This is a genomic window from Pseudomonas sp. Pse35 (genome assembly GCF_024519715.1).
Classification (GTDB): Bacteria; Pseudomonadota; Gammaproteobacteria; order Pseudomonadales; family Pseudomonadaceae; genus Aquipseudomonas; species Aquipseudomonas paracarnis.
Genome location: NZ_JALJRP010000002.1, coordinates 100,431 through 274,378 on the forward strand (window position 1 = coordinate 100,431; position 173,948 = coordinate 274,378).

General features: G+C 59.8%; 151 protein-coding genes and 3 pseudogenes. 74 read left to right on the top strand and 80 right to left on the bottom strand.

Going from position 1 to position 173,948, the window contains the following annotated elements:
- From OC445_RS01165 to OC445_RS01195, 7 genes and pseudogenes are all read left to right on the top strand, one after another.
- Window positions 1-1,503, top strand: a pseudogene (locus tag OC445_RS01165) (RHS repeat domain-containing protein); the annotation flags it as partial.
- Window positions 1,497-2,048, top strand: a complete 552-nt coding sequence (locus tag OC445_RS01170; RefSeq protein WP_034129263.1) for a hypothetical protein — start codon at window positions 1,497-1,499, stop codon at window positions 2,046-2,048. The pseudogene OC445_RS01165 and the gene OC445_RS01170, both read left to right, overlap by 7 nt.
- Entirely contained in the window at window positions 2,045-2,353 is a 309-nt protein-coding gene (locus OC445_RS01175; protein ID WP_034129264.1) for a hypothetical protein, read from the top strand. The genes OC445_RS01170 and OC445_RS01175 overlap by 4 nt, the downstream gene beginning before the upstream one ends.
- Before the next feature lie 84 nt (window positions 2,354-2,437).
- Window positions 2,438-2,869: a hypothetical protein gene (locus OC445_RS01180; RefSeq protein ID WP_034129265.1), complete on the top strand. Its 432-nt coding sequence runs from the start codon at window positions 2,438-2,440 to the stop codon at window positions 2,867-2,869.
- A gap of 21 nt (window positions 2,870-2,890) precedes the next feature.
- Window positions 2,891-4,372 (top strand): annotated as a pseudogene (locus OC445_RS01185) (RHS repeat-associated core domain-containing protein); the annotation flags it as partial.
- A complete protein-coding gene (locus OC445_RS01190) occupies window positions 4,372-5,031 on the top strand; it encodes a hypothetical protein (protein WP_262019913.1) in 660 nt (219 codons plus the stop codon). The pseudogene OC445_RS01185 and the gene OC445_RS01190, both read left to right, overlap by 1 nt.
- A 136-nt stretch (window positions 5,032-5,167) precedes the next feature.
- Window positions 5,168-5,830, top strand: coding sequence for a hypothetical protein (locus OC445_RS01195; RefSeq protein ID WP_082631491.1), 663 nt, complete (start codon window positions 5,168-5,170; stop codon window positions 5,828-5,830).
- 129 nt (window positions 5,831-5,959) lie between these two features.
- On the opposite strand, the gene OC445_RS01200 is transcribed toward OC445_RS01195, so the two are convergent.
- The 3 genes from OC445_RS01200 to OC445_RS01210 all read right to left on the bottom strand — a co-directional run bounded on the left by OC445_RS01200 (window position 5,960) and on the right by OC445_RS01210 (window position 7,778).
- Window positions 5,960-6,235: an HU family DNA-binding protein gene (locus OC445_RS01200; protein WP_003195589.1), complete on the bottom strand. Its 276-nt coding sequence runs from the start codon at window positions 6,233-6,235 to the stop codon at window positions 5,960-5,962.
- A 190-nt stretch (window positions 6,236-6,425) separates the two neighbouring features.
- A complete protein-coding gene (locus OC445_RS01205) occupies window positions 6,426-7,574 on the bottom strand; it encodes an NAD(P)/FAD-dependent oxidoreductase (RefSeq protein WP_054896057.1) in 1,149 nt (382 codons plus the stop codon).
- Window positions 7,575-7,610: 36 nt separating this feature from the next.
- Entirely contained in the window at window positions 7,611-7,778 is a 168-nt protein-coding gene (locus tag OC445_RS01210; RefSeq protein WP_014720509.1) for a rubredoxin, read from the bottom strand.
- A gap of 195 nt (window positions 7,779-7,973) precedes the next feature.
- On the opposite strand from OC445_RS01210, the gene OC445_RS01215 reads away from it, so the two are divergent.
- Together OC445_RS01215 and ubiA are read left to right on the top strand one after the other, a co-directional pair.
- Window positions 7,974-8,537 (top strand): chorismate--pyruvate lyase family protein, encoded by a 564-nt coding sequence (locus OC445_RS01215; RefSeq protein WP_034129121.1) that lies wholly within the window; start codon window positions 7,974-7,976, stop codon window positions 8,535-8,537.
- Complete coding sequence (gene ubiA / locus OC445_RS01220; RefSeq protein ID WP_014720511.1) at window positions 8,537-9,427, top strand: 4-hydroxybenzoate octaprenyltransferase; 891 nt, start codon at window positions 8,537-8,539, stop codon at window positions 9,425-9,427. Before OC445_RS01215 ends, ubiA begins: the two co-directional genes overlap by 1 nt.
- Window positions 9,428-9,550: 123 nt before the next feature.
- Here the strand turns inward: ubiA and OC445_RS01225 are convergent, their stop codons facing one another.
- The gene (locus tag OC445_RS01225) at window positions 9,551-9,928 is read right to left on the bottom strand and encodes a hypothetical protein (protein WP_054896059.1); all 378 of its coding nucleotides are present in this window, start codon (window positions 9,926-9,928) and stop codon (window positions 9,551-9,553) included.
- Between the two features lie 152 nt (window positions 9,929-10,080).
- On the opposite strand from OC445_RS01225, the gene phoB reads away from it, so the two are divergent.
- From phoB to OC445_RS01240, 3 genes are all read left to right on the top strand, one after another.
- Window positions 10,081-10,770, top strand: coding sequence for a phosphate regulon transcriptional regulator PhoB (gene phoB, locus OC445_RS01230; protein ID WP_003195617.1), 690 nt, complete (start codon window positions 10,081-10,083; stop codon window positions 10,768-10,770).
- Window positions 10,771-10,896: 126 nt separating this feature from the next.
- A complete protein-coding gene (gene phoR, locus OC445_RS01235; protein ID WP_233097291.1) occupies window positions 10,897-12,183 on the top strand; it encodes a phosphate regulon sensor histidine kinase PhoR in 1,287 nt (428 codons plus the stop codon).
- Window positions 12,184-12,440: 257 nt separating this feature from the next.
- Complete coding sequence (locus tag OC445_RS01240) at window positions 12,441-13,781, top strand: hemolysin family protein (protein WP_003195620.1); 1,341 nt, start codon at window positions 12,441-12,443, stop codon at window positions 13,779-13,781.
- Between the two features lie 140 nt (window positions 13,782-13,921).
- Here OC445_RS01240 and OC445_RS01245 read toward each other — a convergent pair whose 3' ends face one another.
- The 7 genes from OC445_RS01245 to OC445_RS01275 all read right to left on the bottom strand — a co-directional run bounded on the left by OC445_RS01245 (window position 13,922) and on the right by OC445_RS01275 (window position 23,473).
- Window positions 13,922-14,821, bottom strand: coding sequence for a response regulator (locus tag OC445_RS01245; RefSeq protein ID WP_105228985.1), 900 nt, complete (start codon window positions 14,819-14,821; stop codon window positions 13,922-13,924).
- Window positions 14,822-14,985: 164 nt separating this feature from the next.
- The gene (phoU, locus tag OC445_RS01250; protein ID WP_034129125.1) at window positions 14,986-15,747 is read right to left on the bottom strand and encodes a phosphate signaling complex protein PhoU; all 762 of its coding nucleotides are present in this window, start codon (window positions 15,745-15,747) and stop codon (window positions 14,986-14,988) included.
- Between the two features lie 115 nt (window positions 15,748-15,862).
- On the bottom strand, window positions 15,863-16,696 hold the full coding sequence (gene pstB, locus OC445_RS01255; protein ID WP_003195626.1) for a phosphate ABC transporter ATP-binding protein PstB: 834 nt from the start codon (window positions 16,694-16,696) through the stop codon (window positions 15,863-15,865).
- A gap of 177 nt (window positions 16,697-16,873) precedes the next feature.
- Window positions 16,874-18,544, bottom strand: coding sequence for a phosphate ABC transporter permease PstA (gene pstA / locus OC445_RS01260; RefSeq protein ID WP_034129126.1), 1,671 nt, complete (start codon window positions 18,542-18,544; stop codon window positions 16,874-16,876).
- A gap of 15 nt (window positions 18,545-18,559) precedes the next feature.
- Window positions 18,560-20,593 carry an ABC transporter permease subunit gene (locus OC445_RS01265; RefSeq protein ID WP_181004880.1) on the bottom strand — a complete coding sequence of 678 codons (2,034 nt, stop codon included), beginning with the start codon at window positions 20,591-20,593 and terminating at the stop codon, window positions 18,560-18,562.
- A 484-nt stretch (window positions 20,594-21,077) separates the two neighbouring features.
- Window positions 21,078-22,064, bottom strand: a complete 987-nt coding sequence (locus OC445_RS01270) for a phosphate ABC transporter substrate-binding protein PstS (protein WP_003195633.1) — start codon at window positions 22,062-22,064, stop codon at window positions 21,078-21,080.
- A 119-nt stretch (window positions 22,065-22,183) separates the two neighbouring features.
- Window positions 22,184-23,473: an MFS transporter gene (locus OC445_RS01275; RefSeq protein WP_034129128.1), complete on the bottom strand. Its 1,290-nt coding sequence runs from the start codon at window positions 23,471-23,473 to the stop codon at window positions 22,184-22,186.
- A 406-nt stretch (window positions 23,474-23,879) separates the two neighbouring features.
- On the opposite strand from OC445_RS01275, the gene OC445_RS01280 reads away from it, so the two are divergent.
- Entirely contained in the window at window positions 23,880-24,284 is a 405-nt protein-coding gene (locus tag OC445_RS01280; protein ID WP_003176975.1) for an acyl-CoA thioesterase, read from the top strand.
- Window positions 24,285-24,342: 58 nt separating this feature from the next.
- Entirely contained in the window at window positions 24,343-25,242 is a 900-nt protein-coding gene (locus OC445_RS01285) for a D-hexose-6-phosphate mutarotase (RefSeq protein ID WP_072445655.1), read from the top strand.
- A 114-nt stretch (window positions 25,243-25,356) separates the two neighbouring features.
- Here the strand turns inward: OC445_RS01285 and OC445_RS01290 are convergent, their stop codons facing one another.
- The 5 genes from OC445_RS01290 to OC445_RS01310 form a co-directional block, all read right to left on the bottom strand.
- A complete protein-coding gene (locus OC445_RS01290; RefSeq protein WP_034129130.1) occupies window positions 25,357-25,893 on the bottom strand; it encodes a DUF3299 domain-containing protein in 537 nt (178 codons plus the stop codon).
- Window positions 25,894-25,970: 77 nt separating this feature from the next.
- Entirely contained in the window at window positions 25,971-26,216 is a 246-nt protein-coding gene (locus tag OC445_RS01295) for a GlsB/YeaQ/YmgE family stress response membrane protein (RefSeq protein WP_005792540.1), read from the bottom strand.
- A gap of 105 nt (window positions 26,217-26,321) precedes the next feature.
- A complete protein-coding gene (locus OC445_RS01300; protein WP_054896064.1) occupies window positions 26,322-27,407 on the bottom strand; it encodes a 5-(carboxyamino)imidazole ribonucleotide synthase in 1,086 nt (361 codons plus the stop codon).
- An 11-nt stretch (window positions 27,408-27,418) separates the two neighbouring features.
- Window positions 27,419-27,910: a 5-(carboxyamino)imidazole ribonucleotide mutase gene (purE, locus tag OC445_RS01305; protein ID WP_003195648.1), complete on the bottom strand. Its 492-nt coding sequence runs from the start codon at window positions 27,908-27,910 to the stop codon at window positions 27,419-27,421.
- 333 nt (window positions 27,911-28,243) lie between these two features.
- The gene (locus OC445_RS01310; protein ID WP_019818139.1) at window positions 28,244-29,152 is read right to left on the bottom strand and encodes a LysR substrate-binding domain-containing protein; all 909 of its coding nucleotides are present in this window, start codon (window positions 29,150-29,152) and stop codon (window positions 28,244-28,246) included.
- 181 nt (window positions 29,153-29,333) lie between these two features.
- Between OC445_RS01310 and aspA the strand changes: the two genes are divergently transcribed.
- From aspA to OC445_RS01350, 8 genes are all read left to right on the top strand, one after another.
- Window positions 29,334-30,758, top strand: coding sequence for an aspartate ammonia-lyase (gene aspA, locus OC445_RS01315; protein WP_003195657.1), 1,425 nt, complete (start codon window positions 29,334-29,336; stop codon window positions 30,756-30,758).
- Window positions 30,759-31,150: 392 nt separating this feature from the next.
- The gene (locus OC445_RS01320) at window positions 31,151-32,596 is read left to right on the top strand and encodes an alanine/glycine:cation symporter family protein (protein ID WP_054916993.1); all 1,446 of its coding nucleotides are present in this window, start codon (window positions 31,151-31,153) and stop codon (window positions 32,594-32,596) included.
- Window positions 32,597-32,672: 76 nt separating this feature from the next.
- The gene (locus OC445_RS01325; protein WP_054896065.1) at window positions 32,673-33,650 is read left to right on the top strand and encodes an asparaginase; all 978 of its coding nucleotides are present in this window, start codon (window positions 32,673-32,675) and stop codon (window positions 33,648-33,650) included.
- A 115-nt stretch (window positions 33,651-33,765) separates the two neighbouring features.
- Window positions 33,766-38,403, top strand: a complete 4,638-nt coding sequence (locus OC445_RS01330; protein ID WP_198790704.1) for a hypothetical protein — start codon at window positions 33,766-33,768, stop codon at window positions 38,401-38,403.
- 63 nt (window positions 38,404-38,466) lie between these two features.
- On the top strand, window positions 38,467-39,459 hold the full coding sequence (locus tag OC445_RS01335) for an AraC family transcriptional regulator (RefSeq protein ID WP_197900109.1): 993 nt from the start codon (window positions 38,467-38,469) through the stop codon (window positions 39,457-39,459).
- A 127-nt stretch (window positions 39,460-39,586) separates the two neighbouring features.
- Window positions 39,587-40,621, top strand: a complete 1,035-nt coding sequence (locus OC445_RS01340; RefSeq protein WP_057975234.1) for a histone deacetylase family protein — start codon at window positions 39,587-39,589, stop codon at window positions 40,619-40,621.
- The gene (locus tag OC445_RS01345; RefSeq protein WP_054896069.1) at window positions 40,618-41,709 is read left to right on the top strand and encodes a polyamine ABC transporter substrate-binding protein; all 1,092 of its coding nucleotides are present in this window, start codon (window positions 40,618-40,620) and stop codon (window positions 41,707-41,709) included. The genes OC445_RS01340 and OC445_RS01345 overlap by 4 nt, the downstream gene beginning before the upstream one ends.
- A gap of 115 nt (window positions 41,710-41,824) precedes the next feature.
- A complete protein-coding gene (locus OC445_RS01350; protein WP_262019914.1) occupies window positions 41,825-46,435 on the top strand; it encodes a dermonecrotic toxin domain-containing protein in 4,611 nt (1,536 codons plus the stop codon).
- Window positions 46,436-46,440: 5 nt separating this feature from the next.
- On the opposite strand, the gene OC445_RS01355 is transcribed toward OC445_RS01350, so the two are convergent.
- Window positions 46,441-47,979 carry a PLP-dependent aminotransferase family protein gene (locus OC445_RS01355; protein WP_262019915.1) on the bottom strand — a complete coding sequence of 513 codons (1,539 nt, stop codon included), beginning with the start codon at window positions 47,977-47,979 and terminating at the stop codon, window positions 46,441-46,443.
- Between the two features lie 87 nt (window positions 47,980-48,066).
- Between OC445_RS01355 and OC445_RS01360 the strand changes: the two genes are divergently transcribed.
- The 3 genes from OC445_RS01360 to OC445_RS01370 are packed head-to-tail and all read left to right on the top strand — an operon-like array spanning window position 48,067 to window position 49,830.
- Complete coding sequence (locus tag OC445_RS01360) at window positions 48,067-48,705, top strand: FMN-binding negative transcriptional regulator (RefSeq protein ID WP_197880287.1); 639 nt, start codon at window positions 48,067-48,069, stop codon at window positions 48,703-48,705.
- On the top strand, window positions 48,702-49,148 hold the full coding sequence (locus OC445_RS01365; RefSeq protein ID WP_252949190.1) for a GNAT family N-acetyltransferase: 447 nt from the start codon (window positions 48,702-48,704) through the stop codon (window positions 49,146-49,148). The genes OC445_RS01360 and OC445_RS01365 overlap by 4 nt, the downstream gene beginning before the upstream one ends.
- Window positions 49,149-49,158: 10 nt before the next feature.
- Complete coding sequence (locus tag OC445_RS01370; protein ID WP_034129143.1) at window positions 49,159-49,830, top strand: GNAT family N-acetyltransferase; 672 nt, start codon at window positions 49,159-49,161, stop codon at window positions 49,828-49,830.
- Window positions 49,831-49,956: 126 nt separating this feature from the next.
- Here the strand turns inward: OC445_RS01370 and OC445_RS01375 are convergent, their stop codons facing one another.
- Window positions 49,957-50,859 (bottom strand): homocysteine S-methyltransferase family protein, encoded by a 903-nt coding sequence (locus tag OC445_RS01375; protein WP_054896074.1) that lies wholly within the window; start codon window positions 50,857-50,859, stop codon window positions 49,957-49,959.
- Window positions 50,860-50,973: 114 nt separating this feature from the next.
- Here OC445_RS01375 and OC445_RS01380 point away from each other — a divergent pair, with 114 nt between their 5' ends.
- From OC445_RS01380 to OC445_RS01400, 5 genes are all read left to right on the top strand, one after another.
- Window positions 50,974-51,795, top strand: coding sequence for an ABC transporter substrate-binding protein (locus OC445_RS01380; protein WP_054896075.1), 822 nt, complete (start codon window positions 50,974-50,976; stop codon window positions 51,793-51,795).
- Entirely contained in the window at window positions 51,792-52,562 is a 771-nt protein-coding gene (locus OC445_RS01385; protein ID WP_014720547.1) for an amino acid ABC transporter permease, read from the top strand. The genes OC445_RS01380 and OC445_RS01385 overlap by 4 nt, the downstream gene beginning before the upstream one ends.
- A 155-nt stretch (window positions 52,563-52,717) precedes the next feature.
- The gene (locus tag OC445_RS01390) at window positions 52,718-55,684 is read left to right on the top strand and encodes an autotransporter domain-containing protein (protein WP_262019916.1); all 2,967 of its coding nucleotides are present in this window, start codon (window positions 52,718-52,720) and stop codon (window positions 55,682-55,684) included.
- A gap of 144 nt (window positions 55,685-55,828) precedes the next feature.
- The gene (locus OC445_RS01395) at window positions 55,829-57,124 is read left to right on the top strand and encodes an autotransporter domain-containing protein (protein ID WP_262019917.1); all 1,296 of its coding nucleotides are present in this window, start codon (window positions 55,829-55,831) and stop codon (window positions 57,122-57,124) included.
- Window positions 57,125-57,457: 333 nt separating this feature from the next.
- On the top strand, window positions 57,458-58,393 hold the full coding sequence (locus tag OC445_RS01400) for a hypothetical protein (protein ID WP_127880328.1): 936 nt from the start codon (window positions 57,458-57,460) through the stop codon (window positions 58,391-58,393).
- Between the two features lie 74 nt (window positions 58,394-58,467).
- Here the strand turns inward: OC445_RS01400 and oadA are convergent, their stop codons facing one another.
- Both oadA and OC445_RS01410 read right to left on the bottom strand, forming a co-directional pair.
- A complete protein-coding gene (gene oadA / locus OC445_RS01405; RefSeq protein ID WP_198790701.1) occupies window positions 58,468-60,276 on the bottom strand; it encodes a sodium-extruding oxaloacetate decarboxylase subunit alpha in 1,809 nt (602 codons plus the stop codon).
- 11 nt (window positions 60,277-60,287) lie between these two features.
- Window positions 60,288-61,703, bottom strand: a complete 1,416-nt coding sequence (locus OC445_RS01410) for an acetyl-CoA carboxylase biotin carboxylase subunit (RefSeq protein WP_003195732.1) — start codon at window positions 61,701-61,703, stop codon at window positions 60,288-60,290.
- A gap of 194 nt (window positions 61,704-61,897) precedes the next feature.
- On the opposite strand from OC445_RS01410, the gene OC445_RS01415 reads away from it, so the two are divergent.
- Window positions 61,898-62,872 carry a LysR family transcriptional regulator gene (locus OC445_RS01415; protein WP_057975225.1) on the top strand — a complete coding sequence of 325 codons (975 nt, stop codon included), beginning with the start codon at window positions 61,898-61,900 and terminating at the stop codon, window positions 62,870-62,872.
- On the opposite strand, the gene OC445_RS01420 is transcribed toward OC445_RS01415, so the two are convergent.
- The 3 genes from OC445_RS01420 to OC445_RS01430 all read right to left on the bottom strand — a co-directional run bounded on the left by OC445_RS01420 (window position 62,802) and on the right by OC445_RS01430 (window position 67,164).
- Window positions 62,802-62,999 carry a PA3496 family putative envelope integrity protein gene (locus tag OC445_RS01420; RefSeq protein WP_072445664.1) on the bottom strand — a complete coding sequence of 66 codons (198 nt, stop codon included), beginning with the start codon at window positions 62,997-62,999 and terminating at the stop codon, window positions 62,802-62,804. The two genes, OC445_RS01415 and OC445_RS01420, sit on opposite strands and share 71 nt — an antisense overlap.
- A 262-nt stretch (window positions 63,000-63,261) precedes the next feature.
- Window positions 63,262-64,128, bottom strand: a complete 867-nt coding sequence (gene hexR, locus OC445_RS01425) for a transcriptional regulator HexR (RefSeq protein ID WP_003177007.1) — start codon at window positions 64,126-64,128, stop codon at window positions 63,262-63,264.
- Between the two features lie 162 nt (window positions 64,129-64,290).
- A complete protein-coding gene (locus OC445_RS01430; protein WP_198790700.1) occupies window positions 64,291-67,164 on the bottom strand; it encodes a putative bifunctional diguanylate cyclase/phosphodiesterase in 2,874 nt (957 codons plus the stop codon).
- Window positions 67,165-67,441: 277 nt separating this feature from the next.
- Here OC445_RS01430 and uvrD point away from each other — a divergent pair, with 277 nt between their 5' ends.
- From uvrD to OC445_RS01445, 3 genes are all read left to right on the top strand, one after another.
- Window positions 67,442-69,625 (top strand): DNA helicase II, encoded by a 2,184-nt coding sequence (gene uvrD / locus OC445_RS01435; RefSeq protein ID WP_014720554.1) that lies wholly within the window; start codon window positions 67,442-67,444, stop codon window positions 69,623-69,625.
- A 306-nt stretch (window positions 69,626-69,931) separates the two neighbouring features.
- Window positions 69,932-70,798: a Tim44 domain-containing protein gene (locus OC445_RS01440; protein ID WP_003195740.1), complete on the top strand. Its 867-nt coding sequence runs from the start codon at window positions 69,932-69,934 to the stop codon at window positions 70,796-70,798.
- Window positions 70,799-70,933: 135 nt separating this feature from the next.
- Window positions 70,934-71,341, top strand: a complete 408-nt coding sequence (locus OC445_RS01445; RefSeq protein ID WP_034129154.1) for an SMI1/KNR4 family protein — start codon at window positions 70,934-70,936, stop codon at window positions 71,339-71,341.
- Window positions 71,342-71,423: 82 nt separating this feature from the next.
- Here OC445_RS01445 and OC445_RS01450 read toward each other — a convergent pair whose 3' ends face one another.
- Window positions 71,424-73,184: a cation:proton antiporter gene (locus OC445_RS01450; RefSeq protein ID WP_057975224.1), complete on the bottom strand. Its 1,761-nt coding sequence runs from the start codon at window positions 73,182-73,184 to the stop codon at window positions 71,424-71,426.
- Between the two features lie 281 nt (window positions 73,185-73,465).
- Here OC445_RS01450 and OC445_RS01455 point away from each other — a divergent pair, with 281 nt between their 5' ends.
- The gene (locus tag OC445_RS01455) at window positions 73,466-73,951 is read left to right on the top strand and encodes an acyl-CoA thioesterase (RefSeq protein WP_003195747.1); all 486 of its coding nucleotides are present in this window, start codon (window positions 73,466-73,468) and stop codon (window positions 73,949-73,951) included.
- Between the two features lie 133 nt (window positions 73,952-74,084).
- Here OC445_RS01455 and pdxY read toward each other — a convergent pair whose 3' ends face one another.
- Window positions 74,085-74,957, bottom strand: a complete 873-nt coding sequence (gene pdxY, locus OC445_RS01460; protein WP_003195749.1) for a pyridoxal kinase PdxY — start codon at window positions 74,955-74,957, stop codon at window positions 74,085-74,087.
- A gap of 117 nt (window positions 74,958-75,074) precedes the next feature.
- On the opposite strand from pdxY, the gene OC445_RS01465 reads away from it, so the two are divergent.
- Complete coding sequence (locus OC445_RS01465; protein WP_003195752.1) at window positions 75,075-75,470, top strand: DUF3301 domain-containing protein; 396 nt, start codon at window positions 75,075-75,077, stop codon at window positions 75,468-75,470.
- On the opposite strand, the gene OC445_RS01470 is transcribed toward OC445_RS01465, so the two are convergent.
- The 4 genes from OC445_RS01470 to dksA are packed head-to-tail and all read right to left on the bottom strand — an operon-like array spanning window position 75,464 to window position 78,752.
- Window positions 75,464-76,426, bottom strand: coding sequence for a CobW family GTP-binding protein (locus OC445_RS01470; RefSeq protein WP_181124441.1), 963 nt, complete (start codon window positions 76,424-76,426; stop codon window positions 75,464-75,466). The two genes, OC445_RS01465 and OC445_RS01470, sit on opposite strands and share 7 nt — an antisense overlap.
- A 44-nt stretch (window positions 76,427-76,470) precedes the next feature.
- Entirely contained in the window at window positions 76,471-77,115 is a 645-nt protein-coding gene (locus OC445_RS01475) for a DUF1826 domain-containing protein (protein ID WP_181124439.1), read from the bottom strand.
- Complete coding sequence (gene zigA, locus OC445_RS01480; protein ID WP_054916960.1) at window positions 77,115-78,320, bottom strand: zinc metallochaperone GTPase ZigA; 1,206 nt, start codon at window positions 78,318-78,320, stop codon at window positions 77,115-77,117. The genes OC445_RS01475 and zigA overlap by 1 nt, the downstream gene beginning before the upstream one ends.
- Window positions 78,321-78,347: 27 nt before the next feature.
- Window positions 78,348-78,752: an RNA polymerase-binding protein DksA gene (dksA, locus tag OC445_RS01485; protein ID WP_198790699.1), complete on the bottom strand. Its 405-nt coding sequence runs from the start codon at window positions 78,750-78,752 to the stop codon at window positions 78,348-78,350.
- Window positions 78,753-78,877: 125 nt separating this feature from the next.
- On the opposite strand from dksA, the gene OC445_RS01490 reads away from it, so the two are divergent.
- On the top strand, window positions 78,878-79,246 hold the full coding sequence (locus tag OC445_RS01490) for a glutamine synthetase (protein ID WP_198790698.1): 369 nt from the start codon (window positions 78,878-78,880) through the stop codon (window positions 79,244-79,246).
- Here OC445_RS01490 and OC445_RS01495 read toward each other — a convergent pair.
- Complete coding sequence (locus OC445_RS01495; protein WP_054896085.1) at window positions 79,243-80,454, bottom strand: N-acetylmuramoyl-L-alanine amidase; 1,212 nt, start codon at window positions 80,452-80,454, stop codon at window positions 79,243-79,245. The genes OC445_RS01490 and OC445_RS01495 overlap by 4 nt on opposite strands.
- A gap of 128 nt (window positions 80,455-80,582) precedes the next feature.
- On the opposite strand from OC445_RS01495, the gene folE2 reads away from it, so the two are divergent.
- From folE2 to OC445_RS01525, 6 genes are read left to right on the top strand one after another with little or no spacing between them, the layout of a single operon-like run.
- Window positions 80,583-81,473: a GTP cyclohydrolase FolE2 gene (gene folE2, locus OC445_RS01500; RefSeq protein WP_054896086.1), complete on the top strand. Its 891-nt coding sequence runs from the start codon at window positions 80,583-80,585 to the stop codon at window positions 81,471-81,473.
- The gene (locus OC445_RS01505) at window positions 81,470-82,138 is read left to right on the top strand and encodes a metal ABC transporter ATP-binding protein (protein WP_054896087.1); all 669 of its coding nucleotides are present in this window, start codon (window positions 81,470-81,472) and stop codon (window positions 82,136-82,138) included. The genes folE2 and OC445_RS01505 overlap by 4 nt, the downstream gene beginning before the upstream one ends.
- Window positions 82,139-83,005 carry a metal ABC transporter permease gene (locus tag OC445_RS01510; RefSeq protein WP_054916968.1) on the top strand — a complete coding sequence of 289 codons (867 nt, stop codon included), beginning with the start codon at window positions 82,139-82,141 and terminating at the stop codon, window positions 83,003-83,005.
- A 9-nt stretch (window positions 83,006-83,014) separates the two neighbouring features.
- Entirely contained in the window at window positions 83,015-83,893 is an 879-nt protein-coding gene (locus OC445_RS01515) for a metal ABC transporter substrate-binding protein (protein ID WP_198790697.1), read from the top strand.
- Window positions 83,890-84,450 carry a DapH/DapD/GlmU-related protein gene (locus OC445_RS01520; protein ID WP_054896090.1) on the top strand — a complete coding sequence of 187 codons (561 nt, stop codon included), beginning with the start codon at window positions 83,890-83,892 and terminating at the stop codon, window positions 84,448-84,450. The genes OC445_RS01515 and OC445_RS01520 overlap by 4 nt, the downstream gene beginning before the upstream one ends.
- Before the next feature lie 3 nt (window positions 84,451-84,453).
- Window positions 84,454-85,791, top strand: coding sequence for a dihydroorotase (locus OC445_RS01525; protein ID WP_198790696.1), 1,338 nt, complete (start codon window positions 84,454-84,456; stop codon window positions 85,789-85,791).
- Here OC445_RS01525 and OC445_RS01530 read toward each other — a convergent pair.
- Window positions 85,788-86,309, bottom strand: coding sequence for a DUF3617 domain-containing protein (locus OC445_RS01530; protein ID WP_014720569.1), 522 nt, complete (start codon window positions 86,307-86,309; stop codon window positions 85,788-85,790). The two genes, OC445_RS01525 and OC445_RS01530, sit on opposite strands and share 4 nt — an antisense overlap.
- A gap of 130 nt (window positions 86,310-86,439) precedes the next feature.
- Between OC445_RS01530 and cls the strand changes: the two genes are divergently transcribed.
- A complete protein-coding gene (gene cls / locus OC445_RS01535; protein WP_034129166.1) occupies window positions 86,440-87,879 on the top strand; it encodes a cardiolipin synthase in 1,440 nt (479 codons plus the stop codon).
- Window positions 87,880-88,013: 134 nt separating this feature from the next.
- On the opposite strand, the gene cfaB is transcribed toward cls, so the two are convergent.
- The 9 genes from cfaB to OC445_RS01580 form a co-directional block, all read right to left on the bottom strand.
- Window positions 88,014-89,198, bottom strand: a complete 1,185-nt coding sequence (gene cfaB / locus OC445_RS01540) for a C17 cyclopropane fatty acid synthase CfaB (RefSeq protein ID WP_014720571.1) — start codon at window positions 89,196-89,198, stop codon at window positions 88,014-88,016.
- Between the two features lie 87 nt (window positions 89,199-89,285).
- On the bottom strand, window positions 89,286-90,074 hold the full coding sequence (locus OC445_RS01545; protein WP_198790695.1) for a DNA-binding domain-containing protein: 789 nt from the start codon (window positions 90,072-90,074) through the stop codon (window positions 89,286-89,288).
- Complete coding sequence (locus tag OC445_RS01550; RefSeq protein ID WP_054896094.1) at window positions 90,065-90,910, bottom strand: DUF692 domain-containing protein; 846 nt, start codon at window positions 90,908-90,910, stop codon at window positions 90,065-90,067. Before OC445_RS01550 ends, OC445_RS01545 begins: the two co-directional genes overlap by 10 nt.
- A 67-nt stretch (window positions 90,911-90,977) precedes the next feature.
- Window positions 90,978-91,229 carry a membrane protein gene (locus OC445_RS01555; protein ID WP_003195792.1) on the bottom strand — a complete coding sequence of 84 codons (252 nt, stop codon included), beginning with the start codon at window positions 91,227-91,229 and terminating at the stop codon, window positions 90,978-90,980.
- A 116-nt stretch (window positions 91,230-91,345) separates the two neighbouring features.
- Window positions 91,346-93,232 (bottom strand): cation-translocating P-type ATPase, encoded by a 1,887-nt coding sequence (locus OC445_RS01560; RefSeq protein WP_054896095.1) that lies wholly within the window; start codon window positions 93,230-93,232, stop codon window positions 91,346-91,348.
- Window positions 93,229-94,263 carry a protease modulator HflK gene (gene hflK, locus OC445_RS01565; RefSeq protein ID WP_003195796.1) on the bottom strand — a complete coding sequence of 345 codons (1,035 nt, stop codon included), beginning with the start codon at window positions 94,261-94,263 and terminating at the stop codon, window positions 93,229-93,231. The genes OC445_RS01560 and hflK (OC445_RS01565) overlap by 4 nt, the downstream gene beginning before the upstream one ends.
- Window positions 94,260-95,261, bottom strand: a complete 1,002-nt coding sequence (hflC, locus tag OC445_RS01570; protein WP_161903768.1) for a protease modulator HflC — start codon at window positions 95,259-95,261, stop codon at window positions 94,260-94,262. The genes hflK (OC445_RS01565) and hflC overlap by 4 nt, the downstream gene beginning before the upstream one ends.
- A 9-nt stretch (window positions 95,262-95,270) precedes the next feature.
- Complete coding sequence (hflK, locus tag OC445_RS01575; protein WP_198790718.1) at window positions 95,271-97,196, bottom strand: protease modulator HflK; 1,926 nt, start codon at window positions 97,194-97,196, stop codon at window positions 95,271-95,273.
- A gap of 134 nt (window positions 97,197-97,330) precedes the next feature.
- The gene (locus OC445_RS01580) at window positions 97,331-99,853 is read right to left on the bottom strand and encodes an RHS repeat-associated core domain-containing protein (RefSeq protein ID WP_198790694.1); all 2,523 of its coding nucleotides are present in this window, start codon (window positions 99,851-99,853) and stop codon (window positions 97,331-97,333) included.
- A 433-nt stretch (window positions 99,854-100,286) separates the two neighbouring features.
- Between OC445_RS01580 and OC445_RS01585 the strand changes: the two genes are divergently transcribed.
- The 6 genes from OC445_RS01585 to OC445_RS01610 are packed head-to-tail and all read left to right on the top strand — an operon-like array spanning window position 100,287 to window position 105,963.
- Window positions 100,287-100,907, top strand: coding sequence for a CDP-alcohol phosphatidyltransferase family protein (locus OC445_RS01585; protein ID WP_198790693.1), 621 nt, complete (start codon window positions 100,287-100,289; stop codon window positions 100,905-100,907).
- A 9-nt stretch (window positions 100,908-100,916) separates the two neighbouring features.
- Window positions 100,917-102,665 carry a bifunctional alpha/beta hydrolase/class I SAM-dependent methyltransferase gene (locus OC445_RS01590; protein WP_198790692.1) on the top strand — a complete coding sequence of 583 codons (1,749 nt, stop codon included), beginning with the start codon at window positions 100,917-100,919 and terminating at the stop codon, window positions 102,663-102,665.
- A gap of 2 nt (window positions 102,666-102,667) precedes the next feature.
- Window positions 102,668-103,966 carry a phosphatase PAP2/dual specificity phosphatase family protein gene (locus OC445_RS01595; protein ID WP_089041557.1) on the top strand — a complete coding sequence of 433 codons (1,299 nt, stop codon included), beginning with the start codon at window positions 102,668-102,670 and terminating at the stop codon, window positions 103,964-103,966.
- Entirely contained in the window at window positions 103,956-104,399 is a 444-nt protein-coding gene (locus tag OC445_RS01600) for a hypothetical protein (protein ID WP_054896098.1), read from the top strand. The genes OC445_RS01595 and OC445_RS01600 overlap by 11 nt, the downstream gene beginning before the upstream one ends.
- Window positions 104,400-104,408: 9 nt before the next feature.
- Window positions 104,409-105,029: a lysophospholipid acyltransferase family protein gene (locus OC445_RS01605; RefSeq protein WP_034129175.1), complete on the top strand. Its 621-nt coding sequence runs from the start codon at window positions 104,409-104,411 to the stop codon at window positions 105,027-105,029.
- A 1-nt stretch (window position 105,030) separates the two neighbouring features.
- Complete coding sequence (locus OC445_RS01610) at window positions 105,031-105,963, top strand: phosphatidate cytidylyltransferase (protein ID WP_034129176.1); 933 nt, start codon at window positions 105,031-105,033, stop codon at window positions 105,961-105,963.
- Window positions 105,964-106,131: 168 nt separating this feature from the next.
- Here OC445_RS01610 and OC445_RS01615 read toward each other — a convergent pair whose 3' ends face one another.
- The 17 genes from OC445_RS01615 to mnmG form a co-directional block, all read right to left on the bottom strand.
- Window positions 106,132-106,497: a hypothetical protein gene (locus OC445_RS01615; RefSeq protein WP_054896099.1), complete on the bottom strand. Its 366-nt coding sequence runs from the start codon at window positions 106,495-106,497 to the stop codon at window positions 106,132-106,134.
- Window positions 106,498-106,581: 84 nt separating this feature from the next.
- Window positions 106,582-108,414, bottom strand: a complete 1,833-nt coding sequence (gene glmS, locus OC445_RS01620; protein WP_054898302.1) for a glutamine--fructose-6-phosphate transaminase (isomerizing) — start codon at window positions 108,412-108,414, stop codon at window positions 106,582-106,584.
- 10 nt (window positions 108,415-108,424) lie between these two features.
- Window positions 108,425-109,192: a DeoR/GlpR family DNA-binding transcription regulator gene (locus OC445_RS01625; RefSeq protein WP_003195822.1), complete on the bottom strand. Its 768-nt coding sequence runs from the start codon at window positions 109,190-109,192 to the stop codon at window positions 108,425-108,427.
- A 238-nt stretch (window positions 109,193-109,430) separates the two neighbouring features.
- Window positions 109,431-110,798, bottom strand: coding sequence for a bifunctional UDP-N-acetylglucosamine diphosphorylase/glucosamine-1-phosphate N-acetyltransferase GlmU (gene glmU, locus OC445_RS01630; protein WP_054898304.1), 1,368 nt, complete (start codon window positions 110,796-110,798; stop codon window positions 109,431-109,433).
- A gap of 123 nt (window positions 110,799-110,921) precedes the next feature.
- Window positions 110,922-111,338 carry a F0F1 ATP synthase subunit epsilon gene (locus OC445_RS01635; RefSeq protein WP_003195825.1) on the bottom strand — a complete coding sequence of 139 codons (417 nt, stop codon included), beginning with the start codon at window positions 111,336-111,338 and terminating at the stop codon, window positions 110,922-110,924.
- A 44-nt stretch (window positions 111,339-111,382) separates the two neighbouring features.
- A complete protein-coding gene (gene atpD, locus OC445_RS01640) occupies window positions 111,383-112,759 on the bottom strand; it encodes a F0F1 ATP synthase subunit beta (protein WP_003195827.1) in 1,377 nt (458 codons plus the stop codon).
- Window positions 112,760-112,786: 27 nt separating this feature from the next.
- Window positions 112,787-113,647, bottom strand: a complete 861-nt coding sequence (atpG, locus tag OC445_RS01645) for a F0F1 ATP synthase subunit gamma (protein ID WP_003233565.1) — start codon at window positions 113,645-113,647, stop codon at window positions 112,787-112,789.
- A gap of 50 nt (window positions 113,648-113,697) precedes the next feature.
- Window positions 113,698-115,242 carry a F0F1 ATP synthase subunit alpha gene (gene atpA, locus OC445_RS01650; protein WP_003195831.1) on the bottom strand — a complete coding sequence of 515 codons (1,545 nt, stop codon included), beginning with the start codon at window positions 115,240-115,242 and terminating at the stop codon, window positions 113,698-113,700.
- A gap of 21 nt (window positions 115,243-115,263) precedes the next feature.
- Complete coding sequence (locus OC445_RS01655; protein WP_003195833.1) at window positions 115,264-115,800, bottom strand: F0F1 ATP synthase subunit delta; 537 nt, start codon at window positions 115,798-115,800, stop codon at window positions 115,264-115,266.
- 12 nt (window positions 115,801-115,812) lie between these two features.
- Window positions 115,813-116,283 (bottom strand): F0F1 ATP synthase subunit B, encoded by a 471-nt coding sequence (locus tag OC445_RS01660; protein WP_003195835.1) that lies wholly within the window; start codon window positions 116,281-116,283, stop codon window positions 115,813-115,815.
- A gap of 56 nt (window positions 116,284-116,339) precedes the next feature.
- On the bottom strand, window positions 116,340-116,597 hold the full coding sequence (gene atpE, locus OC445_RS01665; RefSeq protein ID WP_002555987.1) for a F0F1 ATP synthase subunit C: 258 nt from the start codon (window positions 116,595-116,597) through the stop codon (window positions 116,340-116,342).
- Window positions 116,598-116,730: 133 nt separating this feature from the next.
- On the bottom strand, window positions 116,731-117,600 hold the full coding sequence (atpB, locus tag OC445_RS01670) for a F0F1 ATP synthase subunit A (RefSeq protein ID WP_003195886.1): 870 nt from the start codon (window positions 117,598-117,600) through the stop codon (window positions 116,731-116,733).
- Window positions 117,601-117,616: 16 nt separating this feature from the next.
- Entirely contained in the window at window positions 117,617-118,024 is a 408-nt protein-coding gene (locus OC445_RS01675; RefSeq protein ID WP_010565865.1) for a F0F1 ATP synthase subunit I, read from the bottom strand.
- Window positions 118,025-118,172: 148 nt separating this feature from the next.
- The gene (locus OC445_RS01680; protein ID WP_003195890.1) at window positions 118,173-119,045 is read right to left on the bottom strand and encodes a ParB/RepB/Spo0J family partition protein; all 873 of its coding nucleotides are present in this window, start codon (window positions 119,043-119,045) and stop codon (window positions 118,173-118,175) included.
- Window positions 119,046-119,054: 9 nt separating this feature from the next.
- Window positions 119,055-119,852 carry a ParA family protein gene (locus tag OC445_RS01685; RefSeq protein WP_005792605.1) on the bottom strand — a complete coding sequence of 266 codons (798 nt, stop codon included), beginning with the start codon at window positions 119,850-119,852 and terminating at the stop codon, window positions 119,055-119,057.
- 18 nt (window positions 119,853-119,870) lie between these two features.
- Complete coding sequence (gene rsmG / locus OC445_RS01690) at window positions 119,871-120,515, bottom strand: 16S rRNA (guanine(527)-N(7))-methyltransferase RsmG (RefSeq protein ID WP_197900095.1); 645 nt, start codon at window positions 120,513-120,515, stop codon at window positions 119,871-119,873.
- Entirely contained in the window at window positions 120,512-122,404 is a 1,893-nt protein-coding gene (mnmG, locus tag OC445_RS01695) for a tRNA uridine-5-carboxymethylaminomethyl(34) synthesis enzyme MnmG (RefSeq protein ID WP_014720591.1), read from the bottom strand. The genes rsmG and mnmG overlap by 4 nt, the downstream gene beginning before the upstream one ends.
- Before the next feature lie 541 nt (window positions 122,405-122,945).
- Between mnmG and OC445_RS01700 the strand changes: the two genes are divergently transcribed.
- From OC445_RS01700 to OC445_RS01710, 3 genes are all read left to right on the top strand, one after another.
- Window positions 122,946-123,452, top strand: a complete 507-nt coding sequence (locus OC445_RS01700; protein WP_057975203.1) for a sigma-70 family RNA polymerase sigma factor — start codon at window positions 122,946-122,948, stop codon at window positions 123,450-123,452.
- Window positions 123,452-124,396 carry a FecR domain-containing protein gene (locus tag OC445_RS01705; protein WP_057975202.1) on the top strand — a complete coding sequence of 315 codons (945 nt, stop codon included), beginning with the start codon at window positions 123,452-123,454 and terminating at the stop codon, window positions 124,394-124,396. Before OC445_RS01700 ends, OC445_RS01705 begins: the two co-directional genes overlap by 1 nt.
- Window positions 124,397-124,531: 135 nt before the next feature.
- Window positions 124,532-126,922, top strand: coding sequence for a TonB-dependent siderophore receptor (locus OC445_RS01710; protein WP_410055950.1), 2,391 nt, complete (start codon window positions 124,532-124,534; stop codon window positions 126,920-126,922).
- Window positions 126,923-126,940: 18 nt separating this feature from the next.
- Here OC445_RS01710 and mnmE read toward each other — a convergent pair whose 3' ends face one another.
- The 5 genes from mnmE to rpmH form a co-directional block, all read right to left on the bottom strand.
- A complete protein-coding gene (gene mnmE / locus OC445_RS01715) occupies window positions 126,941-128,311 on the bottom strand; it encodes a tRNA uridine-5-carboxymethylaminomethyl(34) synthesis GTPase MnmE (protein ID WP_014720595.1) in 1,371 nt (456 codons plus the stop codon).
- A 79-nt stretch (window positions 128,312-128,390) separates the two neighbouring features.
- The gene (gene yidC, locus OC445_RS01720; RefSeq protein ID WP_054898311.1) at window positions 128,391-130,073 is read right to left on the bottom strand and encodes a membrane protein insertase YidC; all 1,683 of its coding nucleotides are present in this window, start codon (window positions 130,071-130,073) and stop codon (window positions 128,391-128,393) included.
- A gap of 2 nt (window positions 130,074-130,075) precedes the next feature.
- Window positions 130,076-130,321 (bottom strand): membrane protein insertion efficiency factor YidD, encoded by a 246-nt coding sequence (gene yidD / locus OC445_RS01725; RefSeq protein ID WP_019816912.1) that lies wholly within the window; start codon window positions 130,319-130,321, stop codon window positions 130,076-130,078.
- Window positions 130,314-130,721 (bottom strand): ribonuclease P protein component, encoded by a 408-nt coding sequence (gene rnpA, locus OC445_RS01730; RefSeq protein WP_020302575.1) that lies wholly within the window; start codon window positions 130,719-130,721, stop codon window positions 130,314-130,316. The genes yidD and rnpA overlap by 8 nt, the downstream gene beginning before the upstream one ends.
- 13 nt (window positions 130,722-130,734) lie before the next feature.
- Complete coding sequence (rpmH, locus tag OC445_RS01735) at window positions 130,735-130,869, bottom strand: 50S ribosomal protein L34 (protein WP_003213577.1); 135 nt, start codon at window positions 130,867-130,869, stop codon at window positions 130,735-130,737.
- Window positions 130,870-131,454: 585 nt separating this feature from the next.
- Between rpmH and dnaA the strand changes: the two genes are divergently transcribed.
- Genes dnaA through gyrB form a run of 4 tightly spaced genes read left to right on the top strand, consistent with a single transcriptional unit; the run spans window position 131,455 to window position 137,660 of the window.
- Entirely contained in the window at window positions 131,455-132,972 is a 1,518-nt protein-coding gene (dnaA, locus tag OC445_RS01740) for a chromosomal replication initiator protein DnaA (RefSeq protein ID WP_003187249.1), read from the top strand.
- Window positions 132,973-133,010: 38 nt separating this feature from the next.
- A complete protein-coding gene (gene dnaN, locus OC445_RS01745; RefSeq protein ID WP_003187250.1) occupies window positions 133,011-134,114 on the top strand; it encodes a DNA polymerase III subunit beta in 1,104 nt (367 codons plus the stop codon).
- A 20-nt stretch (window positions 134,115-134,134) separates the two neighbouring features.
- Window positions 134,135-135,238: a DNA replication/repair protein RecF gene (recF, locus tag OC445_RS01750; protein ID WP_003187251.1), complete on the top strand. Its 1,104-nt coding sequence runs from the start codon at window positions 134,135-134,137 to the stop codon at window positions 135,236-135,238.
- Between the two features lie 4 nt (window positions 135,239-135,242).
- Complete coding sequence (gene gyrB, locus OC445_RS01755) at window positions 135,243-137,660, top strand: DNA topoisomerase (ATP-hydrolyzing) subunit B (protein ID WP_003187253.1); 2,418 nt, start codon at window positions 135,243-135,245, stop codon at window positions 137,658-137,660.
- Between the two features lie 104 nt (window positions 137,661-137,764).
- Here the strand turns inward: gyrB and OC445_RS01760 are convergent, their stop codons facing one another.
- Window positions 137,765-138,487: a response regulator transcription factor gene (locus OC445_RS01760; RefSeq protein WP_054917009.1), complete on the bottom strand. Its 723-nt coding sequence runs from the start codon at window positions 138,485-138,487 to the stop codon at window positions 137,765-137,767.
- A 409-nt stretch (window positions 138,488-138,896) separates the two neighbouring features.
- Here OC445_RS01760 and OC445_RS01765 point away from each other — a divergent pair, with 409 nt between their 5' ends.
- Window positions 138,897-141,176 carry a CHASE2 domain-containing protein gene (locus OC445_RS01765; RefSeq protein ID WP_198790689.1) on the top strand — a complete coding sequence of 760 codons (2,280 nt, stop codon included), beginning with the start codon at window positions 138,897-138,899 and terminating at the stop codon, window positions 141,174-141,176.
- A 181-nt stretch (window positions 141,177-141,357) separates the two neighbouring features.
- On the opposite strand, the gene OC445_RS01770 is transcribed toward OC445_RS01765, so the two are convergent.
- From OC445_RS01770 to glyQ, 4 genes and pseudogenes are all read right to left on the bottom strand, one after another.
- Window positions 141,358-142,128 carry a lysophospholipid acyltransferase family protein gene (locus OC445_RS01770; RefSeq protein ID WP_003187258.1) on the bottom strand — a complete coding sequence of 257 codons (771 nt, stop codon included), beginning with the start codon at window positions 142,126-142,128 and terminating at the stop codon, window positions 141,358-141,360.
- An 82-nt stretch (window positions 142,129-142,210) separates the two neighbouring features.
- Window positions 142,211-142,765, bottom strand: a pseudogene (gmhB, locus tag OC445_RS01775) (D-glycero-beta-D-manno-heptose 1,7-bisphosphate 7-phosphatase); the annotation flags it as partial.
- A complete protein-coding gene (gene glyS, locus OC445_RS01780) occupies window positions 142,750-144,804 on the bottom strand; it encodes a glycine--tRNA ligase subunit beta (RefSeq protein ID WP_198790688.1) in 2,055 nt (684 codons plus the stop codon). The gene glyS and the pseudogene gmhB, both read right to left, overlap by 16 nt.
- Window positions 144,801-145,754 (bottom strand): glycine--tRNA ligase subunit alpha, encoded by a 954-nt coding sequence (gene glyQ / locus OC445_RS01785; RefSeq protein ID WP_003187265.1) that lies wholly within the window; start codon window positions 145,752-145,754, stop codon window positions 144,801-144,803. Before glyQ ends, glyS begins: the two co-directional genes overlap by 4 nt.
- A gap of 81 nt (window positions 145,755-145,835) precedes the next feature.
- On the opposite strand from glyQ, the gene OC445_RS01790 reads away from it, so the two are divergent.
- Both OC445_RS01790 and OC445_RS01795 read left to right on the top strand, forming a co-directional pair.
- Complete coding sequence (locus OC445_RS01790) at window positions 145,836-146,393, top strand: DNA-3-methyladenine glycosylase I (protein WP_003187266.1); 558 nt, start codon at window positions 145,836-145,838, stop codon at window positions 146,391-146,393.
- A 40-nt stretch (window positions 146,394-146,433) separates the two neighbouring features.
- Window positions 146,434-147,321, top strand: a complete 888-nt coding sequence (locus tag OC445_RS01795; RefSeq protein WP_014716285.1) for a lysophospholipid acyltransferase — start codon at window positions 146,434-146,436, stop codon at window positions 147,319-147,321.
- 131 nt (window positions 147,322-147,452) lie between these two features.
- Here the strand turns inward: OC445_RS01795 and OC445_RS01800 are convergent, their stop codons facing one another.
- The 5 genes from OC445_RS01800 to def form a co-directional block, all read right to left on the bottom strand.
- Window positions 147,453-147,764: a tetratricopeptide repeat protein gene (locus tag OC445_RS01800; RefSeq protein WP_044270209.1), complete on the bottom strand. Its 312-nt coding sequence runs from the start codon at window positions 147,762-147,764 to the stop codon at window positions 147,453-147,455.
- A 135-nt stretch (window positions 147,765-147,899) separates the two neighbouring features.
- On the bottom strand, window positions 147,900-149,273 hold the full coding sequence (trkA, locus tag OC445_RS01805) for a Trk system potassium transporter TrkA (RefSeq protein WP_054898867.1): 1,374 nt from the start codon (window positions 149,271-149,273) through the stop codon (window positions 147,900-147,902).
- 22 nt (window positions 149,274-149,295) lie between these two features.
- Window positions 149,296-150,606 (bottom strand): 16S rRNA (cytosine(967)-C(5))-methyltransferase RsmB, encoded by a 1,311-nt coding sequence (rsmB, locus tag OC445_RS01810; protein WP_198790687.1) that lies wholly within the window; start codon window positions 150,604-150,606, stop codon window positions 149,296-149,298.
- Window positions 150,603-151,556, bottom strand: coding sequence for a methionyl-tRNA formyltransferase (fmt, locus tag OC445_RS01815; protein ID WP_072445688.1), 954 nt, complete (start codon window positions 151,554-151,556; stop codon window positions 150,603-150,605). The genes rsmB and fmt overlap by 4 nt, the downstream gene beginning before the upstream one ends.
- Before the next feature lie 69 nt (window positions 151,557-151,625).
- On the bottom strand, window positions 151,626-152,132 hold the full coding sequence (gene def / locus OC445_RS01820; protein WP_262019919.1) for a peptide deformylase: 507 nt from the start codon (window positions 152,130-152,132) through the stop codon (window positions 151,626-151,628).
- A 135-nt stretch (window positions 152,133-152,267) separates the two neighbouring features.
- Here def and OC445_RS01825 point away from each other — a divergent pair, with 135 nt between their 5' ends.
- From OC445_RS01825 to OC445_RS01835, 3 genes are all read left to right on the top strand, one after another.
- Complete coding sequence (locus OC445_RS01825) at window positions 152,268-153,044, top strand: hypothetical protein (RefSeq protein ID WP_034129195.1); 777 nt, start codon at window positions 152,268-152,270, stop codon at window positions 153,042-153,044.
- Window positions 153,045-153,107: 63 nt separating this feature from the next.
- Window positions 153,108-154,211 carry a DNA-processing protein DprA gene (dprA, locus tag OC445_RS01830; RefSeq protein WP_054898864.1) on the top strand — a complete coding sequence of 368 codons (1,104 nt, stop codon included), beginning with the start codon at window positions 153,108-153,110 and terminating at the stop codon, window positions 154,209-154,211.
- Between the two features lie 74 nt (window positions 154,212-154,285).
- Window positions 154,286-154,843 carry an L-threonylcarbamoyladenylate synthase gene (locus OC445_RS01835; RefSeq protein WP_034129197.1) on the top strand — a complete coding sequence of 186 codons (558 nt, stop codon included), beginning with the start codon at window positions 154,286-154,288 and terminating at the stop codon, window positions 154,841-154,843.
- A 37-nt stretch (window positions 154,844-154,880) separates the two neighbouring features.
- On the opposite strand, the gene OC445_RS01840 is transcribed toward OC445_RS01835, so the two are convergent.
- Window positions 154,881-155,858, bottom strand: coding sequence for a quinone oxidoreductase family protein (locus tag OC445_RS01840; RefSeq protein WP_198790686.1), 978 nt, complete (start codon window positions 155,856-155,858; stop codon window positions 154,881-154,883).
- 178 nt (window positions 155,859-156,036) lie between these two features.
- Here OC445_RS01840 and hemF point away from each other — a divergent pair, with 178 nt between their 5' ends.
- Both hemF and aroE read left to right on the top strand, forming a co-directional pair.
- On the top strand, window positions 156,037-156,969 hold the full coding sequence (hemF, locus tag OC445_RS01845; RefSeq protein ID WP_054898863.1) for an oxygen-dependent coproporphyrinogen oxidase: 933 nt from the start codon (window positions 156,037-156,039) through the stop codon (window positions 156,967-156,969).
- Window positions 156,969-157,787, top strand: coding sequence for a shikimate dehydrogenase (aroE, locus tag OC445_RS01850; RefSeq protein WP_057975195.1), 819 nt, complete (start codon window positions 156,969-156,971; stop codon window positions 157,785-157,787). The genes hemF and aroE overlap by 1 nt, the downstream gene beginning before the upstream one ends.
- A 128-nt stretch (window positions 157,788-157,915) precedes the next feature.
- Here aroE and OC445_RS01855 read toward each other — a convergent pair whose 3' ends face one another.
- The 3 genes from OC445_RS01855 to betC all read right to left on the bottom strand — a co-directional run bounded on the left by OC445_RS01855 (window position 157,916) and on the right by betC (window position 162,151).
- On the bottom strand, window positions 157,916-159,484 hold the full coding sequence (locus OC445_RS01855) for a SulP family inorganic anion transporter (protein WP_105225270.1): 1,569 nt from the start codon (window positions 159,482-159,484) through the stop codon (window positions 157,916-157,918).
- Window positions 159,485-159,703: 219 nt separating this feature from the next.
- Window positions 159,704-160,618 (bottom strand): choline ABC transporter substrate-binding protein, encoded by a 915-nt coding sequence (gene choX, locus OC445_RS01860; protein ID WP_181125170.1) that lies wholly within the window; start codon window positions 160,616-160,618, stop codon window positions 159,704-159,706.
- Window positions 160,619-160,636: 18 nt separating this feature from the next.
- Entirely contained in the window at window positions 160,637-162,151 is a 1,515-nt protein-coding gene (gene betC, locus OC445_RS01865; RefSeq protein WP_198790685.1) for a choline-sulfatase, read from the bottom strand.
- A 103-nt stretch (window positions 162,152-162,254) separates the two neighbouring features.
- On the opposite strand from betC, the gene OC445_RS01870 reads away from it, so the two are divergent.
- From OC445_RS01870 to OC445_RS01895, 6 genes are all read left to right on the top strand, one after another.
- Complete coding sequence (locus OC445_RS01870) at window positions 162,255-163,205, top strand: choline sulfate utilization transcriptional regulator (RefSeq protein ID WP_181125168.1); 951 nt, start codon at window positions 162,255-162,257, stop codon at window positions 163,203-163,205.
- A 30-nt stretch (window positions 163,206-163,235) separates the two neighbouring features.
- A complete protein-coding gene (locus OC445_RS01875; RefSeq protein ID WP_198790684.1) occupies window positions 163,236-163,562 on the top strand; it encodes a DOPA 4,5-dioxygenase family protein in 327 nt (108 codons plus the stop codon).
- Between the two features lie 176 nt (window positions 163,563-163,738).
- Complete coding sequence (locus tag OC445_RS01880) at window positions 163,739-164,698, top strand: 2-dehydro-3-deoxygalactonokinase (RefSeq protein WP_057975192.1); 960 nt, start codon at window positions 163,739-163,741, stop codon at window positions 164,696-164,698.
- Window position 164,699: 1 nt separating this feature from the next.
- Window positions 164,700-165,320, top strand: a complete 621-nt coding sequence (locus tag OC445_RS01885; protein WP_057975191.1) for a 2-dehydro-3-deoxy-6-phosphogalactonate aldolase — start codon at window positions 164,700-164,702, stop codon at window positions 165,318-165,320.
- A gap of 48 nt (window positions 165,321-165,368) precedes the next feature.
- Window positions 165,369-166,517: a galactonate dehydratase gene (dgoD, locus tag OC445_RS01890; protein ID WP_003187297.1), complete on the top strand. Its 1,149-nt coding sequence runs from the start codon at window positions 165,369-165,371 to the stop codon at window positions 166,515-166,517.
- Window positions 166,518-166,618: 101 nt separating this feature from the next.
- Window positions 166,619-167,923 carry an MFS transporter gene (locus tag OC445_RS01895; protein WP_032894350.1) on the top strand — a complete coding sequence of 435 codons (1,305 nt, stop codon included), beginning with the start codon at window positions 166,619-166,621 and terminating at the stop codon, window positions 167,921-167,923.
- A 33-nt stretch (window positions 167,924-167,956) separates the two neighbouring features.
- On the opposite strand, the gene OC445_RS01900 is transcribed toward OC445_RS01895, so the two are convergent.
- The 3 genes from OC445_RS01900 to trpB all read right to left on the bottom strand — a co-directional run bounded on the left by OC445_RS01900 (window position 167,957) and on the right by trpB (window position 171,838).
- The gene (locus tag OC445_RS01900) at window positions 167,957-169,615 is read right to left on the bottom strand and encodes an FAD-dependent oxidoreductase (RefSeq protein ID WP_262019920.1); all 1,659 of its coding nucleotides are present in this window, start codon (window positions 169,613-169,615) and stop codon (window positions 167,957-167,959) included.
- Window positions 169,616-169,802: 187 nt separating this feature from the next.
- Window positions 169,803-170,612, bottom strand: coding sequence for a tryptophan synthase subunit alpha (gene trpA, locus OC445_RS01905; RefSeq protein ID WP_072445694.1), 810 nt, complete (start codon window positions 170,610-170,612; stop codon window positions 169,803-169,805).
- Entirely contained in the window at window positions 170,612-171,838 is a 1,227-nt protein-coding gene (trpB, locus tag OC445_RS01910) for a tryptophan synthase subunit beta (RefSeq protein ID WP_072445695.1), read from the bottom strand. Before trpB ends, trpA begins: the two co-directional genes overlap by 1 nt.
- 108 nt (window positions 171,839-171,946) lie before the next feature.
- Between trpB and OC445_RS01915 the strand changes: the two genes are divergently transcribed.
- The gene (locus OC445_RS01915; protein WP_054897253.1) at window positions 171,947-172,843 is read left to right on the top strand and encodes a LysR family transcriptional regulator; all 897 of its coding nucleotides are present in this window, start codon (window positions 171,947-171,949) and stop codon (window positions 172,841-172,843) included.
- 8 nt (window positions 172,844-172,851) lie between these two features.
- Here the strand turns inward: OC445_RS01915 and OC445_RS01920 are convergent, their stop codons facing one another.
- Window positions 172,852-173,178 carry a YqjD family protein gene (locus OC445_RS01920; RefSeq protein ID WP_003187304.1) on the bottom strand — a complete coding sequence of 109 codons (327 nt, stop codon included), beginning with the start codon at window positions 173,176-173,178 and terminating at the stop codon, window positions 172,852-172,854.
- Between the two features lie 157 nt (window positions 173,179-173,335).
- Here OC445_RS01920 and OC445_RS01925 point away from each other — a divergent pair, with 157 nt between their 5' ends.
- Together OC445_RS01925 and OC445_RS01930 are read left to right on the top strand one after the other, a co-directional pair.
- Window positions 173,336-173,551: a dodecin gene (locus tag OC445_RS01925; protein WP_005783406.1), complete on the top strand. Its 216-nt coding sequence runs from the start codon at window positions 173,336-173,338 to the stop codon at window positions 173,549-173,551.
- Between the two features lie 116 nt (window positions 173,552-173,667).
- Window positions 173,668-173,895: a DUF1161 domain-containing protein gene (locus OC445_RS01930; protein ID WP_034129210.1), complete on the top strand. Its 228-nt coding sequence runs from the start codon at window positions 173,668-173,670 to the stop codon at window positions 173,893-173,895.
- Window positions 173,896-173,948: the final 53 nt, after the last annotated feature.

Sequence of the window (173,948 nt, forward strand, 5' to 3'; positions counted from 1 at the left end):
CCGTTGGCTCAACCGCCTGTACTACGGCAGCGGCCACCTGCACCAGATCAACCTCGACGGGCGCGTCATCTGCGACTTCGAACGCGACCGCCTGCACCGTGAAGTCCTGCGTACCCAAGGCCAGATCACCACGCGCAGCGAATATGACCGCAGCGGCCGCGTGCGCTCACGGATACGCCGTTCCAACGGCCAGCCCACGCAACTGCCGGCCGCCCAGCAAAAACACTTTGACTATGACCCGGCCGATAACCTGATCGGCCGCCTGGAGCGTGACCGCGATAACCGTCGGGACCAGCGCCAACTGCTCCACTACGACGCCACCGGGCGCATTATCGCCAGCCAGGACAACGCTCAGGGCCAGCGAGAAACGTTTGCCTACGATGCCGCAGCAAACCTGCTGGACGGTCCGTCAGCCAGTGGGGGCTGGTGGTGAATAACAAGCTGTTGACCTATCAGGACAAACGCTATCGTTACGACGGCTTTGGCCGAATGATCGAAAAGCGCAGTGCCCTACGCGGCGTACAGCTCTTTGCCTACGACGCAGAGCATCGCCTGATCGAAGTCCGTAGCCAGAAGGATGGACGCGAAACGGTCGTAAAAATGACCTATGACCCCCTCGGCCGGCGCATCGCTAAAACCGAACATGACAGCAACGGTTATCCGTTGGGTGAAACCCGCTTTGATTGGGAGGGGTTGCGCCTGCTGCAGGAGCATCGGCATAGCCAGACCAGCCTCTATCTCTATGAAGAAGACGGCTATGTACCGCTGGCTCGAGTGGACGGCACGGGTGAGCATCAAAGCGTGCGCTACTACCACAACGACCTGAATGGATTGCCTGAGCAACTGACCGAAGCTGATGGGAAAACGGTGTGGCAGGCGCGCTATCAGGTGTGGGGGAATGCGGACGAAGAAGTGCGTGAAGCGTACTTTATCGAAGAGCAGAATTTGCGGTTCCAGGGGCAGTATCTGGATCGGGAGATTGGGCTGCACTACAACACGTTTCGGTTTTATGATCCGGATGTGGGGCGGTTTACGACGCCGGATCCGATTGGGTTGATGGGTGGATTCAATCTTTACCAGTACGCGCCGAATCCCATTGGTTGGATTGACCCGTGGGGATGGGCAGGTGACCCTGCGAAAGCGACACACATCACTTACGTCGGCGTGAAAGACGGTAAACCTTATGTGGGTTACGCCAGCAAGCCTGGGTTGGGGCATTCCGCGCAAGCTGTGTTGGACTACCGCTATCCTAATAAGCAAATTTTTGACGTTGCACCAGAGGCAGTATTCAAAGGAGATGGGCAAAAAGGAAAAGACATTGCAAGGGGCCTGGAACAAAGAATATATGAAGACAAATTGAAAGAAGGCCCTGTCGCGAACAAACAAAGACCTGTCGGCCCGAATAACAAAAGACGGGATATTTATCTCGCGGCCGCAGATAAACATAGAGGCGTCAAACCTCAAAAATCAACTAAGAAATTCAAAGGTCCCGGAAGATGCTGAAGAAGATCACATGGCAAGAAGGCAAGATTCTAAGTTTAAAACTAAAAGATGACCTCTACACGCTTGTCCAGATGCGTGAAAACTACTACCTGCAGTTTTTCGACTTGACAAATACTCAGGATACCTGGACAGGTGTAAACCTCCAAAAAGTCGACCCGCTATTTTTTATCTTCGCGTCCACGAAGGCTTTGAAGGGCCTCGCCATAAGTGAGCCGTCATCGGATAAAGTCCGCATAGACATGCGCCCTCCCGAAAAAAAAATGCTGAGAGCTATTATTGGCGGCAATTACGGCGCGGATCTTATAGAACTGACTGATTCTTTTGAAACTCTTGATGCAATTACATTGAAAAGCAACTTAACATTAACCGACGACCTCGACACCATTTATAAATATGAATTATCAGGCATGATCGGCGATCCAGAAAAGCTACAAAATCGTTTAATAAACTATTTTGAAAACGGAGTGAATTGGGACAAATCCAAAGAATTCTTATTCAAAGGCATCTCAGCGCCACACGCCAAAAAATTGAGTACAACCAAATGAAAAACAAAGAGTTACAGGACTTTCAAAAGCATCACCTTAATCTAGAGGGTGAAAAAAAACTTATCGCCAAGATAACGAGGCTGCTCGAAGCACTTATCAGTGAATTGCAACAACTTCCTGAAAAAACAAATCAATCAACCATCTTGGAACACTTCAAAAAGTGCATACTTAACATTAATTATTTCGAGAATGAAATAGAAACTATCGAACGCGAATCTATATTTGAACACATTTATACCTTAGGAAAAATTGTCGGCCTTGACCCAACATCAGAGTATGCTGATGAGTGGCGAGGCGATTGGTAACGGATCAAATGGCTGAGGCAAAAAGGGATGGATGCATTTCGTTTTAATTAAAGTTATTCTCTTTATCTACAATGGATGCGGAAGATGAACATTCTTAATCTAATAGAAAACGCTGACTGCACGACAGCACCTTCTACTGGGTTGCCGAGTAATCCCGTCCCCGATGACTTGACCGATTTTTATAACCATTACAGCAGCGCTGTTTTCTATCCAAAGGCACAGTACAGCTTCATGATTCAGGCGCCAGAACTTGAACGCTCCGACTTTGTCGTTATGGACGAAGACTTGGAGGACCCAGACTCAGCTAACTGGTACGCGCTCGTTAAATGTGCGGATCAAATAATTTCAATTAACCTGAAACCTGGCCCGCAATTTGGCTACTGCTACGACTCGTTCTGGGACAGTTACCCGACCGCCGATGAGAGCACACTGATCGCAAAATCATTTACTGAGCTGATTGAGAAGATCATTAAATCCGGAGGTAAAAATTTATTCTGGATACCGGGCCACACTTGATAGTGAGACCAGACTATATGACCCGACGACCGTTGGCTCAACCGCCTGTACTACGGCAGCGGCCACCTGCACCAGATCAACCTCGACGGGCGCGTCATCTGCGACTTCGAACGCGACCGCCTGCACCGTGAAGTCCTGCGTACCCAAGGCCAGATCACTACGCGCAGCGAATACGACCGCAGCGGCCGCCTGCGCTCACGGATACGCCGTCCCAACGGCCAGCCCACGCAACTGCCGGCCGCCCAGCAAAAACACTTTGACTATGACCCGGCCGATAACCTGATCGGCCGCCTGGAGCGTGACCGCGATAACCGTCGGGACCAGCGCCAACTGCTCCACTACGACGCCACCGGGCGCATTATCGCCAGCCAGGACAACGCTCAGGGCCAGCGAGAAACGTTTGCCTACGATGCCGCAGCAAACCTGCTGGACGGTCCGTCAGCCAGTGCGGGGCTGGTGGTGAATAACAAGCTGTTGACCTATCAGGACAAACGCTATCGTTATGACGGCTTTGGCCGAATGATCGAAAAGCGCAGTGCCCTACGCGGCGTACAGCTTTTTGCCTACGACGCAGAGCATCGCCTGATCGAAATCCGTAGCCAGAAGGATGGACGCGAAACGGTCGTGAAAATGACCTACGACCCCCTCGGCCGGCGCATCGCTAAAACCGAACATGACAGCAACGGCTATCCGTTGGGTGAAAGCCGCTTTGATTGGGAGGGGTTGCGCCTGCTGCAGGAGCATCGGCATAGCCAGACCAGCCTCTATCTCTATGAAGAAGACGGCTATATACCGCTGGCTCGCGTGGACGGCACGGGCGAGCATCAAAGCGTGCGCTACTACCACAACGACCTGAATGGATTGCCTGAGCAACTGACCGAAGCTGATGGGAAAACGGTGTGGCAGGCGCGCTATCAGGTGTGGGGGAATGCAGACGAAGAAGTGCGTGAAGCGTACTTTATCGAAGAGCAGAATTTGCGGTTCCAGGGGCAGTATCTGGATCGGGAGATTGGGCTGCACTACAACACGTTTCGGTTTTATGATCCGGATGTGGGGAGGTTTACGACGCCGGATCCGATTGGGTTGGCGGGAGGCGGCAATCTTTACCAATACGCTCCTAACCCGACGGGTTGGATAGACCCCTGGGGCTGGGCCTGTTCCTCAGCACAAAGGAGGCAGAATAAAGTCAACGGTAAAGCCGCTGAAAACCTGGTGCATCAGAAGCTATTAAATAATCCCAAAGTGACCGTGCTCGGTACACAGGTTTATGTCAAAACTCCAGGTGCAGGGAGAGGCCGCTACGTAGACATTTTGATAAAAAATAACAAAACCGGGAAAGTCGTCGCAATTGAGGTCAAGTCAGGTGGTGCTGTACGGTCTAAAGCCCAGCTTGCAAAAGACAAAATCATCGCCGATGGGAAAGGCATATTTGGTAATTCTGGAAAGAGCACAAAAGGCGTAACCGTTAGCGAAGCCAGGGTCCCACTATGGAGGTTGCCGTAATGACTGAAACTGTAAAAGATATATTGAAGTTACTGACCTCATTCTTAGCAGAACCCTTTGCGAAACATGGGTACGCGCTAAAAAAAGGCAGAAATTTTGAAACGAATGGCGAGCGTGGTCGAGTTCGTCGCTACACGATAAATCTATCCAAGAGCAAGGGATGGTTTTCTCTCCACTTGACGCTTCAGATAGTGGACCCAGCGCTGATGACGTGCGTGAACAACGTCCTTAATAAAGCACTCCGAGACGAACGGTTTGAATATCCGGAAAACTGGTCCCAGTCTATTATCGAGAAGACTATTAAAACCCGGACTTCCAACCATGTTGTCGCCGAACTGACGGACTGGCGGCCACTAAAAAATCCCGGCGAAACGCTTGAGAACTTCAATGAGCGTTTTTCAATATGGTTGTATTCATTTGACAGCCCGGATGAAAAACCTGACTGGAAAGAGCAGTTGCTGACCAGTATTGGATTAGCCCAATGTTGGTTTGACGAAGCAGATTCGGAAGACTGGATTCGCACCAACACTGATTATCCTGCTCTTTATTTGCTATATAACGAAGGTCTAAATCAGAAACTTGAAGACAAATACAAAGCTGTGCTGAGGTCCTCTGAAGATCCAAATGAAGTGGAACTGTTTTACCTGCATCTGTCTTGATAGCCAGAACAACACCCAAGGTCAACGGGAACATTCATCTACGATGCCGAGCATCGCTTGATCGAAATCCATAGCGAGAGGCGCTCTGCCACGTCATTCGCCAAACGAAAAGGTTGTTTCTAAAGGATCACCGGCTATGGGTATCAATCAAATTATCCTCTCAGAGCAAGACCATAACCTTGGACAAATAGGCGGAGGTGCGTGGCTTACAGACCTTGCACTGTGGCCTAAAGATCCGCAAACCGGTCAGCTTATGCTGCCGGTGATTACGATGACCTCAACGTTCTTGGACGTCCCATTCATACCCTCCGGGATGGCGCTTACGGTGTTCGTCTCCGTTGAGCGAACTGACGAAACGTACACACGATCGTCTGTACGAAAGTTGACTGTCCATCAACAAAGCGAGATGGAAAAACTTCAACTTGGCCATAGCCAGGTTCTGCTTCACGCGCTGGCGACTTCCGAACTCACACCCGCTGCGTTGGTTGATCCAATTCCGCGAACGTACATTGCCCAGCAACCGTTCACTCCCGAACAAATGGAGGAGGAATTGGAAGACGTGGACAGTGGCGCGGGTATCAGCAAGGCCCTTGGGCGCCCTGCTTGGTTGCAAGACCCTTTGTATGAAAGCCCTCGCTACTATTTCTTGGCTCAACTCACCGACGCCGATATTGCAAAAATCAGCCCTAGTCACGAAGGAATATTCGGTGGAGGTATCGGCTATGTGTTCGCCGATAATCGAGCGAAAAAGCTGAAGGAAGGGGATGTGGGCGGCTATTTCCTAGTTCAATTCACCTGAAAATGCGATTAGGCGAGCTGGCTTAATCTGGCATACGCATCAGCACCCAACAAAAAATGGGCACCCGACCCAGTCGGCGTGCCCATCTTCTTTACCGCCCCGCCTCCCTTCGAGACGGTACCGCTTAACTTACGGGTTGACGCTGTCTTTGAGCGACTTGCCCGGCTTGAACGCTACGGTGTTGCTCGCCTTGATTTTCACTGGCTCACCGGTTTGCGGGTTTTTGCCGGTGCGGGCGCCGCGGTGGCGTTGCAGGAAAGTGCCGAAGCCGACCAGGGTGACGCTGTCCTTGCGGTGCAGGGCGCCGGTGATTTCTTCGAGGACGGCATTGAGGACGCGGTTGGCCTGTTCTTTGGTGAGATCGGCTTTTTCAGCGATGGCGGCTGCGAGATCTGGTTTACGCATATGTGAAGCCTCTTTGACGGTTTTTTGTTGTTATGTCCGTGCTGCTCTCTGGTGGAGCAGCGCCAAGGCGCCGCAGGCTCTACTCTGCGGCAGACGGGAGTGAGGATGGCATGCCCTCGGGCGCCGCGCCAGTCTCGCGGCGGCCTTTCTCGGGGTATGAACGTGATGTTTGCGACAGAGCGGGTGGTATTTACGCCAGTAACGGCGGAAGTTCTTTGTTCAGCGCCAGTTTTTCCATGACAGCGCTGCCGGTCAGTGCGTAACCCAGCAGGCGGCCGCTGGCATCGCGGCACAGGGCCTTTATGTCGGCACCCTGCCCTTCGACACTCCAGACGCCTTCAGTGCCTCGTGGCGCAGGTGATACCACCAGCGGGCACACCGGGGTTTTCACGGTGATGGGCATCGGTCCATAGCTCACCGCCGTGGCATTGCCGGCCAGGGTTTGCGCCAGGGCACGGGCGCAGCTCATCAGCGGCATCACGTACAACAGGTTCAGGCCATCGACCTCGGCGCAGTCGCCCAGGGCATAGATATTGGCGTGGGAGGTCTTGAGGTGGCGGTCCACCATGATCCCGCGGTTGATTTGCAGGCCGGCCGCTGCGGCCAGGTCTACACGCGGGCGCAGGCCAATGGCAGACACCACCAGGTCACAGTGGATCACTTCACCGTCCGACAGGTGCGCTTCAAGGCCATCAGCCGTGCGTTGCAGGCGATTGAGCACCGGGCCCAGGTGGAAACGCGCGCCGATGCCTTCCAGCCCGGCTTGCACCGCTGCGGCTGCCGCCGGGTGCAGCAGGGTCGGCATGACTTGCTCACACGGCGCGACCAGGTCGATTTCATAGCCGCCCAGGATCAGATCATTGGCAAACTCACAGCCGATCAGGCCAGCGCCAAGCAGCAGCACGCGCCGTTTGCCGGCAGCAGCGGCACGAAAGCGCGCGTAGTCTTCCAAGTCGTTGATCGGGAAAATCAGCTCAGCTGCATCGCCTTCGACCGGTACGCGCACGGTTTCTGCGCCCCAGGCCAGGACCAGGTCGCGGTAGCTCACCGCTTCCTCGCCGATCCACAGGCGCTTGTGGCCTGGATCGATGCCGCTGATGCGCGTATGGGTGCGCACCTGGGCCTTGAGTTGCTCGGCCATGGCGCCAGGTTCGGCCATGCTCAGGCCATCGGCTTCCTTGTTCTTGCCAAAGCCGGTGGAGAGCATGGGCTTGGAGTAGGAGCGTCCGTCATCGGCAGTGATCAGCAGCAACGGGGTCTCGCTGTCGAGCTTGCGAAACTCCCGGGCGACGTTGTAACCGGCCAATCCTGTGCCGATGATCACGACAGGTGCGTTCATTCCTTTCTCCTTGTAGTACGTTTCTTAAATTCGGGATTACGCGATTTCGATCATTTCGAAGTCCGACTTACCCACGCCGCAGTCCGGGCACAGCCAGTCTTCCGGGACGTCCTGCCACAGAGTGCCTGGTGCAATACCGTCATCCGGCCAGCCGTCCGCTTCGTTATAGATAAGGCCACAGACGATACATTGCCACTTCTTCATTACATGCTTCCTCAGGTTCAGGCGTGTTGGCCGGCGGTCGATGGATCCAGCGTTGCCGCGCGGCTCAGGGCGTTTTGTACTGATCAGGGCCGGCAGATGCAAGCACGTTCGACGCAAACGACGGGTTTGGCACGGCAAAAGCCCAGGGTGCCATGGTAAGCTCGCCGCCTCTTTTGCTGCCAATACTGACTCACCGTGCCGCACTCAATCGCCCTTCCCGATGCTTGCCAATGGCTGACCCAGAGCCTTCTGAGCCCCTTGCCCACGCCCTTGACCCTCAACTGGCTGTTTGACGAAGGCTCGCTGACGCGACGGCTGACGTGGCTGTCCAACGAGGGTTTCAGCGTGACGCCGCTGTTCGAAGGCTGGCAACCGTTGCGCGACGACGAATGCGCCGCCCTGGACCTGCCGCCGGCCAGTATCGGTTGGGTACGCGAGGTGTATTTGCGCGGGCACGGCCAGCCTTGGGTGTTCGCCCGCAGCGTGGCGGCCCGCAGTGCCTTGCAGGGCGACGGGCTGCACATGGACGAACTGGGCAGCCGCTCGCTGGGCGAGTTGCTGTTCTGCGACCGCGCCTTTACCCGCCAGGCCATCGAAGTGTGTCACTACCCTCGTGCCTGGCTGCCGACAGCGGACCAGGCCGATAATCTGTGGGCGCGCCGCTCGCGCTTCGACCGCGGGGCGCTGAGCGTGCTGGTGGCGGAAGTCTTCCTGCCGAGTTTCTGGCACGCGCTGCAAGATCATCCGGAGAACTGCTGATGTACCAACGTCTGCTCAAGTCCTTGAACCGCCTGAACCCCAGGGCCTGGGATTTCATTCAGTTGACGCGCATGGACAAGCCCATCGGCATCTACCTGCTGCTGTGGCCGACGCTGTGGGCCCTGTGGATCGCCGGCAAGGGTTCGCCGTCACTGATCAATATCGTGATTTTCGTGCTGGGCGTGGTACTCACCCGGGCCGGCGGCTGCGTGATCAATGACTGGGCCGACCGCAAGGTCGATGGCCATGTGAAACGCACCGAGCAACGTCCGCTGGTGAGCGGCAAGATCAGTTCGAAGGAAGCGCTGGTGTTTTTTGCCGTGCTGATGGGCATCAGTTTCCTGCTGGTGCTGCTGACCAATGCCAGCACCATCCTGCTGTCCCTGGGCGGCCTCGCACTGGCGGCAAGCTACCCGTTCATGAAGCGCTACACCTATTACCCCCAAGTGGTGCTGGGCGCAGCGTTTTCCTGGGGCATGCCGATGGCGTTTACCGCCGAGACCGGCCATTTGCCTGCCACCGCGTGGCTGCTGTACATCGCCAACCTGTTGTGGACGGTGGGCTACGACACCTATTACGCCATGACCGACCGCGATGACGATTTGAAGATCGGGGTGAAATCCACCGCCATTCTGTTCGGTGACGCTGACCGCGTGATCATCCTCACCCTGCAAGGCCTGGCGCTGGCGTGCCTGTTGCTGGCCGGCGCACGGTTCGAGCTGGGCGGGTGGTTCCACCTCGGGTTGCTGGCGGCAGCGGGCTGTTTTGTCTGGGAGTTCTGGTACACACGGGACAGGGACCGCATGAAGTGCTTCAAGGCGTTCTTGCATAATCACTGGGCGGGGTTGGCGATTTTTGTCGGGATCGTGGTGGATTACGCGGTTCGCTGAGGATTCTGTGGTGATTGTTGGGGCGCCATCGCAGGCAAGCCAGCTCCCACATTTTGATTGTATTCGCACATCAAAAAAATGTGGGAGGGGCTTGCCCTCGATGGACTCAGCAGCGCCGCAGACTTAAGGCTTGATGATGTGCCAGACGCTACCTTTGCCATCACCGGTCTTGTCACCGGCTTTCTTGTCGTCCTTGTAGGTGTAGACAGGCTTGCCTTTGTAGGCCCACTGGCTGGTCTGGTCGTCGCGGGTGATCACCGTCCAATCGCCGGTCTTGGTGTCGGTGGACTCTGCCTTCAGCGGTGGCCAGTTGGTCGCGCACTGGTCCTTGCACACTGATTTGCCATCAGCGTCCTTGTCGAAGGTGTAGAGCGTCATGCCCTTGTGGTCCACCAACATCCCATCTTTAGTCATCGCCGGCTCTGCCGCAAACGCCAACCCTGGCAGCGTCAACACCGCAGATACCAGCAGGGTTTTCCAGGAAACAGTGCTGTAAGTCATCGGAACCTTCCTTTTGTGGTTGTCAGGATTCGGACCCAAAGGGTAGTTCAGAGTGCCGTTAATTGCCCAAGCGACTAAATTACTGTCACACGACTGCAATAATTCCGTTATCTAATGCGGCGCAAGACAGTTAAATGACAAGAGGATTGAGCATGGTTGGCAGGAGCATTCTGATCGTTGACGACGAAGCGCCCATTCGCGAAATGATCGCCGTCGCGTTGGAAATGGCCGGCTATGACTGCCTGGAGGCGGAGAACTCCCAGCAGGCCCACGCCATTATCGTCGACCGCAAGCCGGACCTGATCCTGCTCGACTGGATGCTGCCCGGCACCTCGGGCATCGAATTGGCCCGCCGTCTCAAGCGTGACGAGCTGACCGGGGATATCCCGATCATCATGCTCACCGCCAAGGGCGAAGAGGACAACAAGATCCAGGGCCTGGAAGTGGGCGCCGATGACTACATCACCAAGCCGTTTTCCCCACGGGAACTGGTGGCGCGCCTCAAAGCCGTGCTGCGCCGCGCCGGCCCGACCGATGGCGAAGCGCCTATCGAAGTCGACGGCTTGATCCTGGACCCGATCAGCCACCGCGTGACCATCGACGGCAAGCCTGCGGAGATGGGGCCGACCGAATACCGCTTGCTGCAATTCTTCATGACTCACCAGGAGCGCGCCTACACCCGCGGCCAACTGCTCGACCAGGTATGGGGCGGCAACGTCTATGTGGAAGAGCGCACTGTGGACGTGCATATCCGCCGCCTGCGCAAAGCCTTGGGCGATGCGTACGAGAATCTGGTACAAACCGTGCGCGGTACCGGCTATCGGTTTTCAACCAAAGGTTGAGCAATCAGCCACAAGCCGCAAGTTAAAAGCGGGACTGCTTAAGCTTGGAGCTTGCAGCTTGAAACTTGAAACTGCTCCGAAGGACGCACCTTGAACCAAAACTGGCATGGCACCCTGATCCGCCACATGCTCTTGCTGGTCACCGGCTGCCTGTTGGTGGGGCTGGTCAGCGGCTACTACGGCTGGAGCCTGGCTGCGGGCATCGCGTTGTACCTGGGCTGGACCCTCAAACAATTGCTGCGCCTGCATGAATGGCTGCGCCAGCACAAACCCGATGAGGCCCCCCCCGATGGCTATGGCCTGTGGGGCGAGGTGTTCGACAGCATCTACCACCTGCAGCGCCGCGACCAACGGGTACGCGGGCGCCTGCAAGCGGTGATCGACCGGGTGCAGGAGTCCACTGCCGCGCTCAAGGACGCGGTGATCATGCTCGACAGCGACGGCAACCTGGAATGGTGGAACCGTGCCGCCGAGACTCTGCTGGGCCTCAAGACGCCCCAGGACAGCGGCCAGCCGGTGACCAACCTGGTGCGTCACCCGCGCTTCAAGGAATACTTCGAACAGGACAACTACGAAGAAGCCCTGGAAATCCCCTCGCCCACCAACGACCGCGTGCGCATCCAGCTGTACCTGACTCGCTACGGCAACAACGAGCACTTGATGCTGGTACGTGATGTGACCCGTATTCACCAGCTGGAACAGATGCGCAAAGACTTCGTCGCCAACGTTTCCCATGAGCTGCGCACGCCCTTGACGGTGATTTGCGGCTACCTGGAGACGTTGCTGGACAATGTCGATGAGATCAACCCGCGCTGGAGCCGCGCCCTGCAGCAGATGCAAGTGCAAGGCTCGCGCATGCAAACCCTGCTTAACGACCTGCTGTTGCTGGCCAAGCTTGAAGCCACGGACTACCCCTCGGACAACCACCCCGTGGCGGTGCAGAGCCTGTTGCAGACGATCAAGAACGATGCCCAGGCCCTCTCGGGCGAACGCGGGCAGCAAATTACGCTGGAGGCCGACCCAACTGTATTGCTCAAGGGCAGTGAAGGCGAATTGCGCAGTGCATTCTCCAACCTGGTGTTCAACGCGGTGAAGTACACCCAGGACAAGGGCAATATCCGCATTCGCTGGTGGGCCGACGAGCACGGCGCGCACCTGAGTGTGCAGGACTCGGGTATCGGTATCGACGCCAAGCACCTGCCGCGCCTGACCGAGCGCTTCTACCGTGTCGACTCCAGCCGCAACTCCAACACCGGCGGCACCGGGCTGGGCCTGGCCATCGTCAAGCATGTGCTGCTGCGCCATCGGGCCCGCCTGGAAATCAGCAGCGTGCTGGGGCATGGCAGTACCTTTACCTGTCATTTTGCGCCGGCGCAGGTAAACCGTTCGCGAGCGGTCGAGGCCGATGATTAAGCGGAAGTGAGCACGGCCCACTGTGGGAGCTGGCTTGCCTGCGATGACGGCGGGTCAGCCAAATTATCGGTAGCAGGCAGACCGCCATCGCAGGCAAGCCAGCTCCCACACGGGTTCTGCGACACGACTTTGCAGCCCCGCCCGGCAGCGGGCACTAGGCAAGCGCCCCGTCAGCCGCTACATTGGCCGACTTGCGCCTGCCTTTCAGGCCTACCTGTCACCCCTTATTGAACACACGGAACCTGCAAAACCCCATCATGGACCCTTCCCCTGGCATTACCCTCGCTACACTCTTCGCCGATTTCGGCATGATTCTTTTTGCACTGATCTTGGTACTGCTCAACGGTTTCTTCGTTGCGGCGGAATTTGCCATGGTCAAACTGCGCGCCACCCGCGTCGAGGCCATCGCCCATAAGAACGGCTGGCGCGGGCAGATCCTGCGTACCGTGCACAGCCAGCTCGACGCCTACCTGTCGGCTTGCCAGCTGGGTATCACCCTGGCGTCCCTGGGCCTGGGCTGGGTCGGTGAGCCGGCCTTTGCGCACATCCTCGAGCCGATGCTGGGCGCGGTCGGCGTGCAGTCGCCGGAAGTGATCAAGGGCGTGTCGTTCTTTGCCGCCTTCTTCGTGATTTCCTACCTGCACATCGTGGTCGGCGAACTGGCCCCCAAATCCTGGGCGATTCGCAAACCCGAGTTGCTGTCGCTGTGGACGGCCGTGCCGCTGTACCTGTTCTACTGGGCGATGTACCCGGCCATCTACCTGCTCAACGCCAGTGCCAACGCCATCCTGCGTATCGCGGGCCAAGGCGAGCCTGGCCCCCACCATGAGCACCATTACAGCCGCGAAGAACTCAAGCTGATCCTGCACTCCAGCCGTGGCCAGGACCCCAGCGACCAAGGCATGCGCGTACTGGCCTCCGCCGTGGAAATGGGCGAGCTGGAAGTAGTGGACTGGGCCAACTCCCGGGAAGACCTGGTGACCCTGGACTTCAACGCCCCGCTCAAGGAAATTCTCGCGCTGTTCCGCCGCCATAAATTCAGCCGCTACCCAGTGTATGACGCGGTGCGCAACGAGTTTGTCGGCTTGCTGCACATCAAGGATTTGCTCCTGGAACTGGCTGCCCTGGACCATATCCCCGAATCGTTCAACCTGGCCGAATTGACCCGCCCGCTGGAACGCGTATCGCGGCATATGCCGTTGTCGCAACTGCTGGAGCAGTTCCGCAAAGGCGGCGCGCACTTCGCCCTGGTAGAGGAAGCTGACGGCAAGATCATCGGCTACTTGACCATGGAAGACGTGCTGGAAGTGTTGGTGGGCGATATCCAGGACGAACATCGCAAGGCCGAGCGCGGCATCCTCGCCTACCAGCCCGGCAAACTGCTGGTGCGTGGCGACACGCCGTTGTTCAAGGTGGAACGCCTGTTGGGCGTCGACCTGGACCACATCGAAGCCGAAACCCTGGCCGGCCTGATCTACGACACGCTCAAGCGCGTGCCGGAAGAAGAAGAAGTGCTGGAAGTTGAAGGCTTGCGGATCATCATCAAGAAGATGAAAGGGCCGAAGATCGTGTTGGCCAAGGTGCTGTTGCTGGACTGACTGTAGACCAGTCGCCCTCTGTAGGAGCGAGCTTGCTCGCGAAAAACTCACAGGCGCCGCGTTTATTCAGGAAGCACGCGTTATCGTTGGCGTTTTTCGCGAGCAAGCTCGCTCCTACAGGGGATAGGCGTCGCGGTGCTTCACGCACCCGGCACGAAATGCTTCTGCGCCGTGCCACGGGCGATCAGGCGGGATATGTAGTCCAGCTTCTGCGCATCCTGGTCGATAAAGCGGAAAGTCAGTTGCAACCAGTCGCTGTCGGGCTTGGGCTCGTAGGCGACGATGGCGTGCAGGTAGCCGTTGAGCCGTGCGACTTCGGCGTTGTCGCCCTGTTCAAGGTCGAGCACGGCGCTTTCCAGTACTTGTGGCAGGACCTCGCCACGCTTTACCACCAGCAACGCTTCCTTGATGCTCAGGGCCTTGATCACGCATTGCTGGGTGCCGCTTGCGAGGCGCAACTGGCCCTGACCGCGACTGCCAGCCGGCGCCGCAGCTGCGGGGGCCTTGGCTGGCGGTGTATTGAGCAGACCTTTGCTGGGCGCCGCCACCGGGGCCGGCTTGACCGCTTCGGGTTTGCCGCCGGTCAGGGCGCTCAGGGAGTCGTTGCCGAAGGCTGAGTTCATCTTGGTCGGCGCGCTGGCAATCAGCGCATCGAGGCGACCGATCTTGTGCAGGGCCTGCTTGACCTTGTTGAGCAACTGCTCGTTGGTGAACGGCTTGCTGACGTAGCCGGAAACCCCCGCCTGAATCGCCTGCACCACGTTTTCCTTGTCGCCACGGCTGGTCACCATCACGAACGGCATGGCCTTCAGGTGCGCTTGCTCGCGGCACCAGGTCAACAGCTCAATGCCGGACATTTCCGGCATTTCCCAGTCACACAGCACCAGGTCGAAGGTTTCGCGCATGAGGATGGATTGCGCCTTTTTGCCGTTCACCGCATCTTCGATCTTGATCCCGGGGAAGTAATTACGCAGGCACTTCTTCACCAGGTCGCGAATAAACGAGGCGTCATCCACCACCAACACACTGACTTTACTCATCGACCCTTCATCCTATTAAAACGTCTGCAAAACGCCTGACTGATGGCATTTTGCCAAAACTCGCGGGTCACAGAAGGACTTTATGGCGCCTGCTGTGCAAAAAATTCAGATGCCGCAAACGAAAACGCCCGGCCAGAGGCCGGGCGTTAATTTCTCGGGCAACCTTACTTATCGTCCGATTCGCCCGGAACATTAGGGATTAGATCAGCAGTGCCTTCAACTTCGGCCTTCATGCGCTTGAGGCCCATGTGCCGCACGTCGGTGCCGCGCACCAGATAAATCACCAATTCCGAAATATTGCGCGCGTGGTCGCCGATACGCTCCAGGGAGCGCAGCACCCAGATAATGTTCAAGACCCGCGAGATCGAACGCGGGTCTTCCATCATGTAAGTGGCCAACTCGCGCAGCGCAGTCTTGTATTCGCGGTCGATGATCTTGTCGTACTGTGCCACCGACAACGCCAGTTCGGCGTCAAAGCGGGCGAAGGCGTCGAGGGCATCGCGCACCATGTTGCGCACCTGATCGCCGATATGGCGCACCTCCACGTAGCCACGGGGGGCTTCACCCTCTTCGCACAGCTGGATGGCGCGGCGGGCAATCTTGGTGGCTTCATCGCCAATGCGCTCCAGGTCGATCACCGACTTGGAAATGCTGATGATCAAACGCAGGTCCGAGGCCGCTGGCTGGCGGCGGGCAAGAATGCGCAGGCACTCTTCGTCGATATTGCGTTCCATCTGGTTGATCTGCTCGTCAATCTCACGCACCTGCTGAGCCAGGCCCGAGTCGGCCTCGATCAGCGCGGTGACCGCATCATTGACTTGCTTCTCCACCAGCCCGCCCATCGCCAGGAGGTGGCTGCGCACTTCCTCAAGCTCGGCATTGAACTGCGCGGAGATGTGGTGGGTAAGGCCTTCTTTGCTAATCATGGGGTTGCTCCGCAAAAGCTGTAAGCCGCAAGCTACAAGCTGCAAGCTGATGTGTGTCGTTCCGTTGAACTGCTCTTACTTGCCGCTTGAAACTTGCGGCTTGCAGCTGCTCCAACTAGCCGTAGCGACCGGTGATGTAGTCTTCGGTCTGCTTCTTCGCCGGATTGGTGAACAGGGTGTCGGTATCGCCGAACTCCACCAGCTTGCCCATGTACATGAACGCGGTGTAGTCGGAAACCCGCGCCGCCTGTTGCATGTTGTGGGTCACGATGACGATGGTGAACTTGGACTTGAGCTCGTAGATCAGCTCTTCGACTTTCAAGGTGGAGATCGGGTCGAGCGCCGAGCACGGTTCGTCGAGCAGCAACACTTCCGGCTCTACGGCGATGGTACGGGCGATCACCAGGCGCTGCTGCTGGCCGCCGGACAAGCCGAGTGCCGATTCGTGCAGGCGGTCCTTGACCTCGTCCCACAATGCCGCGCCCTTGAGCGCCCACTCAACCGCTTCGTCGAGGATGCGTTTCTTGTTGATGCCCTGGATACGCAGGCCGTAGACCACGTTTTCGTAGATGGTCTTGGGAAACGGGTTAGGCTTCTGGAACACCATGCCCACGCGGCGACGCAGTTCGGCCACGTCTTCGCCCTTGCGGTAGATATTGGTGCCGTAGAGGTTGATTGCACCTTCTACACGGCAACCGTCCACCAGGTCATTCATGCGGTTGAAGGTACGCAACAACGTGGACTTGCCGCAGCCCGACGGGCCGATGAAGGCGGTCACGCGTTGCTTGGGGATGTTCATGCTGACATCGAACAGCGCCTGCTTGTCGCCGTAGTACAGGCTCAGGCCGGGGACTTCGATGGCCACGGTTTCCTGGGCCAGGCTCAGGCTCTGCTTGTCGCGACCCAGGGCAGACATGTTGATGCCGTGGGATTGGGTTTCGTGTTGCATGGGATGCTCCCTGTGCTACCAATTCATTTCGTTGAACCGCCGGGGCGGCTTACTCAAATTCTGTGCCTGACACCGAGCCCTGTGGGAGCTGGCTTGCCTGCGATACGGGCGGCGCGGTATTGCAGTAAAACCGCGGTGATGCTATCGCAGGCAAGCCAGCTCCCACATTGGATCGCATTAGCTGTCCAGCGCTTTGTATTTTTCGCGCAGGTGGTTACGAATCCACACTGCCGACAGGTTGAGCGTGGCGATCACCAGTACCAGCAGCAAGGCGGTGGCGTACACCAACGGCCGTGCGGCTTCGACGTTGGGGCTCTGGAAGCCGACGTCATAAATATGGAAGCCCAGGTGCATGATCTTCTGGTCCAGGTGCAGGTACGGGTAGTTGCCATCCAGCGGCAGCGACGGCGCCAGCTTCACTACACCCACCAGCATCAGCGGTGCCACCTCACCCGCGGCACGGGCCACGGCGAGGATCATGCCGGTCATCATCGCCGGGCTGGCCATTGGCAGCACGATCTTCCACAACGTTTCCGCCTTGGTCGCGCCGAGCGCCAGGGAGCCTTCACGCACGGTGCGAGGAATCCGCGCCAGGCCTTCTTCGGTGGCCACGATCACCACAGGCACCGCCAGCAGCGCCAGGGTCAGCGAAGCCCAGAGCAACCCCGGCGTACCGAAGGTCGGCGCAGGCAGCGCTTCAGCGAAGAACAAACGGTCTACCGAGCCCCCCAGTACATACACGAAGAAGCCCAGGCCGAACACGCCGTAGACGATGGCCGGTACGCCGGCCAGGTTGTTCACGGCGATGCGGATGATGCGCGTCAAGGTGTTCTGCTTGGCGTATTCACGCAGGTACACCGCGGCCAGTACGCCAAACGGGGTCACGATCATTGCCATGATCAGGGTCATCATCACGGTGCCGAAGATGGCCGGGAAGATCCCGCCTTCGGTGTTGGCTTCCCGTGGGTCATCGCTGAGGAATTCCCAGACCTTGCTGAAGTAGAAGCCGATTTTGGTCATCGTGCCCATGGCGTTCGGCTGGTAGGCGTGCACCACTTTGCCGATGCCGATTTCCACTTCCTTGCCGTTGCCGTCACGCGCCGTCAGGGCGTCGCGGTTGAACTGGGCATGCAGGTCGGCCAGGCGCGCTTCGATGTCCTGGTAGCGGGCGTTCAGCTCGGCGCGGTCGGCGTCCATGTCGGCCTGGGCGGCAGCGTCGAGCTTGCCTTCCAGTTCCAGTTTGCGACCGTGCAGGCGGATGCGCTCCAGCCCGGCGTTGATCGCGCCAATGTCGGTTTTTTCCAGGCTCTTGAGCTGAGCGGCCAGCTTGTTCACGCGGTCCACGCGGGCTTGCAGCTCCGGCCACGCGGCCTCGCCTTCGGCAATCACCTTGCCGTCCTGCTTGACGTTGACCAGGGTGCCGTAGAAGTTGCCCCACTCACGACGCTCGATGGCCATCAGGTTCGCAGGCTTGGTCTGGTCCTTCAGCCACTCACCGACAATCCAGGTGAAGTCGTTACCGTTCAGGTCGCGGTTGCCGACCTTGATCAGCTCACGGGTCATGAATTCCGGGCCTTGGTCCGGCACCGGCAGGCCCGCGCTTTTCAGGCGCTCGCGCGGCACTTCTTCTTTCTGGACCACTTCGCCGATGACGATGTGGTTGGCCTGGCCTGGCACGTTGTAGTTCGCCTGGATCAGGTCGGCCGGCCAGAAATGGCCCAGGCCCCGCACCGCAATCACAGCCAGCAAACCAATGGTCATGATGACCGCGATGGACACCGCGCCACCGCTGATCCAGACGCCGGGGGCGCCGCTCTTGAACCATCCATTCAGGGAGTTCTGTTTCACAGACTTCTACCTTTCTTAAAGCGACGAGTATTTCTTGCGCAGACGCTGACGAATCAGCTCGGCGAGGGTGTTCATGATGAAGGTGAACAACAGCAGCACCAGCGCCGAGAGGAACAGCACGCGGTAATGACTGCCGCCCACTTCCGACTCGGGCATCTCCACCGCAACGTTGGCCGCCAGGGTGCGCAGGCCCTCGAACAGGTTCATCTCCATCACCGGGGTGTTACCGGTGGCCATCAGTACGATCATGGTCTCGCCCACGGCGCGGCCCATGCCGATCATCAGCGCCGAGAAGATGCCCGGGCTGGCGGTGAGGATGACCACGCGGGTCATGGTCTGCCACGGCGTGGCGCCCAGTGCCAGGGACCCCAGGGTCAGGCCGCGTGGCACGCTGAACACGGCGTCTTCGGCGATGGAGTAGATGTTCGGGATCACGGCAAAACCCATGGCCAGGCCGACCACCAACGCGTTGCGCTGGTCGTAGGTAATGCCCAGATCGTGGGAGATCCACATGCGCATGTCACCGCCGAAAAACCAGGTTTCCAGGTACGGGCTCATGTACAGCGAGAGCCAACCCACGAACAGGATCACCGGAATCAGGATCGCGCTTTCCCAGCCATCGGGAACGCGCAGGCGGATCGACTCAGGCAAGCGGCTGAAGACAAAGCCGGCGACCAGGATGCCAATCGGCAACAGCATCAACAGGCTGAAAATGCCCGGCAGGTGCCCTTCCACATACGGCGCCAGGAACAGGCCGGCGAAGAATCCGAGGATCACCGTCGGCATGGCTTCCATCAGTTCGATCACCGGCTTGACCTTGCGGCGCAGGCTCGGCGCCATGAAGTAAGCGGTGTAGATCGCTGCAGCAACCGCCAGTGGCGCCGCCAGCAACATGGCGTAGAACGCGGCCTTCAAGGTACCGAAGGTCAGCGGGGCCAGGCTCATCTTGGGTTCGAAGTCAGTGTTGGCGGCTGTGGATTGCCAGACGTATTTAGGCTCGTCGTAGTTCTCGTACCAGACCTTGCTCCACAACGCGCTCCACGACACTTCCGGGTGCGGGTTGTCGAGCAACAACGGTTGCAGCTTGCCACCCGCCTCGACGATCACACGGTTGGCCCGTGGCGACATGCCGAACAGGCCCTGGCCATCGACCACCGGGTCCACCAGCAAGGTGCGGTGGGCAGTGCTGTGGAACACGCCGAACTGGCCAGCAGCATCCAGGGCGGTGAAGCCTTTGCGGCGCTCTTCAGCGCTGATTTCGACGATGGGCGCGGTGCCCATCTGGAAGGTGCGGATCTGCTTCAGGCGCTGTTCGCCATCGGGGTCGCGGGCCATGAACCACTGGGCCAGGCCGCCTTTGGAGTTACCCAGGATCAGCGAGATGCCGCCGACCAACTGGGTGCTGGCGGTGATTTCCGTGTCGGCGTCTTCCAGCAGCTTGTAGCGCCCGTTGAGGCTCTTGTCGCGCAGGCTGAACACGTCGGCCAGGGCACGGCCGTTGATCACATACAACCACTGCTGGCGTGGGTCGATGAAGATCGCCTTCACCGGCTCGGTCATCTGCGGCAGCTCGACGCGCTTCTGCTCGCTGGTGACTTCACCGGTCATCATGTTTTCTTCACGGCTCAGGGTCAGCACGTTCAAGTGCGAACCGGCGGAACCTGCCACCACCAGGGAGGTATCGGTGGCGTTGAGCGCAACGTGTTCCAGGGGACGACCGGTGTCATCCAGCACGATCGGCGTTTCGCCGTAGGGGTACTCGATCGCTGGGGTGATGGTTTTCTTGCCGTCCGGGTACGACACCTTATAGGTGTGGCGAAACACCAAAGACTGGCCATTGGACAAACCGAGAATCACCAGCGGGCTGCCCGGCTGATCTTCACCAATGGAAGCAACACTGGTACCGGCCGGAATCGGCAGATCGACACGCTTGAGCTCAGCACCGGTGTCCACGGCAAAGAACAGCGCCTGGCCCTTGTCGGAAACCCGCATGGCGACCTGATTCTGTTCTTCGAGGGAGATCATCAACGGCTTGCCGGCGTCCTGCATCCAAGCGGGCGTCAACGCGTCTTCCTTGGTCAACGAGGCGCCCTGGAACAATGGCGCAACCACATAGGCGAGGAAGAAGAAGATCAGGGTAATGGCGGCCAGCACGGCGAGGCCGCCGACCAGCACATACCAACGGGTGAAGCGATCCTTGAGCGCGCGGATGCGGCGCTTGCGTTGCAGCTCAGGCGTATTGAAATCAATGCGCTTGGGAGGGGAAGTCGTCGTCATGGTGGAATTGGCCAGATCATTCATGCGCACACCCTAGCGATCCTGTATGACAGAAAGATGACAGTGCAGTGACGCAACAAATCCGCCGCGAAGCAGGGCTGGCAGCGGATAAAAAATTAGGGATGCAGACTGCTTATGTGGGAGCGGGCTTGCCCGCGATGGCATCAACACGATTTCAACGCTAAACCGCGTCGCCAGCATCGCGGGCAAGCCCGCTCCCACAGAAAAGCATGCGTCTACATCAGGTATCGCAGGCTTAGTTGCCTTCTTTCAGACCCAGGTCAGCCAGGGCCTTGGCGGCGACTTTGGCTGGCAGTGGGATGTAGCCGTCTTTGACCACTACCTCCTGGCCCTGCTTGGACAGCACCAGTTTCACGAACTCAGCTTCCAGCGGCGCCAGTGGCTTGTTCGGGGCTTTGTTGACATACACGTAGAGGAAACGCGACAGCGGATACTTGCCGTTCAGGGCGTTTTCTTCGGAGTCTTCGATGTAGTCAGTGCTGCCTTTCTTGGCCAATGGCACGGTCTTCACGCTGGCGGTCTTGTAGCCGATGCCCGAGTAACCGATGCCGTTCAGCGAGGAGCTGATCGACTGCACGACCGAAGCCGAGCCCGGTTGTTCGTTCACGTTTGGCTTGTAGTCGCCTTTGCACAGGGCTTCTTCCTTGAAGTAGCCGTAGGTGCCGGATACCGAGTTACGCCCGAACAGTTGCACTGGCTTGTTGGCCAGGTCGCCGGTCACGCCCAGGTCACCCCAGGTTTTCACATCGGCTTTGGCGCCGCACAGACGCGTCGAGGAGAAGATCGCATCGACCTGTTCCATGGTCAGGTGCTGGATCGGGTTGTCCTTGTGCACAAATACCGCCAGGGCATCCACGGCAACCGGGATTGCCGTTGGCTTGTAGCCGTACTTCTGCTCGAAGGCCGCCAGTTCGGTGTCCTTCATCTTGCGGCTCATCGGGCCCAGGTTGGAGGTGCCTTCAGTCAACGCAGGTGGCGCAGTGGCAGAGCCGGCAGCTTGAATCTGGATGTTGACGTTCGGGTATTCCTTTTTGTAACCCTCGGCCCACAGGGTCATCAGGTTAGCCAGGGTATCGGAACCGACGCTGGACAGGTTGCCCGACACACCAGTGGTCTTGACGTAAGCCGGGATTGCCGGATCAACACCAGCGGCCACCGCGTTGGCGGTCGCAACGCCAGCAGCGACAAAAGTCATTGCCGCCATCAAACGTTTCAGTTTCATGCCTTGCTCCTAGCAGATAGGGATAATTGGATCGGGGCCAAGTATCGGCAGGCCGTGTGAACACTCTATGTCTGAAATATGACAATTAGATGAAAGGCCACTATCTGAATGTGCAGGCTTCAGCGGCCGCGTTTCCACAGATACCCGCCCACCAGCATCCCCATCACACACAGGACGGCCACATAGTAAGCCGGGCCCATCGGGCTCTCCTTCATCAGCAGCGACACCGCCAATGGCGTCAGCCCGCCGAACACGGCATAAGCAACGTTGTAGGAAAACGACAGACCGCTGAAGCGCACCACCGGCGGGAAGGCTTTGACCATCACGTAGGGCACCACGCCGATGGTGCCGACAAACAGACCCGTCAAGGCATACAACGGGAACAGCCAGTCGGGGTGTGCCATCAGGCTGTGATACAGCGTCCAGGAAGTCGCCAGCAGCAGTGCGCAACCTGTGACCAGCACGCGACCGGCGCCAAAACGGTCGGCCAGCGCACCCGAGGCGATGCAACCCAGGCTCAGGGTCACGATGGCCAGACTATTGGCTTGCAGCGCAACCGTAGGGCTGAAGTGGTAGATGGTTTGCAGCACGGTCGGGGTCATCAGGATGACTACCACCACGCCGGCCGACAATAGCCAGGTCAGCAGCATCGACAGCACAATGGCGCCACGGTGATCGCGCAACACGGCGCGCAACGGCAGTTCAGCGGCCAGGCTCTTGCGTTGCTGCATCTCGGCGAAGATCGGGGTTTCATGCAGCCAACGACGCAGGTACACCGACAGCAGGCCGAATACGCCGCCGAGCAGGAAAGGAATCCGCCAGGCGTAATCAGAGACCTGTTCCGGTGTATAGGCGCTATTGATGGCGGTAGCCACCAACGAGCCCAGCAGAATACCGGCGGTGAGGCCGCTGGTCAGGGTGCCGCAGGCGTAGCCGATGTGGCGCGGCGGGACGTGTTCGGAGACGAACACCCAGGCGCCCGGTACTTCGCCGCCGATCGCCGCGCCCTGGATGATGCGCATCAGCAGCAACAGGACCGGCGCCCACAGGCCGATCTGCGCGTAGGTGGGCAGCAGACCCATGATCAGGGTGGGTACGGCCATCATGAAGATGCTCAGGGTGAACATCTTCTTGCGCCCCAGCAGGTCACCGAAGTGCGCCATGATGATGCCGCCCAAGGGGCGCGCCAGGTAGCCGGCGGCGAAGATGCCGAAGGTCTGCATCATGCGCAGCCATTCGGGCATGTCGACAGGGAAGAACAGTTTCCCGACCACGGTGGCGAAAAACACAAAGATGATGAAGTCGTAGAACTCCAGCGCTCCACCCAGGGCAGACAGCGACAGGGTTTTGTAGTCGTTGCGGGTCAGCGGGCGCGAGGGTTGCGCACTGCTTGCGGGCACGGAGGACATGGCAAGGCTTCTCTTATAGTAATCATCGTAAAGGACTGCACGCCCGTGACTTGCGGCGGGTTTGGCAAGATAGCAAATCGCTCGAAAAAGCACAGCGCCAGGAGCACAGTTGCGCGCAAAAGCCCCGATACAGCGTCTATTTACCGACCAAATGAGCGTCGGGAGGTCGTCGTGGCGCCAGGGTCTCGATATACTCGCCGGTGCAAGCGCCAGACCCGCTGTCTTGAGGGGCTGCTGTGCCAAAACGTTGTTGGGTGCCATCCAGCCGATTTGGCAGAGTTTCCCTTTAGTTCGCCTTACGAGAAACGCATCGAGCGGTGTATGTTGGTGCTGAAACGTTTTTCTAAGAAGACGGCTATCCACTTGAAATACCCATGAAGCGTCACGGGTCAGAGGCACCCTCGGCATGATCGAACTCGAACAAGAAGATCCTATCCCGCAAGGCGATCTCGCCCTGCAAATCACCGCGCTCCCGCGTGAAACCAACGGTTTTGGCGATATCTTCGGCGGCTGGCTGGTCGCGCAGATGGACCTCGCCGGCACGGCAATGGCCAGCAAGGTCGCCGGTGGGCGCGTGGCCACCGTGGCCATTGATCGCATGGCGTTTCTGGTGCCGGTGGCCGTGGGTGCGCAGCTTTCCTTCTATACCCAGGCCCTGGAAATCGGCCGCAGCTCGATCCAGATGATGGTCGAAGTGTGGAGCGACGATCCGTTGTCCAGCGAATGGCGCAAGGTGACCGAAGCCGTATTCGTGTTCGTCGCCATCGATGGCAGCGGCCGCACGCGCTCGGTACCGTCACGGGCGCGTTAAACCTCGCCGGGTTTTAACGGTCAATTGCCCCATTGCCTGCCACTAAGAGAGCTTTGTCATGCCTACGCCCCACGTTGAGACGGTAAAAATCGACGAGCTGGACTGCTGGCGCATCCGCCACAACGGCGCCGAGCTGATGGTGGCCCAACAGGGTGCGCATATCTTCAGTTACCAGCGCGAGGGCGAACAGCCGCTGATCTGGCCGAACCCTGAGGCAGTGTTCAAGCAGGGCAAAGGCATTCGTACTGGCGTACCGGTGTGCTGGCCGTGGTTCGGGGTGTTCGACCGCAACCCGCAAAGCGTCAAAGCCATGCGCCAGAGTGATCAGCCTGCCGGCGCCCACGGTTTTGTGCGCACCGCCCGCTGGGAACTGGCCACCACCGAACTCGACGGCCAGACGCTGCGAGTGGACTTGGTATTGCCGGTGCCGGCTGGCGGCTTTCCAGGCTGGCCCCATCAGGTAGACCTGACGCTGAGCCTGCTGTTGGATGACCAACTGCACATCCGCCTGACCAGCCACAACCGCGGCGCCGACACCGTGACCCTCAGCCAGGCATTGCACACCTACTTCGCCGTGAGCGATGTGCGCAAAGTGCAGGTCAAGGGGCTGGATGGCGTGGCCTACATCGATACCGCCGACGGGTGGACCGAGAAACAGCAAGCCGGGCTGCTGCACTTCAGCGCCGAAACAGACCGCATTTACCTGAATACGCCGGCCCAGTTGAACATCGTCGATAGCGATTGGCAGCGCCGTATCCAGCTCACCAGCGAAGGCTCGAAATCCACCGTGGTCTGGAACCCCTGGACCGAACGCGCCAAGGCTTTCGACGATATGGCCGATGACGGCTGGCAGAGTATGTTGTGCATCGAGACGGCCAACGTGCTGGACGATGTTGTGAACCTGGCGCCCGGCGAAAGCCACACTCTAGGCGTGAGCATCACGGCACTGGCCTTGTAAACCCAATCAAATGTGGGAGCTGGCTTGCCTGCGATGCAGGCAACTGGGTGTATCAGGAACACCGAGGCGTTGCTATCGCAGGCAAGCCAGCTCCCACAGATTATGCTCTGAGCTTTAGAGATCAGACTCCTTCACCACCCGCACCTTCCCCGCCTCCAGCGCATACGCGGCATCTGCCAAGTCGTTATTGACCGTCTCCACCTTCAGCGTGCCCGTGACCCACAGCGGCGTGTAGATATCATCCAGCTTCAACCCCTTGGGATAGCGCACCAGCACCAGTTGATTAGGCGGCGGTGGCGGCACGTGTATGCAGGCGCCCGGGTAAGGCACCAGGAAGAACAACGTACTACGGCCCTTGGCGTCCGTTTCAAGCGGCACCGGATAGCCGCCAATGCGGATATTCTTGCCGTTCATGGCCGCTACGGTCTTGGTGGAATACATCACCGCAGGCAGGCCCTTGCTCTGCTTCAAGCCACCCTTTTCGGTGAACGTGCCTTGAGCTTCGGGGGAGTTGTGGTCGATCTCGGGCATGGCTTCGAGAGCTTTCTGATCCGACAGCGGCATCAGGTCGAGCCAGTCGGTTTCCGGCAGTTCGCCAGCGTGCGCCAGGCCAGAGCCCAGCAGAAGAAGCGTTAACAGAAGACGGCGCATGGAGAGGCTCGGCAAATACAAGTGCCGAGCATTCTAGCCCTCTGCGCCTGCGCAGCGCAGAGGACTTTGTCGGCTGATTACTTCTTTTTGATCAGGCCGTAGATCACCAGCAACACGATGGCACCCACCAGCGCGCCGATGAAACCTGCGCCCTGGCCTGCCTGGTAGATCCCCAAGGCCTGACCGCCGTAGGTCGCGGCCAGGGAACCGGCGATACCCAGCAGGATGGTCATGATCCAGCCCATGCTGTCGTCGCCAGGCTTGAGGAAGCGCGCCAGCAGGCCGACGATCAAGCCGATAAAGATGGTTCCGATGATACCCATGGCATTTCCCTCTGATTGGTATGAGTCATGCCAAAGCCTAGTCAGCCTTTGGCATCCTGCAATCAGAGAGACGCAGAACCCCAATGGTTCCCGCCGTGGTCAGGCTTATTGTTCGGCGATCAGCGCTTCAACCTTGAGGATCTGCGCCTGCAGCGTCGCACGGTCCTTGCAACGCAGGTTGGCGTGGCCGACCTTGCGCCCGGCCTTGAAGGCCTTGCCGTAGTGATGCACGTGACAATCGTCGATCGCCATCACACGCTCCACCGGCGGTACAGAGCCGATGAAGTTGAGCATGGCGCTCTCGCCGACCTTGGCCGTGGAGCCCAACGGCAAGCCCGCCACCGCCCGCAGGTGGTTTTCGAACTGGCTGCACTCGGCGCCTTCGGTGGTCCAGTGCCCGGAGTTGTGCACGCGCGGGGCAATTTCATTGGCCTTGAGGCCACCGTCGACTTCAAAGAACTCGAACGCCATCACGCCTACATAATCCAGTTGCTTGAGGACGCGGCTGGAATAATCTTCGGCCAGGGCCTGCAACGGGTGGTCGGTGCTGGCCACGGAGAGCTTGAGAATGCCGCTGTCGTGGGTGTTGTGCACCAACGGGTAAAAGCGGGTTTCGCCATCACGGGCGCGTACGGCAATCAGCGAGACTTCGCCAGTGAACGGCACGAAGCCTTCCAGCAGGCAGGCAACGCTGCCCAGCTCGGCAAAAGTGCCGACCACATCGGCCGCGGTGCGCAGGACTTTCTGGCCCTTGCCGTCGTAGCCCAGGGTGCGGGTTTTCAACACCGCCGGCAGGCCGATGCTGGCGACCGCCGCGTCCAGGTCGGCCTGGGACTGGATGTCGGCGAAGGCCGGCGTCGGAATGCCCAGGTCCTTGAACATGCTCTTTTCGAACCAGCGATCGCGAGCGATGCGCAAGGCTTCGGCGCTCGGGTACACCGGCACGAACTGCGACAGGAAGGCCACGGTTTCGGCCGGGACGCTTTCGAATTCGAAGGTCACAAGGTCAACTTCATCGGCCAGTTGGCGCAGGTGGTCCGGGTCGCTGTAGTCAGCGCGCAGGTGTTCACCCAGGGCCGCAGCGCAGGCGTCCGGCGCCGGGTCCAGGAAAGCGAAGTTCATCCCCAGCGGCGTACCCGCCAAAGCCAGCATGCGGCCCAGTTGGCCGCCACCGATTACACCGATTTTCATCGTCAACAACCTCAGGCGATGCGTGGGTCTGGATTGTCCAGCACGCTGTCTGTCTGCTCAGCACGGAATTTTTTCAGCACCGCATGAAACTGCGGGTGCTTGGCGCCCAGGATGCTGGCGGACAGCAAGGCTGCGTTGATCGCACCGGCCTTGCCGATCGCCAGGGTTGCCACCGGAATGCCAGCCGGCATCTGCACAATGGACAACAGCGAATCCACGCCCGAGAGCATCGACGACTGCACCGGCACGCCAAGCACGGGCAGGTGAGTCTTGGCCGCACACATGCCAGGCAAGTGCGCCGCGCCGCCGGCACCGGCGATGATCACCTCGATGCCACGGGATTCTGCTTCATCGGCATACTGGAACAGCAAATCCGGGGTGCGGTGGGCGGAGACCACCTTCACTTCGTACGGAATGCCGAGTTTTTCCAGCATATCGGCGGTGTGGCTAAGGGTGGACCAATCGGACTTGGAGCCCATGATCACGCCAACCAATGCACTCATCGTCGTGCCTCTTCTCTCTGGGCGCCCGCAGGCGCGTCAAAAAACAACAAGCCACGCGGGAAATCCAGCGTGGCTTGGTGTACGAATTAAGGCCGGTTTGGACCGGCCGAAGGCCGCGCAGTATACCGTAATAATCCAGATAAACAGCCCCTGGGATGACCATCTGTCTAGCGGCGCAAAGTGGCGGTTTTATTGACTTAAGAGTCAGCGAATACACCACGAAATCCTGTGGGAGCTGGCTTGCCTGCGATAGCAGTGGATCAGAGCCAAATAGGTTGGCTGACACACCGCTATCGCAGGCAAGCCAGCTCCCACATGTGTTCTGCGCTGGGCTCAAGCGCTTTGCGCTGCCCCACCTTCCAGCTTCCTCCACAACAACCGCACATTCGCCTTGCGCACCAACGCGCAGCGATACAAGCGAATCTCCAGCGGCACATGCCATTGGGGCCCGCCGCACACCACCAGTTCGCCACGTGCCAACTCTGCACGTACGCTCAACTGCGGCACCCAGGCGATCCCCAAGCCTTCGAGGGCCATGCTCTTGAGGCTGTCGGCCATGGCGGTTTCATAGATGGTGGTAAAGCGCAGAGCCCTCTGGCGCAGCAGCAAATTCACCGAGCGGCCCAGGAACGCGCCGGCGCTGTAGGCCAGCAGCGGCACGCTGCCCTCGCCCTCCAGGTCGAACAGCGGCTTGCCCTCGGCATCGGCGGCGCACACCGGGAGCATTTCGGTGTTGCCCAGATGCAGCGACGGGAAAATCTCGGCGTCCATTTGCATAGCCGCGTCGGGGTCGTAGAACGCCAGCATCAGGTCGCAACCGCCTTCGCGCAGGGCGTGCACGGCGTCGCCGACGTTGGTGGCGACCAGCCGCGTGGCGATATTCAAGCCCTCGTTGCGCAACTGCGCGATCCACCGCGGGAAGAACCCCAAGGCCAGGGAGTGGGCGGCCGCCACTTGCATGACTTCGCCCTGCCCGCCTTCCAGGTGATGCAAATGGCGCAGTACTTCACCGAGCTGTTCGACCACGGTGCGCGCCGTCACCAGAAACAACTGCCCGGCCGCCGTCAGCTCCACCGGCGTACGTGAACGGTTGACCAGCGTCAGCCCCAGCGCGGCTTCCAGGCTGCGGATACGCCGACTGAACGCCGGCTGGGTGACAAAGCGCCGCTCAGCCGCCTGGGAAAAACTACGCGTCGCCGCCAGGGCGCTGAAGTCTTCCAACCACTTGCTCTCAAGGTTCATCACTGCCTCCCACGGAATGCACCATTTTGGCACACACGCCCGCCAAGATAACCGGGTCACATCCACATTATGCCGTTTGTGCATAGGCCAGTGTTTAACAGCATTGGCCCAAAAAGTTCTACAAGCCTAGCATTCGCAGCGTTCCGGCCAGTTCCGGGTCCATATTGAGATGATTTCCGTCATGTCCTCTGCTGCATCATTCCGTACCGAAAAAGACCTGCTTGGCGTACTCGAAGTACCGGCTCAAGCGTATTACGGCATCCAGACCCTGCGAGCGGTGAATAACTTCCGCCTCTCGGGCGTTCCGATTTCGCATTACCCGAAATTGGTGGTCGGTCTGGCAATGGTCAAGCAAGCGGCCGCTGACGCCAACCGCGAGTTGGGCCAGCTCAGCGAAGCCAAGCACGCTGCCATCAGCGAAGCCTGTGCTCGTCTGATCCGCGGCGATTTCCACGAAGAGTTCGTGGTGGACATGATTCAAGGCGGCGCCGGCACTTCAACCAACATGAATGCCAACGAAGTCATCGCCAACATCGCGCTGGAGGCCATGGGTCACCAGAAGGGCGAATACCAGTACCTGCACCCCAACAACGACGTGAACATGGCGCAGTCGACCAACGACGCCTACCCGACCGCGATCCGCCTGGGTCTGCTGTTGGGCCATGACGCGCTGCTGGCCAGCCTCGACAGCCTGATCCAGGCGTTCGCCGCCAAAGGCGCCGAGTTCAGCCATGTGCTGAAAATGGGCCGCACCCAGTTACAAGACGCCGTGCCGATGACCCTCGGCCAGGAATTCCGCGCCTTCGCCACCACCCTGGGTGAAGACCTGGCCCGCCTGAAAACCCTGGCGCCAGAGCTGCTGACCGAAGTGAACCTGGGCGGCACCGCGATCGGTACCGGCATCAACGCCGACCCGCGCTACCAGGCCCTGGCCGTACAACGCCTGGCCACCATCAGCGGCCAGCCGCTGGTACCGGCAGCCGACCTGATCGAAGCCACCTCCGACATGGGCGCCTTCGTACTGTTCTCCGGCATGCTCAAGCGTACCGCCGTGAAGCTGTCGAAGATCTGCAACGACCTGCGCCTGCTGTCTAGCGGCCCACGCACCGGCATCAACGAGATCAACCTGCCGGCTCGCCAGCCTGGCAGCTCGATCATGCCCGGCAAGGTCAACCCGGTGATCCCGGAAGCGGTCAACCAGGTAGCGTTCCAGGTCATCGGTAACGACCTGGCCCTGACCATGGCAGCCGAAGGCGGCCAACTGCAGTTGAACGTGATGGAGCCGCTGATCGCCTTCAAGATCTTCGACTCGATCCGCCTGTTGCAACGCGCCATGGACATGCTGCGCGAGCACTGCATCGTCGGCATCACCGCCAACGAAGCACGCTGCCGCGAACTGGTGGAGCATTCCATCGGCCTGGTCACCGCGCTGAACCCGTACATCGGCTATGAAAACGCCACCCGCATTGCGCGTATCGCTCTTGAAAGCGGGCGCGGCGTGCTGGAACTGGTGCGTGAAGAAGGCTTGCTCGACGACGCAATGCTCGACGACATCCTGCGCCCGGAAAACATGATCGCTCCACGCTTGGTCCCGCTGAAGGCCTAAGCGTTTGTTGCACCGCTCACCAGGTTGAGGGACTAGACACCTCTCACCTTTTGAGGGCCTGAAGGCTCGTTCTTCAGGCCCTTTTTTTTGCCTTGAGGTTGCTCCATGACGCCCATAAAAAATCTAATATCGCACCGCAAACCTTCCTCCCCTTCCGCGACCGCGCTGAAACCTTTAATCGCCCCGTGCAGACGGATCACGCTCGCCTAGGTATAGTGCCGCCCCTCTTCGCGTCTGCGGCTGTCGGTAACGAGGCCCGGGAACCACGCGAAAGCGCATGAATAACAACACCCGCAAAAGGATGGGGATCGAGCGTCGTGCACTGCCTGGTGCCGAGCGATGCGTCGGACCGTCCTGCGTTTGCCATTAGAAAAATCAGCGAGGAACACTCCATGCTCGAAGTCATCAACGACTTCCTCTCAGGGAAAGTACTGATCGTGCTCATAGTCGGGCTCGGCGGTTATTTCACGATCCGCTCGCGTTTCGTGCAGTTGCGTCACTTTTTCCACATGTTCTCGGTGTTTAAAGACAGCCTCAAGAGCAGCGCCGGCCAACTCAGCTCGTTCCAGGCGCTGATGCTCAGCCTGGCCGGCCGCGTGGGTGCCGGTAACATCGCCGGTGTCGGCATTGCCGTGACGTTGGGTGGCCCGGGTGCCGTGTTCTGGATGTGGGTCACCGCGCTGGTGGGCATGTCTTCGAGCTTTATCGAGTGCTCCCTCGGCCAGTTGTACAAGCGCACCGACGCTGAAGGCACCTACCGTGGCGGCCCGGCGTATTACATCCAGCACGGCCTGCACAAGCGCTGGCTGGGGATGGTCATGGCGTTCCTGCTGCTGGTGACCTTCGGCTTTGCCTTCAACGGCCTGCAAGCACACGCTGTCACCCACTCGCTGAACAACGCCTTCGGCCTCGACACCACCTACACCGGCCTCGCGCTGGCGGTGTTGCTGGGCCTGGTTTTCATCGGCGGGATCAAGCGTATCGCCTCGATCGCCGACCTGCTGGTGCCGGTCAAGACCCTGGTCTACATCGCCGTGACCCTGTACGTGATCGTGCTGCAATTCGACCACGTACCGGCCATGCTCGCGACCATCGTCAAGAGCGCGTTCGGCCTCGACCAAGCCTTCGGTGGCCTGGTGGGCAGCGCGATCATCATGGGTGTAAAGCGCGGCGTGTTCGCCAACGAAGCAGGCTTGGGCAGTGCGCCTAACGTGGCGGCAGTGGCGTCGGTAGAACACCCTATCGCCCAAGGCGTGGTGCAAGCGTTCAGCGTGTTCCTCGACACCTTCGTGATCTGCACCTGTACTGCGTTGCTGATCCTGCTGTCGGGTTTCTACACCCCAGGCTTTGAAGGCGACGGCATTGCCCTGACCCAGAACTCCCTGGCGGCAGTAGTGGGTGACTGGGGCCGCATGTTCATCTCGGTGGCCCTGGCGTTGTTCGTGTTCACGTCGATCATGTACAACTACTACTTGGGCGAGAGCAACCTGCGCTTCCTGGTCGGCAACAACCGCAAGGTGCTGATGGGTTATCGCGCTTTGGTGCTGGTGCTGATTTTCTGGGGCTCCATCGAGAACTTGAGCACGGTGTTTGCCTTCGCCGACATCACCATGACCATGCTCGCGTTCGTCAACCTGTTCGCCCTGGCGTTCCTGTTCAAGATTGCCATGCGCATCCTCAACGACTACGACAACCAGCGCGCGGCGGGTATCAAGACCCCGGTGTTCGATTCCAGCCAGTTCCCCGACCTGGACCTGGACCGCAAGGCCTGGCCGGCCAACCCGGTGAAAACCGAAGCGGCCCCGGCAGTTGAACTGAGCGCTCAAGCGCAACGTTAATCACGGCTAGATGACACGCCGCCCGGCCTTGGGCATGCTCTGGGCCCGGCGGCGTTTTTCGTTCAGGAGATTTTCGATGCAATCAGCTAATAACGTGATGGTGCTCTATACCGGCGGCACCATTGGCATGCAGGCCAGCGCCAATGGCCTGGCACCCGCGTCTGGTTTTGAAGTACGCATGCGTGAACAGTTCGCCGACGCAGACCTGCCCGCGTGGCGCTTCCGGGAAATGTCACCACTGATCGACAGCGCCAACATGAACCCCGCTTACTGGCAGCGCCTGCGCAGCGCCGTGGTCGAGGCGGTAGACGCCGGCTGCGATGCCGTGCTGATCCTGCACGGCACCGACACCCTGGCCTACAGCGCGGCGGCCATGAGCTTCCAACTGCTGGGCCTGCCGGCACCGGTGGTGTTCACCGGTTCGATGCTGCCCGCCGGTGTGCCCGACAGCGATGCCTGGGAAAACGTCAGCGGTGCGTTGACAGCCTTGGCCGAAGGGTTGGAGCCGGGTGTGCACCTGTACTTCCACGGCGCGCTGATGGCACCGACCCGCTGCGCGAAGATTCGCAGTTTTGGGCGCAATCCGTTTGCGGCCTTGCAACGCAAGGATGACTTCGCCCGTGCCGAAACCCTGCCGGCAGCGCTGGATTACCGTCAGCCCAAAGCCTTGGCGAACGTCGGCGTACTGCCGCTGATACCCGGTTTCGACGCTGCACAGCTAGACGCAATCATCAGCAGCGGCATTCAGGGCTTGGTGCTGGAGTGCTTCGGCAGCGGCACCGGGCCGAGCGATAACCCGCAGTTCCTCGCCAGCTTGCAGCGTGCGCAGGATCAAGGTGTGGTGGTGGTCGCCATCACTCAATGCCATGAAGGCGGTGTAGAGCTGGATGTCTACGAAGCCGGCAGCCGCTTGCGAGGCGCCGGCGTGTTGTCCGGCGCAGGCATGACCCGCGAAGCCGCGTTCGGCAAGTTGCACGCCCTGCTCGGTGCCGGCCTTGCCGTCGAGGAAGTGCGGCGCCTGGTAGAGTTGGACCTGCATACCAACCCAACTTGAACGCCCAAGACAGCCCTACATAAGCACTGCTATTCCCTGCTTGCTGATACCTAACATGGAAAACCCGAGCCTGCTCTCGGCTTTTTCCATTGATCGGCAAGACAGGGATGCCCGCATGACAACCTCCAGCTCCACACCCTCGCAGCAAACGCCTCCAGACACTGAAACACACAAACTGGCCACTCAACTGTCCGTCGGACCTTCGTTTCGTGAAGCAGCTCGCGAACTGCTGCGCCAGTCTTTACTGGAGAAATACCCAGACCTGGACATCGACCCGGCCATGACACTGATGGGCACTCCCACCTGGGAGCTCATCGATGACCAGATCGTGCCAGGGCCAACACGCTATGAAACCTTGAGCAGCATCCTGGCCCGGCAGGCCATCCTCAAGGTGCCGACGCTGTGCGTCGAGGGCAATCACTTCCTGACCCTGAAGCCGTTGACCACCTCCCCGCTTCATTTGCCCGTGCGTATTGTCGAAATCGCCAATCTGATCAATACCCTGGCGCCGGTGGTCTACCGGGCCTTTCAGGAACAGTTGGTAACGTTCTGGAACCAGAGCAACGGCAACGGTCCTCGCTGGCAAACACTCACCCAGAGCCTGCGCGGGGCCTGGAATGTGCAACACGTCGATGCCTGGACCGACGAAGACTGCACGATGGCCCGAACGCTGTTTCATGCACCCACCCGCTCCGCTCGCCAAGACAATAACCCTTACGGCAGCCGCGCTTATCTGATTGATGCCGACCTGGTAAAAGGTACCAAGACGCAGCACACCGACCAAGTATTCATGACCGTGCTCGAGGGCAAATCCGAAGACAAAACCCTGATCCTCTGTTACTCACCCTTCAAGGGATACGAGAAATACGACACCTACCAACAGCTAGGCGATTCGTTGAAGGATCACCTGGAGCAACCGGAGGCTTTTGATCGCCTGGAGTGGCGCCTTTATGAACCTGACGGCGATTTTTTCGAGCACGCTGCCTGCAAGCTGATCGCCCTGCAACTTGAGACTGTGGAAAACCTCAAAACCGGGGATTACAAACAGCCCAGCGCGAAACACCCGCCCCTGCAAACACTCCCGATGCCTGCCGAAAAAGCCATCGCCAAAGGGCCGGGCCCAGGCTGGTATCAAACCCAACTGCCGGACTGGCTGACCGATGCCTCTGCCAGCGATCAGTCGCTTTATTCACGCCACCTCAAGGACTTGGCCTCGCTCAATAGCCTGAATGCCGGCAAGACCTACGATGACGGTATTCCCAGCATTCATCAGTTCGCCTTGGACCAGTTGAAAATCGAGCTGCTCAAGGACCACCCGACGCTGCATTACCTGAAGCTCGACAAGCTGAAAATCCAGGTCAAGAGCCTGGTGGTATGGGGCCTTTTCACCGTGCCCGGGCAGTTCGAAACCACCACGTTCAGCCTTGCCGAACTGGCCCTGCAAAACCTGATTGCACTGCCCACCGGTAATAAAACGTTGCTGAGCGACATCCGCCAATCCATACCGGATCGGATAACCGTGGCTTACCTCGAAACACTGATCAGCCGCTGTAATATCGGTGTCACGTACCCTGCATTGATCCGCAGCAAACTGCTGGATGACCCGGCCGAGGCGTCACGTCGCAAAAAACTGTACCGCGATCACCTGCGAGTCCAATTGCCGATGCTGGCCTTACAGCACAAGATTCGCCGCATGGGCGGGATTGACGAGCGCGGCTACCGCTACGTTGTGGCTGTGATGCAGCCTGAAAGCGGCGACCATTACGTCGACGGCAAAGCCATCATGGTGCGACGCCTGAGCTTCAACCCCAAGCGCCGGCTCATCAACGGCAACGATGACGTCACCAATATGTACATCATCGGCCCAGAAAATGCTCAAGACGGCCCTTGCCTGCTATACCGCCCGTTGTTTGAACCCGCGTTGCTGCAATACCCATCACCGGCAAACTTGCTGTATGCCATCAGCCAGTCGCGCACGTTGCGCGATTCGGTGATTAGCTGGCTACCGGACGCGGTGCGTAACCACTACGCCAATTATGTCTTTACCAGTCATTGGCCGTCGCCGTGGGTCATCGCCGACTTTCTGGTAAACCCCATCGAGCTATGGACCTATAGCGGTCCCGTGAGTCTTGGTGAGGAGAGCCTCAACGGGGATATGTTCAAGACGCTGTTCGAGAGCAACGCCAAAGCGCTGATTGAACTGGCGGACCGCCAATCGGTATCGAATGCCGAAAGCCGCTGGGACACGCTGAAGCAGGCCGGTTGGGTGCTCTTCAATGCCGCACTGCCCTTTATGGGGCGCGTCGCAAGCACTAGCGCGTGGATCTGGCAAATCGTCGAACAGCTGGAAACTTTTGCCCAGGCCCATGAGGAGGGCGACAAGCCTGCACAATGGTCTGCGCTGACCGATGTGCTGCTTAACCTGGGTATGGCGATCACCTTACACAGCGCACAGCGCAGCAGACCTAAGTTCGAGCCGGCCAGGATCGAGCCCACCAAAGTCAAGACGACCGAGCTTGCGCCTGAAACGCCGGGCCCCTCCAGCACGATAAGCTTCACCGTCGAGCAACTGCCTGAGCGAACCTCGCTGGCCCCGCCTCCCGATCACGAGATCGCACTGAACACGAGCGGCGCAATCAACCGCACGCCAGCGCTGGAAACCTCGATGCTTGAAAGCTTTAAAACAGAAAAGCCCGCTGACCTCGGCGCCGTCATAGACCAGCCGGCTGCTGACCGCTACCTGTATCAGTCAGGAGAGCAGCACTACGCTCCCGTCGGCGAAAACTGGTTCATGGTGAAAGTGGACGACGATAAAAACATTGTTGTCATTGACCCCAACCAGGCCAACCGCATCGGCCCCATACTGATTCACAACGCTCAGGGCGAATGGTCCGTCGACCACCGGGTGCGCCTGCGCAAACCCAGTACCGATCGGTTGAAAAATACCGCCAAGGACCTTGCGATCACCGAAGCCGACGCATCGCGCAGTAAATTGAAAGCGTTTGAAAGCGCGAAGAAAACCCAGCAGCGCCTACTGCAAGAAACCCGCAAAGCAATGGACGAGGCCCCCAGTACCAGTGCCCAAGCCAAACGCCAGGCCTACCTGGACACGCTCGATGGCCAATCGGAAGACTACGAACAAGCACGGCAACACCTGATGACCATCGCCGTCTTCACCTCGGAGCCTGAATTCCAAGTAAAAGCCATTGGCTATCTACAGGCCCAACTGGCGCTCAATGAAGCAGGGGTAAACGAAGAACTCGTCCCCTTTACTTCAAAACTTTCGCCCGTTCTGGAACAGCTCCCAATCCATGCACCGCCACCTCATACCAGCGATATCGCGGACTACCAACAGATCGTCGAGATGAGCGACAGCATGATCAAGCGCCTGGATTACGCTCAGTCACGCTTCACCGAACTACGCAAATTCGGCCCGGCCGGATTCGACGTGATCAGGGAGAGCAAACGCAAACTGCCCCGCTATATGAGCGACGATCTCAGGGCCCTGCAGGTGACGTTGGCGCGTCACTTGTGCCTGGCCCCTGAATCCCTCGCAACCGAACCCCATGCCTGGGAGATGCTCAACGACACGCTCGACAGTGCCGACGTCGCGGTACAGACCCTGCGTGACACCCTGGATGAGCGAAGCGAATATCGCCTGGACGAGCGCATTGATGCCTTGAGCAATCTAGTGGAGCAGTTCAAGTTCATCGATGAGCGCTTGAAGGACTTTTCTCAAGAGTTCTCCGAACAGATCCAGGCCCAACCCCTGGAACGCCTGAGTCGATCGCTGCAAGGGTTCGCCAACCGCGCCAAGGCGGCACTTGTCCCTCTGCACGAAGAACAGAAACTGACGCGAATCAGGCCCACCCCTCCCCCTGCGCTACCCAGGCCGCTGAAAAAATTTATCCAGACACGCTACAACGGCGTGTTGATTGGCGAACCCCGCTTGGACCCCATAGGGACCGTATCAAGGTTCGTTGATATCAAGACCCCGATAACCGGCCAGGTCCTGGCCACCTTTCATGAGAAGACTCCGGGTATGTGGGTCGAACACATCGAAACGCCCCCGGCACAGGCCACATCCGCAACGCTCACGCTCCACGACGCCACCACCGCGGGCGAGAAACTACTTGCCCAATTGCCGAAGTTTCAAGAACGCGCCAGCCAACAAGCCAACGATACCTCGCGCACGGCCATCGGCATCGAGTACATGTTTCACCAGCACGCCTGGTTGCTCGAGCGCAGCGAGCAAGATATTGACGAGGCATTGATCAAAGCCAAAGTCACGGCACAAACCAAGCAATCCAGCGCAGACCTGCGCAAACGACTCAAGGCTGCCACAAAAGCACTTTACGCACGAGCCACTGAAACCGTGGCAAAGCTGATCAAGCAACAGCCACCCACCATTGCCCATGTCGACTGGCTCATTAACCACCGCGAAATTGCGATCAAAAAGGTCACGACCCGGCAGCCTCTCAAGGGCGCCACTTGGAGCTATCAAGATGAGTATGCCGTCATTGATCTGTCTACCAGCAAACCCCTCTGGTATGCACATTTCCAATACTCGAGCGCCCACGCTTCACTTAACAGATTTCTCCATGCACGGTTGAAAACACCAGCAGAACAACAGCTCAAAGAGGTGGCTGACACGATCACCGACTTAAACGCAGAGGAACAACTCAACTACTACCGCAGCTCCATCAACCTGACGCAAGCCCAGCGCTTGTTTTTCCCGCCAGAGGTCTATTGACCTCCCCCTCGCGCAACGGCACATAACTTGCTCCAGCCTGGCAAACCCAGGCTGGAATCGATCATGCTGCATTCACACCTGACCACCCTCAATGCGGTCTCGCTGATACTGGAGACGTTCAAGCCTGACGGCATACCCAGCCAAACCCTGCTGGCCGGCAGTGGCATCAGCAGCGCCGACCTGGGCCGCGCCGATACGCGTATTACCACTCATCAGGAAATGCGCGTATGCGCCAACGCCGTGGCGTTGCGCCGGGGTATCGGCTTGGAACTGGGCCGGCGCATGCATGTGTCATCCTACGGCATGCTCGGTTATGCACTGCTCACCAGTGCCACCTTCGGTGACGCTTTGCGCCTGGCCCTGCGCTACCCGGCGCTGTTGGGAACACTTTTTGAACTGAGCCTGGAGGAGGACGGCGAGCGTGTTTGGTTCAGCGCCAGTGACTATCGCGAAGATCAAGCCCTGCACGCCTTCAATGTCGAGTTCTGCCTGCTCTCGCTGAAAGTCATCGGCGACGATCTGCTCGGCCAACCACTGCCATTACTCGGCGCGCGCTTTGAATACCCAGCGCCCGACTATCGAGCACGCTACGCCGAACGCTTCGACTGCCCGCTGCAATTTGGCGCCGCCAGCAATGCCTTTGCGTTCGACCGTGACTGGCTCGATCAACCCCTGCCGCTGGCCGACGCCGTCACCCACTGCGCCATGGTGGAACGCTGCCGGCGGCAGAATGCCGAGTTCACCGGTCGCCAGGCCTGGCTGGGGCGTGTGCGCCTGTTACTGGCCGCGCAACTGAATGCCGCTCCGGGCCTGGAGGGACTGGCAGGGCAGATGAACTGTTCAGCACGTACCCTGCGCCGGCATTTGCATGATTTGGGCTGCAGCTATCAGGAGTTGCTCGACGAACTACGCTTCGAACGCGCCAAACATTTGCTGGGGGAGGATGAACTGCCGATCTACCGGATCGCCGAGCAACTGGGCTTCAGCGAGACCGCGAGCTTCAGGCATGCGTTCGTGCGCTGGAGTGGTGTGGCGCCGAGTCAGTTCAGGCCTTAGCAAGGGGCGAATAGCGGACAGACACATTGGCCATATCGATCCCCTTTTGGCCGCTCCTGCCGTTCTCCAAAACCCGGCGTCTGGCAACACTGCAAGGCATACCCCAAAGCCTTCGGAGAACAACAACATGCTGACGATCTACTCGGACGATCATCATTTGCACCATGGCCGCTGTGAACTGATGGACGGGCAACTGATGCCCTGCTTCGAAATGCCCTCGCGCGCCGACCATGTGCTGCAACGGGTCAAGACGCGGGAGCTGGGGCCCGTGCAAGCGCCGCTGGACTTCGGCCTGGCACCGCTGCAACGTATCCACAGCCTCGACTACCTCGACTTCTTCAAAGGCGCCTGGCAGCGCTGGACCGAATACGGCCAGGACGGCGATCTGTTGCCCTACACCTGGCCTGCGCGCACGTTGCGCCGCGTGATGCCCACCAGCCTGCACGGCCAGTTGGGCTATTACAGCTTCGACGGTGGTGCGCCGATCACCGCCGGCACCTGGCAAGCGGCCTACAGCGCAGCACAAGTTGCCCTCACCGCCCAGGCCGCTATCGCCCAAGGCGCCCACAGTGCCTTCGCGCTGTGCCGCCCGCCGGGGCATCACGCCGCCAGCGATTTGATGGGCGGTTATTGCTACCTCAACAACGCGGCCATCGCAGCCCAGGCATTCCTTGATCAGGGCTGCAAAAAGATCGCGATCCTCGATGTGGACTACCACCACGGTAACGGCACGCAGTCCATTTTTTACGCGCGCAGCGACGTGCTGTTCACCTCGATTCACGGCCATCCGGAGGCAGAGTTTCCGTTCTTCCTCGGTTATGCCGATGAGCATGGCGAAGGCGAAGGCGCGGGTTTCAATTTCAACTATCCGTTGCCGGCCGGGTCCGGCTGGCAGGCCTGGAGCGCCGCGCTGGAACAGGCCTGCGCCGAAATCGAGTGCTACGCCGCCGACATCATCGTGGTGTCCCTGGGCGTGGACACGTTCAAGGACGACCCTATCTCGCAGTTCAAGCTCGACAGCCCGGACTACCTGACCATGGGCGCACGCATTGCCCGCCTGGGCAAACCCACGCTGTTCGTGATGGAGGGCGGCTACGCGGTGGAAGAAATCGGCATCAACGCCGTCAACGTGCTGGAAGGTTTCGAGGAAGCAGCCCAATGAACATACTCAAGTCGCTCGCCCTGTGCGCCGTGGTTGTCAGCGGCGCAGCCCAGGCCGAAGAAAAAACCCTGAAGGTCTACAACTGGTTCGACTACATCACGCCCAAGGCGCTGGAAGACTTCAAGGCCCAGCACCCGTCGATCAAGCTGGTGTACGACATCTTCGACACCAACGAAGCCCTGGAAGCCAAACTGCTCACCGGCAACTCCGGCTATGACGTGGTGGTACCGTCCAACGTTTTCCTGGCCAAACAGATCGAAGCCGGCGTGTTCCAGCCCTTGGACCGCAGCCAGTTGCCGAACTGGAACCATCTTGACCCCAAACTGATGAAGCTGATCGAAGCCAACGACCCCGGCAATCAATACGCCGTGCCCTACATGTACGGCACCATCCTGATCGGCTTCAACCCAGCCAAGGTCAAGGCGGCCCTGGGCGACAACGCCCCCGTGGACAGCTGGGACCTGATCTTCAAGGAAGAGAACATCAGCAAGCTCAAGCAATGCGGCGTCGCACTGCTGGACTCGCCCTCGGAGATCCTGCCCCTGGCGTTGCAGCACTTGGGCCTGGACCCCAACAGCAGCAACCCCAAGGACTACGACAAGGCCGAAGCGCTGTTGATGAAGATCCGCCCGTACATCACTTACTTTCACTCGTCCAAGTACATGGCCGACATCGCCAATGGCGACATCTGTGTCGCGGTGGGTTATTCCGGCAGTTTCTCCCAGGCCGCCAACCGTGCCAAAGAGGCAAAAAACGGCGTCTCCGTGGACATGCGCCTGCCCAAAGAGGGCGCGCCGATCTGGTTCGACATGCTCGCCATCCCCAAGGGCGCGCAAAACCCACAGGACGCCTATACCTTTATCAACTACTTGCTACAGCCCGAGGTTATTGCGCCCATCAGCGATTTTGTCGGTTATCCCAACCCTAACAAGGACGCGACCGAACGAGTCGATCCGACCATTCGCAACAACCCCAACCTCTACCCGACCGAAGCGGCGATGGCGACGTTGTATACGTTAAAGCCTCTGGGGCGTGATGCGGAGCGCGCCAGGACCAGAGCCTGGACCAAGATCAAATCCGGCACGTGAAACACTGGCGGGCGTAGATGCGCCTCGACGTATCTACCGCCCTCGACGCAACGCAGCTCGCTACTTTGCTCATTTGCGAAGCCCGTCCGGGCCATCGAATGCAGAGGAGCTGCACATGCCCAATGACACCGCTAATAATCACCGCCCGCCCAGTACCTATGAACTGCTTACCCAGTTAACCACCGGCCCCACCGCCCGGGAAGTTGCCGCCGCCACACTGCGCTCTGCACTCAAAGAGCTGTATCCCAACCTGAATATCGACCCCGATCTGGCCGTGGTAGTCAGCCCTCAATGGGAGGTGGTCGGTAACGCCGTCGAGCGCGCGCCCGCTACTGTGGAATCACTCACCTCGGTGCTTGCTCATCAGGCACTGTCCAGCGACAGGGTGACCTACCTCGACGGTCAACACTTCCTCACGCTACAACCCAACGCTACGGCTCCCGTACACCTCGCGGTGAAAATCGATGCCATTGCACGTCTGATCAACGAGTTATCAGACCTGCTGTTCGCCGCGTTCCAGGAGCAGCAGCTGGACTTCTGGAACGCGTCCAATGGCGCAGCCGGCCCACGCTGGCAGGCCTTCTCCAGCGCGTTGAGAAACGTGTGGAACATCACCGAAGAGCAAGGTCTGGATGAGCACGAATGCGCCATGGCCCGCACGGTTTTTCATGAGCCCGACCGAGCCAGGCGCTCGCTGAAAGACCCCTATAAAACCCATGCCTACCTGGTTGACGTGGATATTCTTGAAGATGGCCAGTCTACCCACCTCTACTTCCTGGACCTTACCGTATTGGTGGGCGAACACGAGAACCGCCCGATGGTGCTGACGCACTCGCTTGTGAGCGGGTATGAGACGTTCGAGTCATTGGCCCAGTTCGGTGCTTCGCTGCCGGCAAGGCTGAATGCACCAGAGCAGGACGCTACCTTGCAATGGCGCTTGTACGAGCCTGATGGCAACTTCTTCGATGCGCTGGCCTGCACGCTGATCTCGCTGCAAATCCAGGTCATTGGCAGCCTCGGCGGGGCCGGCCTGCAGGATCAGCCGCCCGCCCCAACTGTCGCCCGGATCGTGCCGAGCATCGAAGAGATGAGCGATCACCAGTTGTCGAATATTCGCCAGATTCACCAACAACTCCCGGACTGGCTGACCTCGGCGACGGACTCCGATACCGCCGCCTACAGCCGCTATATGATCGACCTGGCCCAACTGCACACCCATTACCACGGCGAAACATTCCAGGACGGCATTCCGTCTATTCGTGACTATGCCCGGACTCAGTTGCACAGCCATATCCGCGTCCCGGAAAAGGGCGTGAGTCTGAATCTGGATAAGGTCGAGGTTGTGATTGAAAGCCCGGTTCTGTGGGGCACATTTGTCATTCCGGGTGCCGTCGACATCACTCGTCGTGACCTGATCGACCTGGCCCTGGAAAACCTTACCGGCTTGCCTACCGGCAACGCGACCGTGCACTACAACGGCAAGGACAACGGTGTACCCACCTGGCTGACTTACCGCTTTCTGAAAGACGTCATAGAAGACATTGATATAGGCCAGAACTACCCAGCCCTGGTCAAACAAAAACTGCTCGATGATCCGCTGCAATCGCGCCATCGACAGCAGATCTACACCCGCCACCTTCAGGTGCAACTGCCACTGCTGGCCTTGCAGATGAAAATCCGCGGCCAGGGCGGCGTCGATGAACGCGGTTACCGCTACATCGCCGCGGTGATGCACAACGAAGAACAGGAGCGCAAAGTAGATGGGCAGCCCATTGTCATTCGCTGCCTGGCCTTTGTGCCCACCTTGCGCCCCGGCCATGAGCAAGACGTGGTCGCCAATATGTTCGTGATCGGCCCGAGGCATTCCGACGCCGGCCCCTGCGAGCTTTATCGGCCCCTGCTCGAACCGACGCTGATGCAATTTGCATCGCGGCAAAACCTGCTGTACGCCATCAAACATGACCGTACCTTGCGCGAGTCAGTGCTGGCCTGGCTGCCCGACGCGCAACGCTTCAACTATGCACAATATGTGTTCCCCGACACCCTTCCCTCGCCCTGGACCGTGGTGCGCGCACTGGTCGAGCCGCTTACCGTGCTGTACATGAGCGGCCCCGTGACGCTGACCAACGAAGAAATAGGCAATGACGCGTTAGCGACGCTGTTCAAGGCCAATGCCAATGCCATGGTCGAATTGGCAACACGCCAGTCGGTATCCAACGTACAGAAACGGTGGGCGACCTTTCGACATGCAGGTTGGCAAATATTCAGTGCCGCGCTGCCGTTCATGGGCCGCACCCTGGGAGTCGCCGCCTGGATCTGGCAAATCATGGACGACCTGCAAGCTGCCGAGGAGGCCGTGAACAAGGATGACCACTCAACGGCCTGGACTGCGTTGGTGGATGTATTCCTCAACCTGGGAATGGCGCTGACTCTGCATATAGCCCTGCGCCATCCGCGACCTCGAAAGCAGTTCGATGCGGCCAGGATTGAGCCTGAATCCGAACAAACGACAATCGAAACGGTGAGCAAACCGCCGGTTGCCGAGAAAAAATATACCTGCGTGCAGCAACCGGATATTCCCGACAATCAACTACCTGCCAAGCATGAAGGTGCCGTACACACGCGCGGCGCCCTGAGCCATAGTCGCCTGGGACTGGCCAGAACACTCGACAGTTTTAATGTTGCCAAACCCGATAAGCTTGGCGAGCAAAATAAAACCCCCGGCCGCCACCTCAATCTCTATCCACTCGCGGATCGGTGGTTTGCACCCGTTGGTGAGCGCTGGTTCGAAGTCATCGTGGATGACAACGACAGTGTCATTATCATCGACTCCAAATCTCCCTTGCGTACAGGCCCGCCGCTGATCGGCAACCTGGCGGGCCAGTGGTTTGTCGACATCCGCCTGCGACTGCGCGGCGGCGGTCTTAGAAACCGCCGGCGGGCGGTCAAGGTCGATCAGCCTGCGCGCATTGCAGCACTCAAGAGGCAGCTCAACGCCTTTGACGCCGTCGCCGCCAGTCAACAACTGGACGTGCTTGAATCAAAGCCCGCGCTGGACGCTACCCCGGGGCCGTCCACGGACCTGCAGCGTACAGCGTTCATCGACAAGGTCGACAGGCGGCTGGCGGCGTACGACGAAGCGATCAGCCAGCTGAAGTCCTTGAGCATCATCGACACCGTACCCACCTACCAGAGCAACATGAGCGGTTACCTGAAACAACAGGTGCAACTGACACAAATAGCCATGGAGCAACAGGTGAAGAGCTACAAGAAAGCCTTGAAGGCGTCGTTGCCGGTTCTTGATGCCGAGGTAGACATTGACTATAAAAACCAGGCAAAAATCGCAAAAACCCTGTCCACTCAGAACCTTGGCATCATCAGGCGGCTGGAATTCATCAACGACCGCTTCAATGAACTTAAAACCCTGGGAGATGAAGGCGCGGCTATCATTCGTAAAACCATACGAGAGTTGCCGCAGCTCACGCTCATTGAACTCAAATCTCTTGAGATTGGCTTGGGCCGTTACTTGTGTATCGATGAGACGCAAAGCCAGGTTCCAGCCACCGTGCGTGAGCGAATGGGCCAGATCGTCGATTCAGCCGAAATCAACGTTGAAAGTTTCAGTGAGATTATTGAACGCGGTAATGGCGCCTCGCTGGATAATCGTATCGAGGTGCTCAACAGCCTCGTTCAGCAATTTTCCAGCGCCGACCAACGCCTGCTGGATCTGCATGCCGATTACCCGCAGCACTTGCTCAAACCCCGCCTCGAACGTTTTCGCCTGCAAATAAGCGAGTTCAGCCAACGGGCCATCCACGACCTGGCCTACCTGCTGCGAGAGAAAAAAGCCCAGCAGCCCAAGCCCGGCAGCTCCAGGGCCGAGCCCGCCCCAAGGCGTAAAGTGATCAAGACACGTCATCACGGCTTGGTGATGGGTGAGCCCCGCGAAGCAGACAGTTCGTTGGTCGACGTCAAGGCACACATGACCGGCAAGGTGCTCGCCACGTTTCATGAGAAGGCACCGGGAGTCTGGGTTAAACGGCAGAAAGCCCCATCGCAGCCAAGCGCACCGGTAGCTGTGGATCTGGACACCAGCATCAACACGGGGCAAGCGCTATTGGATGGCGAACAAGCTGAAACCCGTAAATACCAGGGTTTCTCCAGGAAACCCTGGCATGCGCCGCAGGATATTCAAGACATGTTCGATGATCATGCAAAGGCGCTGGAAAAAGCCTCAAACGATATCGAAGAAGCCCTGACCCAGCGCAATCTTACTGAAAGCGATCACGCTTCTGCCGCCTCAACCAAGCGCCAGCTCAACGACGCGGCGCAACGCCTCTATCGGCTTGGTAAAAAACACTACATCGACATGATCAAGCATCAAGCGCCAACCGCCGAACGGGTTGACTGGCTCAACAGCCAAGGGTTGATCCGCATCGTCAAGGTCATCAGCCGCCGCCCCCTCAAGGGGCCCAAAAAGGACTATCTGGACGAGTACGAGATTCGCGACAAAGAAAACGGCACTGTGCTGTGGTACGCGCACTTTCACTATGAAACAAAAGATGCCGCGCTGGAAAACTTCACCAAGGATCACCTCAAGACCCGCGAGCAACAACGTCTAGGCGGTGCCTATCAGCGCACCGGCCCCAGTGACTGGGACATGATTGAAATCCATCGCAGCAGCATCGGCGCCCAACTGGCCCAGTCGCTGTTCTTCAACACCTGATCGGCTTATGGCAGCCAAGCCAGACGCAAACGCTCCAGCGCCTGCGCAATGCCCGACTCAGGCACGGCAGCAAACCCCAGCACCAGGCCGGCGCGTTGGTCCGGCGGTGTGCTGGAGTCTGGCAGCCAATAGGTGCTCAAGCCGTTGATCTCTACACCGACTGCATGAGCTTGCTTTAGCAATTGTTGCTCGCGGGACACGCTGTCGACACGCACCGTCAAGTGCAGCCCCGCTGCAACGTTGGGCAATGGGCCAACACCGGCTAATGCCTCTGGCCATCCAGCCAACAAGGCATTGCGTCGGCTCAACGCAGCACGGCGCATCCGACGAATGTGCCGCTGGAAATGCCCCGCCGCCATGAACTCGGCCATCACCGCCTGGGTGCTGACTTCGGAGTGACGCACATCCACCGCGCGGCGCCGGGTGAAGGCTTGCACCAGGCCCGGTGGCAACACCAGGTAACCCAGGCGCAACGCCGGGAACGCCACCTTGCCGAAGGTGCCCACGTACAGCACGCGGCCACTGCGATCCAGCGCAGCCAACGGTGACAGCGGCGCACCACTGTAGCGGTACTCGCCGTCGTAATCGTCTTCCACGATCCAACCGCCTGAATGTTCGGCCCAGGCCAGCAACTCCAGGCGGCGTGCCAGGCTCATCACCACGCCCAGCGGATACTGATGGGAAGGCGTGACATACGCCACGCGGCAATCATTGAGGGTACTGAGCACTTGGCAATCCATACCCTCACCGTCCACCGGCACGCCGTGCAGTCGCCCGCCGGCCAAAGCGAATGCATGGCCGGCCGCGCGATAGCCAGGGTTTTCCACCGCCACGCCATCCCCAGGCTCCACCAGCAACTGTGCACAAAGGCTGATGGCCTGCTGTGCGCCGCTGGTGATCACAATTTGTTCAGCCGTGCATTGCATGCCACGCGAGCTGCGCAGGTACGCGGCGATCAAACCGCGCAGGCGGCCATCACCTGCCGGGTCGCCATAGCACAGCTGTTCCAGGTCGGGTTTGCGCCAGAACGCCCCATTCAGCTTGGCCCATACCTCAAACGGGAACAGATCGAAGGCGGGTACGCCCACGCGAAATGCCCGAGGCGGCCCCGAAGGCGGCTGAGGCAGGTGGTGGTCTTTTACCCGCGCCAACCCGGCACTGTGGATAACTTCGTCATCCAAATCCTCAGGTAAATTTGCGCATTTTGTGGATAACCCTGGGGATAAGCCTGTTGACAACCCTGTGGATACTTTTGTGGATAGTTTTTGGGGCATCGGCAATTGGGCAACATAGGTGCCATCACCCACCCGGCTCTCGATAAACCCTTCGGCATACAACTGGTCGTAGGCGCGCACCACGCTGTTGCGGGAAATCGACAAGGCTGTCGCCAAATCGCGGGTTGCGGGCAACCGCGTGCCGCTGACCAATCGCCCATCCAATACCCGCTGGCGCAGGGCCTCATAAAGCTGGCGCGTGAGGCCCTGGCGGCGGTCCAGCTCGATACCGGCGGGGTTGAAGGACAGCGGTGGCGAAACAGGCGGCATATTGGACCTATGAAAATAGCGCGAGATGGCTCTTACAACGAACCAATAGCCTGCCTAGGATGCAGGCATTCGCCAAGGAAAATCTCCATGTACACACCCCGCGCCTTTGCTCTCGATGACTTGCCCGAAATCCAGCAACTGATCCAGCACACCCGTCTGGCGCAGTTGGTAACCGTGGGTGAAAACGGCCTGCAAGCCAGCCACTTGCCCTTGCTGCTCAACCCCGATGAAGGGCCCAATGGCACGCTGTACGGTCACTTGGCCAAAGCCAACCCGCAATGGCGCGAGCTGCAAAATGGCGGTGAAGCGCTGGTGATCTTCGCCGGTGCCGACGCCTATATCAGCCCGGCGTTTTACCCCGCCAAGGCCGAGCACGGCAAAGTGGTCCCGACCTGGAACTACATCGCCGTGCACGCCTATGGCACGCCTGCGGTATTCAGCGACGCCGAGCGCTTGCTCAAGGTGGTCACCGCCCTCACCGACCGCCATGAAAGCAGCCGCGCCCAACCCTGGCGTGTCAGCGACGCACCGGCGGACTACATTGACGGCATGCTCAAGGCCATCGTCGGCTTTGCCTTGCCGATCGAGCGCCTGGTGGGCAAACGCAAGCTCAGCCAGAACCGCAGCGCCGCCGACATGGCCGGTGTGCGTGACGGCCTGGCCGCCAGTGCCGATGTACGTGACCAGACCCTCGCCCGCTTTATTCCCCAAGGAGTTTCAGAATGAGCTTGATCGACATTCGCCAAGTTACAGCCGCCGACCAAGCCGCTTGGCTGCCGCTATGGCAGGCCTACTTGGCGTTCTACAACACCGAACTGCCGGACACCGTCAGCCAAAGCACCTGGCAACGCCTGATCGACGCCAGCGAGCCGACCCATTCGGCACTGGCCTGGCAGGACGGCAAGGCGGTGGGCATGGTCAACTTCATCTACCATCGCTCCAACTGGAGCATCGAGAACTCCTGCTACCTGCAGGACTTGCTGGTTGACCCAGCCCAACGTGGCACAGGCGTCGGTCGCAAGCTGATCGAATTCGTCTACGCCACCGCCAAGGCCGATGGCTGCTGCAAGGTGCACTGGTTGACCCATGAGACCAACGCCACGGCGATCCAGCTGTATGAGCGCATCGCCGAACGCCCAGGCTTCATCCAATTTCGCAAAGGTCTTTAAGGAGCACTGCATGATCAATTCCCTCGCTGATTGGAAAGGCGTCCCGGCGCCGACTGCGCAACTGCTTGAAGGGCGTTTTATCCACCTGGAAAAGCTCGACCCGGCGCGCCATGCCGATCAACTGTGGCAAGCCCTTGACGGCCCAGGGGCCGATCCGAAGCTGTGGGATTACTTGCCCTACGGCCCGTTCACCGAGCGCAGTGCCTTCGACGCCTGGTTGAACAATCACGCCGCCCACAGCGACCCGTACTTTTTCAGCGTGATCGACCGTGCGACGGGCCAGGTTCAGGGCATCCTCAGCCTGATGTCCATCGTCCCGGCGCAAGGCCGTATCGAAATCGGCCACGTCACCTTCGGCGCACCCATGCAGCGCTCGCCGAAAAGCACCGAAGCGGTGTACCTGCTGGCCAAGTATGCGTTCGAGCAGGGCTACCGTCGGCTGGAGTGGAAGTGCAACAACGGCAACGCGCGGTCCAAGTACGCAGCCGAGCGCTTGGGGTTCAGTTTTGAAGGGGTGTTCCGCCAGCACATGGTGGTCAAGGGGCAGAACCGCGATACGGCGTGGTATTCGATCCTGGATTCGGAATGGCCGAAGGTCGGTGCCGGGTTTGAGGCGTGGTTGTCGGAGGCGAACCAGAGTGGTTCGGGCCAGTTGAAGACACTCACAGAGTGTCGGGATTAATGCTCACATGTGTGGGAGCTGGCTTGCCTGCGATACAGACACCTCGGTGTATCAGGCAAACCAGTTGATGCCATCGCAGGCAAGCCAGCTCCCACATTGGAGGGTGGCGACTCTCGGAACTTAGGCTCAGCCAGCCAACTTCTGGGCCAGCACCGCAATATGCTCCGGTCCGATGCCGCAGCACCCACCCAAATGGCTAGCGCCGCGCGCTTGCCAATCGGCCGCCCATTGCAAGTAACCGGGCGGGTCGAGGTCGTCGCGCAACGGGTCCAGACCATCGTTGGCCGTGGCTTCCTTGGGTTGCGGTGGGAAAGCGTTGGCGTAGGCGCCGATCTGAATCGCTACACCCAATCGTTCGAAAGTTGCCCGCGCCGCATCAATGGCCGCGCCGATCACTTCCGGCTGGCTGCAGTTGAACAGCAATACCTGCACGCCCAGTTGCGCCGCCGCCTCGGCTGCGTCCGCCACCGGTTCGCCGGAGCGCAAGCGCGGCACCTCGTCGGTGTCTTCGTCTTTCAAGGTAAACGACAGCCAGAACGGCTTGCCATCTTTCGGCAACCCGGCATGGATCGCACGCGCTTCAGCGATTGAGCTCTGGGTTTCCGCCAGCCACAGATCGACATACGGCGCCAGGCCGTTCACCAAGGGGGTGAGCAACTCACTGACGCGCTCGGCCTGGAACAGATCTGGGCGATAAGAGCCAAACAGCGGCGGCAGTGAGCCGGCTACCTGCACGGCTTTACCGGAGGCCTGCACCGCCCGTCGCGCCAACTCACCGGCCAGGGCGGCGAGCGCCTGCCCTTCTTGGGCAAACCGCGCTTCGCCAATGTGGAACGGCACCACCGCGTAACTGTTGCTGGTGATCACATTGGCACCACTGTCGATGTAGGCCGCGTGCACCGCCTCCACCGCTTGCGGCGCTTCGCTCAAGGCCAGTGCCGACCATTCCGGCTGACGGAACGGCGCGCCACGGCGTTGCAGTTCACGGCCCATGCCACCATCGAGAATTACTGTGCTTACTGCGCCCATATGCTTTTTACTCATATGCTTATGAAAATAACTCACTATGAGAGTCGTTCTTATAACTATTTAATGCGTACCGTTCGGTTAATAACAACCTCTTTTTTATTCAGGTGTTCGATTTTGAAATTCAGACCGCTGTTGGCCCTGGGCCTGACGATGTTGGCTGCTTCAACCCAAGCCTTTGGCGGTGCCACGCTGGATCGTGTCGAGCAGAAGAAAGAGCTGGTCGGCGTGCTGATGGAAAGCTATCCACCGTTTTCATTTCTCAATGACCAGAATCAGCTCGACGGTTTCGACGTGGACGTGGCCAAGGCCGTGGCGCAAAAACTGGGCGTGAAGTTGCGCCTGGAAACCCCGTCCTGGGACGTGATCGCCGCCGGCCGCTGGAGCGGGCGCTACGACATCTGCATCTGTTCCATGACCCCAAGCAAGGCACGCGCCGAGGTGTTCGACTTCCCGGTGGAGTACTACGCCTCGCCCGCCGTGATTGTGGTCAATGCCAAGGACGACCGCATCCACGAAGCCAAGGACCTGAGCGGCAAGAAAGTCGGCCTCACCAGCGCCTCTAGCTACGAAAGCTACCTGAACAAGAACCTGGTGATCGAAGGCGCCGAAGACACGCAGTTGCAGTACCCGTTCGAGGAGGTGCAGATCGCACCGTACGACACCGACAACGTGGCGTTCCAGGATCTGGGCCTGGGCGCTGGCGTGCGCCTGGATGCGATCCTCACCAACCTGGTCACCGCGCAGCCGCGCCTGACCCAGGACACGCGTTTCAAGCTCGCCGGTGCGCCGCTGTACTCGGAGCCCAACTCGGTGGCCATCGAGAAAGGCGACCCGCAGTGGGACAGCAAAGTGCGTGAGGTCTTCGCCCAGCTCAAGCAGGACGGCACCTTGAGCGCGCTGTCGCAAAAATGGATCGGCGCCGATATAAGCCGATGAGTTTTCGCCTACGGCTTTACCTGACCTGGGCGGCGCTGTTCGCCCTGTTTGCGAGTTTTTTCCTGAGCTTTGACCTGAAGTTCTCGATCATCCTCGACAAGCTGCCCAACCTGGTCGGCCTGCACCTTGCGCCCAACGGCTTCCTGCAAGGTGCGGCGCTGACGCTGTTTTTGTGCCTGTGCGCCATTGTCGCGTCGTCGGTGCTGGGCTTTATCACCGCGTTGGGGCGCCTGTCCAAAAGTGCCGTGGCGTTCGGCATTGCCAGTTTTTACGCCTCGTTCTTTCGCGGCACGCCGCTACTGATCCAGATCCTGTTGATCTACCTGGGCCTGCCGCAATTGGGGCTGGTGCCAGGCGCCATCGTCGCCGGGATCATCGCGTTGTCACTGAATTACGGCGCCTACCTGAGCGAGATTTTCCGCGCTGGCATCCTCGGCGTGCCCCATGGTCAACGCGAGGCTGCGCTGGCCCTGGGCATGCGCGACAGGGCGATCTTCTGGCACGTGACCCTCCCCCAGGCCATGCGCACCATCATCCCGCCGGCCACTAACCAGTTCATCTCGATGCTCAAGGATTCGTCGCTGATCTCCGTGATGGGCGTGTGGGAAGTGATGTTTCTGGCGCAGTCCTATGGCCGCTCAAGCTACCGCTATATCGAGATGCTCACGACGGCGGCGATCATTTATTGGGTGATGTCCCTGGGGCTCGAATTGATCCAGGCGCGGATGGAGCGGCATTTCGGCAAGGGCTACGTGCGGCGCGGTTGACGTGCAGAATGTGCAATATATTGCAGCGCTCAGGCTGAATAGGCTCAAGGATCTGCAATAGATTGCATATTCATTGTCGTCATCTTTTCGACACATTCCTGCAACTCCCCTCCGCTATACAGGTCGACTCGCTTGCCATAACAAGGTCGCCCAGCATGCCCCCGTCTCCTCAACGCCTCGCGCTCGCCATCACCCTGTTGGCCAGCGGTGGTTTCATCGAAGCAGCCGCAGCCAAAACCCTGCAGATCGACACGCCTACCCCCCAGGGGCAAACCTTGGGGGGCAGTGATACGTTGACCACGTCGGCGCCTGGCAGCATTACAACCTCTGGGGTGGCGGTGACGCTCAAGGACGGCACCCGCGGTGCGGGGGTGGTGGTGACTAACGCGGGCAAGCTGGTCTCCAGTGGCGGTCGGGGTATCGACAGTTCAGGAAGTGTCAGCGGGGAGCGCAGGTACAGCATTTACAACCTTGCTGGCGGGGTGATCCAAGGCGCCAATGATGCGTTGCGCATCAACAATAACTTTGCCAGCGGTAGCGTGCTGATCGACAACAGCGGCACCATTCGCTCGGCCACCGGCCAAGGGCTGGACCTGGATGCGCTGCGCAGCAGCAACGTCACCACCACCATCATCAACCGTGCCGGTGGCTTGATTCGCGGGGAGGCCAGCGACGGCATGAAGACCGGCGCCAACGCCACTATCACTAACTACGGCGAGATTTCCACCGGCAACACCTTCTCCCGCGATGACAAGTTCGATGGCGTGGATATCGACTCCGCCAGCGGCGTAACGGTCACCAATTACGGCCTGATTTCCGGTGGCCGCCATGGCATCACCACGGACGAGGGCGCCACGCTGACCAACTACGGCACGGTGATCGGCCGCAACGGCTCGGGCTTTGGTTCCGATGGCGACGGCACTGTGATCAACCACGGCACCATCACCGGCGCGTTCTCCGGGCTGCAACCGGATGGCGACGGTGACGGCGTGGACATCGACAAGATCGCCCATATCGAAAACTACGGCGTCATCCAGGGTGTCGGCGCCGGGGGTGTCGACAAGAACGGCTTTGCCAACGGCAGCGACGGGATCGCCCTGGGCGGCGGCGCTATCTACAACGCCAAGGGCGCGCTGATCAGTGGTGCCAACAATGCCATCCTGGTGGACGACGGCAGCGACGGGCCCGGGCTTGCGACTACCACCCTGGAGAACCACGGCACGATTCAAGGCCTGGATGGCTTTGGTGTGAAGTTCGTCGGCAATTACGCCGACACAGTCATCAATAGCGGCACGATCAGTGCCAGCAATGGCCTGGCCCTGGACTTGGGCGGCGGTGACGACCACGTGATCTTGCGCAATGGCAGCCGCTTTATCGGCACAGTGGACGGCGGCAGCGGTTACGACCGACTGACCCTGGACGACGTCGCAGGGGGCAGTTTTGGCGACAGCCGCAACCTTGAATGGCTGGAGGTCAAGCAAGGCATCTGGACGTTGACCGGCCAGGGTGATTTCAGCGACGGCGGCGAGATTTCCAGCGGTGCCAAGCTGGTCAACCAAGGCGGCATTGCCGGTAATGTGACGGTCGATGCAGGCGGTGTGTATGCCGGCGGCGGCTCGGTGGGCAGCCTGCTGATGAACGGCACCCTGCAGACCAACACCGCATTGGGTACCGCCAGCATCAGCCGTGACTTGCGCATGGGCAGCGGCTCGACCCTCGCCTATGGCGTCAACGCCGACGGCAGTAGCGCACCGATCAAGGTCGGCGGCACCGCTTACCTTAATGGCGCGACCCTGGCGGTCAACCCCGGCGAAGGCACCTACCCGTGGCAAAGCCATTACAGCGTGCTGCAAGCCGGCAGCGTCAACGGCACGTTTGGCAAGGTCACCAGCGACTACGCCTTCCTGACCCCAACCCTGGATTACAGCGCCACTCAGGTCGGCCTCACGTACACACGTAACGACATCGCCTTCAACCAGTTCGCCAGCACCGCCAACGGTGCCAGCGCCGCCAGCAGCCTGGCGGGCCTGGGCACGAACAATCCGCTGTACAACGCCCTGCTCAATACCACCACCGCCACAGCCGGTGCAGCCATCGAGCAACTGGCGGGCAGCAGCACTGCCAGCCTCACCAGCGCCACCCTCAATGCCAGTGCTCAAGTTGGCAACAGCATGCTCGCCGCCATGCACCAGGTGGGCGGCGGTGCGGGACTGCTGGTGGGGCTGGACGGCAAAGACACACCCGCACTGGCGGCCACCGGCGTACCCGCCGAGGTGCGCAACCTCAATGACCCGAACGCCCGCGGCCGCCTGTGGCTGCAAGGTATCGGCAGCTACGGCAAGCTCGACGGCGAGCACGGCAGTGACGGTTTGACCCAACGCACCAAGGGCACAGTGCTCGGTGCCGATTGGGCGCTGGACGGCGACTGGCGCCTGGGTGTGCTGGGGGGTTATTCCAAGACCGACCTGGACACCGCCGGTGTGGACGGCAGCGTCGACAGCTGGCACGCCGGCGTCTATGCCCTGCGCCAGAGTGGCCCACTGGCCTTGCGCCTGGGTGCTGCCTACAGCGGGCACCAAGGCGACAGTAAACGCACGGTGGCCTTCAACGGTTTTAACGACCGCCCCAAAGGCGACTATGACGCCAACAGCCAGCAGGCTTTTGCTGAACTGGGCTACGCCCTTGGCACAGGTCGCTTGAGCGCAGAGCCGTTCGCCAACCTCGGCTACCAGCGCTACCAGCGCGACGGCTATAAAGAAAAAGGCGGCGCCGCTGCGTTACACGTCAAGGGCCAGACCCAGGACAACTTCAGCAGCACCTTCGGCCTGCGCCTGGCGTACCTGAGCCAGCTGGACAACGGCGTCAGCCTCACACCCCGCGCCAGCGTTGGCTGGAAGCACACCTATGGCGATGTCGACAGCACCACCGGCCAGGCTTTCCTGGCGGGGGGCACGGCGTTCAATGTGCAAGGCAGCGCCCTGGATCGGGACAGCCTGTTGCTGGAAGCGGGCCTGGACCTGGGCTTATCCGCCCGCCATCGCCTGGGCCTGGGCTATACAGGCGAAGTGGGCGGCAACAGCCGCAACCATGCACTGACCGGCCAATGGCAGATGAGTTTTTAATCGCACCGTACTAGAGACAACTCCCGCAAATCAGGGGTCGATGGCCTGACAGTTATCCCCCCCTCACCTCGCCTAAATTCCCGGCCTCATTAATCAAGAGGTTGGGACTGCATGCCATTCACCTTACAGCGACTCGTGCTCGTCATGTCCTTCGGGCTGGCCGCCAGCAGCATTCAATTTGCCCAAGCGCAGGGAAGCGTGGAACACGTGTTCGATCGGTCCGGGATCACAGAACTGACCGGGTCAATCAATCGTGACGGCGTCTTGCATCGCCTTTCGACAGACGCCCCCGTCGATTTTTACCTGGCCGAACACACAAACACTCGCAACGGCCAGCGCCTGGCGCTGGCCGTGGACGCGGCGGTCAAATCGCTACTTGAATCAGACAAACTCACCCCCTGGGACAGGTACGAACTGGGCAATATCGGCGAATACCTCAATAACCTCGCACCGGGGAAGGTCGCTCAGGCCCTCGAGCAACTCGCGGGCAGCCAGAATGCCAACCTTGCCGCAGCCACCCAAATGAGCACGCAACAGGTCAGCGACACGCTGCTCTCGGTCCTGCGCGACCTGCCAGCAAACGTCGCAGACGATGCCGATGGCCGCATCTGGGTAAAAGGCCTCAGCCACAACGGCAAACTTGACGGCCAATATGGCAGCGTCGGGTTGCAGCAAAGCACCAAGGGCGTTGTTCTGGGCGCCGACTGGGCAGTCGATCACGCGTGGCGTGCCGGTGTGGTGGGAGGCAAATCCGAAAGCGAGTTTGACCACAAGCGTTTCAAAGCAGCGCTCGACAGCTGGCATCTGGGCGCATACGCCGTACGCCAGGACGGCCCGCTGGCTCTGCGCCTGGGTGCCATCTACAGCAACCATGACGGGCAAAACAAACGCGGTGTCGATATCGACTTCTTGGGTTATCGCGAGCAACTCAAAGGCAAATACACGGCCCAAAGCCAAACCGTGTTTGGCGAAATGGGCTACCAGCTGGGCAAGGATACGTTAAGCGTCGAGCCGTTCGCAGGCCTGGGGTACCAGCGCTACCATCGTGAAGGCTTCAAGGAAAAAGGCGGCTTTGCGGCGTTGAATGTCGGTGCGCAAACCCAGCAAAACCTCAGCAGCACCCTGGGGCTTCGCTTGGGCAGCCTTTATCGTTTTGATAACAAAATGAGCCTGTCCCCGCATTTGAGCACCCACTGGAAGCACCTCTACAGCGACGTGCAAAGCAGCGTGAAGCAATCTTCCCGACTGATTGACCTGACCGGAGAAAAGAGTGATTTCACCGTCGATGGCGTCTCGCTGAACCGCGACAGCCTGGCCCTGCGCACGGGGTTGGACATAGGCCTTTCTGCTCACCAGGCAGTGAGCGTCGCGTACACCGCTGAGGTCGGCAGTAACAGCCGTAACCATGGGCTGGTAGGCGAATGGAAGATGGGGTTTTAAGACAGCAACTGAGGAAACTTCACGCTCAAGCCGGTTACAACGCCTGACATTAAGCCGGTGATTGTGCTCGCTACACTCCGGCCTCCTACACCGAAGAGGCCGGAAACCATGATCTCGCCATTCTTGTATATCCCTTCCATGGGCATGCTGTTTGCCCATGGCACCCAGTCCCTCGCCGCTGCCGTCACCCCGGCCACACCAGCAGAGCCACCTGCACACCCGCCAGCGATGTCTGGCGAGCTCAAGACTGCCCATAGCCAACCGTCCAATGGCTTGCTCAATACCCATACCATCAAACTCATGACTACCCCAGGCTCAGCGAGCAGTCACGGTATGAATATCGACCACTTGGCCAAACTGACCCAAAGCGACGCCAACCTGGCTAACCCCCACCTCATGACAGCCGTTGAAATCGTCAACAGCCCGGATGTACAGATCAAGGCGCCTGTTCATGGCTTGGTCAGCTCCGGGCTCACCTCCGTCTGGCTGGATAACCGAGGGGGCATCACCGGTGCAACAGGCACGGGTGTGAAGCTGGACGGAAATAAAGCCGATGAAGTGACCAATCAGGGCGTTATCACCGGCGGCAACGGCGTAGCCCTCGACATGGGAGGCGGTGACGATCTGTTGATTATCAAGAAAGGCAGCCGTTTCAACGGCGAAGTGGATGGGGGCAGTGGCACCAATCAGGTGATTCTCGACGATGCTGAAGGAGGGACTTTTGAAGGGGCGACAAGAATGCAGCATCTGTGGGTCGGCAAAGGCTCCTGGGAGCTGACCGGTGCACTGCACGCCAACCGACAAGGCAAGGTGTACAGCGACGCGACGTTGATCAACCGTAGTGGGATCAAGGGCACAATGGATATCGAGCCGGGCGCGAGCTACTCCGGCGGTAACGTCGACAATCTTAACGTAGCCGGCACCCTGCTGCTCGACCCCGCGATTACGGCGCGGACAAGGATCACCAATGATCTGAATCTGAAACCAGGATCGAGCGTGAATTTCAAAATCGGCGTGGATCAACAGCACTCCGTGCTGAACGTCGGCAACACATTAACGTTGGGGAACCCCACCCTGCACCTTGACGTACAGCCAGAGAGCGACGAGTTGCTCAAGCGCCAGCTACCCATCGCCAAAGCAACCACCATTGATGGGAGGTTCGGCGCCATCAGCAGTAACCTGACCACCCTGGAACCTGAATTGATCTACACCCCGAAGGGCATTTTTGTCGAATTCAAACGCAAGGAGAGCCCGGCAATCACCGCCTGATGGTCAAAAAATCAGCAAAAAAAAGGGGGCACATGCCCCCCCGAGGTTTAAGCGGTAGTTGGAAGGCTGAGTAATCAGCCTTCGATCTCGATCAGGATTTCCCCAGGGTTCACCCGGTCGCCCTTGGCCACATGAACAGCGGCGACCTTGCCGGCAATCGCTGCCTGCACTTCGGTCTCCATCTTCATGGCTTCGGTAATCAACACGGCCTGGCCGGCCTTGACCACGTCGCCGACCTTGACCAGCACATCGACGATATTGCCCGGCATCGCCGTGCTGACATGGCCCGGTTCGGTCGCGTGCTTGCGCTTGCTGCCGCCGCTGCTGACAAATTCGTTTAGCGGCTCGAACACCACTTCTTCCGGCATGCCGTCGATGGACAGGTAGAAGTGACGCTTGCCTTCGGCCTTTACACCGACACCGGTGATATCCACGCGGTAGCTTTCGCCGTGCACGTCGATAACGAATTCGGTCGGTACACCTTCACCGCCAGCACGGGCCACGCCGCCCGCTTCCGGGATCGGCAACAACACTTCAGGGGCCAGGGTGCCGGCGTCGCGTTCTTCGAGGAACTTGCGCCCGATGTCCGGGAACATGGCGTAGGTCAGCACGTCTTCTTCGGACTTGGCCAATGCGCCGATTTCGCCGCGCAGCTTGGTCATTTCCGGCTTGAGCAAATCCGCCGGGCGCACGTCGATCACGTCTTCGCTGCCGATGGCCTGGCGGCGCAGTTTTTCGTTCACCGTACCCGGCGCCTTGCCGTAACCGCCTTGCAGGTAGAGCTTCACTTCGTTGGTGATGGTTTTGTAGCGCTCGCCGGCCAATACGTTGAAGAACGCCTGGGTGCCAACGATCTGCGAGGTCGGCGTTACCAGTGGCGGGAAGCCGAGGTCTTCACGCACTCGGGGAATCTCGGCCAGCACTTCGCTCATGCGGTTCAGGGCGCCCTGCTCTTTGAGCTGGTTGGCCAGGTTGGAGATCATCCCGCCCGGCACCTGGTTGACTTGCACACGGGTGTCGACGGCGGTGAATTCGCTCTCGAACTGGTGGTACTTCTTGCGCACGGCGTAGAAGTACAGGCCGATCTCTTGCAGCAGTTCCAGGTCGAGGCCGGTGTCGAACTCGCTGCCTTTAAGGGCTGCGACCATCGACTCGGTGCCCGGATGGCTGGTGCCCCAGGCAAAGCTGGAGATGGCCGTATCGATGTGGTCGGCACCGTTTTCGATGGCCTTGAGTTGGCACATCGCGGCCAGGCCGGCGGTGTCGTGTGAATGGATAAAGATCGGCAGGTTCTGCTCGGCTTTGAGTGCCTTGACCAGTTCGCCTGTGGCGTAGGGCGTGAGCAGGCCGGCCATGTCCTTGATCGCGATGGAGTCGCAGCCCATGGCTTCCAATTGATTGGCCTGGGCCACGAACGCTTCCACGGTATGCACTGGGCTGGTGGTGTAGGCGATAGTGCCTTGTGCATGTTTGCCAGCGGCTTTCACCGCTTCAATGGCCACGCGCAGGTTACGCACGTCGTTCATTGCATCGAAAATGCGGAACACGTCGATACCGTTGACCGCCGCCTTGGCCACGAAGGCTTTGACCACGTCGTCGCTGTAATGGCGGTAGCCCAGCAGGTTCTGGCCGCGCAGCAGCATTTGCAGGCGCGTATTGGGCAGTGCGGCACGCAGTTGGCGCAGGCGCTCCCACGGGTCCTCCTTGAGGAAGCGCACACAGGCGTCGAAGGTCGCGCCGCCCCAGACTTCCAGGGACCAGTAGCCAACTTTGTCGAGCTTGTCGCAGATCGGCAGCATGTCGTCGGTGCGCATGCGGGTGGCCAGCAACGATTGGTGGGCGTCGCGCAGGATGGTGTCGGTTACGAAGATCTTCTTGCTCATTGTTATATTCCTCACAGGCCTGCGTGGGCGGCGATGGCGGCGGCGATGGCCAGGGCCAGCTCTTCGGGTTTGCGCTTGATCGAGTAGTTGGTCAGCTCAGGGTGGCTTTCCACAAAGCTTGTATTGAACTGGCCGCTACGGAATTCCGGGTTGCGCAGGATTTCCTGATAATAGGCGGCAGTGGTCTTCACGCCTTGCAGGCGCATGTCGTCCAGGGCACGCAGGCCGCGGTCCATGGCTTCTTCCCAGGTCAACGCCCACACCACCAGTTTCAGGCACATGGAGTCATAGAACGGCGGGATGGTGTAGCCGGTGTAGATCGCCGTGTCGGTACGCACGCCGGGGCCGCCAGGGGCGTAGTAACGGGTGATCTTGCCGAAGCTTGGGAGGAAGTTGTTCTTCGGGTCTTCAGCGTTGATACGAAACTGCAACGCGAAACCACGGTGCTGGATATCTTCCTGCTTGACCGACAACGGCAGGCCGGAGGCGATGCGGATTTGCTCGCGAACGATATCGATGCCGGTGATTTCTTCGGTGATGGTGTGTTCCACCTGCACCCGCGTGTTCATCTCCATGAAGTACACCTCGCCCTCGGCGAGCAGGAACTCCACGGTGCCGGCGTTCTCGTAGCCCACGGCCTTGGCGGCGCGCACCGACAGATCGCCGATGTAGGCGCGCTGTTCCGGGGTCAGTTGCGGGCTGGGGGCGATTTCGATCAGCTTCTGGTTGCGACGCTGGATCGAGCAGTCACGCTCGAACAGGTGCACCACGTTGCCAAAGCTGTCGCCGAGGATCTGCGCCTCGATGTGCTTGGGATTGACGATGCATTTTTCCAAGAACACTTCCGCCGAACCGAAGGCCTTGGTGGCTTCGGAAATCACGCGGGGAAAGGCTTGTTCAAGTTCTTCGCGACTGTTGCAACGACGAATGCCACGGCCGCCACCACCGGAGGTGGCCTTGAGCATCACCGGGTAACCGATACGGTCGCCTTCAGTGAGGGCTTCGTGGATGTCGGCAACGTTGCCTTCGGTGCCCGGCGTGACCGGCACACCGGCCTTGATCATGCTGCGGCGCGCTTCGGTCTTGTCGCCCATGCGGCGAATCACTTCTGCCGAGGGGCCGATGAACTTGATGCCGCGCTCGGCACAGATATCTGCCAATTCGGCGTTTTCCGACAGGAAGCCGTAGCCGGGGTGCAGCGCATCGCAGCCGGTTTCCACCGCCAGGTTCACCAGCTTGCGCGGGTTCAAGTAACCGGCGAGCGGCTCGGCACCGATGCTGTGGGCTTCGTCGGCACGCTTGACGTGCAACGCATGGCGGTCGGCGTCCGAATAAACCGCGACCGAGCGAATGCCCATCTCGGCGCAGGCACGCACGATTCGTACGGCAATTTCACCACGGTTGGCGATCAGGATCTTTTTTATCACTTGGAAATTCCCTTGAGCCGATTTGCGTGCTTCGACCCGTTGCAGCCGGGCCGGCGCGTGACCAAATGTTTCATGACAGTCGCGAGACACACACTATGCGCACAGGAGAATTAACAAAAATCAATAATTATTGGGCTGTGTATAAGTAAAGACTTATAGTTGGCCGGAACACCAAGGGGCCGAGGCTTTATAAAATGCGTAAGTCATTGATGCGTATGACATTGCGTCAATTGCAGATCTTCAATGAAGTGTGTGATTTGCGTTCCTACAGCCGTGCTGCCGAGGAAATGTCCCTCACCCAACCGGCGGTCAGCCTGCAAATTCGCCAGCTGGAAGAACTGATCGGCCAGCCGCTGTTCGACTATGTCGGCAAAAAACTCTACATGACCGAGGCCGCCGAAGCTTTGCAACGGGCCAGCCGCGACATCTTCGGGCGCCTGGAAAACCTCGATATGCAGCTGTCGGACATGCAGGGCTCACTGCAAGGCCAACTGAAACTGGCGGTGGAGTCCAGCGCCAAGTATTTCGTGCCGCACCTGTTCGCCGCCTTCAAGCGCCAGCATCCGGAAGTGCAATTGCAGCTCACGGTGGTCAACCGTGCCCAGGTGATCCGCCGGCTCTCGGACAACCGCGACGACCTGGTGATCATGTCCATGGTGCCCCAGGACATGGGCCTGGAATTCCTGCCGTTTCTCAACAATCCGATTGTCGCCGTGGCGCTGCCAGATCATCCGTTGAGCCTGCAAGGGCCACTGCGCTTGCAGGACCTGGAGCCTTATACCCTGCTCATCCGCGAGCCGGGCTCTGGCACGCGACTGGCCTGCGAGGAATACTTCAAGGAAAAACGCGTGCACTTCACCCAGACGGTGGAAGTGGCCTCGGCCGAGGCGCAGCGTGAATGTGTGAGTGCAGGGTTGGGCGTGGCATTGCTGACGCGCCACGCCTTGAACCTGGAGCTGGCCACCGGCGGACTCAAGGAGCTGCCGGTGGAAGAACTGCCGCTGTACCGCAGTTGGTGCCTGGTGCAGGCCAAGGCTAAACGCCTGTCACCGGTGGCCCATGCGTTCCTGGGCTTTATTCGCAGCGAACGGGTGCAGATCAGCGCGCTGGCTGAGCGTTTCGCTGGGCAGCCACGGATGCCTGCCAATGCAGTTCCGGGTAGTCACTGATGCTCTGGAGCAACTGGCGCTCCTCGCAACGGTCTTCGATGGCGCGACGGAACGCCATGCGGCGCTGGTCTTCCTGCTGACGACGGGTCTTGACGGTGCTGTTGCTGTCTTCGTAGGGCCGGGTCATTTGGAGTCTCCCAATGCGAGTACGGGGAGTACAGGATGGGCGTGGGGGATGACGGTTTGGCGGCGCGGGGATTACAGGATGATGAATCTTGCGAAATTGACGCAAACTCCCTGTGGGAGCTGGTTCGCTGTGGCGAGCAAGCTTGCTTGCGCTGGGGTGCGAAGCGCCCCCAAAAAGCCGGAGACTGCTGCGCAGTCAGCGGGAGCAAGCTCCCTCGCCACAGCAAGCCAGCTCCCACACTTTGACCGAGTATGGCCTGGGCTTAGTCGTCGAGGGCTTTGACGGATTTTGGCGAGAGGCGAAGGCTACGCAAGCTGCGCTTCACGCTCTTGAGGTGGTTGACCAGGCTCGGGCCACGGGCCATGGCCACGCCCATCGCCAACACGTCGATGACCACCAGGTGGGCAATGCGCGAGGTCAGCGGCGTATAGATTTCGGTGTCTTCATGCACGTCGATCGCCAGGTTCACCGTGGACAACTCCGCCAATGGCGTCTGGCTCGGGCACAGGGTAATCAACGACGCGCCGCTCTCACGCACCAGGTTGGCGGTGATCAGCAGGTCTTTGGAACGACCTGATTGGGAAATGCAGATGGCCACGTCAGTGGGCTTCAAGGTCACCGCCGACATCGCCTGCATGTGCGGGTCGCTGTAGGCCGCGGCGGTCAGCAGCAGGCGGAAGAACTTGTGCTGGGCATCGGCCGCCACCGCGCCGGACGCACCGAAGCCGTAGAACTCGACGCGCTGGGCCTGGGACATTGCGGTCACGGCCTTTTGCAGCTCCACCGGGTCGAGCTTCTCACGCACTTCCATCAAGGTGTGCAAGGTGGTGTCGAAGATTTTCAGGCTGTAGTCGGCAACGGAGTCGTCTTCATGGATTGCAAACTGGCCGAAGCTCGCCCCGGCAGCCAGGCTTTGCGCCAGCTTGAGCTTGAGGTCCTGAAAGCCGGAGCAACCAATGGCGCGGCAGAAGCGCACGATGGTCGGCTCGCTGATGCCCACGCTGTGGGCCAGGTCGGCCATGGAACTGTGCATCACAGCCGCAGGGTCAAGCAGCACATGATCGGCAACCTTGAGTTCCGATTTGCGTAACAGGTGGCGCGACTGGGCGATATGTTGCAACAGGTTCAAAGGGCAGGACTCTTGTTATTGGCAGGCGCCAGGGATGTAGCAAGCTTGTAGTTATACTACAAGAATTGTCGTTTTGCCCGTTAGATGCATCACTAAATCGCCCTGCTCCCCTCTGATTCAGCGGGCAGCCGCTATGTAGCCATAAAGGCGGCCTACGCTGCGTTAAGAAAAATCTGCGTTTTTGCGTAACAAATCCGCCAGCCCTTCGGCCCTCATGGGCGGGCTGATCAGGTAACCCTGTACCTCGTCACACTGCTCACCGCGCAGGAAATCCAGCTGCTGCTGATCCTCCACTCCTTCGGCCACTACCTTGAGCGCCAACCCGTGGGCCATGGCGATGATCGCACGGGTGATGGCCGCATCCTCGCGCCCCTGGCCAAGCCCCCGGATAAAGGCCTGGTCGATTTTTACGTAGTCCACCGGGATACGCTTGAGGTAGCTGAGGGACGAATAACCGGTGCCAAAGTCGTCGATGGCCAGCTTCACCCCCAGGTCGCGCAATTGCTGGAAGGTGGCGATGATGTGTTCAACGCTGTCGAGCAACTGGCTTTCGGTCAGTTCCAGCTCCAGGTACTGCGGGTCCAGTGCGGTTTCCTCCAGCACTTGGCGCACCAGGCTGACCAGCTTGCCCTGGCGCAGCTGATGCACCGACAGGTTGACCGACACGCGAATCGGCGCCAGCCCCTGACGCTGCCATTCGCAGGCCTGCCAGCAGGCCTGGCGCAGCACAAATTCGCCCAACGGCACGATCAAGCCGGTTTCTTCCGCCAAACCGATAAAGTCACTCGGCGGCACCATGCCCCATTGCGGATGCTCCCAGCGGACCAACGCCTCGGCAGCCTTCAGCTTGCCAGTGACCAGGCACAGCTTGGGTTGGTAAAACACCGTGAGCTGACGCTCGTCGATGGCTTTGCGCAGGTGGTTTTCCAGCTGCAAACGCTCCAGGGTGCTGGCTTGCAGGCTGTCGGTGAAGAACTGGAAATTATTCCCGCCCAAATGCTTGGCGTGCTGCATCGCCATATTCGCCTGGCTGACCAGTGCAGAAATCTCCCGTGCGTTATCAGGCAGCAGGCTGACGCCCATAGAGGCGCTTACCACCAGCTCATGGCCCTCCACGTTCACCGGCACGCGCAGCTTCGCCAGCAACCGGGTCGCCACCCGCGCCAGGCTGGATAAGTTGCCATAGGCGTCAAACAGTACGGCGAACTCATCACCGGACAGGCGCGCAATGGTGTCGGCCTCCGGCAGCGCGTTGATCAAGCGCCGCGCCATTTTCTGCAGCAGTTGGTCGGCCACTTCATGGCCCAGGCTGTCATTGAGCAATTTGAAGCGGTCGAGGTTGATATGCAGCAGCGCGAGGCTGCGACCGCCTTGGCGCACCCGCTGGTGAGCTTCGCGCAGCCGTTCGCGAAACAGCGAGCGGTTGGCCAGGCCGGTCAACTCGTCGTAGTGGGTGAGGTAGCGCATGCGCTCTTCCGACTCGCGCCGGGCGGACAGATCGGCGAAGAATCCTACGATATGACTGACGTTCCCCCGTACATCACGCACCACATTCAGCTGTAGCCATTGCGGGTACAGTTCGCCGTTCTTGCGCGTCTCCACCAATTCGCCCTGCCAGGTGCCGTGGCTGAGCAATGCCTGGCGGATCAGCGGGAAGTGGCGCCGCGCATCGCGACTGCTGGGCAGTTCCACGACGTTGCGGCCAAGCATGTCGTCGATGTCGAAACCGGTGACGCGGCTGAACGCCTGGTTCACGGCGATCAGCGCGTAGTTCGGGTCGAGGATCACAATGCCTTCGCTGGCCGCCTCGAACACCGTCGAAGCCAGGCGTTGCTGCTCCTCCACCGCCTTGCCGGCGCTGATGTCGCGGCGCGTGCCCAGCATACGGACGACGTGGCCACTGGGTGTGCGCTCCACGGCGCGCCCGCGGTCTTCGATCCACACCCAATGCCCATCGCCATGACGTATCCGGTACTCCACCTGATAGTCCTCGCTGCGGCCTTTGAGATGCTCTACCAGTGCGTGCTTGAGCAGTGGCAGATCGTCGGGGTGCAGGCGCGGTTTGAGGTGGCTGAGCATCGCCGTGACGTATTCGGGCTCCAGGCCAAACAACTCCTTGAGTTGCGTGTGGTGGACCTCGTCGGTTTGCAGGTTCCAGTCCCACAGGCCCAGTTCACTGGCTTGCAGGGCCATAGCCAGGCGCGCTTCGCTTTTACTCAAGGCGAGGCTGGCAGCATCCAATTGCTGGCTGCGTTGCGCCACACGATCTTGCAGACCGACCTGGGCTTCACGCAAGTTCTGCTCCACCTCGCGGCGCTGCTCGACTTCGCGCACCAGGTCCTGGTTCAACTGCTCACTGCGTTGCTGCGCCTGCTGTAAATGCTCGATCAGGGCCTGGTTCTGGAAACGGCGCAACAACCCGCGCTGGATCAGGCGGTTGACCTGCCACGCGACCAGGCTCAGGGACGCCAGCAGGATCAGCCCGAGCACGCCCCAGCCTTGTTGCTGCGGTGTGCCATTCCAGAACAGGTAGACGATGGCCGGCACCAGGCACGGCAAGGCAAACGACAGGTAGGCCCAAAAGCTCACGGCATAGGCCACGCTGGCCGACAAGGTGGCGGCGCCAATCAGGCCAAACACCCAAGCCTGATGCATGAAGCTGTCCGTGGGCACCAGGGCAATAGCCGCAACCGAGAGGGTCAGGCCACTGACCGCCGAGCCGAGCATGAACATACGGCGCCACACGGGCTGGGCCTGCCGGCTGGGCATGGCCGAATCAAAGGCCGCCACTTGAATCACGCGCATCGCCACCAGGGCGAGCAACCAGAGCAGCCAGACGCTGTCCAGCAGGTACTGATTGGGGTTCCACAGCAACCAGGCGCAGACCAGGCCGTTGACCAGCATCAGCAGCGTCGGCAGCAACGAACCTTGATACAGCAGGCGCGTGCGCTCAACCGCGATTTCGGTTGCATAGTGTTTACGGATGACCTGCGCTGGGGCCGGCGAGGGGCCAAACAGGTCGGTGCTAAGGGTCATAGGCGGTGTTCTTATAATGGTGAGCCCGAAACGTCGACGGAGCATACACAAGCAAGCGCCTGGGCCAAACTGCTACAAGTCATAAAAAACCTGCTGCGATTGGCCGCAAACCTTTGGCCCAGACCGCTTGAGCAAGACACGGCATGGGCTGCGGGCGATGACCAACCGGTCATCACCCCCGTCAGAATGTTCGCCCGTCGGTAGCTTGCAGGCGTTTTGCATCGACCATCCGGCATTGGGATTTGCCCAGGCCCCCCAAGGCCCATAGAATGCGTCGATGCGCGATGATCTCTCTCTTTTGCTGAACTCCCTCAACGATGCCCAACGCCAGGCCGTAGCGGCCCCCGTTGGCCGTCAGTTGGTCCTGGCCGGTGCTGGCTCCGGTAAAACCCGAGTGCTGGTGCACCGTATTGCCTGGTTGATCCAGGTCGAAAACGCGTCCCCGCATTCCATCCTGTCGGTGACCTTCACCAACAAGGCTGCTGCCGAGATGCGTCATCGCATCGAGCAGTTGATGGGCATCAGCCCGGCCGGCATGTGGGTGGGCACCTTCCACGGCCTGGCGCACCGCCTGTTGCGGGCGCATTGGCAGGAAGCCGGACTGAGCCAGACCTTCCAGATTCTCGACAGCGACGACCAGCAACGCCTGGTCAAGCGCGTGATCCGCGAACTGGGCCTGGACGAACAACGCTGGCCGGCGCGCCAGGCGCAGTGGTTCATCAACGGCCAGAAAGACGAGGGCCTGCGCCCGCAACATATCCAAGCCAGCGGCGACCTGTTCCTGGCCACCATGCGCAGCATTTATGAGGCCTATGAAGCGGCCTGCGTGCGCGCTGGCGTCATCGACTTCTCCGAACTGCTGCTGCGTGCCCTCGACCTGTGGCGCGACAACCCCGGTTTGCTGGCCCATTACCAGAAACGCTTCCGCCATATCCTGGTGGACGAGTTCCAGGACACCAACGCCGTGCAGTACGCATGGTTGCGTCTGCTGGCCAAGGGCGGTGACAGCCTGATGGTGGTGGGCGATGACGACCAGTCGATCTACGGCTGGCGTGGCGCGAAAATCGAGAACATCTACCAGTATTCCGAAGACTTCCCGGACGCGGTGACCATCCGCCTGGAGCAGAATTACCGCTCCACCGCCGGGATCCTCAAGGCGGCCAACGCCTTGATCGCCAACAACACCGGGCGCCTGGGCAAAGAGCTGTGGACCGACGGCGGCGAAGGCGAAGCGATCAACCTATACGCGGCGTTCAATGAGCACGATGAAGCGCGCTACGTGGTCGAAACCATTGAAAGCGCACTGAAAACCGGCCTGGCCCGCAGCGATATCGCGATTCTGTACCGTTCCAACGCCCAATCACGCGTGCTGGAAGAGGCCTTGCTGCGCGAGCGCATCCCGTACCGCATCTATGGCGGCCAGCGCTTCTTCGAGCGCGCCGAAATCAAGAACGCCATGGCCTACCTGCGTTTGCTGGAAGGCCGTGGTAACGATGCAGCGCTGGAGCGGGTGATCAACATCCCGGCGCGTGGCATTGGCGAGAAAACCGTCGAAGCGATCCGCGACCATGCGCGCCATGCCGATGTGTCGATGTGGGAAGCCATGCGCTTGCTGATCGCCAACAAAGGCCTGACTGGCCGTGCTGCGGGGGCGTTGGGGGTGTTTGTCGAGCTGATCGAGAACCTGGCCGCCAAGTGCGCAGAGATGCCGCTGCACCTGATGACTCAGACCGTGATCGAGCAGTCCGGGCTGATCGCCTATCACGAAGCGGAAAAAGGCGAGAAAGGCCAGGCCCGGGTAGAAAACCTTGAGGAACTGGTCAGCGCCGCCCGCGCGTTCGAAAACACCGAGGACGACGAAGAGCTGACGCCGCTCGCCGCTTTCCTGGGCCACGCCTCGCTGGAAGCCGGCGATACCCAGGCCGACGAGCATGAAGACAGCATCCAGCTGATGACCTTGCACAGCGCCAAAGGCCTGGAATTCCCTTATGTGTTCCTGGTGGGCATGGAAGAAGGCCTGTTCCCTCACAAGATGAGCCTGGAAGAGCCCGGCCGCCTTGAAGAAGAACGCCGCCTGGCCTACGTGGGCATCACCCGGGCGATGCAGAACCTGGTGATGACCTACGCCGAGACCCGACGCCTGTATGGCAGCGAAACCTACAACAAGGTGTCGCGCTTCGTACGTGAGGTGCCGAAGGGGCTGATCCAGGAAGTACGCTTGTCCAACAGCGTCAGCCGCCCGTTCGGCGGTGGCCAGCAACAGAACTCCAGCAGCATGTTTGCCGGTTCCGAAATACCGGAAACCCCGTTCAGCCTGGGCCAGCAGGTCAAGCATGCGATCTTCGGCGAAGGCGTGATCCTCAACTTCGAAGGCGCAGGCGCCCAGGCGCGGGTGCAGGTGAACTTCGCCGAGGGCAGCAAGTGGCTGATGATGGGTTACGCCAAGCTCGAAGCGGTCTGAGCTGATCACCTGTGGCCATAGATTGCTTCCGCTGGCGTGCGCAGCGCGCCCGTTTTTTGGGGCTGCTGCGCAGCCCAGCGGGAGCAATCTCTGGCCACAATAAGCCCACCATCATGAAACACTGCGTAACATGAAGATTATTGGCCCAGCCTTGTTTTAGAGGCGTGCGGGCCAATATCTGTAATTGGTCCTACAGACCCTTCGGATTTGGTCTTACGCAAAAGCCCGAAACATTATGCCGCTAGCCACTGCCACGACACCTGTGCAACATGGCGCGCGTGCAATCCACAAATGGGAATTCCCTATATGAAACGTTTTCTTAGCATCGCCATGGCGTTGTGCATCGGCCTGACGATGAGCCTCGACGCCAACGCCAAACGCTTCGGTGGCGGCAAAAGCTCGGGCGCGGCACCGACTCACCAGACCAGCCAAATGGCTCCATCCGCCGGTGCCGGCGGTGCTGCGGCTACTGCAGGCGCAGCCGGTGCCGCTGGCGCTGCTGCCAAGGCCGGCGGTGCTTCGCGTTGGCTGGGCCCACTGGCCGGCATCGCCGCCGGTGGCCTGCTTGCGTCCATGTTCATGGGCGACGGCTTCCAGGGCATGCAGATCTTCGACATCCTGATCATGGGCGTCATCGCCTTTTTGGTCTTCCGCTTTATCGCCGCCCGTCGCCGCAAGCAGCAGGAGCACCTGGCTCCAGCCGGCGCGCCGATGCAGCGTGAAGCGTTCGAACAGAAGCCTGCCATGGGTTCGATCTTCGGTGGTTCGGCAGCCCCTGCCGCCCGTCCGGTGATCAACGCACCGGCTTGGTTCAACGAAGAGCGTTTCGTCGAAGCGGCCCGCAGCCACTTCCAGTCCCTGCAACAGCACTGGGACGCCAACGAAATGGACAAGATCTCCGAGTTCGTGACCCCGCAGTTGCTGGAGTTCCTCAAGCGCGAACGTGCCGAGATCGGTGACGCCTTCCAGTCGACCTACATCGACGACCTGCGCGTACAGCTCGATGGCGTGGATGATCGTGCCGACAAGACTATCGCCACCCTGACCTTCAGCGGCGTGTCGAAGTCCTCGCGCTTCGACCAGGGCGAAGTGTTCAGCGAAAGCTGGAATATGGAACGCGCCCAGGGCGACGACCAGCCATGGCTGGTCGCCGGTATCCGCCAGAACGGCTAATACCTGCGCGTTTGAGCAAGCGGTAACAAAAACCCCGGACATGTCCGGGGTTTTCTATTTCACGGTTGCACTTATAGCGAGCTACTGTATAAAACGCCCCTATAAACCGCGCCATCTAGCAAGAGGATCCCGGCCGTGGAAGAAATCATCGAACAACTGCGTGAAGCCAACGAACCGGTCCCGGTGCCTTTGGAGCTGCCTGACGAAGACCTGCTGGTGGAAATCGAGGAACAACTGTTCATCGACATCCCCTTTGTCTTCCGTGAATTCCTGCTGACCGTCAGTGACGTGGTCTACGGCAGCCTGGAGCCGGTGACCGTCACCGACCCACAGTCCCACACTTACCTGCCAGACGTTGCGGCCAACGCCTGGGATGCCGGTGTTGACCGCAGCCTGATCCCTATCTGCCAGGACGGCGACGACTACTATTGCGTCGAAGAAGACGGCACCGTCGTGCTGTGGTCCGGTGAGGAAGAACTGGTTACTGAAGAAACCTGGGAATCGGTGTGGCACTGGGCACGGGACGTCTGGCTGGAAAGCTGAGTCCCCTGACCTCTGGCAACCGGCTTTTGTGGCGAGGGAGCTTGCTCCCGCTGGGCGGCAAAGCAGCCCCCGCCAACGCCAGTCAGTGTTCCGTATCCTTGTGGTTATCCAGCGTCTCCAGCAACGCAACCTGCATCCGCGTATGCACACGGATAAACCAGCGCCAGAGCACTGCAGCCACCGCCGCCGTGACCACGGCAATCAACACCAGCAACTTGTTGGTCGGCAGAATACTGGCCGACAAGGCTGCCAATAGCAGGAAGATCACCAGCAGCGACAAGAGGGGGATCAGCTCCGCAATCACCCTTCGCACACGTTGGGTATGCCTCCCGGCCATTTCTGGTTTCACGCTCATCTCCGCCAGCAGCATCGACAGCGCCTTGAGCTTGCGATACGCCGCAATCAGAAACGGCAACGACACCAGCAGCGCCCCGCCCCAGATCAACGCCTTCTGCCAACTCTGATCGCTGACCCAGCCCTCGAGATACCCACCGATGCGCTCCGCGAAAAAGCTGCCGGCAAAGAAGATCGCGATCACCAACGCCAGGTTTACCCCGACCTGCAGGATGATCTTGCGGATCATCGCGGCCAACATCGCCCCCTCGCCCTGAGGCTGAATGCTGCGCAACCATTCGCCATACATGCCGAACACTCGGCTCATACGCTTGGGCATTACCGCCGCGATCTTCAATGACAGCGGGTCCGCGCCACGAATCAGGTAGGGCGTGAGCAGCGTGGTGATCGCCGAAACGGCCACCGCCACTGGGTACAGAAAGTCGCTGGTGACCTGCAGGGTCATCCCCAGCGCTGCGATGATGAAAGAAAACTCGCCAATTTGTGACAGCCCCATACCCACCCGCAGCGAGGTGCGACCATCGTTGCCGGCGATAAACGCGCCCAGCCCGCAAGACAGCATCTTGCCCAACACCACGGCCACGGTGATCACCGCAATGGGCCAGGCGTATTGCAGCAGGATCTGCGGGTCGATCATCAAGCCAATCGCCACGAAGAAAATCGCGCTGAACATGTCGCGAACGGGTTCGATCAGGCGTTCGATCTTAATCAACTGCCGGGATTCAGCCATGATCGCGCCGATCAAAAAGGCCCCGAGCACCATGCTGTATTCCAACTTCACCACCAGCAGGCAGAAACCAAAGCACAGCCCCAATACCGTGATCAGCAGCATCTCGTTACTTTCAAACTTGGCCACATAAGCCAGCAGGCGCGGCACCAGCAAAATACCAATCACCAGCGCAACGATCATGAACAGCGAGAGCTTGCCGACAGTGGAGAACACCTCGCCGGAGCTGACCGTGCCACTCACGGCGATGCTCGACAGCAAGGCAATGATGCCGATACCCAGGATGTCCTCCACAATCAGCACACCGAAAATCAGCTGGGCGAACCGCTGGTCTTTCATCTTCAGGTCGTTGAGAGCCTTGACGATAATGGTGGTCGAGGAGATTGCCAGGATCGCGCCGAGGAACAGCGAGTCCATGGTGCTCCAGTCGAACCAGCGGCCGATCTCGTAGCCGATCCAGATCATCAGTACGATTTCCAGGAACGCCGCGATAAACGCCGTGGCCCCGACTTTGAATAGCTTGCGCAGGCTGAATTCCAGGCCCAGGCAGAACATCAGGAAGATGACCCCCAGCTCCGCCAGGGTCTTGATCGTGTCTTCATCGTGGATCAGGCCAAACGGCGGAGTGTGGGGGCCGATAATGAAGCCGGCGACGATGTAGCCCAACACCACCGGCTGCTTGAAGCGGTGAAACAGGATGGTGACCACCCCTGCCACCAGCATGATCACGGCCAAGTCCTGGATAAAGCTGATGGCGTGCATGGCGAGGGGCTCCTTGAGGGTGCCGGCGCTTTTCCCACTTCCGGCCTCGCCTTTGAAGGGTCGGAAAAGTCTGCCTTGATCGTAAGAAAAGCCCTGAGAAGGGCTTTTGAAGGGTAACACCGCGACTTCTGCTGGAAAGCCGGTGCAATATATGGAAACAGATCGCTGCGCGCGTGACGGCGAGCCGCCTGACGGCGTCCCGTTAGGGATGGCGCTGCAAAGACTTTGAGTACCCGCAGAGGTGCCTCCCCCAACCAATGCCTACAACCCGTGAGTGTGCTATGGAACCCGGAAACGCCCAGCTGTCGATGACGGTACTGATGACCCCTGACATGGCCAACTTCTCTGGCAATGTGCATGGCGGCACGCTGCTCAAGTACCTCGACGAAGTGGCCTATGCCTGCGCCAGCCGTTATGCCGGTCGTTATGTGGTCACGCTGTCAGTAGATCAGGTGATCTTTCGCGAGCCGATTCATGTCGGTGAGCTGGTGACCTTCCTGGCGTCAGTCAACTACACCGGCAATACGTCGATGGAAGTGGGCATCAAGGTGGTGACCGAGAATATCCGTGAACGCTCGGTGCGCCATACCAACAGCTGCTTCTTCACCATGGTGGCCGTGGACGACCAGCGCAAACCTGCCGCCGTACCGCCGTTGCAGCCGCAGAACAGCGAAGACAAGCGCCGCTTTGTGCAGGCTCAGCAGCGTCGGCAGATTCGTCAGGAACTGGAAAAGCGCTACCGGGAGATCAAAGCCGACGCGCCGTAAACTCCAAGCGGCGACTCAACTCAAAAACGTGTGGGAGCGGGCTTGCCCGCGATAGCAGTGGTTCAGTCGACATCGCTTTGACCGAGACTCCGCCATCGCGGGCAAGCCCGCTCCCACATTGGGTTCTGTGTCATTACAGGCTGATCGGTGTGGCTTCGAAGCGCACACGAGGGTGGGCAATACGGTCCTGGGCCCGCACCAGTTCCAGTTCATAACTGGCGCAAGCCTGGGTTTCCAGCAGCACTTCATGCACGGCCGCGGCGGTGAATTCAAAGGCAGCCACCAGGCTATCACCCAACAGCACCCGCGCCAGAAACAGGCCCGACGTCAGGTCGCCCACGCCCACTGGCTGACGCGGAAACGCCAGCAGGGGCCGGCGTAAGTGCCAACTGCCGTCGGCCGTCACCAACAGCATTTCAAACCCTTCTGGCAGTTTGCCTGGGTAATCCAGGTGCTTGACCAACACCGCTTTGGGTCCGCGCGCCAGCAAGGCCTTGGCCATCGCCAGGCAATCGAACAGCGATTGCGGCTTGCGCCCGGCAAAACTATCCAGCTCCAGTTGGTTGGGGCACAGGAAGTCCGCCATGGCGGCGGCTTCATCCAAGAGGAAATCGCTGACCTCCTGCGGCACGATGCAACCCTTTTCCGGGTGGCCCATCACCGGGTCGCACAGGTACAGCGCCTTGGGGTTGATCGCCTTGATGCGCGCCACACCGCTGAGGATGGCGCGGCCCTGGTCGGCACTGCCCAGGTAACCGGACAGCACCGCATCACAGTTGCCCAGCTCGCCAATCGCGGCAATACCCTCCACCAGCGCAGGAATTTGCTGCGGCGCCAGCACTTCGCCCGCCCACTGTCCATACTGTGTGTGGTTGGAGAACTGCACCGTGTTGAGCGGCCAGACGTTCACCCCGACCCGCTGCATGGGGAACACGGCGGCGCTGTTTCCGGCGTGGCCGAAGACCACATGAGACTGGATCGCAAGCAGGTGAGGTGTACGTTTCATGCGGGAGATTTCCGTAAAACCGTTGAATTTCTGGCCGAGCAGTATGCGACTAAACGCAGCCTGTACGACAGACCGGCGACACAGTTAAGCTGCGCTCACTTTGTTGGAGTTCATGGAATGCTGACCCTGGGAAACATCTTCGTTTTGATGCTGCTGGCCACCGGCGCCGCCTGGGTTTGGCATAACCACGGCCTGCGTGAACGGGCGCTGGCGCGGGTCAAGCAGCATTGCGCCAAGCTCGATATCGAGCTGCTTGACGGTGCCGTGGCGCTCAAGCGCATCGGTTTCGTCAAGGATGCCAATGGCCGCCGACGCCTGGCGCGCATCTATAATTTCGAGTTCACGGTGACCGGCGAAACCCGGCATGCCGGGGTCATCACCCAATTCGGCGCCCACAGCGCGCAGATCGAACTGGCGCCCTACCCGTTCGAAACCAAGGAGCCGCTGCCCAGCGCCGAGATCATCGAATTGAGCCAGTGGCGCCAGGACCACGCCAGCAAGAAACATCAGTAACGGCAGGCTGCCAGGGCGCTTTGCAATGCGGCCACGTCCTGTGGTGCGCTGAAGATCAACTCAACACGTGAATCGCGCCGCCAAGCGCTGGGTTGCCAGTGCAGTGGGCTGTTGTCCACAGCGTTGGCAGACACCCAACCCTCAACGCTGTGGATAACCAATTTGGCACGGCGCCAGCCCAAACTGGATAGCCACTGATGCAGACGGCTGACATCGAATCGCTGGCTTGGGTGCCAGCGCCAGCCAATGCTCCAGCCGCCCTCCTGGCTCTGACTCAGACAGATCGGCAACCCCGGGTCGCTCCAGATCGCCGGCATTTGCCCCACCGCTTCAGGCACGCCGAAATTATCCACCGCTACTTGGGCCCGTGCTTTCAAACCGGGCAACCGGTCGAGTGGCAGTTGCGCCTGGCGTGTCCAATAGAGCGGGCAATCGGGTAATTGCACTTCAATCGCCTGACGTTGAGCCGCGGTCAGCGTCTCGTCCTTGTTCAGCACCAGCAGGCCGGCACTGGTCAACGCCTCCTGCTGTGCCTGCGGCAACGGCTTGCCCGCTGCCAAAGCCTGAGCATCGAGTACCAGCACGCACGGCTGCACAGCGAGCACGTCTTGCCATGGTGCGTGCCGCAGTTGCTTGAGCAATTGCGCCGGATGGCCCAAGCCTGAGGGCTCGATAAACAACCGGTCCGGCTTAGCCTTACGCAACAAGCGGCCCAGCCCTACCTGGAACGGTGCACCGTTCACACAGCACAAACAGCCGCCAGCCACCTCGCCCAAGGCGATGCCGTCATCGTCTTGTGTGAGTAGGGCTGCGTCCAGGCCGATCTGGCCGAACTCGTTGATCAGCACCGCCCAGCGCTCGTTGGCCGGGCGCTGGGCAAGCAGGTGCTTGATCAGGCTGGTCTTGCCGGCGCCCAAGGGCCCTGCAATCACGTGGGTAGGAATGTTCTGCAACATGAGAGGCATCGTTCAGGCCGTGTAGAGCGTTTGATCCTACGCGGTTATGTCAGCCAATCCAGCGTCAGGATCAACCGTCGCTCATCGGCCTTGAGCGCTGGCGAGCGGTGGATCAGCCCATGTCCTTCATTGCCGTGCCATTTGGTGCCTTTAAGCAGCGCCACTTCACCGCAATGGATCTGCTCGATGCGCTCAGTGGGCTCGGCATCCGCCTGGCTCAATGTGCGCCGGTCCATAACGCCTTCGCGCAACCATTGGCTACCGATACCGGCGTAGGTGGTGATCAGCCGAACCGGCACGTGATCGACGTGAAAACGCGGGCACATGGCCTTGTCCAACAGCCGTAAACGCACGCCGATGCGCTTGGCGCCCAGCAGGCAGGCGAATGCACTGACCAGCCACGACACATCGGCGATAAACCCATCGTAGCCTTCAAGATCGCGACAGCTGGACGCCAAACCTTGCAAGTTCGGCACGGAGTCTTCGCTAGCCAACTCGACCACCAAGGACTCGGCCAACGGTTCATTGAGCGCCACCAGCAAAGCGCCAAACTCGGCGATGTGCAGGGGCAGCTGGCGCTGCCAGATGGCCAGGTTGACGCCGTCATTGAGGATATCGGACAGCGCCAGCGGCGTTTCCCCATGTATCTGGCGGATGACGGGGCGCAGGGGAATGACTGGGGCCAGCATCAGGCGACCTGCTCGTACCAAGGGCCAAACGGGTCAGGCAGCTGGCGCCAACCTTCGATACCCAGGGCCATTTCTTCATCGTTGAGCAAGCAGGCGTCCAACTCGGTACGCATCTGGGCAAAGTCGATGTTTTGCCCGATAAACACCAATTCCTGACGGCAGTCACCCGTGCTCAACTGCCAGTTAGCCATGATCGCCGCCACGCTTTCTTCGTCTTGAGGCCACTGGCTTTTCGGCACAAAGCGCCACCAACGCCCGGCAAACCCATGGCGCATCAACCCGCCCGCCTGGGACCAACTGCCCGCATCCTGATGTTTGCTGGCCAACCAGAAGAAACCCTTAGAGCGCAACAGCTTGCCGTTGACCCAGGGGCGGTCGATAAAGTCGAAAAACCGCTGTGGATGGAACGGCCGGCGCGCACGGTAAGCCGTGGACGCTATTCCGTATTCTTCGGTTTCCGGCACATGCTCACCGCGCAATTCCTGCAACCAGCCCGGGGCCTGGGCGGCGCGTTCGAAGTCGAAACGGCCAGTGTTGAGGATTTTGTTCAGCGGCACTTCGCCCATAACCATCGGGATGATTTCCGCCTGGGCGTTGAGGCGCTCGAGGATGGCCATCAGTTCTTCGCGCTCACGGCTGCTGATCAGGTCGATCTTGCTGATCAGGATGACGTCGGCGAATTCGATCTGTTCGATCAACAGGTCGGTGATGGAACGTTCATCCTCCTCACCGAGGGTTTCGCCCCGTGAGGCGAGGCTTTCGGCAGCCTGGTAGTCGAGCAGGAAATTCATACCGTCGACCACAGTGACCATGGTGTCCAGGCGTGCAATGTCGGCCAGGCTTTGCTCGTTTTCATCGCGAAAAGTGAAGGTTTCGGCCACGGGCAAAGGTTCGGAAATACCGGTGGATTCGATCAGCAGGTAATCGAAACGACCTTCTTTGGCGAGTTTTCCCACCTCTTCAAGCAAGTCTTCACGCAAGGTGCAGCAAATGCAGCCATTGCTCATCTCCACCAGTTTTTCTTCCGAACGATTGAGCGTGACATCACGCTGCACCTCGCTGCCGTCGATGTTGATTTCGCTCATGTCGTTGACGATCACCGCCACCCGCAGGTTGTCGCGGTTGCGCAGGACATAGTTGAGCAGAGTGCTTTTACCGGCACCGAGAAAGCCGGACAACACGGTCACAGGGAGACGATTGGGCATCAGGTATTCCTCATCAAGGTTGGCCGGTCAAACTGCCCGTCTATGGCGTTCGCGCAGCTCTTCACGTTCTTTGGCTTCGATACATAAGGTGGCGGTGGGACGCAGCAGCAGGCGTTGCAGGCCGATGGGTTCGCCGGTTTCACGACACCAGCCGTATTCGCCACGGGCCAGCAGCTCCAGGGCGTCGTCGATCTTGTCCAATAGCTTCTTTTCACGCTCCAGCAGGCGCAGTTGCCATTGGCGTTGCTCTTCGGCACTGCCGATATCCGCCAGATCGCTGTTGGTTTCCTGCTCGCGCAGCGCCTGGAACTGCGCGTCGATACGGGCTTGCAGGTCATCGCGCTGAGCCAGCAGCAGTTCGCGGAAGAAGCGCTGCTGGGCCTCATTCATGTAGTCGGCCGCTGGTAGGGACAAAAGATCGTGTTCGGTCATGGAAGCGGTTCGCGGGTCGGGCTGTGCATTTATGTTATAGTATAACAATACAAATAAGCCAATCCCTCTTGCTCGCCGCGACGAAGGGCGCAATGCTGGGTCACCTGCCTATGTTGAGAACCTCGATGAAATACCTGCTGTGCGCGCTGCTATTGGCAGGCGCCGGGCCTGCCTGCGCCCAGGCACCCAGCCTGTTGGCCAAGTGCACACGCAGCGCCAACCTGCTGGCGTGTGTGGACCCGTTGGGCAATGCCTATAGCGTGGCGACCGTCGGCAGCACTACGTATCTGCGCGGGTTTGAAGTGATTGGCAAACGCTATTGGGCGCAGACCAACAGCCGTTATGGGCAACTGACGTTTTTTACCGGGTTGGCATCGGATGGCGAGGCGTGGGTCGGCTACACGCGGCGCGTGGGCTGGACCACCATCAACCGGTTTTCCAGCTCAGGGGGCGCCAGCGCCAAGTTCACTTGCAGCCGAATGACCGGCTGTTAGACCTGGCTGTTTTTCTGCGCCTGCACCCAGGCCATGTAGCTGTTCATGGGTGGGTTCTTCTGGAAGTAACGTTTCAGACCTTCGAAAAGGCCATCCGCCACCGCCTGTTGATGGCGCGCCGTCACCAGCCGCTGGGCATCCCGAGGGTTGGAAATGAAACCCGTCTCCACCAGGATCGAAGGCACGTCCGGTGACTTGAGCACGGCGAACCCCGCCTGCTCCACACGTTTCTGATGCAGGCTGGTGATGTTTTGCAGGCTGCCCAATACCGAGCCACCCAGTTGCAGGCTGGAGGCGATGGTCGCATTCATCGACATGTCGAGAATGACCCCGGCCAGCATCGGGTCCTTGTCCTTCAGATTGAGCAAGGTGGTGGCGCCCAGCAAGTCGGCGCCATTTTCGCGCTGGGCCATGAAACGTGCCGTAGCCGAAGTGGCGCCCCCTTCCGACAACGCATACACCGAGGCGCCCGACGCGGTCAGCCGTGGCGCGGCGTCGGCATGCACTGAGATAAACATATCGGCCTTGTGCTGACGGGCGATGTCCACGCGCTTGCGCAGCGGCACGAAGAAGTCGTCGTTGCGCACCAGTTTTACGTCAAAACCCTTTTCGCGCTTCAAGCGTTTAGCCAACAACTGGGCAATCGACAGCACCACATCTTTTTCGCGCTGGCCCTTGGAGCCAATGGCACCTGGGTCTTTGCCGCCATGGCCGGGGTCGACCACCACGATGATGTCGCGCTTGGGATGCGCCTTATCTACCGGAGTTACCAAGGGTGCCGTCTCAGCGGCGATTTGACGGGGCACACGGGTCGCGTTGGTCAGGTCCAACACCAGGCGATGGCCTTGGCCATCCTGGGGCGGCAGCACGAAGCTGTTGAGCTGCATGGGCTCGATCAGGTCCAGCACGATGCGCGTATCGCTCTTGCCGAAATGCCCGGAACGGATCGAGGTAATCCCACTATTCTCCAACGCCAATTGGGAAAAGTCGCCGCTGAGCCCGGCGCCACTCAAGTCGATGATCAAGCGGTCCGGTGAGGTCAGGGAAAAGGTCTTGTATTGCACCGGGCCGCTGAGGTCGAACACCAGGCGCAGCTTGTCCTCCGAGCGCCACAGGCGTGCATTGCGAATCTGCGTGGCGTAAGCCCCCAAAGGCAAGGCGAACAAGGGGCTGACCAGCAGCAGGTTGAGGAGCTGACGTCGGTGCATGGCATATACCGCAGATAAAGGAGTGTCCCTACTCGATATGACTGAACAAAGGCTGGAGCAGAAAATTCATCGTAGCTCGTATTGTTATACTATAACATGTCGAATTATTTCCAACGATGGACCTGCTTATGAATGCGCTGACTCTGCCGGATATCGCCGCGCAGGCTTCACGCCAAGCCTTGCCACTCGACTGGGTGGGGATGTGCGGCATCGCCTTGCCGATCCAGATTGACGGTCAACGCCTGGCCGCCACCGCTGATGCGGGCGTAAGCCTGGACGACGGCACGGCCCGTGGCATTCATATGTCACGCCTGTACCTGGCTCTGGAAATGCTCGATCAACACCCGCTGACACCTGCACTGCTGCGTAATGTACTGCAGCGTTTTCTCGACACACATGAAGGTTTATCTAAGAACGCTTACTTGCGCATCAACACCCAGTTGCTGCTTAAACGACCCGCCCTGGTCAGTCCGCTAGCCGGCTGGAAGAGCTACCCGGTGAGCATCGAAGCGCGTCTGGAAAACCAGATGTTCCACGTGGAACTAAAAATTGACGTTACTTATTCCTCAACCTGCCCTTGCTCCGCCGCCCTCGCCAGGCAGTTGATTCAGCAGCAATTTGTGGATGATTTCGCCAACACGCCGTTGCAGCACGAAGCGCTGCTGACCTGGCTCGGCAGTGCCAACGGCATCGTCGCCACACCCCATAGCCAACGCAGCAGCGCGCAGTTGCACGTTCAGTTGCAAGGTACTGACCTGCCGATAATCGACTTGATCAACGCTGCCGAAGCCGCGCTCGGTACCGCCGTACAAACCGCGGTGAAACGCGCAGACGAACAAGCCTTCGCCCTGGCCAACGGGCAGAACCTGATGTTCTGCGAAGACGCCGCTCGCCGCCTGAACCTCGCCTTGAAACGCTCGGATGCCATCAAAGCCTTCCACCTCAAAGTGATCCACGCCGAAAGCCTGCACGCGCACGATGCCGTGGCTGAAAGCCGCTGGACGAGAGACTTTGCATGATCACCTGTAACTCTTTGCGCTGGGGTGCCCCTGGGCAACCGCTCACCCCGGCACTGGATTTGACCCTGGAAAAAGGCAGCCTCACCGGCATCATCGGCGCCAATGGCACAGGCAAGAGCAGCCTGCTCAAAGTCATCGCCGGCCTGCAAAAGCCGCTGGCGGGAAAGGTCATTGTGGATGTTCCACGCCGTGGCGGCCTGGCATTCCTGCCCCAGCAGCAACACTTGGACCGCCAGTTCCCCATCAGCCTGCAAGAGCTGGTCGCTGCCGGTTTCTGGGGCACCCAACACACCGCGCAACAACGCAGCCAACGCCTGCACGCGGTACTCGAAGACTGGTGCCTGACTGGCTTGGAACACCGACCGTTGATGGCATTGTCCGGAGGCGAATTGCAGCGCGCCCTGCTGGCACGCATGAGCCTGGCCGACGCATCCGTCCTGCTGCTCGACGAACCTCACGCAGCCCTCGATGAGGACGGTCAGGCGCTGTGCTGGAAACACATCCACGCTTGGCACAACGAAGGCCGCACCTTGGTGATCGTCTGCCATGACCTGGCCTCCGTGCGTCACCACACCCAGCACGTACTGCAGATCAAAAACACCGGCTGCGTATTCGGCTCCAGCAAAGAGCTGATCCGCCCGCAACCGCAGATGCAGGTGGCCTGAATGCACTTCACTGCCCACTTATGGATGCCGTTTCATGAGTTCGTCTTTATGCGCCGCGCACTCATCGGCGGTTTGGTACTGGCTTGCAGCACCGCGCCGCTAGGAGTGTTTCTGATCCTGCGGCGCATGAGCCTGATCGGTGATGCGGTGGCCCACGGCATCCTGCCCGGCGCCGCCCTGGGTTTCTGGTTCGCCGGGCTGAGCCTGCCCGCGCTGACCCTCGGCGGCCTGGGTGCGGGCCTGAGCATGGCCGGCCTGGCCGCGTGGATCACTCGCCGCACCGGCCTGCGCGAAGACGCCAGCCTCGCCGCCATCTACCCCATCTCTTTGGCCGCCGGCGTGCTGATCCTGGGCCTTGCCGGCAAGCGTCTGGACCTGCTGCACCTGCTGTTCGGCTCCGCCTTGGCCGTGGATCAAACCACACTGACCGGCATGCTATGGGTCTCGGGTTTCAGCCTGATCGCCATGGCGCTGATCTACAAACCGCTGCTGCTGGACACCCTCGACCCGCTGTTCCTGCAAACCGTCAGCCGCCTCGGCCCCCTCGCCCATGGCGTGTTCCTGACCCTGGTGGTGCTGAACCTGGTGATCGGTTTCCAGGCCATCGGCGCGTTGATGGTGGTTGGCTTGATGATGTTGCCGGCCATCGCCTCACGCTTCTGGAGCCGACGCCTGCCGGTGCTGATTGCGGTATCGGCGCTGCTGGGCTGCCTGTCGGTGTGGTTGGGTCTGCTGCTGTCGTTCTACTACTCACTGCCCAGCGGCCCGGCGATCGTGCTGGTGGCGGGCGCTGGGTATTTGTTGTCCGTGGTGTTCGGTCCGGTGCACGGTTTGTTGCGCCGCCCGCCTTTGCTCACATCCCAATGAGGTGTTCCGATGCGCGCTCTACTCGTGCTGTTCAGTCTGCTGCTGCCGCTTTCGATGGCCCACGCCGCCGACAAACTCCAAGTAGTCACCAGCTTCAGTATTCTCAATGACATCACCCACCAGATCGGTGGCGAGCATATCCAGATCAGCAACATGGTCGGCCCGGACGCCGACGCCCATACCTATGAACCCACGCCGGATGACGCCAAGGCATTGCTCAAGGCCAAGGTCATCATCAAGAACGGCCTGGGTTTCGAGCCGTGGCTGGACCGCCTGGTTACCAGCACCGAAACCAAAGCAACGGTGGTCACCGCCAGCAAAGGCGTGATTTCCCACACCATGGACGAGGATGGCGAAACCATTCCCGACCCGCACGCCTGGCACAACCTGGCCAACGCCGAAATTTATGTGAGCAATATCACCAAAGCGCTGGTAGCCGCCGACCCTGCCAACGAGACCGCCTACCTGAGCAACAGCCAGGCCTACCTCAAGCAAATCCATAGCCTGCTGGACGAGGCCAAGGCCAAGTTCGGCGCCCTGCCACCGGGTAACCGCCGCATCGTCACTTCCCACGACGCTTTCGGTTACCTGGGCCAAGCCTATGGCATCCAGTTCCTCGCACCCCAGGGCTTGTCCACCGAACGTGACCCTTCGGCCGCTGAAGTTGCCGCGCTGATCACTCAGATTCGCAAGGACAAGGTCAAAGCCGTGTTCATGGAAAACATCAAGGACTCACGCCTGCTCAAGCAGATTGCTGACGAAAGCGGCGCACAGATCGGCGGCACGCTGTACTCCGACGCTCTCGCTGCAGAAGGCCCGGCCAGCACCTTTATCGGGCTGTTCGAATACAACCTCAACACCCTGTGCGCCGCACTGAGCCAGCCATGATCCGCAAAAATCCTTCCGGCGACCTGCCGGTGATTGCCGAATCGGCCTACGTCGACAAGACCGCGATCATCTGCGGCAAAGTTATCATCGGTGAGAACGTGTTCGTCGGCCCTTACGCCGTGATCCGCGCCGACGAAGTGGATGCCAGCGGCGCCATGGACCCGATCACCATCGGCGCCAACTCCAACATCCAGGACGGCGTGGTCATCCACTCCAAGTCCGGCGCAGCGGTGACCATCGGCGAATTCACCTCCATCGCTCACCGCTCCATCGTCCACGGCCCCTGTACAGTGGGCAACCGCGTGTTTATTGGCTTCAACAGCGTGCTGTTCAATTGCGCCGTGGGCGATGGGTGCGTGGTGCGCCACAACTCGGTGGTCGACGGCCGTGACCTGCCCACCGCTTTCTACGTGCCCTCTACCACGCGTATCGGCCCCAACACCGACTTGTCGCAATTCCCGCCGGTGAGTGTCAGCGCCTCGGAGTTTTCCGAGGATGTGGCACGCACCAACGTCGACCTGGTGCGCGGCTACAAAGCCCTGCAAAACGAGTTCTGAACCATGAGCCGCCTGCTGATCCGCAACGCCCGACTGGTCAACGAGGGCCAGGTATTCGACGCCGACGTACTGATCGCCAATGGTCGTATCGAGAAAATTGCCGCCAGCATTCAAGGCGATAACGAACCGGTGGAAATCGATGCCAACGGCCAGTGGCTACTGCCAGGGATGATCGACGATCAGGTGCACTTTCGCGAACCCGGCGCACCGGAAAAAGGCAGTTTCTACAGCGAATCCCGCGCGGCGGTGGCCGGTGGTATCACCAGCTTCATGGACATGCCCAACACCCAACCGGCCACCCTGAACCTGGAAGCCCTTGCCGATAAAAAGCGTCGTGCCGCACTGCATTCAGTGGCCAACTACGGCTTTCATTTCGGCGTGAGCAACGACAACCTCGACATCGTCGCCACCCTAGACCCCCGTCAAGTGGCGGGGGTCAAGGTGTTCATGGGCGCCTCCACCGGCAATATGCTGGTGGACGACCCACGCGTTCTGGAGCGCCTATTTGCCGAGGCGCCGACCATCCTGCTCGCTCACTGCGAACACACGCCCAGCATATTGGCCAACGAGCAGCGCCTGCGCGAACGCTTCGGCGAGCATATTCCCGCCGTCGCCCACCCGCTGATCCGTGATGCCGAGGCCTGTTATCGCTCGTCATCGTTTGCCGTGGAATTGGCCAAACGCCATGGCACGCGCCTGCATGTGTTGCACCTGACCACCGCTCGCGAACTCGCGCTGTTCGAAGACAAGCCCCTGGCCGACAAGCACATCACCGCCGAAGTCTGCCTGCACCACCTGCTGTTCGATGACCGCGATTACCACCGCCTCGGCCACCAGATCAAATGCAACCCGGCGATCAAGACCCGCGCCGACCGCGACGCGCTGCGCCTGGCGTTATTGAGTGATCGTCTGGATGTGATTGGCACCGACCATGCGCCGCATACCTGGGCGCAAAAACAGTTGGACTATCGGCAAGCACCCTCGGGCTTGCCCCTGGTGCAGCATGCCCTGCCGGCGTTGCTGGAGTTGGTGGCCGACGGGCATTTACCCCTGACCACTCTGGTAGCCAAGACCAGCCACCGCGTGGCCGACCTGTTTGCCATTGCTGATCGCGGCTACCTGCGCGAAGGCTACTGGGCCGACCTGGTGCTGATCAAACCCGAGCCTGCCGGCAAGCCGGTCAACAGCCAACCCATTCTCGCCCGTTGTGGCTGGACACCTTTTGCAGAGCGCAGCTTTCGTCACAGCGTGAGTACAACACTGGTCAGCGGCCACCTGGCCTGGCACAACGGCCAGGTGGTCAACAGTTGCCAGGGCTTGCCCCTGCAGTTTGGGCGTTAAGCGCGGGGTTTGACCGAACCGCAATCGTTGCCCAGCCACTGGGCGTGGCTGTCCAGGCTACCCTTCTGCTGGATCCCGGTGGCATTGAAGGTACCGTTGACGCTGGTGGTGAATTCTTTCTGGCTCTGGAACGTTGCCACCCCAGTGCCCTGGGCTTTCGGGCAACTGAAACGGAATTTCCACTGGTTGCCGCTCTTGTCGGTGACTTCCTGTTTGCAGCCCGATTGAGGGTCGGTCAGGGGGATCGAATCGGAGGCCACCTGAGCCGGGGTCAGGCACACCTGTACGCCTTTACCGGCCATGTTGATGCCTTGCTTTTCGAGCATGGCGCGCTGTTCAGGGGTCATCTGTTGCTTGAGTTGACCGAGGATCAGCGACAAGTCCGGCAGGTCCTGGTTATCGACTTTCATATTGCTGGTGGTCAATTCCCACAAGCCCGGCGCCAGCATCTGCGCCTGCGCCGCCACAGGCAGCGACAAACCAACAACCATGGCCAAACCAAGCAGACGAGCATTCATCGGGTAACTCCTGGGTAATTGTGGGCGTTAGACGTCGCAAAGCAGCCAGTGTTGCATGGCAAATAAAATAGCGACATTCACAGCCGTTCATGGTCTGTTACGCACTGGACTGCCTGGAGTTACGTCGTTCATGGATTTCTTTGGCCCGCACCTGCTCGCCTACGTCATTGCCACGCTGCACTTTCTCGGAACGCTCGCCGCGATCCACGCAGTACTGACCGTGCGCACCGCACAAGGCTCGATTGCCTGGGCATTGTCACTGATGTTCATGCCCTACCTGACGCTGATCCCCTACCTGATTTTTGGCCGCAGCACCTTCGACGCGTACATCCAGGCCCGTCGCCAGGCCAACCAGGAAATGCACACGGCCATCACCGAACTGAACTGGCGCCCGTGGGTTGAGGAAGCGCTTGCGGCGCGCAACTCCAGCGCCTACGCCTCCTTGCGCGCCATGCCCAAGCTGGGCCGCATGCCCTGCCTGGCCAACAACGAAGTGCGCCTGTTGATCAATGGCGATGCCACCTTCGGCGCGATCTTCGAGGCTATTCGTAACGCAAAGACCGCCGTGCTGTTCCAGTTTTTCATCATTCACGATGATGAACTGGGCCGCCAATTGCAGGCCCTGTTGAAGGAAAAAGCCGCTCAGGGCGTGGCCATTTACGTCCTGTACGACCGCATCGGCAGCCACGCCCTGCCCCATCGTTATGTGCAAGCGCTGCGTGAGGCAGGCGTGCAGGTCAAGGCATTCGCCACCCGCAGTGGCTGGCTCAATCGCTTCCAGGTCAACTTCCGTAACCATCGCAAGATCGTCGTGGTGGACGGCATCACCGGTTTTGTCGGCGGGCATAACGTAGGCGATGAATACCTGGGTAAAAAACCGCCCCTGGCGCCATGGCGCGATACCCATGTGCAGGTCACAGGCCCGGTGGTGGCTTGCCTGCAGGAGTCGTTTGCCGAGGACTGGTTCTGGGCCGCACGGGAACTGCCGCCGCTGATCCTGCCGGATGCCTACCCGGAAGACGGCGTGCTCTGCCAGTTGCTCGCCAGTGGGCCAGCGGACCCTTATGAAACCTGCTCGCTGTTTTTCGTCGAGGCCATCCATGCGGCGACCGAGCGCGTGTGGATCACCAGCCCCTACTTCATCCCCGACGAGGCGGTATTTGCCGCCCTGCGCCTGGCGGTATTGCGCGGAGTCGATGTGCGCCTGCTGCTGCCGTCACGGCCCGACCACCGCATCGTATATGCCGCGTCCAGCCTGTATGCCAACGAAGCGGTGCGAGCGGGCGTGCGGGTGTTTCGCTACACGCCGGGCTTTTTGCATCAAAAGGTGGTGTTGGTGGACAGCGAAATCAGCGCAATTGGCAGTGCCAACATGGACAACCGTTCGTTCCGGCTGAATTTTGAAGTGATGCTGCTGACGGTGGATGAAGCCTTCGCCAGCCAGGTTGAGCAGATGCTGCTGGACGACTTTGCCCTGGCCCATGAAGTCAGTCAGGAAGAAAGCCGCGAGACCCGTCGCCTGCAACAACTGGGGATGCGCATTGCGCGCTTGATCTCACCCATCCTCTAACCGCCAACACACAACCAATAATGTAGGAGCGAGCTTGCTCGCGAAAAACTCACAGGCGCCGCGTTCATTCAGCTAGTACGCGTTATCGTTGACGTTTTTCGCGAGCAAGCTCGCTCCTACGGTTTTGAGCGTGATCAGCGGTAGAGGTCTTCCCGCGTCCACGGCAGTTCATGCCCGCCATCGGCATGGGGTTTCACTGCCAGTATCTGGTGCAGATTGATCCAGCCTCGGGCAAACGCATAAGCGCAGCCAGCCAGGTACAGCCGCCAGATGCGTAGCGCCTGTTCCGGTACCATCTTCGCCGCTGCTTCCAGGTTGTCTTCCAGACGTTCGCTCCAATGGTCCAATGTGCGGGCGTAATGCATACGCAGGCTTTCGACATCGACCACTTCCAGCCCTGCTTCACTGATCTCGGCGGTCATCATGGCCAGGTGCGGCAGTTCGCCGTTAGGGAACACGTAGCGCTCGATAAACTCGCCGGCGCCTCGGCCTACGGGGCGGCCATCGGTGTGCTTGGCGGTAATGCCATGGTTCATCACCAGACCACCTTCACGCACTGCGCCGAACAGGGTCCGGCAGTACTGCGCCAGGTTGGCGTGGCCGACGTGTTCGAACATGCCCACGCTCACCACTTTGTCGAAACGGCCGTCCTGGGGCAGGTCGCGGTAGTCGAGTAATTGCAGGTCGACCTGGTCTTCCAGGCCTTCGGCTTTCACCCGCTCCTTGGCCAGCGCCAGTTGTTCCTTGCTCAAGGTGATGCCGAACACCTTGACCCCGAACTCCCGCGCGGCATAGCGCGCCAGCCCGCCCCAGCCGCAGCCCACATCCAGCAGATATTCACCCGGCTGCAGCCGCAACTTGCGGCACAGGTGGCGGAATTTGTCTTGTTGGGCCTGGTCGATCGACTCGCTGCCGGTTTCGAAATAACCGCAAGAGTAGGCCATGTCCTGGTCCAGCCATAGCTGGTAGAACTCGTTGGACAGGTCGTAATGGTAGGAAATGGCCGCCGCGTCGGTGGCCTTGTCGTGAATCGAGCGTACCGGGCGACTCTCCTCGTCGTCATCGACCAAGGCGTGACTCAACTCGTCACATACCCTGATCACTTCGGTGATGGAGCCTTCCAGCTCCAGCTTGCCCTCGACGAAGGCTTCGCCCAGTGAGTCGAGCGTTGGATGGGTCAGCCTGGATACAACCGTGGGGTCCTTGACCACGATGGTGACGCTGGGCTCAGGGCCCAAGTTGAATTCATGGCCGTCCCAGAGTCGAAGACGCAGCGGTAGCTGAAGATTCTGTAAGGCCGGTGGAAGTTGCGCGAGCATGAGTAGTCCCCCCTTGTTTCAGACGTCTGCTGTGAGGGTAGACCATGCCAAACAAAGTAGGAAGCTATCGAATGAATAGCCCCCCTTCTATGGCGCTCGGCGCTCGAGCAAACCTTCCTGGACCCACTGTTTCAGCCAAGTGGCCGCTTGCAGCGACGCCCCCTCTGAATAAGTGACCGCCAGCTCAATACACAGTTCTGAAAAGTTCCAGCCCATGGTCACCATGCCCGACAGCGCACAGGCTTCAGCGGCTTCCAGGCTGCGGTAGTGGCAGCGGTTCTGGTTGCGCCACACCAGGCAGATTTGCGCCGGTTCCAGCGCCTGGCTGCCGGGGAAATCCGACTCATCCTTGCTGGCTCGCCAGATCGCCACCGTGTTGAAACGGCAAAGCAGCTGCTGCACCGAAGGCGTCAGCGCAACCTGCAAGGTGGGCCAGTCTTCAGGCTCCAAATGCGCCATGTCATTCAAGGTCAGCGGCTCCCCTTCGGCGGCGTCAAACGCCAAGGTGAACGCCCACTCCAGGCGTGCCAACTCAGCCAAAGGCGCACTTTGCGCAGCCATCAAATGCTCAACGATAAACATCGCAAAGCGCTCGCCCAACCAGCGCACGCTGTAATGGGCCGACGGATAACGGCGGATGTAGGCCTCGGTCAGTGAGCAAAACTGCTCATCTCCCAGCCAATACCAGATGGCACCGAAGTCATGGCGCAGTACCTCTTGCAGACGCGACAGGTAAGCGTTGTGGTAAATCGCCAGGCCGGTGTCCACATCCAATGTCGGCCCTCCCAGCAAGGTGGCGGCAAAGCCACTGCTGGCCGCGGGCGCTTCGGATAATAGATGCTGTTCAAACGCCAACTGCCAGTCGATCAGGCGCATAACGCTCTCCGGGCCAAGGCGCTGGCACCCAACTCACGGGCTTTGTTCAACTCGGTGAGCAACTCTTCGAAGGGCGGAAAATGGTCATCGCGTTCCAACAAGGTCGACACCGGGCCCAAATGCTCCAAAGTTTGCTGATAAAGCGCCCACACCGGGTCGCACACTGGATGGTCATGGGTATCGACCACATAGTCGCCATAATCCATATGCCCCGCCAAGTGTAGTTGGCGAATGCTTTCGGCTGGCAGGTTACGAATGAACGTCCAGGCATCAAAGCCATGGTTGCGTGCGCTGACGTAGACGTTGTTGACGTCCAGCAGCAACTGGCATCCGCTCAGGTGGGCCAAGGCGTTGAGGAACTCCCACTCGGTGAATTCATCCGCCTTGGAACGCACGTAGCTTGAGACATTTTCCAGCACCAGCGGGCGCTGCAACACGTCCTGCACCTGACGCACGCGGCCGGCCACGTGGTAGAGGCTTTCTTCGGTGTAAGGCAGGGGTAACAAATCATGTAACTGATGCGCGCTGCCGCGGCTCCAGCACAGGTGATCGGAAATCCACGCCGGCTGAATGCGCTCTGCGAGCTGTTTGATGTGGTTCAGGTAATCCGTATCGAGGGCATGTGGCCCGCCGATGGACAACGACACACCGTGCATCACCAAGGGGTAACGTTCGGCTATCGCATCCAGGTAGTACAAGGCCTTGCCGCCCTGTACCAGGTAATTCTCGGAGATCACTTCGAACCAATCCACGGCCGGCGACTGTTCTAGGATCTGGTGGTAGTACTCACTGCGTAAACCCAGGCCGTAACCCAGACTTGGAAGGGACGCGGACATGACTCACTCCAGGGCAAAGTGTCCGCAGCGGTAGCAGGCAGCCGCCGCGGTTGCACTTGTTTGCCGGTTACTCGCCGACTTTACCGCCAGCAGCGTCGCAGGCCGATTTGGTCATGGCCTTGAAGCCCATCCCTTTACACTCGCCCTGGCCCTTGCACGCGTGGTCCTTGGTTTTGCAGTCGTTCATACCTTTGCAGGAGGTCACGCCGTAGCAGTGAACGGTGGCGTCTGCCGCTTGTACCTGGGTGGCCACACCCGCGAACAGAGAAGCAGCGGCCATTGCGAGGGCGGCACCAGCAGCAGCGGATTTAATGCTCATTGTTGTATTCCTCATGATCAGTAGTGGAGCCGGTCCGAACGGATTGTTCAGTCTCGACACAGCACTAGAGTGAGGCCTCCTGTCGGCGTTACAGCCGTGAGCAAATATTTCTGAAATTATTCGTCGAGTTTCAACAGCGGCTCCTGGAAGCGCAGTAAACGCCCGGCGTTCCCCAATACCAGCAAGGTGCTGAGGTTATGCAGCACCGCCGCGATCATCGCGCCCGCCGCCCCCAGCCAGCCAAATGCGGCGAACACCACAATGGCCAGTGTCCAGCCCAAGCCAATGATCACATTGACCTGCAACGTCTGCCGACACTGGCGACTCAAGCGCACACAGGTGCCCAGGCGGCGCAAGTCGCTGCCGATCAACACCACGTCCGCCGAGGCCAGGGCGATGTCCGCACCGCCCGCGCCCATGGCCACGCCGACCACGCCGGCCTTGAGCGCCAGGGAGTCGTTGATGCCGTCGCCCACCACCATTGGCCTGAAACCACTGCTGATTTCGCCCAGCACGCGGTTGAGCTTGTCTTCCGGCAGCGCTTGGGCTTCGACATCACTGATGCCCACGTCCAGCGCCAGGCTGTCGGCCACGCTTTGGCGGTCGCCGGTCAGCAGCAGTTGGCGGCCCAGGCCCAAGTCACGCAGCTCTTGCAGGGCCTGGCGCGCTTCGGGTTTGACGCTGTCGGCCAACAGCAGCCAGGCGAGGAACTCGCCGTTCAACGCCAGCCCGGCAATCGGGCCATCATGGGTGGGCACGGCGGTGGTGACGATGCCCAACTGTTCAAACAACTCCGGCCGTCCCAGCGCCGCTTCGCCCTGCTCGGTCTGGGCGACCACGCCCAGGCCCTGACGCTCGCGGATGTCGCTAAGCACCAGCATCTGCTCCTGGGTCGCCAACCCCGCCAACGCTCGGCTGACCGGATGACTGCTTGCCGAACCGAGGCTGGCCGCCAGGTTCAGCAGCGCTTGGCGATCCGGCGCGGCGGTCTCGATGGACTGCAAACGCAGGGTGCCAAAGGTCAGGGTGCCGGTCTTGTCGACCACCAGTGATGTCAGGTCGGCCAGTTCTTCCAGGAACGCCGAGCTGCGAATCAGAATGCCATGGCGCGCCGCCACGGCGATCCCCGCAATAGCGGTGGCCGGCGCCGACAGCACCAAAGCGCACGGACACGCCGCCACCAACACCGCCAGCATCGCCTGCGCATCGTTGGTGACAAACCAGGTGACCGCCGCCAGCAACAGCACCAACACCATATAGCTGCCGGCGTAGCGCTCCAGCAGCCGGGTGATCGGCGGCTTGGAACGCTCGGCGTTCTGCATCAGCGCAATGACTTTGCCCAACGTCGATTCGTTGCCGGTACGCGTGACCTCAAGGCGCAGCAGGCCATCGAGGTTGATCGCCCCACCAAACACCTGCACGCCCACGCTGGCTTCCAACGGCACCGACTCGCCGGTGATCGGCGCCGTGTCCAGGCTCGCCTGGCCGGACAACACCACGCCATCGGCCGGCACGCGGTCACCGGCACGCACTTCGACGATATCGCCGGTGTTCAAGGTGCCGTTATCCACTTCGGTGATGCTGCCGTCCGCCTGCACCAGGCGGGCGTGGCTGCGGGTGAGTTTGCCCAGGGCATGGATCGCTTCCTGGGAGCCAATCACGCTGCGCTCTTCCAGCACATGGCCAAAGATCATGATGATCGGCAGCAACGCGGCGGTGAGCAGATCACCGGTGGCCCAGGCGCCGAGCATGGCCAGGGCGATCAATTGGTCGGTGATGCCGTGCAGGCTCGGAAAGCGCAGGCTGTACCAGGCCGAACGCATCACCGGCACCGCCACCAACAGGGATGCCACGCCAAGCAGCAGCTGGCTGACGCCGCTCTGGTCGGGCGCGAGCCAGCGCCACACCAGGCCCAGCACGAGCAAGCCCAGGGCGAGCATCGCCAAGGTCAATTGCCGGGCAGCGCTGCGCTGCTCGGCTGAGGTCAGCATGGGTGCGCTCATTGCTCGGCTCCCTGGATGATCAAACGGGAGTCGTCTTTGGGATCGACGGTGGTCACGGAACCGGCCTGGCCGAGAATCTTCGGCAAGCGCTCACGGTACAGGCGCAACAGCAAACCGGGGTCTTTGACCTGGGCGAGGCTGGCAACGGTAGCGGTCTGCGCCTGGGCATTGGCCAAGCGCTCACTGGCCTGGGCATGGGCGACTTGCACCTGGCGATCAGCTTCCTGGTTGGCGGTCTGGGTGAGTTTTTCCGCTTCAGTGCGGGCGTTGGCCACGGCTTTATCGGCTTGCTGGCTGGCGGTCAGTACCGCGTTGAACGCATTCACCGCAGGCCCAGGCAGGCTCGATTGCACATCGACGCGGGTGGCTTCGATACCCAGCCCCAAGCCGCTGGCCGCCAACTCCGCCAGGCGTTTGTTGATGCCTTGCACCAGGTCGCCGCGCAGCCGCTCACGCCGTTCGGCGGCGCCATTGTCGCTGCCGATCAGTTCCGGGCGGGCTACCAGGATGGTGTCCAGATCCCGCGCAGCGGTGAGGGCCACGGCGCTGCGTGTCACCAGCCGATCCAGGGCCGGCAGCACGTGGTCGCCCTGCAACACAAAGGCGTAGGGTTCGGTCACCTTGTAGAACACCCGCACGTCCAACTGCACCACCCCGGCATCGCCGGTCAGCAGGTAGCCGGAGCCGGCCAGGGCATCGCTCAAGGGGGTGGCGAAACTGGCCACGCGATCGGCCTGCAGCGCCGCATCGGAACGCAGCAGGTTTTCCACCCGCCGTTCGATCACCCGGTCGGCCGCTGGCAGCAGGACGACTTGTTCGAAAGGCTGCGGCCAAGCCAGCAACAATCCGGCGTTCTGAATGCGATCGAGGGCGCCAAAATGCAGGACCACGGCGCGATTCTGCGGGTCGATCTGGCGCACATTGGAAAAGGCCCAGGCCAACGCCGCCAATACAGTGACCGCGTACAGTGCCAGGAACGTCAGGCGCCCGGCCTGGATCCACGGGCTGTCCGGGCTTTCAGGCTCGCTCATGGCTGCAGGTCCTTCGGCCCATCCACCAGTGCGCGAAACGGCGCGGCGTCGGTGCGCAGGATGATCTTGGTCCCCGGCGTGACCACCGTGCCCAAGGTATCCAGCGAGCGCAGCAGGTTGTACAGTTGCGGATTGCCAGCGTAGGCGCGGCCATAAATCTGCGCAGCTTCAACCCGCGACTGCGCTTCGATGTCGGCGGCTTTCACAGTGGCATCGGCCTGCATGATGCGCGCATCACGCTCGGCAGCGGAGCGGATCTGCGCCGCTTCGCGCTTGCCCACGGCGGTGCGTTCGGTGGCGATGGTTTCACGCTCGGCGCGCATGCGGTCAACCGTGGCGGTGAGGGTCACCGACGGCAACGTCAAGCGCTCGATACCGACCTGCGCCACGCGCACACCATAGGTGGTGAGCAATTGTTGATCAATCTGCTGGCGCAACTGCGCTTCAAAATCGGCAATGCGCACTTGGCTGGCGTCGGTATTGATCAAGCTGGAGAGGTCAAAACTGGCCGCCGTGGTTTCTAGCGCCGAGCCGACAAAGGTACGAATCTGCCGCGCCGCCTCGTCCGGCTGGTTCTGCACTGCACGCATAAAGCGCTGCACGTTGTCGGCATCGCCCTGCACCTGCCACGCCACATAGGCCTGCACAATAATCCGCAAGCCATCGCGGGTGCCCACATCCTGCAAGCCGCTGGACGTGGTGCGCAGGCGCAGGTCCACCGGGATCGCCGCTTCGAACGGTGCCGGCCAGCGCCAGCCCAGGCCCGGCTCCAGCAGCACGCGCGCGGGGTTGCCGAAGCGGGTAATCACCGTGGCCTCGCCGGAACGCACTTGCACCAGGCTCGCCGCTGCCACGGCAAACAGCACCAGCAACACCGCCCACGCCATGCGCCGCCAGGGAAAAGGCCCGGCCGCCTGCTCATCGCCGTGATGGTGATGGTGGTGGCCGTGATGGTGGTGATGACCGTGATCATGATCGTGGGAATGAGCGCTCAACAGACGAACTCCTTATTGAACGGCTTTGCGCGGCACCGACGGGTCGGCGGGCAAGGTAAAAGAACGTAGATCGATCGTCGGCGCACTGTCGGCACCCAAACGATGATCCAGAATAAGCAGCTTGGCCTGAGCCAGGCCCTGGCTCAGTTGGCCCAGGTACTGTTCCAGCACGAAGGCTTGGCCCGCAGCGGCGTAGGCTTTTTGTTCGGCGGCAAAGCGCAGGTTCGCTGCTTGGGCACCGGCATTCACCTCGCGGGCACTGGCCTGGGCCTGATCGCGGGCGGTACTGGCTTGAAGCAGCGCCTGGTTGGTCTGTTCGCTGGCGGCACCGCGTTCACGGGCGATCAGCGCCTGGGCGCCAATCTGCGCGGCTTGCACACCGTGATAAGCGTTGGCGGCCCCGGCCGGCGGATGGATCGCCTCGACCACCGTGGCGAGGATTTCCACACCGCTGTCGAGGGTTTGCAGGTCGGCTTGCACGCTGCGGCCAATCTCGTCCGCGAGGCTGGTGCGCTCCTCCCCGAGCAATTCATCCAGGGTGCGCGAGGCAAAATCGTGCACCAGGATGCGGCTGGCGGTGCTGCGGATCAGGGTCGGGATATCCGCGCTGTTGTAGGTGGCGGCAAGCGCGGCCTGATCGGTGAGGCCGATGCGGTAGACAAAGCGCACGTCCATATTGACTATCTGGAAGCCCTGCTTGTCGCCGCTGCTGCTGGCAATAACCTGGGATTTGTCATTCACATGGCTGGCGTCCCACAGGCGGTTGGCGATCAACGGCGCCGGGCCTTCGGCTGCGGCCAACTGCGGTGTGGCGGCGTCACTGACGCTGGTCGCCAGCTCATGCACCACGCCGTTTTCAACATTCAGTACGCGGCCCAACGGCCACGGCAAACCCGCATGCAGCCCGGGGCCGAACACCTCGACCGGTTTACCAAAACGCTCATAAATCCCACGGCCTTGCAGGGGCACTTCATGCACACCGGTCAGCGCCCAACCTACTGCCAGCACCACCAGCAGCACCGGGAAAAAAGCTCGGCGCATATAGGTAAAGGCCCAGATTTGGCGCAGGTCGATGCCAAAGCGGTTGTGCAATTCATGCTGCAACGCCAGCAACGGCTGCGGCGGCCAACGCAGCAGGCCGGCAATAAAACTCTGCGCCATCAAGCGCGGTTCGAGGCGCGGCTGGCGCGGGCTGAACAACGAGAGCACGCCCCTGAGCAGGAATTCCAGCGCTACCAGCGCCGGCAGGAGCCCGATGAAGGTGGCCAGGCGCAGCGGCCAGACCGACTCCGCATTGGCAAACAGCAGGCAGATCGCGCTGAGCACCAGGCAGATAATTGCCATCCGGCTCAATTGCGCCAACTGTGAGGCTTCCGGCCATTGGGCAGCGGTTTCCTGGCCCAGGCGGCGTTCGAATACCAGCAGGCCAAACGCCAGAGCCAAAGCGAGCGCTGCGCCAATACTTGCCGATTGCCCGATGGCAGCAGCGGGCAAGCCCAGGTTCCAGAACTGCAGGATGCTGACCAGCGCCAGCAACGACCAGCCGCCCAACCACAGCACCGGTGCGCCAATCTGCGCCAACAGGCCGTTGCCAAACCGGTTGATCAGGCCCCTATGCCAGGGTGTAGGCTCGATGGATTGTTCGACCGCTTCACCGCTCGGCGCTTCCAGCGCCTGGGCACGCCAATCGGCCACCCACCAGGCCGACTGCAAGCCGGCCACCAGCAGCAGCAGGGCCGACGCGCAATTGATCAATACCACCGGCCAGATCGACACGGGTGCAAACAACGCTACGAACAGCGCCAATATCCAACCACTGAGAGCCAGGGTTGTCAGGCCTATACCGGCCTGGCGCAATCGACGGGCGTGGAACAGCCCCTGCTGAAAACGCGCGAGGCCTTCAACCGAAGACCCGTCAGCCTCTAGATCCACTTGCATCTGCTCAACGCCCATTTGCACACAATTCGTTACGATATAACACGAAGCGTGAAATTTTTGTTCTCAACCCCGTTCGCACATTTAGATCGAGGAGCACTCGCAAAATATCCGTCGGCTGTCCGGCCTTCACAGAGTTACCTCAGGGCACGTCGGGCACTGCTACCTTGAATGACTCTACGCATGTTTCGCCAAACACGATGGGCAACCCGTGAGACAGGGTTGCGCGCCGCACGGCGCAAGTCTCGCTCTACTGCTCGAGTCAAAGCCTCCAGGGACGGGCTCCTAACCATCGGAGCGGGTTCGAGAACAGGCTGAGGCTCGACATGAACCTCTATGATGTCAACGTCCGCCCCCAGTTGATAATCGTAAACTTCCTGTCGCGTGATACCCGTAGCACGCAGGCCGAAAGCAGTCATGATTCTCTGAGTTGAACGGCCATTGCCCTCACTGGCCAAAAACCGCTCCAGCATGCCTTCCTGCTGCTGCGTAGCAAGCAGAGCCTCATTGTTTTGAACGTTCCAGCGCACAATGGCTTGCGGTAAAACACCGTAAAAATTGTTATGCCTTGAAATCATTTCATACTGATGCCAGGTAACGTCGGTAGCATTGGGCCCCTCTACTGGCGCACGGTAGTTTTCCATCAAGCGCCAGCGGCCGGGCAAGAATTCGTTTCTGAACCGATACCTGCCTGGGATTGAAGCAGACGTGTAAGTAGACTCAACGCGGTGCTCGCCATACATACGGTGAGTCATGCTCCTCTCCACGGCGTCCCGGCGCTCGGCGGCGACGTGAGCATCCACGTCACGACGCCGGAATGTCTCTGGATTCTGTCGATAAGCCGGAACATGGGCACTGGAGGAATTATCCGAATAGTCGTCGGCGACTTCCGGAGCCCTGCCATCGTGGTCTCGATACCGGAGCGGATTATTTCGGACCATTCGATACAGATTCAGCCCATCGATTTCGCCCGAGGGATCCGGGTTGATCCAGCGCATCAGCCATGGCGCATAGTAACGCGAACCGTAATAGTACAATCCGGTCGCATCCCGCTCTTGGCCTGAATAACGGATGGTCTTGCCATTAACATGAGTCTGACTTCTGACCGCCCACCACGCCGTACCACCGAAGGGGTAATACCCCTCATGACTGATCACGTCGCCATATTCATCGAGTTCCAACGCAACGCTGCCCAGATGGTCATCAACGTTGTAGCGCCACTGTGGGACAGGTGGTCTCTTGCGACCGTTCGCTCGCCAGTTTAACCGTCGAACTTGACTGCGCCCTACCGCCACGCTGATGACATGCAGGACTTCTCCCGTCGCCGTATCGCTGTGTATCTCCAAACCCGGCAGATACATGACCTGGGCCACATGCTCAACAGACTTTGCCTGCCACACTCGTACCTTGCGTCCACGCTGCCCAGTGCCATGGTAGAAATACCGTTCGTTATCCGCAGGCCCCGCCTTGCGCAGCACCTGGGTGACTTGGTGCAATTGATTACGGGCGTCCCATGTCATCCTCTGCGCGCCGTCCAACATCAACAAATTGCCGTTTGCATCAAACCCATTGGCTAAATCCGGTGGATTCATCTCATCGGCCATGTACATGCTTCGATTACTACGCTCGGCTGTCTTCATCATGCGCAAGGGTTCGCTGCCATGCTTGAGCGTGATTAGATTTCCGCCGAGGTCATAGGTATAAACCTGCGTGTAGTTACGCAACCGACTCGCGTCACCTCCTCCCGGTAGTACAACACCGGGCAGGCCAGGCTGAATGCCGGCCAGGACGCTTTCCCGTCCGGTGGCCTCAATCAAATGGTAAAGCGTGTCGTAGCGATAAGTGCTAACGGGGACAATTCGTTGAGAATCAAACCATTGGGTTGGTTGTGCCCGGTCCTCCAAGCATTGCAGGTTACCCACGGGGTCCCACTGATAATGTAGGTCCTGGAGTACTTTATCCTGCCGGATTGTGTTCAGTCGTAATAGTCGCCCACTGCGGGCGTCGTAGCCGGGCCGGGAAATGACACCATTACCCGCCAGCTGGGATTCGACTTGACCACAAGCGTTATAGCGGACCGCGCTGAGCAGCAATTGCTCCGGTTTTCCATCCTCAGTCAGACTGGATTGAACCAGTTCACCCGCCACGTTGTAGCAATGGCTCTGCACATTCGCCAACGCATCGGTTTGGCGGAGCAACTGATTCAACGCATCGTGATGCCATTGCGTGAGATACCGCATTGCCGCGCCTTGGTGATCTGTCTCCAATAACGCGTCGCGCTCATCCAAAGACTCAGGCCAATCCGCGGGTACCAATGCCTTGAGAAACTGTTGAGTCTGGCCTGCAACGTGCCCCAGCAAACCGTAATCGACAAAAACCTGGCTGCCGACCCCATCGTCATGCCGAACCAGCCGACCGCAACGATTGCCCATTTCAGTCGATGATCCGTACGTCAGCCGCTCGACGAAGGTCTGGAGAGTGGTCGCTGACTCTTCGCTCACACTAACCTGACGTATTTGGGAGTCATAGCACACCCGCCGGACAGTACCCCGCCCATCCCAACTATGCAGCGTTTGAGCTGCGTCGCCCACAAGGTTGACACGCCAGCCCGCATCTACGCTTTCAACACGCAACAGCTGGCCCGACAGACTATGGGTCATAACTTGGTTGGGCTCCCCTGTTTCACCACCCGTTGCCCACAATCGCGTGTCCCATTGTGCATGCACTCGACCAAGGACATCGCGCGAATACCTTTCGGTACGTGCCTGCAGTGCCTCGTCTAATGTCTGTCGGTGATACGCAACGACCGCTACTTGCAACCTACGCGCGTCTGTCACCCTCAGAGTCGGTGTCTGTCGGTGCAAAGTCGAAGACATTTGCGACCCTCTGCGTGTGTAGAGATGTAACTATAGACACGAACTCGATCACCTGCTGTTGAGGCCCCATAGGACGCTCCCACAAGCGGTGATTGATTATGCTCAAGAGCGTGACTAATCCCCTATAAACACGAGCCATCACTGGTGTCGGCTGCGATTAGTCGGCACACTTCAGTCAGTTTTTCGCGGGTTCACGGACAAGGAAGCGCCACCCCCCATGATTTCCATCTACCAACTCAAACCGCGTTTTCAAAACCTGCTGCGGCCTCTCGTGCAGCGCCTTTATGACAACGGCACCACCGCCAACCAGATCACCGTGCTGGCCGGGGTTGTTTCCCTGCTGGTGGGGCTGTTGATCGCGGGCTTTGCCCAACACCTCTGGCTGTTTGCACTGATCCCGCTGTGGATGATTGTGCGCATGGCGCTCAATGCCATCGATGGCATGCTGGCCCGGGAATTCGGCCAACAGTCGCGCCTCGGTGCTTACCTCAATGAATTGTGCGATGTGATCGCCGACAGCGCGCTGATCCTGCCCTTTGCATTGATCCCCGATGTGAGCCTGGCGCCGGTGCTGCTGGTGACGCTGCTTGCGGTATTCAGCGAATACGCCGGAGTGCTGGGGCCGATGGTGGGCGCGTCGCGCCGTTATGACGGGCCCATGGGCAAGAGTGATCGGGCGTTCGTACTCGGGGTGCTGGCCACGGGCGTGGCGCTGGGCTGGCTCGGCGCCGGTTGGGTGGAGGCGGTGATCTGGCTGGTCGCCGCCCTGCTCGCCTATACCTTGGTCAACCGGGTGCGTCAGGGCCTCAAAGAACAACAATCTCTCCCTTCTGCATAGGATTTTGCGATGCGCGAACAGCAACAGCACACCTTCAGTACCCATGATGGCGTCGAGCTTTTCTATCGGCACTGGCCGGCCACGGCAGGTGTCGGGCCGCGCAAGGCGATCCTGTTGTTCCATCGCGGCCATGAGCACTCGGGGCGTATTGCCCACCTGGTGGATGAACTGGGCCTGCCTGAATTCGACTTCTTCGCCTGGGACGCCCGTGGCCACGGCCAATCCCCAGGCGAGCGCGGCGACAGCCCCAGCTTTGCCACCAGCGCCCGCGATGTGCAGACTTTCTGTGACCACATCAATGCCACCTACGGCATCGAGGAGGAAGGCATCGCCGTCATCGCCCAAAGCGTCGGCGCGGTGATCGCGGCCACCTGGGTTCATGATTACGCGCCAAAAATCCGCGCCCTGGTGCTCGCCTCGCCAGCCTTCAAGGTCAAGCTGTACGTGCCCTTCGCCCGCCCCGGCCTGGCACTGATGCGCAAGTTTCGTGGCAACTTTTTCGTCAACAGCTACGTCAAGGCCAAGTTCCTCAGCCATGACCCCGAACGCGTGGCGTCCTACGACAGCGATCCACTGATCACCAAGGCCATTTCGGTGAATGTGCTGCTGGGCCTTTACGAAGCGGCCGACCGGGTTGTCGCCGACGCCCAGGCGATCCAGGTGCCGACCCAACTGCTTATTTCGGGCTCCGACTTTGTGGTGCACCGTAAACCCCAGCAGCAGTTCTTCGACCGCCTCGGCAGCCTTAAAAAAGAGCTGCATATCCTCCCCGGCTTTTTTCACGACACCCTCGGCGAACGTGATCGCGCCGTGGCGGTGACCAGCGCCAAGCGCTTTATCTTGCAGAACTTCGCCCACCCGCTGGACCGCGCTTCTTTACTGGATGCAGACAAACTTGGCGCCACGTGCGCCGAATCCGAATCCCTCGCCGCGCCGTTGCCACGCAATTCACTGCGCGACCTGTACTGGCGCATGACCCGCGCCAGCATGGGCCTGGGCAAGAACCTGTCGGATGGGGTGAAGCTGGGCTTCGACACCGGCTTCGATTCCGGCAGCACCCTGGACTACGTGTATCGCAATAAGCCTACCGGCAAGGGCGGGCTGGGGCGGATGATCGATACCAACTACCTCAACTCCATCGGCTGGCGTGGTATTCGCCAGCGCAAGCTGAACGTCGAAGAGCTGCTGCGCCTGGCCATGGCCAAGCTGCGTGATGATCACCGCGAAGTCCGTATCGTCGATATCGCCGCCGGCCACGGCCGTTACATTCTTGAAGCCTTGCAGGGCGTCTCGCCGTTGCCGGAGTCGATCCTGCTGCGCGACTACAGCGATATCAATGTGCGCGACGGTGGCGCGCTGATTCGCGAAAAGGGTTTGGGGGACATCGCCCAGTTCGTCAAAGGCGACGCGTTCGACCGCGCCGACCTGGCCGCCCTCGACCCCAAGCCGTCCCTGGCCGTGGTGTCTGGCCTGTACGAATTGTTCGCCGATAACGCCATGGTCGGCGGTTCACTGGCGGGCCTGGCCGAAGCCGTGGAGCCAGGTGGTTACCTGGTCTACACCGGCCAACCGTGGCACCCGCAGTTGGAGCTGATTGCCCGTGCGCTTACCAGCCACCGTCAGGGTCAGGCTTGGGTGATGCGCCGGCGCAGCCAGGCGGAAATGGACCAACTCGTCGAAGCAGCGGGCTTTCGCAAGATCACCCAGCGCGTGGATGAGTGGGGCATTTTCACCGTGTCCCTGGCACAGAAGATCTGAACATGCGCGAAACCGGTTTATTGAAACCTGCGATGCTTTGGCTGCTGCTGTTGGCACCGCTGTTTTTCAGCACCTACGGCTTCGCCACCTGGGTCACCAGCCAGCGCAGCGACGTCGGCACCCTGGTGTTCGGCTGGGAAACACACATGCCGTTCTGGGCATGGACCATCGTGCCCTACTGGTCCATCGACCTGCTTTACGGCTTCTCGTTGCTGCTACCCAACACGCGTCATGAGCTCAAACAGCATGCGCTGCGCCTGCTGAGTGCGCAGGTGATAGCCGTGAGTTGCTTCCTGATCTGGCCACTGCGCTTCACGTTTGAGCGGCCGGAACTGGACGGTGTGTTCGGTTGGTTGTTTGCGGTGCTGGCCGGTTTTGACAAGCCCTTCAACCAGGCGCCTTCGCTGCATATCGCGCTGCTGGTGATCCTGTGGGTGATGTACCAACGGCATACTCAAGGATTCTGGCGTTGGGTGGTGCACGGCTGGTTCGCGCTAATCGGGGTTTCGGTGCTGACCACTTATCAACATCACTTTATCGACTTACCCACAGGCGCCCTCGCGGGGTGGTTGTGCGTGTGGTTATGGCCGATGGAGCACCCGAGCCCCTTACTGAATGCACGGCTGACGCGGGATAACCAACGATGGCGGCTAGGGATACGCTATGGGCTGGGCGCAGTGATACTGACAGTGCTGGCCTGCTTATGCGGTGGCGCTTGCCTGTGGCTGCTATGGCCTGCGGTTTCTCTGGGGTTGATCACGGCCAACTACCTCGTACTCGGCGCGTCGGGCTTTCAAAAACGTGAGGATGGCCACCTTACGCCTGCGGCACGCTGGTTATATGCACCTTATCTGGCGGGCGCCTGGATCAATTCGCGGCTGTGGACGCGCAAACATCCTCAGGCCGATCCGATTGTGGATAACGTCTGGCTCGGGCGTATTCCTGCCACCCGCGAGCTGGGTTCATTCAAGGCCATTGTCGACTTATGCGCCGAACTGCCGATTAATCCACAGGGCCGTGCTTACGCCTGCGTGCCCGTGCTGGACCTGATCGCCCCAACCCCCGACGAATGCTTGAAAGCGGCCCACACCATTGAACGCCTGCAAGCGAGCGGCCCCCTGTTGGTGTGCTGTGCCCTCGGTTACTCACGCAGCGCCACCGCCGTCGCCGCCTGGCTGTTGAACACGGGGCGAGCCACCACGGTTGAGCAAGCGCTGGCTATTATTCGTACAGCGCGGGCCGATGTGGTCCTGCACCCCGAACACCGTCAAGCATTGGAGGGTTTGCCAAATGCCTGCTGATATGGAACTCCAGGTCGTCGCCAGCCTGTTGCGCCGCGGCCGCTCCCTGGATCAGTTATCCACAGGCCTGACGCTGCTAGGCGTGCTGTTTGGCCTCGCCCAGCTGCTGTTGGCCAGCATTTCCACCATTTGTCTGCTGTTGGCCCTGTGGATGATCGTGCTGGGCCTGCTGCAAAAGTATTGGGCGCTGCGGGTGGCCTTTGACGCCGACCTGTTCGCCCTGCTCGCTCGCGACACCACCCGCACGCCAGACCTGGACCAGGCCCTGCAAACCCTTGGCCTGCAATCGCCCAAGCGAGCCGGTCGGCCATGGACTGAACGCCGTCGCGGCGCCCTCAAACTGCTGCGTAAACAAGCCTGGCTGCTGGGCGCGCAAGCGCTGTTGACCCTGGGCGTCATTCTCGCCAGCCCTTGGCTACCTTTCGCCGGATAAGGAATTCCCATGTTCGAACCCGTGGTCGCCACGCTGATTACTTCCATGGCCCGCACCGTCACTGGCGCCCGCAGCCTGTGGCTGGGGTGCGCGCCGGTCCCGGTGCAGCGGATCTACTTCGCCAACCACAGCAGCCACGGCGACTTCGTCCTGGTGTGGGCATCACTGCCGCAGAACCTGCGCAAATTCACACGCCCGGTGGCTGGCAGTGATTACTGGAACAAGAGTGCGCTGCGCCGCTACATCATCAATCGAGTGTTCAATGGCGTGCTGATCGACCGTGAGCGCAAGGACCCTGTGGACAACCCATTGCAGCCCATGCTTGCGGCGTTGGAGGGCGGCGATTCGCTGATCATTTTTCCCGAAGGCACGCGCAATCTGGAGGATGGCTTGCTGCCGTTCAAAAGCGGTTTGTACCACCTGGCAAAGAGTTACCCACAGGCCGAGCTGGTCCCGGTGTGGATAGCCAACCTGAACCGGGTTATGCCCAAGGGCCGCGTATTGCCACTGCCCTTGTTATGCACCACCAGCTTCGGTGCCCCCCTGCAACTGGAAGAAGGCGAAGACAAAGCCGACTTCCTTGCCCGCAGCCGCGACGCCCTGCTCGCCCTTGCCCCGGAGCATTCCTGAGATGGATAGCCAAACCCTGATGTTATTTGGCGGCATCGGCGCGATCCTGGTCATCGCCTCGCTGATCGGCCTGATCCTCAAGCTGCGCACCCGTGGCAGCCCGAATGCCGTGATCGACAACCTCAACGCCCGCATCAACGCCTGGTGGGTGATGGTGGTGGTGATCGGCATCGCGTTCTGGCTCGGCACCGGCGCGGTGATCCTGCTGTTCTACGCGGTGTCGTTCTACGCCCTGCGCGAGTTCCTCACCCTCACGCCCACCCGACGCAGCGACTACCCGGCCCTGGTGGCCGCGTTCTACCTGGCCCTGCCGCTGCAATACCTGCTGATCTACGCCGACTGGTACGGGCTGTTCTCGATCTTCATCCCGGTGTACGTGTTCCTGCTGCTGCCGATCCTCGCCTCCCTGGGCGGCGACAGTACGCACTTTCTGGAACGGGCATCGAAGGTGCAATGGGGGCTGATGATCGCCGTGTTCTGCGTGTCTTTCGTCCCGGCACTACTGACCTTGGACATACCGGGCTACGAAGGCCGCAACCTGCTGCTGATCGCCTATCTGGTGATCGTGGTGCAACTGTCGGACGTATTGCAGTACGTGTGCGGCAAGCTGTTCGGCAAACGCAAGATCGCGCCCAACCTGTCGCCATCGAAAACCGTGGAAGGGTTTGTGGGCGGAATTCTGCTGTCCTCCTTGATCGGCGCGGCGCTGTGGTGGACCACACCGTTCAATCCCTGGCAGTCGTTTCTGATCGCGCTGCTGATCAACTTGCTGGGGTTTGCGGGAGGGATTGTGATGTCGGCGATCAAGCGTGACCGCGGTGTGAAGGACTGGGGGCACATGATCGAAGGACACGGCGGGATGTTGGATCGGCTGGATTCGGTGTGCTTTGCGGCGCCGATCTTCTTTCATCTCGTGCGCTACTGGTGGACCTGACCCACACCTTTCTCAAACCCGATGGAGATCAAAATGTGGCAGCTGGCTTGCCTGCGAAAGCGGTAGTGCAGTAACAGATGCAGCGACTGACACGCCGCCTTCGCGGGCAAGCCCGCTCCCACAGGGGATATGCGCCTGCCTGTAGGTTTTATGGTGCTTTCAATGCCTCTAGCCAGTGATCTCGATATAGCTAGACTCTCCGCCTCCGGTCGCACCCGATAGCCAGCCCCAAACGAAACTCAGGGTAGTGCGCCCTGCGTGATCAACACCTACCGTGCCTCGTGACCACCCTGCGAGCAGCTCCCCGTCCAGGGTGACGCACTGATAAAGCAGCTCGATAGTATCTGGGCCGGTGACCCGCCCGACCTGCGTTCCCAGGCGAATTCGGCCACCCTGATAAATGCTCGAAATCACCCCGTCTTCGACTTTGTAATGAAACACGGTGCCGGTACCGGACAAGCCTTGCGCGTTATTCGCGACCACAAACCGACGATTGTGCAGACGTGCGTGGACGGTAGCAGAAGGGCTTTGCATCAATACGCATCCTTGAATTGAGCGAATCCAGAACGAAAAAAAGGGGCTGTTTAAAACAGCCCCTATTGGGTACGTCAGTAAGGCTTATTCCACCGTCACCGACTTCGCCAGATTACGCGGCTGGTCAACGTCGGTGCCTTTGAGCACGGCCACGTAGTACGACAGCAACTGCAGCGGGATGGTGTAGAGGATCGGCGACAGCGTGTCGTGGATATGCGGCATGTTGATGACGTGGGTGCCTTCACCGTTGGTCATGCCGGCTTTTTCATCTGCGAAAACGATCAGTTGGCCGCCACGGGCGCGTACTTCCTGCAGGTTGGATTTGAGCTTCTCCAGCAGTTCGTTGTTCGGCGCCACGGTAACCACCGGCATGTCGTCGTCCACCAGGGCCAACGGGCCGTGCTTCAGCTCGCCGGCCGGGTAGGCTTCGGCGTGGATGTACGAGATTTCCTTGAGTTTCAGCGAGCCTTCCATCGCCACCGGGTATTGCGCGCCACGGCCCAGGAACAGGGTGTGGTTCTTGTCAGCGAACAGCTCGGCGACTTTTTCCACGGTGCTGTCCATGGCCAAGGCTTCACCCAGGCGGGTCGGCAGGCGACGCAGTTCTTCCACCAGGGTGGCTTCGACACCTTCGGCGAGGGTGCCGCGCACTTGGCCCAAGGACAGGGTCAGCAGCAACAGGCCCACCAGTTGGGTGGTGAAGGCTTTGGTGGAGGCCACGCCGATTTCGCGACCGGCCTGGGTCAGCAGGGTCAGGTCGGATTCACGCACCAGGGAGCTGATGCTGACGTTGCAAATCGCCAGACTGCCGAGGAAGCCCAGCTCCTTGGCGTTGCGCAAGGCAGCCAGGGTATCGGCGGTTTCACCAGACTGGGAAATGGTCACGAACAGGGTGTCGGGCTGCACCACGACCTTGCGGTAGCGGAACTCGCTGGCGACTTCGACCTGGCACGGGATGCCGGCCAGTTCTTCCAACCAGTAACGCGCCACCATACCGGCGTGGTAGCTGGTGCCACAGGCGACGATCTGCACGTTGCGCACTTTGGCGAACAGTTCGGCGGCTTGCGGGCCGAAAGCGTTCACCAATACTTGGTTCTGGCTCAGGCGACCTTCCAGGGTGCGCTGTACCACGGATGGTTGCTCGTGGATTTCCTTGAGCATGAAGTGGCGGAACTCGCCTTTGTCGGCGGCTTCGGCACCGTCGCGGTATTGCACGGCTTCGCGCTCGACGGACTGACCATTCACATCCCAGATCTGCACGCTTTCACGGCGGATGTCGGCAATGTCGCCTTCTTCCAGATACATGAAGCGGTCGGTCACTTGGCGCAGGGCCAGTTGGTCAGAGGCAAGGAAGTTCTCGCCCAGGCCCAGGCCGATCACCAATGGGCTGCCACTGCGTGCGGCAACCAGGCGGTCAGGCTGGCTGGCGCTGATCACGGCCAGGCCGTAGGCGCCATGCAGTTCCTTGACCGTGGCCTTGAGGGCGGTGGTCAGGTCGCTTTGATCCTTGAGCTTGTGGTTGAGCAGGTGGGCGATCACTTCGGTGTCAGTGTCCGAGGTGAACACATAGCCTAGGCCCTTGAGCTGTTCACGCAGCACTTCGTGGTTTTCGATGATGCCGTTGTGCACCACGGCCAGGTCGCCGGAGAAGTGCGGGTGAGCGTTACGCTCGCACGGTGCACCGTGGGTGGCCCAACGGGTGTGGGCAATGCCCAGGCGGCCTGCCAGCGGCTCACCGGCCAGGGCTTGGTCCAGTTCGCTGACCTTGCCCGGGCGGCGCATGCGCTCCAGCTTGCCGGCGTTGGTGAAGACGGCCACACCGGCGCTATCGTAGCCGCGGTATTCGAGGCGCTTGAGGCCTTCGATCAGGATGGCAGTAACGTTACGTTCGGCGACTGCGCCAACAATTCCACACATGGTGTTTCTCCTAGATGATTGCCGCGCATATCAGCGTAATGCCGCGGGCTTGGATCTGGTCGCGGGCCTCGAGCGGCAGGCGATCATCGGTAATAAGGGTATGGACGCTGCTCCAGGGCAGTTCCAGGTTGGGAATCTTGCGGCCGATCTTGTCGGATTCGACCATCACCACCACTTCACGGGCGACCTCGGCCATCACACGGCTCAAGCCCAGCAGTTCGTTGAAGGTAGTGGTACCGCGCTGCAGGTCGATGCCATCGGCACCGATGAACAGCTGGTCAAAGTCATAGGAACGCAGCACCTGCTCAGCGACCTGGCCCTGGAACGAATCCGAATGTGGGTCCCAGGTACCCCCGGTCATCAACAGCACCGGCTCGTGTTCCAATTCGCTCAAGGCGCGGGCCACGTTCAGGGAGTTGGTCATCACCACCAGGCCCGGCTGATGGCCCAGTTCGGGGATCATCGCGGCGGTAGTGCTGCCGCTGTCGATGATGATGCGCGCATGTTCACGCAAACGCTTCACGGCCGCACGGGCGATGGCGCGCTTGTAGGCCGAGATGGGCTGGGCAGCGTCGCCCACCAGCTCTTGGGGCATAGTGATTGCACCGCCGTAGCGACGCAGGAGCAAGCCGTTACTTTCGAGGGCAGCAAGGTCCTTGCGGATGGTCACTTCCGAAGTTTCGAAATGTTTGGCCAACTCGTCCACGCTGACTTCGCCCTGCTCGTTGAGCAAGGTGAGGATATTGTGGCGTCGCTGGGGGGTGTTTCGTTTCGACATGGTAGTGATAAGTTTCGTTCCGAAAGATAACGAAGGCAATCAAAACCTATTGGGGAAAGATCGTCAAGAGGCGGAAGGCATTTTTGTAGAGCTTTCGGACATGCCACTAAACAACTGTGGGAGCTGGCTTGCCTGCGATAGCTGCGTGTCAGGCGACATCATGATGAATGTCAGACCGCTATCGCAGGCAAGCCAGCTTCCACAGGAGTGAGTCTCAACCTATCGAGTTGTGGATAACTCAGCTCTTTTTGATCTTGACCGGGCGTTTCCAGCCGTCGATGTTGCGTTGGCGGGCGCGGGCAACGGCCAGTTGGGACTTATCCACATCCTGGTTGATGGTCGAGCCCGCTGCGGTGTTGGAACCATCACCGATGGTCACGGGAGCAACCAGCGAGTTATTGGACCCGATGAACACGTCTTCACCAATGGTGGTCTGGTACTTGTTGGCACCGTCATAGTTGCAGGTGATGGTGCCAGCGCCGATGTTGGTGCGTGCGCCGATGACGGCATCCCCCAGATAAGTCAGGTGGCCGACTTTGGCGCCTTCGCCGAGGTGAGCGTTTTTCAGTTCGACAAAGTTACCCACATGGGCCTGGGCCCCCAGCTCACTACCCGGACGCAAGCGCGCAAACGGCCCGGCATCGCTGCCCTCACCCATCACGGCACCGTCGATATGGCTGTTGGCCTTGACCACCACGCCTTTGCGCAAGGTGCTGTCCTTGATCACGCAGTTCGGACCGATGACCACACCGTCTTCAATGATCACGCGGCCTTCGAGGATCACATTGATATCGATCAGGACGTCGCGGCCCACCGTGACTTCGCCACGTACATCGAAACGCGCCGGGTCTCGCAGGGTCACGCCCTGGGCCATCAGGCGCAGGCCTTCGCGCAGTTGATAGTGACGTTCCAGCTCTGCCAGTTGTTTGCGGTCGTTGGCGCCCTGCACTTCCATCGGATGGTGGGGCTGCTCGGTGGCGACCAGCAGGCCATCGCTGACGGCCATCTCGATGACGTCGGTGAGGTAGTACTCGCCCTGAGCGTTGTTGTTGGACAGGCGGCTCATCCAGTCGGCGAGCTTGTTGGCAGGCACGGCGAGAATGCCGGTATTGCCTTCAGTAATCGCGCGCTGGGCTTCGCTGGCATCTTTGTGTTCAACGATGGCAGCCACCTTGCCGTCGGCGTTGCGCACAATGCGGCCGTAGCCCGTAGGGTCATCCAGCTCAACGGTCAGCAGGCCCATCTGGCCAGGCACCACGTGCTTGAGCAGGCGTTGCAAGGTTTCCACTTCAATCAGCGGGACATCGCCGTAGAGGATCAATACCGTGTCCGCAGTGATGAAAGGCACAGCCTGCGCGGTCGCGTGGCCGGTGCCCAGTTGCTTGTCTTGCAATACGAAATTCAGATCGTCCGCAGCCAGACGCTCACGGACCACGTCGGCACCGTGGCCAATCACCACATGAATACGTTGTGGGTCCAACTGGCGGGCACTGTGGATAACATGGCCCAGCATGGAGTTGCCGGCAACCGGATGCAGTACCTTGGGCAGGGCTGAACGCATGCGGGTGCCCTGGCCTGCGGCGAGAATGACGATTTCAAGAGACATGAATGGCTACCAATCCTGGGCGGTCCGGGTTCAGACCAAAGAAGTGTTTTGCAAAAAAAGAAAAAGGGTAGCCGAGGCTACCCTTTTTAATCAATCACGCATGAAACAAAACGGCGACGCCGCTTACTTCTTGCGGATCTGCTGGAGAGTACGCAGCTGGGCTGCGGCCTCGGCCAGACGGACTGCAGCAGCGCTGTAGTCGAAGTCTGCGCCTTTTTCGTTCAGCGCCTTCTCGGCAGCCTTGACGGCTTCCTGAGCGGAGGCTTCATCCAGGTCGCCAGCACGTTGCACGGTGTCGGCAAGTACCTTGACCATGTTCGGCTGAACCTCGAGGAAACCACCGGAGATGTAAAACACCTCACGTTCCCCGCCTTGCTTGGTCAGAGTGATCGGACCTGGCTTCAAGCTTGTGATCAGCGGGGCGTGACCCATGGCGATACCAAGATCACCCAGGTCACCGTGCGCTGTTACAAACTCGACCAGACCGGAGAAAATTTCTCCTTCCGCGCTGACGATATCGCAATGGACTGTCATAGCCATCTGATTGCCTCAACCTGATGAGCGCCCGTTTCCGGGCGCCAGGATTACAGTTTCTTGGCTTTCTCGATCGCTTCTTCGATGCCGCCGACCATGTAGAACGCTTGTTCTGGCAGGTGGTCGTAGTCACCGTTGAGGATGCCTTTGAAGCCAGCAATGGTGTCTTTCAGGGAAACGTATTTACCCGAGGCACCGGTGAAGACTTCAGCCACGAAGAACGGCTGCGACAAGAAACGCTGGATCTTACGAGCACGGTTTACCAACTGCTTGTCGGCTTCCGACAGCTCGTCCATACCCAGGATCGCAATGATGTCCTTCAGTTCTTTGTAACGCTGCAGCACGTACTGAACACCGCGAGCGGTGTCGTAGTGCTCCTGGCCGATCACGTTCGGGTCCAGCTGGCGCGAAGTCGAGTCGAGTGGATCGACCGCTGGGTAGATACCCAGGGAAGCGATGTCACGGGACAGAACGACGGTGGCGTCCAAGTGGGCGAAGGTGGTGGCTGGCGACGGGTCGGTCAAGTCATCCGCAGGTACGTATACCGCTTGGATCGAGGTGATCGAACCTTCCTTGGTCGAAGTGATACGCTCTTGCAGAACGCCCATCTCTTCAGCCAGGGTCGGCTGGTAACCTACTGCCGAAGGCATACGGCCCAGCAGTGCGGATACTTCAGTACCGGCCAGGGTGTAACGGTAGATGTTGTCGACGAACAGCAGAACGTCGTTACCTTCGTCACGGAACTTCTCGGCCATGGTCAGGCCAGTCAGGGCTACGCGCAGACGGTTTCCCGGCGGCTCGTTCATCTGACCGTAAACCAGTGCCACTTTGTCCAGAACGTTGGAGTCCTTCATCTCGTGGTAGAAGTCGTTACCCTCACGAGTACGCTCACCAACACCTGCGAACACGGAATAACCGCTGTGCTCGATGGCGATGTTACGGATCAGTTCCATCATGTTTACGGTCTTGCCAACACCGGCACCACCGAACAGACCGACTTTACCGCCTTTGGCGAACGGGCAAACCAAGTCGATGACCTTGATGCCGGTTTCCAGCAGGTCGTTGCCGCCCGCTTGTTCTGCGAACGAAGGTGCTGCGCGGTGAATGCCCCAGCGCTCTTCGGTGGCAATCGGGCCAGCTTCGTCGATCGGGTTGCCCAGTACGTCCATGATCCGGCCCAGAGTCGCTTTACCGACCGGTACGGAGATGGCAGCGCCAGTGTCGACAACGTCCAGACCGCGCTTCAAGCCTTCGGTGGAACCCATCGCAATGGTACGAACTACGCCGTCGCCCAGCTGCTGCTGAACTTCCAGGGTAGTTTCCGCGCCTTGTACTTTCAGCGCGTTGTAGATGCTCGGTACGCTGTCGCGTGGAAATTCCACGTCGATAACGGCGCCGATGATTTGAACGATACGTCCGCTACTCATAGCTGGATCCTCTGAATATTTGAACCGTTAAACCGCGGCAGCGCCGCCGACGATTTCCGAGATCTCTTGGGTGATCGCAGCCTGACGCGCCTTGTTGTAGATCAGCTGCAAATCGCTGATCAGATCACCGGCGTTATCGGTAGCGTTTTTCATCGCGATCATCCGCGCCGCTTGTTCAGCTGCGTTGTTCTCGACCACCGCCTGGTACACCTGCGACTCCACGTAGCGCACCATCAAGCCGTCAAGCAGCTCTTTGGCGTCTGGTTCGTAGAGGTAGTCCCAGTGGTGCTTGAGTTCCTGATCCGGAGTCGCCACCAGTGGAATCAATTGCTCCACGGTTGGCTGCTGGGTCATGGTGTTGATGAACTTGTTGGATACCACGGAGAGGCGGTCAATACGGCCTTCCAGGTACGCATCCAGCATCACCTTCACACTGCCGATCAAATCATTGATCGACGGCTCTTCACCCAGGTGGCTGATAGCTGCAACGACGTTACCGCCGAAGTTGCGGAAAAAGGCCGCACCCTTGCTACCAACAACACACAGATCAATCTCGACGCCGTTTTCGCGGTTTACCGCCATGTCCTTGACCAGGGCCTTGAACAGGTTGGTATTCAGACCACCGCACAAACCACGGTCACTGCTCACTACCACATAACCCACACGCTTGACGGCGCGGTCGATCATGAACGGGTGGCGGTATTCCGGGTTGGCGTTGGCCAGATGCCCAATTACCTGGCGGATACGCTCCGCATAAGGACGGCTAGCAGCCATGCGCATTTGTGCCTTGCGCATTTTGCTGACCGCCACTTTTTCCATGGCGCTGGTAATTTTTTGCGTGCTTTTGATGCTCGCAATCTTACTGCGAATCTCTTTTGCGCCTGCCATGTAACACCTATCAGGTTAGCAAGCGGGAGCCTTGCGGCTCCCGCTGCGGCTTACCAGGTTTGGGTGGCCTTGAACTTCTCGATACCGGCTTTCATGCCAGCGTCGATATCGTCATTGAAGTCACCCTTCACGTTGATCTTCGCCATCAATTCGGCGTGATCGCGGTTGAAGTAAGCAATCAGCGCTTGTTCAAAGCTGCCGACCTTGGCGATTTCAACGTCGGTCAGGAACCCACGCTCAGCGGCATACAGCGACAACGCCATGTCAGCGATCGACATTGGGGCGTATTGCTTCTGCTTCATCAACTCGGTAACGCGCTGACCATGCTCAAGTTGCTTACGGGTCGCTTCGTCCAGGTCAGAAGCGAACTGGGCGAATGCCGCCAGTTCACGATACTGAGCCAGAGCGGTACGGATACCACCGGAGAGCTTCTTGATGATCTTGGTCTGAGCGGCACCACCCACACGGGATACCGAAACACCGGCGTTCACTGCAGGGCGGATGCCCGAGTTGAACATGGCCGATTCCAGGAAGATCTGACCGTCAGTGATGGAAATCACGTTGGTCGGAACGAACGCGGAAACGTCGCCAGCCTGGGTTTCGATGATCGGCAGTGCGGTCAGGGAACCGGTTTTGCCGGTCACTGCGCCGTTGGTGAACTTCTCTACGTACTCTTCGGAAACGCGGGATGCGCGCTCCAGCAGACGGGAGTGGAGATAGAACACGTCGCCTGGGTAAGCTTCACGGCCTGGTGGACGGCGCAGCAGCAGGGAAATCTGGCGATAAGCCACTGCTTGCTTGGACAGATCGTCATAAACGATCAGCGCGTCTTCACCGCGGTCGCGGAAGAATTCACCCATGGTGCAGCCGGAGTACGGTGCCAGGAATTGCAGCGCAGGAGATTCCGAAGCACTGGCAGCCACGATGATCGTGTTGGCCAGGGCGCCGTTTTCTTCCAGCTTGCGAACTACGTTGGCGATGGTCGATTGCTTCTGACCGATGGCTACGTAGACGCAGAAAATGCCGCTGTCTTTCTGGTTGATGATCGCGTCGATCGCCAGAGCGGTTTTACCGATCTGACGGTCACCGATGATCAGCTCACGCTGGCCACGGCCGACTGGGATCATGGCATCGACAGCCTTGTAGCCAGTCTGTACAGGCTGGTCTACCGACTTACGCCAGATCACGCCTGGAGCAACTTTCTCGACCGCGTCGGTCTCGGTGTTGCCCAGTGGACCTTTACCGTCAACAGGGTTACCCAGTGCGTCGACTACGCGACCCAGCAGTTCCTTACCAACCGGAACTTCCAGGATGCGGCCTGTGCACTTGGCGCTCATGCCTTCAGCCAGACTGGTGTACGCGCCCAATACAACGGCACCTACGGAGTCTTGCTCCAGGTTGAGGGCCATACCGTAGACGCCGCCCGGAAACTCGATCATCTCGCCGTACATTACGTCGGCCAGACCGTGAATCCGCACGATGCCGTCAGATACGCTGACGACAGTGCCTTCGTTACGGGCTTGGGAGGTCACATCGAGCTTGTCGATGCGGCCCTTGATAATTTCACTTATTTCGGAAGGATTGAGTTGCTGCATTGCTCTGCTGCCCCTTCAAACTCAAGATTTCAATGCTTCGGCAAGTTTCGCGATTTTGCCGCGAATCGAGCCATCGATAACCAGGTCGCCGGCACGGATAACAACACCACCAATAAGCGATGCGTCCTCCGAAGCTTGCAGGCGCACTTCCCGATTGAGTCGTGCACTGAGAACCTTGGCGAGTTTGTCTTGCTGTTCTTGGTTCAATGCGAAAGCACTGGTCACTTCAACGTCTACCGATTTCTCTGCTTCGGCCTTGTACAGGTCGAACAGAGCGGCGATCTCCGGCAATAGCGGGAGACGGTCGTTTTCGGCAATGACGTGGATGAAGTTCTGCACCTTCACATCAAACTTGTCGCCGCACACTTCAATAAAAGTGGCGGCCTTGTCTGCGCTCGTCAGGCGCGGGGCCTTGAGCACGCGCTGCATGGTGTCGTCTTGCGACACTGCTGCAGCCAGGCCGAGCATGGCTGACCAAGAGGCCAGCTGCTGGTGGGCCTGGGCGTGCTCGAAGGCTGCCTTAGCGTAAGGTCGGGCCAACGTGGTCAGTTCTGCCATGATCGCCCTCGCTTAAATTTCAGCAGCCAGTTTGTTAACCAGCTCCGCGTGCGCGTTTTGATCGATTGTGGCACCGAGGATCTTCTCAGCACCGCCAACGGCCAGAGCACCCAGTTGGGCACGCAGCGCGTCTTTGACACCGTTCAGTTCCTGTTCGATCTCGGCATGAGCCGAAGCCTTCACACGGTCAGCTTCGACGCGGGCTTTTTCAACAGCCTCTTCGACGATCTGGTTACCGCGTTTCTTGGCTTGCTCAATGATCTCGGCTGCCTGTGCTTTAGCTTCGCGCAGTTGCTGACCCACTTTCTCGTGGGCCAACTCCAGGTCGCGAGCTGCACGGCTGGCAGCGTCCAAACCATCCGCGATCTTCTTCTGACGTTCGTGCAAAGCCGCGATGACCGGAGGCCACACGAACTTCATGCAAAACACTACAAAAATGAAGAACGCAACGGATTGGCCAATCAGGGTTGCATTAATGTTCACGCCAACACCTCGCTCATTCGTTGTCCATCACCCCAATCACTCGAAAAGTCGAGTGATTAGCCAGCGAGTTGACCAACGAAGGGGTTCGCGAAGGTGAAGAACAGTGCGATACCAACGCCGATCATGGTCACGGCGTCGAGCAGGCCGGCGACGATGAACATTTTAACTTGCAGCATTGGGACCATTTCTGGCTGACGCGCTGCGCCTTCCAGGAATTTGCCGCCCAGCAGGCCGAAACCAATGGCAGTACCCAGGGCGCCCAGGCCGATCAACAGTGCAACAGCGATAGCGGTTAGACCAACTACAGTTTCCATCTTTCCTCCCGACTTTTACGTCGTATGGTTTAGGTTTTTTAGATTTTAAAGCGGTAAAACAAATCGTTTCATAGCCCTGTTGGGCCACCTTCCCGTTTGACCGGGAAGGACATCAGACTAGTCGAGACTGGTCTTAATGGTTCTCTTCGTGCGCCATCGACAGGTAGACGATGGTCAGCATCATGAAGATGAAGGCCTGCAGGGTAATGATCAGGATGTGGAACACAGCCCACGCCCACTGCAGAACTACGCCCAGGCCGCTAAGCCAGAGCAGACCGCTGCCGAACATCACAGCGATCAGAATGAACACCAGCTCGCCGGCATACATGTTGCCGAACAGTCGCAGAGCCAGGGAAATCGGCTTGGCGATCAGGGTGACGAATTCCAGCAGGAAGTTCACCGGGATCAGCAGGGCTTGAACGAAGATGTTCTTGCTGCCGAACGGGTGCAGGGTCAGTTCGCCGATGAAGCCGCCGATGCCCTTGACCTTGATGCTGTAGAAAATGATCAGCGCGAATACCGACAGAGCCATGCCCAGTGTGGCGTTCGGGTCAGTGGTGGATACGGCGCGGAATGGAATGTGCGGGTCGCCGGAGATCGCCATGGCCAACTGAGGAATCCAGTCCACCGGAATCAGGTCGACGGCGTTCATCAGGAACACCCAGACGAAGATGGTCAGTGCCAGCGGTGCAATCACCGGGCTACGGCCATGGAAGCTGTCTTTCACGCTGCCATCGACGAATTCGACCAATACTTCAACGAAGTTCTGCAAAGCACCTGGCTGACCGGAAGTCGCCTTCTTTGCCGCCATGCGGAAAATCAGAACGAAGATCAGGCCCAATGCGACCGACCAACCCAGAGTATCCAGGTGGAAAGCCCAGAAACCCATTTCTTTGGCTTCTGCTGCGGTGTGGGCAAAGCCCCAGCCGCCATTAGGAAGCTGACCGAAGGTCAGGTTCTGCAAGTGGTGCTGGATATAGCCCGAAGCGGTTGTTTCTGCCATGGTTGCCTCAAACGCCCTAAGGTTTCGAAAGTCTTGTTTTCATTAGCAGGGGAGCGAACCAGCTGACCAGTTGGGTCAACACGAAGACGCCGAATACAGCCAGCGGCGCCAATGGCTTCACACCTGCAAAGGTCAGTGCAAACAGCACTGCCGTCAAAATCAGTTTCCCCGCCTCGCCGGCATAAAAAGACCGGACGATAGCCTGGGCTGCTCGGGCGCCGGAAAACCGAAAGGCCCTGTGAGCAAAATACATATTGGGCAGCAAGGCTATCAGGCCTCCGCAGAGTCCTGAATACCCGGCTACGACTCCATGCCAATACCAAAGCGCCAATGCGGCGATCAGCAAAATGACAAATTGAGCCAGTAGAACCGGAAAAACAGCCAAGCGATGGAACGGCAACGTGTTTGGCGTGCGGGTTTCCATCACTCTTGCTCCTCAATGGTCGGCTGCCGGAAATCAATAACTTGGCATAATTTGTGCCGACAAAATGCGCGCAGAGTATAGGGGCGGTTCAGCCCCTATTCAACTGTCGGGTAGTGATTTCCGATCACGCGCTACATAAGCAAATGTTTCAGCGGATGTGGGCAAGGACGCCTTGAAGCTCGTCAAGGGAGTTATATCCGATGACCAATTGCCCTTTGCCCTTCTTGCCGTGACGAATTTGCACCGCAGAGCCCAGGCGCTCGGCCAGGCGCTGCTCGAGTCGCGCGATATCCGGATCAGGTTTGGCGGTTTCGACCGGTGCAGGTTTGCCGCTGAGCCACTGGCGCACCAGCGCTTCAGTCTGACGCACGGTCAGGCCTCGTGCGACAACGTGTCGCGCCCCTTCAACCTGTTGATTTTCCGGCAAACCGAGCAACGCACGGGCATGGCCCATTTCCAGGTCGCCGTGGGACAACATGGTCTTGATCACTTCCGGCAGCGCGATCAAACGCAACAAGTTGGACACGGTGACGCGGGACTTGCCCACTGCCTCGGCCACTTGTTGCTGGGTGAGCTGGAATTCCTGCTGCAAACGCTGCAACGCAATCGCTTCTTCGATCGGGTTGAGGTCTTCACGCTGGATATTCTCGATCAACGCCATGGCGATCGCGGTTTCATCCGGCACATCGCGCACCATCGCCGGGATGGTTTCCTTGCCGGCCTGCTGGCTGGCACGCCAGCGGCGCTCCCCGGCGATGATCTCAAAGCGGCCACCGCCAATGGGGCGCACCACGATGGGCTGCATCACGCCCTGGGCCTTGATCGAGTTGGACAGTTCTTCCAGGGCCTGGGGGTCCATGTCCCGACGTGGCTGGTATTTGCCCCGCTGGATCAGGTCCAGCGGCAAGTGCTGCAGCTCGCGCTCGTCGGCCTGCACCGCTTGTTCTTCAAGCGATGTGACGGTCGGACCACTCAACAGTGCATCCAGTCCACGTCCGAGACCTCGTTTCTTGACGGCCATGGGGATTCCTTAAGTTGGCTGGGCTGCAGCGGTGCGTGAATTACGGCGTTGGCGGCGAACCATCTCGCCAGCCAATGCCAGGTAGGCAATGGCACCACGCGAGGATTTGTCGTACGCCAGCGCGGGCATGCCATAGCTTGGCGCTTCGGCCAGGCGGATGTTGCGTGGAATCACGGTGTCGTACAACTGATCGCCAAAGTGTTCCTTGAGCTGCGCCGACACATCGTTCATCAGGCTCAGGCGCGGGTCATACATCGTACGCAGCAGGCCTTCGACTTTCAGGTTCGGGTTGAGCAACTCGGCAATTCGCTTGATGTTATCCACAAGGTCGCTCAAGCCTTCGAGAGCGAAGTACTCGCACTGCATGGGGATAATTACCCCATCGGCGGCAACCAGCGCGTTAAGCGTGAGCATCGACAGCGACGGTGGACAGTCGATCAAAATGTAATCGTAGTTTTCGCGAATGGGCGCCAGGGCGCTGCGCAGACGGCTTTCTTTCATCTGCATTTCCAGCAGCACCACTTCCGCCGCGGTCAGATCGCGGTTGGCCGGCAGCAGTTGGTAACCGCCGTGCTCGGAATAGTGCATGGCCTGGGCCAGGTCGCATTCGCCAATCAGCAAATCGTAGACCGAGTTTTCCAGGCCGTGTTTATCCACACCGCTACCCATGGTGGCGTTGCCCTGTGGATCGAGATCGATCAACAGCACCCGACGCTTGGTCGCGACCAGGGATGCTGCGAGGTTGATACAGGTGGTGGTTTTACCCACGCCACCTTTCTGGTTCGCTATCGCGAATACCTTAGCCATTCTTGCTTGTGTTCCCAATCATGCCGTGCGGCGCAGTATCAGCAGATGGCGTTGGCCTTGGCAACCAGGTACGGCCAAGGCGTGTTCGCTATCGAGGTGGAAGTCTGCCGGCAATGCTAACAGCTCGTCGCTTGGATGAACGCCCTTCATTGCCAACCAGCGGGTATCACGGTCGCCCAGGTGGCGTGTCCAGTTGCTGAAGTTCTCCATGCTGCTGAACGCCCGAGACACGATCCCGTTGAAAGGCAGTTCAGGCGTGAATGCTTCGACACGACTGTGGATAACTTGCAGGTTATCCAGCTTGAGTTCGAGTTTGACCTGGGTCAGGAAGCGGGTTTTCTTGCCGTTGCTGTCCAGGCAGGTCACGTGGGACTCGGGAAACAGGATCGCCAACGGGATGCCAGGCATGCCGCCGCCGCTGCCCACATCGAGCCAACGGCCATTTTCGATAAACGGCATCACGCTGAGGCTGTCGAGCAAATGCCGCGACACCATCTCGTCTGGGTCACGCACTGCTGTCAGGTTGTAAGCCTTGTTCCATTTGATCAACAGGGCCAGGTAGCCCAGCAGTAGCTCATGCTGGGGTTCGGTCAGGGCTACGCCCAACTGGCGCGCTCCTGTGGATAACTCTTCGGCGTGTTGCGAGGTGACCAACGAACTCAAGCGCTTTGCTCCAACTGACGGCCCGCGCCGCGTTTTTTCAAATGAATCATCAACAGCGAGATGGCTGCCGGAGTGACGCCAGGGATACGTGAAGCCTGCCCGAGGGTTTCCGGCCGAGTTATCCCCAACTTGCTTTGAATTTCTTTCGATAACCCGGAAATTCCGGTGTAGTCGATATCCACAGGAAGTTTGGTGTCTTCACTGGCGCGCAGCCGAGCGATCTCGTCCTGCTGGCGATCAATGTAGCCTGCGTATTTGGTCTTGATTTCAACCTGTTCGGCAACCTGTGGGTCTTCTGCGCCCTGGCCAGTCACTTCGACCAGACCAGCGTAGTCGATTTCCGGGCGGGAAAGCAGGTTGAGCAAGTTGTATTCATGGGTCAACGGCGTGCCGAATTTTTCTGCAATGGCGTCGCCTTGCTCCGTGCCCGGGCGAACCCAGGTACTTTTCAGACGCTGTTCTTCGAGCGCAATGCTTTCGCGTTTTTTGCAGAAGGCCGCCCAGCGGGCGTCATCGACCAGGCCCAGCTCGCGACCTTTTTCGGTCAAGCGCAGGTCGGCGTTGTCTTCGCGCAGGATCAGACGGTATTCCGCCCGAGATGTGAACATCCGGTACGGTTCCTGGGTACCCAGGGTAATCAGGTCGTCGACCAATACGCCGATGTAGGCTTCATCGCGACGCGGGCACCAGCTGTCTTTGCCTTGTGCACGCAATGCTGCGTTGGTCCCGGCCAGCAAACCTTGGGCCCCGGCTTCTTCATAACCGGTAGTGCCGTTGATTTGGCCGGCGAAGAACAGGCCGCCGATCACTTTGGTTTCCAGGCTGTATTTCAGGTCGCGCGGGTCGAAGTAGTCGTACTCGATGGCGTAGCCCGGACGCACGATGTGCGCGTTTTCCATACCGCGAATCGACTGCACGATCTGGATTTGCACATCGAACGGCAGCGAAGTGGAAATTCCGTTGGGGTACAGCTCGTGGGTGGTCAAGCCTTCGGGTTCGATAAAGACCTGGTGGCTTTCCTTGTCGGCAAAGCGGTGGATCTTGTCTTCGATCGACGGGCAATAACGCGGGCCAATGCCTTCGATCACCCCGGAATACATCGGCGAACGATCAAGGTTCGCGGCAATGATTTCGTGGGTTCGGGCGTTGGTGTGGGTAATCCAGCAGCTGACCTGTTTCGGGTGCTGTTCTTTGGAACCCATGAACGACATGACCGGGATCGGCGTGTCGCCGGCTTGCTCGGTCATCATCGAGAAATCCACAGAACGCCCATCAATGCGTGGCGGGGTTCCGGTTTTCAAACGGCCGACGCGCAGCGGTAGTTCACGCAGACGTTTTGCCAGGGCAATTGACGGCGGGTCACCGGCACGACCACCGGAATAATTTTGCATACCGATGTGGATAAGTCCGCCGAGGAACGTGCCCGTGGTCAGTACGACCGAATCTGCATGAAAACGCAGACCCATTTGCGTAACGACACCGCGTACCTGGTCCTGCTCGACGATCAAGTCATCGGCGGCCTGCTGAAATATCCACAGGTTCGGCTGGTTTTCCAGGGTTTCGCGTACCGCTGCCTTGTACAGGATGCGGTCGGCCTGAGCCCGGGTAGCACGTACGGCCGGGCCTTTTCGGCTGTTGAGCACGCGAAATTGAATACCACCCTTGTCGGTGGCCATCGCCATTACCCCGCCAAGGGCATCGATTTCCTTGACCAGATGGCTTTTGCCAATCCCGCCAATTGCGGGGTTGCAACTCATGGCACCGAGGGTTTCCACGTTATGCGTCAGCAACAGGGTTTTTACGCCCATGCGTGCTGACGCCAGTGCTGCCTCGGTACCGGCATGACCGCCGCCGATGACGATCACTTCAAAACGGGAAGGGAAATCCACCACGCACCTCGTGCCTGCTTATGTAGGTAATCAGGAATTGTTTGTTGAAAGGGTTCTACAGCTTTGGCGGCAAGTATAGGGACTTCGCCCTTCCTAAAGAACCCTTTGCACAAAATTTAACCAGCTGTGGATGAATCACAGACAATAGAAATTAAAAGAGAGAAATTTATTAAATCTTTGTTTTTATGTTTATTTATACTGAGCAACATTTCTGTGGATAGATCTCTGCAGGCCTTTATTTTCAATGTGTACAGAGATTCAAAACGTTGTGGTCATCTGCCGATGAGGCCCTTGGATAAGTGCTTTAAGCCTGTGGATTAAACGACTGGTTATCCACAGGTGGGTTTTTGCTCAGGTTTCAGGCCCTGTTATCAACTGGGCACAACCGCGGTTATTCACAGGGCTTAATCCACAGAAACGGCCGATTTCGTCCACGGCAAAGCTGGGAATTAATCCCGGGTGGGACAAAAACAGATCTATTGTGGGAAAACACTGGGCCAGTTAATAATAGCGATTATCATTAACCTACCTTGTCGCGACTATGCCTTCCTCCTCACATACCGCAGCGGTCCAGCACATCTATGAACAGCACCATTCGTGGTTGCGCGGATGGCTCAAGGGAAAATTGCATAACGCCAGCGATGCAGCCGATGTGGCCCACGATACGTTCGTGCGCATGCTCGGTGGATGTCACGCAGCGCAGATCCGTGAACCACGGGACTATCTGACGACCATCGCCAGGGGTCTGGTGATTGACCGCTACCGGCGGCACGCCATCGAGCAGGCCTACAGGCAAACCCTGGCAGAGCGTCCCGAAACCACAGCTATCAGTGAAGAAGACAAGGCAATCATCATCGAAACCCTAGTGGCTGTGGATAAAGCGCTGTCTGGCCTGGGTGAGCGGGCACGGCGAATTTTCGTGCTCGCACAGATTGAAGGGCTGACTTATCAACAGATCGCCGATCAACTGCAGGTATCGCTGACCACGGTGAAGAAACACATGATCCGCGCCCTCACCGAATGCTCCCTGATCATGGCCAGCCGGTAATGGTCAGCCCCGACCGCAAGACGTTCGAGGCCGCTGCCAGTTGGTACGTGCAATTTCAGTCGCAACCACCGACGCCCGCACAACATCAAGCCTGGCAGCAGTGGCTTAATCGTGACCCATCCCACCAGGCGGCTTGGAACCAGATGGAGCAGTTGCAGCGCAGCCTTGGAGCCCTGTCCCCTGACCTCACACGCCGCGCGTTGTCCACCACGCAACAGCGGCGCCAGGTCCTCAAGTGGATGCTGGTGCTCGGCGGCAGTGGCTATCTGGGGTGGAACGTCCAGCAACATACGTCGCTGGGCAACATATGGGCTGATTACCGCACGTCGGTGGGCCAGAGGCGACGCATCGAGCTGGCGGATGGCACGCAGATCAATCTCAATACTCATACCGCTATCGATGTGGCATTTGATGGGCGACAACGTTTGATCCGTCTGCGCGAGGGTGAAGTGCTTATCCACACCGGCACACGGGGTGGGCACTTACCGTTTTATGTCGAAACTCGCCAAGGCCGGGTCCAGGCGCTGGGCACTCGGTTTACTGTGCGCCAACTGCCGGACGCCACGCGGGTTGGTGTCTTGGAAGAACGGGTTGAGATATCCCCCGGCGACCAACCCGAACTTCGCCGCACTATTGGCGCGGGTGAGAGCGCAGAGTTTGATCGGCGCAATGTGCGCGCTGCCCAGCGATATGGCGGAGTACAGGCCGCCTGGGTCGATGGCCAACTGATCGTGCTCGATGCTCGGCTGGGAGAAGTTATCGATGAGTTGGCGCGCTATCGGCCGGGCGTATTGCACTGCGACCCAGCCTCTGCAGGCCTACGCGTTTCCGGGACCTTCCGTCTGGACTCAACCGATGCCGTCCTCACTAACCTGCAAGCGAGCCTGCCGATTCAAGTGAAATACTTTACGCGCTATTGGGTGTCGGTCACCCGAATCGGCTGATCGAAAAAATAATCCACAGAGGGTTATCTTTTTTTGACCTGGTGCGGCCCTACAGGTAATCACGACGCTACCTTCAGGGCTTACTCACCTATGCGCCTTCCCACCCCGCTCCGCAAACGACTTTCCTGCCACAGCATGACCTACGGTCTGCAGTTCATCACCGCTACCACCGGTGTGTTGTTAGCCACCGCCGTCACGGCCGCCAGCGCAACGCAATACTATGCAATTGCCGCTGGCCCGCTGGACAATGCGTTGAGCCAGTTTGCTGCCAGGGCCAATGTGATTCTGTCCTTCTCCCCCCAGCAAACCGCGCGTTTGAATACGCCGGGGCTGCAAGGTGACTATTCGGTGGACCAGGGCTTTGCGCTGCTGCTGCAGAACTCGGACCTGCAGGCGGTCGCACAAGCTCCCGGCAGCTATGTATTACAGGCGGCCCCTGCTGGCCGACTCACGTTGGCACCCACCACTGTGAGCACTTATCAACAGGGCGGCTTCAATCAAGAGATCGCCGGGGATGTAGGCTACAAGGCGCAGAACAGCCGGATCGGCACGAAGACCAGCACACCGCTGTCCGAGACTCCGCGTTCGGTGTCCGTTGTCACTGGCCAGCGTATCAAGGACCAGAAATCTCAAACCCTGACAGACGTGTTGGGCTACGTACCGGGAATCTTCGCCCCACCGTTCGCTGCGGGCGACGGCTTGGCAGGCGATCTGTTTTTCATTCGCGGTTTCAATGCCACGGATTACGGCTACGGCCTGCTGCGAGATGGCCTGCGAGTTCAAGGCAATCGATACGACACCACCAGCGAACCCTACGGCCTGGAACGGGTCGAGATTTTCCGCGGCCCGTCTTCCCTGCTCTACGGTGAAAACGCACCCGGTGGTTTGGTTAATCTGGTGAGTAAACACCCGACTGCAACCCCGCAAGGCGAGGTGCAGGTGAATTATGGTTCGAATAATCGACGCCAGTTGGGTGTGGATATCTCGGGCCCGCTCAACGACAGTGACAATATTCTGGGCCGGGTGGTGATGCTGGGGCGTAAATCCGACACACAGACCGATCACGTCCCGGACGATCGTCTATATATCGCGCCATCCCTGACCCTGAACTTCGACGACTACAACACCCTGACGCTGCTGGCCAACTACCAGAAAGACCATACCAACCTGGAACTTGGCCTACCCGCCGCCGGTACGCTGCTTACAAATCCCAACGGGAAGCTGTCCAAACACACCCTACTGGGCAATCCGGACTGGAACACATTTGAACGCGAAGCGTGGAGCACCAGCTATGAGTTCAGCCACAGCTTCAATGATGACTGGCAGTTCCGTCAGAACTCGCGCTATATGCAGTCACGCATCAACCGGCACGAAACCTGGCCTGGCTCATTGAATAACGGTGGCTTCGGCACCCGGCTGAACATGAACGCCTATGACCGCTACAACAAATCGATGGTCTATTCCCTGGATAACCAGCTCGAAGGCAAGTTCCAGTTGGGCAGTGTGGAAAACACAGTGCTATTGGGCGCCAGCTATGACCGAACCTCGTTCAATCAAGACTGGGATGCGGGTTTCGCCGGCACCATCGATGTGTATAACCCGGTGTACCTGCGCGACCCGCTCACTCCCCTGTCAGTGCAAAACACTTTGCTTGAACAGCAGATGAAAGGGGTTTATGCACAGATCCAAAGCAAATACGACCATTGGCTCTTTCTGCTCGGAGGCCGCCAGGATTGGGTCGACAGCAATTACCGAGACAAGGTCAAGCCATCGAGCAATATCAACTCACAGGATCGTAAATTCACTTACCAGGGCGGGGTGATGTACCAGTTCGACAACGGCCTTACGCCGTATGTCAGCTATTCCACCGCGTTTGTCCCCGTGCAGCAGATCTCCAACGCCGGCTCGCCGTTGAAACCGATCACCAGCAGCCAATATGAAGTGGGCGTTAAGTACGAACCGATCGGCTGGGATACGGCGATGACCGTGTCGGTGTATGACCTGCGCAAGCAGGACGATACCTACCTCGATGCCACCACCAACAGCTATCGCCAAGTCGGTGAAAGTCGCGCCAAGGGCGTGGAAGTCGAGGTCAACAGCAACATCAGCTCCAACTTCAACGTGACGGCGGCCTATACCTACACTGACGCCCGGATAACCAAGGATTCGGCCACTTCGCTGGTAGAAGGCCGTCAGATGACAGGCGTGCCGCGTAACCAGGCTTCGGTGTGGGGCAAATATCGCTTTCTCGACGGCCAACTCAAGGGTTTCTCCCTGGGCGGCGGGGTGCGCTATTTCGACAGTACCTTTTCCTACACCCCGCCTACGCTCTACGGGAAGCTGGACGCAGGAAGCGTCACCTTGGTGGATGCGGCACTGGGTTATCAGATCAACCCACACTGGTCGGTGGACCTGAACGCCAAGAACCTGTTCGACAAGGAATATGTATCCGGTTGCAACGATGCGGGGCGTTGCTATTGGGGTGACAGCCGTACCTTGCTCGGTACGGTGTCTTACAACTGGTAGACGAGGTGGATAACTCGGCTATTTGCCAATGCAAAAGCTGGAGAAAATCCGCCCCAGCAAATCATCCGAGCTGAAAGCGCCGGTGATTTCACCCAGCAGCTGCTGCGCCTGACGCAAATCTTCAGCCAGCAGCTCCCCAGCCCCCGCCAAGGTCAGCTGGGCCCGCCCGTGCTCCAGGGCCGCGCTGGCATGACGCAGCGCTTCCAGGTGCCTGCGCCGCGCACTGAAGCTGCTTTCCGAGGTCTGTTCGTAGCCCATGCATGCTTTAAGGTGCTCGCGCAGCAATTCCAGACCCTCGCCGGCCGATTTCGCGCTCAAGCTGATAGTGACGTGGCCATCTTCACTGGTTTCCAGGGCGATGGCTTCACCCGTAAGGTCGGCCTTGTTACGAATCAAGGTGACTTTGGCCGGGTCTGGCCGTTGTTCAAGAAATTCCGGCCACAAGGCAAAAGGATCCACAGCTTCAGGTGCAGTGGCATCCACCACCAGCAACACACGATCGGCTTCGCTGATCGCCTTGAGCGCACGTTCCACGCCGATCTTTTCCACCTGGTCGTCGGTATCGCGCAGACCTGCGGTGTCGACCACGTGCAGCGGCATACCGTCGATGTGGATATGTTCACGCAAGATATCCCGGGTAGTGCCGGCGATCTCGGTGACGATGGCCGCCTCGCGCCCTGCCAGAGCATTGAGTAGGCTGGATTTGCCGGCATTGGGCCGGCCGGCAATCACCACCGTCATACCATCGCGCAGCAAGGCGCCCTGCCCGGCTTCGCGCAGCACTGTGGATAACTCATCGCGGACTTTATCCAGCATCGCCAATACATGGCCATCCGCCAGGAAGTCTATTTCTTCTTCCGGAAAATCAATCGCGGCTTCGACGTAGATGCGCAGGCTGATCAGTTGCTCGGTCAAGTTATGCACACGCAGGGAAAAAGCCCCCTGCAATGAACGCAATGCGTTACGTGCAGCCTGTGCAGAACTGGCTTCGATCAAATCGGCGATGGCTTCGGCCTGGGCCAGGTCGAGCTTATCGTTCAAGAATGCGCGTTCGCTGAATTCCCCTGGTCTGGCCAGGCGGCAACCCAATTGCAAGCAGCGCTGCAGCAGCATGTCCAACACCACAGGACCACCGTGCCCTTGTAGTTCAAGGACATCTTCACCAGTGAACGAGTTTGGCCCTGGAAAATAGATGGCCAGCCCCTCGTCCAATACGCTGTGGTCGGCATCCAGGAACTGACCGTAATGGGCATAACGGGGTTTCAGCTCCCGGCCGCTGATAGCCTTGGCTGCCACGCCCGCCAATGGCCCGGAAATTCGAACGATGCCGACACCGCCCCGACCTTGAGCGGTAGCGACAGCAGCAATGGTTTCACGAGGAGCGCTCATCAGCGGGTTCCAGAACAAAAGTGACGGAAAGCAAAACGCCCCACTAGGGGGCGTCTTGAGTGGTTATCCACAGAGTAAATTACGCCTCGGCTTTTTTGGTAGCCGCTTCGATTTTACGTGTGATGTACCACTGTTGAGAGATCGACAACACGTTGTTGACCACCCAGTACAGTACCAAGCCAGCAGGGAACCACAGGAAGAAGAAGGTGAAGATGATTGGCATCATTTTCATTACCTTGGCCTGCATCGGATCCGGCGGGGTTGGGTTCAGACGCTGCTGGATAAACATGGTCGCGCCCATGATGATCGGCAGGATAAAGAACGGGTCTTTGATCGACAGGTCAGTTATCCACAGCATGAACGGCGCCTGGCGCATTTCAACGCTTTCCAGCAATACCCAGTAAAGCGACAGGAACACCGGCATCTGTACCAGAATCGGCAAGCATCCACCCAGCGGGTTGATCTTCTCTTTCTTGTACAACTCCATCATAGCCTGCGACATTTTCTGCCGGTCATCACCATGTTGTTCTTTCAGCGCGGCCAGTTTCGGGGCCACGGCACGCATACGCGCCATCGACTTGTAGCTGGCTGCCGACAGAGGGAAGAAAAGCCCTTTGATCAGCATGGTCAGGAAGATGATCGACCAGCCCCAGTTACCCACGATGCTGTGGATATGTTGCAACAGCCAGAAGATCGGCTGGGCAATGAACCACAGGAAGCCGTAGTCCACAGTCAATTCCAGGCCTGGGGACAACTCTTTCAGTACCGCCTGGCTTTTAGGACCGGCGTACAGGGTAGCGCTGGTTTCAGCCTTGGCACCTGGAGCAACGGTCAACGCCGGGCCAGTGAAGCCAATGATGTAATTGCCCTGGCTGTCCTTGCGGGTTTGAACCAGGTTCGCGTCACCCTTGTTCGGAATCCAGGCGGTCACGAAATAGTGCTGCAGCCACGCTACCCAGCCACCTTGGACGGTTTCTTTCAGCGTGCCCTTGTCGATATCTTTCATCGACACTTTTTTGTACGGCTCGTTACTTGTCCACAGGGCGGCGCCCAGGTAAGTGGCGGTGCCGGTGGCGGTGCTGGAAGACGGATCGGAGCTGGCGTCACGCTTGAGCTGGGCAAACAGGTTGCCACTCCAGGCTTTGTCGCTGGTGTTGTCGATCAGGTAAGTGACCTTCAAATCGTACAAACCGCGGGTAAAGCTGAAACGCTTGATGTAGTTGACACCGTCGAGGCTGAATTTCAGGTCGACGTTCAACTGGTTCTGGCCGTCTGCCAGTTGATAAGTCTTTTGTTCGGTCGAATAAACCGGACGACCGGTAGCACGTGCATCCGGACCATTGGTACCAGTCAGGCCGCTTTGTGCCAGATAAGTACGTTCACCGCCGTTATCGAACAGTTGGAACGGCACATCCGGATGGTCTTGGCGACGTGGATACAGCGGCAGCTTCAGCTGTGCGATATCACCACCCTGTGGGTCGATAGCCAACTCGAGCACATCCGTTTTCACGTGGATGAGGTCTTTGTTGGTGACCACTGGCGTTTCTAACGGGGCACTTGTCTCGCCATTCGCGCTGGGTACATCGGCACTCGCGGACGCATTGTTACCCAGCGGGGTGTCCGGAATAGCCGGCGCAGCCTGATTGGTAGCAACATTCTGAGTCGGCAGGGCAGCCTGACCGTAGTCCTGGTTCCATTTAAGGACCATGACATAGGACACGATTGCCAGGGCGACGATCAGGATTGTGCGTTTAATATCCATGATTACTCGGCCATCGAAGAAGAACGGGAGGTAGGGATAGGTGGAACCGGGTCATAACCACCGGGATTCCACGGATGACAGCGACCTAAACGACGAAAGGTCAGCCAGCCACCGCGCAGAAGACCATGATTTTCTATGGCCTCTAACGCGTAGCAGGAACAACTGGGGTAGAAACGACAGTGACTGGCCATCAGAGGACTAATGGCATAGCGATAAAACTGGATCGGAACGATTGCCAGTTTACGCATCAAGGCTGTCTACCCCTACAGTTTCGGTGCTGACTGCTGGTGCTGGCTTGTGGGTACGCGCCAAACGTTTCCAGAGCTTGCCGAAATGCTGAATCAATTCGGGGTTTTCTACATCACCCAAGCCTTTGCGCGCGACGATAACAATATCCCAACCAACCAGAGTGTCCTGGTGGAGGCGAAACGATTCGCGCATCAGACGCTTGAGGCGATTGCGCTCAACGGAGAGCTTTACGCTCTTCTTGCCGATCACCAACCCGAGACGGGGGTGATCAAGATCGTTGTTACGCGCAAGGAGCAGGAGATTTTTCCCCGGAACCTTGCCGGTGGGGGAGTCAAAGACTGCCTTGAAATGCCGGGGGGTTAGCAGACGCTTTTCCCGACTGAAGTCCTGACTCACCACCAGTACCGGATTATCAAACTGCCAGACGCGCACGACCTTTGGCGCGGCGACGCGACAGGACAGCACGGCCGTTCTTGGTAGCCATGCGAGCACGGAAGCCGTGAGTACGGGCGCGTTTGATGGTGCTTGGTTGGAAAGTACGTTTCATGGCGTTGTTACCTGGTTCGTCCACAACGGGCCGGAATGGCCCCCGTTTTAAGAGACCGGCGATTCTAGAGAAAGCAAGCCTCTAGGTCAATTTCCAACCAGCTTTTCCTTTAATTAGATGTCGACGGGGTCCTGACGCCCTTCTCCCCGCTTGGCTTCCATCCGGCATGCGATAGATATAAAAATAAAGAAGGAAGTTATTTAAAGCTTTTCTGTAAAGCTTATAAAAGCTAGGAGCGCGATCATCTGTGGATAACTGCCTTTAGACCTTGTTCCGCGTGGTGTACAGAGAATGACAACACGGGGGAGAAGCAGTGCTCTGCCTGTGCTGCGCTATCGGATAAGCTGTGTGTGGAACGGGCAGTTATCCACAGGCCAGTTACCCACAGACTTTTGACCCCACTTGTGCAACGAGCTCAGGTGGGTTTATCCACAGAGCTTATGCACAGACCACTGGTCGCCTTTTTAGCGGTTAAAGCATTGATTTTGGGTGGCCTGTGAGCAACCTACATGTGGATAAGTGGACGGCTGGTCGCTACAATGGCGGCTGTTTTTGCCTCACCGGCTTTCAACTTAGGGGATATCCGTGTCAGTGGAACTTTGGCAGCAGTGCGTGGAGCTTTTGCGCGATGAGCTGCCTGCCCAGCAATTCAACACCTGGATCCGTCCGCTACAGGTCGAAGCCGAAGGCGACGAGTTGCGTGTCTATGCGCCCAATCGTTTTGTCCTCGACTGGGTCAACGAGAAGTACCTGGGCCGCGTTCTCGAATTGCTCGATGAACATGGCAACGGTCTGGCGCCTGCTCTCTCCTTATTAATAGGCAGCAAGCGCAGCTCGGCTCCCCGCGCCGCGCCGAATGCGCCATTGGCCGCCGCTGCGTCGCAAGCCCAGGCCGCAGTGGCGCCTGTCGCCGCAGCACCTGCACCGACATCTGCGCCGTCCAAGCCGTCTTCGCGCAAAAATGCGCCAGAGAATGAGGAGCCGTCCCGCGACAGCTTCGACCCGATGGCTGGTGCCAGCTCCCAACAGGCGCCTGTGCGCTCCGAGCAACGTACTGTGCAGGTAGAAGGCGCGCTCAAGCACACCAGTTACCTGAACCGCACCTTTACCTTCGAGAACTTTGTCGAAGGCAAGTCCAACCAACTGGCCCGAGCGGCCGCCTGGCAGGTCGCCGATAATCCCAAGCATGGTTACAACCCGCTCTTCCTTTATGGCGGCGTGGGCTTGGGTAAGACGCACTTGATGCACGCCGTCGGTAACCACCTATTAAAGAAGAACCCGAATGCCAAGGTGGTTTACCTGCATTCGGAGCGCTTCGTGGCCGACATGGTCAAGGCCTTGCAGCTCAACGCAATCAACGAGTTCAAACGTTTCTACCGCTCCGTTGATGCCCTGTTGATCGATGACATTCAGTTCTTCGCCCGCAAGGAACGTTCCCAAGAGGAGTTCTTCCACACCTTCAACGCCCTGCTCGAAGGTGGCCAGCAGGTCATCTTGACCAGTGACCGTTATCCGAAGGAAATCGAAGGCCTGGAAGAACGTCTGAAGTCGCGTTTCGGCTGGGGCCTGACGGTTGCAGTCGAGCCACCGGAGCTGGAAACCCGTGTTGCCATCCTGATGAAGAAGGCCGACCAGGCTAAAGTCGATCTGCCGCACGATGCTGCGTTCTTCATCGCCCAACGCATCCGTTCCAACGTGCGTGAGCTGGAAGGCGCGCTCAAGCGGGTCATCGCTCACTCGCACTTCATGGGCCGCGATATCACCATCGAGCTGATTCGCGAGTCCTTGAAAGACTTGTTGGCCTTGCAGGACAAGCTGGTGAGTGTGGATAACATCCAGCGCACCGTGGCCGAGTACTACAAGATCAAGATTTCCGACCTGCTGTCCAAGCGCCGTTCGCGCTCGGTCGCACGTCCACGCCAGGTTGCCATGGCCCTCTCCAAGGAGTTGACCAACCACAGCCTGCCGGAAATCGGTGATGTGTTCGGCGGACGCGACCACACCACGGTCTTGCACGCATGCCGCAAGATCAATGAACTTAAGGAATCCGACGCGGATATTCGCGAGGACTACAAGAACCTGCTGCGTACACTGACTACGTGATGACACCAGCGCAGCTTATTAAGGCAAGGGACTAGACCATGCATTTCACCATTCAACGCGAAGCCCTGTTGAAACCCCTGCAACTGGTCGCAGGCGTCGTCGAGCGCCGACAGACCTTGCCGGTGCTTTCCAACGTATTACTGGTGGTCGAGGGGCAGCAGTTGTCCTTGACCGGTACCGACCTGGAAGTCGAACTGGTGGGTCGCGTCCAGCTCGAAGAGCCCGCCGAACCGGGCGAGATCACCGTGCCGGCGCGCAAGCTGATGGATATCTGCAAAAGCCTGCCCAACGATGCGCTGATCGACATCAAGGTGGATGAGCAGAAGTTGGTGGTCAAGGCAGGCCGTAGCCGTTTCACCCTGTCGACCTTGCCGGCCAATGACTTTCCAACCGTAGAAGAAGGCCCGGGCTCGCTGACGTGCAGCCTGGAGCAAAGCAAGCTGCGTCGTTTGATCGAGCGCACCAGCTTCGCTATGGCTCAGCAGGACGTGCGTTACTACCTCAACGGTATGCTGCTGGAAGTATCGGAAGGCATCATCCGCGCCGTGGCCACCGACGGCCACCGTCTGGCAATGTGCTCGATGCGTGCCGATATCGGTCAGCCGGATCGTCACCAGGTGATTGTTCCACGCAAAGGTATCCTTGAACTGGCGCGTTTGCTCACCGAGCCGGACGGCAACGTCAGCATCGTGTTGGGCCAGCACCACATTCGTGCCACCACCGGCGAGTTCACCTTCACCTCCAAGCTGGTCGACGGCAAGTTCCCGGACTACGAGCGTGTGTTGCCTAAAGGTGGCGACAAGCTGGTGGTCGGTGATCGTCAGGCCCTGCGTGAAGCCTTCAGCCGTACTGCGATTCTTTCCAACGAAAAGTACCGTGGTATTCGCCTGCAACTGGCCAACGGCCAACTGAAAATCCAGGCCAACAACCCGGAACAGGAAGAGGCGGAAGAAGAAGTGGGTGTCGACTACAACGGCGCATCGCTGGAAATCGGCTTTAACGTGAGCTACCTGTTGGACGTGCTGGGTGTCATGACCACCGAACAGGTTCGTCTGATCCTGTCGGACTCCAACAGCAGCGCCCTGGTGCAAGAATCTGACAACGACGACTCGGCTTACGTTGTCATGCCGATGCGCCTGTAATCATGCTCAGCAGAAGCTAGATGTCCCTTAGTCGCGTCTCGGTCACCGCGGTGCGCAATCTGCACCCGGTGACCTTCTCCCCTTCCCCCCGCATCAACATCCTCCATGGCGCCAACGGCAGTGGTAAAACCAGCGTGCTGGAAGCCATCCACCTGCTGGGGCTTGCGCGTTCCTTCCGCAGTGCCCGTTTGTTACCCGTGATTCAGTACGAACAATTGGCCTGTACCGTATTTGGCCAAGTGGAACTGGCTGAGGGCGGACATAGCAGCCTGGGGATATCGCGTGATCGCGGTGGCGAATTTCAGATCCGAATCGACGGGCAAAATGCGCGCAGCGCAGCGCAACTGGCCGAGATCCTGCCGTTGCAACTGATCAACCCCGACAGCTTTCGATTGTTGGAGGGGGCCCCAAAAATCCGTCGGCAGTTTCTCGACTGGGGCGTGTTCCACGTGGAACCACGCTTCATGGCCACTTGGCAGCGCCTGCAGAAGGCCCTGCGGCAGCGGAACTCATGGCTGCGGCATGGTACACTTGACGCCGCTTCGCAAGCAGCCTGGGACCGTGAACTGTGCCTGGCCAGCGACGAAATAGATGAATACCGCCGCGCCTATATCAAAGCCTTGAAACCAGTCTTTGAGCAGACCTTGAGCGAGTTATTGGATCTCGAGGGGCTGACGCTGAGTTATTACCGGGGTTGGGACAAAGAGCGTGAGCTGAGTGCAGTGCTCGCAACGTCCTTGCAACGGGATCAGCAAATCGGACACACCCAGGCCGGCCCCCAGCGCGCTGATTTGCGCCTTAGATTAGGTGCACACAATGCTGCGGATATCTTGTCCCGCGGCCAGCAGAAGTTGGTGGTCTGTGCATTGCGTATCGCGCAGGGCCATTTGGTTAGCCAGGCTCGACGCGGTCAGTGTATTTATTTGGTGGATGACTTGCCGTCAGAACTCGACGAGCAGCACCGCCGCTCGCTATGCCGCTTGTTGGAAGACTTACGCTGCCAGGTGTTTATCACCTGTGTAGACCACGAATTATTGAGGGAAGGCTGGCAGACGGAAACGCCAGTCGCTTTGTTCCACGTGGAACAAGGCCGTATCACCCAGACCCACGACCATCGGGAGTGAAGGCATGAGCGAAGAAAACACGTACGACTCGACCAGCATTAAAGTGCTGAAAGGTTTGGATGCCGTACGCAAACGTCCCGGTATGTACATTGGCGACACCGATGATGGTAGCGGTCTGCACCACATGGTGTTCGAGGTGGTCGATAACTCCATCGACGAAGCTCTGGCCGGTCACTGCGACGACATCAGCATTATCATCCACCCGGATGAATCCATCACCGTGCGTGACAACGGTCGTGGCATCCCGGTAGACGTGCACAAAGAAGAAGGCGTTTCGGCGGCAGAGGTCATCATGACCGTGCTCCACGCTGGCGGTAAGTTCGACGACAACTCCTATAAAGTATCCGGTGGTTTGCACGGTGTAGGTGTGTCGGTAGTGAACGCCCTGTCCGAAGAACTGATCCTCACTGTCCGCCGTAGCGGCAAGATTTGGGAGCAGACTTACGTCCACGGCGTACCACAGGAACCGATGAAAATTGTCGGCGACAGTGAAACCACCGGTACCCAGATCCACTTCAAGCCATCGGAAGAAACCTTCAAGAACATCCACTTTAGCTGGGACATCCTGGCCAAGCGGATTCGTGAACTGTCTTTCCTTAACTCCGGTGTCGGCATCGTCCTCAAGGATGAGCGCAGCGGCAAGGAAGAGCTGTTCAAGTACGAGGGCGGCCTGCGTGCGTTCGTTGAATACCTGAACACCAACAAGACCGCGGTCAACCAGGTGTTCCACTTCAACATTCAGCGCGAAGACGGCATCGGCGTGGAAATCGCCCTGCAGTGGAACGACAGCTTCAACGAGAACCTGTTGTGCTTCACCAACAACATTCCACAACGCGATGGCGGTACTCACTTGGTGGGTTTCCGTTCCGCGCTGACGCGTAACCTGAACACCTACATCGAAGCGGAAGGCTTGGCGAAGAAACATAAAGTCGCCACCACCGGTGACGATGCCCGTGAAGGCCTGACGGCGATTATCTCGGTCAAGGTACCGGATCCGAAGTTCAGCTCCCAGACCAAAGACAAGCTGGTGTCTTCCGAAGTGAAGACCGCGGTTGAACAGGAAATGGGCAAGTACTTCTCCGACTTCCTGTTGGAAAACCCGAACGAAGCCAAGCTGGTCGTCGGCAAGATGATCGATGCTGCCCGCGCTCGTGAAGCCGCGCGTAAGGCCCGTGAGATGACCCGCCGTAAAGGTGCGCTGGATATCGCCGGCCTGCCAGGCAAACTGGCTGACTGCCAAGAGAAAGACCCTGCCCTCTCCGAACTGTATCTGGTGGAAGGTGACTCTGCAGGCGGTTCCGCCAAGCAGGGGCGTAACCGTCGCACCCAGGCCATCCTGCCGTTGAAGGGCAAGATCCTCAACGTTGAGAAGGCCCGCTTCGACAAGATGATTTCCTCCCAGGAAGTCGGCACCTTGATCACCGCATTGGGCTGCGGTATTGGCCGCGATGAGTACAACATCGACAAGCTGCGTTACCACAACATCATCATCATGACCGATGCTGACGTCGACGGTTCCCACATCCGTACCCTGCTGCTGACCTTCTTCTTCCGTCAGTTGCCGGAGCTGATTGAGCGTGGCTATATCTACATCGCCCAGCCGCCGTTGTACAAAGTGAAAAAGGGCAAGCAAGAGCAATACATAAAAGACGACGACGCCATGGAAGAGTACATGACGCAATCGGCCCTTGAAGATGCGAGCCTGCACCTGAATGACGAAGCGCCGGGCATCTCGGGTGAGTCGCTGGAGCGCCTGGTCAACGACTTCCGTATGGTCATGAAGACGCTCAAGCGTTTGTCGCGCCTGTACCCTCAGGAGCTGACCGAGCACTTCATCTACCTGCCAGCCGTGAGCCTGGAGCAGTTGGGCGATCACGCCGCCATGCAAGATTGGCTGGCCCAGTACGAAGTACGCCTGCGTACTGTGGAGAAGTCTGGCCTGGTATACAAAGCCAGCCTGCGTGAAGACCGTGAACGTAACGTATGGCTGCCAGAGGTCGAACTGATCTCCCACGGCCTGTCCAACTACGTCACCTTCAACCGCGACTTCTTCGGCAGCAACGACTACAAGACCGTAGTCACCCTCGGTGCTCAACTGAGCACCCTGCTGGACGACGGTGCTTACATTCAGCGTGGCGAACGCAAGAAGCAGGTCAAGGAGTTCAAGGAAGCCTTGGACTGGTTGATGGCGGAAAGCACCAAGCGTCATACCATCCAGCGCTATAAAGGTCTGGGCGAGATGAACCCTGATCAGCTGTGGGAAACCACCATGGACCCTGCTCAGCGTCGCATGCTGCGCGTGACCATCGAAGACGCCATTGGCGCAGACCAGATCTTCAACACCCTGATGGGTGATGCGGTCGAGCCTCGTCGTGACTTCATTGAGAGCAATGCCTTGGCGGTGTCTAACCTGGACTTCTGATCAGGCACATCAGCTAAAAACAAAAGGCCAACGCTTAGCGTTGGCCTTTTTTATTGGTCTGCAGACTCGAATTCTTAAATGCTCCACGTGGAACATCGGCGTACTCAATTTTGCGCGGCGGGTGTCACACTCTCCAACCGATACCCGTACCCATAGATCGTCAACAGCTGCCAACCGCGATCAGCTGTCAGCCCTAGCTTGTTACGCAGGCGGTAGATATGCGTGTCCAACGGCCGCGACGACACCATTTCTTCATGGCTCCAGAATCGCTCATACAGGTACTCGCGAGACAACGGTCGGGCCAGGTTGGCAAATAGACAACTTGCCAAACGGTATTCTCGTTCTGTCAGGTTGATGGGTTTGCCCGCTCGGGTGACGGTCAGTTCGGCATCGTCGAACGTCAGATCGTTAAAGCTCTGCACTTCTTGGGTAGCCGACTTTTGCAAACCGTGGCGCCGCAGGACGGCGCTGACTCGGGCTTTGAGTTCGTTGGGCCGAAACGGCTTGCTGACATAATCATCCGCCCCGCTATTCAACGCCGTGACGATGTCACTCTCGGCATCGCGACTGGTGAGCATGATCACGGCAGGGGGCGATTCCATGTGCTCGCGAGTCCAGCGCAATAACGCGATCCCGGAGATGTCCGGCAGTTGCCAGTCAAGAATCAGCAGGTCAAAGGTTTCCCGGCGTAGCTGGCGCAGCAGGTCTTCACCACGTTCGAAAAAATGCAGCGACCAAGGCTGTTCAGTCGGGCCGGGAATCTGTCGCAGTGTCTGTTCCACCCGTCGCAACTCCGCGGGTTCGTCATCCAGTATTGCGACACGCATGGGTGGGGTCCTTCCTACAAAAAACGAGAGCTTGGATAGGGGCACATGCTGTACAAATGCCGGCCTCTGAATCTGAATAATTATGGGCGGATTTTACGGTGCTCGTATCTCTCGATACGCTGAAAGCGCCGTAAACGCCACCCACTACGTCCTCAAAGAAAGATACCGGCTCCAGTCGGTCAGGAAAAGGGTCGGTGCCGATCGCCTCGCTGGTGCGTAATGCCTGCTTGAATGTGCGGTATCGTTCATTGCGCGGCCGCGGGAACTCCTCCAATGAGACCCAAATAAGCTTCACTGGTTTCAGAACACCGTATGCACTTCATCGCAACCCCATGGAGAGGGATCCTGGGCTTATGAAATCTTTACTCAATGACCATCGACTCCTTGGCACCCTTTTGGCGGTAGCCCTGTGAACCTATGGCGCAAAGCCGAGAAACGCCAACCTACCCAGGCGCAGCTTTTGTTTCATGGGCTGGTTCGTGAATGGCTGTTGATCGGTTTGGTGCTCCTGCCCTTCACCGCGTACTTATCCTTGAGTGCGGGGCTGGCACTCAACAATCCGCTCTATGACAGCCTGCGCCGCCTGACGCCGTTACCGGCAGATCCACGGATCGTTCTGGTGACCATTGATACGCCCAGCCTGGAAGCGTTAGGCCCGTGGCCCTGGCCGCGCAGCGTGCATGCCGAGCTGATTGAACGCCTGAACGCCGCACAGCCAGCGGGCATTTTGTTTGACGTGATCTTCAGTGATCCCGGCGACAATAATGACGACCCACAACTGGCCGATGCCGTCTGCAAAGCCGGCAATGTATTGCTGCCCATCGCCGGGGACAGCAGCGTCAGCCCCAAGGCCCAGGTAACGCCGTTGTCGCCACTGCTCAAGTGCGCCAAGGGCGTAGGGCACATCAACGTCAAAGCGGATAACGACGGAGTGGTGCGCAGCGTGTATCTACGTGAAGGCCCTCCGGGAAGCACACTTCCTCAGTTGGCGTGGCTCGCATTCGCCATGAACGAGCACGCCGAGACGATGCCGGGCCTGCCGCAAGAGCCGACTGGAGGTCACTGGCACCAGGAACATGAAATCCGTGTGCCGTTCACTTCGGAACCAGACCATTTTCCCAGTGTGTCCTACGTCAGCGTATTGCGCGGCGAGGTACCTCCCGAGTCGCTGCGTGGTCGCCTGGTTCTGATCGGCGCCTCAGCCTATGGCATGGCCGATCGTTTCGTGACGCCGCTCTCTTCCACCGTAGGTACTACAGCGGGCGTTGAGATCCAGGCGGACGTACTGAATGGTTTATTGCAGGGCCGCAGCATCGTCGATTTGCCCGGCTGGCTGGCGGCGTTGCTGGCAACGTCCCTGGTGGCCCTGCTGTTGGGCCTTCTGCTTGTGCGCCCACGCTACGCCCTGTGGATGACCTTGGCAGGCATGGCCGTGGCTTTGCTGGGCTCATGGGCCTTATTGCGCCTGGGCCACTGGTGGAGCCCCGCAGCGTGCCTGATCGGTTTGTTGCTGAGTTACCTGATCTGGAATTGGCGACGTCTGACCGTGATCCTCGCCTACTTTGGCTGGGAACTGGCACGCCTGGATAACGAGCCCAAGGTGCTTCCGGAACGTCGTCGCGCGCCCGCCAGTAAGGGCGATGTGCTGCAAGGGCGGATCTTTGCCCTTGAACAAGCCGTCAGCCGTACCCGCGATACGCGGCGCTTTATGGCTGATGGCTTGGAGTGCCTGCCGGTAGCGACCCTGATTACCGATCCCCAGGGCAGTATCCTGTTGGCCAACCGCGTGGCCCGTGAAGTATTCGGCAATGACCTGGTCGGCGAAAACCTCGTCGAACAGCTCGCCGATCTGGGTTATCCCCCGCTGCATAATGGTGTACGCCCTGCCCTCTCGGCGCTGGAGCTGGTCGAGTTTCGCGATATCCACCAACGCAGTTTGCGCATGGAACTGGCCCCTTTGCTGCCTGCCGAAGGGGATTTCGCCCTCGGCTGGTTGTTGAGCCTGACGGACCTGAGCAAGGAGCGTGAAGCCCAGCAGCATCGCGAGACCATGCTGCGTTTCCTTTCCCACGACCTGCGTGCGCCGCATTCAGCGATCCTCGCCCTGCTGGACGTGCACAACGGGGAGTCCCCGGTGTTTACTCAGATCGAACAGCAGGTACGGCGAGCCTTGAGTCTGACCGAATCCTTTGTGCAATTGGCCAAGGCTGAAGCGGACGGTTACCAGTTCCAGCCCACCCTGTTTGCCATGCTGGTGATGGACGCTTTTGATCAAGTGGCGGTGATTGCGCAGTTGAAGGGCATCCATTTGGTCCACGACCTGGATGAGGCGGATGAAGCCATGGTCTATGCCGACCAATCGCTGCTCACCCGGGCATTGTTCAACGTGCTGGAGAATGCGATCAAATACTCCCCATCTGGCACCACCGTCAGGTTAAGGCATGGCAGTGCGCAAGGCTGGTTGGAATGCGGGATAAGTGATCAGGGACCGGGGATTGCGCCGAAGGATCTACCGGAGTTGTTCAACCAATACCGACGTTTCGATTCGGCCCAGGGCAGTGAAGGTCTTGGGTTGGGCCTGACCATGGTCAAGGCGGTAGTAGAACGGCATGGAGGGCGGATCGTGTGCGAAAGTGAGCTAGGCAAGGGCTCGACGTTTATCCTGCTGCTGCCGCTATTGGAGGACTGAAAAAGCGGCTTTTTTGCTGTGCATAAAAAACCGGTCACAAGGACCGGTTTTTTTATGAAGAAAAAACTTATGCACGTTTTTCTGAATTTTATGAGCTTCAGAAATATGTAAGTAAATCAGCTTGTTATGAAGCAAAAAAGCCAATTCGCCAACAAAGCGTACACAGGTTATCCACAGATGCTCAAACGGCCGGCGTCTCCACCACCACCGGTTCCGGAGGCAGGGAGCCCATGGCCCGTTGCTGCGCCTCATTCCACGCCGCAGCCCGGTCGTTCAGGGCGGCGATGGCACGTGGTCCTTCGCCTTCTGCGTACATCGGTTCGCCGATCACTACAGTGATAGTGCCTGGGCGTTTAGCCCAGCCAGTCTTGGGCCAGAACTTGCCAGCGTTATGCGCAATCGGCAGCACAGGCAGGTTGGCGTTGACCGCCAGGGCGGTACCACCGCGTGAGAACTTGCCCACTGTGCCGTAGGGGACCCGCGTGCCCTCAGGGAAGATCAGCACCCAGACGCCGTCCTTGAGCAACTCATCGCCCTTCTTGGCGACATGCTTGAGCGCAGCCTTGGGGTTGTCCCGGTCGATGGCGATCGGACGCAACATGGCCATGGCCCAGCCGAAGAATGGCACATACAGCAACTCGCGCTTGAGCACCTGGCTCAACGGCGAGAAATACGCAGAGAGGAAGAACGTCTCCCAAGTGCTCTGGTGGTTCGAGAGAATCACGCACGGCTGATCAGGAACGTTTTCAGCGCCCTTGACCTCGAAACGAATATTCAGGAACACCTTGCTCAGCCACAACGCGCAGCGGCACCAGTAGACGTTGATAAAGCGATAGCGCGCCTTGAAGGGCAGGAAGGGTGCAATAAAAAAGCTCAGGGTGCACCAGAGAAACGAACTGGTGCCCAGCAGCAGGTAAAAGAAAAAGGTTCTGATGGCCTGCAAGATCGACATGGCGGCATTTACCGTTGCGGGACACGGCCCGCCTGTTAAAAGCGCACTCCCGAACAGTCCTTGGTCAGGAAGTCGAGGGCGGCTAGTTGTTGATAAGTTCTGCGGCAACGGCCGCCAGATCGTCAAAAATCAAGGTGCCTACCGGCAGGTTTTTAGCCTGGGTCTTTTCGCCTTTTCCGGTTTTAACCAAAACTGGCTGAGAGTCGACGGCTTTGGCCGCCTCCAGGTCACCGAGGCTGTCCCCGACGAACCATATCCCAGCCAAGGGCACCTTGTAATGTTCTGCAATAATTTTCAACATGCCAGGCTTGGGCTTGCGGCAATCGCAGCCTTCGTCCGGCCCGTGGGGGCAGTAGACCACCAGCCCCACCTCACCGCCCTGTTCGGCCACTAACGTGCGCAACCGCGCGTGCATGGCGTCCAGGGTGGCGATGTCGTAGTAACCGCGGGCGATGCCGGACTGGTTGGTGGCGATGGCCACTGTCCAGCCGGCTTTGCTCAACTGCGCGATGGCCTCGATCGAGCCGGGCAAGGGGATCCACTCTTGCACCGACTTGATGTAAGCGTCGGAGTCATAGTTGATCACCCCGTCCCGATCGAGAATCAGCAGTTTCAACATGATCAGCCCAGTACGGAAATGTCGGCGATATTGATGAACAGGCCACGCAGACGCGCGAGCATGGCGTAACGGTTTTTTCGCACGCCGGCATCGTCGGCATTGATCATCACCGCTTCGAAGAACGCATCCACCGGCTCACGCAACGACGCCAGGCGCGCCAACGCTTGCGCGTAGTCACGCTCGGCGATCAGCGGCTTCACGGCGTTCTCTGCCTTGGCGATGGCCGAGTTCAGCGAGAACTCCTTGGCGTCGGCAAACAGGCCAGGGTCGACTTCGGCACTGCCGAGGTTATCGGCCTTGCTCAGCAGGTTCGACACGCGCTTGTTCACGGCGGCCAGGGCATCGGCTTCCGGCAGCTTGCGGAACGCTTGCACGGCTTGTACACGCTGGTCGAAGTCCAGTGCCGAACCCGGTTGCAGGGCACGTACCGACAGGTAGACGGAAACGTCCACGCCTTCGTCTTCGTAACGCGCACGCAGGCGGTCGAACACGAACTCCAGCACTTGCTCGGCCAGGCCGGCTTGCTTGACCTTGGTGCCGAACTGGCCGACGGCGAATACCACGGCCTGGGTCAGGTCGAGGTCCAGCTTCTTGTCGATCAGGATACGCAGCACGCCCAATGCCGCACGGCGCAGGGCATACGGGTCTTTGCTGCCGGTGGGCAGCATGCCGATACCGAAGATACCCACCAGCGTATCGAGCTTGTCGGCAATCGCCACAGCCGCACCCGTCAGGGTGGTCGGCAGTTCTGCACCGGCACCGCGTGGCATGTACTGCTCGTTCAGGGCCAGGGCGACATCGTCCGGCTCGCCGTCGTTGAGGGCGTAGTAGTAACCGGCAACACCTTGCATCTCAGGGAACTCGCCGACCATTTCGGTGGCCAGATCGCACTTGGACAGCAAGCCGGCACGCGCAGCCCATGCGGCATCACCGCCAATACGTGGGGCAATGTAGGCCGCCAGCTTGGACACACGCACGGCCTTGTCGTAGACGCTGCCGAGTTTTTCCTGGAACACCACGTTTTGCAGGCGCAGGTTGAAGTCTTCCAGCTTCTGCTTCTTGTCTTGCTTGAAGAAGAACTCGGCGTCGGTCAGGCGCGGGCGCACGACTTTTTCGTTACCGGCGATGATCTGCTGCGGGTCTTTGCTTTCGATGTTGGCGACGGTGATAAAACGCGGCAACAACTTACCGTCCACATCCAGCAGGCAGAAGTATTTCTGGTTGTCCTGCATGGTGGTGATCAAGGCTTCTTGCGGCACATCGAGGAAACGCTCTTCGAACGAGCACACCAGCGGCACCGGCCATTCCACCAGGGCGGTCACTTCGTCCAGCAGGCTTGGCGGCACGATGGCGGTGCCTTCCTGCAGGCGGGCCAATTCTTCGGTGCGCTTGCTGATCAGCTCGCGACGCTCATTGGCGTCGGCCAGCACATAAGCAGCGCGCAGGTCGTTGAGGTAGTTGGCCGGCGAAGTGATACGCACGCTTTCTGGATGATGGAAGCGGTGACCACGGGACTCACGACCGGCCTTCTGGGCGAGGATGGTGCAATCGATGACCTGGTCACCGAGCAGCATCACCAGCCATTGGGTCGGACGCACGAACTCTTCCTTGCGCGCACCCCAGCGCATGCGCTTGGGGATAGGCAGGTCGTTCAGGGAATCTTCAACGATGGTCGGCAACAGGCTGGCGGTTGGCTTGCCGGTGATGACCTGGCTGAAACGCAGTTTCGGGCCGCTCTGGTCGATCTCGCTCAACTCCACGCCACACTTCTTGGCAAAGCCAAGAGCGGCCTGTGTCGGGTTGCCTTCGGCGTCGAAAGCCGCCTGGCGCGGTGGGCCGTCCAGGTTGATGCTGCGGTCCGGCTGCTGGGTTTCCAGCGCGGTCAACAGTACCGCCAGGCGGCGCGGCGCGGCATAGACCTTCTTGGCTTGAAACTTCAGGCCTGCGGTCTGCAGGCCTTTTTCGATACCGGCCAGGAATGCATCGGCCAGGGTATTGAGGGCCTTGGGTGGCAGCTCTTCGGTGCCCAGTTCAACCAGGAAATCTTGAGCACTCATTGTGCAGCCTCCAGCTTAGCCAACACTTCATCACGCAAATCCGGGGTTGCCATCGGGAAGCCCAGCTTGGCGCGAGCCAGCAGGTAGGCTTGGGCGACGGAACGCGCCAGGGTGCGCACACGCAGGATGTATTGCTGGCGCGCAGTAACCGAAATAGCACGGCGGGCATCCAGCAGGTTGAAGGTATGGGACGCCTTCAACACCATTTCATAGCTTGGCAACGGCAGCGGCTGGTCGAGTTCGATCAGGCGCTTGGCTTCGCTTTCATAGAAGTCGAACAGTTCGAACAGCTTGTCGACGTTGGCGTGTTCGAAGTTGTAGGTGGACTGCTCCACCTCGTTCTGATGGAACACATCGCCGTAGGTCACCTTGCCGAACGGGCCGTCAGCCCATACCAGGTCGTAGACCGAGTCCACGCCTTGCAGGTACATGGCCAGGCGCTCAAGGCCATAGGTGATCTCGCCAGTGACCGGGTAGCACTCGATGCCGCCGGCTTGCTGGAAATAGGTGAACTGCGTCACTTCCATGCCATTGAGCCAGACTTCCCAGCCCAGGCCCCAGGCGCCCAGGGTTGGCGATTCCCAGTTGTCTTCGACGAAACGAATGTCGTGCACCAGTGGGTCCAGGCCCACATGCTTGAGCGAGCCCAGGTACAGCTCCTGGAAGTTGTCCGGGTTGGGCTTCAATACCACCTGGAACTGGTAGTAGTGCTGCAGACGGTTCGGGTTTTCGCCGTAGCGGCCGTCAGTCGGGCGGCGACTGGGCTGCACATAAGCGGCGTTCCAGGTTTCCGGGCCGATGGCCCGCAGGAATGTAGCGGTGTGGAAAGTGCCGGCGCCTACTTCCATATCGTAGGGCTGAAGTACCACACAACCTTGCTCGGCCCAGTATTGCTGGAGGGCGAGGATCAAGTCTTGGAAGGTACGCACGGCTGGCGTAGGCTGGCTCACGAAATTCACCTGTTACTTGGGCTGCGATTTAAAGAGCGGGAGTATACCCGATTCGGCCCCGCCACCACTCCCTGGAGCCTTATGCCACGCTGCTTTTGGTGTTCTGAAGATCCGCTGTACATGGCTTATCACGATCAAGAGTGGGGAACGCCGCTGCGCGATGCGCAGGGTTTGTTCGAGTTGCTTTTGCTCGAAGGGTTCCAGGCAGGCCTGTCCTGGATCACCGTTTTACGCAAACGCGAGCATTATCGAAAGGTGTTGTTCGGCTTTGACGCGCAGCGTCTGGCGCAATTGAGCGATGAAGAAATCGAGGTGCTGATGCAGGACCCGGGCATCGTGCGCAATCGCTTGAAGCTCAACGCTACCCGGCGCAACGCCGCGGCCTGGCTGGCGCTGGAAGACCCGGTGGGGTTGCTGTGGTCGTTTGTCGGCGGCAAACCCAAGGTCAATCACTTCAAGGATCGCAGCGACGTCCCGGCGATCACGCCCGAAGCCGAAGCCATGAGCAAAGCCTTGAAAAAGGCCGGCTTCACTTTCGTCGGGCCGACCATCTGCTACGCCTTCATGCAGGCCTCGGGCATGGTCATGGACCACACCCAGGACTGCGACCGTTACGCGGACTTGGTCAACGCCGGTTAGAATGCCGGCTTTGCGCACCACACACGATCAGGAGTGACCTGTGGAAAAGTTTAAAGGCGCCTTGCTGGTAGGCGCTCTTCGGTTGTTTGCCCTGCTGCCCTGGCGCGCTGTACAAGCCGTCGGCACAGGGATCGGCTGGATCATGTGGAAAACCCCCAACCGTTCCCGCGATACGGTGCGGATCAACCTCTCCAAATGCTTCCCAGACATGGACCCGGCAGAGCGCGAGCGCCTGGTGGGCCGCAGCCTGATGGACATCGGCAAGTCCCTCACCGAAAGCGCCTGCGCGTGGATCTGGCCGGCGCAGCGCTCCATCGACCTGGTCCGCGAAGTCGAGGGCCTGGAAGTGCTGCACGAGGCCCTGGCTTCTGGCAAAGGCGTGGTGGGCATCACCAGCCACCTGGGCAACTGGGAAGTGTTGAACCACTTCTACTGCAGCCAGTGCAAACCGATCATTTTCTATCGCCCGCCCAAGCTCAAGGCCGTGGACGAGTTGCTGCGCAAGCAGCGCGTGCAGTTGGGCAACCGCGTGGCGGCTTCCACCAAGGAAGGCATTCTCAGTGTGATCAAGGAAGTGCGCAAAGGCGGCCAGGTGGGTATTCCTGCCGACCCGGAGCCGGCTGAGTCCGCCGGGATCTTCGTACCGTTTTTTGCCACCCAGGCGCTCACCAGTAAATTCGTGCCGAACATGCTCGCGGGCCACAAGGCCGTTGGCGTATTCCTGCACGCCCTGCGCCTGCCGGACGGCTCGGGCTACAAGGTGATCCTGGAAGCGGCGCCGGAGGACATGTACAGCACCGACACCGCGACGTCCTGTGCGGCGATGAGCAAGGTAGTTGAGCGCTATGTAGGTGCTTACCCAAGCCAGTACATGTGGAGCATGAAGCGCTTCAAGAAACGCCCGCCGGGTGAGGCGCGGTGGTACTGACTCACCGCTGACCTCCAGCCCAATGGAGATCAAATGTGGGAGCTGGCTTGCCTGCGATAGCATCACCTCGGAGTGCCTGATATACCGAGGTGTCTGCATCGCAGGCAAGCCAGCTCCCACAGGTGATCACCTCAGGTTTGGCGATCAAGTTTCTTCAGGAACACCGTCATTTCTTTTTCGGCCTGTTTGTCGCCATGGGCCTGGGCGGCTTCGATGCCCTTCTCCCATGCCAGGTGTGCTGCCGCGCGATCTTCCAATCCCAGCCGCGCCTTGCCCAACAACTTCCACGCCGCCGAATACTTCGGATCGAACTCGACGCATCGCTGCAAATGCTCGGCCGCCTTTGCGTTGTCCTTCAGGTCCAGATAACCCTTGCCCAGGCCAAAGCGCAGCAATGAATTATCCACACCCTTGGCGAGCATTTTTTCCAGGGATTCGAGCATGGCTGTGCATCCTTTAGCTACATAGCGGTTTCGATATCGTCATCGCGGGCAAGCCCGCTCCCACACTTGGAGCGCGATCACATGTGGGAGCGGGCTTGCCCGCGATGGCGGCGGCAGGCTCACACAATTTTTTAATCAGAAAAAACTCAGCCCCACGTGGAACAGCTTCTCAACATCGCGAATATATTTTTTATCCACAAGGAACAAAATCACGTGGTCTCCGGTGGCGATCACCGTATCGTCATGGGCAATGATCACTTCTTCATCGCGAATGATCGCGCCAATGGTGGTACCGGGCGGCAGGCCGATATCGCGGATCGCCTTGCCAATCACTTTGCTGGACTTGGAGTCACCGTGGGCAATCGCCTCGATGGCTTCCGCTGCGCCACGGCGCAACGAGTGCACGCTGACAATGTCGCCACGGCGCACGTGGGCGAGCAAGGTACCGATGGTCGCCAACTGCGGGCTGATGGCAATGTCGATATCGCCGCCCTGGATCAGGTCCACATAGGCCGGGTTGTTGATGATGGTCATCACCTTCTTCGCCCCCAGCCGCTTGGCCAGCAAGGACGACATGATATTGGCTTCGTCATCGTTGGTCAGGGCCAGGAAGATATCCGCGTCGGCGATGTTCTCTTCCATCAGGAGATCACGGTCCGAGGCGCTGCCTTGCAGTACGACAGTGCTGTCGAGGGTGTCGGACAAATGCCGACACCGCGTCGGGCTCATCTCGATGATCTTCACCTGATAGCGGCTTTCGATGGCTTCGGCCAAACGCTCGCCAATCTGCCCACCGCCGGCGATGACGATGCGTTTGTAGCTCTCGTCGAGCCTGCGCATTTCGCTCATGACCGCACGAATGTTCGCCTTGGCGGCGATGAAAAACACTTCGTCGTCAGCCTCGATCACCGTGTCGCCCTGGGGCAGGATCGGCCGGTCACGGCGGAAAATCGCGGCGACGCGGGTTTCCACGTTTGGCATGTGCTCACGCAGCTGGCGCAGTTGCTGGCCCACCAACGGCCCGCCGTAATAGGCCTTCACTGCCACCAGTTGCGCTTTGCCTTCGGCGAAGTCGATGACTTGCAACGCACCTGGAATTTCGATCAGGCGCTTGATGTAGTGGGTCACCACCTGTTCCGGGCTGATCAGTACGTCCACCGGAATGGCGTCGTTGTCGAACAACCCGGCGCGGGTCAGGTAAGCCGCTTCCCGCACCCGAGCGATCTTGGTCGGGGTATGGAACAGGGTGTGGGCGACCTGGCAGGCGACCATGTTGGTCTCGTCGCTGTTGGTCACAGCCACCAGCATGTCGGCATCGTCGGCACCGGCCTGACGCAGCACCGTCGGAAACGACGCGCGACCTTGCACCGTACGAATGTCCAGGCGGTCGCCCAGGTTGCGCAGGCGCTCGGCATCGGTGTCGACCACGGTGATGTCGTTGGCTTCACCGGCCAAATGTTCGGCCAGCGTGCCACCAACCTGCCCTGCTCCAAGGATGATGATTTTCATCCGGTCACTCCCTTAAAACCATTCAGCCGCGCGCGGCAGCGATCTTGATCAGTTTGGCGTAGTAGAAGCCATCGTGCCCGCCTTCCTGCGCGAGCAGTTGGCGACCGTGGGGCTGCTTGATACCGGCGCTAGTGGCGAGGTCCAGTTCGCGCGCGCCGCTGGTGCGGGCGAGGAAAGCTTGGATGACCTCGGTATTTTCGGTGGGCAGCGTGGAGCAGGTGGCGTAAAGCAGGATGCCGCCGACTTCCAGGGTTGGCCACAGCGCGTCGAGCAGTTCGCCTTGCAACACCGCCAGGGCGGCGATGTCGTCGGGCTGGCGGGTCAGCTTGATGTCCGGATGACGTCGGATCACGCCGGTGGCGGAGCAAGGAGCGTCCAGCAGGATGCGCTGGAATGGCTTGCCGTCCCACCAGGTGGCGGTGTCGCGGCCGTCGGCGGCGATCAGGTCGGCGTTGAGGCCCAGGCGTGCAAGGTTTTCCCGCACGCGCACCAGGCGCTTGGCCTCAAGGTCCACAGCCACCACACCGGCCAGGTCTTTTTCAACCTCAAGGATGTGACACGTCTTACCGCCTGGCGCGCAGCAGGCGTCGAGTACGCGCTGGCCTGGGGCCAAATCGAGCAGATCGGCAGCCAATTGCGCGGCCTCGTCCTGCACGCTGATCCAGCCTTCGGCAAAGCCCGGCAGGCTGCGTACATCGGCGGCGACTTCCAGCACGATACCGTCCGTGCTGTACACGCACGGGGTGGCGTTGATGGCCGCGCCGGCTAGTAATTGCAGGTATGCATCCCGGCTGTGGTGGCGACGGTTGACCCGCAGGATCATCGGCGGGTGCGCGTTGTTGGCCGCGCAGATAGCCTCCCATTGCTCGGGCCAAAAGGCCTTCAGGGATTTTTGCAGCCAGCGCGGGTGGGCGGTGCGCACCACCGGATCATGTTCCAGCTCGGCCAACAGCGTTTCGCTTTCACGCTGGGCGCGGCGCAGCACGGCATTGAGCAGGGCCTTGGCCCAGGGCTTTTTCAGCTTGTCGGCGCAACCGACGGTTTCACCGATAGCGGCGTGGGCCGGCACGCGGGTGTAGAGCAACTGGTAGAGGCCCACCAGCAACAGCGCCTCGACATCCGCGTCCGCCGCTTTGAACGGTTTTTGCAGCAGCTTGGCGGCCAACGCAGACAACCGTGGCTGCCAACGGGCGGTGCCAAAGGCCAGGTCCTGGGTAAACCCGCGGTCGCGGTCTTCAACCTTATCCAACTGCGTCGGCAGGGAGCTGTTCAGCGAAGCCTTGCCATTGAGCACGGCGGCGAGAGCCTTGGCGGCGGCCAGACGTGGGTTCATTGATTGACCACTCCAAGCGTGGTGCCCAGGGCGAATTTCTCACGACGACTGTTGAACAGATCGCTGAAGTTCAGCGCCTTGCCGCCGGGCAATTGCAGACGCGTCAGGCACAGCGCCTGTTCACCGCAAGCCACCAACAGGCCGTCTTTGCTGGCGCCGATGATCTCACCGGGAGCGCCTACGCCATCGGCCAGGGTCGCGGCCAACACTTTCAAGGCTTCGCCGTTCAGGGTGCTGTGGCAGATCGGCCATGGGTTGAAGGCACGTACCAGGCGCTCCAGTTCCACGGCAGGGCGGCTCCAGTCGATGCGCGCTTCGTCCTTGTTCAGCTTGTGGGCGTAGGTGGCCAGGCTGTCGTCTTGGATTTCACCTTGCAGGGTGCCGGCAGCCAGGCCAGCGATGGCCTGGATCACGGCGGGCGGCCCCAGCTCAGCCAGGCGGTCGTGCAGGCTGCCGCCGGTGTCTTGGGCGGAGATCGGGGTGGTGACTTTGAGCAGCATCGGCCCGGTATCCAGGCCGGCTTCCATGCGCATCACGGTCACGCCGCTCTCCTGATCGCCCGCTTCAACGGCGCGCTGAATCGGCGCCGCACCGCGCCAGCGTGGCAGCAGTGAAGCATGACTGTTGATGCAACCCAGGCGCGGTATATCCAGCACAGCCTGAGGCAGGATCAAACCGTAAGCCACCACCACCAGCAGGTCGGGCTTCAGCGCGGCCAGTTCGGCCTGGGCGTCGGCGTTGCGCAGGGTCGGCGGCTGCAGCACAGGAATGTTGTGCTCCAGCGCCAACTGCTTGACCGGACTCGGCATCAGTTTTTGCCCGCGACCGGCCGGGCGATCCGGCTGGGTGTACACCGCGACGATGTCATAAGGGCTGGCAAGCAGCGCCTTGAGGTGTTCGGCGGCAAATTCAGGAGTGCCGGCAAAAACAATTCGCAATGGCTCGGTCATGGGAGTTCTCGGTTAAAAGCGGTCACAAAAGAAAAAGGCTTGCCGCAGCAAGCCTTTGGAAGAAGGGCATCAAGCTTGCTGGCGATGCTTTTTTTCCAGCTTCTTCTTGATGCGGTCACGCTTGAGCGTGGACAGGTAATCGACAAACAGCTTGCCGTTGAGGTGGTCGCATTCATGCTGGATACACACCGCCAGCAGGCCTTCGGCAACCAGTTCGAAAGGCTTGCCGTCACGGTCCAGCGCCTTGATCTTCACGCGCAGCGGGCGTTCCACATTTTCGTAGAACTCCGGTACCGACAGGCAGCCTTCCTGGGATTCGCCCATCTCTTCGGTCAGCGGTTCGAACTCAGGGTTGATGTACACCCGAGGTTCGCTGCGATCTTCCGACAGGTCCATGACCACGACACGCAGATGCACGTTGACCTGGGTAGCGGCGAGGCCGATGCCCGGGGCTTCATACATTGTTTCAAACATGTCATCGACCAACTGACGAACCTTGTCGTCCACTACGGCCACCGGCTTGGCGATCGTGCGCAGGCGCGAGTCGGGAAATTCGAGGATGTTCAAAATAGCCATAAGCGTAATTGCTGCACATGTGAGGAAGAGACAAATCGGCGGTGGGATGGACCCATACGGCCGGTGTGAAACGCTCGGAAGCCGCGAAGGCCATGGCATTTCACGCGAACGCACATAATAAAGGAGATTCACCCCATGAGGAAATCGCTACTCGTCTTGCTGCTGTGGGCCCCGTTCGCCACGGCGTTGATTGCGCAACCCACTGAGCGCCTGGATCAGGCAGCGCAACAGGCCATCCAGCATTTTTTACTGCACAACCGTATTTTTGACTCGCCCGAGGACCTGGATAACGCGCCTTATATTATTGCGGCGCAAGGCGGGCGCGTGCTGGGTGCCAACGACGAGCGTGTGCATGCGCGCGGGCGTCTGGACCCGGCCCAGCCGAGCTACGGGATCTTTCGGCGAGGCAAGGCCTACACCGACCCCGTTACCCAGGAGTTACTCGGCATCAATGCCGACGACATCGGCACTGCGCGCTTTGTGCTTGCCGACAGCCTCACCACCCTCGCAGTGCAACGGGTGACCCAGGAAATCCGCCCAGGCGACCGCTTGTTGCGCGCCGAGCCTCCCGTTGCTTTGGCGAACCTGGAGCCGTGCAAACCTGCACCCTTGATTACAGGGCATATCATCGACATCCCCAAGGGCGTCACGCAGATTGGCGTGCTCGACGCTGTGACCCTGAACAAGGGCCGCCGCGATGGCCTGGTGGAGGGCCAACTGCTGACGGTGATCAAGGCTGGCGCCACCGTGCGAGACGCCCTCACCGGCACGCCCACGCCACTCCCGGATGAGCGAGCCGGCACCCTTCTGGTGTTTCGTACCTATGAAAAGCTCAGCTATGCCCTGGTGCTCAGTGCTTCACGGTCGCTAGCCGTGCAAGACCGTTTCGAGACGGCTGATCAAGCGCAATAAATAGCCTGCTAAATAAGTTACCAACAGAGTTATCCACAGCTTGTTCCGGTCAAGGATGATCATATGAATCCGATAAACAGTAGCGATATTTCCCCGGCAGAGCTGGAAGCCCGGCTACGCTTGCACAGGCTGCCAGAACTGGGGCCCAAGCGTTTTCACGTATTGATCGAAGCCTTTGGTTGCGCTTCCAAGGCCCTGAGTGCTCCCGCCAGCGCCTGGCATTCCCTCGGTTTGCCCGCCGTCAGTGCCGAGGCCCGACGTAGCCCCAAAGTCCGTGACGGTGCCAGTGAAGCGTTGGCCTGGCTGGGGCGCCCGGCCCAGCATTTGCTGATGTGGGACCAACCTGATTACCCGGCGTTGCTCGCGCAGATCGACGATGCGCCGCCGTTGTTATTCGTGGCGGGCGACCCCGGTATTCTGGAAAAACCACAGTTGGCCATGGTGGGAAGTCGGCGTGCCTCTCGCCCGGGCATGGACACGGCAGCGGCCTTTTCCCGTAGCCTGGCGAGCGCCGGTTTTGTCATCACCAGTGGGCTGGCGGTGGGCATTGACGGCGCGGCGCACCAGGCGGCATTGGACGTAGGCGGCCATACCATCGGCGTGCTCGGCACTGGCCTGGAAAATTTTTATCCACAGCGCCATCGCAGGCTCGCCGCGGCGATGATTGCCCAAGGCAGCGCCGTGGTTTCCGAATTTCCGCTGGATGCAGCGCCCCAGGCCGGCAATTTCCCACGGCGCAACCGGATTATCAGCGGGCTGTCGTTAGGCGTGCTGGTGGTGGAGGCCAGTATGGCCAGCGGCTCGCTGATCACCGCACGCCTGGCGGCGGAGCAAGGGCGCGAGGTGTACGCGATTCCGGGTTCCATCCACCACCCCGCCGCCAAGGGCTGTCATCAGCTGATCCGTGATGGCGCGGTGCTTGTGGAAACCATCGAGCACATTCTTGAAAGCCTGCGCGGTTGGCAGCGGTTGTCCCATGCTGCGCCGGTGCCCGTGATCCATCCGTTGGTGGCGCTGCTGCACGCGGCACCGCTTAGCAGCGAAGCCTTGGCGATTGCCAGCGGTCGGCCGTTGTCCCAAGTACTGGCCACCCTGACGGAACTGGAGTTGGAGGGCCAAGTGATTTGCGAAAGCGGGCGCTGGCTGGCGCGGTGCCCGCTTTTGTAATGGCCCGTTTTTGGCGCTAGGTTTTGTAACGAAGATCGGTAAACTGCCCAGAGCTTTAGTCCGGAGAGTAAACAATGGTCAACAGGTGGCGTGTGCTGGAAGCCGCACGGGAAATTCGCGCAGGCGCAGTGATCGCCTATCCGACCGAAGCGGTTTGGGGCCTGGGCTGCGACCCGTGGAACGAAGAAGCAGTGGATCGACTGTTGGCGATCAAGAACCGCTCGGTCGACAAAGGCCTGATCCTGGTGGCGGATAATATTCGTCAGTTCGACTTTCTGTTTGAAGATTTCCCGCAAACGTGGATCGAACGCATGGCCAGCACTTGGCCAGGGCCGAATACCTGGCTGGTGCCCCATCAAGACTTGCTGCCTGAATGGGTCACGGGTGTGCATGACACCGTAGCGCTGCGGGTCAGTGATCATCCGTTGGTGAGAGATTTGTGCGCCCAGGTCGGCCCGTTGATTTCCACCTCGGCCAACCCTCAGGGCCGCCCGGCGGCCCGCACGCGGCTTCGCGTAGAGCAGTATTTTCGCGGGCAAGTGGACTTGGTGTTGGGCGGCGCCCTGGGTGGGCGCAAGAACCCGAGCCTGATTCGGGACCTGGTGACGGGTGATGTGGTGCGCCCCTCGTAAGGTGCAGCTCGTTCCCACGCTCTGCGTGGGAACGATCTTAAGGCAGCAGAATGGTTGAGCCAGTCGTGCGCCGCGCCGACAACTCCGTCTGCGCTTTGGCCGCCTCCGCCAGCGGGTAGCGCTGGTTGATATCAATGCGCACCTTGCCGCTCTTGATCATCGAAAACAGATCGTCCGCCATCGCCTGCAAGTTTGCCGCACTGTTGGCGTAGGTCGCCAACGTTGGCCGGGTTACGTACAGCGAACCCTTCGCCGACAGAATCCCCAGGTTCACCCCATCCACCGCACCCGACGCATTGCCGAAGCTCACCACCAAACCCCGTGGCGCCACGCTGTCCAGTGAGGTCAGCCAGGTGTCCTGGCCGACGCCGTCGTACACCACCGGGCACTTCTTGCCGTCAGTCAATTCCAGTACGCGTTGTGCGACATCTTCCTTGCTGTAGTCGATGGTTTCCCAGGCGCCGAGGGATTTGGCCAGGGCGGCCTTTTCCGGCGAGCTGACCGTGCCGATCAACTTCACCCCCAGGGCCTTGGCCCATTGGCAGGCCAGGGAACCCACGCCACCCGCAGCGGCGTGGAACAAAATGGTTTCACCGCCTTTGAGCTCATAGGTCTGGCGCAACAGGTATTGCACGGTCAGGCCTTTGAGCATGGCGCCGGCGGCCTGTTCGAAGCTGATCTCATCCGGCAGGTGCACCAGGTTGGCCGCAGGCAACACATGCAGCTCGCTGTAGGCACCCAGCGGGCCGCTGCCGTAGGCCACGCGGTCGCCAACTTTGAATTGGCTGACTTCACTGCCCACCGCGTCCACCACGCCAGCGCCTTCCGCACCAAGGCCCGATGGCAGCGCGGGCGGCGCGTAGAGGCCACTGCGGAAGTAGGTGTCGATGAAGTTCAGGCCGATGGCCTCGTTGCGCACCCGAACCTGCTGTGGGCCAGGCTCCGCTGGCGTGTAGTCCACATATTCAAGTACTTCGGGGCCGCCATGGGCGCTGAACTGGATACGTTTGGCCATCTGCACTTCTCCTTGGGTTCGAATCTGCGTAGCCCCCTATCGGACTCCTAAGCTTGATCCTCGTCAACTGCTGTGCACCTAAGTGCAGTGGCATCTAGGCGCAGTGGTATCCTGTGCGCCCATTTGCCGCCGACGCCCCATGGGCCTCGCGTAGCTTTGCCCGATTCAAGGTGATGCCATGACTACCCGCACCGAGGCCGTTAAAGCCTACCTGCTTGACCTGCAAGACCGCATTTGCAGCGCCCTGGAAACCTTCGAGACGGACACTCGCTTTATCGAAGACGCCTGGACCCGGCCAGCCGGCGGTGGCGGTCGTACCCGTGTGATGGAAAACGGTTCGGTGATCGAAAAAGGCGGTGTCAACTTTTCCCACGTGTTTGGCAGCGGTCTGCCACCGTCTGCCAGTGCCCATCGCCCTGAACTGGCGGGCCGTGGGTTTGAGGCCCTGGGTGTGTCGCTGGTGATCCATCCGCATAACCCGCATGTACCGACTTCCCACGCCAATGTGCGGTTTTTCATCGCTGAAAAAGAAGGCGAAGAACCGGTGTGGTGGTTCGGTGGTGGCTTCGATCTCACCCCGTATTACGGCAATGAAGAAGACTGCATTCATTGGCACCGCGTGGCCGAGAAGGCCTGTGCACCGTTTGGCCCGGACGTGTACTCACGCTACAAGGCCTGGTGTGACACCTACTTCCACATCAAGCACCGCAACGAGCCCCGTGGCATCGGTGGCCTGTTCTTCGATGACTTGAACGAGTGGGGCTTTGACACCTGCTTCGCCTTCATCCGCGCCATCGGCGATGCCTACATCGATGCCTACCTGCCGATTGTGCAGCGTCGCAAGGCCATGGCGTACACCGAGCAACAACGCCAGTTCCAGGAGTTCCGCCGGGGCCGCTACGTTGAGTTCAACCTGGTCTATGACCGTGGCACCCTGTTCGGCCTGCAATCGGGCGGGCGTACGGAGTCGATCCTGATGTCGCTGCCACCTCAGGTACGCTGGAGCTACGACTGGAAGGCCGAAGCCGGCAGCGAAGAGGCGCGCCTCACCGACTACTTCCTGCAAGACCGTGACTGGCTCGGCGTTGCCGCGCCCAAGGCGGCGGTGTGATGGACCGTTATGTTGTGTTCGGCAACCCCATCGGCCATAGCAAATCGCCGCTGATTCATCGTCTGTTCGCTGCCCAGACCGGCGAACAACTGCACTACAGCACGATGCTCGCGCCGTTGGAGGACTTCACCGCCTGTGCCCGTGAGTTCTTCCAACACGGCCGTGGCGCCAACGTGACCGTGCCGTTCAAGGAAGAGGCCTATCGCTTGGCCAATACCCTGACCGAACGGGCGCAGCGCGCCGGCGCCGTAAACACTTTGAGCAAATTGGCTGACGGCACGTTGTTGGGCGACAACACCGACGGCGCGGGCCTGGTGCGCGACTTGACGGTCAATGCCGGGCTGAGCCTGCAAGGCAAACGCATCCTGTTGTTGGGCGCCGGTGGCGCGGTACGCGGTGCGCTGGAGCCGTTGCTGGCGCAGCAACCCTCGTCGTTGATCATCGCCAACCGCACCGTGGAAAAGGCCGAGCGACTGGCTGAGCTGTTCGATGACCTGGGCCCGGTGTCTGCCAGTGGTTTCGACTGGTTGCGGGAGCCGGTGGATGTGATCATCAATGCCACGTCGGCCAGCCTGTCAGGCGATGTACCGCCGATTGCCGGCAGCCTGATCGAGCCGGGCAAGACCTTCTGCTACGACATGATGTACGCCAAGGAACCCACCGCATTCTGCCGCTGGGCGAGCGAGCAAGGCGCGGCGGTGGCGATGGATGGCCTGGGCATGCTGGTGGAACAAGCGGCGGAAGCCTTCTTGCTGTGGCGCGGTGTGCGTCCGGATTCGGCGCCCGTACTGGCCGAACTGCGCCGGCAATTGGCCTGATCCCACACGCTGATGTGGGCACACTTAATGTGGGAGCTGGCTTGCCTGCGATAGCAATAGGTCAGTTACCCATGTGCTGGCTGATCCACCGCTATCGCAGGCAAGCCAGCTCCCACAGTTGATCGGGTTTAGTCTTCGAAATGGAGGGGGCAGTTATCCGGCCCCTCCAGCTTCATCAATTCCTCGACCACCTGCGGCCTGGCCCCACGCAACGTCAAGCTACGGCCCAACCCCGCCAACCGCCGCGCCTCCTGGTGCAGCATCTCCACCCCGGAATAGTCGATAAAGTTGATCTGCTGCGCCTCGATCACCACCCGCTCACCCTGCAGACGTTGCAGGCGCACTTGCAGGTAATGGCTGGCGCCAAAAAAGATCGAGCCGCCCACCCGCAACACATCCGCTTCACCGTCGCGCCAGTGTTGCACCCGTGGCTGCGAGGTGCGCTTGAGGTAGAAAAACAGCGACGCCAGTACCCCGGCATAGATCGCCGTTTGCAGCTCCAACAACAAGGTGGCGACACAGGTCAGGCTCATCACCACAAATTCGGCGCGGCTGACCCGGAACAGCGCACGAATGCCGCGGTGGTCCACCAGGCCCCAGCAGATCAGCAGGATACTCGCCGCCATGCTCGGGATCGGAATATGCGCAATCAACGCTGCGCCAAATAACGCGAATAACGCCACCCACAGGGCCGAAAACACCCCCGCCAATGGCGAACAGGCACCCGCCTCATAACTGAGGCCCGAGCGGGTGAACGATCCGGCTGACAGGTAGCCGGAAAAAAATCCGCCCACGATGTTGGATAAACCCTGGGCGCGTACTTCCTGGTTGGCGTCGAGCAGTTGTTGCGAGCGGGCGGACAGCGAACGGGCAATCGACAGGCTGGTCACCAACCCCAACATCCCCACCGCCACGGCACTGGGCAGCAGGCGCAGCACCAGATCCAGATCCATCGGCAACGGGCTGAACGGCGGCAGTTTGCCAATAAACGAACTGACCCGTGCCACATGCCCGAACATCGCCGGCCACAGCCATGCCGCCACGCTGCCCAACACCAAGGCGATCAACAGTGTCGGCCAGCGTGGCACCAGGTACTTGAGCAGCATACCTGCCAGCAACGTACCCAGCCCCAGGGCCAGGGACGCGTGGTCCCACTCGCCACGGTGGTCGATCAGCGCCAGCAGGCCATTGATAGCCGTGGCCTGGCTCGGTAAATCCAAGCCGAGCAGGTTGGGCAGTTGCCCCAAGGCGATTACTACGGCGGCGCCCAGGGTGAATCCCAGCACCACCGAATGGGAGACGAAGTTCACCAACGCGCCGAAGCGCAGCAGGCCGAGCAACCACTGGAACACCCCGGCGAGGAAGGTCAGCAACAGGATGAGGGTAATGTAGTCCTGGGAGCCTGGCACGGCCAATGGGCTGATGCTGGCGTAAAGCACAATGGAGATGGCGGCCGTGGGCCCGCAGATCAGGTGCCAGGACGAGCCCCACAGGCAGGCGATCAATACCGGGATGATGGCGGCGTAGAGCCCGTATTCGGGAGGGAGACCGGCGATCAGTGCGTAGGCAATCGACTGCGGCAGCGCAAGCACAGCGCCGCTGAGGCCGACGATGGCATCCCGGCCGACGCTGGCGCGGGTTTGGCGCGGCAGCCAGCGCAGGAAGGGCAAAAGTGTATGGCGGTTGGGCCGGGGCATCGCAGGCTCGGGTAAAGGGTTTTGGCAAGAGTATCAATGCATGGGTACTTGTGGGAGCTGGCTTGCCTGCGATGCTGGCGCCTCGGTGTGACAGGCATACCGGGGTGATGCTATCGCAGGCAAGCGAGCTCCCACAGGGTCAGCGGCAAGCGTCAAAGTGATCGTTCCCACGCTCTGCGTGGGAATGCTGCTCGGGACGCTCTGCGTCCGATTTTAACGTCAGAGTTTGGCTTTTACCGCTGGCAACGCCTCCTGGCCATCCAGGGTTTTCACGCCCTCCAACCATTGGTCCAACACTGCCGGGTTGGCCTTGATCCACGCCTTCGCCGCCTGCGCATTGCTGACCTTGTTGTTGGCCACGTCAGCCATGATGCTGTTCTCCATGGCCTGGGTAAAACTCAGGTTGGTCAGCAGTTTGCCGACATTGGGGCACGCTTGTGCGTAACCCTTGCGAGTCAAGGTATAGACGCTGCCGGTGGCACCAAAGTACTGCTCGCCGCCCTTGAGGTAGCGCATTTTCAGTTGCACGTTCATCGGGTGCGGGGTCCAGCCGAGAAAGGTGATAAAACGCTGTTTTTTCACCGCTCGCGAGACCTCTGCGAGCATCGCCTGTTCGCTGGACTCGATCAGCTTCCACTGCCCCAGGTCGAAATCATTTTTCTTGATGATTTCCTGCAACGAGATATTGGCCGGCGCGCCGGAGCCGATGCCGTAGATCTTCTTGTCGAACTTGTCGGCAAATGTGTTCAGGTCGGCGAAGTCATGCACCCCGGCGTCCCACACATAGTCCGGCACGGCGAGGGTGAACTCGGTGCCCTCCAGGTTCTTCGCCAGTTGCACCACATCGCCATTGGCCACGAACTTGTCGTAGAAGCCTTGCTGCGCCGGCATCCAGTTGCCGAGGAAGACATCCACCTGGCCGTCCTTGAGCCCGCCGAAGGTAATCGGCACCGCCAGGGTGTCGACCTTGGGTTGATAGCCCATGCCCGTCAGCAAGAAACTGGTGATAGCGTTGGTGGCGGCAATATCGCTCCAGCCTGGGTCGGCCATCTTTACCGTTTCGCAGCGCGTGTCTGCGTACACCTGGGCGCTGCTGAGCATCACCAAACTCAGTACCACGTTCAACTTTTGCATGGCCTTCCCTCTGTCTACTTATTGGTTTTGGCAGGGTTGTGGAAAACGTGCTTTGCGCTCCAGGTCATCAAGGTCGATATGGTTGCGCATGTACTGCTGACTGGCGTCTACCAGTGGCTGGTGATCCCAGCTCTTGAGCTTGCCATGGGTCAGCGCATCAAACACCAGGCGGCGACGGCGTTGGCTGGCGAGCACCTGTTGATGGATCGCCGGGATATCCCATTTAGCCCGCGCTTCACGCAAGAACGCCTCGAACAATGGCCGATGTTCAGCTGACTGGCTGAGGTTTTCCTGCTCGCTCGGGTCGTTGTGCACATCGAACAATAGGCAAGGATCGTCCTCGCTGTAGATGAATTTGTAGGCGCCCCGGCGAATCATCATCAATGGGCTGACGGTGCCTTCGGCCATGTATTCGCCAAACACTTCGTCATGCCCGCCCTGCCCCTGCAAGTGCGGGACCAGTGAGCGGCCGTCCAGCGGCAAGTGCGGGTCCAGTTCCCCGCCGGCCAATTCCACCAGGGTGGGCAACAAGTCGGCGGTCGACACGGCCTGGGTGACGCGGCCAGCGGCGAACTGCCCCGGCGCACTGATCAGCAGCGGCACGCGGGCGGCCATTTCAAACCAGTGCATTTTGTACCAGAGGCCGCGCTCGCCAAGCATGTCGCCGTGGTCGCCAGAGAAAATGATCAGGGTGTCGTCGGCCAGGCCGGTGTCTTCCAGGGTCTGCAGCAGCTTGCCGACGTTGCTGTCGATGTAGCTGCAGGCACCGAAGTAGGCGCGGCGGGCGTCGCGGATCTTATCCACAGGCAGCGGTTTGTCCCACAAGTCATAAACCTTGAGCAGCCGCTGGGAATGCGGGTCGAGGTCGGCCTGGGGCGGCGTCGCGGGCATTGGGATGTCGGTGTCTGCGTACAAGTCCCAGAACGGCTTGGGAATGGTGTAAGGGTCGTGGGGATGGGTCATCGACACCGTCAGGCAAAATGGCTGGTCACCTTCCTCACGGATATGGTCGAACAGATATTGCTGGGCTTTGAACACCACCTCTTCGTCGAAATCCAGCTGGTTGGTGCGCACGCACGGTCCGGCTTGCAGCACCGAGGACATGTTGTGATACCAGGTAGGTCGTACGTCTGGCTCATCCCAGTTCACTGCCCAGCCGTAGTCGGCGGGATAGATGTCGCTGGTCAGGCGCTCCTCATAGCCGTGTAACTGGTCGGGGCCGCAGAAGTGCATCTTGCCCGACAGTGCGGTGCGGTAGCCCAGGCGGCGCAAGTAGTGGGCATAGGTCGGCACATCGGCGGGGAAATCGGCGGCGTTGTCGTAGGCGCCGATCTTGCTCGGCAACTGGCCGCTGACCAAGGTGAAGCGCGACGGTGCGCACAGCGGGCTGTTGCAATAGGCGGCGTCGAACACCACGCCTTGTGCCGCCAGGCGGCTGAGGTTGGGCAGCTTGATCGGGGAAGGCCCGTAGAACGGCAGCATCGGCGCGGCCATCTGATCGGCCATGATGAAAAGAATGTTCTTGCGCTTCATGGTTTCTCGGCATTCCATAGGCAGTGTTTATGCCAATGAGCATGCGGCCCACGAATTATGGGGTAAAGCCCATGAGCAGCAATGACTAGGATAAGTTGAGCTTATGTATGAAGCGCTGGGTGACCTCTCTCTCGATTTGCTGCGCGCCTTTGAGGCAGCGGCGCGTCATCGCAGTTTCACCGCGGCCGCGATGGAGCTGGGCACCACCCAACCGGCGGTCAGCCAGCAAATCAAACGCCTTGAAGAGCAACTGGCGATCCGCCTGTTTGATCGCATTTACCGCGGCATCGAACTGACTGACGCCGGTGCCCTGCTGTTCGAGCATGTGCAAGGCGGCCTGCAGAACATCAACCAGGGGCTCGGCGCCATCACTCAACAAAGCCAGCATGAAGTGCTGCAAGTCGCCACCGACTTTGCCTTCGCCGCCTATTGGCTGATGCCACGCCTGCATCGTTTTCACCAGGCCAACCCGCAGGTGGATGTCAGCCTGGTCACCAGTGAGCGCAACCCGGCCACCCTGCGCAGCGATATTGATGTGGCGGTGCTGTTCGGCGATGGCCGTTTCAAGCAGGGCGAGAGCCTGTGGTTGTTCAATGAGGAAGTGTTCCCGGTGTGCAGCCCACAGTGGCTCAAGGAGCAGGTCGCGCCCCTGACGGTGCAGACCTTGCAAGACTGCCCGTTGCTGCACCTGCGCCAGGAAAACAACAGCCAGTGGTTTGACTGGAACGGAGTGTTCCGCGAACTGGGTATCACGGCTGCGCCGACCCCTGGGCAATTGCGCTTCGACAACTACACCTTGCTGATCCAGGCCGCGATTGCCGGCCAGGGCGTCGCCATCGGCTGGCGCCACCTGGTGGATAACCTGCTGGAGCAGAATTGGCTGTGCCGGCCGATCAGCTCCACGGTGACCTCGCGCTTGGGCTATTACGTGGTGCAACCCCAGCGCAAACGCCGCGGACAGTTGGTGGACCGCTTTGTCGAGTGGCTTGTGGCGGAACAGGCCAACAGTGCGCACTCGTTGACCGGGCTGGCCCTGCCGTCGATTGCGGTCTAGGATCGGCGCACAGTGGAACCGGAGTCAGTCATGCAACGTATCAAGGGCTACCACGCCCATATCTACTTCGACGCCAGCACGCTTGAGCAGGCGCGCACGCTCTGTGAAGACGCCGCCAAGTTGTTCCCGCTGCGCATGGGCCGTGTGCACGAGCGGCCCGTGGGCCCGCACCCGGATTGGAGTTGCCAGCTGGCGTTCGAGCCGGAATATATCGGCGTGGTGTTGCCGTGGCTGGCGCTGCATCGCAATGGTCTGGTGGTGTTCCTGCACCCTGAAACCGGTGACGACCTCAAGGACCACACCGATTACGCCATCTGGATGGGCGCGATGCGCGAGCTGGACTTGTCGATTTTTTAACCTTCCTTACCCGATAAATCCGCGGCCTTCCCTAAGTAAAAACAAGAATGTTTGTAGGATTTATCTTGTCTTGTCTCATTATATGGGATTGATATTTATATATTGAGATATTCCGCTCCCTAGGTTTATATTCGCCCATCTGCTTTTTTCAGCACCCACTCATTTCAGGTGAAGCGATGCAGGCGCAATTGATCGCGCTCGATTGGGGGACCAGCTCCCTTCGTGCTTACAAACTTGGTCCCGCGGGCGTTGTGCTGGAACAGCGCTCGCAAGCCTGGGGCATCATGCATTTGCCCACAGAGCCCCGGGAAATAGCCGGTGTGCTATGCACTGACGGCTTTGAACTGGCGTTCGATAGCGCCTGCGGCGATTGGCTTGATGCCCAGCCCGGGCTGCCGGTAATCGCTTGCGGCATGGTCGGCAGCGCACAGGGTTGGAGCGAGGCGGCCTATCGCAGCACGCCGGTGGATGTCGCCAGTCTCGGCCAGGCGTTGCATGGCATACGCAGCCTGCGTGGGGTGCAGGTGCATATCGTGCCGGGGGTGATCGAGCAAGTGGGTCTGCCTAATGTCATGCGTGGCGAAGAAACCCAAGTGCTCGGCGTACTGCAAGGCCTTGGGCCCCAGGTGTTGATCGGCCTGCCCGGCAGCCATTCCAAGTGGGTCGAGGTGGTGGAAGGCCGCATTACCCATTTCGATACCTTCATGACTGGCGAAGTGTTTGCGGTGTTGAGCAAGCACAGCATCCTGGGGCGTACCCAACAAGCGAGCGAGCAGTTCCAGGCCGAGGCGTTTGATCAAGGCGTGCGCGTGGCGCTGTCCAACGATGGCCAGCGTGGCGTGCTTTCAACCCTGTTCAGTGCCCGTACCCTTGGGCTCACTGCGCAGCTGGCGCCCGACCAGCAACCCGATTACCTGTCTGGCCTGCTCATCGGCCATGAGCTCGCCGGCTTGCCAGATTCGGCCAAACATCAGCCGATCATCCTGGTCGGCGCTGCTGCACTTTGCGCCCGCTATCAACGCGCCCTCGCCCATTGCGGATTTGCCCACGTCAGCCTGGCGCAAGAAGCCACCGAGCGTGGCCTGTGGCAACTGGCGCAAGCCGCCGGGCTCATTCGACCTGTACTGGAGGCCTGACATGCTCAAGCAAGCACTCGCACAAAACGGTTTGATCGCCATCCTGCGCGGCCTACGCCCCGACGAAGCCCAGGCGGTCGGCCAGGTGCTGTACGACGCGGGTTTTCGCGTGATCGAAGTGCCGCTCAACTCGCCAGACCCCTACACCAGTATCCGTACCCTGCGCGACAGCTTGCCCGCCGATTGCCTGATCGGTGCCGGCACGGTGTTGACGCCTGAGCAGGTCGAACAGGTCAAGGCGGCCGGAGGCCAGGTGATCGTCATGCCCCACAGCGATGCCAAGGTGCTGCGTGCCGCCAAAGCGGCGGGCCTGTACTTGTCGCCTGGGGTAGCCACGCCTACCGAAGCCTTTGCCGCACTGGCCGAAGGCGCCGATGTGTTGAAGCTGTTCCCGGCCGAGCAGATGGGCCCTTCAGTGATCAAGGCATGGCTGGCGGTATTGCCGGCGGGCACGTTGCTGCTGCCGGTGGGCGGCATTACCCCGGACAACATGCAGGTGTTTACCGACGCCGGCGCCAAGGGCTTCGGATTGGGTTCCGGGCTGTTCAAGCCGGGCATGACAGTGGATCAGGTTGCGAGCCGTGCCCAGGCTTATGTCGCCGCCTGGAAAGCCCTGAGCTGAGAGCATATTCCGCGCCCACAGGCGCTGCATCTATAAGAGAGACAAGAGATGAAAATCACCAAACTGACGACCTTTATCGTTCCGCCGCGCTGGTGCTTCCTCAAGGTCGAAACCGACCAGGGTGTGACCGGCTGGGGTGAGCCTGTGGTCGAGGGCCGCGCTCACACGGTGGCTGCCGCTGTCGAAGAACTGTCCGACTACCTGATCGGCAAAGACCCACGCAATATCGAAGATATCTGGACCGTGCTCTATCGCGGCGGCTTCTACCGAGGTGGCGCGGTGCACATGAGCGCCCTCGCCGGCATCGACCAGGCGTTGTGGGACATCAAGGGCAAGGCCCTCGGTGTATCGGTCAGCGATCTGCTGGGCGGCCAGGTGCGTGACAAGATCCGTGTGTACTCATGGATCGGCGGTGACCGCCCCGCCGATACTGCCCGTGCCGCCAAAGAGGCGGTGGCCCGTGGCTTCACAGCCGTGAAAATGAATGGCACCGAAGAATTGCAGTTTGTCGACAGCTTCGAAAAAGTCGACCTGGCCCTGGCCAACGTCGCTGCCGTGCGCGATGCGGTCGGCCCTAACGTGGGTATCGGCGTCGACTTCCATGGCCGCGTGCACAAGCCGATGGCCAAGGTGCTGATGAAAGAGCTCGACCCGTACAAACTGATGTTCATTGAAGAGCCGGTGCTCAGCGAAAACTACGAGGCGCTGAAAGAACTGGCCCCGCTGACCAGTACGCCGATCGCCTTGGGTGAGCGCCTGTTCTCGCGCTGGGATTTCAAGCGGGTGCTCAGCGAAGGCTACGTCGACATCATCCAGCCGGACGCCTCCCACGCAGGTGGTATCACCGAAACCCGCAAGATCGCCAACATGGCCGAAGCCTACGACGTGGCCCTGGCCCTGCACTGTCCGCTGGGCCCGATTGCCTTGGCGGCATGCCTGCAACTGGATGCGGTTTGCTACAACGCGTTTATCCAGGAGCAGAGCCTGGGTATTCATTACAACGAAAGCAACGATCTGCTCGACTATGTGCGTGATCCAGGCGTATTCGACTATGACCAGGGCTTTGTGAAGATCCCCAACGGCCCAGGTCTGGGCATTGAGATCAACGAGGAGTATGTGGTTGAGCGCGCGGCCATCGGCCATCGCTGGCGCAATCCGATCTGGCGCCATGCCGATGGCAGTTTTGCCGAGTGGTGATTTCCACCTGATTGAAACGCGCTAAAAAATGTGGGAGCAGGCAAGCCAGCTCCCACATTGAGCGCGTTCCTTCCTCAACAAATATAAAAAGAGGCACCCCCATGCACCCTGAATCCCTCACCGGGCAGGCTTCTTTAGTCACGCCTAGCAGAAAGCGCTTTTTCATCATGGTGCTGCTGTTCATCACCGTGGTCATCAACTACCTCGACCGTAGCAACCTGTCGATTGCCGCGCCCGCGCTGACCAGCGAGCTGGGGATCGATCCGGTGCAAGTCGGGCTGATTTTTTCTGCCTTCGGCTGGACCTACGCCGCCATGCAAATCCCGGGTGGCTGGCTGGTAGACCGGGTGCCGCCGCGCATTCTCTACACGGCCGCCCTGCTGCTGTGGTCGATTGCCACCGTGATGCTCGGTTTCGCCGCCAGCTTTATCGCGCTGTTCGTGCTGCGCATGGCCGTGGGCGCGTTGGAGGCGCCGGCCTATCCCATCAACAGCCGTGTGGTCACCACCTGGTTTCCCGAGCGCGAGCGCGCCACGGCTATCGGCGTCTATACCTCCGGGCAATTCGTCGGCCTGGCGTTCCTCACTCCGGTACTGGCGTGGCTGCAGCACCAGTACGGCTGGCACATGGTGTTTGTGGTGACCGGTGGCGTCGGCATCCTGTGGGCCGCGATCTGGTACGCGGTGTACCGCGAGCCCAAAGATTTCAAAGGCGCCAACGAAGCCGAAATCCAACTGATCCGCGACGGTGGCGGGCTGGTGGACATGCAGGCTAAAACCGTCAAGGCACCCTTCAGCTGGACCGACCTCGGCATCGTGCTGAGCAAACGCAAGCTGTGGGGCATCTACCTGGGCCAGTTTTGCCTGAACTCCACGCTGTGGTTCTTCCTGACCTGGTTCCCGACGTACCTGGTGAAATATCGCGGCATGGACTTTATCCAGTCTGGCTTGCTGGCCTCCTTGCCGTTCCTGGCCGCGTTTGTGGGCGTGCTGTGTTCTGGGGTGTTTTCCGATTGGCTGATTCGCCGTGGGGCATCGGTGGGCTTTGCGCGCAAGTTGCCGATCATCAGTGGGCTGCTGATTTCCACGGCGATCATCGGGGCCAACTATGTGGACTCGACGGGGTGGGTCATCGCGTTTCTGGCGGTGGCGTTTTTCGGCAATGGCCTGGCGTCGATCACCTGGTCGCTGGTGTCGACCTTGGCGCCTGCCCGTCTGTTGGGGCTGACCGGCGGGGTGTTCAACTTCATCGGCAACCTGGCGGCAATTGCCACGCCTATCGTGATTGGCTTTCTGGCCAGTGGCTCGTCATTTGCGCCGGCCATTACCTACATTGCGGTCCTGGCGCTGCTCGGCGCGCTTTCCTACATATTGCTGGTCGGCAAAGTCGAGCGGATCGAGCTGTAAAAAGGGCGACCTTCGGGTCGCCCTTTTTTCGTTCTACGGCACCGACATCTCGTTGCGAAATATATTGTGCGGGTCCCAGCGCTGCTTGGTACGGCGCAAGCGGCTTTCGATCATCAGATCGGGAAAGAAGATTTTGTACCACTGGGGGTTTTTGCCGTTGGCCGGATTACCGCCTGTGTAGGTCATGTCGAGGTCGGGGTAATTGATGTAGCAGCCTTCGAACGCATTGTTGAGCGGTACGCCTTGCGCATCGGCAAACGCATTGACGTACAGCCCTCGGATCCAGTCGGCATGGGCTTGATCCGCGGCCGCGCTGTCGCCGTGCCAGTAACACTGGGGTTGCCACTTGAGGAGGGACGAACGCTGGGCGGCCGACGACTCCTTGCGTACGGGCGCGCTGGCGGCGTTGATCTGGCCGCCGAAGGACTGAATCTGGATCAGGCTTTGTGTCAGGTGGTTGTCAGGGTCCGGCCAGGTCAGGGTAGTCCAGATGGCCTGTAGCACTTGGGGGCTGAACTCACCTTTCTGATAGGCCGATTTATAGCGCCCACGCTGATTGTCTCCCGAACCATTCAATGTTTGCTCGCACACCAGCCAGTCCAGGCGCCGCGCCGCAGCCTGGGCGGATGAGACTGAGTCGATGGGGCGCCCGCCGGCTGTGCCGGGCGGCAAATGGACCACATGAAACGGCACCAGCGACTCGGTGGCAGGTAAGCCGATGGCCGTGAGCATCTTGTCGACAAAATCATCGAAGGGCGCACGGTCGTTCAGCTCCCCCTCCTTGTCCACATAATGGATACCCAAGGTGATATTGCCTGTGTGCTCGTGGCGCATTTCCAGTTTGGTCGCCAGGCCCCAGGTGTCCGGGTTGCTCTGATGACTGGCGAACCATCGCTGGTAAGCCACCAGCAGATTGCTAAGTGCATCCTGGGTCAGCGCTGACCAATCCCATTCCAACACCAGCCACAGTACTTCTTTGGGGGCCGGTGGCAGGTCCTTGAAGTAATAGCTGGTGATAATGCCGAATTGACCACCCCCCGCACCGCAGCACGCGGCGAACAGGTCCAACTCGTCCTGTTGGGTGCTGTTCCTGCTGACATGGCGCGGTTCTAGCCCTTTGCCTTGGCTGTCAGGCACCAGGATATCGACCCCGCTGAGCCAGTCACACACCAGTCCATACTTGCGCGACAGCAGCCCATAGCCGCCACCGCAAATGTGTCCGCCCAGGCCCACGCTATAGCATGAGCCGCCGGGCAAGGTTTTGTTGGCCAGCTTGTACAACGCGCCATAGGCGTCCCAGTTCTGGCCGCCGGCCTCCAGGCGAAAGCGGTAGCGAAAGGGCTGCGTGGGGCGCAGCTCGGAACCGATCTGGCCGTTGGCATCGTAGATCACTCGGTTCAGCGCGCTGATATCCAGGATCGACAGCACCTCATTCGGGCTGTCGGGCATCTTGTTGGCGACAAACCCTTCGTAGCAATGACCGCCGCTGCGTACGGTGATGCGTCCATTGGGCAGGGCCAATGCCTGGGCGGCGGCGTCCATGATGTCTTGCGGGCTGCGGCAAAGGTAAATCAGGTTGGCGCCATTGGGCGAAGACTGGCCCTGCACATTGCCCAAGGGCCAGCGCAGATTGAAACCCTTTTGCAGGGTTGAGTGACGACGGTCTGAAACGGTGACGAGATCAAATGCCATGATGTACTCCTAAGAGCCAAGAATGACTTCTGATGCGGCTAACTTAACGACCGAGGGGCAAGGACTGCGGGGCTTGCGAAGGTGGTTAGACGGCAAAGGGCACGAAGTGCATTAAAAAAGGAGGTGGGCGACATGCCCACCTCTTTTGAAGCCTAGCGTATAAGCTGCGGTCGTTGCGCCGTGCAACTTACTTGCGTGCGTTGCGCACACCTTCTGACAGCGCTGCGCACAGGGTCAGCACGCCATCAATGGCTTGCTGGTCGTTCTTGGCCGTGGCGATGTGATCGATCAGCGCCGAACCCACTACCACCCCGTCCGCCAAGCGTGCGATGGCCGCTGCCTGGTCGGGTGTGCGGATACCAAAGCCGATGCTGATCGGCAGGTCGGTATGGCGGCGCAGGCGGGCCACGGCTTCTTCGACGTGTTCCAGGGTGGCGGCACCCGCCCCGGTGACACCGGCGACCGACACGTAATACACAAACCCGGAGCTGCCATTGAGCACAGTAGGCAGGCGCACGTCATCGGTAGTCGGCGTGGTCAGGCGGATAAAGTCGATACCTGCGGCCTGGGCCGGGTCGCATAGCTCGCCGTTGTGCTCGGGGGGCATGTCCACCACGATCAGGCCGTCGACGCCAGCTGCCTTGGCATCGGCAATGAACTGCGACACGCCGTATTTGTGGATCGGGTTGAAATAGCCCATCAACACCAGCGGCGTGTCGTCGTTGTCCTGGCGGAACTCGCGAACCATCTGCAGGGTTTTCAACAGGTTCTGCTTGGCGGCCAGTGCGCGGATATTGGCCAGCTGGATGGCCGGGCCATCGGCCATCGGGTCGGTGAAGGGCATGCCCAGCTCGATCACATCGGCGCCGACGGCCGGCAAGCCCTTGAGGATCGCCAGCGAGGTGTCATAGCCGGGGTCGCCAGCGGTGACGAAGGTCACCAGGGCGGCGCGATTTTGTTCTTTAAGTTGCGCAAAGCGGGTTTGCAGGCGGCTCATCAGTGTTTCTCCTGCTTGGACTGTTCCATATGGTGCATCACGGTCTGCATGTCTTTGTCGCCACGGCCCGAGAGGTTGACCACCATCAGGTGATCTTTGGGCAAGTTTGGCGCGCGCTTGAATACTTCAGCCAGGGCGTGGGCGCTTTCCAGTGCCGGAATGATCCCTTCCAGGCGGCAGCATTTGTGGAAGGCTTGCAGGGCTTCGTCGTCCGTTACCGAGGTGTACTGGACGCGGCCGATGTCATGCAACCAGGCGTGTTCCGGGCCGATGCCGGGGTAGTCCAGGCCTGCGGAAATCGAGTGGGCGTCGATGATCTGGCCGTCGTCGTCCTGCAGCAGGAAGGTGCGGTTGCCGTGCAGCACGCCCGGTACGCCGCCGTTGAGGCTGGCAGCGTGCTTGCCGGTTTCGATGCCATGGCCTGCGGCTTCAACACCGATGATCTCGACGCTGGTGTCATCCAGGAATGGGTGGAACAGGCCCATGGCGTTGGAACCGCCGCCGATGCACGCCACCAGGCTGTCCGGCAGGCGGCCTTCCTGGGCCTGCAGCTGGCTGCGGGTTTCCTTGCCGATCACGGCCTGGAAGTCGCGCACCATCGCCGGGTATGGGTGTGGCCCGGCCACGGTACCGATCAGGTAGAAGGTGCTGTCGACATTGGTTACCCAGTCGCGCAGGGCTTCGTTCATGGCGTCTTTGAGGGTGCCGGTGCCGGCGACCACGGGGATGACCTCGGCGCCCAGCAGCTTCATGCGGAACACGTTGGCCTGCTGGCGCTCGATGTCGGTGGTGCCCATGTAGATCACGCATTGCAGGCCAAAGCGCGCCGCCACGGTTGCGGTGGCCACGCCGTGCATGCCGGCGCCGGTCTCGGCGATGATGCGTTTCTTGCCCATGCGCCGGGCCAGCAGGATCTGGCCGATGCAGTTGTTGATCTTGTGCGCGCCGGTGTGGTTGAGCTCTTCGCGCTTGAGGTAGATCTTGGCGCCGCCGCAGAACTCGGTCAGGCGTTCGGCAAAATACAGCGGGCTTGGGCGCCCGACATAATCGCGCTGAAAGTAGGCCAATTCTTCGTTAAACGCCGGATCTACCTTCGCCGCTTCGTATTCACGGGCCAGGTCGAGAATCAACGGCATCAGGGTTTCAGCGACGTAGCGGCCGCCGAACGCACCAAACAGGCCGTTGGCGTCAGGGCCGTTGCGTAGATCGGTCTGGGACTGAGTCATGGGACGCTCCAGGAAAAATGTGTTTAAAGGCAATGACGGTCACTCTACTCGTGACGCCTTGGCCTGAAAACCGATAAGATCGCCGCAACCTGTCAGGAAAACTCACAGATGAGCCGCGACCTTCCTCCCCTCAACGCCCTGCGCGCTTTTGAAGCCACCGCTCGCCTTAACAGCGTCAGCCAGGCTGCGGAGCTATTGCACGTGACCCATGGTGCGGTCAGCCGCCAGTTGAAAGTGCTGGAGGAGCACTTGGGCGTGAGCCTGTTCATCAAGGATGGGCGCGGCCTTAAACTCACAGATGCTGGCGTCAGGCTACGAGATGCCAGCAGCGAGGCTTTCGAGCGGTTGCGCGACGTGTGCGCCGAACTCACCCAACGCGGCGCTGACGCGCCCTTCGTTCTTGGTTGTTCAGGCAGTTTGCTGGCGCGTTGGTTTATCCCTCGGCTGGGGCGGTTGAATGCTGACTTGCCGGATTTACGCTTGCACCTGTCGGCAGGCGAAGGCGATCTGGACCCGCGCCGCCCGGGGCTGGATGCCTTGCTGGTATTCGCTGAGCCGCCGTGGCCGGCGGATATGCAGGTGTATGAGCTGGCCAGCGAGCGCATCGGCCCGGTCTTGAGCCCCCGCTTCGCCGGTTTTGAACAACTGCGTCAGGCCCCAGCGTCGGATCTGCTGGAGCAACCCTTGCTTCACACCACCTCACGTCCGCAAGCCTGGCCCAGTTGGGCACGGCAACACGGCCTAGAGCCCGGCGCGCTGAAACTCGGCCAGGGGTTTGAGCATTTGTATTATCTGCTGGAAGCGGCGGTTGCCGGCTTGGGAGTGGCAATTGCGCCAGAACCGCTGGTGGCAGAGGACCTGCGAGCGGGTCGCCTGGTGGCGCCTTGGGGGTTCAGTGAAACCCCGGCGCACCTGGCGTTGTGGCTACCCAAGCGCGCCGCAGACGGGCGCGCCGGGCAGTTGGCGCAATGGCTCAAGGCTGAGCTGTTGCGTCAACCGATGTAACCGGTCAATCAGTCACCGCGTTTGCACAGCAGATAAGCCGCCAGCAGGCCCAGCGCGCCAACGGCGACACCGGCGGTCGTCCAGGGGTGCTCTTGTGCGTAGTCACGGGTGGCAGCGCTGGTTTCGCGGATTTTGACTTTGCTTTCTTCGTAGGCGTCGCTGATCAGGTGGCGAGAGTGCTTGAGGGCGTTCTCGGCATTGCTTTTCAAGGCCTTCAGCGTTTTGCGCGACTCATCGGACGCGTCGTCCTTGAGGCTCTCCAGCGATTTGAGCAGGCTCGAAATCTCGGCTTCCATGCTTTCCAGCGACGCTTTGCGTAAAGAAGTGTTGGCCATGTGGACATCTCCTGAAGTGATTGAGTAGCGTGTGTAGATACCGACTGCGCCGGTTTCAGAAAGTGCAGTAATTCTGAACTTTCGCCTCCCAACGGTCGCCTGAAGCAGTACGCACATTCGCTGCTAGTCTTGATTGACGACCTAAAGGAGAAACGCCATGAGTGATCATCACACGTACAAGAAAGTCGAACTGGTAGGCTCTTCCACCACCAGCATCGAAGACGCGATCAACAATGCCCTGGCTGAAGCCAACAAAAGCATCAAGCATCTGGAGTGGTTTGAGGTGACCGAAACCCGTGGTCACATCAAAGATGGCAAGGCTGCGCACTTCCAGGTCACGCTCAAAGTGGGATTCCGCATTGCCAGTAGTTGATCGGCAGAGTTGAACTTTGCCCGCTGGCCGATTGCCATAACCTGCGCTACAAACAACGGGTGCCGACGCGATGAGCGTCGGCACGCTCTTTTTGATCAGCGCAAGGAAAGTAACGGATGAAGAAGTTTCTGTTAGCGGTAGGGTTGTTGAGCATTGCGGGTACCGCTATGGCGGCGGGCAAGCCTTGTGAAGAGCTGAAAAGCGAAATCGCAGCGAAAATCGACGCCAACGGCGCTTCGGGGTATTCGCTGGAAGTGGTGGACAAAGGTGCTACGCCAAGTGACCAGAAAGTAGTTGGCACCTGCGAAGGTGGCACCAAGGAAATTGCCTACAAGCGCGGCTAACCCCGTGCTGTATAAGCGACGCACCTGTGGCGAGGGAGCTTGCTCCCGCTGGG

Excerpts from the sequence above, each read along its gene's own strand:
- OC445_RS01170 (WP_034129263.1), top strand. The coding sequence starts at position 1,497 with ATGCTGAAGAAGATCACATGGCAAGAAGGCAAGATTCTAAGTTTAAAA.
- OC445_RS01175 (WP_034129264.1), top strand. The coding sequence starts at position 2,045 with ATGAAAAACAAAGAGTTACAGGACTTTCAAAAGCATCACCTTAATCTA.
- OC445_RS01180 (WP_034129265.1), top strand. The coding sequence starts at position 2,438 with ATGAACATTCTTAATCTAATAGAAAACGCTGACTGCACGACAGCACCT.
- OC445_RS01190 (WP_262019913.1), top strand. The coding sequence starts at position 4,372 with ATGACTGAAACTGTAAAAGATATATTGAAGTTACTGACCTCATTCTTA.
- OC445_RS01195 (WP_082631491.1), top strand. The coding sequence starts at position 5,168 with ATGGGTATCAATCAAATTATCCTCTCAGAGCAAGACCATAACCTTGGA.
- OC445_RS01200 (WP_003195589.1), bottom strand. The coding sequence starts at position 6,235 with ATGCGTAAACCAGATCTCGCAGCCGCCATCGCTGAAAAAGCCGATCTC.
- OC445_RS01205 (WP_054896057.1), bottom strand. The coding sequence starts at position 7,574 with ATGAACGCACCTGTCGTGATCATCGGCACAGGATTGGCCGGTTACAAC.
- OC445_RS01210 (WP_014720509.1), bottom strand. The coding sequence starts at position 7,778 with ATGAAGAAGTGGCAATGTATCGTCTGTGGCCTTATCTATAACGAAGCG.
- ubiA (WP_014720511.1), top strand. The coding sequence starts at position 8,537 with ATGTACCAACGTCTGCTCAAGTCCTTGAACCGCCTGAACCCCAGGGCC.
- OC445_RS01225 (WP_054896059.1), bottom strand. The coding sequence starts at position 9,928 with ATGACTTACAGCACTGTTTCCTGGAAAACCCTGCTGGTATCTGCGGTG.
- phoB (WP_003195617.1), top strand. The coding sequence starts at position 10,081 with ATGGTTGGCAGGAGCATTCTGATCGTTGACGACGAAGCGCCCATTCGC.
- phoR (WP_233097291.1), top strand. The coding sequence starts at position 10,897 with ATGCTCTTGCTGGTCACCGGCTGCCTGTTGGTGGGGCTGGTCAGCGGC.
- OC445_RS01240 (WP_003195620.1), top strand. The coding sequence starts at position 12,441 with ATGGACCCTTCCCCTGGCATTACCCTCGCTACACTCTTCGCCGATTTC.
- OC445_RS01245 (WP_105228985.1), bottom strand. The coding sequence starts at position 14,821 with ATGAGTAAAGTCAGTGTGTTGGTGGTGGATGACGCCTCGTTTATTCGC.
- phoU (WP_034129125.1), bottom strand. The coding sequence starts at position 15,747 with ATGATTAGCAAAGAAGGCCTTACCCACCACATCTCCGCGCAGTTCAAT.
- pstB (WP_003195626.1), bottom strand. The coding sequence starts at position 16,696 with ATGCAACACGAAACCCAATCCCACGGCATCAACATGTCTGCCCTGGGT.
- OC445_RS01265 (WP_181004880.1), bottom strand. The coding sequence starts at position 20,593 with ATGCAGGACGCCGGCAAGCCGTTGATGATCTCCCTCGAAGAACAGAAT.
- OC445_RS01270 (WP_003195633.1), bottom strand. The coding sequence starts at position 22,064 with ATGAAACTGAAACGTTTGATGGCGGCAATGACTTTTGTCGCTGCTGGC.
- OC445_RS01275 (WP_034129128.1), bottom strand. The coding sequence starts at position 23,473 with ATGTCCTCCGTGCCCGCAAGCAGTGCGCAACCCTCGCGCCCGCTGACC.
- OC445_RS01280 (WP_003176975.1), top strand. The coding sequence starts at position 23,880 with ATGATCGAACTCGAACAAGAAGATCCTATCCCGCAAGGCGATCTCGCC.
- OC445_RS01285 (WP_072445655.1), top strand. The coding sequence starts at position 24,343 with ATGCCTACGCCCCACGTTGAGACGGTAAAAATCGACGAGCTGGACTGC.
- OC445_RS01290 (WP_034129130.1), bottom strand. The coding sequence starts at position 25,893 with ATGCGCCGTCTTCTGTTAACGCTTCTTCTGCTGGGCTCTGGCCTGGCG.
- OC445_RS01295 (WP_005792540.1), bottom strand. The coding sequence starts at position 26,216 with ATGGGTATCATCGGAACCATCTTTATCGGCTTGATCGTCGGCCTGCTG.
- OC445_RS01300 (WP_054896064.1), bottom strand. The coding sequence starts at position 27,407 with ATGAAAATCGGTGTAATCGGTGGCGGCCAACTGGGCCGCATGCTGGCT.
- purE (WP_003195648.1), bottom strand. The coding sequence starts at position 27,910 with ATGAGTGCATTGGTTGGCGTGATCATGGGCTCCAAGTCCGATTGGTCC.
- OC445_RS01310 (WP_019818139.1), bottom strand. The coding sequence starts at position 29,152 with ATGAACCTTGAGAGCAAGTGGTTGGAAGACTTCAGCGCCCTGGCGGCG.
- aspA (WP_003195657.1), top strand. The coding sequence starts at position 29,334 with ATGTCCTCTGCTGCATCATTCCGTACCGAAAAAGACCTGCTTGGCGTA.
- OC445_RS01320 (WP_054916993.1), top strand. The coding sequence starts at position 31,151 with ATGCTCGAAGTCATCAACGACTTCCTCTCAGGGAAAGTACTGATCGTG.
- OC445_RS01325 (WP_054896065.1), top strand. The coding sequence starts at position 32,673 with ATGCAATCAGCTAATAACGTGATGGTGCTCTATACCGGCGGCACCATT.
- OC445_RS01330 (WP_198790704.1), top strand. The coding sequence starts at position 33,766 with ATGACAACCTCCAGCTCCACACCCTCGCAGCAAACGCCTCCAGACACT.
- OC445_RS01335 (WP_197900109.1), top strand. The coding sequence starts at position 38,467 with ATGCTGCATTCACACCTGACCACCCTCAATGCGGTCTCGCTGATACTG.
- OC445_RS01340 (WP_057975234.1), top strand. The coding sequence starts at position 39,587 with ATGCTGACGATCTACTCGGACGATCATCATTTGCACCATGGCCGCTGT.
- OC445_RS01345 (WP_054896069.1), top strand. The coding sequence starts at position 40,618 with ATGAACATACTCAAGTCGCTCGCCCTGTGCGCCGTGGTTGTCAGCGGC.
- OC445_RS01350 (WP_262019914.1), top strand. The coding sequence starts at position 41,825 with ATGCCCAATGACACCGCTAATAATCACCGCCCGCCCAGTACCTATGAA.
- OC445_RS01355 (WP_262019915.1), bottom strand. The coding sequence starts at position 47,979 with ATGCCGCCTGTTTCGCCACCGCTGTCCTTCAACCCCGCCGGTATCGAG.
- OC445_RS01360 (WP_197880287.1), top strand. The coding sequence starts at position 48,067 with ATGTACACACCCCGCGCCTTTGCTCTCGATGACTTGCCCGAAATCCAG.
- OC445_RS01365 (WP_252949190.1), top strand. The coding sequence starts at position 48,702 with ATGAGCTTGATCGACATTCGCCAAGTTACAGCCGCCGACCAAGCCGCT.
- OC445_RS01370 (WP_034129143.1), top strand. The coding sequence starts at position 49,159 with ATGATCAATTCCCTCGCTGATTGGAAAGGCGTCCCGGCGCCGACTGCG.
- OC445_RS01375 (WP_054896074.1), bottom strand. The coding sequence starts at position 50,859 with ATGGGCGCAGTAAGCACAGTAATTCTCGATGGTGGCATGGGCCGTGAA.
- OC445_RS01385 (WP_014720547.1), top strand. The coding sequence starts at position 51,792 with ATGAGTTTTCGCCTACGGCTTTACCTGACCTGGGCGGCGCTGTTCGCC.
- OC445_RS01390 (WP_262019916.1), top strand. The coding sequence starts at position 52,718 with ATGCCCCCGTCTCCTCAACGCCTCGCGCTCGCCATCACCCTGTTGGCC.
- OC445_RS01395 (WP_262019917.1), top strand. The coding sequence starts at position 55,829 with ATGTCCTTCGGGCTGGCCGCCAGCAGCATTCAATTTGCCCAAGCGCAG.
- OC445_RS01400 (WP_127880328.1), top strand. The coding sequence starts at position 57,458 with ATGAATATCGACCACTTGGCCAAACTGACCCAAAGCGACGCCAACCTG.
- oadA (WP_198790701.1), bottom strand. The coding sequence starts at position 60,276 with ATGAGCAAGAAGATCTTCGTAACCGACACCATCCTGCGCGACGCCCAC.
- OC445_RS01415 (WP_057975225.1), top strand. The coding sequence starts at position 61,898 with ATGCGTAAGTCATTGATGCGTATGACATTGCGTCAATTGCAGATCTTC.
- OC445_RS01420 (WP_072445664.1), bottom strand. The coding sequence starts at position 62,999 with ATGACCCGGCCCTACGAAGACAGCAACAGCACCGTCAAGACCCGTCGT.
- OC445_RS01430 (WP_198790700.1), bottom strand. The coding sequence starts at position 67,164 with ATGACCCTTAGCACCGACCTGTTTGGCCCCTCGCCGGCCCCAGCGCAG.
- uvrD (WP_014720554.1), top strand. The coding sequence starts at position 67,442 with ATGCGCGATGATCTCTCTCTTTTGCTGAACTCCCTCAACGATGCCCAA.
- OC445_RS01440 (WP_003195740.1), top strand. The coding sequence starts at position 69,932 with ATGAAACGTTTTCTTAGCATCGCCATGGCGTTGTGCATCGGCCTGACG.
- OC445_RS01450 (WP_057975224.1), bottom strand. The coding sequence starts at position 73,184 with ATGCACGCCATCAGCTTTATCCAGGACTTGGCCGTGATCATGCTGGTG.
- OC445_RS01455 (WP_003195747.1), top strand. The coding sequence starts at position 73,466 with ATGGAACCCGGAAACGCCCAGCTGTCGATGACGGTACTGATGACCCCT.
- pdxY (WP_003195749.1), bottom strand. The coding sequence starts at position 74,957 with ATGAAACGTACACCTCACCTGCTTGCGATCCAGTCTCATGTGGTCTTC.
- OC445_RS01465 (WP_003195752.1), top strand. The coding sequence starts at position 75,075 with ATGCTGACCCTGGGAAACATCTTCGTTTTGATGCTGCTGGCCACCGGC.
- OC445_RS01470 (WP_181124441.1), bottom strand. The coding sequence starts at position 76,426 with ATGTTGCAGAACATTCCTACCCACGTGATTGCAGGGCCCTTGGGCGCC.
- OC445_RS01475 (WP_181124439.1), bottom strand. The coding sequence starts at position 77,115 with ATGCTGGCCCCAGTCATTCCCCTGCGCCCCGTCATCCGCCAGATACAT.
- zigA (WP_054916960.1), bottom strand. The coding sequence starts at position 78,320 with ATGCCCAATCGTCTCCCTGTGACCGTGTTGTCCGGCTTTCTCGGTGCC.
- dksA (WP_198790699.1), bottom strand. The coding sequence starts at position 78,752 with ATGACCGAACACGATCTTTTGTCCCTACCAGCGGCCGACTACATGAAT.
- OC445_RS01490 (WP_198790698.1), top strand. The coding sequence starts at position 78,878 with ATGAAATACCTGCTGTGCGCGCTGCTATTGGCAGGCGCCGGGCCTGCC.
- OC445_RS01495 (WP_054896085.1), bottom strand. The coding sequence starts at position 80,454 with ATGCACCGACGTCAGCTCCTCAACCTGCTGCTGGTCAGCCCCTTGTTC.
- folE2 (WP_054896086.1), top strand. The coding sequence starts at position 80,583 with ATGAATGCGCTGACTCTGCCGGATATCGCCGCGCAGGCTTCACGCCAA.
- OC445_RS01505 (WP_054896087.1), top strand. The coding sequence starts at position 81,470 with ATGATCACCTGTAACTCTTTGCGCTGGGGTGCCCCTGGGCAACCGCTC.
- OC445_RS01510 (WP_054916968.1), top strand. The coding sequence starts at position 82,139 with ATGCACTTCACTGCCCACTTATGGATGCCGTTTCATGAGTTCGTCTTT.
- OC445_RS01515 (WP_198790697.1), top strand. The coding sequence starts at position 83,015 with ATGCGCGCTCTACTCGTGCTGTTCAGTCTGCTGCTGCCGCTTTCGATG.
- OC445_RS01520 (WP_054896090.1), top strand. The coding sequence starts at position 83,890 with ATGATCCGCAAAAATCCTTCCGGCGACCTGCCGGTGATTGCCGAATCG.
- OC445_RS01525 (WP_198790696.1), top strand. The coding sequence starts at position 84,454 with ATGAGCCGCCTGCTGATCCGCAACGCCCGACTGGTCAACGAGGGCCAG.
- OC445_RS01530 (WP_014720569.1), bottom strand. The coding sequence starts at position 86,309 with ATGAATGCTCGTCTGCTTGGTTTGGCCATGGTTGTTGGTTTGTCGCTG.
- cls (WP_034129166.1), top strand. The coding sequence starts at position 86,440 with ATGGATTTCTTTGGCCCGCACCTGCTCGCCTACGTCATTGCCACGCTG.
- cfaB (WP_014720571.1), bottom strand. The coding sequence starts at position 89,198 with ATGCTCGCGCAACTTCCACCGGCCTTACAGAATCTTCAGCTACCGCTG.
- OC445_RS01545 (WP_198790695.1), bottom strand. The coding sequence starts at position 90,074 with ATGCGCCTGATCGACTGGCAGTTGGCGTTTGAACAGCATCTATTATCC.
- OC445_RS01550 (WP_054896094.1), bottom strand. The coding sequence starts at position 90,910 with ATGTCCGCGTCCCTTCCAAGTCTGGGTTACGGCCTGGGTTTACGCAGT.
- OC445_RS01555 (WP_003195792.1), bottom strand. The coding sequence starts at position 91,229 with ATGAGCATTAAATCCGCTGCTGCTGGTGCCGCCCTCGCAATGGCCGCT.
- OC445_RS01560 (WP_054896095.1), bottom strand. The coding sequence starts at position 93,232 with ATGAGCGCACCCATGCTGACCTCAGCCGAGCAGCGCAGCGCTGCCCGG.
- hflK (WP_003195796.1), bottom strand. The coding sequence starts at position 94,263 with ATGAGCGAGCCTGAAAGCCCGGACAGCCCGTGGATCCAGGCCGGGCGC.
- hflK (WP_198790718.1), bottom strand. The coding sequence starts at position 97,196 with ATGCAAGTGGATCTAGAGGCTGACGGGTCTTCGGTTGAAGGCCTCGCG.
- OC445_RS01580 (WP_198790694.1), bottom strand. The coding sequence starts at position 99,853 with ATGACCCATAGTCTGTCGGGCCAGCTGTTGCGTGTTGAAAGCGTAGAT.
- OC445_RS01585 (WP_198790693.1), top strand. The coding sequence starts at position 100,287 with ATGATTTCCATCTACCAACTCAAACCGCGTTTTCAAAACCTGCTGCGG.
- OC445_RS01590 (WP_198790692.1), top strand. The coding sequence starts at position 100,917 with ATGCGCGAACAGCAACAGCACACCTTCAGTACCCATGATGGCGTCGAG.
- OC445_RS01595 (WP_089041557.1), top strand. The coding sequence starts at position 102,668 with ATGCGCGAAACCGGTTTATTGAAACCTGCGATGCTTTGGCTGCTGCTG.
- OC445_RS01600 (WP_054896098.1), top strand. The coding sequence starts at position 103,956 with ATGCCTGCTGATATGGAACTCCAGGTCGTCGCCAGCCTGTTGCGCCGC.
- OC445_RS01605 (WP_034129175.1), top strand. The coding sequence starts at position 104,409 with ATGTTCGAACCCGTGGTCGCCACGCTGATTACTTCCATGGCCCGCACC.
- OC445_RS01610 (WP_034129176.1), top strand. The coding sequence starts at position 105,031 with ATGGATAGCCAAACCCTGATGTTATTTGGCGGCATCGGCGCGATCCTG.
- OC445_RS01615 (WP_054896099.1), bottom strand. The coding sequence starts at position 106,497 with ATGCAAAGCCCTTCTGCTACCGTCCACGCACGTCTGCACAATCGTCGG.
- glmS (WP_054898302.1), bottom strand. The coding sequence starts at position 108,414 with ATGTGTGGAATTGTTGGCGCAGTCGCCGAACGTAACGTTACTGCCATC.
- OC445_RS01625 (WP_003195822.1), bottom strand. The coding sequence starts at position 109,192 with ATGTCGAAACGAAACACCCCCCAGCGACGCCACAATATCCTCACCTTG.
- glmU (WP_054898304.1), bottom strand. The coding sequence starts at position 110,798 with ATGTCTCTTGAAATCGTCATTCTCGCCGCAGGCCAGGGCACCCGCATG.
- OC445_RS01635 (WP_003195825.1), bottom strand. The coding sequence starts at position 111,338 with ATGGCTATGACAGTCCATTGCGATATCGTCAGCGCGGAAGGAGAAATT.
- atpD (WP_003195827.1), bottom strand. The coding sequence starts at position 112,759 with ATGAGTAGCGGACGTATCGTTCAAATCATCGGCGCCGTTATCGACGTG.
- atpG (WP_003233565.1), bottom strand. The coding sequence starts at position 113,647 with ATGGCAGGCGCAAAAGAGATTCGCAGTAAGATTGCGAGCATCAAAAGC.
- atpA (WP_003195831.1), bottom strand. The coding sequence starts at position 115,242 with ATGCAGCAACTCAATCCTTCCGAAATAAGTGAAATTATCAAGGGCCGC.
- OC445_RS01655 (WP_003195833.1), bottom strand. The coding sequence starts at position 115,800 with ATGGCAGAACTGACCACGTTGGCCCGACCTTACGCTAAGGCAGCCTTC.
- atpE (WP_002555987.1), bottom strand. The coding sequence starts at position 116,597 with ATGGAAACTGTAGTTGGTCTAACCGCTATCGCTGTTGCACTGTTGATC.
- atpB (WP_003195886.1), bottom strand. The coding sequence starts at position 117,600 with ATGGCAGAAACAACCGCTTCGGGCTATATCCAGCACCACTTGCAGAAC.
- OC445_RS01675 (WP_010565865.1), bottom strand. The coding sequence starts at position 118,024 with ATGGAAACCCGCACGCCAAACACGTTGCCGTTCCATCGCTTGGCTGTT.
- OC445_RS01680 (WP_003195890.1), bottom strand. The coding sequence starts at position 119,045 with ATGGCCGTCAAGAAACGAGGTCTCGGACGTGGACTGGATGCACTGTTG.
- OC445_RS01685 (WP_005792605.1), bottom strand. The coding sequence starts at position 119,852 with ATGGCTAAGGTATTCGCGATAGCGAACCAGAAAGGTGGCGTGGGTAAA.
- OC445_RS01700 (WP_057975203.1), top strand. The coding sequence starts at position 122,946 with ATGCCTTCCTCCTCACATACCGCAGCGGTCCAGCACATCTATGAACAG.
- OC445_RS01705 (WP_057975202.1), top strand. The coding sequence starts at position 123,452 with ATGGTCAGCCCCGACCGCAAGACGTTCGAGGCCGCTGCCAGTTGGTAC.
- OC445_RS01710 (WP_410055950.1), top strand. The coding sequence starts at position 124,532 with ATGACCTACGGTCTGCAGTTCATCACCGCTACCACCGGTGTGTTGTTA.
- mnmE (WP_014720595.1), bottom strand. The coding sequence starts at position 128,311 with ATGAGCGCTCCTCGTGAAACCATTGCTGCTGTCGCTACCGCTCAAGGT.
- yidC (WP_054898311.1), bottom strand. The coding sequence starts at position 130,073 with ATGGATATTAAACGCACAATCCTGATCGTCGCCCTGGCAATCGTGTCC.
- yidD (WP_019816912.1), bottom strand. The coding sequence starts at position 130,321 with ATGCGTAAACTGGCAATCGTTCCGATCCAGTTTTATCGCTATGCCATT.
- rpmH (WP_003213577.1), bottom strand. The coding sequence starts at position 130,869 with ATGAAACGTACTTTCCAACCAAGCACCATCAAACGCGCCCGTACTCAC.
- dnaN (WP_003187250.1), top strand. The coding sequence starts at position 133,011 with ATGCATTTCACCATTCAACGCGAAGCCCTGTTGAAACCCCTGCAACTG.
- recF (WP_003187251.1), top strand. The coding sequence starts at position 134,135 with ATGTCCCTTAGTCGCGTCTCGGTCACCGCGGTGCGCAATCTGCACCCG.
- gyrB (WP_003187253.1), top strand. The coding sequence starts at position 135,243 with ATGAGCGAAGAAAACACGTACGACTCGACCAGCATTAAAGTGCTGAAA.
- OC445_RS01760 (WP_054917009.1), bottom strand. The coding sequence starts at position 138,487 with ATGCGTGTCGCAATACTGGATGACGAACCCGCGGAGTTGCGACGGGTG.
- OC445_RS01770 (WP_003187258.1), bottom strand. The coding sequence starts at position 142,128 with ATGTCGATCTTGCAGGCCATCAGAACCTTTTTCTTTTACCTGCTGCTG.
- glyS (WP_198790688.1), bottom strand. The coding sequence starts at position 144,804 with ATGAGTGCTCAAGATTTCCTGGTTGAACTGGGCACCGAAGAGCTGCCA.
- OC445_RS01790 (WP_003187266.1), top strand. The coding sequence starts at position 145,836 with ATGCCACGCTGCTTTTGGTGTTCTGAAGATCCGCTGTACATGGCTTAT.
- OC445_RS01800 (WP_044270209.1), bottom strand. The coding sequence starts at position 147,764 with ATGCTCGAATCCCTGGAAAAAATGCTCGCCAAGGGTGTGGATAATTCA.
- trkA (WP_054898867.1), bottom strand. The coding sequence starts at position 149,273 with ATGAAAATCATCATCCTTGGAGCAGGGCAGGTTGGTGGCACGCTGGCC.
- rsmB (WP_198790687.1), bottom strand. The coding sequence starts at position 150,606 with ATGAACCCACGTCTGGCCGCCGCCAAGGCTCTCGCCGCCGTGCTCAAT.
- fmt (WP_072445688.1), bottom strand. The coding sequence starts at position 151,556 with ATGACCGAGCCATTGCGAATTGTTTTTGCCGGCACTCCTGAATTTGCC.
- def (WP_262019919.1), bottom strand. The coding sequence starts at position 152,132 with ATGGCTATTTTGAACATCCTCGAATTTCCCGACTCGCGCCTGCGCACG.
- OC445_RS01825 (WP_034129195.1), top strand. The coding sequence starts at position 152,268 with ATGAGGAAATCGCTACTCGTCTTGCTGCTGTGGGCCCCGTTCGCCACG.
- dprA (WP_054898864.1), top strand. The coding sequence starts at position 153,108 with ATGAATCCGATAAACAGTAGCGATATTTCCCCGGCAGAGCTGGAAGCC.
- OC445_RS01835 (WP_034129197.1), top strand. The coding sequence starts at position 154,286 with ATGGTCAACAGGTGGCGTGTGCTGGAAGCCGCACGGGAAATTCGCGCA.
- OC445_RS01840 (WP_198790686.1), bottom strand. The coding sequence starts at position 155,858 with ATGGCCAAACGTATCCAGTTCAGCGCCCATGGCGGCCCCGAAGTACTT.
- hemF (WP_054898863.1), top strand. The coding sequence starts at position 156,037 with ATGACTACCCGCACCGAGGCCGTTAAAGCCTACCTGCTTGACCTGCAA.
- aroE (WP_057975195.1), top strand. The coding sequence starts at position 156,969 with ATGGACCGTTATGTTGTGTTCGGCAACCCCATCGGCCATAGCAAATCG.
- OC445_RS01855 (WP_105225270.1), bottom strand. The coding sequence starts at position 159,484 with ATGCCCCGGCCCAACCGCCATACACTTTTGCCCTTCCTGCGCTGGCTG.
- choX (WP_181125170.1), bottom strand. The coding sequence starts at position 160,618 with ATGCAAAAGTTGAACGTGGTACTGAGTTTGGTGATGCTCAGCAGCGCC.
- betC (WP_198790685.1), bottom strand. The coding sequence starts at position 162,151 with ATGAAGCGCAAGAACATTCTTTTCATCATGGCCGATCAGATGGCCGCG.
- OC445_RS01870 (WP_181125168.1), top strand. The coding sequence starts at position 162,255 with ATGTATGAAGCGCTGGGTGACCTCTCTCTCGATTTGCTGCGCGCCTTT.
- OC445_RS01875 (WP_198790684.1), top strand. The coding sequence starts at position 163,236 with ATGCAACGTATCAAGGGCTACCACGCCCATATCTACTTCGACGCCAGC.
- OC445_RS01880 (WP_057975192.1), top strand. The coding sequence starts at position 163,739 with ATGCAGGCGCAATTGATCGCGCTCGATTGGGGGACCAGCTCCCTTCGT.
- OC445_RS01885 (WP_057975191.1), top strand. The coding sequence starts at position 164,700 with ATGCTCAAGCAAGCACTCGCACAAAACGGTTTGATCGCCATCCTGCGC.
- dgoD (WP_003187297.1), top strand. The coding sequence starts at position 165,369 with ATGAAAATCACCAAACTGACGACCTTTATCGTTCCGCCGCGCTGGTGC.
- OC445_RS01895 (WP_032894350.1), top strand. The coding sequence starts at position 166,619 with ATGCACCCTGAATCCCTCACCGGGCAGGCTTCTTTAGTCACGCCTAGC.
- OC445_RS01900 (WP_262019920.1), bottom strand. The coding sequence starts at position 169,615 with ATGGCATTTGATCTCGTCACCGTTTCAGACCGTCGTCACTCAACCCTG.
- trpA (WP_072445694.1), bottom strand. The coding sequence starts at position 170,612 with ATGAGCCGCCTGCAAACCCGCTTTGCGCAACTTAAAGAACAAAATCGC.
- trpB (WP_072445695.1), bottom strand. The coding sequence starts at position 171,838 with ATGACTCAGTCCCAGACCGATCTACGCAACGGCCCTGACGCCAACGGC.
- OC445_RS01915 (WP_054897253.1), top strand. The coding sequence starts at position 171,947 with ATGAGCCGCGACCTTCCTCCCCTCAACGCCCTGCGCGCTTTTGAAGCC.
- OC445_RS01920 (WP_003187304.1), bottom strand. The coding sequence starts at position 173,178 with ATGGCCAACACTTCTTTACGCAAAGCGTCGCTGGAAAGCATGGAAGCC.
- OC445_RS01925 (WP_005783406.1), top strand. The coding sequence starts at position 173,336 with ATGAGTGATCATCACACGTACAAGAAAGTCGAACTGGTAGGCTCTTCC.
- OC445_RS01930 (WP_034129210.1), top strand. The coding sequence starts at position 173,668 with ATGAAGAAGTTTCTGTTAGCGGTAGGGTTGTTGAGCATTGCGGGTACC.